This is a genomic window from Streptomyces sp. NPDC002795, assembly GCF_042888725.1.
Taxonomy (GTDB): Bacteria; Actinomycetota; Actinomycetes; order Streptomycetales; family Streptomycetaceae; genus Streptomyces.
Map to the genome: position 1 here is coordinate 1 of NZ_JBIAQB010000005.1, position 218728 is coordinate 218728.

Sequence of the window (218728 nt, forward strand, 5' to 3'; positions counted from 1 at the left end):
CCCGCGGAGCGGGTAATGCCCCGGCAAGCCGGGGCATAGAACGGCGCGGTGCGCAAGCGCACCACGGATTCCCGCGCAAGCGCGGGAATGAATTCCGCAAGCGGAATTCTAAAAGCGGCACTATTCGCGCAAGCGCGAATAGTGTGTGATCGCGCAAGCGCGATCACTAAGGGCTGGCTACAGACGGGGGTGCGTCACGGGTGGGCCTGTGTAGGGCTTGAAAACCCAAGCTAGTACCCCTGCAATGAAGATGACGTGCCGTCAGGTGTGAGGATGCCGGCCTCGTGCAGTGACGGGTTCCGCTGCGCTCCACCCGAACCCCTCCCCTGGCTCGTGTAGCACCATTACGGAGTTCCTAGAATGCTCGAGCAGCATACACCGTGACGCGTCCCTGCGCACAGTACTCGGCCATGTGCTACTCGACGATGCGTACCTTAATCCAAGGTAGGCGCATCACAGTGATGCACTGTGTAGAGTTTGGACTCAGACACCACACCCCGCGCTGCTCGTGCCGCTCGGGAAAATCTCTTTCAGCCTTCGCGTTGGTTTCGCGAAAAGGAGAGTCCGGGAAATGGCCGTCACCCTGCGAGACCATCAGATCGAAGCGGTTGCCGCCATCGTACGCGGCCTCGACATTCCGCCGGGAGGCATTCCCGCGGACGGCTTGCGCGGGCAGGTCCATGCGGCGTGCGGGACCGGAAAGACCATCATCGCCGCCGCGGCGGCCCGCCGGCTTGTGCCCAAGGGGCGCGTCCTGGTGCTCGTCCCGACGCTCGATCTCCTGGCCCAGACGATCAAGGCGTGGGCCTCCGTGGGGCACAAGGGGCCGGCGGTCGCGGTGTGCGGGCCGCTGGATGACCCGGAGTTGTGGGACCTGGGTGTGCGGGGCACCACGAACCCGGTGCAGCTGGCGCTGTGGCACGGCACGGGACCGGTCACCCTCTACGCGACGTACGCCTCGCTCGGTGTGCTGGCGGAGGCCTTCGAGGGCCTCTACGGACAGCAACTCGCCCCGCTCGACCTGGCTGTGGTCGACGAGGCGCACCGCACCTCGGGGTCGATGGGCAAGGCGTGGGCCGCGATCCACGATCAGACGGTGATCCCGGCGCGGCGTCGGCTGTACATGACGGCGACGCCGCGGGTCTGGCAGGAACGGCCGCCGAGCTGGGAGGTGGCGGAGGGGGTTCGGGATCCGCTCCCCGAGGAGATGGCGGCCTCCATGGACGATGAGACCGTTTTTGGGCCAGTGCTGTACAAGCTGTCGCTGGCTTCGGCCGTCTCCCGGGGGCTTTTGGCGCGATATCAGATCATCGTGCTGGAGTTGCGGGACCCTCAGGTCACCCCGGAGCGGTTGATGGGTGAGGACCGGTATGGCGAGGAGGTGCGCGGGCAGCGCCTCGGGGCCCTGCAGGCTGCGCTGTTGCACACGATGGCGCAGAACGGTTTGAACACCTGCATCACCTTCCATCACCGGAGGATCGAGGCCGAGGCGTACGCGAAGGGTCTGGGCAAGGTCGCAAGAAGGCTGCACGCGGACCAGCCGGAGATGTATCCGGCGAAGATCTGGGCCGACTGGCTGTGCGGGGACCATGTCCCCGAGGAACGACGGAGAGTTCTCGGCTCGTTCGGCACCACCGCGCAGCGGGCCGTGCTCTCCAATTGCAAGGTTCTGGGCGAGGGCGTCGACATCAGAAGCGTGGACTGCGTGGCTCTCCTGGATCCGAAGGGCGCGCCGCACGACATTGTCCAGGCGATCGGGCGCGCGTTGCGGCAGAAGCCCGGTGAGAAGAAGCTGGCGTCGCTGATCGTGCCGGTGTTCCTCTCGCCGGGTGAGCAGCCGGAGGACATGTTCACCTCCGGCTCGTACTGGCCGTTGGTCAAGGTATTGCAGGGGTTGCGGGCTCATGATGAAGAGGCCGTGGAACTGCTGGCCATTCCGCAGGAGCCACAGAAGGAGATCGTGGCCCCTTCAGTTCATATCGGTGACGAGGAAGAGGGGGATTTGGGGGAGGAAACCCGTCTGTTGCTGCGTTTTGCCGCTCCCCGGGACCCGGTGATGGTCGCGGAATGGGTTTCCTTCAACGTGATCGACACCGAACGCCAGGACTGGGCCCGCGGCTGGGTGAAGCTGAAGACGTACGTCGAGCGGGTCGGGAACGCCCGGGTGCCCTACGGGCACCGCGAGGGTGTGACACCGCTTGGGCAGTGGGTCGCGGAACAACGACGCGCCTACGCAGCCGGGCAGATGACCGGCCAGCGCGCCCAGCGTCTGGAGAAGCTCGGCATGGTGTGGAGCGTTGCTGATGGACGCTTTCAAGAGAACCTGGAGGCCGTGATGGCGTACTACGCGGACCACTGGACTCTCTGTGCTCCGAGGTCCGCCGTGGCCCTGGACAGGCCGGTAGGGCAGTGGTTGAGCAATCTCCGCCGCGCGGGCGCGTTGGACGGTCACCCGGAGTGGGAGACCGCGCTGAGGGAGATCGACGAGGATTGGAACCCGCCATGGCCTGCGGCGTGGCAGCGGCACTACGCCGCTCTGCGCGAGCTGGTCCGCGATGAGGAGGGCCAGGCCGAGGTGCTGCCCGGCGTCACGGTCCACGGCATGGACATCGGCAAGTGGCTGGCCCAGCAGCGCAAGCCGGAGGTCTGGCAGGCCCTGGCAGACGGGCAGCGTGAGCGTCTGGAGCGGCTCGGCATCGCGCCGGTGGTGCTTCGGCAGACCGCGCCTGCCAAGGCGCCCAGGGCCCCCTCTGGCGCCTTCGAGAAGGGCACTCTGGCACTGGCTCAGTACACGGCGCGCACGGGCTCTGTGACGGTACCCAGGGGCCACGTAGAGGCGGTTGTCGTCGACGGCCAGGAGCATGCGGTCAGGCTTGGGGTCTGGGTCATGAACCAGAAGAGCCGACGCGCCAAGCTCGGCGCCGGCCAGCTCGCAGCGCTCGAAGCGCTGGGGCTGGGGTGGGCACGGAAGGGTTAAGTGGTGGGATAAGTTTATGGTTAAGCCGCTTCGATTCCTGACATGAAGGTGCAAGTTAATGGCATCTGAGGAAGAGCTGTTCGCGAACGTCGACGCGTTGCTGGAGGAGGAGCCGCATCTCCCGCCTCCGGCGGAGCGCGCCCGGCTGCGTGAGGCCGCCGGCATAACGCAGGCTCGCCTCGCCACCGCGTTGAAGACGACGACCCAGTCGGTGAAGAACTGGGAGAACGGCCGCTCGGAGCCGAAGTCGCCGCGCCTGGACGCCTACCAGCGGCTGCTGAACGGGTGGGCGGCGAAGCATTCCGCACACGGTGCGGGCTCGGTTGCCGAGGCGACACCGGCGGTGGCGTCCAGTGAACCGGTCGCGTGTGAGGCGGAGTTGGCAGATGCCTCGCAGGTTGCCGCCGTTCCATCCGCCGGGCCTGCACGTCCCGCAGCTCGGCCAGTTGCGGCATCGCACCGTCCGGTCGCAGGGAAGGCAGCTCAGCCCGCAGCCGATCCGCGGTTCCCGCACGGTCCACTCGCCGTGCTCGATGGCGACGGCTCCGCGTATGGCGTCGACGGGATCGTCCTGGACTGCCCCGCCACCACGGTGGTGGAGTTGGTGGAATGGACGCTGCGCGAGTCCGGCCTGGGAGCGGCGAAGCTCAACCGCTACGGCAAGGACAGCGATCCGCTGGTCGTGCTCACCGCCGCGGCTGCGGTGAAGTTGGGGCTGCCCGAGCGCTTGGAGGGGTACGAGCAGCGCCGTTCGCTGCGGCTGCCCGAGGATCACCCGGTCGTGAAGCAGGTGGCGAAGGCGAAGTGGCAGCTCACGCAGCGTGGGTTCGGTCCGTGGGCGAGGATCTACCGTAAGGCGCAGGGGCGCGAGCGGCAGTGCGTGCAGTTGGCGGTTCTGTCGTGGGACGCGCTCGATGAGCGTGCCTGGCCTGGCGTTGCCGAGATGGAGCCGGCTGGTATCGCCCGTGTCCTGGGGGTGTATGCCCAGCGGGTCATCACCCCGCGCGGCTCCACGGCGGTCTCCGGGCTGGAGCTGATGACGGCGCTGCGCCCGCCGACGAAGCCGGAGCGCGATGAGGTGACTGGCAACTGGGTGTCTTCCTTCAACCCGGGCTCGCTGGGGACTCAGCCGATGGATCCGGCGCCGCCGGAGGCCACCCTGGAGCACCCGGTCGTCGCTCAGACCGGCTGGCGCGGTGGGTTCCTCAACGAGGAGGCGTATCAGTGGGTGCGGCCGGTGGATTCGCTCAGCGATGAGGAGTGCATGCTGCCCTTCGTGGTCGGCCTGGACCTGAACACGGCGTTCCTGGCGGCTGCGGCCCGTCTGGTCGTCGGCCTCAGTGCTCCGGACCACTTCCATGCCCCGGCGTTCAATCCGAAGATTCCTGGCTCGTGGCTGGTTGACCTGTCCCCTATCGAGCTGGATCCGCGGCTGCCCAGTCCGTTCACTGCGGATGGCTCCCGTCCGACGGGGCCGGCCTGGTACCAGACGCACACTGTCGCTTACGCCCAGGAGCTCGGATGCGACGTGGTTCCGGTCGAGGCCTTTCTGCGGCGCGAGAGGGGCGGGTACCTGGACCCGTGGCACGACCGGCTCAAGACTGCCTACGTCGACACTCTCGCCGACCTCGGTGTCACCAAGGACCTGTCCGATTCCGAGTTCTTGGCGGCGATGGAGCGGCACAAGCAGATCGACCCGGCGATGGCCGCGGTGCTCGCCGCGATCAAGGCGACCGTGAAGGGCGGTGTCGGCAAGCTGCGGGAGCGTCCGCAGGGCAAGCACTACCGGGAGGGTGGGCGGTGGCCGGCTTTGGAGCGGCCGACCTGGCGTCCCGACATTCGTGCCGCCGTGATCTCCAAGGCTCGGGTCAACATGCACCGCAAGCTGTTGAACATGTCGAGGATGACCGGGCTGTTCCCGCTCGCCGTGCTGTCCGATTGTGTCGTCTATCCGAGCCCCGGTGACAGCCCGCTCGACTTCTTGCCCTATGCGGCGTCCGGCAAGCCGCAGCCGGGCGGCTTCCGCCTCGGCTCCACCCCTGGCCTGGCGAAGCTGGAGGGCGTTCAGTCGATGCTGTGGGCGGTCGACCTGATGGAGCAGGGACTCAACCCGGCCCGCCATATCAAGGGCGGCGACGCCGTCCTCGAGGACGGGGAGTAGGCCGTGGGAGAGATCGACGACGCGATCGAGCGCGCCGAGAGGGAGGGCTTCACTCGTGAGCCGCCGAAGACGCTCAAGGGGCGGATCGGCTATCTGCTCAGGCAGTTGGGCAGCGCGAAGGCCGTCGCGCAGGAGATCGGGGTGACCGCCGATTCCGTCAACCGTTACCGCCGCGGCGCCCGCAAGCACGCCCGACCAGATGTCGCCGCGAAGATCGACGACGCGGTGCGGGCCCGCTGGCAGCCGCAGGTCCGCAGGCGTCGGCAGCAGCAGGCCGCGACTGCGACCGGGGTCACGGTGGAGACGAGGGCGCGGTTCGGGTATACCGCACCGGTCGGCACCACCGATGACGGACGCTTTAGGCGGCTGACCGTGCACCTCCCTGCGGCCTACGCGCAACGCCTCTTCGACGCCCGCAGCGCCGGTGCCAATGATCAGGAGATGCGGGGGATCATCGCCGAGGGATTCAAGGAGGCCTACTTTCAAGACGGCGGAGGCCGCGCTTTGGGGCTCTCCGATGTCACCCTCAACGACATCGACTACCTCGACCTCGACTACTGACGTGGCGTCGGCCGCAGGCCCTGGATCTGCTGGTGTGGGCCGAAGCACGGTAGTTGTCGCATAGGCAGTCCTGTTGTCGCCTGCGAGGTGCGGCGCCGGAAGGTCTCAACTCCTGACGGCCTCTGCGATCTGCTGGGCGGCCTGGGCGGGGGTGAGGTGCGTGGTGTCGATGACTTCGGCCTCGGCGTGCAGCCACATGTGGGCCGCTTCGGCGTAGGGCTCGAGGTAGTGGAGCCGGAACGGGGAGTCGGGGCCGAGGACGGTGTCGCCCGCGATGCGCGCGCGGAGGGTGTCCTGGTCGGCGTGGAGGACGAAGTGCCGGACCGGAATATTGTGCTGGGCAAGGCCCGAGCTGATCTCGCGCCAGTACCGCTCGACCAGGACGGTCATGGGCATCACCAGGGTTCCGCCGGTGTAGTCGAGGATGTGTCGGGCGGTCTCGACCACGAGTGGTCGCCATGGCGGCCAGTGCTGGAAGTTGTCCGTCGCGGGCAGTCCTGGCTTGATGTCCATGAGTGTTTCGCCGACTTTCTCGGCGTCGAACACCTGTGAGTCCGGGATCAGCTGCTGGAGGAGCACACTGGTCGTCGTTTTGCCTGCGCCATGTGTGCCGTTGAGCCATACGATCATGGACTTGACGCTAGCGCCGTGCGGGCCCCCAGGAACACTTTCTGCTGACAGTGGGGCTGCTGAACGAGGCCATGTGACAAGGCGGGTGCGTCGCCCGTGACAATCAGGATGCTTCGCGGAGCGCCCTCTCGCAGCTGATCCGATCTCTGTTGGTGACGTCTGTTGTGCTTCGGCTCATTGTGTGACTGACGCTTCAGAGGGCGAGGGCTGGCCCAAGGGTCTGCCATGGGAGGGTGTGCGGACTCTGCACTCGTCCCAGTGCCCGGTCGCGGCGCCCTGGGTGCCGCGTGCAGCCCAGCATCCGGCGGTTGCACCGGTGTTGCGGTTGCCGGCAGGTTCTCCTGCGCGGCAGGTCAGGCATGGCGTGGTGTGGAGTGGTGTGGAGTGCGTGATCATCGCCAGCAGCCTGGAGGCCGCATTGTCCGCGGTGCCCGGGGCTGGGTGCCGCATCCCCGGGCCGCATCCCCGGGCCGTACAGTACGGGTGGTGCTGTTCGGCGCGAAGAAGCTGCGGCTGTAGATGTCAGCCTGATCGATGTGCGGCTTTCGAGACCCTCTGGGGTGCTCGCGTCAGGTTCCGTGGCTTGAGGCTGCGCAGGACGTCCCTTTCGGGGAAAGTCCGGCGGTACGGCCTTTTCCCGTCCGGCACGGGCGGCGGGTGGCTCCGGGCTGGTGGTGGTCGTCGGCGACCGGGCGGCTGGTGGTGTACGGGTGCGGTGTCATGCGGACTCAGCTGATGCTGTTGGACCGGGGTCCGGTGGTGGTGGCGCTGGCCTGCCGGCCGGTGGAACTGGTGTGGTGTGAGCAAAGCAGGGCCGTCGGTCATGCGCCGCAGCTGATGGCCAGGCTTCAGGACGGCAGCGGCCTGTTGCTCGACTGCGCGGGACGCAGCGGGCCCTCTGCCCGGCTGGCGGCGCGGGCACGGGTTGTGGCGGATGCTGCCAGGGCGGCGGGCTGGTCCTGCCGGCTCGCGGGGTCGCCGGATCCGGTGCTGGTGGCCAACGTGCGGTGGCTGGCGGGTTACCGGCATCTCCGGTATGCCTCGGGGCCGTGGACGCCGGCTCTGGTGGAGGTGTTCGGCAGTCCGCGGCCGGCGGTGGAGGCGGTGTGTGAGCTGGGGGATCCGATTGCCGTGTGGCCCGCGGTCTTTCATGCGCTGTGGAGCGGTGTGCTGCGGGTGCGGCTGGACGAGCCTCTGCACGAGCGTGTTGTCGTCTCGGTCGCACGGCAGGAGGCCGAAGCGGCGTGAGGCGGGCGGTTGTCGAGGTCGGGGCGCGCCTTCGCTACGACGGACGGGTATGGACGCTCGCCGTGCTGGAAGGCGCCCGGGCCACGCTGGTGGCCGACGAGGGTGCCTCGGCGGTGGTGTTGCTGGCCTGCCTGTTCGCCGGTCCGTCCTTCGGGGTGGAAGGCGGGCCGGCGGCGGGCAGGGTGCCGCCGTTCGGGCTGCTGTTCGGGCTGCTGGAGGCACTGCCGGTGGAGGTGCGGGTGGAGGTGCGGGAGCGGGCTCTGGCGTGGCAGCGGCATGTGCGGGAGGTGGAGACCGGCTTTCCTGGGCGCGGTCGGGCGGGGCGCCCCGCGTGAGCAGTTCGATGCGGCGACGCGGAGCCTGGCGCAGCGGGAGCGGGCGGGGGCCGGGGAGTTGTCGGCGGCGGGCCGGGCGGCGAGTGCGGCGACGGTGCGCCGGATGCGGGCGCGCTACCGCAGCGAGGGCTGGTGGGGGCTGGTGGACGGCCGGGCAGTACGGGAGCGGTCGGCGGTGGGGTGGGCCGATGAGCGGGGGCGCGGCGCTCAGGAAGGTGCTGGGGGACGGCGGGAGCGGTCGACGGGCACGCTGGTGGGGCTGCGCCGCCGGGTGGGTGGCTGCTGGAGGAGGAGTACGGCGCCGGGGTGGTGGCCCTGCCGCCGGCGTCGACGTTGGGCCGGCTGGTGCACGCGGTGGCCGGCGGGCAGGGCCTTTGGGGGACGGCGGCCGAGCGGTCTGTCCGTGGCGATGTGAGCTCCGTGATCGCGAAGGATCTGCGGGCCGACGTCCGGTCGGTGCAGCGGTGGCGGCGGGCCCGGGCCGATGAGGGCCCGCGGGGCCCTGCACGCGACCGGAGCGGTCTTGGGGCCCTGTGGATCGCACCGCTCGCGTTCACCCGGGTCGGCTAACCAGGGAGACTGGCCGGGCGGATGGCCGGATCGTGGGCTCATGCCTCTGTGGACCAGGAAACGTCGCCGTCCCCCGCACCTCGAGCTCCCCGGCCTGCAGCACGTCTCGGTCCTTGAGCACGATCTTTCGGGTATCGAGCCCGAACCAGGAACACCCGCGGCGTGTGCCGCTGCTCTGGCCCGGCCCGTCGAACAGGACGTGTGCCCGCACGAGGACGTCATGGACCTCATGGACGTCACGCAGTTCGGCCAGACGCGTCCGGCCGGGATGTGCACGCACTGCGGCGCCGACGTGGTGGAGACCGGCGAAGGTCTCTGGGACCGCTCCTGACACGGGGAAATGCTGTCATCCCGTGTGCCGCAGGTGATCGCCGTCCGTGAAGAGCACCGCCGACGGCCAAGGGCAGAGCGCCTGCCGGCCGTCGGAGGCGACGGCCGGCACCCCGTGCCCGTACAGGCGCAGCGTCCACGCGCACGGTCCTCCAGACGCCAGACGCCACGCCAGTCGCCAGTCGCCAGTCGCCAGTCGCCAGTGCCTTGGCCCGCTGACGGCGACCGGGCCCCAGCAGTGCCAGCACCCCCAGCACCCGGGCCGCGGCCGGATCGTTCCAGCGGAAGAAAGGCGCCGGAGACAATCGTCAGGAGGAAGGCCGGCGCGGAGAAAGGGGGGCGAGCCGAGCCGCAGCAGACAGCGCCCGTACGCCAGGGGCCCCGGCGCGGCGGGCGGCAGGTACGGCGGTGACGTGCCGGCGCAGGATGCTCCGCCTGTGCCTCAGCGCTCCTGAGCTCATCCCTCCGCAAGAGGGCCGCGCACAACAACCCTCTATCGGAACCCGGTTGGGGCTTGCGGAACCCGGTTGGGGGGCGCGTGACGGCATGGCCTCACCCGGCGGGCGGGCGCTTGCAGAACCGGCCGTCAGACGCGGCCGCGACGCGAACGGCGGAGCCGAGCCGCTGCGTTCGAGAAGCTGCCACCAGTGGGACGGCCGGTCAGCCGCCCGCCGGCTCGGGGTGCGTCACCGGTTCTTTCCTGCCACCCGTTCCGCATGCACTGCGCCCGCGTTCTCACCGCCTAGGCGCTGGGCCGGCCTCCCGGTCCGGGCGCTTCGTCTGCGCCGTACAGGAGGAGGCGGGTGATGGCCGGCGCGATCTCCTCGAGCGGCAGGACGCGGTCCGCCCGCCCCGTACGGATCGCGGCCTTGGGCATGCCGTGGAAGTCGGCCGTCGCCGGGTCCTGCACCAAGGTGGTGCCACCGTGCGCCTTGACCACCTCCACCCCGCGGGCACCGTCGCCGTCCGCGCCGGTCAGCACGCACGCGATGACCCGGGGGCCGAATTCCCCGGCCGCCGACTCGAAGAGCGGATCGGCGGCCGGGCGCGCGGAGTTGACCCGGCCCTCGCGGGTGAGGGCGAGCCTGCCGCCCGCGCGTACACACAGATGACGGTCGGGCGGAGCGATGTACACCGTCCCCGCCCGGGGACGCTCCCCGTCCCCGGCGAGTCTGACCGCAAGCGGCGTCGAACGCGCCAGGATGGTCACGATGCGGGTCTCACGGGAGCGGTTCAGATGCTGGGCCACCAGCACCGGAACCGGAAGCGTGGAACGCAACCCGCCCAGAAGCGTTCCCAGGCCCTGCACGCCCCCGGCGGAGGAAGCGATCACCACCACCGCCCACGGGCACCGGTTCTCATCACGGGGGCTCTCCTGCACCCCAGGAGACTAACGCGGATGTTTTCCGCGGTCCCGCAAGAGGGCCGCCGGCCCTCGAACCTGGACCGTCTGCGCTCCCGGGGTCTTCCCCGGCCCGGTTGACGTCCGGCCTGCGGTCCCGCAGGAGGGCCGCCGGCCCTCGAACCTGGCCCGTCTGCACTCCCGGGGCCTTCCCCGGCCCGGTTGACGTCCGGCCTGTCGAAAGTGGTGAACAGCGCGTGGCATGCTGCTCGTCGGCTCGCGGGTGGCACCGGCCGGTGCCACCCGCGTCCACCCGTCCCCTCGATCAGTTCCTGCCTAGGTGAGCACCACAGATGAAAGAAAAAGTGAGATTCCCCAGCGTCGTCGGCCCCGAACTGGCCGGGGTGATCGACCTGCCGGAGGGCGAGGTCCGCGGCTGGGGGCTCTTCGCGCACGGCTTCACCCTCGGCAAGGACTCGCCGGCCGCCTCGCGTGTCTGCAAGCAGCTGGCCCAGGAGGGGATCGGCACGCTGCGTTTCGACAACCTCGGCATCGGCGACTCCGACGGCGACTGGGGCGACGGCTCCTTCACCGTCAAGGTCCAGGACACGATCCGCGCCGCGGCGTTCATGGCCGAGCGCGGCACCCCCGTCGACCTGCTGGTCGGCCACTCCTGGGGCGGCGCCGCCGCCCTCGCCGCCGCCGGCGAGATCCCCGGCCTGCGCGCGCTGGCCACGATCGCCGCGCCCGTCGACCCCAGCCACGTCGAGCGCCAGTACGACTCCGTGCTGGACCGCGTGCTCAGCGACGGAGCACACGAGTGGTTCGTCGGCGGGCGCACCCTCGTCCTCAAACGTGCCTTCGTCGAGGACGTCCGCAAGGCCCACCTGCGCGAGACGATCAGCGAACTGGACCTTCCGCTGCTCGTCGCGCACTCCCCCACCGACTCCACCGTCGGCATCGACAACGCCGCCGAAATCTTCCAGGAAGCCCGCCACCCGCGCAGCTTCATCTCCCTCGAAGGCGCCGACCATCTGCTGACCGCGCGGGGGCAGGCGCAGCGGGCCGCGCACATCATCAGCGCCTGGGCCGACCAGTACCTCGACGAACCACGCCCCTGAGTATCCAGTGGCTTCGCGCCGCCCCGTGAATGCCGCCAGGCGCTTCAGGGAACAACCTCAGCACCGGGCTCGATGAAGACGTTGGCGTCCTCACTCGGGACGGTTCGGCGCTGAGGTCAGGCCCGGGCCTTCTTGTACACGAGGCTCGGCGTGTCCAAGGCTTCCCGAGCACACAGGGTGAAGTGATCGATGTGCTTCTTGGTTCCTCCGAGGAGTTCGGTAGCCTCAACCACTCTGTTCCCGGAACTCGTGCCGTGCGCTGCCGAGAGCAGGTAGAGACCGACTGCGGCGTCGATGTCATCGGCCGCCCTCGTCAGCCTTTTGGCAGCGCTGGCCACGGCTTCGGGCCCCTCAATGGCGACTGCGGGCAGCGACCGGTGCAGAGCGTCCAACAACTCTTTTGCGCGCTCATCCGTCGTTCGCGCCGTCTGCATGGAAACGGCGGCTGACGCAGTCGCAGCTCCTTCCAGGTAGGCCACAGCCGCAGAGAGGAACACCCCGTACACCTGCCTGCGGCCTTCAAGTCGCCACTGCGTGTGCTGAGCGGACATCTGAAGACGCCCGGTGAGCCAAGCCGCACCGAGCACGCCGCCAGCGCCGAGGGCTCCGCCGATGGCGGTGCCGAGCAGCGCGGCGAGTCCTGCGTCCATGCCGTGGATTCTCCCGTCGAACAGCTGTGAACGGGCAGGTTTCTCATGAGCCAGCTGATGCCGCACTCGACGGTCCAGCGACAGGTACGGCCGTGAACCCGTCGGTACCGGACGGGTGTGAGAGGGGTATACGTCGGTGTCGAGGCGGGCGGCTCGAGCCATGGGCGACACAAGTCCACGGGTGATGCTGCGTCCCGCCTCTCACGGGACGCAAGTGTGACGTGTTCAGAGACGGGAGAGGAGCTCGGCCTTCTTCGCCTCGACGTCATCGGCCGTCAGGATGCCCGAGTCACGGAGCTCACCGAGTTGGCGCAGCGGTCCCATGACCGCCTGGGGGGGGCTTGGTCGGCGGCAGGCTGTGCCGGGGGTATGGGCACGCCGGGCGTCGGGGCCGGCATGGTGGCGCTGCCGGGAGTGACGTCGAACCTGTGGGTATTGAGCTGCTGTTGTTCGGCCTTGCGGTGCTGGTGGACCACTCCGCGCATCTGGTGCACGGCGCGGTTGACGGAGTCCCGTGCGGCAATCGGTTCGGGGATCGAGTCGAGTACCGCAGTTTCCCGTAGGCCGAAAGTCTCGGACCACGTGGACCAGGACGTTGCCGGCCTTGCGGCTCTTTTGGATCAAGGATGGGCTGACGTCCACGTCGTGCACGTTGATGAGGGGGACCTGTTCTTGCTTTGTACCGGTGACTCCGCCGGTCTCGAAGTAGAGGTAGTGCGTGGTGAGCTTGTACTTCAGCGCGACGCGGCCACTCGTTGCCACCGCGGTGGCGTTCTGGCTTTGACTTCCCACAGTGTGTGTGCGTCGCCGGAGTGGACGGCTGCGTTGTTCCAGGTGGAGTTGCTCATAGCGGTGCCTTGATCTGGTGGGGCGCCTCAAAGTGGGTGGCTTGAGTGCGAGGAGACAGGGTGAAGGACCGGGTAGGGCGCCGCTCGTCCCGGATCCGGTGTGGGCGCAACGCGGCGGCGTGCCGCCCTGGGGCGATCGGTGCGCTGTTCTCGGCGGCGGCGCACACTGGGCGCAGCGCGGGGCCGTCATCGATTCACGCAGTCGACCAGGGTCCGAAGCCGTGCAGGTGTGCGGCTGCCTGGTCTGCTTCTCTCCTGGCCGGACGTGTCAGGTCCTCTGCTCCTGGGGCAGAGGACCTGATGGCGGCAGTCGTGCGTCAGAGGGAGGCGTAGCGGTCGACGCTGATGACCTTTGCCGTGACGTCGGCGGGGACTTCTTTGAGGCCCTGGCCGTCTGCGTTGACGACCTGGCCGGGAGCGACCTTGGTCTCCAGGACGGCTGCTGTGTCGACGCGCTGGCCGCCTGCGTCGAGGAACTCGATCTCGACGGTGTAGTCGGAGGTGTCGGAGCTGTGGTTGGTGATCGTTACCGGCACGGATGCCCAGCTGACTTCGTCGACGGTGACGTCGCCGAGCGTGATGTCGTCCTTCGGAGCGTTCTTCTGGTTGGTCGACGAGGTCAGCGGGCTGTCGTCGCTCTTCTTGCCGGCCGATGAGTTCGAGCTGGCCGCGCTGTCCTTCTTGCCCTCCGCCTCGGCGTCTCCTCCGCCGCTGACCACGGCCGACATGATGCCGACCGCGGCCAGTGTTCCGACTCCGCCGAGAACGACCTTCTTACCCATGCCCATCGGGCTGCTCCTTCGTGAAAGAGCCAGCAGGGGCGCCGCCCTCCGGAGGAGCGGCATCAGCCCTGCCGGCACCCCCATACTCATTCATGTATATGCCATCTATTAGGGGTGGACGTCCCGGCTTGCCGGGACGTTGGTCTCCACTGGCGTGTCGGCCCCGGGACGACCTTCGTGGTCTGCCCTCGCCCAGTCCCCTGCCGCCCGATGGGCTCGCTCTTCGCCGGCGCTACGGACCGAAGACGCACGTCTCCTCCCCCATCACCGGCGGCGCGTCGGATCACGCGCAGGCCCTGCGGGCGGTGGCCAGGTCCGCTCGGCTCGTACGGGCTCCAGCCGTGCAAGTACGGGCGCAGCTCCTGGGGTGCAACCGCCGGCGGTTCCGGGAGTTCCGGGCCCTGGGTGACGGGGCCGATGCGGTCGGCGTGGGCACGGGCCCAGGCGACCCAGGCGCGGCCCGGTTCCGTCGTGTCGGCGGTGGTGTCCTGATGGGTGTTCCAGGGCGTCGCAGTATGCGCGGACCGTGTCCCTGTCATGGTGCAAGGGATCAACTGGCGGGCCTGCCCGGGGTGCTGGTGAGCGCCGGGGCGCTTTCGGGGAGTTCGCGGTAGATCTCGTCCCTGCCGCCCCCGGGGAGACAGCGGCGCGGAAAGGCGATCCACTCGTCATGCACCTCGAAGAGCACGGCAGTGACCAGCCGCAGCAGCGGCGGCGTCGCTGGGGAAGACCTGGACGACATCGGTGCGGCGCTTGAACTCCCGGTCGACCCGCTCAAGAGGGTCCGTCGACTGAATCTTCTTCCAGCGTCTTTCCGGGAATCCGGCGAAGGCGGCCAAGTCGTCCTTGGCCTCCAGCAGCATCCCCTGCCCCTCGGGAACTGGCCGCCGAGCCTGTCGGCGACCGTGTCGACCTGCGCCCTGACCGCGCTCTGGCCGGTCTGGGCGAAGACCGTGCGGATCGTCGCGGCGACCTTCCCCAAGCTCTCAACTCCGTTCGAGCAGGGCAGACCCCACTACCAGCATCCCTCGGGAGCACCTGGAAGACGTTGCGCAGAAAGTGGACCCGACATCCTTGGCAGGCAGCGCCGATCATCACCTTGCGGATCGCGGCGACCAGACCACCGTGGTGACCGGCAAGGACCAGACGGACCCCGCCAAGGGCCGCGTTCACGCAGGTGCCGCAGGAATTCCCTCCAGAACATCTCGGCCTCCCGGCCGCCGTCCTCGGTGATGCCGGCGGCGATCACCACGGCCCGGGAGGCGATCTGGTGCTCGACCCGCGCCTTGCAGTAGGCCGCATCCAGGTAGATGCAGGGGAAGCGGGTGTGGTCCAGCGGGCGGGTGCGAAACGCGGCCAGCGGCTCGTCCAGAGCGCCGCAGATCCGCGCGACCTCGCTCTTGGAGATCCCGGTGTCCGCCCCCAGGGCCACCAGACCGCCAGGCCCTCAAGCCGCCAAGCCGTCAGGCCAAGCGCGGCCCCCGCAAGCCGATCAACCGGCCACCGACGGACCCGCCGCACACAGAAAAAGAGACCATCACGGCTCGATAAGTCCGGCCCGGATCGCATACCGAGTCAACTCCAGACGATCGTGCAGACCAAGCTTGCCCAGCAGGTTCGCCCGATGACGGTGCACCGTCTTCACACTGATGAACAAAAGCCCGGCGATCGCCTTCGAGGAATACCCCTCCGCAACCAGCTTCAGAACCTCCTCCTCACGCCGCGTCAAAAAATCACCCGCAACCTCCTCACCACGCCGCACCCCCTCCAGATAACGACGAACAAGCGCCGCCACCGCCCCCGGATACAAAAACGGCTCATCACACACCGCCCCCCGACACGCCGCCACCAAATCCCGATCAGCCACCGACTTCAAAACATACCCACACGCACCCGAACGCAACGCCTGGAACAGATACTGCTCGTTGTCGTGCATCGTCAGCATCAAAATACGCAAACCAGGTTTCAGCGCGGCCAGTTCACGGGCCGCCTGCAGACCGGTCAGACGCGGCATCGAAATGTCCAGGACCGCGAGGTCCACCTCGTGGGCCCGCGCCATGTCAATGGCCTCTGCCCCGTCCCCCGCCTCCGCCACCACCTCGAGGTCCGGCTCCTGGTCCAGGATCAGGCGCACTCCCCGGCGCACCAGCGCGTGGTCATCGGCCAGCAGGATACGAATCACCGGCCCAGAAGACGACGGCCCGGAGGACACCGACGACGGAGACGGCGAAGCGGGGGACGACGAGGGCGGAACGGGCACGGCGGGGCGGGACGGGTCGGGCATGGTCAGAGCTGCTTCCTGGAAAGAGGGGCGGTGAGCCGGACACGGGTGCCGCCACCGGACGTTGACGTTATATCGAGTGCGGCCCCGATCAGCAGGGCCCGCTCACGCATGCCGCGCATACCGGCACCCTCACACACCGCATCGATGCCGCGGCCGTCATCGGTGATGCTGAGCGTGACCACCCCTCCGGCACCCTCCAGCGCCACCTCGAGACGCTCCGCGTCCGCGTGGCGGGCCGCATTGGTCAGACTCTCCTGCGCAACCCGGTACAGCACCAGCTCCATCTCCCGGTCCAGAGCCGGCAGACCGGCATCGAAGCGGCGCACCACCCGCAGACCCGTATGCGTCGCGAAATCATTCGTCAGCGAGGACAGCGCGCTGACCAGACCAAGGTCATCCAGGACACCCGGGCGCAGCCGCCGCACCAGGCGCCGCACCTCGTCCAGACTCCCCCGCGTGATCTCCTGCGCCTGATGCAACTCCTCACGCAACACCCCGTCCGCATCACCCGCGGCCCGCCCCAGAACCAGCAGCACCGCGGTCATGCTCTGCCCGACTTCGTCATGCAGCTCCTGGGCGATCCGGCGCCGCTCCGCCTCCTGGGCGAGCAGGGCGCGGGCGCTGCTCGTGGCCCGCTCGTGTTCCAGGCGGTCCAGCATCGCGTTGAAGGCGCGGATCAGTTCGGAGACCTCAACGCCCCCGGACACCGGCAGGCGCTGGCCGGGGCGCAGCAGATCGACGGTGGTCATCAGGGTGGTCAGGCGGGCCAGCGGGGCCATTCCCCAGCGCAGCAGCGCGCCGTTGGTGACGAGCATGACACCCATGCCGACCACCAGGACGACGGCCTCGGTGAGCAGGATGGGTACGGAGACGGTCACCGGGGCCCACAGCAACAGGGCCGTGGCCAGGCCCAGTACCACCGTGTTGAGTCCGAAGATCCGCCAGAACAGGGACACCGGGGGACGCCTCCTTCAGCGACGTGTCGACCAAGTACAGCTCTACTGTCGGTCATCGCGCGCCCTTGGTGGGAACTGCAGCCCTGGTGAGCGACCGAGTACCCGGCCAGCCTGCCTCATCCGGGCCGGCACTTCGATGGGGTCCGGCCCCCACATTCCGGGGGACGGCCTACCCATACGTCCCCGCACACACCACTCTGGTCCCGCCGTGAGGCCGACCACTCCGCCCACGGCCGGGATGGAGCCCGTGCCCCACCGAAATGGGGCCCACGCCCGATGGGATTGTCTCCGCGTCCCGACCAAGGTGGAGGGCAACCGACCGGCCCGGCGACAGCCCGGCACCCGGCGCGCCCATCCAGTACGTCGATTCAGCACGCCGATTCAGTACACCCATTCAGTACGTCGATCCAGTACGCCCATGCAGTACGTACCCGGACAAAAGGGGCCACCGCCATGTCACTCGACGCCTCCCGCACCCCACCCCGCCCAGAGCTCCCCGAGCACCCCGCCGCCCACGAGACACGCAGTCGACTCGAACACGCCCGCCTCACCAGCCTCACCCAACTGCACACCCTCACCCACGACAGCCACCCGGACGAACAACTGCTGCCCGCGCACAAGACCGCGATCGAGCAGACCCTCCAGGAAATCGACGCCGCCTTCGCCCGCATCGAGGACGGCACCTACGGCACCTGCCAGAACTGCCACACCCCCGTCCCCGAAGAACGTCTCGAGATCCTCCCCTACACGCGGTACTGCGTCAGCTGCCGACGACACACCACCACCACCTGACCCTGCCCCAAGGGGTGAAGTCGTGAACCACCGAGCCATCAGTGTCGACTCCCACACACACCTGTCTCCCCAGGACCTCGCAGCCCTCCGAAACAACCTCCACGAACAGCAACGCTTCCGCCAGGACCAGCTACGCCAACTCGCCGCAGCCGCAGCCGCATCGTGCCCCGGCCGGCCGTCCCAGCAGCACACCCCCGCACACACCCAGATCCACGACACCCTCACGGCCTGCGCGCACATGGTCCTCACCGACGTCGAAGCAGCCCTCGACCGCATCATCCAGGGCTCCTACGGCCACTGCCACCTCTGCCACCGCACGATCGACCGCGAGCGCCTGATGATCGTGCCGCAGGCCCGCTACTGCACCCGCTGCCAGCACACCCCGGAGACCGGTCGGTGACGCAGCCCCGACACCCCCACCGCCACCCCCGAATGTGGCGGTGGCGGCGCAACCCGTTGCGGCGGCCCAGCGACCGGTTGCAGGCATGGGTCACACTCGTCCTCGCAATCGCCGTGCTGACCACCGCGCCCGCCGCCATGTTCGCGGCCGGTGACAGTGCCCACCGGCATTACCGCAGCACCGCCGAGCACGAAGTGCGTACCCGTACCCAGCACCCCGCCACCCTCACCCACAACACCCCTCGCCACCCCGAACCGGGATCGGACGAAGCGAAGGAGGCCCGCTACCCGGCCCCCGTCCGCTACACCGACCGGCACGGCCACACACGGACCGGGAAGACCGCGGTCGAACCAGGGCTGCCGGCCGGCCGCACCGTACTGGTCTGGACCGACACCGAGGGCAGACTCACCCGGCCCCCTCTGACCACGGAACAGATCCGCAACCACACCATGGGCTGGGCGCTCCTCGCCTTCCTCGCCGTCCCCCTCACCGGCCTCGCGGTCCACGCCGCCACCAGCCGGCTCATGGACCGCCACCATCTCGCCCGATGGGACACGGCCTGGGCGCGCACCGCACCCCACTGGAACACGCACCTCTAGCCGCCAGGGGAACTGCCACTGTCTCGACGGCCCCCGACGCCGCCACGTCAGCAGCGAGTGTCACGTGCCCAACGGCACGTCCCTGCCGGACAGTTGGGCGTGGATGCCGTCGTTCGTGACGGTGATGTCCCGCAGGCGCAGGTCGCCGGGCATGTCCTTGGGGAGTTGCGCAGAGAACTCCATCTTCTGTGCGACCTTCGGCTCCTGCAGCTTCTGCAGGCCCTCGATCAGTGACGGGTCGATGCCCGTGGGCTTGAGCAGTGCGGGGTGATCGGCCAGTGCCTCCAGGGCGCCCCCGTTCATCAGCCTGCCCGGCGAGAGCGGCTGACCCGTGGCCTGTTCGGTGCCACGCTGGTCCATCCTGTCGATGGTGGGGGCGGCCAGTTGCAGGCCGCCGCCCCTGCCCGGGGTGTAGGTGAGCAGACCCGGCACCACGATCTTGGTGTCCTCCACGGACAGCGCCAGACCCCGGTCCCCGGTCCGCTCCACATGTGCACGGCCGCGGATCTTCGCCTGCTTGCCGGCCACCGGGAGATCACCCTTCGCCTGCACCGTGTTGCGTTGCTTGCCAGGGGCCAACGTCACCTGGGATGCGCCGACTTCGCGGTTGAGGTCGTCGAAGGACAGGAACACGTCGCCGCGGACGCGGCTCAGGACGGCGCCCTTCACGGAGGACGGGAGGCTGCCGACGATCCTGATGTCGTCGACGGACCCCTTCACCTGGGCGACCGAGACCGGTCCCGCGGGCACGTGGGGCACATTGACCTCCACGTGGTCGATGGTGCCCATGGCGATCTGGCCGAGGAAGGGGAAGCTGTTGATGTGTACTTCGGGTTCGGCGTACAGCTTCAGTGCTTCCTGGACCTTCTTGGCCGCCATGTTCTCCGCGTAGAGCACCGCCCAGCGATCCCCCAGCGCGAGGAACCCGAGCACCACGACCAGGCCGACGACCAGCTTCGCCGCCGTACGAGCGGGAGAGCGCAGCACCCTGCGCGCCGCGCGTCGACGAGCCCTGCGGGTCTTGCGGTCCGAGGGGCTGTCTGAGCCGTCAGCGGTCGGTGACTGGTCGTCAGGGGTCGTGTCCGGGTGCTGTCCTGAGTGGTCGGGAGGAGTGCGGGTGCCCGGGATGTGGGCGGTGGGGTCTTCGAGAGGGCCGTTCTCAATCACCGCCACATCCGAACACAGGACGGCGCCCACGCCCAAGTCCCGGCCCTGCGGCCCGTGCCGCACCCGTGAAGATTGCGTATCGACCCCGCGCCCGGCAGGAAGGCCCGCAGTTCACGATGCTTACCTGCGGGGGTACGGCCGACCAGCCGACGGAAGACCGACCGCGAGAACGGGGAGCAACATCATGGCCAACCTCCACCTGAAGACGCTCAAGTGCATCGAGACCGAGGACTTCATCGGCCACGACGACCCTCAACTCGCCGTGAACGGCCAGAACATCCTGCTTCCGAGTATGCGCGGGGGCCAGAAGTACGCCATCGACGAGTACTGCGCCTTCGACGGCGACGTGACCGTCACTCTCAACGAAGCCGATGGTCTCCCGGGCGACGGCAGTGATTTCCTGGGCTCGCACACACTGTCCGAGGAAGGCAGCGGCATCCTCAACTTCACCAAGGACGGCGCCAATTACCAGCTTTCCTACACCCTCACCCGGTCCTGACGCTTCGGCATACGTGACCGCGGGTCCGGGGCGCGAACCGTCCCGGGGCGGCGTCAGTCCGTGTCCGTCAGCTCCAGGGCCAGCCGGGAGGTCACCGCGTCCGCGAGTGCCGTCGCCGCGTCCTCCCCGAGTCGTGCCGAGCGTGCGTGGTCGCGTACCAGGTGGCGTACGGCGTCGAGTTGGGCCGAGGTGAGGGGCCGGATCGCGGGAGGGGGTCGTGGTGTGCGGCGGAACAGGTGGTGCGGGAGCAGCTTGCGGCGGTCGGCGGTCCGGCAGGTGGTGCGGCGGGCCGCCTCGTCCAGCGCCAGCCACACCACCGGGGTGACCGGCGCGGTGACATCGACGGGACCGCATTCGAGAGGTCCCGTGTGTGGTTCCGTGTCTCGAACTCGCCGCTCGAAGAGGCGGGTTACGCGTGCGTCGTCCAGGCGCGCGAGTTGGTCCAGCAGCAGGACCTCGTCCGGCGCCACTTCGGCGACCACGTCCCGCACCACGTCACGAACCCTCGCGCTCACGACGGCCCTCCCGTCCGACCACCGGACCATGGTGCCCGCCCGCCCCCGGCTTCGTCAGGACCAGTTCACGCCGCTCCTGTACTGATTCCGGCAAGAACGTCTCTTCTTGCGCCGCGGTGCGTCGCAAGGGCGGTAGCCGTACACCCGTCCGTGGCGGCAGGCCTTAGCGCAGCGCGGTGCCCGATCCCGCGTCCGCGTCCCGGTCGCCCAGGGTGTCGGGCGATCGGCCCGAGATCTTTTCGAGGGCGGCGGCGACATCGTCGTGCACGCCGAGGGGGAGGCGGTCCGCCCCGGCGGCGCGCAGCACGGTCTTTTCGGCGGTGTCCGCCACGATGGCCAGTGCGCCGCAGGCCGCCACCATGTCGAGGCCCGCCTCGACGAGCTGCCGTGCCGCGTCGGCCCCGCAGTGTTCGGTGTCCTGGAAGTCGACCACCAGGCCGGACTGGCCGGTGGCGTCCAGGCGGCGCATGAGGGCGCCCAGCTCCGACGCGGCATCGGCGTCGAACCGGCCCACGACCTGTACGACCAGGACACCTCCGTCCTCCCAGCGCACAGGGAACCGAACCCGAGCCTGCCCCATAACCGTCCCTTCAGCCGCCAAGGCGCCCCTCTCACGCGCAGCGCCTCCGGCCGCGCGCCTACCCCCTCCCTGCCACTCCACGCATGCCGAAGGCCGGCCCTGCGCCGCTCCCCCGGCACACCGTCCCCATCATGCACACGTCGCCGTGCCCGATGCCCACATCAGGTAGCGGACGCGGGGTTACGTAAGCTTTGTGCCCATTTTCGCGGATTGCCGATTCTGCTCAGGCCTCCGGCGCGTCCCCGAAGTCCGGGATCTCCAGGCGTGTCCCGCCCTGGCGTGCCGAGTCGTGGGCGACGATGCCGGGCAGTGTGTAGCGCGCGGCGACCCACGCGTTCACGGACGGCAGGGTGCGGGTGTTGACCGCGGTGACGAAGTCGTCCACCAGGAAGTGGTGGCTGCCCTCGTGGCCGTTGGGCATGTCGTCGTAGACGCGGGGCAGGCGGGAGCGGTCGTGGACGGGGGCCGAGCCGGAGGTGAACGCGGCGCGCAAGGCGGGGGCGATTTTGTCGAGCGACGGGTCGTCCGGGCTGAGAGAGGGCTTCGGTTCGAGGAGTTCGGTGATGTCCTGCACGCCCTTCTTGTCCTGCCAGAAGCTGACCGTGGCGAGTTGCTCCATGCTGGCGTCGGTGCCGAAGAACCGGAAGCGTGACTCCCTGATGTGTGAGGGGTAGCCGACCCGCCGGAACTCGCTCGTGCGGAACGAGCCGCCGCCTGCGACCTCGAAGAGCGCGGTGGCGTTGGAGATGTCGTTGCCGAACTGGCTGACCTCGGTGTCGAAGACGCCGTCGCCGCGCTCGTCCTTCACACCGATCGCCGAGACGCTGACCGCGTGGGTGCGCCAGGCGCCGAGCACTCCGCCGACCGCGTGTGTCGGGTAGAGCAGCGGCGGGTAGCTGGCGGTCTCCTTCCAGCGTTCGCCTCCGCTGTACTGGTAGGCCTCGTAGAAGCCGAGGTCCATGTCGTGGACGTAGTCGCCCTCCGCGTAGAAGAGCCGTCCGAAGGCGCCGTCGGCGATCTGGTTGCGGGCGTGCACGGTGGCCGGGTTGTACTCGCTGGTCTCGCCCATCATGTAGGTGAGGCCGGTGCGGCGGACCGCGTCGATGATCGCGGCGATCTCGTCCCGTGTGACGGCCATCGGGACGGCGGAGTAGACGTGTTTGCCGGCTTCGAGGCCTTGGAGGACGAGGGGGCCGTGGGTCCAGCGTTGCGTGAAGATGGCGACGGCGTCGATGTCTCGGGACTCCAGCATCGCCTCGTACGAGGGGAAGGTTCCGGCGAGGCCCTCTTTCGCGGCCAGTTCCTCCGCGCGCTGGGGCAGCAGGTCGGTGACGTGGACGGCGTCGACGCCGGGGTGGGCGAGGAACAGTTTGGCGAAGCCGCCGGCGAACTGTCCGGCGCCGACGATGCCGAGGGTGAACGTCATGTGCGTATGCCTTTCGGTACGTGCTGCGGGGTCACTGGTCGAGCAGGAGGTTGATCTGGTCGTTGGTGTCGTCGAGGCGGCTCGCGGGCGCGCCGTTGCCGAAGACTTCCTGCATGGCGGGGTGCATGAGGGCGTAGACGTCGGCGGCGTAGTTGGTGATGGGGAAGGGGAAGGTGCGGTAGTGCTCGCGGTCGTCGACCGGGGTGGTGAAGGCGGAGGTGTCGATGCCCTTCTTTTTGTAGGCGGCGACGGCGGTGTCGGTTCCCGAGGGTGTCGCGGGGAGGACGATTCCGTAGCGGCCGACCGTCTTCTGGCAGGTGTCGGAGGCCAGGTAGGCGACCCATTTCTTGGCGCCCGTCTTGTTGCGGGCTCCCTTGGTGACGGAGTCGGCGAGGCCGTTCATCATGGTGGCGCGCTTGCCGGTGGGGCCTGTGGGGTTGCGGACGGTGCCGAAGTCGATGCCTTTGAACCCGGCGTAGGTGGAGAGCATCCAGGCGCCGTCGAAGGCGGTGGCGGCGCGGCCCGCGGCGAACTGGGCGTTGGACTGGTTGAGTCCGGCGTTCCAGTCGGTGAAGGGTGCCATGTATCCCTTTTTCGCGAGGCCGAAGTACCACGCGATGACGGACTGGAAGGTCTTGTCGCCGTACCTGTACTTCTCGCCCCAGCGTTTCCTGTCCGTGTAGGACCAGCCGGCGGAGCCGGTGAAGGGGCTCCACTGGGTCTGGCCGTCGCCGTCGCCTCCTCCGTTGGTGGCGAGGCCGTAGGTCTTGACCTTGTGCTTGTCGAAGCCGGGTTCGTCGCCGCGTGTGCCGTTTCTGTCGACGGTGAGGTGGGCGATGGTCTTCTCGAAGGTGCCGCCGTCCTTGGGGTTCCAGTGCAGTGCGTCGAGGTCGTCGGCGGTCAGGTCGGCGTCGTCGAGCATCTTCTTGTTGTAGAAGAGCGAGACGGTGTCCCAGTCCTTGGGCGCGCCGTAGCGGTGGCCGTTCTGGGCGACCCAGTTCGCGGCGAGGCCCGGCTGGTAGTCCGTGTCCTTGAGGCCGAGGTCGTCGAGGGGTTCGAGTACCTCAAGGTCGGCGAACTGGCCGAATTTCTGGATGTGGTTGGTGAAGACGTCCGGCTCGGTGCCGGAGATGAAGCTCGCCGTGAGTTTGGTCCAGTAGTCCTCCCAGCCGATCTGGGTGAACTTCACGTCCAGTCCGCGGTGTTGCTTCTCGAAGTCCTTGGCGCAGGCTTCGTAGGCGGGCAGTTGGTTGGCGTCCCACAGCCAGTACGTGACGGTTCTCGACGAGCGGGAGCCGGGGTCGTTTCCCGCGCACCCGGTGAGCGACAGCGCCAGCGCTCCGGTCAGCGCGATGAGCGTACGAACTCGCATCCGGTGCCTCCTACTTGAGTCCGGTGAAGCTGATGGAGCTGACGATCCGGCGCGCGAACACTGAGAAGAGCAGCAGCATGGGGAGGGCCGCGATGAGGGTCGCCGCCATGAGCCCGGACCAGTCGAAGCCGGACTGCGGGGTCTGTGCGCGGAACATCGCGAGGGCGACGGTCAGGACGCGGGAGCTGTCGCTGTACGACACCATCAGCGGCCAGAAGTAGTCGTTCCAGGAGGTGATGTACGTCAGGACGGCGAGGGTGATGACGGGGGTGGCCGCCATGGGCAGCAGCACCCGGAAGAAGATCCGGATCCGGCCCGCGCCGTCGAGGAGCGCGGCCTCCTCTACCTCGCGCGGGATGTTCATGAAGAACTGGCGGAGGAAGAAGACGGCGAACGGTGTCATGAACATCGTGGGCAGCGCGATCCCGAGGAGGGAGTCGATGAGTCCGAGTTCCTTCACGAGGACGAAGTTGGGCAGCAGCGTGAAGATGGTCGGCACCATGAGTCCGCCGAGGAACAGGGCGAACACGGTGTCGCGGCCCCGCCAGTTGAGCCGAGCGAACGCGTAGGCGGCCATGGCGGAGAACAGGATCTGGCAGACGGTGATCAGCGTCGAGACGACGATCGAGTTGAGCAGGTAGCGCCAGAAGTCGAGCCCGCCGCCCGCGCCGCCCTGGGCGACGGCCTCCTTCGTCGACTGCAGCCCGAGGGCGCGCTCGAAGCCGCCGCCCGTCGGGTCGACGGGCAGGACGGAGGTCGGGTCGGCGGCGATGCCCGGGTTGGAGGAGAGCGCGGTGCGCAGCACCCAGTAGAACGGCAGCAGGGTGATGAGCACGATCGCGCCCATCGCGGTCCAGGCGGCGGCGCGTCCGAAGGAGGTGCGGCGGCGCTTGGGCCGTACGGTGTGCGGGCCCGCGAGTGCGGTGGTGGCCATGTCGGTGCTCCTCTCTTCAGCCGAGGTCGGTGTGTCCGGCGCGGGTGATCCGGTACTGGACGATGGTGATCGCGCTGAGTACGAGCAGGAGGGCCACGGACATCGCGGAGGCGTAGCCGAACTGGAAGCGGCCGAACGCCGAGCCGTAGATGTAGAACTGCAGGACGTTGGTGGCGTTGGCGGGGCCGCCTGCCGTGGTCACGGCGACGGTGTCGAAGACCTGGAAGGAGCCGATCACGGTCATGATGAGGACGACCGCGAGGACCGGTCGTAGCAGGGGCATGGTGATGCGGGTGAACATCCGCCATTCGCTCGCGCCGTCGACGCGCGCCGCCTCGTACATGTCGTGGGGTATCGCCTGGAGTCCGGCGAAGAGGAGCAGTGCGGTGTAGCCGACGTGTCGCCATACGTTGATGAGGGCGATGGTGGGGATGGCCCAGGTCTCGTCGGCGAGGAACGGGATGCGGTCGAGGCCGGCGGCGGCGATGATCTCGTTGCCGATGCCGAGTTGGGTGTCGAGCATCCAGAGCCAGACGAGGCCGGCGACGACGTTGGACATCAGGTACGGCGTGAGGACGATGCCGCGCAGGAGGGAGGACTGGGTGAGCCGGTGGAGCAGGACGGCGATGGCGAGCGCGGCGAGGGTCTGCACGCCGATGTTGACGGCGACGTATTCGAGGGTGACCTTCAGCGAGTCCCAGAAGATGGGGTCGTTGACCATGCGCTCGTAGTTGGCGAGGCCGACCCACTGTGGTGGTGTGAGGAGGTTGAAGCGGGTGAAGCTCAGCCAGATGCCGCGCAGGGTGGGCCACAGCAGGAAGACGGCGAAGCCGAGCATGGCCGGGGCGATGAAGAGTGCGGCGATCACACCGTCGCCGAGGGGGCGTTTGTGCTGCGTGCGCGGGGCACTGCCGGTGGCGCTGTCGGCGGGCGGCAGGTGTCTCGGTGGGCTGTTGGAGGCGACAGTCATCGGGGACTCCCTCGTTTGGGATGCGGCCTCGTCCTCGGCTGGTTACTTTCGCGGCAGAACTTTCGGACCGTCAAGATGTGTGCAGCGACTACCTGATAGGGGTTGCCGCGACCTAGGGTGACGTCATTCCTTTTGCAACAGAAGGAATGGGGAGAGGAGTTGGCGATGGGCGTGGAGGCGGGCACCTGGGTGCCGCTCAGTGGGGGCGAGCGCGCCGTGGCGTTGGAGGTGCTCACCGGTGGCCCGGTGTCGCGCAGTGAGCTCGCGCGGCGCCTCGACCTGTCCGCGGGCAGTCTCACCCGGCTGACCAAGCCGCTGATCGAGTCGGGGCTGCTGGTCGAGGTACCGGAGGGCCCGGCGCGCTCGGAGTCACGTCAGGGCAGGCCGTCCCGGCCTCTGGACATCGTGGCCGAGTCCCGCACCTTCGCCGGATTCAAGATCACCGAGGACACGGTCTACGGTGTCGTCACCACGCTCCGGAGCGACATCGTGGCCTGCCGGGACGCGCCGCTCGCGAGCCGCGAACCGGGTCAAGTCGTCGCGGCCATCGGCGAGTTGACCGATGCATTCGCCCGTGAGTTTCCTTCGCTGTGCGGGATCGGGATCGGGCTCGGGGGGCGCGCGCAGGACCGCTCGGTGGTCGACGAGTCGGCGTTCCTCGGATGGCGGGACGTGCCGCTCGGGCGGCTCGTGCGCGAGCGCACCGGGCTACCCGCGGTCGTCGAGAACGATGTGAGCGCGCTCGTCGAGGCCGAGAGCTGGTTCGGGGCGGGCCGGGGCCTGGAGCGGTTCGCCGTGCTCACGATCGGCGCGGGGCTCGGGTACGGGCTGGTCAGCGGAGGCCGGCGGGTGGAGACCGGCGAGGACGGGATCGGTGTGGGCCGCTTCTGGATCGTCGATCCGTCCGGCCCGCTGTCCGCCGACGGCCGGCGCGGCAGCGCCGTCTCCCTCCTGACGATCCCCAGCATCCGCTCCCAGGTGCGGGCCGCGACCGGTGAGGACGCCACGTACGAGGAGATCCTCGCGCGCGCCGTCGAGGGCGAGCCGCTCCCGGCCCGGGTGGTCGACGAGGCGGCCCGCGCGCTCGGCACGCTCGTCGCGCAGATCGCGAACTTCGCGATGCCGCAGAAGATCCTGCTCGCCGGGGAGGGGGTGGGCCTGGTCGATGTGGCGGCGCCCGTGATCGAGGAGGCGATCCGTGCGAACCGCCACCCGCGGGCCGATCCGGTCAATCTGGAGACGAAGGTCTCCGACTTCCATGACTGGGCGCGCGGCGGGGCCGTGCTGGCGATTCAGGTGTTGGTGCTGGGGACCGCCGGTTCGGGACCCGGCCCCCGTGGCGGCGAGCGGACACGGATACCGTCTCCCCGATGAAGTCCGGCAAGATCCAAAAGGCGGTTACGCATGGTCGACGCGGTACCTGAGGCCCCAACGGGCCCCGGCCTCACCGAAGTTGAGACGCACGGTGTCGAGCGGATTCCCGACGCGGACCGCACGGCCGGCCCTCTCGACCTGTTCCGTCTCGCCTTCGGCGGCGCCAACACCTTCGCCACGTGTGTGCTCGGCGCGTTCCCGATCCTGTTCGGGCTCTCCTTCTGGCAGGGGCTCGCCGCGACGGTCCTGGGTCTGGTGGCGGGCGCGCTGCTGCTGGCGCCGATGTCCGTGTTCGGGCCGGCCAACGGCACGAACAACGCGGTGTCCTCGTCGGCGCACCTCGGCGTGCACGGCCGCGTCGTCGGCTCGTTCCTGTCGCTGCTCACGGCGATCGCGTTCTTCTCGATCTCCGTGTGGTCGTCGGGCGACGCGCTGATCGGCGCGGCGCACCGGCTGGCGGGTCTGCCCGAGTCCGATGTCTCGTACGGCGTCGCGTACGCGGTGTTCGCGGGTCTTGTCCTGACGGTGTGCTTGTACGGCTTCCGGTTCATGCTGTTCGTGAACAAGATCGCGGTGCTGGCGGCCTCGGCGCTGTTCGTGCTTGGTGTGTTCGCCTTCGCCGGGGACTTCGATCCCGGTTACACGGGTTCGTTCGCCTCGACGTCGACGCCGATGTTCTGGCCGTCGTTCATCGGTTCCGCGCTGATCGTGCTGTCCAATCCGGTGTCCTTCGGCGCGTTCCTCGGTGACTGGTCGCGGTACATCCCGGCGGCCACGCCGCGTGGGCGGGTGATGGGAGCGGCGTTCCTGTCTCAGATCGCGACGCTGCTTCCGTTCCTGTTCGGCCTCGCCACGGCGTCGGTGATCGCCGCGAAGGCGGAGAAGTACCTGGACCCGGCGGCCCCGAACTACGTCGGCGGGCTCCTGGCCATCTCCCCCGGCTGGTACTTCCTGCCCCTGTGTCTGATCGCGCTGATCGGTGGCATGGCGACGGGCACGACCGCGCTGTACGGCACGGGCCTCGACTTCTCGTCGGTGTTCCCCCGCTTCAGCCGGGTGCGGGCGACGGTGTTCATCGGCACGCTGTCGATCGCGTTCATCTTCGTCGGCCGGTTCGCCCTGAATCTCGCCCAGTCGATCTCCACGTTCGCCACGCTCATCATCACGTGCACCGCGCCGTGGATGGTCGTGATGGCTCTCGGCTACGTGACCCGGCGCGGCTGGTACGACCCGGAGGCGCTCCAGGTCTTCAACCGGCGTCAGCGCGGCGGGCGTTACTGGTTCACGCACGGCTGGAACTGGCGCGGCCTGACGGCGTGGCTCGTGTCGGCCTGCCTGGCGCTGCTGTTCACGAATCTGCCGGGCCAGTTCGTCGGCCCGCTCGGCACACTCGCGGGCGGCACGGACATCTCCCTCCCGGTCGGCCTCGTCCTCGCCGCTGTCGTCTATCTCGCCCTGCTGTTCCTCTTCCCGGAACCGCGCGCGGTGTACGGGCCGGACGGGCCGCGTCTGGTGCGTGCTTCGGGGGCGGAGGTGCCGCCGATCACGGGGGGACGTACCGGAGGCGGCGCCCGCGGCCGGACGGACATGACGAGGGGCACTGACAGGATGGCCGCGACAAGGTCGTTACCCGTGGAGAGAGGCCACCGTGGAAGAGCGTGAACTGGAGCATCTGCGCCGGTGTGTGGAGCTGGCCGCCGAGGCGTTGGACGCCGGGGACGAGCCGTTCGGCTCCGTGCTGGTGGACGGTGCGGGGAGGGTCCGTGCCGAGGACCGCAACCGGATCGCCGGTGGTGACTCGACCCGGCATCCCGAGTTCGAGCTGGCCCGGTGGGCGGCCGGGCACCTGACCCCCGAGGAGCGGGCCACCGCCACCGTGTACACCTCCGGTGAGCACTGCCCCATGTGTGCGGCGGCGCACGCCTGGGTCGGGCTCGACCGGATCGTGTACGTGGCGTCCTCGGCGCAGCTGTCCCAGTGGCTGGCCGGGTGGGGGCGGCCCCAGGCCCCGGTGAGCGCCCTGCCCGTGCGGGAGGTCGCCCCTTCGGTGAAGGTCGAGGGGCCGGTGGACGCGCTGGTGCCGGCCGTGAAGGAGCTGCACCGGCGGCTGGCGCAGGGTGCCTGAGGCCCGTCCGGCCGGTCAGCCCAGGCCCAGTTCCCGCTCCCCCAGCGGCGCGAAGTAGCGTTCCACGTCGGCGGGTGTGACCTCGGCCGGTGTCGCCGGGGACCAGTGGGGGTCGCGGTCCTTGTCGATGATCTGGGCGCGGATGCCCTCGGGCAGGTCGTGGGTGTCCAGGGCCGCGCAGATCACCCGGTACTCCTGGTCGAGGGCCTGCTCCAGCGAGTCGAGGCGGGCCGCGCGGCGCAGGGACTCGAGCGTCGCCTTCACGGCCATGGGTGACCGGGAGAGGATCAGGTCCGCCGCTTCCTTGGCGGCGACGTCGCCGGTGGCGAAGAGCCGCTCGACGATCTCCTCGACCGTGTCCGCGGCGTAGCACTCGTCGATCCATGTGCGCTGCTCGGCGAGGACGCCCGGCGGTGGCTGCCGCGTGTGGCGCGCGACGGTCCCGGTCGGCTCGGTCTCGGCCAGCTCACGCAGCATCCGGGGCAGTGTCTCGGACGGTACGTAGTGGTCGGCGAGACCGCACAGCATCGCGTCGGCCGCGCCGACCGTCATGCCGGTGAGCGCGAGGTGGGTGCCGAGGTGTCCGGGGGCGCGCGTGAACAGGTAGGTGCCGCCGACGTCGGGGACCAGGCCGATGCCGGTCTCGGGCATCGCGACCTTCGAGCGTTCGGTGACGATTCGGATGCCGCCGTGCGCGGACAGGCCGACGCCGCCGCCCATGACGATGCCGTCCATGACGGCGACGTAGGGCAACGGGTAGTGCGCGATACGGGAGTTGAGCCGGTACTCGTCGCGCAGGAAGGCCTGCGAGGCGCGGTGGTCGCCGCTGCGGGCGTCGTCGTGGAAGAGCCGGATGTCGGCCCCCGCGCACAGGCCCCGCTCCCCCGCCCCTTGGAGTACGACAGTCCCGACGGCGGGGTCGTCGGCCCAGGTGTCGAGTGCCGACGCGATCGACCGCAGCATGGTGTGGGTGAGCGAGTTCAGGGCCCGGGGCCGGTTCAGGGTGAGGTACGCGGCGCGTCCCTCCACGGTCCGCAGGACGGGGGCGGCGTCGGAGCTCAACGGTGGTTCCTTCCGGTGAAGATCACGGCAGGACCATCTCTATCACCTGTGGCGGCGCGTACGACGGGCCGAACAGAGGGGTTCCCGCAATTGAGATTGCGAGGTACGTTTATGCAATCGCACTTGCAGATTGCTCGCTCTCTCAGAAAGCAACGCCCGTGCCTTCACCTCGCACCCCCCAGAACCCCGGCCAGGCCGACTGGCTGGGCGACGCCCTGCCCGACGTACCCCTGTCCAAGGCGCAGACCCGCGTCGTCGATGTCATCGTGCGCAATCCACAGCTCGCCTCGTACGCCGAGATCGCGCAGATCGCGCAGCGGGCGGACGTGAACAGCTCCACGGTCGTCCGGGCCGCGCAGACCCTCGGCTACCAGGGGTGGCCCGACCTGCAGCGGGAGCTGCGGGCCCGGTACCTGGTGCAGATCTCCACCGAGGACACACTCACGGAGCACGGCGAGCACCGCAGCCCGCTGCACGACGCCCTGACGCACGACCTGGAGAACCTGCGCCAGACCCTGGAGAGCAACTCCGCGGCGGAGGCCGAGGCCGCCATCGCGGCGCTCGCCGAGGCCCGGTCGATCCTCGTCGTCGGTGTCGGCTCCTTCTCCGGTCCCGCCACCGTGATGGCACACCTCGGCTCCACCATGGGTTACCCGGTCACGCTGGAGAACCGGGCCGGTGTGCACCTGGCGTCGGCCGTGAACAGCGTGGGGCCGGGCGATGTGCTCCTGGTCGTCAACATGTGGCGCTCCACGAAGCAGGTCATCGCCGCCGCGGAGGCCGCCCACGAGGCCGGTGCCACCGTCGTCGCGATCACCGACATGCGCCGCGGGCGGCTCGCGACCTCCATCGCCGACCACCTGCTGATCGTGCCGTCCGAAGGCATCTCGTTCTTCCAGTCCGTCACCGCCGCCACGTCGGTCGTGTACGGGCTGCTCGCCGGCATGCAGGAGGCGCGGCCCGAGCGCAGCCGCGCCGCGATCCGCCGCACCCAGCAGTTGTGGCGGGACCTGGACATCTATCTCGACTGACACCCCGAGCGACGGGGGCCGCACACCTCTTCGCCCCCTCCCTCCCGCAAGGAGCACAGATGAGTAAGCAGATCGCCGTCGTCGGCCTCGGGTCGATGGGCGGCGCCATGGCCACCGCGCTGGTCACCGCCGGCTGGCAGGTCCGTGGGTACGACCCCTCTCCCGCGGCGCGGGCCACCGCCCGGGAAGCCGGTGTCGACGCCGTCGACACACTGGAGCGGCTCGCCGGCACGCCGTACGTGGTGCTGTCCCTGCCGTCGGCCCAGGTCGTGGAGGAGAGTCTGCCCGTGCTGCTGGAGAGCCCGGGCACCGTGGCCGTCGTCGACACGACGACGTCGCGGCCCGACACCTCGGCCTCGTGTGCGGTGCTCGCGGCGGAGAAGGGTGTGTCCTTCGTGGACGCGCCTGTGTCGGGTGGGCGCACCGGCGCCGTGGCCGGTCGGCTGACCGCGTTCGTGGGCGCCGAGCCGGACGCCCTCGATGCGGCGCGGCCCGTCCTGGAGGCCCTCACCGGCGGCCAGTTCCGGCACCTCGGCGGCCCCGGCTCGGGCAATGTGGTCAAGCTGCTCAACAACATGCTGGCCGCGGTCAACCTGGTGGCGGTCGGCGAGGCCCTCGCCGTCGCGAAGGCCTACGGCGTCGACCCGGCCGCCTCCGCCGCCGGCATCAGTGGTGCCTCCGGCGGCAGCAAGGCATCCGCCGCGATGTATCCGGACTGGGTGCTCAGTGGCACGTACGACTCCGGGTTCTCGCTCGGACTGATGGCGCGTGACGCCGCCCTGGCCGTCGAGACCGCGAAGCAGCGCGGTGAGACACCTCAGTTGCTGGCCGCCGCGAGCGAGCGGTGGCAGGAGGCCCTGGCCGAGCTCGGCCCGGCCGCCGACTTCTCCGAGATAGCCCGTACCGTCGCACCGACCCTCACGCGTTAAGGACCGACGCACCATGAACACCACGACTTTCTCGATCGGCTCGGCCACGTCCGGTGCCGCCACCGCCCGCGCGGCGCTGGACGCCCACTTCCCGCAGGGGCTCGGCTCGTTCGTCGACGGCCATGTCGCCGCCGGCCGCGGCGAGGCCGTCCGCCTCACGTCCGCCGCCACCTCCGAGTGGGTGGCGGACTACGCCGACGCCGGTACGGAGGGCGCCGACGCCGTCCTGGCGAGCGCGGTGCGCGGGGCCGAAGTGTGGGCCGCCACGGACCCCTTCGAGCGGGCGGCGATCCTGCGCGAGGTCTCCCGCACCGTCGCCGAGCACGCCGAGGAACTCGCGGCGCTCGAGTCCGCCACCACCGGCAAGCCGATCCGCGACACCCGCGGCGAGGCGGCCAAGGTGGCCGAGATGTTCGGCTACTACGCGGGCTGGGCGGACAAGCTGCTGGGACACACCATCCCGGTCCCCGGCAACTGGCACACGTACACCGAGCGGGTCCCGTGGGGTGTCGTCGTGGCGATCACGCCGTGGAACGCGCCGCTGTTCACCGGGGGCTGGAACTCGGCGGCGCCGCTCGCCGCGGGCAACGCCGTCGTCGTCAAGCCCAGCGAGTTCACCCCCGCCTCCACCGTGCGCCTGGCGCAGCTGGCACACCAGGCCGGTCTGCCGGACGGTGTGTTCAACGTCGCAACGGGCCTGGGTTCCACGGTCGGCGCCACGCTCACCGGTGACGCGCGCGTCGGGAAGGTGTCGTTCATCGGCTCGGTGGGCACCGGTCGGCGGGTGGCCGTCGCGGCGGCGGCCGCGGGCATTCCGACGGTCCTTGAGCTCGGCGGCAAGAGCGCCAACATCGTGTTCGCTGACGCGGATCTGGACCGGGCGGCGGACGGCGCGGTGTCCGCGATCTTCTCCGGGGCCGGGCAGTCGTGTGTGGCCGGTTCGCGGCTGCTGGTGGAGCGGTCGGTGCACGCGGAGTTCGTGGCGCGGGTCGCGGAGCGGGCGGCCCGGCTGCGGGTCGGTGATCCGCTCGACCCGGGCACCGAGGTCGGCCCGATCATCACGGAGTCGCAGTTCGCGACGGTCACCTCGCTCGTCGAGGCGGGCATCGCGGGCGGCGCCCGGCGGGCCACGGCGACGAGCCTGCCCACCCGGGTCACCAACTCCCCGCTGACGGAAGGGCGTTGGGTCCTGCCCACCGTGCTCGACGGGGTCAGCCCCGCCAATGTGCTGGAGACCACCGAGGTGTTCGGCCCGGTCGTCGGGGTCGACTCATTCTTCACCGAGGCCGAGGCCATCGAGCGCGCCAACGCCACCACCTTCGGGCTGGCCGGCGCGGTGTGGACCCAGGACGTCGCGCGGGCCCACCATGTGGCTCGCTCCGTGAAGGCAGGTACCTTTTGGATCAACTCGTACAAGACGATCCATGTGGCCGTGCCCTTCGGTGGCTTCGGTGACTCCGGACACGGCCGGTCCTCCGGCCCCGGCGTGCTGGACGAGTACACCCAGACCAAGGCCGTGTGGACACCCACGCGTGCCGCCGGTTCCCCGTTCCCGTCGCTGAGCTACTGAGGAGTCCTCTATGAGCCAGACACACACCGTCGCCGAAGGCGACCGACTCAAGAAGGACACCTCGGCCGGTGTCACCACATGGCAGGGACAGGTGCTGTCGCTGGCCCGCGGCCTGCACGCCCGCCCCGAGCTCTCCTTCGAGGAGACCGAGTCCGCGGCGGCGATCACCGCGCTGCTCGCCGAGGGCGGGCTCGCGGTCGAACACGGCACCGGCGGCCTGCCCACCGCGTTCACGGCGACCGCGGGCAGCGGTGACCTGACCGTGGCGCTGTGTGTCGAGTACGACGCGCTGCCCGACGTCGGCCATGCCTGCGGGCACAACCTCATCGCCGGTGCGTCGGTGGCCGCGGCCCTGGCCCTGGCCCCGTACGCCGACGAGCTGGGCATCACGCTCAAGGCCATCGGCACCCCGGCCGAGGAGCACGGCGGCGGCAAGACGCTGATGCTGGAGGCGGGCGCGTTCGACGGGGTGGGCCTGGCCCTGATGGTGCACCCGGTGCAGGACGGTGTCTCGTACAACCCGGCGGGGACGACCGCGCAGGCGGTCGGCCGCTACCGTGCGGTGTTCTCCGGGCGTGCCGCGCACGCCGCGGCCGCGCCCCACCAGGGTGTGAACGCGGCCGACGGTGCCACCATCGCCCAGGTCGCCATCGGGCTGCTGCGTCAGCAGATCCCCGGTGACCATCGCGTGGCCCTGTTCGTGTCCGAGGCGGGCGTGGCCACCAACATCATCCCGGAGCGCGCGGTCGTCGACTTCGAGTGCCGGGCGTTCACCCTGCCCGAGTACGAGGCGCTCCTCGTCCGCGTACGGCGCTGCTTCGAAGGGGCCGCCCTGGCGAGCGGCACCGAGGTGGTGATCGAGGCGACCGAGCCGCTGTACGAACCGCTGGTGCAGGACGACGCGTTGGCCGGGTACTGGACGGCCGCGATGGAGTCGTTCGAGCGTGACACCACGTCCGGGGGGCGGCTCGGCGGCGGGTCCACCGACATGGGCAATGTCAGTCAGGTCATCCCGAGTCTGCACCCCTGGCTGAGCATCCCCGGGGCCGAAGTCCCCATCCACTCCCACGGGTTCGCCGCCGTCGCCGACACCGACGCGGCGTACGAGCTGATGCTCGAAGCGGGCCGCGCGCTCGCCTGGACCGTCGTCGACGCGGCGGGCGACCCCGAGCAGCGTGCCCGGTTCGCGAGCGCCGCCTACCACCGTGACATCAGAAGGGCCGGGTGACGACATGTCCACCCTCGTCAAGCCGAACGACCGCGGCACGCGGACACGTCAGACGCTGCCCATCGCCGGGCTCGCCCTGGTGATCGCGCTGGTCGTGCAGTTCATCGGTGAACTCGACATCGACCTGGGCATCGGCTCCATCATCATCTTCCCCATGGTGTGGGGTCTGTTGCTGGGCCTGCTGGTGTCGCTCCAGAAGTTCCGGCCGCTGGGCATCGATCTGCAGAAGGTGGCGGCGGCGCTCGTCGGTGTCGCCGTGATGATCCTGGTGGCCCGGCTGGCGTTCAACATCGGGCCCAGCCTGCCGACGCTCGCCGACGCCGGCCCCGCGCTGCTGCTCCAGGAGATCGGGCATCTGCTCGGCACGGTCGCCATCGCGCTGCCGCTCGCCGTGCTGCTGCGCATGGGCAAGGCCACGGTGGGCGCCACGTTCTCGCTGGACCGCGAGCCGTCGTTCGCGATGGTCTCGGAGAAGTACGGTCCCGACTCCGATCAGTACCGCGGCGTCCTCGCCATGTATGTGTTCGGCACGATGTTCGGAGCGGTCTTCATCACGCTCCTGACCTCGCTGGTGTCGAACTGGAAGATCTTCGACCCGCTGGCCCTGGCGATGGGCGCCGGTGTCGGGTCCGGGTCGATGATGGCCGCGTCCTCGGCCAGCATCGTGGCCGCCTATCCGGGCGACGAGCAGGCCATCCTGGGCATGGCCGCGGTCTCCAACCTGATCACGACGATCCTTGGTGTGTACGTCGGCATCTATCTCGCGCTGCCACTGGCCGACCGCTTCTACCGATTCCTGACGCGCAACGGGCGTGCGGAGGCGGCGGAGGCCGCGGTGACCGAACCTGGCGAGACGGAGCAGAGCGCGGCGGAGAACCGCGCCTTCCGCGAGCAGGTGGCGTCGTCCGCGGGCGAGATCAAGCTTCCGCTGTGGCTGTCGCTCGGTGTGCTGACGGTGCTCGGCCTCGGCACCGCGTCCGTCGCGGCGGGGCACATCAGCCTGGACATCATCGGCGGTTACGCCGTGCTGCTGGCCCTGGTGCTGGTCGGGCTCGTGCTGGCCAAGGTCAGCCGGAAGGTCTCGGCGATCGTGTGGATCACCACCGTCGGCGCGTATGTGTCCAGTCCGTGGTTCTTCGCCTCGGACACACTGAACCGCCTTGTGTCGTCGGTGGACTTCCTGTCCATCGCGACGATCATGCTGACGCTGGCGGGGCTCTCCCTCGGCAAGGATCTGCCGCTGCTGCGCCGCATCGGATGGAAGATCGTCCCGGTCGGGCTCGTGGCCATCACCGCGTCGTTCCTGCTCTCGGTCGTCATCGCCGAGTTCACGCTCGGGGCGTGGGGCTGAGAGCGCCCCTCACGACACCCCTGCGTGCTCCGCGCCGACTGCTCCGACAACTCCGACAGGCCGCTCGTGCTCGGCGCGGGCGGCCTCGAGCAGCCGCCGCCATGAGGTGACGGTCGGCCGCCGGCGCAGCAGCGCACGCCGCTCTCGCTCGGTCATCCCGCCCCAGACCCCGTGCTGGATCCGCTGATCCAGCGCGTGGGCCAGGCATTCGGTCTTGATCACGCAGCCGCCGCAGATGCGCTTGGCGCTGCTCTGCGCGGCTCCCTCGACGAACAACTCGTCGGGGTCCGCCATCCGGCATGCCGCCCGGTCCCACCTGGAAACCTGATCGTCGCGCACTGCACCCGCCCCCTGTTCCGTGTCGCCTCACTGCGTAGTCGAGTCGTCACTTTAGGCCATACGTGCAGCTGGCGCACCCCACCCCCTCTGAACACATGGTCAATTGCGGCTTCGAAATGGACAAATGGCGCGCAGTTACGGGCAGTTGCGCCCGTCAGATTTCCGTCGTCGCCCCCACTGCCTCGCGGCGCACGACGTCGACCAGGGACCGGTCGGTGATCTTGAGGGCGGGTGAGACGGCGAGGGTCAGGGTCGACACGCTCATGAACGGATTGAGGTGACGCCAGCCCCAGTTCTCCAGCGCCGCCCGCACCGCGGCGGCCTCGTCGGCGACGTCCCCTGCTGGGCGGGCGGACAGTACGCCGCCCACGGGCAGCGGCATGCGTGCCGCGATCGACTCGCCCTCGGGTCCGCCGACCACGGCGACGCCTCCCCCGTCCGCCACGACGGTCGCCGCGGCGGCCGCCATGGCGGCGCGCGAGGTGCCGATGGTCAGGAGGTTGTGGCTGTCGTGGGCGTACGTCGAGGCCACCGCGCCTGCGGTCAGTTCGCGGCCGAGGAGCGGCGCGAAGACCGTGCCCTCACGTCCGTAGCGATTGCGCACGCGGACGACGACGGCGCGGCCCTCCCACTGCACCTCACCGCCGTGGACCGGGAGTTCGACCTGAGCGGCCTCGGTGTAGGTGTCCCGCTCGTTGACCCGCATGGCGCGGAAGGTGTGCACGCCGTCGGGCAGGTCGACGGTCCAGCGGAAGGTGTCGGCGTCCTGCGGTTCGACGTCGACGCGACTGTCGAGCGGCGCGACGGCCGGTGCCCCGGCGCCCGCCGCCGAGCGCGCGGGCGCGCCGTCGCGGCCCACCGTCCGGCCGCCGGACAGCACCAACGCCGGGTCGAACGAGGCGAGTTCGCCGCGCAGCAGCACCAGGTCGGCGCGCTTGCCCGGCGAGACGACGCCTCGGTCGTGGAGGCGCAGGCGCTGGGCCGGCGTCCACGTCAGTGCCTTCAGGACGATGTGCGCGGGGAATCCGGCGGCCACGGCCACCCGCGCGATGTGGTCGAGGTGCCCCTTGTCGACGATGTGGTCGGCGGCGAGGTCGTCGGTCACCAGGCACAGCGGCGGGAGCTGCGGCAGGGCGAGGAGGGCCTGCGCCACCTCCTCGGTGAGGCACTTCTCCTGCAACATCATCGTCATGCCGAGGCGGGCCTTCTCCAGGACGACCTCGGTGCGGTTCTTGGTGTGGTCGGAGTCCACGCCGGTGGCCAGGTAGGCGCTGAGTTCGGCGCCGGTCAGGTTCGGGCAGTGGCCGTCGAGGATGACGTCCTGCGCGCGGGCGGCGGCGGTGATCTCGTGCATCCTGCGGTCGCCCGCGACGACGGCCCGGTAGTCCATGACCTCGCCGAGCGCGATCACGCCGGGCCAGCGCAGCATCTCCGCGATGTCGTCGGCGGACAGTGCGGCGCCGGCGTGCTCCAGGCCCTCCAGGGCGGGCACACACGAGGGAACGCCCCACAGTTGGGTCTGGGCGGTCTCCCGGCCGGCGTCGATCATCCAGCGCATGGCGTCGCGCCCGGCGACGTTGACGATCTCATGCGGGTCGGCGAGCACGGTCGTCGTGCCGCGAGCCAGCGTCACCGCGGCGAACTCCTGCGGCGTCAGGAACGCGCTCTCGATGTGCATGTGCGCGTCGACGAAGCCGGGGACGACGAGCATGCCGGCCGCGTCGATCTCCTCGCGGGCGTCGGCCGGAGTGCCCGGGGGCAGCACCGCGCTGATCGTCTCGCCTCGTACGAGGACGTCAGCGGCGAACTCCTCGCCGGTGAAGGTGGACACCACGCGCCCGCCACTGATCCGGAGGTCGTGCTGCTCACTCATGGGGTCGTGCTCCTTCAGAAGGGTGTCGTCACAGGGGCGGGGCCGCGGAGCCGTCACGGGACGAGTGTGTAGAAGTAGTAGCCCAGCGGGACCATGACGATCCACAGCGGCCAGGGCACCTCGCGGACCCGGCCGCTGACGGTCTTGACCAGGACGTGGGCCGCGAGTCCGACCGCGATGCCGGTGCCGAAGTTGCCGAAGAACAGCGTGGTCGCGACGGTGAGGGCCGCCGGGATCGCGTTGGTCGGGTCCTTGAAGTCGACGTTCTTGAGGGCGCCGAGCATGTTCAGGCCGATGTAGATCAGCACGGGCGCGGTGGCCGCCGAGGGGATCAGCGTCGCGAACGGTGTGACGAGCAGCAGCAGCCCGAAGCCGCAGGCCGCCCACACGGAGGCGAGGCCGGTCTTGCCACCCGCGTCGGCCGCGGCCGACGACTCCAGGTAGGCCGTCATCGACGGGGCGCCGACGGCCGAACCGCCCATCACGGACACCGAGTCGACGAGGAAGGGGCGGCGGGAGCCGGGGATGTTGCCGTCCTTGTCGAGCAGCCCGGCGCGCCCCGAGACGGCGAGGAGCGTACCCGTCATGGAGAAGAACTCGGACACGAAGAACGCGAAGATGTACGGGAAGTACTCCGGCTTGAGCGCCCCGAGGATGTCGATGTGGAAGAGCAGCGGCCCGGGCGAGTCGGGGGCAGCGAAGAGGCTGTCGGGGACGTCCGTGACCCCGAGGGGGATGCCGACGATCGTGACGGCCGCGATGGTGATGAGGAACGCGCCGGGCACCTTGCGCGCGGCGAGGGCGGTGAGCAGTAGCAGGCCGCCCAGGGCGAGCAGCCCGGCGGGCTTCGACAGGTCGCCGACGGCGAGGGCGGCCTTGTCGGCGTTGCCGACGACGAGGTCGGCGTCGCGGAAGCCGATGAGGGCGATGTAGAGGCCGAGGCCGCCGCTGATGGCGTACTTGAGGTTCATCGGCATCAGGCGCGTGACGAGGTCGCGGATGCCGAGCAGGGTCAGCACCAGGAAGGCGACGCCGGACCAGAACACCATGCCGAGCGCCGTGTCCCACGGGACGTGGTCCTGGCCGACGATGGTGAAGGCGATCAGGGCCACGCCGCCGAGGCCGGGGGCGACGACGAACGGGAGGTTGGCGATGAGGCCCATGGCCAAGGTCGCCAGCGCGATGGCGATGATGACGGCGGTGGTCGCGGCGCCGTGCGGCACGCCGGCGCTCGCCAGCTGGCCGGGGACCACGACGACGGCGTAGGCGGCGGCCATGAACATCGAGGCGCCGGCGACGAGTTCCGTGCGGGGGCTGCTGCCGCGGCCGCGGACGCGGAAGAGCCGCTCGACGAGCGAAGCGGGCTCGGGGGCGACGTCGGCCTGCTCGCCGGACGGCGGAGCGGTGGTGGACATGGGGACCTCGGCGGGATGAGGGGTGGGCAGGGCCCGGGAAGGTGCGGGGTGTGTGGGCACCCGACTGGGTACGGTCTCTGCAACCGGTCTCTGCAACCGGTTGCAGAGACCGGTTGCAGGTATCATGACACGGGATATAGGGAAAGTGAACACAGGGGGCAGCAGTGGCGACGCTCATGGACGTGGCGCACGCGGCGGGGGTGTCGAAGGCCACCGCCTCGCGGGCGTTGCACCGCCCCGACATGGTCGCGGAGGGCACCCGGCTGCGGGTCCGGGAGGCGGCGAACCGGCTCGGCTTCCAGCTCAACGCCGCGGCCCGCGCCCTGACCACCGGCCGCACGGGACTGGTCGGCCTGATCGTGCCGACGCTCTCGAACCCCTTCTTCGCTCCCCTGGTCATCGGTGCGCAGCAGGCGGCGGAGGACACCGAGAGCCATCTGCTCATCGCCGTGTCCGAGTACGACGCGGAGCGCGAGGCGGCGCTCGCCGACCGGCTGTCCGAGCAGGCCGACGGGCTGATCATGGTGACTCCGGTGGGCACGGACGCGGCGCTGCGCGAGCGCTTCCGCCGCCGGCCGCTGGTGCTCGTCGACCGCCAGGTGGGGCGGCTGCCCGCCGTCGTGGCCGACACCGCGGCGGGCCTGGCCGAACTCCTCGGCCATCTGCTGGAGCTGGGCCATCGCGAGATCGCCTACGTGTCCGGGCCGGCGGGCTCCTGGGCGGACGAGCAGCGGCGTTCGGCGCTCACCGCGCAGGCCTCGGAGGCGGGCGCCCGCCTCCATGTGCTGGGCCCGCTGCCGCCCACGTTCGACGCGGGCATCGAGGCCTCGCGCGCCCTGCCCGGCTCCGCCACGGCCGTGCTCGCGTACAACAGTTATCTCGCGCTGGGGCTGCTGCACGGGCTCGGTGCGGCCGGGCGGCGTGTTCCCGAGGACATCAGCCTGGCGGCGGCCGACGACCTGAGCACGCTCGGTGCGACGACTCCGCCGGTGACCGCGCTGGACGTGCCGTTGCGGGAGGTCGGCACGCTCGCCGTCACCCGGCTCCACGAACTGATCGGCGGGCATCGGCGCACGGTGACGTCCCGGGTGCCCGCGGCGCCGGTGCTTCGCGCGTCGACCGCGCCGCCTCGGGTGTCCTGAGGGGTGGTGCCCGCTCTCAGTGGCTCAGCGCCGTCGGCACCGCGTCCAGCTCCAGTGTGTCGCCGACCCTGATCCGGCCCGGTGTCAGCACGTCCGCGTACACACCGAACAGGACGCCGCGCCCCAAGGTGCTCTGCCCCAGGCCCCGGTAGCCCTTGATCAAGGACAGTGCCCGCACTCCCCCGGAGCCGTCGACCGGGTCGCGGTTCACCGCGCCGCACCGCTTCACCGGGCCTTCGACGCGCAGCACCGCCCCGCCGACGCGCACCGTCCGACCGTCCCAGGTGTCCTCGGCGTGGGGTGCGCCGCCGCAGAAGCCGAGCGTCATGCGGAAGCGCCGCGCGTCGACCGTGTCGAGGCCGGACCTGCTGGCCAGTTCGGTGACGGAGGCGTCGCCGAGGAGGGTGACGGGCCGCAGGTCGACGCCGCCGTTGTCGGCGTCGGGGCGCACCAGCCGCACCGGCTGTCCCACGCGGTCCGAGAAGAGTTCGGCCCACGGCCCCTCGACCACGCGTCCGGGCACGGTGTGGTGCCGGAAGAAGTCGACTTCCAGCGCGTCACCGAGGCGCACCTGGCCGGTGACCGCGGCGCCGTCGGGGCAGGTCACGGTCAGGGTCCCGGACTCCGCGGCGTAGTGGGCGGTGTATCCGGCCCAGGCTCCGGTGCGGGTCATGGACAGCAGGTTGCCCTCCGCGTCCACCATGAGAAAGGCCCGGTCGCCCGCGACCCCCGTTCTCGTCAGTTCGACCTCGTCGCGCGGCACGACACCAAGTCCCTTGATGGCGGTGGTCGTGAGCGAGGTGACCTGGAGTGCTGGAACGGGTGTCATGCGTCGGTGCTCCCCTACTTGGCGTACGCCTGCGAGTACAGATCGGCCACGTAATACTTCCCCGGGTCGGTGTTGTCGTCCAGTTGCTTGTTGCGGACGAAGAAGTCGCCGAGCTCCTTCAGCCATGTGTCCACCTCACCGCTCTTGGTCTTGGCGACGAGGTCCTTGGTGGAGAGGGTCTCGACGTGGGAGGCGTCGGCCTTGGCCTGCGCCTCGGTGACCTGGAGCATCTTGGCGGTGAGGGCGATGGTCTCGTCGGGGTGTTCCTGGCGCCAGTCGTTGGCCTGCTGGAGCACCTTGATGACCTTCTTGTTCTTGGCCTCGGGCACCTTGTTGCCGGCGACGAACGCGGTGGGGAAGGAGTCCTTGGTGTCCTTGGTGCTCGCTATCTCGTGCAGGCCCGGGACCTTCTTCCTGATGGTGTCGATGGCGGGGTAGAAGAAGCCGGCGCCGTCGATCTTTCCGGAGGAGAAGGCGGAGACGATGGTGGACGGGTCCATGTTGACCTTGGTGATGTCCTTGGTCGTCATCCCGGCCTTCGCCAGGGCGATGTTGAGGATCATGTCCCCTGAGGTGCCCTCGGGCACACCGACCCGCTTGCCCTTGAGGTCCTTCATGGACTTCATGCCGGGCTGCCCGATGACACGGTCGGCGTACGTGAGGGTGTCGACGGCGATGACCTTGGCCTTGCCGGAGGCGGGCAGCCACATGGCGCCGGGGCCGATGTAGCCGTAGTCGAGGCTGTCGGCGCTGAGCGCCTGGATCTGTACGGGTCCGTTGTTGAACGGCTTCACCTTCGCGGTGAGGTCCGCCTTCTTCCACAGGCCCTGCTTCTCGGCGATCGCCAGCAGGCTGGCGCCGTTGTAGTCGGCGATGTAGCCGAAGCGGACCGTGTTGTCGTCGCCCGAGCCGCTGCCGGAGCAGGCGGTGACGGAGAGCGAGAGCATCAGGGCGGCGGGCAATGCCATGACAGTGGTGCGCCTGATCCTGCTTCTGGGCATGCTGGATGTCCTCTCGGGGTGGAGCGCGGGGTGATGGGGGGCGAGGCGGGTGATGGTGTGTCAGGCGGCGTTGGGCGGTGCGTCCTGGTGGTAGACCGAGGTCCACACCTCGTTGCGGATGCGCCGGAACTCGGGTGAGAACCGGATCTGTTCGGTGCGCGGGTAGGGCAGGTCGACCTCGACGACGCGGTGGACGCGGCCGGGCCTCGCGGCCATCACGACGACGCGGCTGGCGAGATAGACCGCCTCGTCCACGTCGTGGGTGATGAACAGGACCGTGCGCTTCTCCTGGCTCCAGGTCGCGAGGAGCTGGTCCTGCAACTGCACCCGGGTCAGGGCGTCGAGCGCGCCGAACGGCTCGTCCATCAGCAGGACTTGCGGGTCGACCGCGTAGGCGCGGGCGATGGCGCAGCGCTGCTTCATGCCGCCGGACAGTGTCTTGGGCAGGGCGTCGGCGAACTCGTCGAGGCCCACGAGCGCGATGGCGGCGGCCGCGCGGCGGCGGCGCTCCGCGGTGGGTACGGAGGCCAACTTGAGGCCGAACTCCACGTTCTGGAGGACCGTCAGCCACGGGAACAGCGCGTACTGCTGGAAGATCACGCCCCGGTCGGGTCCCGGTCCGCAGACGGGTGTGCCGTCGACCAGGACGGCACCCGAGTCCGGTTCCTGGAGTCCGGCGGCCATGCTCATCAGGGTGGACTTGCCGCAGCCCGAGGGGCCGACGACCGTGACGAACTCCTGGTCGGCGATGTCCAGACTGATCCCGTCCAGTGCGGTGAAGGTGGCTCCCTTGAGCGGGAAGGTCTTCACCACATCCCGAAAACTGATCTTGCTGTCGGTCATCGTCCCGCCGTCGTGCGCTGTCTTGTCGTTCATCGACGCTCCTGCCAGCCGGTGAGCCGCCGTTCGGCCAGCAGCAGGAGCCGGTCCATGACGAGTCCGAGCACACCGATGGAGATCAGGGACACGAAGATCGTGTCCATTTCGAACCACGTGGACGCCTTCTGCATCCGGTAGCCCAACCCCTCCTGCGCTCCGATGAGTTCGGCGGCGACCACGGTCGCCCAGGACGCGCCGAGACCGATGCGCATGCCGACGAGGATGAACGGGGTGGAGGCGGGGACGACCACCTTGGCGAAGATGGTGCGGTCCGATGCGCCGAGCACCCGGGCCGCGTTGATCAGTGTCTTGTCGACGTCGACGACCCCCTGGAAGGAGGAGACGACGCAGGCCATGAACGACGCGAGGAAGATCACGGCGATCTTCGGCACCTCGCCGATGCCGAGGAGCACCACGGCCAGCGGAATCAGCGCGAGCGGTGGGATGGTGCGGAAGAACTGGATGTACGGCTCGACCAGGGCGCGCACCGTGGGGTACCAGCCCATGAGGAAGCCGACGGGCACCGCCGCGAGCACGCCGAGGGCGTAGCCGAACAGGACCCGGCGCAGGCTGGCGAGGATGTCGTCGGCCAGGGTGCCGTCGGAGATCATCGTGCCGGCCTTCTCGGCCACGGCCGCCGGTGTGGGCAGGCTCTCGACCCAGCCCAGGGCGGCGACGGCGGCCCATATGGCCATTCCGGCCGCCACGGCCACAACGTTGAGGATCAGGGGCCGACCGCGGCCGCGACGCGGTGGCTGCCGCGGGGTGTCCGTGGTGGTCTTCTGAGCGGGGGTGATCACAGCCATGGATTCCTCGCTGATGGCTTCACGCGTGCTCCTCGGAGACGGGCTGCGGGTACTGGGTGAGCAGGGGGGATTCGTGGAGGACGAGGGCGATGCCGCCGAGCGCGCTGCCGGCCTCGCCGAGCGTGGCGCGGCGCAGGTCCACGTGGTGGTGGGCCATCGGCATCAAGTGCCTGCGCAGGGCGCGTTCGACGGGGTCGAGGAGGGCGGGTCCCGCTTCGGCGAGTTCGCCGCCGACGACGATGACGCCCGCGCCGACGACATGACAGACCGCGGCGAGTACACCGCCGACGTCGCTGCCGACGCGTTCGAGCACCTGAAGCGCGGTCGGTTCGGCGGCGGTGACGGCTTCGAGGAAGGCGGCGAGGTCCTGGGCCCGGCCGCCGGATTCGCGGTAGCGGGACAGCACGGCGTCGAGCGAGGCGCGGGTCTCCAGGCAGCCGGTGCCGCCGCACTCGCAGGTGCGGCCCACCGGGTCCACGGTGATGTGTCCGAACTCGCCGGACAGCCCGTACCGGCCGCGGTGCAGCGCCCCGCCCGCGACGAGGCCGCCGCCGACGCCGTGCGACAGGCGCAGGTAGAGCACGTCGCTGCTGTCGGCCGCCGCGCCCCAGACCGCTTCGGCGAGGGCGGCGAGCCGGGTGTTGTTGTCCAGCAGCACGGGCACACCGAACCGTTTGCGCAGCAGGTCGGGCAGGCCGTCGATGCCCTGGGCGTGGGCGTGTTCGCTGCCGGGGTCGGCGATCGGTCCGACGACGCCGACCCCGATGGCGGTGAGCGCGTCGAGGTGCACGCCGTAGGGCCGGCCCTGACCACCGTCCGCGCCCGCATCGGCAACGGGCGGGCCGATGGCCAGGGCGTCGAGGAGCCGTTCCGCGAGTGCGACGCGGTCGGGCCAGGAGAGGTCCGGGGCGTGGGGCTCGCTCGCCGAACCCACCACTTCGTGGGCGAAGTTGACGGCCGCGACGTGCACGGCGCGGCGTGCGAAGTCGATGCCGACCGCTTCGCCCGCGGCCGGGTTGAGGCTGAGTTTCTCCACCGGGCGGCCGCGCTTGCGCGTCTCGACCTGCGGAGTGCTCGCGACGACGGCGCCACTGCCCAGCAGGCCGGCGACGATGTCGTGGAGCGTGGTGCGGGAGAGTCCGCTGCGGATACCCAACTCCGCGCGGCTCAGGGGGCCTTGTTTGCGCAGCAGTTCGAGGACGGACTGCTCGTGGCCGCGCCGGAGCCGCGTCAGCGGGCCGTCGTGTTCGTGCATGCCGCACAGCATGTGAGGGCCGACGATTTTCGTCAATGAGTCGGACCGAAATACTCGCGACGCCCTCTTTCGCAACACCACTCCCCCGCACCGGACTTGACCTGCGATGACGTGGGAGCTCGCCGCGGGCGACCGGGCCGCATCACGTTCGGGGTACGCCACACGACTGCAACATTCGCCGCTGACCAGCACCCTCGTCGCCGTCTGGCCGCACCTCTCGCGCTCATTTATGTAGGCGCTCTTGACTTAAATCGTGGCCACGCTGAAGCATGCTGCGCACACCCCTGACCGACCAGCCGAGGAGCCACGCCTGATGACCCGGGAAGAGACCAACGCAGCGCACATCGGCCGCCGCGGAGTGCTGGCCGGCATCGCCGGAACCATGGGGGCGGTGGCACTCCCCGCGGGCTCCGCGCTCGCGCGGCCCGCCGGGCCCGCGGCGGGACGGCCGTATCCGCCCAACTGGCCCGCTCTCGAACCGTACGGGCTCGCGGACACCCGCGAGGATCTGTGGCCGCGCGAGGACAACTCCTTCATCCTGCCGCTCGAACTGCGGCCGCGTGACGAGGAGTTGGGGCGCGTCTGGATGCGCGACACGTACGTCAACTGCTTCGTCGTCGACGGCCGTCCCCTCTACGTGGCCACCGGCACCACCCGGGTGCCGGGGCTCTCGGCGGCCGGGCCGTGGAACGACGGCATCTTCGTGTGGACCGCTCCGTCGCTGCACGGCCCGTGGCGCCTCGCCGACACCACCGGCATCCGCCCCGGCGCCGAGCGCGGCAAGGTGTGGTCGCCGGAGTTCGTGGACGAGAACCGGCCGGGGCGCACGGTGGTCGCGCCGTGGCAGGAGTACTGGCACGACGAGCGGTTCGGGAAGCGGGCCAACGCGTGGGCGCCCGAGCTGCACCGCTTCCGCGGCAAGTGGTACCTCGTCGCGTGCATGGGCGACCACTCCAAGAAGGTCGGCTCCTTCATGCTCGTCAGCGAGGGCGGGGTCGCGGGTCCGTACCGGCTCGTGGACGGCAATCTCGACAAGCCGTTCGGCGACCCGGTGCCCGGCGGGCCCGCCTTCATCGAGCCCGGCGCGTACCACCACATCGACGGCGGGTTCTACAGCGAGGGCCCGGACGCCTGGCTGGTGCTGCACAACCACGTCTACGCGAAGTTCCGCGACGACATGGAGGACATCGTCCCGACGACGAACCTCCCGGCGTTCCGACAGACCCCGTATGCGCCGGAGCCGTACCTGGAGGGCGCGTACGTCTTCAAGTACGGCGGCAAGTATTTCCTGGTGCACGCGGCGTGGGACCGCGCCTCCACGGGCGCCGACGGCAGCACGCGCCACGCCTACGATCCGCCGGGTGCCGGCCGCACGCAGTACCAGTACGACGCGGTGGTCGCCGTCGCCGACCGCCTGGAAGGCCCGTACTCCAAGCGCTGGACCGCGGGCGTCGGCGCCGGGCACAACAACTTCTTCGAGGATCACCGCGGCGGTCTGTGGGCGACGTTCTTCCGCAATCCCGCCTTCGGCTACTGGGCCGACCCGTCCCGTTCCGGGGACGCCGCGGTGGCCGGGGTCGTACGCCTGGAGTGGACCGGGCCGCGGGGCAACCGTCTGTACGTGAAGCGGACCTAGATTGGACTCGATCCAAACTGGGACGTACCATAAAAGAAACCGAGGTACATATCAGCGCAGCCAGTGACGCCTGCCGCCTGCGGTAACAAATCCTCACGGAGGCCCCACATGGCTTGCTACGACTGCATCCAGGAAAACCGTCCCGACTCGACCGGCATCGGCATCTGCACCCGCTGCGGCCTGGCCACCTGCCACGACCACGCGCGCGTGCTCGCCACACACGTACAGCGGGCCAACGGCATGAGCCGCTCGACGAGCCGCCTCGCCGGGCGGCGCGTCGTCTGCCGCACCTGCCTGGCCGCCGAGGCCGCGTAATGACCGGCCAGGACGCGGGCGAGCTCCTCAGGGGCAGGGGCCTGCGCAGCACGGCGCAGCGGCGCGCCGTGCTGGCCGCGCTCCGGGTCCTGCCGCACGCGTCCGCCGCCGACCTGGAGGAGCGCATCGGACTGTCCGGGCCCGGGGGATCATCCTCCGCGGGCCTGTCGCACCAGGGGCTCTACAACGTCCTGGAGGACCTCACCCGGGTCCACCTCGTGCGCCGCATCGAGCCTGCGGGCTCCCCCACCCGGTTCGAACTGCGCGTGGGAGACAACCACCATCATCTGGTCTGCCGCTCCTGCGGCCGGATCGAGGACGTGGACTGCGCCGTCGGCGCGGCCCCCTGCCTCGACCCGGTCGAGGACAGCGGCTTCACCGTGGACGAGGCCGAAGTGACCTGGTGGGGTCGGTGCGCGGACTGCCGCCGGGCGTCGGAGCGGCCCGCCTGACTCCCGGGATCCGGCGCGCGGGCCTTGTGCGCGCGCCCGAGCGTGCACCGCGATTTTTGTGGCTCCTGCCAGTCGGTCCCGGTGGTGTGCCGCGAGAAGACTGCTCGCAGACATCACCGAGCCCGTACGGGGAGGCAGCGTGAGCACGAGCGCGGAGCAGCAGTACGACCGGATCGGCGAGGCGTTCGAGGGCTTCAAGGCCCTCCATCTGGCCCGCTATGTGGAGGTGCCCAGCTTTCTGGGGCTGGTCGGCGAGGTGACCGGCCGGTCCGTCGTCGACCTCGCGTGCGGCACCGGCTTCTACAGCCGCCTGTTCAAGCGGCGAGGCGCCACGGATGTGTGCGGCGTCGACGTCTCCGGCGAGATGGTCGACGTCGCCCGCCGCATCGAGAGCAGCGACCCGCTCGGCGTGCGGTACGCCGTCGGTGACATCGCCACCACTGACGCGCTCGGTGGGCGCCGCTATGACATCGCCACCGCGGTCAACCTGATCAATTACTCCGAGACGGTCGAGGCGATGACGGCCATGTGCCGCACCATCCACGCCGCCGTCCGCCCCGGCGGCACCTTCTACGCCCTCAACCAGAGCCCCGACTACGACTTCGACGGCCCGAGCCCGCGCCCGTACGGCTTCCACTGTGAGCTTGAGGGCAGCCGGGTCGAGGTGGGTCCGCGGGTGCGCGTCACCGCGTTCCTGGATCCCGAGCCCGTCTCCTTCGTCGCCAGTCTCCCGCGCCGCGAGGTCTACGCCGAGGCCCTGACCCGGGCCGGTTTCACCGACGTCGCCTGGTCCCCGCTGGCCGTCTCGGCCGAGGGCCGCGCGGCGTTCCCCGCCGGGTTCTGGGACGACCACGAGGCCAATCCGCCCTTCGAGCTGCTCACCGCCCGGCGCCCCTGACCCGGCTCATCCGTCGGGGGCCTCTGGCGGGCGTCGGCCGGAGGACTCCGTCGGGTCCTCGCCCGCGGCGAGGTGTTCCAGCAGTTCGGCGAGTTCGTTGCAGGCGTGCTGTACCGAGTGCCGGGTGGCGCGTTGTTCCGTGACGAGCGCGGACAGCAGGAGCGCCGTCAGCGCGGCGGCTCCGTTGAAGGCCTGGAGCTTGGTCATGACCTCGATGTTGGACAGACCGATGAACGAGCCCCGGTCCTGGTGGGCCGCGAACGTGGTGAGCGCGGACGCGAACAGCGCACAGAGCATGCTTCCGGCCAGCTCGAAGCGCAGGGCAGCCCAGATCAGCAGCGGAAAGATCAGGAAGAGCATGCTCGGCGAGCTGAACACGGCGAACGGTACGAGCAGCAGGGTCGCGATCCCCAGGCACACCGCCTCCACCCAGCGCCGCACGGGTATGCGCCCCACGGTGGGTCGACGGGGCAGGAGTGTGCCCCGGGCCATGACGAGCAGCATCGGGGTCACGAGCAGCACACCCATGGCGTCGCCCACCCACCAGGCCAGCCACACGGGCAGGAAGTCCCCGGGGGCCAGCGATCCCGTCCACACCTGTGGCGCGACGCCGGCCGTCGCGCTGATCAGCATGGCGCCGAGCCCGCCGAGGAAGACCAGGCTGGTCCCGTCGCGCAGCCGTGACACATCGGGTCGGAATCCAACGCCTCGAAGCAGCAGAAGGGCGCAGAGCGGTCCCGCGGTGTTGCCCGCCACGGTGACGATCGTGATGAGGTCGGGGGTGGTGAGGGAGGTGATCACGAGGAAGGAGCCGAGGGCGATGCCGGGCCAGACCCCCACACCGAACACCAGCAGGGAGGCGACGGCGACGCCGGTCGGCGGCCAGATGGGGGTGACCACCACGCCCTCGACGCCGACCCGGCCCTGCAGGCCGAGGCGCCCTGCCGCGTAATAGCAGGCAGCCACGGCAAGTGCCTTCAGGGCCATTTCCATGGCCGGCCGGAACCGCCGAGAAATCACCACAGCAGCCATCAGACACCGGCCGGGCCTCCTCGGCCACGCGAAACCGCCCGCTCGTGTACGTGCGCGCACCTCTCAGGCGGTCGGCGGGCGCCGCCCCGCGGTGCCGACGTCGTGGCCGACGACGAGGACGGCGGCGTCGTCCTCGTGGCCCACCGAATCGGCCAGCTTCATCACGCCCCCGGCGAGTGCGTCGACGCCGAGACCTGCGGCGGCGGTGATCTCGGCGAGCCTGCGCACCTTGCCGAGTCCGGCGTCGAGGTCGAGGGAAGGGCCCTCGACCACGCCGTCGGTGGGCAGGACGAAGACGCCCCCCGTGGTCAGCTGGTGGCAGGCGACGGGGAAGGTGGCACCCTCCAGGACGCCGAGCGGGGGCCCGCCCTCCTCTTCGTCGATGCCGGACCGGCCGTCGGCGGTGGCCCAGATGTGCGGGATGTGACCGGCCCGCGCGCACTCCAGGGTGCCGCTGGCCGGGTCGAGCCGCAGGAAGGTGCACGTGGCGAAGAGGTCCGTGTCCAGGGAGACCAGGAGGTCGTTGGTGCGGCCGAGCAACTCCCCCGGGTCGCCGGTGACGGAGGCCAGCGCGCGCAGCACGACACGGACCTGCCCCATGTACGCGGCCGCCTGGATGTTGTGCCCCTGGACGTCGCCGATGGACAGGCCGATGCGGCCGTCGGCCATGGTGAAGGCGTCGTACCAGTCGCCGCCGACGTTGAGCCCGTGGTTGGCGGGCATGTAGCCCACGGCGAGGCGGACGCCTTCGGGGTGGGGCAGGTCGCGGGGCAGCATGCCGCGCTGCAGCGCCACCGCCAGTTCGACCCGTGAGCGCTGCAGCTGCGCGAGCTCCCGCGCGCGGGCGGTGAGGGCACCGAGCTTGGTCAGCAGTTCCTGACCGTCCTCGAGGGACTCGCTGCGGAACATCGTTCGCCCCGTTCCAGGAGACTTTCCCCCACTGTGCCCGTGGACCGACCCGGTCGCATGTCAACGGCCACGCCACCGAAATCCATGTGATCCAGAACACACATTACGCACGCATGATCACGGGTATGAGCACGCACGTTGCCTGGACAGATCCAGGGCGAACGACAAGAAACACCACACCCTGGGAGGTATCGATGTCCTCGAAGCGACGCCGTAAGAAGAAGGCCCGCCGCAAGAACGGCGCCAACCACGGCAGCCGTCCGCAGTCCTGAGGACTGACGGCAGCGAGAGAGCGGGGCGGCAGAGCGATCTGCCGCCCCGCTTTCGTGTCTAGGGCGGGATGTCCGCCTGCGTGGCGCTGAACGGGCCCGCTGGGGCGCGCGTATCTCTGTGTGACGCACCGCTCGCTACGCGCTGTGAGGCGTGGAGGAGGAACGTAGAGATGTCGGAATCGGGCCAACGGCCGTTGCACGCGCTGCCGGACGGTGAGGCGGAGGTCGCCGTGGTGTTGCGGTTGACGTGGGAGGACGTCGCCGCGATCGGACAGGAGGCGAGCAGGCTCGCCGCGCGGGCGCAGCGGGCCGTGACGCTGGACGAGGCGGTGAGCCACCGGCTGCGCTCCCGTCCGCCCGCCTCCCACGCGAAGCCGCCCCAGACCGGCGCCGCGGCGCTTGCGGTGTCGGCCCCGAACGGGCACGCCCCGGGCGAGCAGGCCCGCCAGGCCATCGACAAGATCAACGGAAGGCCGGGGCCCGAGACGGTGTGAGGGCGTCAGTGCGGGGCCGGGGCGAACTCCGTTCCGCACGGGCCGCCGCCGATGCTCTCCTGCGCCTCCACCTCCTGCCCGTCCATCGTCCGCAGGCCGTAGTAGCCGGCGATGCGCTCGGTGGACCGGCCGACGTAGTGGCAGATGAACGAGCGTCGGAAGCGGTCCGCCGTGCGGTTGGGTCCTGAGCCGTGGACCAGGGTGCCGTTGAAGAAGAGGACGTCGCCGGGTTCCATGTCGACGGGCTCGGGGACGAGGCCCGGGGGCGGCGGCACGTACTCGCGCGCGAAGGAGACACTCGCGTCCGCCTCCTCCGGGCAGAACAGGTCCATCAGGTGGGTGCCGGGGACCACTTCGAGGCCGCCGTTGTCGCGGTCGATGTGGTCGAGGGCGACCCAGGCGGCGATGCAGGTCCCGGGTTCGACCCGTAGGTAGAAGTTGTCCTGGTGCAGGGCCTGGCCGCGGGCGCCGGGCGGCTTGAAGTAGAACATGCTCTGCGCGGCCAGCGGTTCCTCGCCGAAGAGGCCCGTCAGGATGCCCGCGAGGCGCGGGTCGAGGAGTCGGCGGCGCGCCAGGTCGTTGAAGCGGTGCGGCTGCATCACGCGCGGGTGGGCCAGGAGGGGGTCGAAAGCACCGTCCGTCGGCTGCGGCTTGGGCTCGAAGTGGCCGGGCACGGGGCCGGTGGCCTGTATGCGCGTGAACTCGTCGGTGAGTTCGCGTGTTTCGGCGGCGTCGAAGAGCGCGGGGGCGATCGCGTAGCCACGGGTGCGGAACTGTTCCTGGAAGGCGACGGAGTCGGGGGCGTCGAACTCGCGTGTCTGCACGGGGTGTTCCTCTCGTCCTTCGGGCATCTCTTGAGCGCGCGCGGACCGTGTGCTGGACTGCTGCGCACTCGTGGTCCGCGCGGAAGCGGACTGATCCGAAACTACGGCCGGGGACGGTGGACACCGAATGACGGGCACCGGCACGCACATGTCTGAAACTGCTGCGGACACACCTTCCCCGCCGGCGCGGCTGCTCGTCGCCTCGCGGTTCTCGCAGCCCGCCGACTACCGGGTCACCCGCGCCGCGGGCGCCGCCAACTGGCTGCTCATGTGGACGGCCGAGGGGCGTGGCCAGGTACGGGGAAGCGGTCCCTGGATCACCCAGCGGCCCGGTGACCTCGCCGTGCTCCCCGCGCACCGCCGGCATGCCTACCGCACCGACCCTTCCGTACGTTCCTGGGGCGGCTGGTGGGTGCACTTCCAGCCGCGGGCCGCCTGGCCGGCCTGGCTGCGCGAACACGGCAGGGACGGTGGGGTGTACTGCGTCGCGGGCGTGCCGGGAGCCGCGCGCGGCCGGGTCGACGCGGCCTTCCGGCGGCTGCACGCCGACGCGCGCTGGGCCGGCGGCCAGGCGCCGCCCGCACAGGATCCGGTGGGCATCGCGATCGCCTCCGCCGGGCCCGGCCGTGAGCTGGCGCTGGGCGCGATCGAGGAGGTGCTGCTCCTGGCCACGGGGTCCACCGCCGCCGCGGGCCGGGCCGCCGCGGCGCCGCGCGATCCGCGCATGGGGCAGGCCGACGCGATCATCGCCGCGGACCCCGGCGGACCGCACACCGTCCGCTCCCTCGCGCGCCACGTCGCCCTGTCCCCGTCACGGTTCGCGCACCTGTACGCCGAGCAGACCGGCCGTACGCCGATGCAGGCCGTGCGCGCCGCGCGCCTCGGCCACGCCCAGCGGCTCCTGGACGCCACCGGCCTGGACATCGGCCAGGTGGCACGGGCGTCGGGTTTCGCGAGCCCCTTCCACTTCAGCCGCGCCTTCCGGGAACGTTTCGGGGTGCCGCCGAGCGTGTACCGGGCGGGTGCTTCGGGGGCGCTGGAGGAGTGAACCGACGTGCGGCGCTCACACCGAGGCCCCCGCCCACAGCCCCTCCAGGACCGCTTCCTCCACCGACCGAGGGCTCACGCAGTCACCGATCGGCACGGCTCCCGGGTGGTCCGCGAGATCCGTGACGGGTGTGTGGCCCTGGGCCAGGACGACCGCCGCGACGCCGTCGAGGATCACGGGCTCCTCCGTGAGGGTGTGCTGGAGGTAGGCGGTGTCGTTGTCGGCGCCGTAGAGGCGGACGTTGGCGAGCACCTCGACCTTCGCGCGCACCGCCGCCGTGAGCATGGCCGCGCGCACGTACTGCTGAAGGTGCTCGCCCGCGGCGAAGCCGGTGACGCCCAGGGTCACGCGGCGGCCCTGCTGGGCCAGGAGGAGTGCGACGCCCAGGCCGACCCAGTCGCCGCGCCAGTCCGCGACGAGGACGCGGCCGCGTGGTGTGCGGGCGCCCTGGATGACTTGCCAGGCGTCGAGGACGACCGGGTCGTCCAGGCGCTCCAGTTCGGGGTGCAGTGGTGTCGCGCCGGTCGCCAGGATCACGGCGTCGGGGGCGGCGTCGGCCAGGAGGGCGTGGTCGACGCGGGTGTCGGTGACGATGCGGGCTCCGGCGCGCCGCGCCTCGCCCTCCAGGTTGGTGGCCGCTCCCCCGAACTCCGCCCGGCCGGGCAGTTCCTGGGCGAGCAGGACCTGGCCGCCGGGGCGTCGGCCGGCCTCGTACAGGGTCACGTCGTGTCCGCGTCCCGCCGCGACCGCCGCCGCCTTCAGGCCCGCGGGGCCGCCGCCGACGACCACGACGCGCTTGCGCCGCGTGATCAGCGGAAGGGTACCGAAGCTCAACTCGCGGCCGGTTTCCGGGTGTTGGATGCAGGAAATGGGGTGGCCCGACTGGAAGTGGCCGATGCAGGCCTGGTTGCAGCCGATGCAGGCGCGGATCGTTTCGGCGTCGCCGCGTTCGGCCTTGCCCGGCATGCGGGGGTCGCAGATCAGGGCGCGGGTCATGGCGCAGGCGTCGGCCTGGCCCTTCGCGATGATGGTGTCCGCTTCCTGGGGCTGGTTGATGCGGCCCGCGACCATGACGGGGACGTCCACCACCTCCCGTACGCGGGCGGCCATCGGTGCGGTGTATCCGGCCGGGTGGGCCATGGGCGGCGCGATGTGCTGGGCCGCCGAGAGTGTGGCCGAACTCCCGGCGCACACCGACACGTAGTCGACGAGGCCTTCCGCGTCGAGCCGCCGCGCGATGTCGCACACCAGCTCCGGGGTGAGCCCGTCGTGGGCGAGTTCGTCGCCGGATATGCGCAGGCCGATGACGAAGTCGTCGGCGGCGTGCCTGCGTGCGGCGGCGAGGGATTCGCGCAGGAAGCGAAGCCGGGCGTCCGCGCTGCCGCCGTAGCCGTCGGTGCGCCGGTTGACCCGCGGGTTGAGGAACTGGGCGGGCAAGTAGCCGTGGCTCGCGACGACTTCGACGCCGTCGAGGCCCGCGGCACGCAGCCGCCGTGCCGCCTCCCCGTAGCCCTCGATCACCTCGGTGATCTCTTCGCCGGTCATCGCGCGTGGCATCACGTGGAAACGCTCGCTGGGTACGGCCGAGGGCGCCCAGGCGACGGGCGCGCTGCCGTCGGGGGACTCCAGGATCTCGCGGCCCGGGTGGAAGATCTGGCCGAAGACGGCGGCGCCGTGCCGGTGCGCGGCGTCGGCGAGGCGGGCGTAGCCCTCGACGCACGCGTCGTCGTCGGCCATGAGGACGTGCGAGGTGTAGTGGGCGCTCGCGTGCACACCTCCGACCTGTACGACGATCAGGCCGACGCCGCCCTCGGCGCGCGCCGCGTGGTAGGCGACGAGCTCGTCGGTGACCTTGCCGTCGCGGACCAGGACGGTGTCGTGCCCGGATGACACGACGCGGTTCTTCACCTGTACGCCCCCGATCCGCAGCGGGCTGAACAGATGCGGGAACTGTGACTGTGACTGCGACTGCGAATCCATGCGGCTCCTCCGCCCCTGCGCCGCGCATCGCGGCGCGTGTCAACTACCCTGCTGTACAGGGCTGTTCATGACTCATCGCGTTCTGACGCCGAACATCGCGCGGGCCGTCCCGAGCAGCAGATCCGCGTAGCGCCGCGGCGTCATGCCGCCCCCTGCCGCCACCGCCATGTCGCAGCCGTCGACCAGCACGGCGACGGAGGCGATCGCCGTTTCCACGGGAAGCACGGGCGCAAAGTCCCCCTGGGCGACGCCGTCTTGGACGATGCCGGTGAGCAGCGTGAGCCACTCCTCGTGCACGGACCGCACTCCGTCGCGCAGTCCGGGGTGGCGGGCGGCGCTCGCGCAGAACTCCGTCCATGTCGCGCACCGGCGCTTCAACTCCGGGTCGCCGGTGAGGGCTTGAACGAGCAGTTCGAAGCGGTGCCACGGATCCGGCTCGTCCGCCGCCGAGGCCCGCCAGCGGGCGATCAGCTGCTCGATGGACCACTCGAAGGCCTCACGGAACAGTTCGTCACGCGTGTCGAAGTGATGTTGCAGCGCACCGATGGACACTCCGGCGGCGCGGGCGACATCCCTCAACCGGGCGGCATCCAGGCCGCGTTCGGCCAGCACATCGGCCGCCGCCCGCAACACGTCCTCACGGTCGACCACAGACCCTCCCCGACATGGACGGGCACGTACGCGCCTCTCCAGCTGCTCTCCTCTTGCTGGAAAATAATAACGCATTATTGTGAGCCGTCACACAGTTCTTCGTGGCACGGTCCTCGCTCGCGGCACCGCGATGGGTGCCGGACGCACACAGGTCGAACACAGCGCCTACGATGTGCCGCCGTGCCCCGCACCCGATCGTGAAGGACCCGCATGGCGCCCCCGCCCCGAGGCCCCGCCGGAAAACGGCGCAAGCAGCGCACCGCCCTGGCCGGCCACCGCACCGGTGCGTTCGTGGCCGCCGGCGCCGTGCTGGCCGCGGCCGCGGCAGGCGGCGTCCTGCTGGCCACGGGCGACGACGAACCGGCATCGCTGACCGCCCGCTACGAGGGCACGGCCACCTCGCGGAGCGCCTTCACCGGGCACTACGTGATCCACAACGGCGGCGGGACCGCGGCCTCCGACTGGAAGTTGTCCTTCACGCTGCCGAAGGGCGCCACGCTCTCCTCGCTCTCGCACGCGCACTACGTGGTGCAGGGCCGACACGTGACCGCCGAGGCCCGCCAGGGTGACGCCCCGCTCGCGGCCGGAAAGTCGGTCACCCTCGACCTCAAGGCCCGCTCGACGTCCGGCGCGCGCCCCACGGACTGCTCCGTCGACGGCGCCCCGTGCACGATCGGCGCGATCCCCACTCCGAGCCCCGGCATGAACACCTCCCCGCCGAAGAAGCACACACCAAAGCCGAAGCCGACACACACCACCACCCCGCCCAGGCAGACCTCCTTCGCCCCGTACGTCGACACCTCCCTCTCCCCCGCCTTCGACCTGCCCCGGGCCGCCCGCGGCACGGGCGTGAAGAACTACACCCTCGCCTTCGTGAAGCCCAAGGGCGAGTGCACCCCCCAGTGGGGCAAATCGACGCTCGACGGCGACCCGGTCGCCGCCAGGATCGGCGCGCTGCGCTCCGCGGGCGGCGACGTACGTGTCTCCTTCGGCGGGCAGAGCGGCAACGAACTCGCTCGCACCTGCACGTCGGCGTCCCGGCTCACCTCCGCGTACGAGCAGGTCATCGACCGCTACAAGCTGACCAAGGTGGACTTCGACATCGAGGGCGACGCCCTGACCGACCGCGCGAGCGTGGACCGGCGCAACCGGGTCGTCGCGGCGCTGCAGCGCCAACACCCGAGCCTGGACGTGTCGTTCACGCTTCCCGCGCTGCCGCGTGGCATCACAGCGGACGGGCTCTCGCTGCTGCGGAGCGCCAAGAAGCACGGTGTCGACATCGGCTCCGTCAACGCCATGGCCATGAACTTCGGCCCCTCTCCGGCGCCACACCCGCGCGGCCGGATGGGCAAGTACGCCATCGAGACAGCCGAGTCCACCCATGCCCAGCTCAAGGGCATCATCGGCGGTTCGGACCGCGCGGTGTGGAACCGTGTGGCCGTCACCCCGATGATCGGCGTCAACGACATCGACGAAGAGGTCTTCACGCTCTCCGACGCCGCCGAGCTCGGCACGTACGCCAAGTCCAAGGGCATGGGCTGGGTCTCCCTGTGGTCGGCGGCCCGCGACCGCGCGTGCCCCGACGGGCCGGGCGGCCCCGCGGCGGCGACGTGCAGCGGGGTGGACCAGTCGACCGACGCGTTCATGAAGGCGTTCTTGTCACACATTCGTTGACATGCGACGACGCGCCAACACTCCCTGAATATTTGGCTGTTGTTCGCCTCTTGACTCAACTCTGGGCGTGGTCTTCATAATTGGCGTCATGAAATACGGGATGGTGTCCTACATTCTATGACGACCAACGAAGCGAACAACACGACAAAGCCCATGAGTTCCGCCCTCAAGCTGCTGCGCCTCCTCGACGTGGTGGGCGAGACCACCGACCCCGTGCGGGTGGCCGAGCTGGCCCGGGCCGTCGGTGCCACCCGCTCCGAGGTGCACCGCCAACTGGTCACGCTGGTGGCCGCGGGCTGGATGGAGCAGCTCCCCGACGGCGCCTACCAACTCACCGTGAAGGCCGCCCACTTGGGCAACGCGGCGTTGCAGCACGCCGGATTCGGTGAGCGTGTCTCCCGGGTCCTCGCCGACCTCGCCGAGCGCATCGGCCAGTCGGTGTGTCTCGCGGTCCTCGACGACGACGCGACCCGCGTGGTCAAGCGCGCCGAACCCGGCACCGCCGCCCATGTGACGCTCGCACTCGGCCGCCGGATGTCGCTGCGGGGCGGCGCGACGGGGCGGGTGCTGATCGCCCACGCCGACGATGCCACCCTGGCGGCGCTGCGCGAACGCGGCGTCCCGCTCCCGGACGACAAGGAACTCGTCGAGATCCGGGAGGCGGGCTACGCACTGATCCCCGAGTACGCCGACGAGGGCCTCGCCGCCATCGCCTTCCCGCTCGTCGGCCGCACCGGACGGCCGACCGTGACGCTGTGCGCGGTCGGTCCCGCGACCCGCTTCGACCCGCTGTCCGCCAAGGACGTGCTCGCGGAAGGCGCCGCCGACCTGGCCCGCCTCACCGCCGGCCTCGGCGAGGGCCACACGTCCTGGACGGCCTGACCCACCGCTGCGTACCACGCAGTCATCCCTCCGAAGGGAGTCACATGACCACCCGGAGCCAACTCCGGCCCGCCGAGGACAACCCCGAACCCGCCACGGCCTTCATGCGTCCCGAACGGCTCGCCACCCTGGCGCCGAGCAGGCTCAGCGCCAGCCGCTCGCTCATGCACCTGATGACGCGTGAGCGGTGGACGGTCGATCTCGTCCGCTTCGACATCGACGAGCGCGCCCGCGGCGAGGCGGTGTACCGCGTGCGCACGCCCAGTGCCGTCTTCGACTTCATGGTGTTCTCCTTCGAGCCGAAGCTCGAAGGGCGCACCGGACGCATCATCGGCACCGACTGGGACATGATGGGCGCGCTCGTCGAGGGCGAGACGGACGACGAGGACCTGCGGGCCACCCGCGAGGAGATGCCGAAGCTGTACGCGGGGCGGGCCACGCCCGGCAGTCTCGTGTGGTGCCGCTCCAACCGCAGCCTGCGCCTGTTCGACCATGTCATCGAGCACCTCGCGGCCGGCCGCCAGCCGCGCGTCGCGGAGCTGTGGCCGGTCGGCTATCTGATGCGCAACACCGGGCTGGACGGCAACGGCACCTTCGGCACCCGCTCGTACGGGGCGCTGGAGGACGACCATCCGCTGCGCCTTCCGTACCACGCGCAGATGCTCGCCGCGTATCTGATGCGCGAGTTCTCCGTGGACCTCGTCGAGCATCTCGCACGCTGCCGCAATCCGGACGCCGCGCGCCTCGACCCGGAGCTGCGGCGCTTCCTGGGACTCGGCAACGGCTCCGCGCTCGGCCTCGTGTTCTTCGCGAACAACCACCCGGTGCTGCTCGACCGCTGGCTCACCCTGCGCCGCACGGCGGTCGCCGAGGCGCGCCGCATCCCTGTGGTGCCTGGCTCGGCGGAGGCGGACCGGGCCTCCCAACTCCTGGCGCGGGCGGTCGACTTCCACGACCAGGACCCGCTCACCTACCACGACTTCACGGACCCGTCCGTGGTCGCCGACGGGCTGCGGGTCCTCGTCGAGCGGCTGGCGGGCGCCGGGCCCGACGCCGTCTTCGGTGATGTGCTCGCCGGGATTCCGGACGACCGGGTGTGCCAGGAGTCCGTCGAGGTGTACGACGCCGTCCTCCTCGAACTGCGCCCGGAGCACACCGACGCCCTGCTGCACCATCAGCCCGCGGACGAGACACTGCGCCACCGTCCGCAGGAGACCGTCACGGAACTGCGGGACCTGCTCACCCGCGAGTACGCCTGGGCCCTCGCCCACGACCTGGACGACCCGGACCAGCGGCACTTCCGCTGGTACAAGTCACGCGATGCCGAGGAGCCGCGCCGCGGCCCGGTCGAGGAGGTGCCCGGCGGCTTCGAGTGGGCGCTGGACCTGCCCGGTGACATCCAGCGGCTCGCCATCGCCCTCGACCAGGTGCCCGGTGACACCCTCGTCGGCGAATTCCTCGCCGAACATCCCGAGGAGCGCTGGACGGTGACCCGGGCGCAGGGCCTGGCGGGCCGTCACCACCACTCGCCGCACATGAACATGCTGGCGAAGGACTTCGTCCCGGTGCACATCGTGCGGTTGATGAACGCCGCGTTCCACGGCCTCGACAAGACCGTGGACGCGTTCGGCCGCAGCGTGCTGGGGCTCCTCTTCCACGGCGCGCCGACCCGCGCGGATCTGGCCGAGGGGCGCGCCGTCGACTGGATCTACCCCCGCCGCCCCGAGGAGCGTGACTGACCGTGCCCTCAACTCCCCCTGCCAGTAAGGCCACTTCAACCGTCAATGTCTCGCTGCGCGAGTGCCGTCTGGTGACCGGCCGCGTGCTGCGCGCACTCGGTGTGCCGCGCGGCGCGGTCCCCGCGGCCCGCGACACGACCGTCGTCGCGCAGGCCCTCGGCCTCGACGCGCTGCGACGGCTGCACGACGACGCGGACACCCTCCGCGCCACGGCGGCACTGCGGTGCCACCGCCGCACGGACGGACCCGACACCGAAGTCGACGCCCGCGGCCGCCACGCACTGGTCGCGGCGCCCGACCTCCTCGACCTGGCCGTGGCGCTGACCCACCGTCACGTGAAGGCCCGCATCACGGTCACGGACGCCGCACGACCGGAACTGCTCGACGTACTGCCCGTGCAGGCGGCCGACTTCGGTGTGGCGCTCACGGTCGGCGACGGCGGCCGGGTCCTGGACTGCGCCCCGCTGCGGGATCCGGCCCCCGCCGCGGAATCCCCCTTGGACCACGTGCTGCGCCACGGCCTCGACGTATCCGCCGACCTGTGGTGGAGCCTGTTCCACCTCGGCAACGAGGCCCTCACCCCGGACTCGGACCTGTCGCGGCAGCACACCGGACGTTCGGTGTTCGACGAGAGCGGCCGGATCGTCGGCGAGGTCGGCGAGGACTGGGCCGACAGGTCCTCGGGCAAGGCCCCGGCCCCCACACTCAGCGACGGAAGGTGACGGCGTGCTCTACATCGACGGCCTCGAATGCAGCCTCTACGACCGCGAGGTCTTCCAGGAGCTCCGCGCGGGTCAACTCGCGTGCGTGACACCCACGTTGGCCTTCTGGGAGAACGCCACGGAGACCATGGACGAGATCGGGCGCTGGCGCGATCTGGAGCGCGAGAACGCCGACCTGATCCGCATCGCCCGCACCGCCGACGACATCGAGCGGGCCCACCGCGACGGCCGCACCGCCATCCTCCTCGGCACCCAGAACTCCTCGCCGATCGAGGACCGGATCCGCTTCCTGGAGCTGTTCCACGACATGGGCCTGCGGGTCATGCAGCTCACGTACAACAATCAGAACGCCATCGGCGGTTCCTGTTACGAGCCCGAGGACAGCGGCCTGTCCCGGTTCGGGCGCGAGGTCGTCCAGGAGATGAACCGGCTCGGCATGGTCGTGGACCTCTCCCACGTCGGCGAGCGCACCGGGCTCGACGCCATCCGGGCCTCCGAGCGGCCGGTCGCCGTCACCCACGCCAACCCGCGCTCCCTGTACGACCATCCGCGCAACAAGGGCGACGAACTCCTCAAGGCGCTCGCGGCGGGCGGCGGCATGCTCGGCCTCGCCACGTACCGCAACATCAGCGGGCCGTGGGCGGGCAGCCGCGAGGAGTGGTGCGACATGGTGCGCCGCACCGTCGACCTCATCGGCATCGACCACGTCGGCATCGGTACCGACCTGAGCCGCAAGAGCGGTGAGCCGGAACTCCAGTGGATGCGCAAGGGCCGCTGGACGCGCACCGAGCAGCGCGGCGCCTCCCTGTCCGGCACGCCCGGCAAGGCGCCTGCGATCACCTGGATGGAATCCACCGCCGACTTCCCGGCCCTGGCCCAGTGCCTGTCGGAGCACGCCGGGTTCGACGAGGACGAGGTCGCCAAGATCATGGGCGGCAACTGGCTCCGCTTCTACGGCCAGGTCCTCAAGCCGGCCTGACACCCCGCGCAGTTCCCCGTGGTTCCCCACGGTTCCCCACGCCGGGGCTCGGCCCCGCCCTGCCCCGGCGCCCGCACGCACCCTCCCCATTCCCGTGCCGCGCTCGTCCGGCGCGGTCCCGAAGGGCGGTCACCGTGACCCCACAGACCTCCACCCCATCCCACCAACTGACCGGCCCCGCCCGTGAGGTGGCGGCCCGGCTCGACCGGCTGCCGTTCACCCGTGTCCAGCGCGGCATCCTCCTCAAGGGCGGACTGAGCACCACCTTCGACGGCATGGACAACGGGATCGTGTCGTTCCTGCTGCCCATCGTGGCCGGTGTGTTCGCGCTCTCCGGCCTGGAGCAGGGGCTGCTCGGCAGCTCGTCCCTCATCGGCGCCGTGCTCGGCGCGCTGCTCGTCGGCTTCATCGGTGACCGCACCGGTCGGCGCAATCTCCTCGTCTGGTCGATGACCTGCTACAGCGCCGCGATGATCCTCGGGGCGTTCTCCCCCGACGCCTTCGTGCTCGTCGCCACCCGCATCGTCGGCGGCGTCGCCATCGGCATCAACGCCAACATCGTGATGCCGTACCTGGCGGAGTTCTCGCCGCCGTCCCGGCGCGGTCACTTCGTCGGCTCGCTCGCCGGGTTCTTCGCGTTCGGCTATGTACTGGCCGCGCTGATCGGCTTCTTCATCATCCAGGCCTTCGACGGCGGCTGGCGCATCGCGCAGATCGTCGTCGGTCTCCCGATCATCCTGGCCGTGTTCTGGCGGCGCAGTCTGCCGGAGTCGCCACGCTATCTGGTCTCGCGCGGGCGGGTGGACGAGGCGATGGCCGAGGTGGAGCGCCTGGAGGACAAGGTCCGCAAGGCCACCGGCAAGCCGCTGCCCGAGCCGGCACCCACTGCTCACGCCCCTGCCACGGCCTCTGCCGCCACCCACCGGCCGACGGGACTCGCCCGGTTTCTGGCGCTGTGGCGTCCACCGCTGCTGCGGCAGACCGGACTCGTCTGGGTGCTCTGGTTCTGCTTCAGCTTCGCCTACTACGGTTTCCTGGTCTTCCTGCCGACGCTCCTGGTCGACCGGGGTTTCTCCATCAGCGAGAGCTTCGGCTACTCCATCCTCATCGAGGTCGCCCAGGTCATCGGCTACTACCCGGCGGCCGTGCTGTCCGAGCGCCTCGACCGCAAGTGGAGCATCGTCATCTTCCTGCTTGCGGGCGCGCTGGCCGCGCTCGGCGCCGCGACCGCCCACAGCGACGCGGTGGTGATCGTCTGCAGTGTGGCGCTCGCGTTCTTCCTCAACGGCGCCTACGCGCCCCTGTACACGTACACGCCCGAGATCTACCCGACGTGGATCCGCGGCACGGGCGTCGGCGCGTCCGCCGTCTTCGGCCGGGTGGGAGCGGCCCTGGCCCCGATCATCCTCGGCGCCGCCTACACCTCGCTCACGTTCGTCGGCGTGTTCTTGCTGCTGTGTGCCGTGATCGTGGTCGCGGTGGTGGCGGTCGCCGTGTTCGGTACGTCGACGCGGGACCGGAGCCTGGAGGACATCACCGCCTGACGGGGCGCTCAGCCCCGGTGCGCCGCGATCAGCCTCCGGTACCAGTGGTAGCTGTCCTTGGGTGTGCGTTCCTGGGTGTCGTAGTCGACGCGGACGACGCCGAACCGCTTCGCGTACCCGAGGGCCCACTCGAAGTTGTCGAGCAGCGACCAGACGTAGTAGCCGCGTACGTCGACGCCCGCGTCCAGCGCCTCACGCAGCGCGGTGAGATGACTGTGCAGGTAGGCGACGCGGTCGGTGTCGTGCACGGCGCCGTCGGCGGCCGGTTCGTCGTGTTCGGCGGTACCGTTCTCGGTGATGTGGATCGGCGGGAGGGCGTCGCCGTACCGGTCCTTCAGTGCGGTCAGCAGGTCGGTGAAGGACTCGGGGACGACGGGCCAGCCCATCGCCGTGCGCCGGACGTCGGGGAAGGGCCGCTCCTCGTACCGGTTGTCGGTGGCGACGCGCCGCGCCGGGTCCGGCTCGCGGTGCGGGGCGTCGGCGACCACGATCGGCCGGTAGTAGTTGACGCCGAGGAAGTCGAGCGGCTGCCCGATGAGGTCGAGGTCGCCTTCGCGGCGGAAGTCCTGACGTGTGATCAGTTCGCCCCAGGTGTCCTCCTCCGTCGTCGGGTAGCGGCCGGCGAGGAGCGGCTGCGTCCAGACGAGGTTGTGCTGGGTGTCGGCGCGGACGACGGCCTCGCGGTCGGCGAGCGTGTCGGTGGCCGGGACGTTGCGGTCGAGGTTGAGGGTGATGCCCGCCTCGCGCACGCCCGCCGCCCGCAGCGCCTTCATCGCCAGGCCGTGGCCGACGAGCAGGTGGTGGGCGGCCGCGAGAGCGCCGGTTCCTTCCTGTGCTCCGGGCGCGTGGCGGCCCACCGAGTAGCCGAGGAAGGCACTGCACCAGGGCTCGTTGAGGGTGATCCAGCGCGGGACGCGGTCGGCGAGGTGTCCGGCGACGATCGCCGCGTACTCGCCGAATCGTTCGGCGGTCTCGCGGACCCGCCAGCCGCCGCGGTCCTCCAGGGCCTGCGGGAGGTCCCAGTGGTAGAGGGTGGCGGCCGGCTCGATGCCCGCTTCCAGCAGTTCGTCGACGAGCCGCGAGTAGAAGTCGAGGCCCTTCTGGTTCGCCGGTCCCTGACCCGTCGGCTGGACGCGCGGCCAGGCGATCGAGAAGCGGTACGAGTCGACGCCGAGGTCGCGCAGCAGTGCCACGTCCTCGGGGTAACGGTGGTAGTGGTCGCAGGCCACGTCGCCGGTGTCGCCTTCGTGGGTGCGGCCGGGGGTGTGGCTGTAGGTGTCCCAGATGGAGGGGCCGCGTCCGTCCTCGGCCGCGGCTCCCTCGATCTGGTACGAGGCGGTGGCCGCGCCGAAGACGAAGCCTTCCGGGAATACGGGCAGGTCGGTCATGAACAGCCTTACTTGATGGACCCGCCGGTGATCCCGGCGGCGATGTACTTCTGGGCGAGGACGAGCAGCACGGCGGCCGGGATCGCCGACAGGACGGACGCGGCCATGACGGAGCCCCAGTCACCGACGTGCGCGCCGATGTACTGGTAGATGCCGAGGGTGACGGGCTTGACGTCGTCGGTGGTGTTCAGCGTGAGCGCGAACATGAAGTCGCTCCACGCGTACAGGAAGGAGAAGAGGCCGGCTGTGATCAGGGAGTTGCGGCTCATCGGCAGGACGACCTGGAGGAAGCTGCGCAGCTTGCCCGCGCCGTCCGCCTCGGCGGCCTCGATGACCTCCTTGGGGATCGCCACCATGAAGGAGCGCATGAGGACGATGGCGAAGGGGATGCCGAGCGAGGCGTCGGCGAGCATGAGGCCGAAGTAGGAGTTGACCAGGCCCAGATCGACGTAGGCGCTGTAGAGGGCGTTGGCGATGACGATGCCCGGCACCATCTGCGTGATGAGGGTGCCGAAGACGATGGTGCGGCTGCCGCGCAGCCGGAACTGGGCGAGCCCGTACGCGGCGGGCGCGGCGACGGCCAGGCAGATGACGACGGCGCCGAGCGCGACGACGAGCGAGGTGAGCAGATGGCCGCCCTGCTCGGTGATCGCGGAGGTGAAGCCGGACAGGTCGAGCGAGTCCGGCACGGGCGCGACTTCGAGGAGTCCCGACTCGGGCTGGAGCGCCGTGTTGATCATCCAGTACAGCGGGAACAGCATCACGCCGAGGATGACGATCCCGGCGACGGTGGCGCCCCAGCGGCGCCCGGACGTGGTGGTGGCGGTGGCCATGCCGGTCACTTCCCCTCGGAGCGGTTGGCCCGCAGGTAGAACACCGCGAAGACGGCGGAGATGAGGATGAGGACGTTGCCGACGACGGCTCCCGCGCCGAAGTCGAGCTGGACGAAGGAGTTCTGGTACGTGAGGGTGCCGAGCGTCTGGGTGGCGTCGGCGGGGCCGCCGTCGGTGAGGGCGAGGATCAGGTCGAGGATCTTGACCGTCGACATAAAGCCGAGGACGAGCACGACCGTGATGACGGTCTTGAGCAGCGGCAGGGTGATCGAGCGGAAGGTGCGCCAGGCGGACGCGCCGTCCAGGGAGGAGGCTTCGTACAGCTCCTTGGGGATCTCCTGGAGTCCGCCGTAGAGGATCACCATGTTGAACGGGATGCCGATCCAGATGTTCACCATGACCACGGAGAACAGGGCCATGCCGGGGCTGGTCAGCCAGGGTGTGTGGCCGCCGAACCCGAGGAGGTCGGCGAAGGAGTTCAGGACTCCGGTGTCCTGGTCGAGGATGCGGCGCCACACGATGCCCGAGACGACCATGGGGACGAGCCACGGCAGCAGGATCAGCGAGCGCAGGAACCCGTTGAGGGGGAACCGCTTGGTGAAGAAGACGGCGAGCGCGAGGCCGATGCCGAACTGGCCGATCAGCGAGCCAACTGTGAAGACGATGGTGTGCCAGAGCGCCTTGCCGAAGAGGTCGTCGTGGAAGACCTTGCTCCAGTTGTCGGCGCCGTTGAAGGGGGACTTGCCGTCGAAGAACGTGGACGGCGAGAAGTCCTGGAAGCTCATCACGACGTTGCGGACGAGCGGGTAGCCGAAGAACAGCAGCATGAAGAGGATGGCGGGGGCGATGAACCCCCACTGACTCAGTCTGCGGCGGCGTCGTACGCGTGCCGGGTCGGTCTTCTTCTGAACTGCCGTGCGCTGGGCGGCGGGTGCGGTGGCCGTGGTGGTCGACATGGTGGTGAGTCCCCCTCAGTTCCCGCTCGTGGCGCGGGTCTGCGCCTTCTTCAGCGCGGCCTCGCTGGACTGCCCGGTCAGCGCCGACTGGAAGGCACTCTGCAGGGCGAGCGACACGGACGACCAGCGCGCTCCGACCTTCGCGGTGCGGGAGCGGGCGGTGGCCACCTGGTCGGCGAGCGCGTCGAGTTCGGGCACTTCCTCGCGCCAGGTCGCGGCGGCCTTCTCGTTGGCCGGGACCATCCAGCTGTTGCGGGCGTAGGTGATCTGCTCGCGTTCGGAGGACATACAGCGGATGATCTTCGCCGCGGTCTTCTGGCGCCCGGTGTCCTCGGTCTTCGGGACGGTGAGGACAGCGCCGCCGAGCGGGCCGACGGACTTGTCGCCGCTCCTGGGGACCGGGATCTGTGCGATGCCCCAGTGCAGGTTCTTCTTGGTGTTCAGCGTCTCCACCTGCCACGGACCGTTGATCATCATCGCGGCGTTGCCGGCCATGAACTGGTCGTTGACGTCGGCCTGCGTCCAGTTGACGGTCGACCTGGACAGCGAGCCGTCCTTGATGAGGCCCTTCCAGTAGTCGAGGGCGCCCGCGACCTTCGGCCCGGCGAGGTCGGTCTCGTCGCCGCCGTTGGACCACATGAACGGCGCGAACTGGAAGACACCGTCCTCCGCGCCGCCCGCGCTCAGCGCGATGCCGTACTGGCTTCCCTGGGTGAGATTCTTCGAGGTCTCCCTCATCTCGTCCCAGGTGGTGGGCACTTCGAGCCCGGCCTTCTTCAGGATGTCCTTGTTGTAGAAGAGGGCGAGGGTGTTCACCGTGCGCGCGGCCCCGTAGTACGTCCCCTTGTACGAGCCGAAGTCGACGATGCCCTTCGGGACGTCGTTCGTGGACAGGCCCAGCGAGCGCAGGTCGACCAGGCCGCCCGCCTCGGCGAACGTCGGCATCTCGGAGGCGTCGAACTGGATGACGTCCGGGAGCGACTTCGACGACGCCATGCGCAGCGACTTCTGCATGACCTGCGCGGCGGGCACGCTCTGCTGCTCGATGGTGAGGCCCAGCTTCGTGCCGCACCGCTTCAGCGTGGCGGCGTCCCAGCCGTGGTACGAGGCGTCGGTCGAGGAGTTGAGGACGGTGAACACACCGGGGTCGCTCCCCGCGCCGCAGCCGGTGAGCGCCGCGCCGGCGACGAGCGCGGAGCAGGCGGTGAGTGCCGCGGTGGTGCTTCGGCCGCGCCGGCGGCGCGGCACGTCCGGTGGAAGTGCTGCTGTCACGGTGGATACCCAAGCCTTGGAGGGGTGGCCGGCCCCGGCGGAACTCCCGTGTCCCGGCGAGGTGTTCGCATCGCGCGCTGCGGCTCCGGCCCGCGCCGCACACGCAGAGCGCGTTTTTGTTTTCCGCCATGACTAATACGTCATCAAGCGCTTCGACACCAGACTTTGCGGCCGACTTCATCGCTCGTGCACGGCCTGCTACGCCCCGTTGTGATCGAATCGAAGCGCTTCGACGATTCCTGCTTCCGCCCTCTTGATCTTTCGATGCGCGTGAGCTCAAATGCGGTGTAGCGGCGCCTTGCGCATGCACCTCGCCCGCCCACATCGCCCACGCACATCGCCCACCCCGAGGAAGATGATGAAGTTCACCGACGGCTTCTGGCTGATGCGCGACGGGGTCGAGGCCTCGTACGCCACCGAGGTCCGTGACCTCCGCGTCGACACCGACCGTTTCACCGCGTTCGCCGCGGTGAAGCGGATCGAGCGGCGCGGCGACACCCTCAACTCCCCTTTGCTGACCGTCGATTGCTTCACTCCCGCCGAGGGCGTCATCGGGGTCCGCGTCACCCACCACGCGGGAAAGCGGCGCCCCGGCCCCGACTTCCGGCTGCCCGGCGAGGACGCCGGAACGGGTGTGGTGAGCCGCGACGGCACGCGGGTCGAGCTGTCCAGCGGGCCACTCTCCGTGTGCCTCGACGAGGCGGCGCCCTGGCAGCTGTCCTTCCGTGACGCCGACGGCCGTGACGTCACCTCCTCGGGCCGCAAGGGCACCGCCTTCTTCCGGACGGGCGACGGCGCGCACCACATGGCCGCGCAGTTGTCACTCGGCGTCGGCGAGCAGGTCTACGGCCTCGGCGAGCGCTTCACCCCGTATCTCAGGAACGGCCAGGTCGTCGACATGTGGCAGGCCGACGGCGGCACGAGCAGCGAACAGGCGTACAAGAACGTCCCGTTCAGCCTGCACGTGTCCCCCGCGGGCGCCTACGGGGTGTTCGTCGCGCACCCCGGGAGGGTCAGTTACGAGATCGGCTCGGAGTCGGTCGGTCAGATGCAGTTCAGCGTCGAGGACCAGGGGATCGAGTACTACGTCGTCGCGGGGCCCACCCCGAAGGACGTGCTGCGCCGCTACACCGCGCTCACGGGCCGTCCTGCGCTGCCGCCCGCGTGGTCCTTCGGCCTGTGGCTGACGACGTCGTTCACCACGCAGTACGACGAGGAGACGGTGACGTCGTTCGTCGACGGGATGGCGGAGCGCGACATCCCGCTGAGCGTCTTCCACTTCGACTGCTTCTGGATGCGCGAGTACCAGTGGTCGGACTTCGAGTGGGACCCCGCGGTCTTCCCCGATCCGCAGGGCATGCTGGCCCGCCTCAAGGAGCGCGGTCTGCGCGTCTCCGTGTGGATCAACCCGTACATCGCGCAGAAGTCGGCCCTGTTCGAAGAGGCCGCCGCGCAGGGCTACTTGGTGAAGCGGGCAGGCGGTGACATCTGGCAGTGGGACCTGTGGCAGGCCGGCATGGCGCTCGTGGACTTCACGAACCCGGAGGCCTGCGCCTGGTTCCGCGCCAAGCTCAAGGTGCTGCTCGACCAGGGTGTCGACTGCTTCAAGACGGACTTCGGCGAGCGGATCCCCACGGATGTCGTCTGGCACGACGGCTCCGACCCGGAGCGCATGCACAACTACTACACGCACCTGTACAACCAGGTCGTCTTCGACCTGCTGGAGAAGGAGCGCGGCCGCGGCGAGTCCGTCCTCTTCGCCCGCTCGGCGACGGCCGGAGGACAGCAGTTCCCTGTGCACTGGGGCGGCGACTGCTTCTCCTCGTTCGGCGCGATGGCGGAGTCGCTGCGCGGCGGCCTGTCCCTCTCCCTGTCCGGCTTCGGCTTCTGGTCCCACGACATCGGCGGCTTCGAGGGCACCCCCGACGCGGCGGTCTTCAAGCGCTGGCTGGCCTTCGGCCTCCTCTCCTCCCACAGCCGCCTGCACGGCTCGTCCTCGTATCGGGTGCCGTGGGAGTTCGGCGACGAAGCGGTCGACGTGGCACGGGAGTTCACCCGCCTCAAGCACCGCCTGATGCCGTATCTGTACGGTGCCGCGGTCGAGGCGCACACGACGGGCGTGCCGCTGATGCGCCCGATGCTGCTCGACTTCCCGGACGATCCCACGGCGCGCGTCCTCGACCGCCAGTACATGCTCGGCCCCGACCTCCTGGTGGCGCCGGTGTTCTCCGCGGACGGCGACGTCGAGTTCTACGTCCCCGAGGGCACGTGGACCCACCTCCTGACCGGCGAGCGGGTCGAGGGCCCGGCCTGGCGCCGCGAACGGCACGGCTTCGAGAGTCTGCCGCTGTACGTGCGGCCTGGCGCGGTGCTGCCGATGGGCGCGGACGCCTCTCGCCCGGACGGCGACTGGCTCACCGGCCTCACGCTGCTCGTCACCCCGGACGCGGAGGATGTGACGGTGACGGTGCCCGATCCGCACGGAGGTGTGGCCGCGACGTACCGGGTGGTGCGGGACGGTGCGAGCGGGGAGGCGACGGTCGAGGAGGGGCACGGGGGCGGCGAGGTGACGGTGCGCAGCCTCTGACGCCCGGCGGGGCCCTGCTCAGTGCAGGGCCAGGAACGGCGCCGACACCAGGAGGAAGGCGACCATCGCGTACTTCAGGCGTCGGGCCGGGAGGGCGTGTGCGATCCGCCAGCCGATGAGCACGCCGACCAGCTCCGGGATGCCCACCAGGGCCGCGAGCCGCCAGTCGACGGCTCCGTGCAGGACGTACGCCACGGTGCCCACGCTCGCGATCACGATGGACTGGGCCTGGGCCGCGGCCAGCGACGACAGGACCGGGAGCCCGGCCACCACGAGCAGGGGCACGCTCAGCATGGGGCCGCCGAGCCCGAAGAGGCCCGCGACGACCGCGACCACGAAGCCGATCGAGGCCGTGCGGCCCAGCGGGATGTGCGCGCGCTCGGCGCCGTCCGGGGCACGCCGGTCGCGCACCCACACCAGGATGCCGGTGACGACGACCGCGCAGGCCAGCAGGATCCCGAAGCCGCGGCCCTCGACCAGGGTGTTGCACAGCACGCCCAGTGGCGCTCCCACGAGGGCGGCGCCGGCGAGTACGGCGGCGCAGCGTCTGGTTCCTGGGTCGCGGAGCTGTCCCGACCGGGCGTACGCCGCCGTGCCGAGCAGGCCCGTGGCGACGTGGGTGACGATGGCGGTGCCCGCCACGCCCGCGGGCGTGAGGCCCGAGAACAGGAACAGGCCGATGGTGGGCAGTACGCCGCCGGGTCCGATGGCGGTGATCCCGATGCCTCCGACCAGCCCGGCGACCGCCAGGAGGACGAGGTGTGTCGTGTCCAGGGTCATGTTCGCTCCTTCAGTCCCTCGGCAGGACGGCCCGCAGGGCGAACCGGTCCGCGCGCACCCGCAGTGACTCGGCGTCGACAGGGCGGCCGTCCGCGAGCCTGGTCAGCCGGTCGATGGTGAAGAGCGCGGCGCCCTCCGCCACGTCCAGCAGGCGCGCGGTGTCCGGGTCCGCGGTGACGGCGTGCACGGTCACCTCTGCGCTGCCGAGCCGTGTGCCACTGGTCTCCTCGATGAGCGCGAACAGATCGCGGCCCGCCAGGTGTCGGTCGAGCAGCGGGCGGCCGATGTCGGGGGCGAGCCATGTCGAGTCCAGGGAGAGCGGCTCCGCGTCGAGTGATCTCAGGCGCTCGATGTAGACCGCCTCGGAGCGCTCGGGGAGGCAGAGGCGTTGCGTGATGGCGGGTGGGGCGTGCGGCACGACGCGTGCCTCGCGCACCTCGTTGCTGACCGTGCCGTACGCGGTCAACTCCTCGGCGAGGCCGACCAGTCGGGCGAGTCCGTGTCCGGCCTTGTGGCCGGTGACGAGGGTGCCGATGCCGCGCCGCCGGGTCACGACACCCTCGTCCCGCAGCATGTTCAGTGCCTCGCGCACGGCGTTGCGGGTGGCGCCGAGGGAGCGGCCGAGGGCGCGCTCGTCCGGCAGCACACCTTCGTACGCGCCGTCGACGATGCGTTGCCGCAGCACGTCGGCGACCCGGCGTGCCCGGTCGGCCCGCGATCCGTCATGGTCTTCCATGCCCGTCCCTTCTCGATGGTGCATGTGACGGCAGACCGTACGCCCTGTGATGTTTCGCGGGTGTTACGCCACCCCCTGCGACCTGCACAAACGCCTGACCTGCGACGCAGCGGCCGCCCTCGGCGGCAACGCCGGTCACCGCCGTCACACCCACCACGCGCCCCCACACCGCCCCGAGGCATCAACTCCCGCATGGAATACCCTGGTTGACTCTTGATCCACGGCGACCCATCGACCCTTCGGAGCGACTCGTGCCCCAGGACCGTCCGCTGATCGACAGTGACGCACCGCATTCGGCCCGCATCTGGAACTACTGGCTCGGCGGCAAGGACTGCTACGAGGTCGACCGCCAGGTCGGTGACGCGATTCAGCAGGTCAACGCTGAGATCGTGCACGTGGCCCGCGCCCAGCGCGCCTTCCTCGCCCGCACCGTCACCCACCTCGTGCGGGACGTGGGCATCGACCAGTTCCTCGACATCGGCACCGGGCTGCCCACCATCGACAACACCCACGACGTGGCGCAGCGCCACGACCCCACGGCGCGCATCGTCTACGTGGACCACGACCCGGTCGTGCTGCGGCACGCGGAGGCCCTGCTGACCAGCACTCCGCAGGGAGCCACCGACTACATCGAGGCCGATCTGACCGACCCCGCCGACATCCTCCGGCAGGCCGCGGACACGCTGGACCTCACCCGTCCCGTCGCCCTGATGCTGCTCGGGGTCGTCGCCCATGTCACCGACGACCGCGCCTACCGAATCGTCGAGGAGCTCAAGAGCGCGCTGCCCGGCGGCAGTCACCTGGTCCTGTGCGACAGCACCGAGGTGTACCACCCCGAGGCCACCCGCGCGATGGTCGAACAGTGGAACAGCACGAGTGACAACCCGCGGACCAATCGCACCCCCGAGCAGATCGGCCGCTTCTTCGAGGGATTCGAGCTGGTCGAACCGGGTCTGACCTCGGTTTCCCAGTGGCGCGCCGAGGGTGACGCGGGCGAACTCCCGGAGCCCGTCAGCAGCTTCGGTGGCATCGGACGCAAGCGCTAAGGGCCTTCTGGCGGCGTCAACACGCCAACTCCCGTACCGTAAAAGGAGACCGATCTGTACTGACGTGCCACACGATGGGCACCCGGGTGAGTACCATCCGGCCCTACAGCACACACGTACACACACCGACAGATCACTCCTTGCCACGAAAGCGAGCCACCATGTCGGACACCACGCCCCAGGCCGAGCTCAAGTCCCGTTACGCCGACCGGATCCAGGACGACATCGCGCACAACGAGAGCGAGTTGAAGCGGGTCAGCGAGGAAATCACCGCCCTCCAGGCCCAGTTGGGCACACTCGAGGAGAACCGCACGCTGCTGGAGAGCATGCTGAAGTCTCTCGGCAGCGGCACACTGCCGCCCCTTCCGGCGCCCGCCGCCGAAAAGGCGGTCGGCAAGACGGCCGGCAAGGTTCCGCGCCAGAAGGCGCGGGACACGACGGCCACGAAGCCCGCGCAGGCCAAGAAGACCCGCGAGACGGCCGGCGCCCCCGCCAAGGCGGCCAAGGCCGCGAAGCCCGACAAGGCCGCGGCAGCCACCAAGCCCGCCGCGCCCGCCACCGAGAAGACCGAGCCGCAGGGATCCACGCTGGTCGAGCTCATCGTGTCCCAGCTGGGCTCCGAGACCAGCCCGCGCTCGGCCGCCGAGATCACCTCGACGCTGCAAAAGACGCACCCCAAGCGGGAGTTCAGCACCAAGGTCGTCCGCAACACGCTGGAGGCCCTGGTCGCCAAGGCCCGCGCCGAGCGCACCCGGCAGCAGCGCTCGGTGTTCTACGTCGCCCTGCCCGGTGCCACCACGCCCGCGAAGGCGGCCACGGACACCAAGGCCGGAGCGGACAAGGCGGCGGAGAGCAAGGAAGGGGCGAAGAACGGCGCCGCGTGACACCCCGCCCGGCGCCTGCGCGATGACTTTCGTTCGCCGTGGCAGTCTCACAGTTGTCGATCACGCAGAAGGAGCCCCGTGAAACAGCAACTGCTGAAGGTCCAGAATTTCAACGTGTCCGCGGACGGTTTCGGTGCCGGTCAGGGTCAGAGCCTGGAGCGGCCGTTCGGACACGCCGACCCGGGGCAGATGTTCGCCTGGGCCGGGGCCACGGCGAGCTGGCCGAATCGCACGGATCCGGGAGGTTCCCGCGGCATCGACGACTATCTGACGCGGGACTACTCCCACAACATCGGCGCCGAGATCATGGGGCGCGGGAAGTTCGGGCCGCAGTACGGGCCCTGGCAGGACCACGAGTGGCGCGGGTGGTGGGGCGATGAGCCGCCGTTCCACACCCCGGTGTTCGTCCTGACCCACCACACGCGCCCGTCGATCACGCTCTCGGACACCACGTTCCACTTCGTCGACGCCGACCCGGGCACCGTCCTCAAGCAGGCCAGGGTGGCCGCGCAGGGCAAGGACATCCGGCTCGGCGGCGGAGCCACCACCGTCCGCGAGTTCCTTGAGGCGGACCTCGTCGACACGCTGCACGTGGCGGTCGCGGACGGTGTCGAGCTCGGCTCAGGCGCCAAGCTCTGGGACTCCCCCGACGAGCTCCTCGACCGCTTCCACCTCGATGTCGTGCCGAGCCCGACGGGCGCGGTGCGCCACCATCTGTTCTGGCGGAAGTGACGCCCGGCGCGCGTGGAGTCACCTACTCAGCTACTCAATGGCCGCGCGCGTGGAAGGGTTCCGGCTCGATCAGTACACACCGCGTACCGGTGTAGATGGTGGGCATGCAGCGGTTGCAGTGGATGCACAGCGAGTGCGTGGGCCGGCCCGCGGCGCGGTCCTGCGCGAAGCGGTTGATGAGGTCGGGTTCGCGCAGCAGCGCGCGGCCCATCGCCACGAACTCGAAGCCCTCGGTCATGGCCTGTTCGGCGGTCTCGCGGTCCGCGATGCCGCCGAGCAGGATCAGCGGTAGCTTCAGCGCGGCCCGGAACTGGCGTGCCGAGGGAAGCAGGAACGCCTCCTCGTAGGGGTAGGCGCGGATGAACTTCTTTCCGACGCGCTCGATGCCGAACCGCTGGGGCTGGGGGAACGTCGCCGCGAACTGTCGCACGGGCGCGCCGCCGCGGAACAGATACATGGGGTTCAGCAGGGAACTGCCCGCGGTGAGTTCGATGGCGTCGACGCTGCCGTCGGCCTCCAGCCAGGCGGCGGTGCGCAGGCTCTCGTCGAGCCAGATGCCGCCGGACACACCGTCGTCCATGTTCAGCTTGGCGGTGATCGCGATCTCGTCGCCGACCTCGTCGCGGACGGCGCGGGCCACACCGCGGGCGACCTTGGCCCGGTTGGCGAGGGTGCCGCCGTACTCGTCCTTGCGTTTGTTGAGCTTCGGGCTGAGGAAGGAGCTCGCGAAGTAGTTGTGGCCGAGGTGGATCTCCACCGCGTCGAATCCCGCCTCGACGGCGGTGCGGGCCGCGCGGGCGTGGGCGCGGGTGACACGCGCGATGTCGTCGCGGGTGGCGGGGCGGGCGAACCGGTAGGACTGCAGGTTCAGGAAGCGGCTGGGCGCGAGCGCGGGGAGCCCGTTGGAGACGGGGTCGGCGACGGGCCCTGCGTGGCCGATCTGCGCCGAGATCGCGGCACCCTCCGCGTGCACGGCCTCGGTGAGTCGGCGCAGTCCCGGCACGGCCTCGGGCCGCATGTGGATCTGGTCGCGTTCGGTACGTCCCTCGGGGGCGACGGCGCAGTACGCGACGGTCGTCATGCCGACGCCGCCGGCCGCGGGTCGCCGGTGGTACTCGATGAGTCGGTCGCTGACCAGTGCGTCGCGGGTGACACCCTCGAAGGTGGCTGCCTTGATCACGCGGTTGCGCAGCGTGAGGGGGCCGAGCCTCGCGGGGGCGAGCAGGTCGGGCGCGGGCCCGGTGGTATCGCGGGTGGAGTGTGCTGTGCTCATGGCTGTGCAACTCCTCAACTGTCGGTTCACGGAGGGGCGTTCAGGCGTGTGTCGACGAACTCCTCGATGCTCGGCGCCCTTCCGTCGGCCGCCACGCGCTCCACGCCGGTCCACTACGCGGCGCCGTGCTTCCGAAGGAACGCACGGGTGCGCTCGGCGGTCGCCACGGTGCGCCACTGCCGGTCCGGGTGGCCGAAGTTGTCGGTGAACTCGTCGGCGGCGCTCTGGTGCGTGCTCATCGCGCCGAGCAATTCCAGGATGTGTTCGGCGGGCGGGCGGAGCATGAGTTCGGACCAGCGGGCGGCGCCGAGGACGACCTCGGCGCGGCGCCGGGCGACGCTCCGGCAGAACAGTTCGTCGAAGGCCAGATCCTCGGCGATCGCGTCGGCGACGACCTGCGCGGAGTGCGAGGCCGCGTTGGCGCCCTGGCCGACGATCGGGTCGACGGTGGTGTGCGCGTCGCCGAGGGCGAGCGCGTACCGCCCTCCGGGCAACGCCGCGTAGTCGGCGCGCACGGTCGGCACGATCGCTGTCCGGACCACGTCGAGGGGGCCGGTCAGGGCGAAGGCGGCGGGGTCGACGCGCTCGAAGACGGTCGGGTGGTGGTGCGCGAGTTCGTCGAGCGCCGCGCGCAGGAAGCGCCCCTCGTCGTCCCCGGCGTCCGCCGCGCACAGGCCGTCGGCGCCGCCGCCCGGGACGCACTCGAAGAGCAGGGCGGTGACGTGCCCGGCGGCGGAGTGGAGCGGGATCTCGATGACCTCGCCGCGGCCCGGCGCGATCGACAGCGTGACGCCTTGCGGGTCGTTCGGCGCCACGCCGTGGTACAGCCCGGCGCACAGGAGCCGGCGCGGCGCGTCGAGTGTCGCCGGGTCGGCCACGGTCGGGAAGAGCCCCGCGAGGGGGCCGCGCCCCGACGCGACGACCAGCAGGTCGTGGCGGGCCGCGACGTGTTCCAGGTCGGCGGGTGTCACCTGCCGCACCACCAGCTCGCCGCCGCGCTCCTGGAGGTCCGCGGCGAGCGCGGGCAGGTAGAGCCGGTGGTCGACGGCGCGCGAGGGCGCGGTGAAGTCGCCGCGGAAGACCAGCGGGGCCGGCCCGCCCACGTAGTGGTGGTGGCAGCCGTAGCCGTAGGTGTCCGCGGGCCAGCGCCGCACGTCGAGCGCCGCCTCCCGCAGCAGGGTCGGCGCGTGGTGGGCGACGGTGGCCGGGAGCCGCCCGGACGCGGCGGCTTCGGGGGGCCGGTCCGTGTAGAGGGTGGCGTCGATGCCCTGTGCGCGTAACAGCAGCCCCAGATGCAGACCCGCCACTCCGGTTCCCACGATCCCGATGTCCGGCATGCTCGCTCTCCCCCACGACGAGTTCCGACTCGGTGACAGATACATCCGACCTACCCGACGCCCGGGCCCCACATGCGACAGGGCGGCACCGAACGGCTCCGACAGAACAGACACGTCGAAACTGTTAGAACTCCGGATGATCGGGGACGCAGTGGACATGGACATCGGATACACGTTGATGACCGAGCAGGCGGGGCCCCGCGAGCTGGTGGGCCATGCGGTCGGGGCCGAGGAGGCGGGGTTCGACTTCTCGGTGACCAGCGATCACTACTTCCCCTGGCTGCGTTCCCAGGGCCACTCCCCGTATGCCTGGAGCCTGCTCGGAGCCGTCGCGCAGGCGACGTCTCGGCTGCCGCTGATGACGTACGTGACCTGCCCGACCTTCCGCTACCACCCGGCGGTGGTGGCCCAGAAGGCGGCGACCCTGCAGCTCTTGTCACAGGGGCGGTTCCGTCTCGGGCTCGGCTCCGGGGAGAACCTCAACGAACACGTGGTGGGCCGTGGCTGGCCGGCGGTGGACGTGCGGCACGAGATGCTGGAGGAGGCCGTCACGATCATCCGCGCGCTGTTCGAGGGCGGGCATGTCACGCACCACGGCAAGCACTACGACGTCGACTCGGCGCGCCTGTGGGATCTGCCCGAGGCCGCCCCGCCGATCGGTATCGCCGTATCGGGCGAGCGGTCCTGCGAGCTGGCGGGCAGGCTCGCCGATCTGCTGATCGCCACCGAGCCCAAGGCGGAGCTGCTGACCGCCTTCGACCGGCACGGCGGCGAGGGCAAGCCGCGCATCGGACAGCTGCCGGTCTCCTACGACCCCGACCGCGGGGCCGCCGTCGCCCGCGCGCACGAGCAGTTCCGCTGGTTCAGCGGTGGCTGGAAGGTCAACTCCGAGCTTCCGCACCCGGATTCGTTCGAGGGCGCGACCCATTTCGTGCGGCCGGACGACGTCGCGGAGTCGATTCCCTGCGGCGACGACGTGGACGCGTTCGTGAAGGCCGCGCGCCCCTTCGCCGAGGCCGGGTTCACCGGGTTGGCGCTGGTCCAGATCGGCGGCGACCAGCAGCACGGATTCCTGGAGTGGTCCACCAGGAATCTGCTGCCCGCCCTGCGCGACGCCTTCGGATGACCGCGCCATGACCGAGCGCACACCCGCACCCGCACCGTCGACCGAGGGCTCGGCGCTCGTCGTGATCGACATGATCAACACGTACGACCACGACGACGCGGAGCTGCTGCTGCCCGCGTCCCGCGCCGTCGTCCCGGCCGTCGTGGACCTGCTCGACCGGGCCCGCACGGCCGGTGTTCCGGTGATCTACGTCAATGACAACTTCGGCGAATGGCGCTCGCACCATGGCGAGTTGGTGGACACGGCGCTGGCCGGACCGCACGCGGACCTGGTGGAGCCGCTGCGGCCCGACGAGGACTCACTCTTCGTCGTCAAGGCCCGCCACTCGATCTTCTACGAGACCCCGCTGACGTATCTGCTGTGGGAACTGGGCGTCGGACACATCGTGTTGTGCGGCCAGGTCACCGAGCAGTGCGTGCTCTACTCCGCGCTCGACGCGCACATCCGCCATCTGCGGACCACGGTGCCGCACGACGCGGTGGCCGCCATCCACCCGGAACTCGCGCAAGCCGCGCTGGAGATGATGCGGCGCAACATGGGCGCACGCGTCGCGGCGGCCTCGGAGGTGACGTTCGAGGACCAGTGCTGAGGACCGGGTCCGCGTACGAGGGCGTGCACGGCTTCAGGTCCCCGCGCCGCGCAGTTCGGCCAGGGCCGCCACGGTCAGCGGGCGCGGCGTGGAGTCCGTCGCGGTGCCGACGAGGACGACCGTGCACGCGCAGGCGTGGGTGAGGGCGGTGGTGAAGCTGCCGTCGGCGAACTGGGTGAGCGGGCCGCGCGGCGAGTGCCCGACGGCGACGACGCGGGCGTCGACGTCCGCCGCGTGCCGGGCCAGCGCGCGACCGGCGGCGGCGTGGTCCCCGACGCTGCTCAGCACCTGTCCGGTGGCGGCCACCCCCTGCCCCGCGAGCCGGTCGATGTGGTGCCGCACGGTGGCGCGGGCCTGGGCCAGGTCCTCGGCGTCGGCGGCCTGGTCGTCGACCACGGCGGTCTGCCGGACGTGCACGACCTCCAGCGGGCTGCCGGTGTCCCGGGCGAGGCGCGCGGCAGCGTCGACGATGGCGGGAGCCCGGTCGTGGTCCCCGACCGCGACGACGACGCGCGGGGCGCCGCTCGGGGCCACGGCTCCGACGGGTGTGAGCGACGGCCGCACCGGCTCTCCCCCACCCAGGTTCGCCTCGGCCTGCCGCAGCAGCCGGTGCCCGCTGGCGAGGACCGGGATGGCGAGGAGAAAGGTGAGCGCGGCCAGGTAGAAGGGCACGCTCAGGTCCATGGCGTCTGCCAGCCTGCCCGCGGCGTAGGGGGCGAGGCCGCCGCCGATGAACCGCAGGAAGCCGTACGCGGAGGAGGCGACGGGCCGTTCCACCGGCGAGACCAGCATGACGGCTTGCGTGGTGAGCGTGTTGTTGATGCCGATGAAGGCGCCGCTGACGATGACCGCGACGATCACCACGGTCGGCGTCGAGACCCCGGCGGCGATGACCGCCATGACGACGCCGAGGCAGAACAGATTCGCGTACAGGACGGCCGCGGTGCCGTAGCGCGCTTGGAGGCGCGGCGCGAAGTACACGCTGAACAGGGCGACCAGGAGTCCCCAGCCGGTGAAGACGAGGCCGAGTTCGTGGGCGTCGAGTTCCATGGGGTACGGCGCGTACCCGAGCATCGTGAAGAAGCCCCAGTTGTAGAGCAGCGCCATGATGCCCATGGTCAGCAGGCCGCGATGGCGCAGCGCCTTGAGCGGGGCGAGTGGGGACGTGATCTTTTCGGGGCGCGGCAGATCAGGGACGAGGACGAGGGTGGCGGCCAGGGCGATGGCCATCAGGACCGCGACGCCGAAGAACGGTCCGCGCCAGCTGATCGCCCCCAACTCGCCGCCGAGCAGCGGCCCGACGGCGATCCCGAGGCCGAGCGCGGTCTCGTAGAGGATGATCGCGCCGCCGAACCCGCCGCTCGCCGACGCGACGATGACGGCCAGGGAGGTGGCGATGAACAGCGCGTTGCCGAGCCCCCAGCCGGCTCGGAAGCCGACGATGCCGTTGATGGAGCCGGTGGATCCGGCGAGCGCGGAGAAGACGACGATGACGCTCAGGCCGATGACGAGGGTGCGTTTGGCGCCGAAGCGGCTGGAGAACCAGCCGACGACGAGCATCGCGACCGCGGTGACGATGAGATAGCTGCTGAACAGCAGGGACACCTGGCTCGGCGTGGCATGCAGGCTGTCGGCCAGGGCGGGCAGGATCGGGTCCACGAGACCGATGCCCATGAAGGAGATGACACAGGCGAACGCGACGGCCCAGACAGCCTTGGGCTGCTTGAAAGGGCTCGCGGTCTTCGACTCCCGCTTATGCATGCAGCCATCATGTATTTACGTGTACGCGGAAACAAGATGCCTGCGGGCGTCACTCCCCGCAGGGAGTGACGCCCGCACAGCGAACGCTCAGGCGGCCCGCTTCGGCAGCTTCCAGTTCGGCCGCGGGAAGTGGCAGGTGTACCCCTCGGGGTAACGCTCCAGGTAGTCCTGGTGCTCCGGCTCGGCCTCCCAGAAGTCACCGACCGGCTCCACCTCGGTCACGACCTTCCCGGGCCACAGGCCGCTCGCCTCGACGTCCGCGATGGTGTCGAGGGCGACCTGGCGCTGCGCGTCGTCCGCGTAGTAGATCGCGGACCGGTAGCTGCGCCCCAGGTCGTTGCCCTGGCGGTCCTTCGTGGTCGGGTCGTGGACCTGGAAGAAGAACTCCAGCAGGTCCCGGTAGGTGACCACCGAGGGGTCATAGACGATCTCGATGGCCTCGGCGTGGTCGCCGTGGTTGCGGTACGTGGCGTTCGGTGTGTCACCGCCGGAGTACCCCACACGCGTCGACAGCACGCCCGGCCGCACACGGATCAGGTCCTGCATTCCCCAGAAGCAGCCACCTGCCAGCACTGCCCTCTCGGTTACCTCCGACATACGTCACTCCCTGCGTTACCTGATGACACGACGAGCAGATCCAACAGGTCCAACAGACCGCGACCCACAGATCTTCCAGTTTAGGCCGAGCCCCTCAAGCGAAGCTATCGGCCCCCATAAGGCGGCCTTATGTGCCCATAGACCGGACCCGCCTACTTTCTAAGGCTTGCCTTACTTTAGGCTTTCCCTCAAGCACTCGTGGCCCGACCAGCACGTACGGACCACGGGAACCACTCGAAGGGAACCTGAACCATGTCTCGCCCCCTGAGGGTCGCCATCGTCGGAGCCGGCCCCGCCGGCATCTACGCCGCCGACGCCCTGCTCAAGTCCGAAGCGGCCTCCGAGCCGGGGGTGTCCATCGACCTCTTCGAGCGCATGCCGGCCCCGTTCGGCCTGATCCGCTACGGCGTCGCGCCCGACCACCCGCGCATCAAGGGCATCGTGAAGGCCCTCCACCAGGTGCTCGACAAGCCGCAGATCCGTCTGTTCGGCAACGTCGACTACCCGCGCGACATCGAGCTCGACGACCTGCGTGCCTTCTACGACGCGATCGTCTTCTCCACCGGCGCCACGGCGGACCGGGCGCTCGACATCCCGGGCATCGAGCTCGACGGCTCCTACGGCGCCGCCGACTTCGTGTCCTGGTACGACGGCCACCCCGACGTCCCGCGCACCTGGCCGCTGGAGGCCGAGAAGGTCGCGGTCCTCGGCGTCGGCAACGTCGCGCTCGACGTCGCGCGCGTGCTGGCGAAGACGGCGGACGAGCTGCTGCCGACCGAGATCCCGGCCAACGTGCACGAGGGCCTGAAGGCGAACAAGGCGCTGGAGGTCCACGTCTTCGGCCGTCGCGGCCCCGCGCAGGCGAAGTTCAGCCCCATGGAGCTGCGCGAGCTCGACCACTCCCCGTCCATCGAGGTCATCGTCAACCCCGAGGACATCGACTACGACGAGGGCTCGATCGCCGCGCGCCGCAGCGAGAAGCAGACCGACATGGTCGCCAAGACGCTGGAGAACTGGGCGATCCGCGACGAGGGCGACCGCCCGCACAAGCTGTTCCTGCACTTCTTCGAGTCGCCGACCGAGATCCTCGGCGAGGACGGCCGCGTCGTCGGTCTGCGCACCGAGCGCACCGAGCTGGACGGCACCGGCAACGTCAAGGGCACCGGCAACTTCACCGACTGGGACCTCGGCGCCGTCTACCGCGCGGTGGGCTACCTCTCCGACGAACTGCCCAAGCTGCCCTGGGACATCAAGTCCGGCACCGTGCCGGACGAGGGCGGCCGGGTCGTCCAGGAGAACGGCGAGCACCTGCGGTCGACGTACGTGACCGGCTGGATCCGGCGCGGCCCCGTGGGCCTCATCGGGCACACCAAGGGCGACGCCAACGAGACGATCGCGAACCTGCTCGCCGACCACGCGGAGGGCCGCCTGCAGACGCCGTCCTCGCCCGCCCCTGAGTCCGTCGAGGAGTTCCTCGGCGAGCGCGGCATCCGGTACACGACCTGGGACGGCTGGTACAAGCTCGACGCCGCCGAGAAGGCGCTCGGCGAGCCGCAGGGCCGCGAGCGCGTGAAGATCGTGGAGCGCGCGGAGATGCTGGACGCCAGCGAGGCGTGACATGACGGGTGAGGGCCCGGCCGGGTTCGGCCGGGCCCTCACCCGTACCCGCGCGCTCGGGACATGAAGGCGACGGGATAAAGTGGTCGCAGGTAGATGTAAATCCCACCCACCTTGTCCGCCGCGGAGGCGCCGTGCCTCAGATCACCGTCGACCACTCGCCCCGGCTCACCGACACCCTCGACCGGGCCGCCCTCGCCACCGCGCTGCACGCCCTGGTCGTCGAGGGCTCCGGCTCGCGCGGTACCTGCAAGACGTTCTTCCGCGCCGCCACGGAGACGTACGTCGTCGGCAGCGAGCACGCCGACGTGCCGGTCGTGCACGTGGAGGTGGCGCTGCTCCCGGGGCGCAGCGAGCGGACCATGACGCGCCTGTCGCAGCGGATCCTGGCGCTGCTCCTGGAGCACGTGGGCGCGGGCGCCGGTGACGACGTGGTGTGTTCGGTCGAGGTGCGTCCCCTCGCGGCGTACAGCCTGTACCCGGTCCGCCGCGAGTTCAGCGCCACGACGGGCTCCCGCCCCGAGCACCGCGGGTGCACACCGGCCGCCTAGCCGGTGCGGCGCGCCACCTTCCTGATGTCGAACGACACCGTCTTCTTCCCCGTGCCGTCGACCACCGACCACGTGTGGCCCGCCGCGAGGACGAGTTCGTCGCGGCCGTCGCCGTCGAGGTCGGCGGCGTCCACCAGGCGGCCGGACAGGCGCGGCAGCCGGTCCCACGGCTCGGAACCGAGGCCGGGCGAGGATCCGCCGCGCAGGACGTCGACGCGGTCGTTCCCGCCCACGCGGTCGTCGTCGCTGCGCACGGCGAGGTCGTCACAGCCGTCACCATTGACGTCCGCGGCCTTCAGGTCGATACCGAAGCCGCCCTTGCGGGTCCCGCCGTCGATGACGACCGGGGCGTCCGGCGTCTTTCCGTAACGGATCGTCACCTTGCCCTCGCGGTCGCGCGGTGCGAACTCGTCGTCCATCGGGACACCGCTGTCGCCGAGGGCGATGTCGGGCCGTCCGTCTCCGTCGAAGTCGCCGACGGCGACGTTCTCGCCCGTCGGCAACCGTTCGGCATGCGCGGCGAGGCCGCCATCGGTGTCGGCTCCCCCGGCCAGCAGCTTGGGGTGTTCCGGCTCTCCCTCGTCGTACGCCAGCAGATCGGTGGCGTGGTCGCCGGTCATGTCCGCCGCGATCAGCCGCAGGCCGGTGACGGCGTCGGCCGCGTCCGTGTACGGGTCCGCGCGTTCGGTGATCCGCGCGGGCTTGCCGGTGCGGGTGAACGGGCCGTTCAGCACCACGAGGTGGCGCTCATGCAGACCGGTGCGGTAGGTGGCCAGGTCGACGTGGCCGTCGCCGTCGAAGTCACCGGCCACCGGCGGGTCCTCGTAGACATCATTGCCCTTGCTGATCCGCACCGGCTGGCCCTTGCCCATGTGCGGCAGCGGGATGCGCGTGGCCCGGTGGCCGGGGTCCGGGCCGTGGGCGCCACCCCACTGCACATGGGCACTGCCGCCCGCCACGAGGTCCAGGTGGCCGTCGCCGTCCAGGTCCGCGACGACCGGAGCCGTCTGATAGACGGTCATGACGTCGTGCTCGGGCAGGTCGAAGTCCGTGGGTGTGAACACCGTGCGGTCGCCGGCCCGCGCGCCGGGCAGCAGGGCGATCCGGCCGGTCTGGTAGACGTCACCGTTGCCGGCCGGGACTCCGAGCGTCAGGTCAGGGCTGCCGTCACCGTCGAGGTCGGGAGCGGGTGTGCCCGAGTTCTTCGCCGTCGCGGCCGACGCTTCGCAGGCACTGTCCGGGATCGGCGGGTAGCCCTCCTGGTGGCGGGCGCCGGTGGCGGTGCCCAGGAGCAGTGCGGTGGCGAGGAGGCCGATGCCTCGCCGCCACCGTGGTCCGCCGCGCGGAGGTGCTGTCGGCTCGCATGTCATGGAGCCACTAGAACCGATGCGCACCACACGTTTCCAGCGACGAGATCGCTCCGTTACGTGTGGCTGAACGCCCGTCAGCCGACGCGCTCCTTCAGCCGCGCCACGTTGGCCGCTACGTCCCCGCGTGTGAGGTCGCTGCCGATGCTCACCGAGAAGGCGCCCGCGGCGAGCCACTTGTCGGCGTCGTCGACGCTCACACCGCCCGTCGCCATGATCCGGGCGCCGGGCAGCACGGAGAGCACCGACTTCAGGTAGGCGATACCTCCGACGTGGGCGGGGAACAGCTTGGCGACGCCCCGGCCCGCCGCGACGCGCAGCTCGCTCGGGGTGAGGCCGCCCTCAACCAGGAGGCGGCCCGCGCCGTCGGCGACGGGACGTACCTCGGGCACCTGGAACGGGCTGACCAGGAAGTTCGCCCCGGCAGCGAGGGCGCGTTCGGCGATCTCGGGCGAGGTGACGGTGCCGAGGCCGAGTGTCACCTTGGGGAACTCCTTCGCCCAGGCCGCGACCAGGCCCTCCCAGCCGGGTGTGGTGGCGGTGAACTCGAAGGCGGTGAGCCCGCATTCGACGAGGGTGCGGGCCACCGCGTCGGCGGTGTCGGCGTCGGCCTCGCGCACGGTCGGGGTGACGCGCGCGGCGCGCAGGGCGTCGATGACTTCGGCGTACATGGTGGGCTCCGGTCGGGTACGGGCTGTGGTCATGCCGGGGCCGCGATCTCGGCGAGGGCGTCCAGGGTCGACTCGGCGTCGGCCCCGCGGGCGCGGAGCACGATGGCGTCGCCGCAGCGGATGTTGAGTGTCATCAGTGACAGGACGCTGCGGGCGGGGACCTCGTGGCCGTCGTCGCGCGCGACGGTGACGTCGGACGAGGCGCGGGCGGCGATCTGCGCGAAGGCGGTGGCGGGGCGGGCGTGCAGGCCGGCCTCCTCGGTGACTACCAGGCGGCGTTCGGCGACGGTCATCGGTCGTTCTCTCCGTCCAGCAGTGCGGTCAGCCGTTCCACCAGCTGTTCCTCTTCGTCGGTGTTCATGGGACGCGGGTCGATCGCGAGGCGTCCCGTGAGGGCGTGATGGTCCCTCACATACACGCCGCTTGCGGCGAGTTCGGCCGCGAGGGCGGCCGCGTCGCGGCCCGCCGTCTCGGGGTCGACGGTGATTTCCGTGCGGTGGATGTCGCGGCCCGCTTCGTCGCTGACGACCCGGGTGGTGAGGCCCGGCAGGTCCGCGAGGCGTGCGGCGAGCTTCTCCATGCGCGGCCGGTGCCCGCCGCTCTGGGCGCTGCCGTACTCGCGCAGGGCCTGGACGAGGCCGAAGAGGGTCTCCTTGCCGACCTTCATCGGGCGGGCGATGCCGCCGTACTGGGCGCGGCAGGCCGCCATGTGTGAGGCGCTGCCGCAGATCATCCCGGAGGTGGGTCCGCCGACGGCCTTGCCGCCGCTGTAGATGACGATGTCGGCGCCTGTGGCGGGCCAGCGGCGCAGTTCGCCCTCGGCGGCGGCGTCGACGATGACCGGGAGGTCGTGGGCGCGGGCCACCTCGATGGTCTGCGCCAGGGAGGCCATGCCCTTCTGTACGGCGTGGTGGGACTGGACGTACAGCAGGGCCGCGGTGCGCGGGCCGATCGCGCCGGCCAGGTGCTCGGCGCTCACCTTGTTCGCGGAGCCGACCTCGACGGGACGGCCGCCGCCGAGCGCGATCATCTGCCGTACGGGCGCGCCGAAGTGGACGGAGTGGCCGCGCGGCAGGATCACCTCGCAGGGCGCGTCACCGGGGTCGGGAAGTGCCTCGATACGGGACAAGTCGGTGCCCGCGATGACGGCGGCGACCGCGATGGCGATGCCCGAGGCGGCGCCCGTGGTGGGGCAGCCGTCCTCGGTGCCGGTGGCGCGGCCGATCTCGCGGCCGACGGCGGCCATCAGGTCGTCCATGACGACGTGGTGTCGGGCGGCCTCGCCCATCGCGGCGACGACACCGTCGCTGAGGACACTGCCGCCGAGAGCCGTCATCTTGCCGCTGGCGTTGATGGCGGGCGGTGTGCCGAGGTCGTGGTGGAGAGATTGCACGCTGCTCCCAAGAGCCGAAGAGGGGCGGTCACTTGCCGGGGATCGGGAAGAAGAGGCCCGCGATCATCGCGCCGATGATGGCTCCGCCGGTCAGCGGCTTCTGCCACTTGTAGAAGAGGGCGGCGCCGATGGTCGAGCCGATGCCGACGGGCAGGGACGCGGTGGCGGCGGAGATGATGACGAGCGGCCCCAGATAGCGTCCTGCGGAGTTGCCCGCGCCCATCATCACGTCGGCACCGAACGTGGAGGTGCCGCCCGTCGAGTTCACGGTGGCGCGCCGGATGGCGAGGATCGCGGCGCCGATGAGCGCGCCGAGGAGGGCGCCCACCGGGACGGCGAGCCAGAAGTGCTCCAGCGGGGCGGTGAATCCGGCGCCGAGCAGCATGGCGGGGATGCCGATGCCGACGCCGGTCTGGAGGGAGCCGCCGATGTCGAGGATGCCGACCATGGGGCCCTCGATGATGCGGGCGAACAGGAAGCCCGCGCCGAAGGCGGCCGCGGCTCCGTAACTGCCGTTCTCCATACCGGCCTTGAGCATGGAGGCGACCGCGACGTCGCTGAACACGCCGGTCCCGTACACGTAGTAGAGATGCGTGCCGGTGAAGATGCCCGCGGCCAGGCAGGCCACGAAGACGGGGAAGGCCCATTCGGAGAGCCAGAAGCTGCCCTCGCCCGGCACCTTGGTCAGGAAGCCGCCCTTGGCCGGCTGCTCACCGGAACCGGAGCCGGAGTTCTGTGCTGGTATGCCGCCCGTGGAGGCGGTTGATGTGTCGGTCATGGCGCTGCCTGCCTCACTCGGGCTTGGTGCCGGTCACGTCGTGGAAGTGCGTGAGCCAGTGCGGGATGTCGACGTTCAGCTGCTGGAGCAGGGTGAGATCGGCCCCGCGCAGGACGGTGCTGACCGCGAACAGAGCGAGCACCACACCCGCGAGGGACTTGGTGACCTTCGTCCAGCCCAGGTCGTCGACGCCCTTGCCGATGACGATGCCGAGCACGATGCCGGGCACGGCGTTGCCCATCACGAGGTGGCCGAGACCGCCGAGGACGGTGCCCCAGGCTCCGGCGCGCTTGCCCGCGTCGACGGCGGCCATCCAGAAGATGATCGGCATCACGGGGTTGATCAGCCACTCCGACGCGGGACCGAGCACCTTGGCCGCGACGTCCTGGAGGGAGTGCGGGATCGAGGCGGCCGTCGTGTTGAGGAGGGTCACCAGGACCATGCCGACGGCGGTGCCGGTGATGGCCATGCGCCGGGGGTTGTGCAGGGTCTCGGCGAGCCTGCGGTTCTTGATCATGGCGACCGACGCGGTCCAGTGCGGCACGATGCGGTGGTCCACGTCGGAGGTGAGCGCACCGGTGCCGACCGCGCTCGACCAGGCGTTGAACAGAAAGCCGAGGCCGAAAGAGAAGTGCGCGACCGGATCGTTCTGGCAGGCGTTCAGCTCGCCGAGTGTGCGGAAGGCGCCCATGCCCTGGACCTTCGGCGCGTGGAACATGCGGGCCACGCCCGCGGAGGCACCGAAGCCGATGAGTCCGCCGATGACGAGGGACTCCAGCAGGACGGTGAGGGTCTCGTTCATCGGGTCACCTCATGTGCAGGGCGTGCTGGACCGGCGAGAGCCGCTCCTCGCGCACCGTGAAGTCGACGGTTTCCAGGTCGAGGGAGGCCACCTGCACCTCGACGCGCAGAGTGAGTTCGAAACGCTGCCGGGTGCGGGGGAAGAGGAGCCCGAGGAAGCGTTCCGTCCAGCGGTGCTCCACAGCCGAGACGACGTCGAGTTCGAGGGGCTCGACGCGGAAGCACACACCGTCGGTCAGCTTGTCGACCGCGGACTGCACCTGACCGATGGCGGTGGCGAACGCCTTGTCCCTGGTGGGCCCGGACCCTGTGAGCCGCAGGGTGTGGCGGGTCTGCTTCACGAGGCGTCCTTCCCCAGCTTCTTGAGGAGTGCCTCGGTGACCTTGAAGCCCAGTTCCTCGCTGTCGAGGAAGCCGAAGCCGAGGACGGTGCGGCCCTGTTCCACGGCGGTCACCCCGGCCTGCGGCGAGCGCATGCCGAACTCGATGTCGTGGCCGTACTTGGCCTTGGCGGTGACCGCTCCGGCGCCGCCGCTGCCGCAGAAGGAGATGCCGAGCGCGGCGCCCTCCGCGGCCATCACGTCGCCGACCTTCATGTCGGCGCCGGGGCCCGCGATGAGGACGGGCTCGCCGCCCGCGGCGCGTACGCCGTCGGCGACGGCCTGGCCCTTGCCGAGCCGGTGTCCGATCACGATCTTGACTGTCATGGCGGTGCTCCTTGGTGTGTGGGTCAGGCCTGCGAAGTGGACTGGTGCTGGAGCTGTGCCGCCGCCTCGAAGTGCAGGGCGAGCAGCAGGACTTCGGTGTCCCCCGCGAGGAATTCGCGCGGGGCGCAGTAGGTGTCGATGAGGGTGCGGGCGGCCGCGAAACGGTCGGCCTGCAGTTCGGCGGCGAGTTCCGGGTCGAGCGGGTCGAGGTGTTCGGCGGTGCGCACCCGGCGGACGAAGGCGAGCGCGTGCACGGCGAGGGCGAGCACCCGTGTGTCGTCGAAGACGATTCCGGCGACCTGCGCGTGGGCCCGCGCGAGCGGCAGGAACTCCGCCAGGTCGGCCCGGTCCTCGTCGGTGACGGGCTGCGTGGTGTCCTGGACGGCCGTCGCGAGCCGTTCGATCAGGGTCGTGCTCATTCACGGGCCTCTCGGTGGTTCGGTGGAGCGGTCGGTGGGCGGGACTCAGCCGGTGGGGGTCCCGGGGGTGTGGAGGCGTCCGGCGCGCACCGTCAGGGCCGCTTCCAGGTGGGTGCGGGTGGTACGTGTGTCGCCGTCGGCGTCGGTCAGGGTGAGCGGGCCTTCGGCAGGGCGCAGCAGCGTCAGATCGGCGGCGCCGCCGACGCGCAGTGTGCCCAACTCTCCGTCCAGGCCGAGCACTTGTGCCGGGTGGAGGGTGGCCCGCCGGATCACCTCGTGCGGCGAGAGGCCGAGCGCGAGCAGCTTGTTGAGCGTGGTGACGAGGGAGTGCACCGGCCCCTCGACATTGCCCACGTGCACGTCGGTGCTGATGGTGTGCGGGGAGAAGCCCGCGGCGAGGGCGCGTTCGGCGGTGGCGAAGCTGAGGCTCGCGCTGCCGTGTCCGACATCGAGCCGCACGCCGCGTGCCACGGCCCGGCGCGCGACGTCCTCGCTGCCGAAGAGGCCGCCGGGCTTGCCGTGGAAGGCGTGCGTGACGACGTCGCCGTCACCCAGCAGGTCCAGTACGTCGGCGAGGTGCGGCGGCTCGTTGCCGACGTGCACCATCACGGGACGGCCCGCCCGCGTGGCGACCCGCTTCGCGGCCCTCAGTGGTGCGAGGCCGCTGTCGCCGAGGACCGAGGAGCTCATCCGCACTTTGATGCCACGCACCCGGTCGGGGGGTTCGCGCAGCAGCTTCTCGGTGGCCGCCTCATCGATGTCATCGGGGCCGCCCGCGAGTTCGGTGCGGCCGTGGACGAGGCCGTGCCGGGAGATGTTGAGCCAGCTCAGGACGCGGGTCGCGGCGGCGTTGACAACGTTGCCCGCGAAGTCGTCCCAGTGGTCGCTGCCGCAACTGCCCGCGTCCACCACGGTGGTGACACCCTGCTCGACGCCGACGGCGTCGGCGGGCACACCGAGCGAGGTGCGGGGCGCGTAGACGTGTGCGTGGAGGTCGATCAGGCCGGGTGCCACGAGCAGGCCCGTGGCGTCGACGTACTCCTCTCCGGCCAGCGTGCCGGGCTCCCCTGTCGCGACGATCCGGCCGCCTCGCACGGCGAGGTCACCGGCGATGGGCTCCGGGCGCAGGGGGTCGGCCAACAGCCCGCCCGAGACGACGAGATCGAATCGTTGCGGACCTGCGGAAGGAGCTGTGTGCACGGCCATGGACGGCGACCTTTCCCGGCATGAAAGTGGTGCCTACGACGACGGGAGCAGCGGAGTGCGGCTGGACGCACCACCGCTGCTGGACACCCGAGTCGCGGACCCGAGTTCGTTCCGTGGAGTAGAATGGCGTTCCGCTCGGCGGATCGAGTGGAAACATAGCCCGCGTCTCCTCGGAGGGTCAATGGAAGCGAGCAAGCCCGCGAATTCCGTCGTCAAGGCACTTCGAGTGCTGCATGCGGTGGCACGTGCGGACGGACCGCACCGGCTCGGCGACATCGCGGAGCGCTCCGGCGTCTCCAAGGCCAGCACACACCGGGTCCTCGCCACACTCGTCGAGGAGGGGTACGCCGCCGCCGACGGCGAGGGCCGCTACGGCTGCGGCAACCAACTGCGCGCGATGGCCGCGCAGGTACTGGCCGACGACGCGGTCGGCATCGACGCCGTACTGCGCACCTTGCAGCAACGGCTGGGCCAGGCCGTGCACTTGGCGGTGCCGAGCGGCGACCACGCCACGTACACGCACAAGGTCGACCCGGGGCACGCGTACCGGATCGCCACCGACGTCGGCGCCCCCCTGCCGCTGCACGCGAGCGCCGCGGGCAAGGCCCTGCTGGCCCAACTGCCGGCCGAGGAGGCCGCCGCCGTCCTCGACCGCACCGGGCTGCCCGCCCGCACCCCCCGCACGCACACCGATCGGGCCGCCCTCGTCGAGGAGTTGGCCGCGATCCGCGATGCCGGGTACGCCACCGACTACGAGGAGGCGGACGCGTCGATCTGCTCGATCGCGGCCCCCGTCCTCGACGCGGACGGCACACCGGTCGGCGCCGTCTCGGTCTCCTCGCTCACCTTCCTCGTCACCGAGGAGCAACTGGCCGGGTTCGCCCCAGCCGTGCGGCAGGCGGCGCAGGACGTGTCCCGCCGCCTGTGACCGGGCCTTCGGCCACACACCAGGGCCCCTCCACACCACGTGTGGAGGGGCCCATCCCGGTGGTGTCGCCACCCGGTGCCACGGCGGGGCTCAGGCGGCACATCCGCACTGTCCACAACATCCCAGCCAGCGGCGCAGGGTGGCGTGCACGGCGTCGGGGAGCGTGCTGAGCTGCTCGATGACCTCCGTGTCACCGGGCGAGGGCGCGACGCCGGACGCGGTGAGCACCGCGTGCAGTTCGAGGCGGCGCATGTCCTTCGGGTCGACCAGGGAGGGCAGTCGGTGCGCCGGGTTCGGCGGGGCCAGCAGCCAGTCGTCGGCCCAGTCGGCGACGTAGGTCTGCTCTTCGTCCAGCCCGCTCGTGATGGTGTGCATGCCGGCCTCCTTCGTGGCGTACGCCGTTGTCTCGAAGGCAGGGAGTCCCGGGGACCGTGCGCCGGTTGCGGCCGGGGCCGAAGATCACACGAAGGGCTCAATGCGCGGGTTATCACGCATTTCCGGCCTCCCCGGGCCGGTCCCTCTCATCGAGGAACGACTCCAACTCCCGGTCCATCGCGCCCTGGTCCGCCTCCGCCCCGAACGGCACGAGGGCGTGACTGCGCTCCAGATACGTGAGCAGCGCCCGGTGCCCCATCACGAAGCGGACCGGCCCGCCGGCACGCGTGCCGCGGATCTCGATCTCCACGCCCAGCGGCTCGTCCTCCTGCGCCACGGGCCGCACGGTGACGTCACCGACGCCCGCCGCGCCGGTGAGTCCCGCGGAGAGCAGATCGCGGGACAGGGTCCAGTTCCCGCCGCGCACCACGCTCCCGGCGACGACGATGCGGACGACCAGAGGGTCGTCCGCGCTGTACCTCAACTCAACCTGACACGCGAGCCGTTCGCCGTCCGGGTAGGCGAGAACTCCCATGGCCAGCGCCTCCAGGCGCCCATGCGTGTGCCGTTCGTCAGGGCTCACCCTGACTCACCTCATCCCTGCTGTCGCACCTGCGCGGGAGCATTCACCACTCCTTGCCCCGCACCGGGCGGCACTGCCCGGCACCGGGACGCCCGGCCCATCACCGCTCCCGCCGGACTGTGCTGTCGCCCGACATGGGCGACATTCCAAACCTTAGGCCAAGGGGCATACACCGAGTGGCATATGCACAAACGGCCCAACGTCCTTCACAACCAGTTCGACGCGAGGGGCGGACACCGCAGAAACGTTCGACCCCGCCGCTCCCCGTGCGACGTCGCTCAGACGTCGTCCTCCCCACCGGGCAGGTGGGTGTCACCGTCCGACCAGTGGTTGATCCAGCCGCAAGCCCCGCACGCGTAGCGGCCGTTGATGCCCGCCACCACGGTTCCGCAGCCACCGCACTGCTTCTCGGTGACCTGCTGTCCGGAGAGGAAGGCGGCAGCGGCCACTGCCGTCTCCACGTTCTGGTCATGCGACACGTCCATGAGGCGCCCCTACCCAGCTGGCACCGGCTCAACATCCCTGGGGCACATTCTGTTCGGTACGACTTACCGTCCGGTATACGTGAACGGCACACGTGTCCAATGCCCGAGCCCTGGAGGCCCCATGCCCACGTCCGCCCGCATCCGAGCCGGATCCGTCGTCGAGGACTTCACACTGCCCGACGAGACGGGGGTGCCGACCTCGCTGTCGTCCCTGCTCTGCGAGGGTCCTGTCGTGCTCTTCTTCTACCCGGCCGCGCTCACCCCCGGCTGCACCGCGGAGGCCTGCCACTTCCGGGATCTGGCAGCGGAGTTCGCGGCGGTCGGCGCGCGCCCGGTGGGCATCAGCTCCGACGCCGTCGAACGCCAGCGGGAGTTCACGCAGCGGCACACGCTCGGATTTCCGCTGCTGTCGGACCCGAAGGGCGAGGTGCGCGGCCTGTTCGGGGTGGCGCGCGGCTTCGGCCCGCTGCCGACCAAGCGCGCCACGTTCGTGATCGGCACCGACCGCCAGGTCCTCGAGGTGGTCCGCAGCGAGTTCAGGATGAGCGCGCATGCGGACCGGGCCCTCGAGGCGTTGCGTACGAAGGCGGGGTGACAGGCCCCGTCGCTAGCGACGTCCGCGGACCAGCAGGTACACGAAGTACGGCGTGCCGACGACGGCCGTCATCAGGCCCGCGCCCAGTTGGGCCGGGGCGATGACGGAGCGGCCCAGCAGGTCCGCGACGCAGACGAGGGCGGCGCCCAGGAGCATCGCGACGGGCACGACGCGCACGTGCTTGCGCCCCACCAGGGCGCGGGCCGCGTGCGGCGCGACGAGGCCGACGAAGCCGATCGTGCCCGCGGCGGCGACGGCCGTAGCGCTGAGCAGCACGCTGAGCACCAGGAAGCCGAGGCGTCCGCGCGCCAGGTCGAGGCCGAGGAGGCGCGGCGTGTCCCCGTCCAGGGAGACGAGGTCGAGCTCCTTGCGCCGGGCGACCGCGATGACCGCGGCGACGACGAGCACCGCCGCGACCGGCAGTACGTCCTGGAAACTGCGCCCGTACGTCGAACCCGACAGCCACACCAGGGCCTTGGTCGCGCTGAACCGGTCGGTGAGCACGATCAGGAGGCTGATCAGCGCGGCCGTCCCCGACGCCGTGCCGATGCCGACCAGGACGAGCCTGCTCTGCTGGAACCCGCCCTTGGCCGCGAGGCCGAACACGATCGCCGAGGTGACCGCGGCGCCCGCGAACGCCGCGCCGGCGATGGTCCACGACCCGGCGCCCGGCACCGTGGTGACCAGCAGGACGGCGCCGAGCGCGGCGCCGCCGGAGACACCGAGGACGCCGGGTTCCGCGAGCGGGTTGCGGGTCACGGACTGTACGAGTGTGCCGGACAGGGCGAGCGCCGCGCCCGCGCACAGGGCGGCCAGGACGCGCGGCACCCGGGTGTCCAGGACGAACGTGATGGCCTGACCGGCCTGCCCGCCCGCCCAGTTGACGACGTCGCCGAGGAGCAGCGTGCTGTCGCCGAGGAGGACGCCCCCGATGGCGGTGCCGACCAGCACCGCCGTCAGGGCGACGACGGTGACGGCGAAGACCTTGCGGCTCGGGATGCGCATCCGGTCCGGCGGCGCGGCGGCGTCCCCGTCCCGCTGCCGCAGCGCCATCACGACCAGGAACACCGCGCCGACGACGCTGGTGACCACGCCCGTCGGCACGGTGACCGCCACCTGGGCGGAGGTCACGGTGCGCAGCAGCACGTCGGAGCCGAGCACGAGCGCGGCGCCGACGAGGCCCGCGACGGGGATGCGCACCCGGTGCCGTACGAGGGAACGCACATGGCGGGCCACCGGCCTGACCAGCGCCGGGGCGCACAGGCCCACGAAGCCGATCGGTCCTGCGAGGGTGACCGCGGCCGCGGAGATGAGCGCGGCGAGCACGACGGCGGTGACACGGGTGCCGCGCACCGGGATGCCGAGGCCGCGCGCCGCGTCGTCCCCGAGGGTCAGCCCGTCGACGCGGCGGGCGAGCAGGACCAGGCCGATGAGCGCGGCGACCACGATCGGCGCCATGCGGGCCACACCGGCGAAACCGTTCTGGGCGATGCTGCCCTGGTTCCACTGGTAGAGGCCCTCGGTCTGTTCGGGGAAGAGCAGGATCAGCGACTCGGTGACGGCGTTCAAGCCGAGGGCGAGGGCGCTGCCCGCGAGGACCAGGCGGACGGTGGTGGCGGCGCGTCCGGCGAGGCCGAGCACGACGGCGGCCGCGGCGAGTCCGCCGACGAAGGCGACCGCGGAGGACGCGAACACGGAGGCGGTCGCGCCGGTGGCCGCGAGCACGCCGAGCCCGAGGTACGAACCGGCGTTGACGGCGAGGGTGTCGGGCGAGGCGAGCACGTTGCGGCTGACCGCCTGCAGCACGGCGCCGGCCGCGCCGAGCGCCACGCCGACGAGCAGCCCGGCCACCATGCGCGGCAGCCGGGAGGCGACGACCACGGAGGCGTCGCCCGCCTCGGCCTGCCCGGTGAGGGCCTGCCACACCTGGTGGGCGCCGACGTCGGCCGTGCCGTAGGTGATGTCGACGACGGCGAGCACGGCGACGAGCAGCACGAGCCCGGCCGTCACCCCGACGGCGCCGAACGACGGCGCCGCCAGGGTGCGGGGAGGTGCGGTGACGGCCACGTGCCTACTTCTTCGTCAGGGCGGCGACGACGCCGTCGATGTACTTCTCCATCGACTTCGGTCCGCCGAACATCCAGGTTCCGTCGGGCAGTCGGTGTACGTCACCGGCCTTCACGAAGGGCAGCGAGGTCCACACCGAGTTGTCGGCGAGGTCCTTGGTGAAGACGTCGGAGCCGCCCGCCTTCTTATTGCCGATGTACGTGAACTGGACGTCCTTGCCGAGTCCGGTGAGACCCTCGACGTCGGTGGTGGCCAGGCCGTAGTCCTTGTCGCCCTTGACCTTCCAGGCGTTCTTCAGGCCGAGGTCCTCGTTGACGGCGCCGAGCAGGGAGCCGCTGGTGAAGGCGCGTACGGAGACCTGGTTGGAGGCGGCGTAGCCGTCGGCGGTGGCGATCCTCGTGCCGTCGGCGTCCGCGTCCTTGAGCGCCTTCTTGCCTTCGGCGAGCTTCGACTCGTAGGCCTTCTTGGCGGCCTTGGCCTCGTCCTGCTTGCCGGTGGCCTTCGCGAGGATGTCGAGCGTGTCGAACACCGTGCCGACCTGGTCGGCGCCGTCGGCCGACTTCACCTGGAGGACCGGGGCGATCTTCTTCATCTGCTTGACCGCGGACGCCGACAGGTCGGTGGTGGCGACGATGAGGTCCGGGGTGAGGCCCGCGATGCTGTCCATGCTGGGCTCGCCCCGAGTGCCGACGTCCTTGGGCGAGTTGGTGAGCGGCGCGGCGGTGTCCCAGGCCTTGTAGCCCTTGACGTCGGCGACGCCGGCGGGGTCGACGCCGAGCGTGACGAGGGACTCGACGACGTTCCACTCGGTGCCGACGATCTTGGTCGCCGGGCCGTCCAGGCTCACCTTGGAGCCGTTCGCACCGGTCAGGGTGATCTTCTCGGCCTTGGCGTCGGAGCCGGACTTCGCCGGCTCGGAGGTGCCACAGGCGGACAGGGCGAGGGCCGCGGCGGCCACGCTCGCCAGGGCGATCAGGGGGCGTCTCATGAGGTGCTCTGGAGCCTTTCGCTTCTGCTGTGGTGACGGCCTATCGCGCGGGTGCGCAGCCGTCCGGTGAAGGGGTCGGTGTCGACGTCGACGCGGATGCCGTACGTCTCGGTGAGGCGCTCGGAGCGCAGGACGTCCTCGGGGGCGCCGTCGGCGATGACGCGGCCGTCGCTGAGCAGCGCGATCCGGTCGGCGACGGCGGCGGCCTGGTCGAGGTCGTGCAGGACGACGCCGACGGCGATACCGCCGTCGTCCGCCAGGTCCCGCATGAGGTCGAGGAGTTCGATCTGGTAGCGCAGGTCGAGGTAGGTGGTGGGTTCGTCGAGGAGCAGCACGCCGGTCTGCTGGGCGAGGCAGCTCGCCAGCCAGACGCGTTGCAGCTGTCCGCCGGAGAGCTGGTCGACGCCCCGGTCCGCGAGGGTCTCGACCCCGGTCATCGCGAGGACCTGCCCGACGACCTCGGCGCCGTCCGCGTCGGCCTGCCCCCATCGTCCGCGGTAGGGGTAGCGGCCGAACTCGACGACGTCTCGCACGGTGAGCCCGCCCGGCGTGGGCCGGCCCTGCGTCAACAGGGCGACGCGGCGGGCGAACTGGCGGGCGGTGAGGTCGAAGCCGTCGGCGGCGTCGGACGTTCCGGAGTCGAGGCTGAGCGTGCCGTGCCGGGGCTTCTGCAGCCGGGCGATGGTCCGCAACAGCGTCGACTTGCCGCTGCCGTTGGGGCCGACAAGGGCGGTCACTTCGCCGGGCTTGAGGACGAGGGCCGCGTCGTGCACGACGTCGACTCCGTCGTACGACACGGTCATGTGCTCGGCCGACAGTTCGTGACCGCGCGGACGAGGGGCGCTACCTGCGCGTTCACCAGATCTCACGCCCTGAAGGTTAGCCTAACCTTACCCATCGGGGAACCCCGGGGGTCGGCACGACGGGCCGTACGGTGCGACCCACGGGCCCGATCGTGTGACTGCGCCCACCGGAGTGCCCCGCGCACCACCGGGTGCGTCTACCGTGGGAGTTCGTCAATTGTTGAGTCGACGTGGCACACCGCCGCGTCGACCGTGAGGAGCTCTCATGTCCGACGAAGAGCCGCAGTGGTCACGGAAGTTGGGCGTCGAGATGCGGCGGGTGTCGCTGGACGACGGCAGCGAGATGACGATCGTGTGCGACGCGGGCCTGTCCGAGGCGGATGTGCGCTCGCGTGCGACGCGGATCGCCGAGGACAACCGGCGACAGTAGCGGACCCGCCGCCTTTTGCCCGAGAGGCAAGCGAAATGCCAGGGCTTCAACATTTTGTTTATGATCACCGGGTCCCCGCTCCCCCTGCCCGGAGATCGCATGTCCACGCCCCCGTCCGCCGTCCCCCGCCCTCATCCCCTGCACGCTCTGCGGGCCACCGTCTTCGCGATCGGCGCCCTGCTGGTGCTCGTCGCGGTCGGCGTGCTGCTGCGGCAGCCGCTCCTGATACCCCCGCTCGCCGCGAGCGCCGCCCTGGTGCACGGCGCGCCCGGACTGCCGATCTCGCAGCCCCGCAATCTCGTCGGGGGCCAGTTGATCTCCGCCGCCATCGGGTTCGGGACGCTCGCGGTGACGGGGAGCAACGGATGGGGCGCGGCCGTCGCCGCGGGGCTCTCGCTGGGGGCGATGATGCTCACGCACCTCTCCCACTCCCCCGCCGCCGCGACCTCGGTGATCGTCGTGCTGCAGGCCCCGCACCCGGCCCCCTTCCTCTCGCTCCTCGCGCTCGGCACCGGGCTGCTGGTCGTGATCGGGCTGCTGCCGGGCCGGATCGGCGGACACCCGGTCCGCTACCCGTTGAGCTGGTGAGCGGGCGTCCGTAGCTGTTAATGTTTTTGGACCTTTGGCGTCTTGAGGAGAAGAACATGGCGGTGGACGACGACATCTCCGGGTGAATACCCGGCTCTGACAGGCCAGCGGTCGGTGCGCGGATGCATCGCCGGTGTGGCCTCACAGTCGTCCCCTTTCCCTGTTCCGGGCAGCCGTATCGGCCTGTCCGTCTCCCACGCGAGGTCTCTTCCGTGTCCGACGCTTCGGTCGTCTGCTCGAACCTGTCCTTCTCCTGGCCCGACGACACTCCGGTGTTCGACGGCCTGTCCTTCTCCGTGCCGTCCGGCCGCACCGGGCTCGTGGCCCCGAACGGCGCGGGCAAGAGCACCCTGCTCAAGCTGATCGCCGGTGAGCTGAGGCCCACCGGCGGCTCGGTGACCGTGCACGGCGTGCTCGGCCATCTCCCCCAGAGTCTGCCGCTGGCCGGCTCGCTCACCGTGGCCGAGGTGCTCGGTGTCGCCGAGATCGTCCGGGCCCTGGACGCCGTCGAGTCGGGGGACGTGAGCGAGGAGCACTTCACCGTCATCGGCGATGACTGGGACGTCGAGGAGCGCACCCGCGCCGGGCTCGACTCCCTCGGCCTCGGCGCCCTCGGTCTCGACCGGCGTCTCGACACGCTCAGCGGCGGCCAGATCGTCTCCCTCGGCCTCGCCGCACAGCTGCTGCGCCGGCCCGATGTGCTGCTCCTCGACGAGCCGACCAACAACCTCGACCTCGACGCCCGCCGCCACCTCTACGACGTCCTGGAGCGCTGGAACGGCTGCCTGCTGCTGGTCAGCCACGACCGCGCGCTCCTGGACCGTATGGAGCGGATCGCCGAACTGCACCACGGCGAACTGCGCTGGTACGGAGGCAACTTCACCGCATACGAGGAAGCGGTGAGCGCGGAGCAGGACGTCGCCGAGAAGAACGTCCGCAACGCCGAGCAGGAGGTGAAGCGCGAGAAGCGGGAGATGCAGCAGGCCCGCGAGCGTGCCGAGCGCCGCGCGAGCAACGCCGCGCGGAACCTGAAGAGCGCCGGACTGCCCAAGATCTTCGCCGGGACCATGAAGCGGGGCGCCCAGGAGTCCGCGGGGCGGGCAGGGCAGACGCACGCCGCACGCGTGGGCGACGCCAAGGCTCGCCTCGACGAGGCGGAGCGTTCCGTGCGCGACGACCCGCGCCTTGTTCTCGATCTGCCGGACACCAGGGTGCCCGCCGGACGCACCCTCGTGCTCGCCGAGCACGCGCAGGTCCAGCGGGGCGAGCAGGACCTGTTCGCCGCCGCCGGTGTCGACTTCGCGGTGCGGGGTCCCGAGCGCATCGCGCTGACGGGTCCCAACGGGGCGGGAAAGACCACCCTGTTGCGGCTCGTGTCCGGTGATCTCCAGACGAGCGGCGGCAGCGTGAAGCGGGCCGACGGCCGGATCGCGTATCTGTCGCAGCGTCTGGACCTGCTCGACCCCGAGCGGACCGTCGCGGAGAACTTCGCCGCGTTCGCACCGGGGCGGCCGGAAGCCGAGCGGATGAATCTCCTGGCCCGGTTCCTGTTCCGCGGCCCGCGCGCCCAGCTCCCGGTCGGGGTGCTGTCCGGCGGGGAGCTGCTGCGGGCCACGCTGGCCTGCGTGCTGTGCGCGGAGCCGGCCCCGCAGCTGCTGCTCCTGGACGAGCCGACGAACAACCTCGACCTGGTCGGCGTCGGCCAGCTGGAGAGCGCGCTCGCCTCCTACCAGGGCGCGTTCATGGTGGTCAGTCACGACGAGCGGTTCCTTGCGCGGATCGGTGTGGAGCGGCAGTTGCGGCTCGCGGGCGGCGAGCTGACCGAGGTGGGGGCGCCCGAGATGTGATCCGTCGGCGTGACGACACGGCCCGCTCCGAGGCACACGCCCGGCGGGCCCCACGGCTGCTCACGTCGAACGGAACACACCTCATGCCTCAGCCCGCCCTCATCGCCCACGACCTGACCCGCACCCTCGACACCCGTCGCGTCCTCGACGGTGTGTCACTCACCGCCGCTCCCGGCCGCCGGATCGGCCTGATCGGCGAGAACGGGGCCGGCAAGTCGACCCTGCTGCGTCTGCTCGCCGGCGTCGACACCCCCGACTCCGGCACCGTCGTCCGCCCGCCCGACCTCGGCTTCCTCCAGCAGGAGGCGCCGTACGACGCCACGACGACGATCGCGGACGTGCTGGACGACGCACTGCGCGAGACACGCGCCGAACTCGCCGAGCTCGACCGGCTCGGGGAGGAACTCGCCCGGACACCGGAGGACTCCGACTCCCACGCCGAACTGCTCGACACCTACGGCCAGTTGCTCGACAGTGCCCGCGAGCACGAGGCATGGGACGCGGACCGGCGTGCCGGGATCACCCTCGCCGGACTCGGCCTCGGGGCGCTCGCGCACACCCGCACGCTGGGCTCGCTCTCCGGTGGCCAGCGCGGACGGCTCGCCCTGGCCGCGCTGCTCGTGCGCCGTCCCACCGCGCTGGTGCTCGACGAGCCGACGAACCATCTCGACGACGGCGCCGCGCTGTTCGTGGAGGAACAACTGCGGGCGCTGCCCGGCGTGGTCGTCCTCGCCAGCCACGACCGGGCGTTCCTCGACGCCGTCTGCACGGACCTCGTCGACCTCGATCCGGCGGTGGACGGTCCCGTGCGGTTCGGCGGCAACTACAGCGCCTACCTCGCCGAGCAGCGGGCCGAGCGGGAGCGGTGGGAGCGGCGGTTCGCCGAGGAGCAGGAGGAGTTGGTGGCGCTGCGGCACGCGGCCGGTGTCTCGGCGCGCCGTGTCGCCCCGGACCGCGGGCCGCGCGACAACGAGAAGATGGGGTACGGCGTCCGCGCCAACCGGGTGCAGAGCCAGATCTCACGCCGGGTCCGCAATGCCACTCGCCGCCTGGAGGAGTTGGAGCGCACGCAGGTCGCCGCACCTCCACCGCCCCTGCGTTTCCGGCCCGACCGCCTCGCCGGCATGTCTCGCGATGACATCGACGACGAGCCGCTCGTGTCCCTGCGCGCTGTCGATGTCCCTGGGCGGCTGACCCTGGACCGGCTCGACGTGACACCTGAGGACCGTCTGCTGGTGACCGGTGCCAACGGCACAGGGAAGTCGACCCTGTTGGCGGTCCTCGCCGGGCAGCTGACGGCGCGGGGCGAGACACGGCGACGGGCGGGCCTGTCGGTCGGGCTGCTCGCCCAGGACTCCGTGTTCGCGCGGCCCGAGCGCACCGCCCGTGACACGTACGGGCAGGAGCTCGGGTACGCGCAGGCGGAGGCGGTGCCGCTGGCCGGGCTCGGTCTGCTACGCCCGGCCGACCTCGACAAGCCCGTGGGTCACCTGTCGGTGGGCCAGCGGCGCCGGCTCGCGCTCGCGCTGCTCGTGGCGAGCCCGCCGGAGCTGCTGCTGCTCGACGAGCCGACGAACCATCTGTCCCCCACGCTGTGCGACGAGTTGGAGGACGCGCTGGGCGCGGGGCCCGGCGCCATCGTCGTCGCCTGCCACGACCGCCGGCTGCGCGAGCGCTGGAAGGGCCGCGAGATCCGGCTGGAGCGGGGCGCGGGCGACGGGTGACCTCGGGGCCTACCAGCGGTTGCGGTGCAGCACCTCCTCGACCGGCCTGCGGCGCACCGGGCCGAAGCGGCCGAGCGGCCATCCGACGGGGATGGCGGCGAACGTCCGCATGTCGTCGGGGATGCCGAGCGCGGCCTTCCACTCGTCCTCCAGCATCAGGTGCCAGATGGTGATGTTGGCGGCGAGGCCGAGGCCGCGCGCGGCGAGCAGCAGGTTCTGTACGCCCGGGTAGACGCAGGAGCCCTCCGCGAGCGCGGCGAAGCGCTCCTGCGTGCTCGCCAGCGCGGCGGCCGCCGTGGGGCCGAGCGCCGTGACCGAGGCTTGGAGTCCCTCCTCGTCGACGCGCGACGGCGGGAACTGGTAGCAGGGGATGACGAGCGCCGGTGTCTCGGCGAAGTGGTCGCGCTGGTACTCGATGGCGGCGACCATGCGCCCGTACGCCGCCTCGTCCATGCCCTCGGGCGCGTGCTTGCCGGTGGTCGCCAAGTAGGCGTCCACACAACGTGTCCACAAAGGCGCCAGTTCCGCCATGACTGCCGGATCCGTGACCACGACGTACTCGTAGCGCTGCATATTGCCCCCACTGGGCCCCCACACGGCTGCCTGAATCAGCCTTTCGAGCAGCTCGTCGGAAACGGGTTCCGGGCGCAGTCGGCGCATGGCACGCATCGTGGCCATCGTGCCGAACAGGGGTGTGTCGTCGGCGATTTGGGGCGTCTCGGTGACTGTAGTGACTTGGGTCATGATCGCGAGTCTAGGGGTGTCATTCGCGCCAAAACACCCCCAGCTTTCACGCATCCTTCGAGACGAAACACCCAGTTAACCCACGAGCCACCTTTGCAGAGTTAACCTGGCTCTTGACCATCAGTTGACCGTACGTTGGCGATCTCTTGGCGAGAGGTCCGCGAGGGGGGAACATGTCCCGAGGTGGGGGTAAGCGCACGGCGATGGCCTTTGTCATCGCCCTGCTGCTGTCGCTCCCCCTCCTCGCGTCCGGACATTCGTTCGCATCCGCACACACCTCGGTCGCGGCGCCGTCCGACGCGAAGGCCTGCCACGGCGACGGGACGGCCCCCCAGGGGCCCGCCGAAGCGCTCCGCACTCGCGACCGCCACCGCGCGGCATCGGGCACGGCCCAACTGCCCTGCCCCTACGCCGACTCGCCCGCGCCGGACATCACCGCCGCGTCGGCGACCGCGCCGCACGCCTCGTACGCCCGCCCGGACAGATCCATCGACGAGCTGACAGCGGAGTCCCTTCAGGTCTTCCGCTGCTGATTCCTGACAGCCGTTCCCACCTGTCCTGCCCGTCCGACGCGCCCTGCCGGCGCGCCAGGAGGAATCACACACACATGCAGCCCCTCATCGACAACGCCCGCACCTTCGGCCAGCGCCCTGAGGAGTTCGCCAGTCACGCCGACGGCCAGTCCCCGCAGGTCCTCTTCATCACCTGCTCCGACTCTCGCGTCGTGCCGGCCCTGATCACGGGCGCGCGCCCCGGAGAGCTCTTCGAGCTCCGCACCGCGGGCAACATCGTGCCCCCGTACACCAGCGGCAGCCCCAGCGGGGAGACCGCCACCATCGAATACGCCGTGGAAGTCCTCGGCGTCCAGGACATCGTCGTGTGCGGGCACTCGCACTGCGGGGCGATCGGCGCGCTGGTGCGCGGCGACGACCTCGCGGCCGTGCCCGCCGTCCGGGACTGGCTCGCGCACGCCGCGGACGAGCCCGGCGCGTGCGATCCGGCCGACGTCACGGTCGGCCCGGCCGTCCAGCAGCACGTCCTCGCCCAGCTGCTCAGGCTGCGCTCCTACCCGTGTGTGGAGCGTCGGCTCGCCGACGGCAGCCTCACGCTGCGCGGCTGGTACTACGAGGTGCACACCGGCGGCGTCCGCGAACACCGCGTCGACACCGACGCGTTCGAGACTCTGTGAGCGCCGCCATGACCGAAACCACCCCCCACACCCCAGCCCCCAAGTTCCCTCATCTCAAGGCGGACTTCACCGCCTCGCTCGTCGTGTTCCTGGTGGCACTTCCGCTGTGCGTCGGTGTCGCCGTCGCCTCCGGTGTGCCCGCGGAACTCGGCCTGATCACCGGCATCGTCGGCGGCATCGTCACCGGTCTGATGCGCGGCAGCAGTCTCCAGGTCTCCGGCCCGGCCGCCGGTCTGACCGTGCTCGTGTACGAAGCGGTGCGCGAGTTCGGTCTGCCGGTCCTCGGTGTCATCGTGCTGGCGACCGGCCTCCTTCAGATCGCCATGGGCGCGCTGAAGGTCGGCCGTTACTTCCGGGCCATCTCGGTCTCGGTCGTCGAGGGCATGCTCGCCGGCATCGGTCTGGTCCTCATCGCGGGCCAGATGTACTCGGTACTCGACGCGAAGGCCCCGGAGTCCGGGCTCGGCAAGATAGCGGGGCTCCCGGAGGCGTTCTTCGACGCGCTCGGCAGCACCGGCGCGCTGGCCTCGCTGGCCCTGGGCGCCGGGACCGTCGCGATCCTGGTGTTCTGGAAGTACATGCCGCGAAAGGCCCGCGTCATTCCGGGGCCGCTCGCCGCGGTGGGCCTCGCGATGCTGGCGGCGTTCGTGTTCGACGCGCCTGTCGCCATGGTCGAGGTCAACGGCCTGCTCGGCTCGATCCAGCCGCCGCCGCTCGACGCGTTCGGTGAGCTCGCCGCCGTCGGTGTGCTCGGCACGCTCGTGGCGTTCACGCTGATCGCCTCCGCGGAGTCGCTGTTCAGCGCGGCGGCCGTGGACCGGATGCACGACGGTCCGCGCACCGCGTACGACAAGGAGCTCCTCGCCCAGGGCGCGGGCAACGCGGTGTGCGGTGTGCTCGGCGCGCTGCCGATGACCGCGGTGATCGTACGCAGCTCGGCCAATGTGCAGGCGGGGGCCAAGACGAAGGCCTCGCGCGTCATGCACGGCGTCTGGCTGCTGCTGTTCGCGGCGCTGCTGCCGGCGCTGCTCGCGTACATCCCGATCCCGGCCCTCGCGGGCGTGCTGGTGCACGCCGGGGCGAAGCTGGTGCCCGTACGGGCGCTGGTGAAGCTCTGGCGCGACCATCGCGGCGAGGCGCTGATCCTGGTCGTCACCGCGGTGTCGATCGTGGCGGTCAGCATGTTCGAGGGTGTGCTCATCGGCCTCGCCCTGTCGATCGTGAAGACCGCCTGGGAGGCCTCGCACATCAAGCTGGAGATCATAGACAAGGGAGCGGGCCCGGTGCAGGCACACCTGTCCGGCAACGCGACGTTCCTGAAGCTGCCGAAGATCCTCGACAGCCTGGAGGCACTCCCGCAGAACCGCCCCGTGGAGCTGAACCTGTCCGGCCTGCACCACCTGGACCATGCATGCCGCACGGCCCTGGAGAACTGGGCGGAACGGCACAGCTCGGCCGAGACGGAACCGGTGAAGGTGACACCGGCCTGATCCTGCCTCGGCTGGGCCCCGACTCCCGTGTGCACCACGGGAGTCGGGGCCTTCGCACGTGCGTCAGTCGATGACCGCCGCGACCGCCTCGACCTCGACGAGCTGATCGGTGTAGCCGAGCACGGTGACACCCATCAGGGTGCTGGGCACGTCGTGCTCGCCGAAGGCGTCACGTACCACTCTCCAGGCCGTGACCAGGTCCTCCTGCCGTGTCGACGCAACGAGGACGCGGGTGCTGATGACATCTTCGAGACCGGCGCCGGCCGCGTCGAGGGCGACGCGCATGTTCGCGACACACTGGGCCGCCTGACCGGCGTAGTCGCCGACCGCGACGGTCGAGCCGTCCTTCGCCAACGGGCAGGAACCGGCGAGGAACACGAGCCGCGCCTCGGCCGGCGCGGTGGCCGCGTAGGCGTACTCGGCGACACCCGAGAGGGCGTCGGAACGGATCAGGGTGACGGCGCGGGGCACGGGGTTCCCTTCGGACGGGTGCGGTGATCCGTCATCGTGGCACGGCACCCGCCCGAACGGTCAGCGCTGCGTGGGGAGTTGGGCACACGTAGATGTGGCCGGCTCTCCCGAAAGGCGGTCGGTGAGCCAGGTGATGGCCGGGCCCTGGTCGGTGAGGAGCGGGGCGAAGTGGTTGATCAGGGCGCGGCCGACGTCCGGGGTGTTCACCGCCTTGTACGTGACCTGGGCGCCGCGACCGCACCAGTCGACGGCCAACTGGCGTGCCTGGCCGTGCGGGACGAGGTTGTCACTGACACCGGTGGCGACGCGGACCGGGCTCTGCGGCTCGGTGGTGCCGATGCGCTGCTGGGCGAGGAACTCCTGGAGGCGCGGTTCGGCCTTGATGATGTCTTCGAGGCTCTGGCCGTCCTTGGTCCATGACGAGCTCTTCCGGGACGAGTAGCCGAGGATGGCATCGCCCACGCACGCCGTGGAGAGGTCCTTCAGCGCCGCCCGGCCCTTGTCGTTGAGGTGCTTGTCGGCGATCGCCCGAAGCTCCGGGTCGGACTGCAGGAACCCGTTGAGCGACCAGCCGAGCGCGCCGACGAGGTCGGTGCCGTCGATGGCCTTGGTGGTCGCGGTCAGGTCGGCGGGCGGCGCCCCCGCGTACGTACCGGAGAGCGTGACATCGGGCGCGTAGGTGGGCTGGAGTTCGGCGGCGGCCGCGGTCGCGCCGCCGCCCTGGCTGTAGCCGAAGAGGCCGACCCGCGAACCGCTGGTGACGGTGGCGTCCTTGAGGGCGCGGGCGGCCCGCACGGCGTCGAGCACGGCGTGGGCCTCGTCGAGCCGGTTCACGTAGGTGTGCAGGCGGTCGGTGGTGCCCAGGCCGATGTAGTCGGTGACGACGACGGCGACGCCCTTGGCGAGGAGCCGGTAGATCGCCAGGTCCTCGTAACCGGCCACCAGCGTCTGCCCGTTGAACACGATCGGGTGCTCAAGACCCATCGACGCGGCGCACTGGTCGCCCTGCCCCTGCGTGCCGGGGGCGAGCGCGACGAGCGGGCGGGGGCCCGAGCCGCGCCACTTGGCGCTGGGCTCGATGTACGCACCCGTGGACGCGGCGGGCTTGCCGTTCGAGTCGGTGGTCTTGTACATGATGCGGGTCGCCTTGCCCGGCAGCGGTCCGTGCAGACCGGGCAGGCTGAGGGCGAGCGGGAGCCCCTCGCTGCGGATCAACGTCCCGTTGGCGCCGGGGAGTTCGGTCGGCGGGTTGTAGAACGCGGGGATCGTGACCCCGCGCGAGACCGTGTCCCCGGAGGCCTCCGACCCGGTGGCCGCCACGGCGGGCACCGCCTGGGCGCCGACACACGCGGCGACGGTGACGGCGGCGGCCAGCAGTCGGGTGGGGGTGGCGGGCATGGCGAACCTCCGGTCTACGGGCGGGAGTCGACTCCCGTCTGGCGGCTGTCGGCCGGAAGATCGGGCAGGCCGACGGCGCGCTCGGAGCGGTCGTCCCACCCTCACCACGCGCCTTGCCGGACGCTATCCACACCGACGTTACCGGGGGTAGCACCAGGAAGGTTACGGTTCAGTAATTTAAGGCCGCACCGTGAGCCCGAGGAGCTCGCGGACCGTGCGGACGACGCCGTCCTCGGTGTTGGCCGGGGCGCGCAGCCGGGCGCGGTCGAGGACGTCGGGGTGCGCGTTGGCCATGGCGTAGGACCAGTCGGCGGTGTCCAGCATCTCCAGGTCGTTGCGGTAGTCGCCGAACACCACGGTCTGCGCGGGCGTGACACCCAGGGCGTCCTGGAGTCTGCGGACGGCGGCGCCCTTGTTCGCGGCCGGGTTCATGACGTCGACCCAGTGCCCGCTGGAGACGACGACCTGGTGCGTGTCCGCGAGCGGGGCGAGGAGTGGAGCGGTGGTGTCCTGCGCGTTGCCGAAGTCGAAGAGCGCGACCTTGACGAAGTCGTCCTCGACGGCGGTGGCGTCGGCGACGATCTCGTGGGCGGCGTAGTACTTCCGGACCTGCGCCATGAACGCCTCGTCGGAGCGCTCCACGTAGGCGGAGCGCTTGCCGCAGACGACGACGCCCACGTCGGCCCCGCCCTCGTCGACGAGCCGGCGCGTCTCCTTGACGATCCACGCGACGACGGCGGGCTCCAGCGGGTCGGAGCTGACCTCGGCGCCGCCACGCACGACATAGGCGCCGTTCTCCGCGACGTAGACCATGCCGCCGTCGTCCACGGCGTCGAACTGGGCGGCGAGGGTTGCGTACTGGCGTCCGCTGGCGGGGCAGAAGGCGATGCCGCGGCGGTTCATTTCGGCCAAGAGCGGCCACAGGGAGTCGGGTATCTTCCCGTCGCCGTCCAGGAGCGTGCCGTCCATGTCGGTGACGACCAGGCGGATGTCGGGCGGGGTGGCGGTGGCCGCCTGGTGGTGCTGGGTGCTCACGGTGGTTCCTGGTTCGCTGGTGCGGGGTGCCGGGCCGCGGGGCGAGGGCGCGGCGCCAACCAGTCTAGGAGGGCCGTCCTCCCCGCTCTGACCGGCCAACACTCTTGATCATGCCCACGCCCGCACCGTACGGTTCCGGCACTCACCCCCGCGCGGGACCAACCCAACCTGGAGCACGCCATGCCCCGATTCACGCTGGATGGCACCGTTTTGCGGTACGACGATCTCGGCCCGGCGGACGGCGTCGCGATCGTGCTGATCCACGGGCATCCGTTCAACCGGACCCTGTGGGCCACCCAGGCCGAGGCGCTCGCCGCTGCCGGGTACCGGGTGCTCACGCCCGATCTGCGCGGGTACGGCGAGAGCGATGTCACTCCGGGGCAGGTGCTGCTCTCGCGCTTCGCCGACGACATCGCCGCGCTCCTGGACGAGCTGGGCATCGACGCCGCCGTGGTCGGCGGTGTGTCCATGGGCGGCCAGATCGCCATGGAGTTCCATCTGCGGCACCCGGACCGCACCCGCGCGCTCGTCCTGTCCGACACCTCGGCGCCGCCCGAGACACCCGAGGGCAAACTGCACCGCAACCGGCTCGCGGTGCGGCTGCTCGCCGAAGGCATGGGCGGTTACGCGGCCGAGGTCATCGACAAGATGCTCGCGCGCTACAACGTGGCCGCGATGCCGGACGTCGCCGCGCATGTCCTCGGCATGATGCAGGTCACCGACCCGCGCGGGGCCGCGGCGGCGCTGCGCGGGCGGGCCGAGCGCCCCGACTACCGCGACAGCCTCGCGGCGGCCCGGGTTCCCACACTCGTCGTGGTCGGCGCGGACGACGTGTACACGCCGGTCCCGGACGCCGAGGAGATCGTGAAGCTGGTGCCGGACTCGGTGCTGCGAGTGGTCGACGGGGCCGGGCACCTGCCGGGCGTCGAGCAGCCCGAGCTGTTCAACGCCGTGCTTCTGGACTTCCTCCGCGACCGCTGCCCGACCGGGTAGGGCGGGATCGTGACCCGTTCCGCGAGCGACCGGCTGCTCGACGCGCTCGGCGCCTTCGACCAGGACCACCCCTCGCTCACCCTGACCCAGCTCGCGACCCGCGCCGATCTTCCGCTGCCCACGGCGCACCGGATCGTCGGCGCGCTCTCCCACTGGGGCGCCCTGGAGCGCGACGAGGCGGGGAACTACCACGTGGGCCTGCGCCTGTGGGAGATCGCGGCGCTCGCCCCGCGCGGCCTGGGCCTGCGGCAGGCGGCGCTGCCGTTCCTGGAGGACCTGTACGAGTCGACCCACGAGAACGTGCACCTCGCCGTGCGCGACGGCCGTGAGGTCGTCTACATCGAGCGCCTGTCGGGCCGTTCGGCGGTGGGCGTGCACTCGCGGGTCGGCGCGCGCTGGCCGCTGCACGCGACGGGTGTGGGTCTGGTGCTGCTCGCGCACGGCGGCCGCGACCTTCAGGACCGCTACCCCGAGGGCGGGCTCGACGCGTTCACCCCCTACACCGTCACGGACGCGGTCCGGCTGCGCCGGATGCTGGCCGAAGTGCGGCGCGGGGGCGTCGCGGTGAGTGACCGTCAGATCACCGACGACGCGCTGTCGGTGGCCGCGCCGGTGCGCGGGCCGCGCGGTGATGTCGTCGCCGCGGTCTCCGTCGTCGTACCGGTCGAGGGGGCGCGGACGCCGGCGCTGATTCCGGCGGTGCAGCTGGCCGGACGCGGCATTTCGCGCGCTCTGGGCTGGCAGCCCGTCTCGGCCGTGCCCCGGCTTCGCCCCCGGCTTCCGTCTGACGGAAGTGGCGTTGTGGGGCTGTGGTCCAGCTCACCACTGTGGTCGGTGACGCGCGGCGACGGTGCCGCGCGGTGACTGGAGGGACACCCGTCATGACCGCGTACTCGGCCTTCGCCCCTAACCAGTGGTATGTCGCCGCGTGGTCGAAGGAGGTCGGCCGGGAGCTGCTCGGCCGCACGATCCTCGGTGAACCGATCGCCTTCTACCGCACCGAGGCCGGGGAGCCCGTCGCGCTCGCGGACCGCTGTGTGCACCGCCGCTATCCGCTGTCGGCGAGCGGGCTCGACGGGGACCGGGTGGTGTGCGGGTACCACGGGTTCACCTACGACACGACGGGCACGTGTGTGTTCGTGCCGGGGCAGAAGCGGGTTCCCCGTACCGCGCGGGTGAGTTCGTACCCGGTCGCGGAGGTCGACGGGATGGTGTGGGTGTGGGTCGGCGACCCGGAGGGGGCCGACGCGGACACGATCCCGCGCGCGCCGCATCTGGTGCAGGACGGTTTCGTGACCGTGGAGGGCATGGAGCCGATCGACGCGGACTTCGTGCTCCTGGTCGACAACCTCATGGACCTCTCCCACGAGACGTATCTGCACGGTGGTTACATCGGGACGCCAGAGGTCGCCGAGACACCCATCGCCACGGAGGTCGACGAGAGTGCCGGGATCGTGCGGGTGTCGCGGCACATGAAGGACTCCGAGTGCCCGCCGTTCTACGCCCGTTCCACCGGCATCGAGGGCCGCATCGACCGGCGCCAGGACATCGAGTACCACGCGCCGTGCCTGTATCTGCTGCACAGCACGATCAGCCCGTCGGGGCAGGAGACCCCCGCCTTCCGCACGGAGATCACGTACGCGATCACGCCGTCGTCACCCGGCAAGGTGTACGACTTCTGGGCGGTGTCACGGAACTTCGCGACCGAGGACGACGAAGTCACCACGTTCCTGCGGGACTTCAACCACAAGGTCGTCATGCAGGACGTGGACGCGCTGAATCTGCTGCAACGCACCCTGGACACCGAGCCCGAGGGCTACCAGGAGCTCAGCATCAACATCGACACGGGCGGCCTGGCCGCGCGCCGCATCCTCGCGAAGCTGGCCGCCGGATGACACGGCCCGTCTTCCGCATCGAATGGCTCCCCGGCACCGACCTCCTCGACGGCCACTGCCACTGCGGTGAGCGGCACACCAGCGAGGACCCGGTCGCCATGTGGGAGTGGATGCTCGCCCACCCGGACCACCCGCAGACCCCGGACCCGAAGGACCGCACCTCGTGAGCGACCCGCTCGACCCTCTCGACACGTACGACCTCGTCGTCGCCGAACGCCGCCCGGAGGCCGAAGGTGTCGTCTCCCTGCTCCTGCGCCGCCAGGACGGCGCTCCGCTGCCCGCGTGGGAGGCGGGCGCCCATATCGACCTGATCCTGTCCGAGGCCGAGGATCTGATACGGCAGTACTCGCTGTGCGGCGGCGACGCGCACTCCTGGCGGATCGCCGTGCTGCGCGAGCGGGACGGGCGGGGCGGCTCGGCTCATGTGCACGGCGAGCTTCAGGAAGGCGCGGCGGTACGTGCCCGTGGGCCGCGCAACCACTTCCGGCTCGAACCGGCGCCCGCGTACCGGTTCGTCGCGGGCGGCATCGGCATCACGCCGATCGTGCCGATGCTGGCCGCGGCGGCCGACCGGGACGCGCGGTGGTCCCTGCATTACGGGGGCCGCTCGCGCGGGTCGATGGCGTTCGCCGAGGAGTTGACCGCCGGGCACCCCGGCGGGCGCGTCGAACTCGTCGAGGGACTGCTCGATCTCCCCGCGGTCCTCGCGGATCTGCGGCCCGGTGAACTCGTCTACGCCTGCGGTCCCGAGCCGCTGCTCGCCGCCGTGGAGGAGCTGGTGCCGCCCGAGGCACTGCGTACGGAGCGGTTCACACCGGCGGCGGCCGACACCAGCGGCGACACGGCCTTCGAGGTCGAACTCGCCTCCTGCGGGCGGACGTTGAAGGTCCCGGCGGACCGGACGATCCTCGCCACGATGCAGGAGGCCGGCATCCAGGTGCTGTACTCGTGCACCGAGGGCACGTGCGGCACCTGCGAGACGGACGTGCTCGCCGGGGAGGTCGACCACCGCGACAGTGTGCTCACCGCCGCCGAGCGGGAGGCCAACGAGACGATGATGGTGTGTGTCTCGCGGGCGAAGGGCGATCGGCTCACGCTCGATCTGTGACCGCCGTGTCCGTGACGGTCTCGGCCTCCGGCCGCGCCGCGTGTTCCGCGCGGCGCAGCAGCGTCGCCGCCACCAGTCCTCCGGTCAACACGGCAGCCGCGCCCACGAGTTGACCGGTCTCCAGTGCGGAGCCGAATGCCCGCGTCACCGCGTTCCGTTCGGCCGTCGAGTCGGTGGCGGCGAGGGCCGCGGGCAGCGAGGCCGCGGCCACCGGTACGAGCATGGAGAAGCGTGCGCTGAGCACGGCGCCGAGGACGGCGACGCCGAGGCCGCTGCCGAACTCCGTGACCGTGCCCTGGATACCTGCACCCGCCCCCGCCTTCTCCCGGGGGATCGAGCCCATCACGGCGACGGCCATCGCCGGGTTGGCGAACGCGCAGCCGACACCCATCAGGACGAGCCCGACGAGCAGTCCTCCGTACCCGTCCACGACCCGCCCGGCGAGGGCGACCGCGGCGAGTCCGCAGGCGAGCAGTGTCATGCCGACGGCGACGGACCCCGGGATGCCGAGCCGCTTGCTCAACCGGGCCGACACTCCGGTGAAGTTGAGCAGCACGACGGTGAGCGCGAAGGGCGCGGTGCGCAGTCCGGCCTCCAACGGCCCGTAGCCCAGGACGAATTGGAGCTGCTGCGTGAGCAGGAAGAGTGCTCCCCCGCTGCCGAAGGTGATCAGCACGGCCCCGATCACGGCGCCGGTGAACGTCCGGTTGCGGAAGAAGCTCATGTCGAGCATCGGCTCGGGGACGCGCCGCTCCCACAGCACGAACCCGACCAGCGCGCACACCCCGATGCCCGCGCCCGTGAGCACGGCCGGGGAGGACCAGCCGTGGTCGGGTCCCGAGACGACGGCGTAGACGAGTGAGGCCATCGCGATCGTCGACAGGAGCGCGCCGAGGATGTCGGGGCGGTGGCTCTGTTCGGCGCGGCTCTCCGGCACGAGGACGCCGACGGCGCACAGGCCGAGCAGCACGACGGGCACGTTGACCATGAAGAGGGAGCCCCACCAGAAGTGCGCGAGGAGGACTCCGCCGACCAGCGGGCCCGCCGCGAAGCCGAGGGCGTTGACGGCGGCCCAGACGCCGATGGCGCGGACGCGTTCGTCGTCGTCGAAGACCTGCACGGCCACCGCGAGGGTGGTGGTCAGCAGGAGTGCGCCGCCGACGCCCATGCCGGCGCGCGCGGCGATCAACTGGCCGGTGGTGTGGGCGAGTGCGGCGGCGAGCGAGCCCGCACCGAACAGCACGAGACCGCTCAGGAGCAGCTTCTTGCGGCCGTAGCGGTCGGCTGCGGCTCCGGCCGCGAGCAGGAGTCCCGCCTGCACCAGCACATACGCGTTGATGATCCACTGGACGTCGGCGGTGTCGGCGCCGAGGTCGGCGGTGAGGGTGGGGACGGCGACGTTGAGGATCGTGTTGTCGAGGATGACGACGAGTTGCGCGAGGCAGATCACGCCGAGGATGAGCCAGCGGCGCGGGTCCCTCGGCCGGGCGGGCGCGGGGGCGGTCGACTGCTCGGCGGCGGGCGTCGCCGTCATGCGGGCTCCTTGTGGGCAGGCGGAGAACACGGGGACCACCCCGCTGGTTAGGTAACCCTAACTCAACGGATGGCGCGCGTCCGCCCCACCCCACCAGGGGCCGTCAGTACCTATAGCGCGCGATGCATGATGTGCAGTCCGACCCTGCCGTGGTGCGGGTGGTCGTACGCCTGGGGCACCGTGCCGAGGATCGTGAAGCCGAGCGAAGTCCACAGCCGGACGGCCGGGTTGGTCTCGACGACGGCGTTGAAGACCATGGCGCGGTAGCCGTCCCGCTCGGCCACGGTCAGCACGTGTTCGGCGAGGGCGCGGCCGTAGCCGTGGCCGCCGTGGTCGGGGTCGACCATGAACCCGGCGTTCGCGGTGTCCCGCGCGGGACCGCCGTAGTTGGGCTTCACGTAGGCCGTCGCGACGACGGTGCCCGCGTCGTCCTCCATGACGAGGACGCGCTTGCCCGCGCCCTCGGTCCACAGGGCGCGGGCCTCGGGCTCGCTGGTGTCGGGGTCCCAGGCGTAGGCCTCGCCCGCGCGCACGATCCGCCGCCAGAACGGCCAGATCCGCTCCCAGTCACCGTCCCCGATGTCTCTGATCTTCATGGGGCCGAGTCTGGCACGGGTCCGGCCGCCCTGTCGGGGCCGCCCAGTTGGTGAACTCACGTCTGGTCAGCTGGTGAACGCCGCGTTCGGTGTCCTGGCCTTCCGGTCGCCGGATGTCGGTGGGGCCAGGACCAGCATCGCGCCGAGCCCGAGGGCCGCGACGCCCGCGAAGAACCAGAAGCCCCAGGGGTGGGCGACGCCCGCCGTGACGAGGGCGCCGGTGACGAACGGTCCGGTGATCGAGCCGAGCCGGCCCACCGCGGAGGCGAGGCCGAGCGCGGTGCCGCGGGTGTTGGCCGGGAAGACCTGGGCGACGTACCCGTAGATGAGGACCTGCGCGGAGAACACGAAGACGCCGGTGAGCAGCACCAGTGCGTTCAGCAGCAGGCTGCTGTCGATGCGCAGGCTCAGGACGGCGAGCAGTACGGCGCCCGCGGCGAACCAGATGCGGGCCACGCGCCGGATGCCGTACTTGTCGGCGACGATCCCGGCGACGACGAGCCCGATGACGGCGCCGACGTTGAGGATCAGCAGGAGCGCGATGGAGCGGGAGATGGGGTAGCCGGCGCTGCGCATGAGCTGGGGCAGCCAGGTGTTGAGGCCGTAGACGAGCAGCAGGCCCATGAAGGATCCGCCCCACACGGCGAGCGTGGTGCGGCGCACGCGCGGGCCGAGCAGGTCGCGCATGCCGATGCGTTCGGCCTCGGGCTGCTGCTTGGCGGCGAGGTACGCGGCGGACTCCGGCAGCTTCCACCACATCAGCGGGACGACGAGCAGGCCCGCGACTCCCCCGCCGTAGAACAGCCAGTGCCAGTCACCGGCGACGGCGAGCGCGAGCACCGAGGTGAGCACCGCGCCGACGTGGTAGCCGGTCATGGTGAACGTGCTGGCGCTGGCGCGGCGGCGTTCGGGCAGGTTCTCCGACATGACGGTCAGGGCGACCGGCATGCAGGCGCCGAGGCCGAGGCCTGCGAGGAAGCGCAGGGCGCCGAACACGGCCACGTTCGGGGCGAGCGGTGTCACCAGGGTGAACACCGAGAACAGCAGCACCGAGCCGATGAGCATGCCGCGCCGGCCGAAGCGGTCGGTGAGCGGGCCGAGCCCCGCGGCGCCGACCGCGACCCCGACGAGGGAGACGGTGGCGACCGCGGTGGCATCGGCGGCGGTGAAGCCGAGGTGGTGCGTCTTGAGCAGGGTCGGGATGGTGGCGCCGAGCGCCACCAGGTCGTACCCCTCGAGCAGAACGGTCAGCCAGCACAGCACCGCCGTGCTGGCTGCCCGATGGGGAGACGTCGTCATTGGCGTGCTCCTTGCCGGATGAGCGGATGGGGACAGGGACGGGACGCGCTGCTCCTGGGGGACGGGGGACTTTTCCGAAGGGACCTGACCCTTCTGCGGGGGTCAGAAGGGGTACGGCGCGATCTGCGGGCGCACGGTCACCCACTGCGTCTCGGTGAACGCCTCGATGTTGGCCTGCGCGCCGCCGAACCGGGATCCGTTGCCGGAGTCGCCGACGCCGCCGAAGGGCGCGCCCGGCTCGTCCATGACGGTCTGTTCGTTGATGTGCACCTTGCCGGAGTGGATCCGGTCGGCGAGGGTCATCGCGGTGCCGACGTCACCGAGGATGCCGACGGACAGGCCGTACGGGGAGGCGTCGACGATGCGGGCCGCCTCGTCGAGGTCGCGGTAGGTGCGCACGGGTGCGACGGGCCCGAAGATCTCCTCGCGCCAGGCCGGGCTGTCGTCGTCGAGGCCGGTGAGAACGGTCGCCGGGTAGTACGGGGCGTCGGCCTTGCCGCCCGCGACGACCGTCGCGCCCGCGGCGACGCTGTCGGTCACCACCTTGTCGATGTGGGCGAGTTGCCGGCCGTCGATGATCGGGCCGAGCGCGACATCGCCGGCGGCGGGGTCGCCGACCGGCAGCCGGTTCGCCTTCTCGGCGAGCAGCGCCACGTACTCCTCGGCCTGCGACTCGTGGACGAGGTGGCGTCCGGTGGCCATGCAGATCTGGCCCTGGTGGAGGTACGAGCCGAACGCGCCGGCCGAGGCGGCCGCGGGCAGATCGGCGCGGGGGAGGACGACGAGGGCGTTGTTGCCGCCGAGTTCGAGGTGGACCTTCTTGAGGTTGCGGGCGGCGGCCTCACCGACCTTGCGGCCCGCGGCAGTCGAGCCGGTGAAGGAGACGACGGAGACCTCGGGCGCCTCGACGACGGCGGCGCCGACGCTCGCGTCGCCGGGCAGCAGGTGCAGGAGCCCCTCGGGCAGCCCGGCCTCCTCGAAGACGCGGACGATGGTGACACCGCCGCACACCGCGGTGCGCGGATCCGGCTTGAGGAGCACGGCGTTGCCGAGCGCCAGCGCGGGCGCGACCGAGCGGATGCCGAGGATCAGCGGGAAGTTGAACGGCGCGATGACCGAGACGACACCCGCGGGCACGCGGCGCGCGAACGACCAGCGGGGCTCGCCGCTGCTGAGCACGTCGCCGAGCGGGTGCGCGGGCAGCGCCGCGTCCTCGTAGCACTCGGCGGCGGCGAAGTCGGTCTCGACGGAGGCCTTGGCGCGGGTCGATCCGGCCTCGCGGACGATCCAGTCCTTGATCTCCTCGGCGTGCTCGGCGAATAGGTCACCGGCCCGGCGCAGCACGGCGGCGCGCTCGGCGGGCGAGGTGCGGGCCCACTCCCGCTGAGCCTCGGCGGCGCGGGTCGCGGCGCGCGTGACGTCATCGGCGGTGGCGCTGCCGATGGAGCCGAGCCGCTGCCCGGTGGCGGGTTCGACGACGGCGGACGTGCCCCCGCTGCCCGCGGTCCAGCCGTCGAGGTGGATGCGCTCGTGCCATACGGGGTCTTCGAGGAGAGTCATGTTCACTCCGGTGTGGTGGGGTGGGTGTCGACCTGGATGAGGCGGGGCCCGTCGGTCGCGGGTGTCTTCAACTGTTCGCGCAGTTCGGCGAGTTCGGTGACGGCGGTGGCGGGCACCCCGTAGCCCGCGGCGAGCGCGGTGAAGTCGAGGCCGGGAATCTCGGTGCCCGGCACGTCCGGGGTGCCGAGCAGCGTCCCGAACCAGCGCAGGGCGCCGTAGGTGCCGTTGCGCAGGATGAGGAAGGTGACCGGGATCCGGTAGTGGGCGGCGCTCCACAGCGCCGTGATCCCGTAGTTGGCGGAACCGTCCCCGACGACCGCGACGACCGGACGGTCCGGGTCGCCCATCGCCGCGCCGACGGCGGCGGGCAGGCCGAAGCCGAGTCCGCCGGAGGCCGGGAAGAAGTAGGAGCCGGGGTGTCGCAGGTCCATCTGGCGCCACCAGGCGCCGTTGGTGGAGGTCGACTCGACGACGTAGCGGGTGTCGGGTGGCTGGGTGTCACGGAGGGTGGCGAAGACCTCCTCGGGGTGGAGGGCCGCGCCGGGGGCGGTAAGGGGTTCGGGCGGAGGCGTGAACTCCCTTGACCCGCTTGCGCGTTGAGGGAGTCGGGTGATCAGCGCCGTCAGCACCGGTCCCGGGTCCGCGACCAGCGCCTCCCCCATCGGCGCGCGGGCCGCGGCGCCCGCGTCGTCGGTGACCTGGATCAGCCGGGCGCCCTCGGGCAGATAGGGGCCCGGCACGTGCTGGTGGTAGCGGAAGACGGGCGCGCCGACGACGAGCACCAGGTCGTGCCCGGCCAGCGCCGACGACACGGAGCCGATCCCCGCGGGCAGCACACCGCGCAGCAGCGGATGCCGGTTGGGGAACGGGAGGCGGTGCGGGGACGGTGCCACCCACACCGGCAGGTCGAGGTGTTCGGCGCAGGCCACGGCCCGGTCGAAGTGCCCGGCCGCGTCGATGTCACCGCCGAGGACGAGCACGGGATTGCGGGCGGCGCCCACCTCCCGAACGAGGTCGTCGAGTTGCGCCTCGTCGGGGGTGAGAGCGCGGCGTACCCGCCGCTCCAGAACCTCGGAGGCCCCCGCGTCGAGGTCGGCGTCCCAGTCGTCGTAGGGCACGGAGAGATAGCTGGGCCTGCGCTGCAGTTCGGCCTCGAAGACCGCCTGGGCCAGCGAGCGCGGGACGTCGGCGGCGCAGGCCGGTTCGGCGGAGTGGCCGACGAGCGGGCGCATCAGCTGCGGGGCGTCGACGTTGGCGAGCATCGCCTCCAGGCCGACGGCGGAGCGCACCTGCTGGCCCGCCGTGAGCACCAGCGGCGAGCGGGCGTACACGGCGTTGGTGAGCGCGCCCATCGCGTTGCCCGAACCGGCGGCCGCGTGCAGGTTGACCAGTGCCGGTCGTCCTGTGACCTGCGCGTATCCGTCGGCCATGCCGACGACGACGCCTTCGTGCAGGCCGAGGACGTAGCGGAAGGACTCGGGCAGTCCCGCCAGGAAGGGCAGCTCGTTCGATCCGGGGTTTCCGAAGATCGTCGTCAGTCCCTGGCGCTCCAGGAACGCGTGGGCGATCCGGCGTGCGGTCGGCATGCGCAGACTCCTCCTTGACCGGCGGTGATGTGGTTGAGCCTAGAAATAAAGCCGAGTGTGCTCCAATCAATGTTGCCTACCTGCTTCATAGACAGCATCGATAATGGTGGGTGACAGACGGGAGCCATCATGCGGGACTTCGACCTCAACCTCGTGCGGACCTTCGTGCTGCTCTACGAGACCCGGAGCGTGACGGCGACCGCCGAGGCGCTGCACGTGACCCAGCCGACCGTGAGCTATGGGCTGCAGAAACTGCGCCGCCGCTTCGACGACGAGCTGTTCCGCCGCACGGGCGCGGGTCTCGCCCCGACGACCACGGCCCGCGCCCTGTACGAGCCGCTGCACCGCGCCCTCTCGGAGATCGAGACGACCCTCAGCGGCTCCCGCTCCTTCGACCCGGCGACGGCGCGCGCCGCGTTCACCGTGTGCCTGTCCGACCTCGGCGAGGTGGCTCTGCTGCCGCGGCTGATGGCCGCGCTGCCACGACAGGCGCCGGGCACCACGCTCACGGTGCGGCCGCTCGACATCCGGGGCGCCGCCGACCAGTTGGGCCGTGGCGAGATCGACGCGTTCATCGCCTCGCCGCTGCTCGGCTCGCCGCGGGTGGAGCGGATCCCGCTGTTCGCCGAGGGGTACGTCGCCGTGGTGGCCCGCGATCACCCACGGCTGCGCGGCCGCTCCGTGGACCTGGCCGCGCTCGGCGCCGAACAGCATGTGACGGTCTCCGGGCCCGCCGGGCACGAGGGGCCGCGCCGCGCCCTGGAGGCGCACGGGCTGCTGCACCGCGTGGTGCTCGACGTGACCCGTTTCGCGGGTCTGCCGTACCTCATCCAGGACAGCGAACTCGTGGCGGTGGCACCCCGGTTGGTGGCCCGCATGTTCGCCGCGGATCACCGGGTGCGGCTGCTTGAACTTCCGATCGACATCGAGCCGGCGCAGGTCTCGGTCTACGCCCGGCACGCGCACGCCCGCACTCCGGCGCAGCACTGGCTGGTGGACTTCATGCGCAACACCCTGGTCGACGCAACGGAGGCGTGAACCGCGGCGTCAGTCGTTGCGCGCCGTCTGCGGACCCGTGATCCGCCGCAGCAGCGGCAGCGTGGAGGCGATGACGGCGAGCGAGACGACGATTCCGGCGAGGGTCAGGCCGTAGTAGCCCGCCCCCGGCGCTCGTATCGAGTGGCCGAACTGCGCTTGCAGGAACAATTGCGCGGTGAGGAAGCCCGTCCCGATGGCGAGCACCGCGACGATCAGCAGCGGCGCGGCGCTCTCCAGGAGCACCACCCGGCGCAGTGTGCTCAGCGGCACTCCGCTCAGTCGCATCAGGGCGAAGGGGCGCTTGCGTTCGTTGAGCCCGCCGGCGACGGCGACCGCCAGGCTGCATCCGGCGATCGGGAAGCTCATCGCGATGACGACGGTGGCCAGTTGCCGGTAACCCGCGATGTCGTCCCACCGCTGCGCGTGGTCCTCGGCGACGGTGTACGGCGGCAGTTCGTCGGGGTACGCCGCGGTGAGGAGCGTGCGGACGCGCTCGATCGCGGCGGTGGAGCCGTCCGTTGTCACCATGATCTCGCTCACCGGCAGGGACTCCAGGCGCTGCGGGCTGATCTTCGCCGCGGGCCAGACGGCGGGCCAGGCCCGGTCCTCCCGCACACCGAGGCGGGAGAAGTCCGGTGGGATCGCGGTGGCCCGGGCTCCCGCCGGGCACCGGTTGTGTGCGGGCATCCGCGCCAGCTCGGCGCAGGAGACCAGGCCCGCCAGGATGGGCCGCTCCCCCTTCGGCGGGTTCGGCTCGGTGGGGTCCGGGGTGCCGAGCGGATTCGTGCGGACCACCATGACGCTGTGGACGCCGGGCACGGACGCCAGCTCCGACCGGGCCGCGGCGGGCAGCGCTGCCGGGGGTTTCCGCGTGGGCCTGTCCTCGAACTGCCGGTCGTAATCGCCTACCACCGAGCTGCCGAGCGCCGTCTTGTCCTCGGGCACTCCGCTCTCCGCGACCACCGAGGTGATGATCCCGACCGCCGTACTGGTGACACAGAGTGCGAGGACGAGACCGCTGACCGCGCGGAACCCGGCTTTCGGGTCGTCCGCGAGACGCCGCCCCGCGACGAGCAGCGCCGGCCGCCGGGTGAACCGGACCAGCAGCCGCGCTCCGGCCATCGTCAGCCACGGGCCCGCGAGGACGACGCCGACCAGGATCAGCAGGATGCCCGGGACGAAGGCGAGTATCTGGCCCGAGCTGTCCTCGGGAACGCGTCCGATGACCCACCACAGCTGCCCGATGCCGAGCGCGGCCGGGATCAGCCGCCAGGCCCGTGGCGGGCGGGGCGTGGTCCTGCGGGTGACGCCGAGCGGCGAGACCCGCACGCGGCGCAGCGCGACCCGTGCGGCGAGCGCCGCGGCCAGCGGCACGCCCACCGCGATGCTCAGCACGTCGACCACGCCGAGCGACATGTCCGCGGTGAAGAACGGGGTGCCGGTGAGATCAGCCCGCGCCACCAGGGGCCGCAGGGCGTACCAGAGGGCGAAGCCCATCGCCGTACCCGCGACGGCGGCGACCGCGGACTCGACGGTGGAGATCAGTGACACCTGGCCCGGTGTCGCGCCGACCAGCCGCATCGCGGCGAAACGCTGCTCGCGGCGTGCGGCGGCGAGGCGGCTCGCCGTGCCGGTCAGGATCAGCACGGGGAAGATCAGCGCCAGGGCGACCACGGAGAGGATGAGCGCCATGCCATCGGCGTTGATACCGGCGGCGACGTCGCAGTTGGGGCCGCTGCAGCTGCTGGGCGATCGGGTCTCGATGGTGGTGACGCGTCGGGCGCCCTCCTTCCCCGCCAGTTCGCCGGGGCGGTGGCCGACCACCACGATCAGCGAGTCGGGCCCCGGCAGCGCGGACCTGCCGATCGTGCCCGCGCGGCGGCCGGGGTAGCGGTCCGCCAGCTCCCCCGCGGGCGTGGCGCGCAGCAGCTCGGCGAGGGCCGGGGAGACGTAGTGCTCGCCGGGGCCCGGGAGGCGCGACAGGCCCGGGGGCACCGGCGCGTTCGGCCCGGTGGCCGCCACGTCGACGCGGCCGATGAGCCCGCCGTCGTAGTGGTCGGCCCGCAGCAGCCACCACAGCGGGTCGGCGCCCGCGGCCTTGGCGCCCCGGCCGGCGGTGAATTCGGCGCCGGTGTTCAGCCAGGCGTTGCGGTCGTTCTGGGTCCGGGTCGCCTCGATGGCGGCGAGCGTGGAGAGCAGCAGGGCGACGCCCACCGCCACCGCGATGGCGATCACGGTCAGCCGCACCAGGGCCTCGCGGCCGCCCGCGACGGTGAGGCGGAGCGCGAGCCGGATCATGAGGCGGCCCAATCGACGGAGAGCGGTGTCACCCTGCCGTCGCGGACGATGACCTCCCGGTCGGCGAACGCGGCGACGCGCGGCTCGTGGGTGACGAGGACGACGGTGGTGTCCTGCTCGCGGGCGGAGCCGACCAGCAGGTCCATCACCTGTTCGCCGGTGAGCGAGTCGAGGGCCCCGGTGGGTTCGTCGGCGAAGAGCACCCGCGGCCTGGCGACCAACGCCCTCGCCAGTGCGACGCGTTGGGCCTGCCCTCCGGACAACTCGCCCGTCCTGCGCCCTTCGAGACCTTCCAGGCCGAGCCGTTCGAACCAGGCGCGGGCCTCGCGCAGCGCGGTGGCCCGACGGCCGCGTGCCAGGAGCAGTGGCAGCGCCACGTTCTCCTCGGCCGTCAACTCCGGCACGAGCTGACCGAATTGGAAGACGAAGCCGAAGCGGTCGCGGCGCAGTGCGCTGCGTTCGGTCTCCCGCAGGGCGTCGATGCGCCGCCCGTCGTAGTGGATCTCACCCTCGTCGGGTACCAGGATTCCCGCGAGGCAGTGCAGCAGCGTCGACTTCCCGGAGCCGCTGGGACCCGTCACCGCGACGATCTCGCCCTGTGCCACGGACAGTTCGGCGCCCCGCAGGGCGGGGGTGCTGCCGAACGAGAGCACCACGTCGCGTGCTTCGACGAGACTCATGACCGCACCTCCGTCGCGAGGACGCCGAGCCGGGCCACGGTCATGTCGATCCAGCGCAGATCGGCTTCGAGGTGGAAGAGGCCGTGGTCGGCCAGCAGCCTGTCGACAAGACCCCCCGTGCGGCGCAGGTCGGTCAGCTCGCGCATCCGCAGCATGTGGGCGGCGCGCTGGGTGTCGAGGTACGCCTGGGCGTCCCGCTCCAGAAGCAGGGCGAGGACGACTTTGGTGAACAGCACGGACTGCAGGTGTTGTTCGGGGGCGACGGGCTCCGTGAGCCAGGCCTCCACCTGCGTGACCCCACTGTCGGTGATCATGTACCGCTTGCGGTCCGGCCCTTCCCCCGGCTCGGACTCGCCGACCGCCACCTTCCCGTCCCGGGCGAGGCGGCGCAGCGTCGAGTAGACCTGGCCGTAGGGCAGTGGCTTGCCGCGGCCGAAGTAGGTGTCGTAGTTCCGCTTGAGGTCATAGCCGTGGCTCGACTCACGTTCGAGGAGCCCCAGTAGCGCCAGAGGAACGGTCATACCTCGGTGTATACGCCGGGTGTATACGCCCGGTCAATACGCCGATAAGCGTGACTGACAGTCGATCAACTACCTGCTCCTGCCGCACAGTTGGGCCCGCCAGACCTCTCGCGCCGTGTACGGCAGCGCGTCGACGAGGCCGGCCGGATCCGCGTCGGTCGGCGCGCTCTCAAGGAAGACCACGTGGTACAGCGCGTAGCCGAGCCAGCTGTCGACCACCGCGCCGGTGTCGAGTCCTGCGGGCAGCTCACCCCGTCCGATATCGCGTCGCAGCAGCACGGCCCCCGGTTCGCTCCAGGCCGCCAGAAGATCCCGCAGTTCCGCACGGCCCGCCTCGCCGCGCTCGACGAGCGCACCGGCCACGACGCCCGGGTCACCGAGCAGCGTCAGGGTGCGGACGAGGTCGCGCGCTACGTGGCCGAGACCACGCGGGCCTACGGCCGGATCGACACCTTCTTCAACAACGCGGCCATCGAGGGCAAGCAGGACCTCACCGAGGAGTTCGGCAGCGACGAGTTCCAGCGCGTCGTCGACATCAACCTCCGGGGCGTCTTCCTCGGCCTCAAGCACGTCCTCACCGCCATGCGCGAGCAGGGTGAAGGCCATCGCGCCGGGCGCGATCATGACGCCCATGGCCGGGGGCTCCCTCCAGCAGCTCGACCCGGTGAACTCTCGACCCGGTGAACTGGGAGGAGGCGGGCCGCCAGTTCGTCAGCACCAACCCGATGAAGCGCTTCGGGCGCCCCTAGGAGGTCGCGAACCTCGTGGCCCTCCTGCTCTCCGACGAGGCGTCCTCATCAACGCCACGGTCGTCCCGATCGACCGCGGCCAGTCCGAGCAGTACCGAGCCCCGCCCCGCGGAACGCCCCGACGACTCAGCGCCGACCGTCCACTTCGGCCGGCGCGTACTGGGCGACGCCCTCGCCGAAGGACCAGTCGATCGACTGGTTCTCGGTGATCGTGACGAGCACATTGCGCGGCTCGGTCCCCGCGTAGGCGTGCGCGAGCTCGGCGATCCGCCGGTACAGCGCCCGCTTCTGTTCGTCGGGCCGCCCGGCCCGCAGGGTGATCCCTACGAACACCACGTCGTCGTCGCGCCGCACCCCGAGGTAGTCGCCGTAGCGGAGGGTGCCGCGCACTCCGTCGTGACTGGTGAGCACCTGGAACAGGTCGTCGCTCGGGAAGCCGAGCGTCTCCCCGAGGGCCTCGTGGACGGCGCGCCCCAGCGCGTGGAGGCGTTCACCGTCCGCCTTCAGGGCGTCGATGCGGACGAGCGGCACGGGCGTACTCCTTTGTAGAGGGCTGGAACGCGGCGAGTCTCGACACCGTTGTCGTACATACTAGTAGTTACAGTTTCTGGCTCCTCAACCCCACCCCGGATGTACCCACGTCACCTGATCGACGTAGGGTCCCCTTTTGTTCACCCGCAGGGTGACATCAGTACCTCGACGACCAGGAGCTCTTCCCGTGCCCGCACCGTCTACTGCCCCGGCGCCCATCTACGACCGACTCGTCGACGAGCACGGTGATGTGCTCGCCGACGCGCGCGAGGCCGCACACAAGGCCGAGCGCACCGCGGAAGGCGTGCTCGACTTCGGGCACGCGGAGGCCCCCGGGGCCCAGCAGGCTCCCCAGCCCCCGCAGCCCTTCCAGGACCAGCCGGACCACCAGGCTCCCCAGCCCACCGGCCCCGACCAGACGCAGGCGCCCCAGGGCCAGCAGCACGCGCCGCAGGCCCCGCACTTCCCGCAGGCCCTTCAGGCCCAGCAGCCCCCCGCCCCCACGCAGGAGGGCTGACCGCGACCGCGGCCGGCCCTCCCGGTCGGTCGGCGGCCGCCCGGTCAGGCGCCGCCCACGTACTGCGCCAGGTGCTCGCCTGTGAGGGTGGAGCGGTCGGCGACGAGGTCGGCGGGCGTTCCCTCGAAGACGATCTTGCCGCCTTCATGTCCCGCGCCGGGGCCCAGATCGATGATCCAGTCGGCGTGTGCCATCACGGCCTGGTGGTGCTCGATGACGATGACCGACTTACCGGACTCCACGAGCCGGTCGAGCAGCCCGAGCAGTTGCTCGACGTCCGCCAGGTGCAGACCCGTGGTCGGCTCGTCCAGGACGTAGACGCCCCCCTTGCCGGCCATGTGCACGGCGAGCTTGAGGCGCTGCCGCTCGCCACCGGAGAGCGTCGTCAGCGGCTGGCCGAGGGTGAGGTAGCCGAGCCCGACGTCCGCGAGCCGCTCCAAGATCTTGTGCGCGCCCGGAGTACGCGCCTCCCCCGCGCCGAAGAACTCCACCGCCTCGGTCACCGGCATCGCGAGCACCTCGCTGATGTCCTTGCCCCCGAAGTGGTAGTCGAGCACCGAGGCCTCGAACCGCTTGCCGTCGCACTCCTCGCAGGTGGCGGCCGCGCTCGCCATGATCCCCAGGTCGGTGTAGACCACGCCCGCGCCGTTACAGGTGGGGCAGGCGCCCTCCGAGTTGGCACTGAACAGCGCGGGCTTCACGCCGTTGGCCTTCGCGAACGCCTTGCGGATCGGCTCGAGCAGCCCCGTGTACGTGGCCGGGTTGCTGCGCCGTGAGCCGCGGATCGGGGTCTGGTCGACCGCCACCACGCCGTCTTCGGCGGGGATGGAGCCGTGCACGAGCGAGCTCTTGCCGGAACCCGCGACGCCGGTGATCACCGTGAGCACCCCGAGCGGGATGTCGACGTCGACGTCCTTGAGGTTGTGCGCGTTCGCCCCGCGGATCGCGAGCTTGCCGGTGGGCTCGCGCACGGTGTCCTTGACCGCGGCCCGGTCGTCGAGGTGGCGGCCGGTGATGGTGTCGCTGGCGCGCAGCTCCTCGACGGTGCCCTCGAAGCAGACGCTGCCGCCGCCCGTGCCGGCGCCGGGGCCGAGGTCCACGACGTGGTCGGCGATGGCGATGGCCTCCGGCTTGTGCTCCACGACCAGCACGGTGTTGCCCTTGTCGCGCAGCCTCAGGAGCAGGTTGTTCATCCGCTGGATGTCGTGCGGGTGCAGGCCGATGGTGGGTTCGTCGAAGACGTAGGTGACGTCGGTGAGCGAGGAGCCGAGGTGGCGGATCATCTTGACGCGCTGTGCCTCGCCGCCGGAGAGCGTGCCCGCCGCCCGGTCGAGCGAGAGATAGCCTAGGCCGATCTCCTCGAACGACTCCAGGGTGTGCCGCAGCTTGGCGAGCAGCGGGGCGACCGAGGGCTCCTTGAGGGCGCGCACCCACTCCGCCAGGTCCCTGATCTCCATCGCGCACAGGTCGGCGATGCTCTTGCGCTTGATCTTCGAGGATCGGGCCAGCTCGCTGAGCCGGGAGCCCTCGCAGTCGGGGCAGGTCTGGAAGGTGACCGCCCGGTCCACGAAGGCCCGGATGTGCGGCTGCATCGACTCCCGGTCCTTGGACAGGAAGGTCTTCTGGAGCTTCGGGATCAGGCCCTCGTAGGTGAGATTGGCGCCACTGATCTTGACCTTGGTGGGCTCGCGGTAGAGGAAGTCGTGCCGCTCCTTCTTGGTGTACTTGCGGATCGGCTTGTCCGGGTCGAAGAAGCCCGAGTCCCTGATGACCCGCACCACCCAGCCGTCCCCGGTGTACGTGGGGATGGAGAACGGGTCCTCGTTCAGCGACAAGGAGTCGTCGAAGAGCTGGGCCAGGTCGATGTCCGAGACCGTGCCCCGGCCCTCGCAGTGGGTGCACATGCCGCCGGTGCGGCTGAAGGACACCTTCTCGGTCCTGCTCTTGTCCGCGCCCCGGTCGACCGTGAATCCGCCCTGTGCCGAGACCGACGCGACGTTGAAGGAGTAGGCGCCGGGCCCCCCGATCTGCGGCTTGGCGAGCCGGCTGTAGAGGATGCGCAGCATCGCGCTGGCATCCGTGGCGGTGCCGACCGTGGAGCGCGGGTCGGAGCCCATCCGCTGCTGGTCGACGGTGATCGCGGTGGTCAGGCCGTCCAGCACGTCGACCTCGGGCCGCGCGAGCGTCGGCATGAAGCCCTGGAGGAAGGCGCTGTACGTCTCGTTGATCATCCGCTGTGACTCGGCGGCGATCGTGTCGAACACCAGCGAGCTCTTGCCCGACCCGGAGACCCCGGTGAACACCGTCAGGCGCCGCTTGGGCAGTTCGATGCTGATGTCCTTGAGATTGTTCTCCCGCGCGCCGTGCACGCGGATCAGGTCGTGACTGTCCGCGGGGTGCGACGGTGCCGACGGTGTCCCCGTCCTCGCGACCTTGCTCATCATGTCTCCATCGTCCGGGGCCGCCTGGGAGTGCTCGGCGTCGCCTGTCTCGAATCGGTGTGTTCGATTGTCGCCGTCCGCGCGGCCCCCGCCACCGCAATCGGTGAACACGCCGGGATGGCCTGCCGACGGCTCTGCCGTCCTTCTGTGAGGCTATCGAGCACCACTGACAACCCGGTGTTGCACGACTCTCCCCTGGTCACGACCCTGTGCACACCTATTGACTCAAATTCAAACTCGTCGGTAGCTTCAACTACCAGCGCGCTGAACCCCCTTGCCTCAAACGGAACTTGGTCACGCCCCGACCCCGTTCCGCAGATTCCGAAGGCCTCGAAGGAGTATCAGATGGCGATCCGCGCGTTCAGCGGCAGACTCACCGCCCTTGCGGCCACGACCGGCGCCGCCCTCGTCACCCTCACCGCGCCGGCCCACGCGGCCCCCGAGCCCCTCTCCTACGTCGCCCTGGGCGACAGCTACAGCGCCGCTTCCGGCGTGCTCCCGCTCGACCCGAAGGCCAGTCCGCTGTGCGCCCGCTCCACCGCCAACTACCCGCACGTCATCGCCAAGCGCACCGGCGCCACGCTCAAGGACGTCACGTGCGGCGCCGCGCAGACGAAGGACTTCGCCGGTTCCCAGTACCCGGGCGTGGCACCACAGCTCGACGCGCTCGGCCAGGACACCGACCTGGTGACCCTGACCATCGGCGGCAACGACAACAGCACCTTCATCAACACGATCCTGTCCTGCGCCACCGCCGGGCTCGCCTCCGCGGGCCAGGGCCACCCGTGCAAGTCCCTGCACGGCGACAAGTTCAGCAACGACATCGACACCAAGACGTACCCGGCGGTGAAGTCCGCGCTCCAAGCGGTCAAGAACAAGGCGCCGAACGCGAAGGTCGCCGTCCTCGGCTATCCGTGGATCATGCCGGCGACCGCGCAGAAGGGCTGCTTCGTGAAGATGCCGATCGCCTCCGGCGACGTGCCGTACGTGCGCGACATCCAGACCCACCTCAACGGCGCGGTGCAGCGCGCGGCGAGCGAGACCGGCGCGACCTATGTGGACTTCTCCCAGTCCTCGGAGGGCCACGACGCCTGCAAGCCGATCGGCACCCGCTGGGTCGAACCGGCACTCTTCGGCACCAACTTCGTCCCCGTGCACCCGAACGCGCTGGGCGAGTCGGCGATGGCCGACGCCACGATGGGCGCGCTCGGGATGCACTGAACCCCGGGCCACACCCCGGGCCGCGGAGCCGGCTTCATATGAAGGCGATCTCCGGGTACTTCGGCGACGGCGCGTCCAGGAGCGCGCCGCGCCCGCCGCGCAGCCATCGGTCGAAGAAGGCCGCGAGATACGACCGTTGAGCCGCGACCGCCCGGTGGGTGGGCACCGTGCCCACCCACTGCGTCAGTGTCTCGCGCGGCAGGTCGAGGCGGGCCGCGATCTGCGGCAGCAGGGTCGTCGCGTCCGTGTACGTGGCGTGCCGGGAGCCGCGCAGGGTCAGGTCGCGTCGCCATCCGGAGCTGTGCCGCCACAGCTCCCGCCAGGAGGGGACGCTCGTCCGGTCGTTTCCCTCGCTGCCCATCAGAAGCACCGGCCGGTCCACGCCCTCGGCCGCGACGGTGGACAGGCCGCCCTCGTCATGGTCGTCCTGGACGTACGCGAGCACGCCGTCGAGGTTCGCGGCCGCGGCCAGCCGCTCGTCGTCGTGCAGGGCCTGCAACGCGGCGAAGCCGCCCGCGGACTGCCCGAACATGCCGACCGGCGCCCTGCGCAGCCGGTGTGTGTCGAAGGCCCGCTGCACCACGTCGAGGACGAAGCGGGCATCGGCGACGCGTACGGCCGCCGTCTTCTTCAAAAGCGCGGACACCGCGGCCGGACCGGACCCCTGCGCCTTCTCGAACTCCTGCGGGAGCCGCGAGACGGCCACGCGCCCATCGGGGAATTCCACGGCCGACACGTCGTAGGGGTGGTCGATGGCGATCACCACATAGCCGCGCGACGCCAGGTCGTCCGTGAGTGTCGTGCCCAGGGAGCGCGGGTCCACGACCCCCGGCGAGTACAGCACCACGGGGTGCGCCTCGCGACGGTCGAGGGGCGCCGCGGTGTGGGCGAACGTGCGCGTGGCCGCCCAGTCGACGCGGCCGGCGGGCAGCCCCGCGAAGTTGTTGAGCCGGTCGAAGCCCGCCGCCTCCCCACTCGTCATCTGCGGCGCCCGCCCGTGTCCGGCCACCGTGCGCGCCGGGTAGCGCACATCCACCATCAACTCCCGCGCGGGAGCCGCCGTCCACGGGTCGCGGCGGGAGCGGTCCACCAGGCGCAGCGCCACCCTGCCCACCGGGTGCGGGCCACTGGGAGCCGGTAACCGCAGCCGCACCCGCTGCGGCGCGGCTGCCACCGCCGGCACCGCGCCCATCGTCAACAGCGCCGCGCCGGCCGCGAGTACGCCCCGCCGGGTCGGCCTGCCCATCGAATTCCTGCCGAGATCGTCCATGGCTCAAGATTCGCGGGCCGACGCCCGGCGCACCATCCGGCTGCCCTCCACTTGTCGTTGGGGGAAATCCCCCAGAAGTCACCATGTGACCAGGTCGGGGGCCGTCCACCTGTCGATACTCGTGTCAAGGGCGCGCCCACCTCCTCGTATGCTCGGGAGCGACGCCGACGGACCGATCTTGGAGTGAGCACTGGTGGCGCGACGGCCGCGGGACACCTGGGACCGCTTCATCGCATCCGATCCTGGGCTGCTGCGCCTGATGGCCGGGCTGCGGATCGTCGCGGCCATCGGCCTGACGCTCGCCGTGCTCGCGCTCCTCGGCACGGACGTGACACACATGGTCGCGGGCGCGATGGCGGCGATGGTGAGCACGTTCGCGATCCGTGAGAAGAACCTGCGAGGGCAGGCGATCACACTCGCGTGGGGATTCCCGGTGGCGCTCGCCGCTGTGATCCTCGGCGCGCTGCTGCACAGCAGGGTCGTCGCCGGTGATCTCTTCTTCATCGCGCTGATCTTCGGCGCGGTCTACTTCCGCCGGTTCGGCGACCGGGGCACGGCCCTTGGCCTCATGGGTTTCCAGGTCTACTTCGTGTCGCTGTTCGTGAACGCGACCCCCGATCAACTGCCGGTTCTCGCGGGCACGTTGGCGGTGGCGTTCGTGTGCAGCGCGGTGGCCCGCTTCGCGCTGGTGCCGGAGACGCCGCAGCGCGTGCTCGATCGGCTGCGCGGGGCGTTCAGGGCGCGGCTCGCTCAGCTGGTGACCGCGCAGACGAGGCTTCTCGACGCCGCGCCGGAGGATCTGGACGACGTACTGAACGATCTGCGGCACCACACCTCGCGGTTGCACGAGACGGCGCTGATGATCCAGGGACGGCTGGAGGACGGGACCAGCGACGCGGCGACCGCCTCGCTGATCCAGCGCCGTGTGGCCGACGCGGAGATCTCCGCCGAGCGCCTCGGCATGCTGCTGTTGAACGCGCGCAGTTCCGAACGTGCCGACACCCTGACGCTGCACCTCCCGCACGCGCCCGCGCCCGCGATGGGCAAGCTGCTGCGGCAGGAGGACGAGGCCACCGCCACCCTCCGCCGTGATCTGGGCGCCCTGCACCTGATGGTGACGCGCCCCGCCGACGCCAACCGGGGCACGGCCGTCTCCCAGATCCGCAACCGTCTGCTCGGCTACCGAGACGAGGAGCGGATGCCTCCGGGTGCCACGCTCGCCGTGCAGGACGTGTTCCGCGGTATCGGTGAGGCGGCCCGCGCGGTGATGGGTCTGCGGATCGCGCTCGACGGCCCGCAGGACGAGTCCGACGACTCCCCCGCCACGACGCGTTCGCGTGAGGAGCTGGAGGCGGAGGACATGTCCATCACCGGCACCGTCGCCCTGACCAGCACGGAGAAGGGGTCCGAAGAGGGGGGAGCGGAGGAAGAGGCCGACCGCTCGGGCCTCGACAGGCCCACCACCCGCGCCGCCTTCCAGGTCGCCGTCGGCTCCGGCCTCGCGATCGTCGGCGGCGAGTTCCTCTCCAGTCAGCGTTGGTACTGGGCGGTCCTGACCTGCTGGGTCGTCTTCCTCAACACCGCGTCCACGGGCGAGATCGTCATCAAGGGCTATCGCCGTGTCCTCGGCACCGTGCTCGGTGTGCTCGCCGGGGTGCTGCTCGCGGGGGCGGTCGGCAATCACACGTGGCTGGCGTTCGTCCTGGTGCTGCTCTGCGTGTTCGCCGCGTTCTTCACCGCCCCGCTGTCGTACGCGCTGATGTCGTTCTTCGTGACGGCGATGCTGGGCCTGCTGTACACACTTCTGAACACCTACAGCTTCGACGTGCTGGTGCTGCGCATCGAGGAGACCGCGCTCGGTGCGGCGTGCGGCATCATCGCGGCGGTGCTGGTGCTTCCGGTGCGTACCGACCGGCGCACCGACGAGCTGCTCGCCACCGTGCTCGAGCGGCTGGGCGATGTCGTGGCGGGCGCGGTGGAGCAGCTCAGCGGCGGCCCGGCCGCGGATCTGCTCGACCGGGCGCGGGACCTGGACACCGCGCTGGACGACCTGCGCGCGTCCACCAAGCCGCTGACCCACGCGATCGCCCCGCAGCGCGAGCGGCGGCAGACCGTGCGCTATCTGGTGGCGCTCCTGGAGACGTCGGCGTACCACGCGCGTTCCCTGGCGGCGACCGCCGAGCTCGTCCCGTACAGCAAGCATGTGGCGGCCGATCCGCGGCTCGGCAGGGCGGCGCGGCGCATCGCGCACAACATCGACGTGCTGCTCGCTCAGGTCAATGACGAGGACACGACGGGAACCGTCGAGTCCGGTGCGAGCATCGCGGCGATGCTGGAGACGGACGGCCTGGGGGTGCCGGCCGCGAACACCGTGACGTTCCGTGTGCTGCGTCACCTTCAGCGGCTCGACGAGGGGATCTCCGGTCTGGCCCGGCCGCTCGGCGTGTCCGTGGGACAGCGCACATAGCCGGGGTCTGCCTTCGGACCCGCTCCGACCTGGGGATACGATCTCCGGATCCCCTCACAACCCGATGCCGCGCCGACGCATGACTGGAGCCACCTCGTGAGTGCCCACGCACCCGATCCCCACTCCTTGCTCCCGCTGAGCCGAATTCCGCGTACGGGGCTGCCGCCGCGCGCCGTCGTCGTGGGCGATCCGGAGCGCGCAGCGGCCGTCGCCGCGCTGCTCGACGACGCCGTGGAGGTGTCGTACAACCGCGAGTACCGCACGTTCAGCGGGACGTGGCGCGGGATGCCGGTCGTCGTCGCCTCGCACGGCGTCGGCGGGCCCGGCGCGATCCTGTTGTTCCAGGAGCTGGCGGACGCGGGTGTGAAGACGTTCGTACGGTTCGGTACGGCGGGTGCGATGCGGCCCGGGATCGGCGACGGCGACCTGGTCGTCGCGGAGGCCGCGGTGCGCGACGACGGCGTGACCGGCCAGCTGGTGCCCGCCGAGTACCCGGCGGTGTCCACTCCGGAGGCCGTGCTCGCCCTGACGCGGGCGGCACGGGAGGCGGGGGCGCCGCACCACCGGGGAATCGTGTGGACGCGGGCGGCGTTCCAACCAGGGCTCATCCCGCTGAACCAGTACGACGGGGCGGGCCTCGCGGCGATCGAGATGGAGGTGTCCGCGCTGTTCGTCACTGCGTCACTGCGCGGCCTCGTCGCGGGTGCCGTGCTCGTCGTCGACGGGGTGAACGCGGACAACCTGGTGGACCACGAGAGCACCGGCGGCTACGACCCGCACCGCGAGGTCGTAGCGGAGGGCGTCGCGCGCGGCAGCGTCGTGGCCCTGGAGGCGCTTCGCATACTTACGGAGGAGCAACTGTGACCGAGTCCGTCGATCTGCTGGTGCACGGCGGCACCGTCCTCACCGTCGACGACGCGTCGACGGTGCTCACCGACGGCGCGGTCGCCGTGCGCGGCGGCGAGATCGTGGCGGTCGGCCCCGCCGACGAGCTGCGCGCGAGCCACACCGCCACCGACACCCTCGACGCGTCCGGCGGCCTCGTCCTCCCCGGCCTGATCAACACGCACACGCACCTCGCGATGACGCTGCTGCGCGGCGCCGCGGACGACGTGACGCTCCAGGAGTTCCTGGGCCGTGTCATCCCCGCGGAGGCGCGCCTCCTCGACCCCGGTACCGTCGCCTCCGCCGTCCGCGTGGCCGTCGCGGAGAGCCTGCGCGCCGGGGTGACCTCCGCGCTCGACATGTACTGGTTCCACGAGGCCGCCGAGGAGGCCGCGCGCGCGGCGGGCTGGCGGCTGCACACCGGGCCGCTGTTCATGGACGTCCCCGAGCCGCCGGACGGGCGGCCGTACAAGGAGCGTCTGGAGTGGGCGCGCCAGGACCTGGCAGCGCGCCCCGCGGGCACCCGCCCGGTCCTGTTCGCGCACTCGACGTACACCCTCTCCCCCGAGCAGCTCGTCGAGTGCTTCGCGCTGGCCCGTGAGTTCGGTGCGCTCATCCACCTGCACGTGGCGGAGAACGCCGCGGAGGTCGCGAGCGTCGAGGTGGCGCACGGCAGGCGGCCCGTGGAACTCCTCGAACATCTCGGTCTGTTGGGCCCCGACGTGGTGCTCGCGCACGCCGTGGACCTGACCGGCGGCGAGATCGCGGCGATCGCCCGTGCGGGCGCATCGGTCGCCCACTGTCCGGTGTCGAACCTGAAGCTGGGCTGCGGCATCGCGCCGGTGCCGCGGCTGCTGAGCGCGGGTGTCACCGTCGGTCTCGGTACGGACGGCGCCGTCAGCTCGAACACGCTCGATGTGCTTGCCGCCGTGCGGCAGGCGGCGCTCGTGCACAAGGCCGACGGCGATCCGACGGCGGTGAACGCCGAGCAGGCCGTGCGCATGGCGACCATCGAGGGCGCCCGCGCCCTGGGCCTCGGCGCCGAGCTCGGCTCCCTGGAGGCGGGCAAGCGCGCCGACCTGATCGTCCTCGACGTGAACCGGCCGCATCTCACGCCCCGCCACGACCCGTACGCGATGCTCGCCTATGCCGCGCAGGCCTCCGACGTGCGGGACACTGTCGTCGATGGCAGGGTCCTTATGCGGGGCCGTACGCTCACGACTCTCGACGAGGGCGCGGTCCTCGCCGATCTGGAGGCCCTCGCATGACCGGCCACCCCACCCGAGGCTTCGTCGGCCGCCCCCGCGTCCACAACCCCGGCCTGCCGCCCGGCCAGTACGACGCGGGCGACGACTGGCCGGTGCTGTCCGCCGAGGTGACGCCCCAACTCGACCGCGAGGACTGGACGTTCACGATCGACGGCCTGGTCGCCGAGGATCGCACCTGGACGTGGGACGAGGCGCAGGCGCTGCCCCCGGCCGCGTACAGCGGGGACATCCACTGCGTGACGACCTGGTCGAAGTTCGGGGTGCGCTTCGGTGGTGTCTCGCTCGACACCTTCCTCGACTCCGTGCGCCCCTCCCCCGAGGCGACACACATCATGGCGTACTCGCACACCGGGTACTCGGCGAATCTGCCGCTCGCCGATGTGACGGGCGGCAAGGCGTGGCTCGCGTTCACCTACGAGGACGAGCCGCTGCCGACCGAACACGGCGGCCCCGCCCGCCTGTTGGTGCCGCACCTCTACTTCTGGAAGAGCGTGAAATGGGTCGCGGGCCTTCGGCTCCTCGGTCACGACGAGCCCGGTTTCTGGGAGCAGAACGGGTACCACGCGCGGGGCAACCCCTGGGAAGAACAGCGATACGCAGGTGACTGAGACCGTGCCGCAGACGACCACCTTCACGCCGCCGACCCGGTTCGCCGTGCCCGGCCGCATCGCCGCGGGCCAGGGCGCCGCGCTCTGGCAGCGTGCCGTCATCACCGAGATCCGCCGCGAGACGGCGAACGCGTCGACGTTCCGCTTCGCGGTGCCCGGCTGGCAGGGGCATCTGCCGGGCCAGCATCTGATGCTGCGGCTGACAGCCGAGGACGGTTACGCGGCCCAGCGCCACTACTCGCTGGCGTCGGCGCCCGACGACTCGGGGCACATCGAGCTGACCCTCGACCACGTCGTGGACGGCGAGGTCTCCGGCTTTCTGCACACCGGGGCGCGGGTCGGCGACGAGGTGGAGATGCGCGGCCCGCTCAGCGGCTTCTTCGCGTGGCCGGGCGACCGGCCGGCGCTGCTGCTCGGCGCGGGGTCGGGTGTCGTGCCGCTGATGTCGATGATCCGTCACCACCGGCAGCGACAACTGGCCGTCCCGCTGCGCCTGTTCGTGTCGGCACGCACGCGTGCGGACCTGATCTACGCCGATGAGTACGGGGCCGAGACGACACCGGTGCTCACCCGTGAGGGCGAGCACCGGCGACTGGCCGCGGACCATCTGGCGCCGTGCTTCACCGAAGGTGCGCCCGAGTGGGAGGCGTACGTGTGCGGCTCCAACTCCTTTGCCGAGCACGCCTCGCAGCTGTTGGTCGGCCTCGGTCAGCCGGTGGACCGGATCCGCATCGAGCGCTTCGGGTGACGCCTACCGGACTCCGGCCCACCGCTTGATCGTCGCCGTGGCCGCGTCCCGCTCGTTCGCGGGCAGCGCGGAGATCCGGGCACCGTGGTTGGACTTCGGCACGACGTACTTGTACGAATCGCGCTTGCTGGGCGTGAACTGCTCCGCGCTCCACGGGTCGTTCTGCCCGTAGACGAACAGCATGCGCTGGGACTTCGTGCTCACCCATTTGTCGACGCCCTTGATGACGGCGCCGTCGTAGCTGGTGCGCATGTCGGCGGGCAGCACCGAGTTCGGCTGGTAGATGTCCGGGTAGTGGCGCACACCCTTGAGGTTCTTGAACTTCAGGTCGGCCCAGCCGAGTTGGGCGGCGGCCTGCCGGTAGTAGGGGCCCGAGCTGTTGGCGCCGAGCGTGGAGTCCTCGTAGATGGACAGACCGTGGTCGAGGGACCACTTGTAGAGGTCGTCGTCGGAGACCTTCTTCGCGTCGGGCACGGTCGGGCAGTCGTCGACGGACCCGGACTGCCAGAAGTTCCACACCTGGTCGAGGACCGCGAACTCGTAGGCCCGGTCGGTCGTTCCGAGGGTGTTGGTGAAGGTGTAGCCCTCGTCCTTCGCGGTCTTCTCGAACTTGGGCAGCAGGGCGTCGCGGCGCACGAGCATCTCGCGCTGCACGGCGGCGAGCGCGTCGCGGCACTGCTGGGTTCCGACGTTCTTGAAGAAGTTCTCGTAGCCGCTGTCGTCGTTGTTGTTGGCGTCGTTCGGGGCGACGTAGGCGACGACGCCGTCGTAGTCCTTGGGGTGGAAGCGGTAGTGGTACGTGGCGGTCATGCCGCCCTTGGAGCCGCCGGTGGCCAGCCACTTCGACGTCTTCTCGTACAGCGGCCGCACGGCCCGCACGATGCCGTGCTCGTCGGCGGCCTCCTGCTGGACCGTCATCTTGCCCCAGGGGGTGCCGCCGGACGGCACGGAGGGGCCGAAGAAGCGGTGCTCGACGCTGAGTTGGTTGGCGTCGAGGAGGGTGGTGGGCTCGCGGGTCGTGGAGGACAGTCCGTAGCCGCCGGTGTAGAAGATGACGGGCTTGGCCGTCGACTTGTGCCAGAGCGTGAAGCGCTGCTGGAACGTGCCGAGGCCGGGTCTGGCGTGGTCGACCGGCTGCGTGATCGACAGGGAGTAGAGCGGGAAGCCCTCCTTGTCGGTGACGCCGGTGACGCTCACTCCGGGCAGGGCCCGCAGTTGGTCCTCAAACGAGGCGGGGGCGGCGGTCGCCGGGGCCGCGGTGGCGGCGAGGGCGCCCGCCGTGAGGCCGGCGGACAGCAGCAGCGTGGGTATGGTGCGCAGGCGCACGGGTGCCTCCCTGGGTCGAGGAAACGGTGCGGCGGATCGGTGATCCACCGACCGAGACCCTAACCCGCGGCGCCCGCCCGGGAGTTGGGATCGCGGTGGAAATGCGAGGAGCCGGGACCCCTGGGCGGGGTCCCGGCTCCTGCGCCGGATGGTCGGCCTGGGTCAGAGCTGACCGGACTCGGCGATCGTGATCTTGGCGGCGGTGGAGCCGCTGCGCGAGCCAAGGGACTCGATCTTCTTCACGAGCTCCATGCCGTCCTCGACCTCGCCGAAGACGACGTGCTTGCCGTCCAGCCAGTCGGTGACGATGGTGGTGATGAAGAACTGCGAGCCGTTGGTGTTCGGGCCCGCGTTGGCCATGGACAGCTGGCCCGGCTTGGTGTGCTTGAGCTGGAAGTTCTCGTCCGCGAACTTCTCGCCGTAGATGCTCTTGCCGCCCGTGCCGTTCCCGGCGGTGAAGTCGCCGCCCTGCAGCATGAACTGCGGGATGACGCGGTGGAAGGACGAGCCGGCGTAGCCGAAGCCCTTCTCGCCCGTGCACAGGGCACGGAAGTTCTCCGCGGTCTTCGGGACGACGTCCTCGTAGAGGTTGAACGTGATCCGCCCGGCGGGCTCGTCGTTGATCGTGATGTCGAAGTAGGTCTTGATTGCCATGGACGCAATCCTTTCATCACGAACCCCGGATTGCCGATTCGGCCCGTCGGGATGGCTGTTTTCGTACGCCATTCGTACGCTGTGTGACGCTCCGCTTGCGGGGCGGATACGTTCAGACCGCGAGCCGGTCGCGCGCTTGCACGCCCTCACCCAGCGGTCGCACGCCGTACGCCTTGCCGAGGCCGTGCGCGGGCATGTCTCCGTAGATCGTCTCGTACGAGCCCGCGGGCACGATGTAGGTCTCGTGCCAGATGCCCACGTGCCCCTTGCCCTTGCGGACGTACCGGTTCATGCGGGCCCACCAGGAGCGGTGCCGATTGTCGGAGGCGGCCGCGTAGGCGAGCAGCTTCTCCTTCGACTCCCAGTACTGGATGACGTAGAAGTTGCGCGGGTCCGAGGTGCCGAGGACGTGGTGGAGCAGTCCGGCCGTGCGATCCTTGCCGAGATCCCTGAGCATCATGGGCATCGCGTACATCACCGGGAGCCAGCGGTGCAGCGCCCGGAACCGGTTGATCCGCATGCCGACGACGAAGAGCACGAGGTCACCGTCGGCGGCCGCCGTCGTCCGGCCCATGTGCGGTTTCGTGAACACAACTCCCCCGATCTGTGGGGCATTTGGTAGAGAGTCAGGAGTCCCCCGATCCCCTGACTCGTGTTTGGATAGTGGCACTTTCCAAGGAGGGGCACAAGGCATGCGACTGGCAGAGTTGAGCGAGCGCAGCGGGGTGCCGGTCGGCACGATCAAGTACTACCTGCGGGAGGGCCTGCTGCCGCAGGGAGAGCGGATCAGCGCCACCCAGGCCGCGTACGGCGAGGCGCATCTGCGGCGGCTCGGCCTGATCAGGGCGATGATCCAGATCGGACGGATCCCGGTGGCCACGGTGCGGGAGGTGCTCGGGCACGTGGACGACGAGTCGCTTGGCACGACCTTCCGCCTCGGCGCCGCGCTGTGGGCGATGCCGCAGCCGCCCGAGGCACCCGCGGACGACCCGCTGACGGTGGAGGTGTCCGGAGCGGTCGACCGGTTCCTCGGCGACATGGGCTGGCACAACGCGCGCGAGATCGGCGCCCTCTCCCCCACCTACCGCACCCTGGTCACCACGATCGTCACACTGACCCGCCTCGGCTTCTCGCGCGGGGCCGAGACCCTCGCGCAGTACGCACACCTCATGGAGGAGGTGGCCCAGCTGGACCTGGACCAACTCGACACCTACGAGGACGACTCCGAGAAGGTCGAGCTGGCGGTCGCGTCGGCGGTCCTCTACGACCCCCTGCTGCTCGCGCTGCGCCGGCTCGCCCAGGAGGAGCACTCCACGCGCCGCTACGGCTTGTGAGGCCCAGGGGAGCGCCACATACGATGACGGCGGGACGCCGGACGCTCTGCGGCGGACACACAACGGGAGGGACCCAATGATCATCTTCGGCACGCGGGGCTACGCGTACCAGCTCGCGATCCTCACCTTCGTCTGCGGAAGCTGCGGCAACCCCGCGGCGCACACGCTGCGGAAGTTCGTCACGAAGTTCACGCTGTTCTTCGTCCCGCTGTTTCCGATCTCGACGAAGTACCAGGCGCAGTGCACGTTCTGCGGCGCCGCGCACCAGGTGCCCAAGGACCACGTCGACGGAATGCTCGCGCAGGCCGCCGGTCCGCAGGCCGGGTCGCCGCAGCAGCAACAGCAGCACCACCAAGGCTAGTCACCCGAGCCGGGCGGCGACAAAAAGGTGGCCCTGCCGCCTCCCAGGGGGGAGAGGGGGCGACAGGGCCACAGGCTCGAGCGCCCGGGGGGGGGTGGGCAGCTTGAGCGTCTGTTCTCCTGCTGCCCGGGATCGCGCCGGGCATGCACGCCGCGGAAAGAATCGTCCCGGCGGCTTTCTGTGCCCCCGTCAGTAGTCGGCGTTCATGGCGGTCCGCACCTCCCTGAGCGTCACGTCGGCGATCGCGCCCGCCCGCTCGTTGCCGGCCCGCAGCACGTCCCTGACCAGGCCACGGTCCTGCGCGTAGCGCTCGCGGCGGGCCCGGATCGGCGCGAGGTACTCGTTCACGGACTCCGTGACGCGCCGCTTGAGCGCGGCGGCGCCCCCGTCGCCGATCTCCCGCGCCACCGCGTCCGGGTCGGCGCCCTCGCACAGGGCGGCGAGCAGGACGAGCGAGGAGACCTCGGGGCGGGCCTGCGGGTCGTACGTGATGCGGCGCTCGGCGTCGGTCCTGGCGCCGCGGATGAGGCGCGCGGTCTCGTCGGGTGTCGCGGACAGGGCGATGGCGTTGCCGCGGGACTTGCTCATCTTGGTGCCGTCGGTGCCGAGCAGAAGCGGCGCCGTGGACAGCAGGGCCTCGGGCTGCGGGAAGACCGGAGTGCCGTTGCCGTAGCGGTCGTTGAAGCGGCGGGCGACGGTGCGGGTGACCTCCAGGTGCGGCAGCTGGTCCTGGCCCACGGGGACGAGGTTCGCCTTGCAGAAGAGGATGTCGGCGGCCTGGTGCACGGGATAGGTGAACATCAGGCCGCTCACCGCGGACTGCCGGGAGTGGGCGATCTCGTCCTTGACGGTGGGGTTGCGGCCGAGTTCGGCGACGGAGACGAGGCTGAGGAACGGCAGGAGCAACTGGTTCAGGGCCGGCAGGGCACTGTGCGTGAAGATCGTGGAGCGCTCGGGGTCGATGCCGATGGCGAGGTGGTCGAGGACCAGTTCCTCGACGTGTCCGGTGAGGTTCTCGGCGATGTCGCGGTCGGTGAGGACCTGGTAGTCGGCGATCAGGACGAAGGTCTCGACGCCGAGGTCCTGGAGCCGGACGCGGTTGTGCAGGGTGCCGAAGTAGTGCCCGAGGTGCAGGCGCCCGGTGGGCCGGTCCCCGGTGAGGATGCGGAACTGTCCGGGGTCCTTGCGGATCAGCTGCTCCAGCTCCGCGCCGCGTTCCCGCGCGGCGGAGGTGCCGAGGGCGTCGGCTGTGCTGCTCATGGTGGTTTCTCCCCTGGGTCACGGGCGTCCTCGGGACGGCGCGACCTCCGGTGGGAGGGCATGAGAAAGGGCCGTCCGCGGACGGCCCTTTACGTGCTTGAGTGTGCGGCCGCCTCTAAGTGAGGCGCCACCAGTTCAGGCACGAAGATCGATGCATGACGCAAGCGTACACCTGAAGGACCGTGCCGGTCAGGAGCCCACGGGCGTGAACCGCACCGGCAGCGCCTGCGGCCCGCGGGTGAAGACGCCCCGCTCGACCGGGTCGAAGCCCTCGGCGAGCCGCACATCGGGCATCGCGTCGAGGAGCTGGTTCACCCCGGTCTCCACCTCCGCCTTGGCGAGCAGCGCGCCGACGCAGAAGTGCCGGCCCAGCGCGAAGGAGAGGTGGTCGGCGGCGGCCGAGAACGCGGTCGTGGTGGTCAGGTCCTCGCGGAACAGGTCGAAGCGGTCCGGGTCCTTGTACCGGCTCTCGTCGCGGCCCGCCGCGCCGATGAGGCAGGTGACGGTGGCCCCGGCCGGGACGGTGCCGCCGGTGAGCTCCACGTCGACGGCGGACTGGCGCATGATCATGTGGACGGGCGGGGTGACGCGCAGCGTCTCGGCGAAGGCCCGCGCGATCAGGGAGCGGTCCGCGCGCACGGCCGCCAACTGGTCGGGGTTCGCCAGCAGGTTGGCGAAGATGCTGGCGATCGCCTTGTCGGTGGTCTCGCCGCCCGCCGCGAGCAGCAGACTGCAGAACGCCTTGATGTCCTCGTCGCTCATCCGCACCCCGTCGACCTCGGCGGCGCACAGCGTCGAGAGCAGATCGTCGCCGGGGTTCTCACGGCGCTCCTGGATGACCGGGATCATGTACTGCGCGAACTCGACGCGGGTCCGCTCCCCCGCCGCGGCGACGTCCGGATCGCCCGCCAGGTTGCCGAGGAAGTTGATGACGGCGGTGTACCAGCCGTGGAAGCGGGCGTGGTCGGCCTTGTCGAGGCCGAGCATGTCGGCGATGACGTTGACCGGCAGGCGGGTGGCGTAGTCGGCGACGAGGTCGGCCGAGCCGGTGTCCCTGAACGTGTCTATCAGGTCACGGGAGTTGCGCTCGATGACGGGCAGGAACTTGTCCTGCAGTTCGCTGCCGCGGAAGGCTGGCGCGACGAGCGCGCGGCGCACCGCGTGCTCGCGGCCGCTCATCTGGAGAATGGTCCTGCCGTGCACGGGTTCGAGCTGCCAGTCGTAATTGGCGGTGGTGAACGTCGCCTCTTTGTCCTTGAAGACGCGCTCCACATCGGCGTACCGCGACACGATCCAGCTCTGCGTCGCCTCGTGCCAGATCAGCGGGGCGGTCTCGCGCATCGCGCGGTAGACGGGATACGGGTTCGCGGCGAACTCCGGCGAGAGGATGTCGGGGACCTGCGCGGTGGACATGGGGCTCCCTGTGGGGGTGTAACGGGCGGTACACCTCAGCCTATTGACCGCCCGTCAGCCCGTACAGCCCCTCCGGTGTCAGCCGTGCGGCAAGATCACCGCGCGCCCGCTGATCTTGCCGTCGTGCAGCAGTTCGTACGCCTTGGGGGCGTCGTCGAGCGAGAACGTCTCGGTGTGCACCGAGACGGCGCCGGCCCGCGCCAGGTCGAGGACCTCGATGAGTTCGGCGCGGCTGCCCCAGTACGGGGCGGTGACGTTGACCTCGAAGTTCGTGGCGCCGAACCCGACCGGCAGGGTGCCGCCACCGATCCCGACGATCGTGACGTCGCCCTCGACGGCGGCGACGGCGCCCGCGGTCTCGACGGTGGGCTGCACGCCGACGAAGTCGAAGACGGCCTCGGCGCCGCGCCCGCCGGTCAGCTCCTTGACCTTGCCCGCGGCCGCCGAGTCCGACAGGACCGCCTCGTGGGCGCCGACGCTCCGGGCGAAGGCGAGCTTCTCCTCGGACACGTCGAGCGCGATGACGCGGGATGCGGTCATGGCGCGCAGCAGCTGGATGGCGACGTGGCCGAGGCCTCCGGTGCCGATGACGACGGCGGTCGAGCCCGGCATCAGCTTGGGCAGCGAGCGCTTGATGGCGTGGTACGGGGTGAGACCCGCGTCGGTGAGGGGCACTGTCGCGACGGGGTCGAGGCCCTCGATCGGCGTCAGGTGCCGCGCGTCGTCGACGATCATGTACTCGGCCATGGAGCCGGGCGCGCCGAGTCCGGGCGGGCGGATGCCGAGCTCGTCGGCGCGCAGACAGTAGTTCTCCTTGCCCTGTGCGCACTTGGCGCAGGCGCCGCAGCCCCACGGCCCGTACACGGCGACCGAGTCGCCCTCCACGAAACCGGTCACCCCGGCGCCGAGCGCGGCGATGGTGCCGACGCCCTCGTGCCCGAGGGTCAGCGGGAGTTCGTAGGGGAAGTTCTCGGCCGGCCAGCTCATCACGGCGATGTCGGAGTGACAGACGCCGGCGGCGGTGACCTTCAGCAGGACCTGCCCCGGGCCCGGCTCGGGGTCGGGGACGGTGACGACCTCGGGCGCCGCTCCCACGGACCGGTACTGGAGTGCCTTCATGTTCGGGCTCCTTCGTGGCTGGACCCCCGCCACCCCATGCAACCCCAGGCACTCATGGTGCGCACGCCCGCACACAAAAAAGGCCCCGCACAAAAAGGGACCCCGACCGTACGGGGGAGAACGGTCGGGGCCTGGTTCAAAGTTTAACAGCATGTGGACGGCATCCGACGCCGGTTCGCCAGGCACCGGGCGTGAGGTCGGACACATCAGTTGATCTGGTCTTTAGAGCACTCTTTTCGGGCGCGAGTGCCACGAGCCGCCACACCCCATAAGGTGACAACAGCCGACCGACGCCCTCCCTCGCATCGGAGCATTCGTGGCCGAACCCCAGCCCCTCTTCCTCACCCCGCCCGCGAAGGCCGCTGTCTTCCTGGTCGTCACGGTCGCGCCGGGCGGCGAGCCCGCCGTCCGCGACACGCTGGAGGAGCTGTCGGCGCTGAGCCGCTCCGTCGGCTTCCGCGACCGCGACGCCGCCCTCAGCTGCATCGCCGGCATCGGCTCGACCGCCTGGGACCGCCTGTTCAGCGGCCCCAAGCCGCGCGAACTGCACCCGTTCCAAGCGCTCGCGGGCCCCCGGCACCTCGCCCCCGCGACCCCCGGCGACCTCCTCTTCCACCTGCGCGCGCGACGCATGGACCTCTGCTTCGAGCTGGCCCGCGTGATCATCGGCCGGCTCGGCTCCGCCGTCACCGTCGTCGACGAGGTGCACGGCTTCAAGTACTTCGACGACCGCGATCTGCTCGGCTTCGTGGACGGCAGCGAGAACCCGACCGGGCGGGCGGCCGCGGAAGCCGTGTTCGTGGGCGACGAGGACCCGGACTTCGACGCCGGGTCCTACGTCGTCGTCCAGAAGTACGTGCACGACATGGCCGCCTGGGAGGCGCTGCCCGCGACCGAGCAGGAGAAGGTCATCGGCCGCACGAAGAGCGCGAACATCGAGCTGGACGACGACGTGAAGCCCGCCGACTCGCACGTCGCGCTGAACACCATCGTCGACGAGGACGGCACGGAGCGGCAGATCCTGCGCGAGAACATGCCGTTCGGCAGCGTCGGCCAGGGCGAGTTCGGCACGTACTTCATCGGCTACGCGCGCACCCCGGACGTCACCGAGCGGATGCTGCGCAACATGTTCCTCGGCGACCCGCCCGGCACCCACGACCGGATCCTCGACTTCTCGACCGCGGTCACCGGATGCCTGTTCCACGTGCCGAGCGCCGACTTCCTCGACGATCTGCCCGAGCCGCCGACCGGTGCCGCCACCGCCGACCCCGCCGCCGGGTCCCTCGGCATCGGCAGCCTCAAAGGAGCCTGAAGACCATGAGCACCGACGCGAACCCCACCCCGAGCAACAATCTGCACCGCGAGCTCGCCCCGATCACGCCCGCCGCCTGGGCCGAAATCGAGGAGGAGGCGTCGCGCACCTTCCAGCGCCATGTCGCGGGCCGCCGCGTCGTGGACGTCACGGGCCCGGACGGCGCCGACCTCTCGGCCGTCGGCACCGGGCACCTCGCCGAGATCGCGCCGCCCGCGCCGGGCGTGACGGCCCGCCTGCGCGGCGTGCAGCCGCTGGTCGAGCTGCGGGTGCCGTTCATGGTGAGCCGTGAGGCGGTGGACGACGTGGAGCGCGGCGCCAAGGACTCCGACTGGCAGCCGGTGAAGGACGCGGCGCGCGCCATGGCGTACGCGGAGGACCAGGCGATCTTCGACGGGTACGCGGCGGCGGGCATCGAGGGGCTGCGCGAGCGCACCTCGAACCCGGTCCTGAGCCTGCCGGCCGAGCCCCGCGACTACCCGGACACGATCAGCCGGGCACTGACCGCGCTGCGCCTCGCGGGAGTGGCGGGCCCGTACGCGCTGCTGCTCGGGGCCGACGCGTACACGGCGGTCAGCGAGACCTCCGACCACGGCTATCCGATCGCCAATCACCTGGGCCGGATCCTGGACGGCGAGCTGATCTGGGCGCCCGCGCTGAACGGGGCGTTTGTCCTGTCCAAGCGCGGGGGCGACTTCGAGCTGCGGCTCGGCCAGGATCTGGCGATCGGTTACAGCGGGCACGACGCGCGTGGCATCGAGCTGTACTTCCACCAGACCCTGACGTTCCTGCCCTACACCGACGAGGCCGTGGTCGCGCTGAAGGCGTGAACCCTCAGGCTCCCTGGACCTTGGCGACGAACGCGTCCAGGTTGCCCAGGGCCCGGTCCACGCGCTCGTCCAGCGTGAGCGACTCCTCGTAGCGGCCCGCGCGCAGCTTCAGCTGCTTCTTGCCGCGCAGGTACAGGGAGCAGGCCAGGTCGGCGCAGACGTACAGGCCGACCGTGTTCCCGTCGCGGCCGCGGGCCCCGGCGAGCGGCGCGGCGAACAGGGACACGCCCGACGAGGCGTGTCCGGTGAGGCAGATCTGGCACAGGCTCGACTTCATCGCGCTGGTGCGACCGCTCTGCGGCACGCGCAGGCTGATGCCGAGCGGCCCGTCGTCCGTGGGGCGCACGAGGTGCGCGCGCAGCGGCGCGCCCGGGTCCACCCAGCCGAGGAAGTCCAGGTCGTGCCAGGGCAGCTCGGCGAAGTCGAGCGGCAGCCGCATGCGGGTCGCCTCACCCTTGGTGCAGTTCACGAAGGACGAGCGGATCTGTTTGTCGCTGAGTGGTTCCACATCGTGGACCTTACAAAGCCGCTCGCCGATCATGCATCCGGATTTCGGCGCATCGGTCAGCCGGTGTTCGGGATCACCGCCACCGGGCACGGCGCGTGGTGCAGCACCGCGTGGGCGACCGAGCCGATGCGGGAGCCGATCGCGGTGCGGCGCGCGCGGCGGCCGACGACGAGCAGCTGGGCATCGGGCGCGGCCGAGAGCAGCACCTGGCCGGCGCTGCCGATCTCGACGTGCTCGCGGACCGGCACATCGGGGAAGCGCTCGCGCCAGGGTGCGAGCGCGGCGCCGAGGGCTTTCCTCTCGTACGGTTCCATGCCGCCCGCGTCGTCGAGCAGGGCGAACGAGCTGGGGCTGTAGGAGAACACCGGCGGCAGGCTCCACGCGCGTACCGCCCGCACGGCGACGCCGCGGGCCTGCGCGGTGGTGAAGGCGAACTCCATCGCGGCGGCGCTGTCCTCCGGTTCGCCCTCCTGTCCGACGATCACGTCGCGCGCGCTCGCCTCGCTCGGCGCCGCGTCGGCCGCGCGGACGAGCACGACGGGCCGCTCCGCCTTGGCGATCACCTGCTGTCCGACCGAGCCGACGATGAAACCGACGATCACGCCGTGCCCGCGCGAGCCGAGCACCAGGGACTCCCCGTCGCGCGCGGCCGCCAGCAGGGCCTGGGCGGGCCCGTCCCCGTCGAGGACGTCGGTGGTGACCGCGAGCCCGGGGTGGCGCTCGGCGATCTCGTGCTCGACGTCCGCGAGCAGATCGCCCGCCCACTGTGTGAGCGCGGACTCGTCCGCCGCGAGCGTCAGACTGTCGGGGGCGGGCTCGCCCACGTGCACCAGGCGCAGCGGCAGTCCGCGCCGCACCGCCTCGCGCGCCGCCCAGGCTGCCGCCGCCGCGCTCTCGGGGGATCCGTCCACCCCCGCGGTGATGGGCCGGGTCATCGCACCGCCTCCTTGTCCGTTCGGTCTCGTCTAGTGAGCTGTCTGTCCGGGCGCGCCCGTTTTACTCGTCGAACCGGGCCTGCTCGTCGTGCCGGGCGTCGCCGGGCTCTTCGACGGTCGCAGATACCGGTTCCAGCCGCCCGCCGGGCGCTCCCCGACCTGGAGCGAGCGCAGCCGGTCGAGGACGGCCGGGTCCTGCGCGTCGAGCCAGTCGACGAACTGCCGGAAGGACACGAGCCGGACGTCGCCGTTCCTCGCCTTGTCGGCGATCCGCTTGAGCGCCTCCTCGACGGCGTCCATGTAGATGCCGCCGTTCCACTCCTCGAAGTGGTTGCCGATGAAGAAGGGCGCCCGGTTGGTCTCGTACGCGCGCTGGAAGCCGGTGAGGTACGCCTGTGTGGCCTGGGTGCGCCAGCCCGGATAGTTGTAGGCGGGGGCGCGGGTGGAGTTCTTCGACTGGTTGGCGAGGATGTTGTAGTCCATCGAGAGGACTTCGAAGCTGTGGCCGGGGAACGGGATGCCCTGAAGCGGCAGGTCCCAGATGCCCTGCCGCTTGTCGGGCCAGCGCTGCAGTCCGCCGGGCGACGAGGCGTCGTAGCGCCAGCCGAGTTCGCGGGCCACGGGCAGCAGGTTCTCCTGGCCGAGCAGGCAGGGCGTGCGGCCGCCGATGAGTTCCTTGTCGTAGTCGAAGGGCAGGGCCGGCTGGTCGTGCCAGCCGGTGTGGGTGCGCCAGGACTTGACGAAGGTACGGGCCTGTTCGATCTCGCTGCGCCACTGCTGGGGGCTCCAGTTGCCGACGGAGCCCGACCCGCCGCAGAAGTGCCCGTTGAAGTGGGTGCCGATCTCGTGCCCGTCGAGCCACGCCTGGTGGACGGAGCGCAGGGTCTCCTTCACGTGCGGGTCGCTGAGGTACCCGATGTCGGAGGCCCCGACGGGGTTGCCCGGCGGCTGGTAGCGCCGCTTCTGCGACTCGGGCAGCAGATAGAGCCCGGACAGGAAGAAGGTCATGCGGGCGTCGTGCTGGCGGGCCAGTTCGAGGAAGCGGGGGAACAGGCCGTTGCCGACCTCGCCCGCGCCGTCCCAGGAGAAGACGACGAACTGGGGCGGCGTCTGGCCGGGTTCCAGGGCGGTGGGCGCGGCGGGCTGCTTCGGCTGCAGCCCCGTGTACGAGGTCGAGCCGTCGCCGATCAGCCGGGGCAGCGCCTTCTTCTTGGCGGGGCGCTCGGGGTGGCGGGCGGGGCCTGCCGGGGGCGGGCTCGCCTTCTCGCCGCCGCTCGTACCGCATCCGGCGAGCGCCCCGGCCGCGGCACCGAGACCGACTCCGAGGCCGAGTCGCGCCACGCTTCTGCGACTGATTCCACTGGACCGACCGGATTCTTCGAACTCCATGGGCAACCCAATCCGCGCCCCGGGCGGGGGCGTTGTGCGTCCCCCCGCACGGACACCGACCCCCGCACCGTAGAGCGGATAAACGGACAATTGCCTCATTTAGGACGGCGTGCCGCGGAACGGACTGCCCCGCGGTGGGCTGCCAGGAAGCCGGAGTGTCAGTCCTCGCCGACGACCTTGCCGGGGTTGAACAGGCCCAGCGGGTCCAGGGTCTCCTTCACGGCCTGCTGCAACGCGCAGACGGCGGGGCCCAGTTCGCTGCGCATGCCGCCACGCTTGAGCAGGCCGACGCCGTGCTCACCCGTGACCGTGCCGCCCGCGGCGATCGCGGCCTGGAGGAGTTCCTCGAAGGCGGCCTGCGCGGCGACGCGTTCCGCCTCGTCACCCGGCTCGGTGATCAGGAGCGGGTGCAGATTGCCGTCGCCCGCGTGCGCGATCGTCGCGATGCGCACGCCGTGCCTGCGACCGATCTTCTCGATGGTGGCGAGCATCTGCGGCACCGCGGACCGCGGCACGCACAGGTCCTCGGTGAGCACGGGCCCGAGGCGCTCCAGCGCGGGATACGCGAGGCGCCGTACGTCGAACAGGGCCTCGGCCTCGACGGCGTCGGTGGACTGCTCGGCCCACAGCGCCCCCGCCTCCCGGAAGGCGTCGGCCACCGCGCTCGCCTCGGCCTCGCCCGCGTCGCCCGGGGCGTCGACGCGGGCGAGCAGCATCGCCTCCGCGCCCGGCTCGATGCCCAGGTGCTTCCAGTTCTCCACGGCCTCCATGCAGGCGCGGTCGAGGAGTTCGAGGGCCGCGGGGGCGAGGCCCCGGCTGGTGACGAGTGCGACGGCGGCGCCCGCGGCGACGAGGCTGTCGAAGTTGCCGACGACGGTCCGGGGTTCGGCGGCCGGCGCGGGCCGCAGCTTCAGCGTGATCTCGGTGATGACGCCGAAGGTGCCCTCGGACCCCACGAACAGGCTGGTGAGGTCGTAGCCCGCGACGCCCTTCGTGGTGCGCCGGCCGAGCCTGACCCGGGTGCCGTACTCCCCCGCGGGTCCGCCCATGACGACTTCCATGCCGAGGACGTAGTCGCGGGTGACGCCGTACTTGAGGCAGCACAGGCCGCCCGCGTTCGTGGAGACGTTGCCGCCGATCGTCGACCAGGGGGCGCTGGCCGGGTCCGGCGGGTACCAGAGGCCGTGCTCGGCGACGGCGGCCTTGAGGTCGTTGTTGACGACACCGGGCTGGACGACGGCGATCAGGTTCTCGGTGTCTATCTCCAGGATCCGGTTCATCTTCGACACATCGAGCACCAGGCAGCCGTCCACGGCGTTGGCCCCGCCGGACAGGCCCGTGCCCGCGCCCCTCGTCACGACCGGTATCCGCCGGGCCGCGCAGGCCCGCACCACGGACTCGACCTCCTCGGCGGACGTGGCGCGCACCGCGGCGAGCGGCCGGCCCATCGGCGCCCACTCGGCGTCGTCGTGGCCGAGGGACGCGAGGACGTCCGGGTCGGTGACGAGGGTGCTGTCCGGGAGCGCGGCGGCGAGTTCGCCCACCGTGCCCCTCGCGTCTGCGGTGTCGATGTCGTCCTCCTGAACGGATGTCCCTGACCGGCATGTTCACCGGTCAGGGACACCATCATGGAACACCGCGTCGCGCCGTCACGCGGCGCGGGTCACTCAGGAGGCGAGGGTCAGCACGGCGCGCACGCGCTTGCCGACCGGCACCTGCTCCACGGAGACGACGGCGAGCGCGTCCACGATCTCCAGGCCGTGCCCGCCCACCCGTGTCGGGTCCCTCGGGAAGCGCACCGGCACGGCGGCGCTGCTGTCGTAGACGGTGACGACGACATGCCGCGACGTGCCCTCGAGTTCCAGGACGTAGGGGCCCGCGCTATGCCGGTCCGCGTTCGTGATCAGCTCGCTGACGACGAGCAGGACGTCCCCGGCCGTGCGCGGGTCGAGCTCGACGCACCACTCCCGGCGCAGCCGCGTGAGGAACACGTCGGCGAACCTGCGTGCGTCGGCCAGGCAGCCCTCTTCGCCCGCGTAGTGGGTCGCCTGCATCAGCGGCCCGACTGCGTCGTCGAAGCCGGTGGGGATCAATGCCCCGTCCATGTACTCGGTCATCCGTGTCTCTTTCACGCCTGCGGAACTCCGCGATGGACACCCGCAGCCTGCTGATACCCCGCTTCAGGCCGCGCAGTCCTGCCGGAATCAACGGGGTGACCGACACCCCCGGCTCGTCGTTTGAAGGACGACATCGCGTCCCTTCGCGCTTCCGGGAGAGGCCTGCCGTGCCCCAGATTCACCGCAACAGCATTATCCCCCGCTCACGGATAGCCACTGACAAGGCGGAGGCGGCCCTGCTCGAGGAGTACACCGGCCTGGTACGCCTGGCCTACCTCACCCTCCCCGCCGCCTTCACCCGCCACCGTCGGGTGCTGCTGGCCCACACCGCCGTGCAGCGCGCCCTGCCGGGGCGCCGAGCCGCCTTCGTGCCCGGGCCCCGCGTCCCCGACGGAGACGCCGCCGACACCGACGCCGACACCGCCACCGACGCACTGCGCGTACGGACTCTGCGGGCCGCTCTGTCCGTCGGGCACCGGCCGGCCGGCTGGCCCGCCGCGCTGCCGCCTCCGCGTACCCTGCTGCCCCGTCTCCCCGTGGTCTGGGGACTGCGGCTGTTTCCCCGGGCCGGCGGCGCCCAGGAGGTCGCGCTCGTCCGTGCCCTCGCGGGCGCGTCGGCCGCCGCGCGCGCCGCGTTCGTGCTCCGGCACATCGACTCCATGAGCGCGGGCCGGGCGACGGCGCTGCTGACCGCGGCCGGGGTGGCGGACGCCGGCTCGGCCGTGCGGGAGTCCGTCGGACTCGACGCCGAAGCAGGGCCCGCGGCCGCGGCGTTGCTGCGCTCCCAGGAGTTCGACGCCTGCTCGGTGCAGACGCGCCCCACGGATCTGCTGCGCCGTGCACGGCGGACCCGTGCCGCCCTCGCGGTCGGGGCCGTCTCCGTCGTCGCCGCGGCCGCACTGCTCGCCCCCGGCTCCGCGCCGCACCGGGAAGCGGCGAGCGGGGGCGACCCGGTCCGGGCCTCCTCCGTCGCCGGTGATCTCACCCGGGCCGGGCGGGACACCTGGGCCGACACCTCGCGGGTCGACTTCACGGCCTGGCCCGCGCGCGGCGACCGGAGCGAGGACACCTCCCTGCTGGACCGGGCGCTCGACGCGTGGGCCGCCCCCTCCGGCGCCGTACGCGTCAGCAGGACCCCGGACACGCCTGCCGACGCGCCGCCGCGTGCCCCGCAACTGCTGTTCGCGGGCGACGTCGGCGGCCGCAGTGTGGTCCTCGTCAGCGACGGCGAACGGCTGGCCCGCTACACCGCACCGGACGGCGACGGCCCCGCCCACCTCGCCCTGGCCCGGGTCGACGACGCCGACGTGACCACGGCGGCGGCCGTCGTCCTCACCCGCGACCACGGCTCCGCCCGCTATCTGACGGCGCCGTGGATCACCGAGGCGACCACCCGGGACCTGCTGCGGCCCGACACTCCGGGACGGCCGCTGGACGTGTCGCACGACGGGGTGACCGACCCCGTTCCCGTCGCGCCGGCGGACGGCTGCGCGCGCCGCCCCGTGCTTCAACTGCGGTCCTCGCCGCGGATCGTGGAGGACCACTCGTTCCTGCTCGCCGACCTCGGCGGCCTGTCGCCCGTGCACCTCACGTACACCCCGCTGCCCGGGCACGGCACTCCTCCGCCGCGGCAGCCGCGCGAGGCCACCGGCGGCCAGGCGCTGGTGGCGTGGGCGCGCACCGCCTGCCGGCTCCAGCCGTGGCGGGGCGGCGCCGTGCGCGCCGTGAACGCGTGGGACTTCGCGGAGCAGCGGTTGCCGAAGGACGCGGGCCGGGCGGTGTGGTCCTGTGTGCGTGCCTCCACCTGGCGGGGTCCCGGCGATGTCGCGCTCCTGCTGCGCACACCCGCCGCGGCCGCCGAACCGGCGCACCTGGTCGGCCGGTCCCGGGCCACGGCGGCTTGCAGCCGGTTCGGCCAGCACGTGGTGGCCGACACCCGGTGGAAGTCGCCGGACGACCGCTGGTACCTCCTGGCTGCGGGCAGCCGCGCGGTCACCCGGATCGAGGCGAGCGGCGCGGTGACCGAGTCCCACAAGGGCCGCACCCTGGCCGTCCGCGCGCCCGAGCACGGCACGGTCCGGGTGGCGGCCCGCCTCGACACCGGGGAGCGACTGAATGAGGTGCCACGAGACGAGCCCTGACCGTTCGGACCTGGTGCATCCGCCTGCCCTGTTGATGCGGAAGTCGGTCACGGGGCGGACGGTGGAGGAGAGGGGGCGAGCGAGGGAGACGCATGACCGCAGAACGTGCCCGGCAGCGGTGCCTGGTCACCGGGGCGAGCGGCTACATCGGCGGCCGCCTGGTGCCGGAACTGCTCGCCTCGGGGCATCACGTGCGCTGCCTGGCCCGCTCCCCCGCCAAGCTCCGGGATCATCCGTGGGCCGACGACGTCGAGGTGGCGCGCGGCGACCTCACGGACCGCGACTCGCTCGCCGCCGCGCTGCGCGGCATCGACGTCGCGTACTACCTGGTGCACGCGCTCGGCACCGGCAAGGACTTCGAGCGCGCCGACCGCGAGATGGCGACGGCCTTCGCCGAGGAGGCCCGCCGGGCGGGTGTGCGGCGGATCGTCTATCTGGGCGGCCTGACACCAGCGGGCGTTCCCGAGCGGGAACTGTCGCCGCATCTGCGCTCGCGGGCGGAGGTCGGGCACATCCTGCTGGCCTCCGGCGTGCCGACGACGGTGCTGCGCGCGGCCGTGATCATCGGTTCGGGTTCCGCGTCGTTCGAGATGCTGCGCTATCTGACCGAACGGCTGCCGGTGATGGTGACGCCGAGCTGGGTGCACACCCGGATCCAGCCGATCGCGGTCCGCGACGTGCTGCGGTGCCTCGTGGACAGCGCGGCGATGCCGCCGGAGGTGTCCCGTTCCTTCGATGTCGGCGGCCCTGACGTGCTCACCTACCGCGACATGATGCTCCGCTACGCGGCCGTGGCGCGGCTGCCGAGGCGCGTCGTGGTCGGGGTGCCGATGCTCAGCCCCGGCCTGTCCAGCCACTGGGTCGGCCTGGTGACGCCCGTCCCCGCGTCCATCGCCCGCCCGCTCACCGAGTCGCTGCGCCACGAAGTCGTCTGCCAGGGGCGCGACATCGAGGAGTGGGTGGCGTATCCGCCGGGATCCCCGATCGGGTTCGACGAGGCGGTACGGCTGGCGCTGCGCCGTGTCCAGGAGGCGCAGGTGGCCACGCGCTGGTCGTCCGCCGCACTGCCGGGCGCGCCCAGCGATCCGCTGCCCACCGACCCGGACTGGGCGGGCGGCAGCCTCTACACGGACGAGCGGGAGCGGCTCGTCGAGGCGTCGACCGAGCGACTGTGGGACGTGGTCGAGGGCATCGGCGGGGAGCACGGCTGGTACTCGTTCCCCTTGGCGTGGGCGGTGCGCGGGTGGCTCGACCGGCTGGCGGGCGGCGTGGGGCTGCGGCGCGGGCGGCGGGACGCGGCGCGGCTGCGGGTCGGCGACTCGCTGGATTTCTGGCGGGTGGAGGAGATCGAGCCGGGGCGGCTGCTGCGGCTGCGCGCCGAGATGCGGTTGCCGGGCCTGGCCTGGCTGGAGCTGTCGGTGGAGGCGGCGGACGGCGGGCGCTCCCGCTACCGGCAGCGCGCGCTGTTCCATCCGCACGGTCTCGCGGGCCAGGCGTACTGGTGGAGCGTGGCGCCGTTCCACTCCGTGGTGTTCGGCGGGATGGCACGCAATATCGCGGCCACGGCCGAGCGGGGCCCCGGCGGGGGCGCCCCGCCCCGTGCGGGTGAGGGTGCATCCATGTGAGCCGTCGGCCGGGAAGCCTGACACAGCCCGCTTGTCCCTCCCTCCCCACCAGGAGCCTTTCCGTGCGTGTCCACGTCGTCCTGTTCACCTCCGATCTCCGCGTGCACGATCACCCGCCGCTGCGGGCGGCGTTGACCGCGGCGGACGCCGTGGTGCCGCTGTTCGTCCGGGACACGGGGGTCGCCGGGTTCCTCGCCCCGAACCGGGAGGCGTTTCTCGCCGACTGTCTACGGGACCTGGACGCGGCGCTGCGGGACCGGGGCGGGCGGCTCGTGGTGCGCTCGGGCGCCGTGGTCGACGAGGTGGCGAAGGTGGTGACCGAGACGGACGCCTGCACCGTGCATGTGGCGGGCGGTGTCTCGGCGTACGCGCACCGCAGGGAGGACCGGCTGCGGGACACGCTGCGCCGCCTCGGCTGCGACCTGGTGGCGCACGACGGGGTCGTCACCTGCGTTCCGCCGGGCGCCGTGACGCCCGACGCCCGGGACCACTTCGCGGTGTTCACGCCCTACCACCGGCGCTGGGCCCAGGTCGGGCCGCGGGCCGTCGTGCGGGCGCCGCGCGCCGTCCGGGTGCCCGACGGCGTGGGCGGCGAGGCACTGCCCGAGCGGGCCGATGTGACGGGGGTGTCCCCCGGGCTCGCCGAAGGCGGTGAACGGGCGGGCCGGGCGCTGCTGACCGCCTGGCTGCGTTCGGGGATCGCCGCGTACGAGGACCGGCACGACGACCTCGCGGGCGATGCCACGTCGCGGCTCTCCCCGCATCTGCACTTCGGCACCGTCGGCCCCGTCGAAGCCGCGCACCGGGCGCACGCGGCGGGCGGTCCTGGCGCGGAGGCGTTCGTACGGCAGCTGGCCTGGCGGGACTTCCACCACCAGGTGCTGGCCGCGCGGCCCGACGCGGCGCACGCCGACTACCGCACGCACCACGACCGTTGGCGCAGTGCCCCTCGCGAGGTCGAGGCGTGGCAGGAGGGGCGTACGGGATACCCGGTGGTGGACGCCGCGATGCGGCAGCTGCGCCACGAAGGCTGGATGCACAACCGGGGCCGGCTGCTCACCGCGTCGTTCCTCGTCAAGACGCTGTACGTGGACTGGCGGGTGGGCGCACGCCACTTCCTGGGCCTGTTGGTGGACGGCGACGTCGCGAACAACCAGTTGAACTGGCAGTGGATGGCGGGCACCGGCACGGACAGCCGCCCGAACCGGGTGCTCAATCCGGTGACCCAGGCCAAGCGGTACGACCCGGACGGCGCCTACGTACGGCGCTGGGTACCGGAGTTGGCGGGCGTCGAGGGCTCCGCGGTGCACACGCCGTGGAAGGCGGCCGGCCTCGACCGGGCCGCCTTCGGCGACTATCCGGACCCGATCGTCGAACTGCCGGACGGGCTGGCCCGGTTCAAGCGGGCCCGGGGGCTCGACTGACCTCCGGGTAGTGGCGCTCGATCTGTCCGAGGGCCTGCGGCAGCGTCACCGGGTGCAGCGCGCCGCGCACGCCCCGGCCCGCCCAGCCGGGCCCGGCCAGCATCACGGCGGGTTTGCCGCGGGCGCCGCGCACACCCCAGTGGGTCTCGGCGAGGTGCCTGGCCAGCGGCAGGCTGGCGGTGGAGCGGGCCTGCGCCCACAACACGACCACGCGCGGCCCGATCCTGCGCACCGCGGCCGACACCGCCTCCACGGGCACGGCCGCCCCGAACATCCGCTGTGGTACGCCCAGTTGACTCAGTCCGGCGCTGAGCGCCTCCAGGGCGAGCACGTGCTGTTCGGCGGGGACGCAGGCGAGGACCATCGGCGGCAGCGCGAGGGTGGACTCGACGGGGGCGGCGGCGCGGTGCAGGGTGCGCGAGACGTGCCAGGACAGCAGGTGCTCGACCTCGACGTACTGGTCGCCCGCCTCCTCCCACTTGCGGCCCACCGCGTGCAGCACCGGTGCCATGACGTCCTGCCAGGCAGTGACCAGGCCGTGCTGCGCCACGGCGTCGGTCAGCAGGTTCTGCACCGTCGGCGCGTCCATGCGGGTCGCGGCGCGGGAGATGCCCCGGCACTGGCGCTCCAGCGTGGCCGGCGAGGCGGGCGCGGCCGGTGCGGGGCGCTGGAGCGGCAGCCCGGTGGGCTCCGTCGCGAGTCGCTTGCCGGCGAGGAGCGCGGCCTCCGCGGGCGGCAGGCCCGTCGTGGTCAGCCGGCACATCTCCTCGACGACCGCGACGTCATCGGCGGTCCAGCGCCGGTGGCGTCCCGCCGAGCGCTGCGCGGGCCCGAGACCGTAACGGCGGTCCCAGCTGCGCAGGGTCGTCGGGGAGACCCCGAGCCGCCTGGCGAGGGCGCCGGTGGTGACGCCCGCTTCCTGTGGTGTCGCCCTGCTTCCGCGCTGCCCCTCGTCCATCGGCCCACGATACGACGCACAACCGATGCGGGTTGCCGCGCGTCGGGAGTCGTTTCCAGGATGACCGGGCCGTGACCCGGCGAGCGCCGCGTGCGTCCGCTCCTGGCCGTCACGGGTCACGTTCGGGACCGTTTCGAGGAGTTGACGGGGCATTGAGGATCCCAGGGTTGCTGACGCGGGGCGTCGACCCGCGCGAGGTGTCGGAGGCCGCCCTCGCGGACGGTCTCGCCGCGGGTGACGTCGCCTGCCTCGCCGAGGTGTACCGGCGGTGGGCGCCACTGGTGCGGGGCCTGGCGCAGCGGGCACTCGGCGACCGCTGCGAGGCGGAGGACGTGATGCAGCAGGTGTTCCTCGCCGCCTGGCGCGGCCGGTCCGGCTACCGGCCCGAACTGGGCCCGCCGTCCGCCTGGTTGACGGGCATCGCGCGGCACCGGGTCGCGGACGCGCTCGCCGCGCGGACCCGTCGCGCGGCGCTGTTCGAGGCGGCGGCCGGGCGGCACGCGCTCTCCGTCGGCCGCGAACCAGCGCCCGACGCCGGCATGGACGCGGTCGTCGAACGGCTGGTGCTTTCACAGGAGTTGGCGCGCCTGCCGAGCACGCAGCGCACGGTGCTGTGCCTCACGTTCTACGAGGACCTGACGCAACCCCAGATCGCCGCGCGCACCGGGTGGCCGCTGGGCACGGTCAAGAGTCATGCCCGGCGCGGCATGCGGCGCCTCGGCGACCGGTTGCGCGGCCGGGGCGAAAGCGGTTGAGATTCGTCGGCCTCTGATGCATCCGTACGCGCCCTCCGGGCCGAAGCTCCCCTGTACGGGCGGCCCAGACCCCGCCGCCCGCCCACCTCAACGGAGTCGGTGCCGCTGAGGTGGGTTCTGGCGGGGCGCCACTACAGTCGATGATCATGATCACTGGTTCCGTCCGCCTCCGCGACGTACCCGAGTCCGACATCGACCGAGCCCTCGCGCTCGCCCATCTCGTCTTCCACGAGTCACCCGACGACGATCTCCGCAAGCAGCGACAGCAGCTGCTGTCCGGCAGCCTGCGGATCGGCGCGTACGACGGCGAAGAACTGGTCGGCTTCGCCGCGGCGCATCCCTTCACCGTCTCCGTGCCGGGCGGTGGCGACCTCTCCTGCCCCGGCCTGTCGTACGTGTCGGTCGTGCCCACGCACCGCAGGCGCGGCGTGCTGTCGGCGATGATGGCCGAACTGTTCGCCCGCTGCGCCGAGCAGGGCGCGCCGCTGGCCGCGCTGTGGGCGTCGGAGGCGACGATCTACGGCCGGTTCGGCTTCGGCCCCGGCTCGTACGGGGCGACCGTGGAGATCGACTCGCGGCGCGCGCTGGCGCTGCGCGTCTCGCCCGACGAGCGCCCGCTGCGCCTGCTCGACGCCGACTCGGCGCCCGCCGTGCTCGCGCCGTACTTCGAGACGACGCGCGGGCTGCGGGCGGGCCGCCACGCGCGCACGCAGGCGTGGTGGCGCGAGCAGTGGCTGGCGCGGAAGGACGAGGAGGACGAGGATCTGTCGCCGCCGCGCGTGGTGACGCTCGGCGACCCGCTCGCCGGTTACGCGATCTACCGGACCAAGGCGGGCGACTGGTCCAGGGACGTGCCGGGCCTGGTGAGCGTCGAGGAGCTGGAGGCCGACGCACCGGAGGGTGCGGCGGCGCTGTGGCGGTATCTCGCGGACATCGACCTGACGGGCACGGTGCGCGCCCACGGCAGGCCCCTCGACGATCCGCTGCCGCTGTTCGCGGCCGACCGCGACCAGGTGAGCGTCAAGAGCGTCGAACCGGCGCTGTGGGTGCGCCTGGTGGATGTGCGGGCTGCGCTCGCGGCCCGCGCCTGGGCGGCGCCCGTGGATGTGGTGCTCGCGGTCCGTGACGCGCGGCTCCCGGCGAACGCGGGGACGTTCCGTCTGATCGCTTCGCCGGACGGCTTCTCGTACGCGCCGACGGACGACGCACCCGATCTGAGTCTGGAGGCCCGCGATCTGGCGACCGCGTACATGGCGGCGACGCCGGTGGTGGCGCTCGTGCGCGCGGGTCTGGTGGCGGAGCACACGCAGGGCGCGGCGTCGATGCTCGACGCGGCGCTGCGCACGGAGCTGGTGCCGCACACCGGCGACACGTTCTGAACTCACGTCACTGGCCCTAGGGGAGTTCAGCACCCCGTTTTCGGTCCAGGCGCAGAACTCGCCGCTGGGGCATTGGGCAGCGAAGGCGGTGACGCGGGTGGACGCGTCGAGCGCCGCTTCACCCTTGTCAGTGACTATGGGTAACTGTCACGCGGCGCCGTGGGCCGCGGCGGCGCGGCTGGGTGCGGGCCATGCGGACCGCGTCGACGGACTCGGCGAGGAGTTCGTACTCGGTGGTGTCGTCGCGGGTCGCGATCCTGACGAGCATCCCTGAGGCCAACTCCTCCGCGGCGTTTTCCTGTTCGTCGGGGTCCGCGCACCAGGCGCGCAGCCGTTCCGGCACATCGGGTGCGCTCTCCGCCATGGGCGTCAGCGCACCCTCGGGTAAGTGGCCCAGGCCGGGGCGCGGATCGAGGCGCTCGGCCATCCACATGGCCCGGTCGCGCAGCCACCACAGGGCCAGCGCGAGAGTGGGGGCGCGATATGTGCCGAGCGGAACACCCACGCGCCGGCCACCGCAGATTCCGTACGCGGTGACATGGCACAGGAATTCGTCGTGCACGGTCTCCCCCATTGCCTGGCGCCCGACTGCATTGACTGTTGTGCCAAACGATCAGTGATCCGCCGCAACGGCGAGAATTACCCGGGCAATTGGCCCGCGGGACGCCGTCCACGAACAACGTTCAACCGTTCCCTCATCAAGTATCGGCACTTGGGGGGCGGCGTCACCATGGCTTTCACGCCAGTCTCCGGGCATATTCACGGCGCTCATTGGCCGAAATCCCCCGCGTCGGAGAGACTGCACGCATGCGCTCACATGACGTACTCATGGACGGCTACACCCGTATTCGGGAAGAGGTGCACGCGGCCGTCGAGGGGCTTTCCGTCGACGCGCTGCACGAGCGACCCGAAGACACGGCGAATTCCATTGCCTGGCTGATCTGGCATCTCACCCGCGTTCAGGACGACCATGTCGCCGATGCCGCGGGACGCGAGCAGGTGTGGCTCGCGGGCGGCTGGGCGGAGCGGTTCGATCTGCCGCTCGCCGAGTCGGACACCGGATTCGGGCACACACCGAAGCAGGTCGGCGAGGTGCGGGTCGCCTCGGGCGAGCTCCTCGTGGGCTATTTCGACGCGGTGCACGAGCAGACGCTCGGGTTCCTCGGCGGCCTGAAGGACGCCGATCTCGACCGCGTCGTCGACGAGGGCTGGGATCCGCCGGTGACGCTGGGGGTCCGGCTCATCAGCGTGCTCTCGGACGATCTGCAGCACGTGGGGCAGGCCGCCTATCTGCGCGGACTGAGCTGAATCCACCGGACTTCCGCCTGCGTCAGCGGCGCCGGACCTCGCGTCCGGCGCCGTTCTCGTGCGCGCCGGAGGTCTTGACAACTCCATTGGTCTGAACCAACTTTGGCGCACACAGCGGTGGCCACCGTTCACATCCGCAGCATCTCCACCTCTTCCCAGGAGGCTCACCGTGGACCGTGCACGCCATCGCAGACGCAGACCCGGCCTCGCGCTCGCCGTCGTGGCGGCCGCCTCGCTCGGTGTCACCGCGCTCGCCGCACCCGCGCAGGCCGCTGACGTCAACGTGGCCAAGAACGCCGGCTTCGAGTCGGACCTGAGCGACTGGACGTGCTCGGCGGGCAGCGGTTCCATCGCGACCTCGCCCGTGCACGGTGGCACGAAGGCACTCAAGGCCACCCCGTCGGGCCAGGACAACGCCAAGTGCAGCCAGATCGTCAAGGTCAAGCCCAACTCGTCGTACACGCTGAGCAGTTGGGTGCAGGGCGGCTACGCCTATCTCGGCGCGAGCGGCACCGGAACCACCGACGTGTCCACGTGGACACCGGGCAGTTCCTCCTGGCAGCAGCTCACGACGAGTTTCAAGACCGGCGCGAACACCACCTCCGTGACGATCTACACGCACGGCTGGTACGGACAGAGCGCGTACTCCGTCGACGATGTCAGCGTCTTCGGTCCCGACGGGGGCGGCGGCACGGACCCGGTCGTGGTCCCGGCCGCGCCCACCGGGCTCGCGGCGGGCGCGGCCACCGCGTCCTCCATCGGCCTCTCCTGGTCCCCGGTCTCCAACGCGACCGGCTACACCGTCTACCGGGGCGGTACGAAGGTCGCCGCCGTCACGGGTGCCTCGACGACCGTCACCGGGCTCGCGGCCGACACCTCGTACAGCTTCCAGGTCACCGCGACGAACGCGGCGGGCGAATCGGCGAAGTCGACGGCGGTGACCGCGAGGACCGCCGCGTCCGGCGGTGACCCGGGCGGCGGCACGGTGCCCAAGCACGCGCTGACCGGGTACTGGCAGAACTTCGACAACGGCGCGAGCGTCCAGAAGCTGCGCGACGTGCAGTCGCAGTACGACATCATCGCGGTGTCCTTCGCCGACGCCACCAGCACACCCGGACAGATCACCTTCAACCTGGACCCGGCCGTCGGCTACGCGAGCGCCGGTGACTTCAAGGCGGACATCGCGGCCAAGCAGGCGGCGGGCAAGTCCGTGATCCTCTCGGTCGGCGGCGAGAAGGGCACCATCTCGGTGAACAGCGACGCCTCGGCTACCGCGTTCGCGGACAGCGCGTACGCGCTGATGCGGGAGTACGGCTTCGACGGCGTCGACATCGACCTGGAGAACGGCCTCAACTCCACGTACATGTCGAAGGCGCTGCGTCAGCTGTCGGCGAAGGCGGGCGGCAAACTGGTCCTGACGATGGCGCCGCAGACCATCGACATGCAGTCGACGTCCGGCGAGTACTTCAAGACGGCGCTGAACGTGAAGGACATCCTCACGGTCGTCAACATGCAGTACTACAACAGCGGTTCGATGCTGGGCTGCGACGGCAAGGTCTACAGCCAGGGCTCGGTCGACTTCCTCACGGCGCTCGCCTGCATCCAGCTGGAGGGCGGCCTGGACGCCTCGCAGGTCGGGCTCGGCGTTCCCGCGTCGACGCGTGGCGCGGGCAGTGGCTACGTGGCCCCGTCGGTCGTGAACAACGCGCTCGACTGTCTGGCGCGCGGCACCGGCTGCGGCACGTTCAAGCCCGCGAAGACCTATCCGGGGCTGCGCGGGGCGATGACCTGGTCCACGAACTGGGACGCGACGGCGGGCAACGCCTGGTCGAACGCGGTGGGCCCGAAGGTGCACGCACTGCCGTAGGGCAGCGATTGGGGCGGTGGCCGTGGGTCACCGCCCCAGCGGGGTCAGCCGCCCATGAAGAGCATCGTGCCGTCGGGGCCGAGCGCCTCGATACGCGCGCCGTGTTCGACGGTGCGGCTGACCGTGCAGTACTTCTCGTGGGTCAGGCGGATGCCGCGTTCAAGCGCCTCGGCGGCGTGCGTGTCCCCCTCCGGCAGCTCGATCTCGTACGAGACCCGGACGGATCCGACCCGCCCGTCGTCCTCCGGCTTCGACACGGACTCGACGGTGATGCGCAGCTCGTCGTGCGGGACGGTGCGGGCCGTGCGGTCGACGACGAGGCCGCCGCAGCCGCCGAGCGCGGCGAGGAGGAGTTCGACGGGGGTGAAGGACGGCTGGGCGCCCTCGCTGTCGGCGGGGGCGATGCGGACCTCGGCGCCGCGGTCGTTGCGGGCGGTCCAGTCGCGGTCGCCGTTGCGGACGGTCTCAATGCGGTAGTCGGCCATTGCGGAACCGTAACCAGAGGCGGGCTCCGCGCCGCGCAGCGGCTCCGGGGTGTCGGGGAGGGGCGGCGGGTCGGGGAGTCCGCGTGCCCCACGCCCACGGACTCCCCGATGGTGCTCCCTCCCCTGGCGACCGCTGCCCGAGTACCCCGGCCGCCGTGCCGCAGAGTCTGCCGGGGACGGCCGCGGACCGCATCCCGCACCCTCGGATTTCGGTAACCTCACGTGTTGAACCAGTGGCGAGAAGTCACGGTGATACGGCGTCACATCCCGTACGCACGGCCGGAGTCGAGGCGCGGACCGCGCCGCCTGGCGTGATCCCTTCGATACGAGCGGGGCCGGATCACAGCGCCTGCTCCCGCCCCTCCAGGCGCTCTCCGCACCGGGCGCAGTACAGGGCGCCGGTGTCGTCGGCGGCCCGGCCGCAGGACGCGCACACGCGGGGCAGCAGACAGGGCGCCTCGCCACCTTCGGCCGTCACCCGCGGTTCGGCGCGGCGGATGGTCATGCCGGGCCGCCTGCGGTGTGCCGTGAGGTAGACGAGCCCGTCCTCGCCGGCGCTGACCGCGCGCCGCTCGCCGCGCGGCACGAACACGAGCGTGCCGGGTGCCATCTCCTCGTCCACGCCCGCCCGGTGGAGCGTGCCGTGGCCCTCGACGACGACGATGAGCACGTCGAGCTCGGTCTCCACGTACGCGTTGCCGCCTCCGCCCGGCCGCAGCCGGACGACGTTGGCGTCGAGCTGGCGGGCCGCGCCGTCGAGCCGCCAGAGGGCGCCGGTCGCCTCCGGCGCGGCGGCACTCAGGACGTCGGCGAGGGTGACGTGGGCAGCGGGCATCGGTCTGGTTCCCCTGACGTGGTACGGCGGGTGATGACTGTTCGATTCTCCCTCACGGCGACTCCCTCTGACCGAGAGCACCAGGGAGCACCAGAGAGCGGCAGAGAGCGACGAACCTAAAGGAACCAGGATTCCATTACGGGCCACTCCTTGCTAGAGTCGCGGCACGCACTAACGGGGCCATCGCCCCATTAACGAGGAGTTCGCCATGGAATACCGCCAGTTGGGGACGTCCGGCCTGAAGGTTCCCGCGTTGAGCTTCGGAGCCGGGACCTTCGGCGGCCGCGGCCCGCTGTTCTCCGCCTGGGGCACCGCCGGCGTCGACGAGGCGCGCCGCATGGTGGACCTGAGCCTGGAGCACGGCGTCACCCTGTTCGACACGGCCGACGTCTACTCGGACGGCGCGTCGGAGGAAGTGCTCGGCGCGGCACTCAAGGGCCGGCGCGATCGGGCACTCATCTCGACCAAGGCCGCGCTGCCGACCGGCGAGGGACCGTACGACGCCGGGGTGTCGCGTTCACGCCTGATCGCGTCCGTGGATGCCGCACTGCGGCGCCTCGACACCGACCACATCGACCTGTTCCAGCTGCACGCGTACGACGCGAGCACGCCGGTCGAGGAAGTCCTCGCCACGCTCGACGACCTGGTGCGCGCGGGCAAGATCCGTTACACCGGCGTCTCCAACTACGCGGGCTGGCAGCTGATGAAGGGGCTCGCCGAGGCGGAGAAGCACGGGCGCCCGCGGTTCGCCGCGCACCAGGTGTACTACTCGCTCGCCGGCCGGGACTACGAGTGGGAGTTGATGCCGCTCGCCAAGGAGGAGGGTGTCGGCGCCGTGGTGTGGAGCCCGCTCGGCTGGGGGCGGCTCACCGGGAAGATCCGGCGCGGGCAGCCACTGCCCGCCGACAGCAGGCTGCACCAAACGGCGCAGTTCGGGCCGCCGATCGAGGACGAGCACCTCTACCGGGTCATGGACGCGCTCGACGAGATCGCACAGGAGACCGGAAAGGCGGTCCCACAGATCGCCATCAACTGGCTGCTGCGCCGGCCCACCGTGTCCACGGTGCTGATCGGCGCGCGCAACGAGGAGCAGCTGACGCAGAACCTGGGCGCCATCGGCTGGGAGCTCACACCGGAGCAGGTGGCGAAGCTGGACGCGGCGAGCGAGACCAAGGCCCCGTATCCGTACTACCCGTACCGGACCCAGGACGGGTTCCGGCAGCTGAATCCTCCGATCGTGTGAGCTGTGCGAGCCACCCGGAAGGGTGTCAACTTCGGGTTGACAGTCAGGCACTGTCAACCTACGGTTGCATCATGACCGATTCCGGCGGCAACACGCCTTCCATCCGCCTCGACGACCTGATCGACGCCATCAAGAAGTCGAACACCGACGCACTCGACCAGCTCCAGAACGCCGTCATCGCCGCGGACCACCTCGGCGACGTCGCCGACCACCTCATCGGCCACTTCGTCGACCAGGCCCGCCGCTCCGGTGCCTCCTGGACCGACATCGGCAAGAGCATGGGGGTCACGCGGCAGGCCGCGCAGAAGCGCTTCGTGGCCAAGGGATCCGAGTCCGATCTGGACCCCAGCCAGGGCTTCAACCGCTACACCGACCGCGCCCGCAACGTGATCGTCTCCGCACAGAACGAGGCCCGCGCCGCGAGCAACGCCACCATCACCCCCGCCCACCTGGTGCTCGGCCTGCTGCACGAGCCGGAGGGCCTCGCGGCCCGGGCGATCGTCGCGCAAAACGTACTCCTGGACACCGTGCGACAGGCCGCGACAGCCCAACTGCCCGAGAAGTCCGAGGACATGCCGGCCCTCGTCCCGTTCGACGCCGACGCCAAGAAGGCCCTGGAGCTGACGTTCCGTGAGGCGCTGCGCCTTGGCCACAACTACGTCGGCACCGAGCACATCCTGCTCGCCCTCCTGGAGCACGAGAACGGCTCGGGGCTGCTGACCGGCCTCGGTATCGGAAAGGACCAGGCCGAGTCGCAGGTCCTGGCGGTCCTCTCGGAGATCGTGAAGAACCAGCAGGAGTCCGGGGAGGACTGAGCGCAACCCGGGAAACGAAAGGCCGGAACCTGTCTCCCACCTGTCCCGCCCACTTTTCTTCATAGGCGCAGGTGGGAGACTGCTTCCATGACTGCTGAGCGCTCAGGAACCCCCGCCCTGCCGGGCGATCTCGTCGACGTCGACGCGCTGATCGAGGCCTATTACTCGCGCGAGCCCGACGCCACGCGCCCCGAGCAGCGCGTCGTCTTCGGCACGAGCGGCCATCGCGGCTCCAGCCTCGACGGGGCCTTCAACGAGAAGCACATCGCCGCGATCACCCAGGCGATCGTCGAGCACCGCACCGCGGAGGGCATCACGGGCCCCCTCTTCATCGGTCCGGACACGCACGCCCTGTCGCACCCCGCGATGAAGACCGCCCTCGGCGTGCTCGCGGCGCACGGCGTGCGGGTGCTGGCCGACGCGCACGGGGACTTCGTTCCGACGCCCGCGCTCAGCCACGCGATCCTGCGCTGGAACCGCGAGCAGGCCGACAACGCGGCCGGCCTCGCCGACGGCATCGTGATCACACCGAGCCACAACCCGCCCCGCGACGGCGGCTTCAAGTACAACCCTCCGCACGGCGGCCCCGCCGACTCCCGGGCCACCTCGTGGATCGCCGATCGCGCCAACGAGCTGCTTGAGGACGCCAGTTGGGCCCCCCGCACGGTCGACGAGGCGGCCTGGGAGCCGTACGACTTCCGTGAGCGCTACGTCGAGGACCTGGGGAACATCATCGACATCGACGCCATCCGCGCCTCCGGTGTGCGGGTCGGCGCCGATCCGCTGGGCGGTGCGAGCGTCAACTACTGGGCGCGAATCGCCGAGATGTACGGGCTCGACCTGACCGTGGTGAACCCGGAGACCGATCCGACGTGGCGTTTCATGACGCTCGACTGGGACGGCAAGATCCGGATGGACCCGTCCTCGGCGCCCGCGATGGCCTCGGTGCTCGCGCGGCGCCACGACTTCGACCTGCTGACCGGCAACGACGCGGACGCCGACCGGCACGGCATCGTCACCCCGGACGCGGGCCTGATGAACCCGAACCACTATCTGGCCGTGGCCATCCACTACCTGTTCAGCCACCGGCCCCAGTGGTCGGCGTCCGCGGCCATCGGCAAGACGCTCGTGTCCTCCGCCGTCATCGACCGGATCGCCGACACACTCGGCCGCGAACTCGTCGAGGTCCCCGTCGGGTTCAAGTGGTTCGTGCCGGGCCTGGTCGACGGCTCGGTGGCGTTCGGCGGCGAGGAGAGCGCCGGGGCGAGCTTCGTCCGCAAGGACGGCGGCGTGTGGACGACCGACAAGGACGGCATCCTGCTCGCCCTGCTGGCCGCCGAGATCACCGCCGTCACCGGCAGGACACCATCCGCGTACTACGCCGAACTCGCCGCGGAGCACGGCGCGTCGGGCGCCGCGTACGCGCGGATCGACGCCAAGGCGACGAAGGAGCAGAAGGCCCGCCTCGCGAAGCTGACCGGCGCCGCGATCACCGCCGACACCCTCGCGGGCGAACCGATCACGGCCCGGCTCTCCGAGGCGCCGGGCAACGGCGCGGCCATCGGCGGCGTCAAGGTCACCACCGAGAACGCGTGGTTCGCGGCCCGGCCCAGCGGCACGGAGGACGTCTACAAGATCTACGCCGAGTCGTTCCACGGCGCCGAACACCTCGCCCTGGTGCAGAGCGAGGCGCAGGCGATCGTGGACGCGGCGCTCAGCTGAGGTGAGGGCTCAGGCCTGGGTCTCCGCGATGCCGGGGAGGTCGGCGACACCGTCCAACACGTAGGTGTGCGGGTGGAGTTCGAGCTGCTCACGGGTGAGCTGTCCCGTGAGCACGCCGACCACGACACCCGCGCCCGCGTTGAACCCGGCCTCCATGTCGACGACCGTGTCGCCGGCCACGAGGACCCGCCGCACATCGACGGTCCCGGCCTTCTCCATGGCGCGCTGGATCATGTACGGGGCGGGGCGGCCGCGGGGCACCTCGTCGGAGGTGACGACCGCGTCGAGGTTGCCGCCCTCGCCGGTGGACCAGCCGAGCGAGTCGAGCAGGGGAAGGGCCACGTCCGCACTGAAACCGGTGGTGAGGGCGACCTTGATGCCGCGGGCGCGCAGCTCCGCGAGTGCCTTGTCCGCGTGGGCTATCGGCTCCGGCGGCCGCTTCGCGTAGCTCTCGCGCAGGTAGGCGCGGAACACCTCGTACTGCTTCTCGACGAGCTCCGCGTCGGGGGCGCCGCCGCCGATGCGGACGAGCGCGGCGATGGCCTCGCGCTTGTCGGTGCCCATCCATGTCTGCAGGTCGACCGGGTCGACGGCGACGCCGGTGGTCTCGACGGCGTGCCGCAGAGCTTCGTATACGGCTCCGTGCTCGTCGATGGTGGTGCCTGCCATGTCGAAGACGGCGAGTTCGATCACTGGTTTTCCTCAGGTGTGGTGCGGGTGTCTGCGGTACCGCCGCGGGCCGCGACGGTGCGACCGTCCATGGTGTTCTCGATGGTGAACGTGGCCATGGACGGCAGATAGCGGTCGTCCGCGTACTCGACGGGCCTGCCGTCACCGGTGTACGCCAACCTCCGTACGCGGAGCAGGGGTTGACCGGGTTCGACGCCGAGGAGGTCGGCGTCCTGGGGGTCCGCCGCGACGGCGTCGATGGTGTGCCGCGCGCGGTGCAGGTCGACGCCGCACGAGGTGAGGGCGTCGTAGACCGAGCCTTCGTCCGGGTCGAACGCGAACAGGTGCAGGCCGACGTCAAGGGCGAACGTGGACCGCTCGACCATCGCGGGCACCCCGTCGAGGTGGCGCAGCCGGACGAGGTCGACGCCCTGCGTGCCCTCGTCGAGACCCAGGCGCGCGGCGGCCTCGGGGCTCGCGCGGCGCCGGGCCACCTCCACGGTGTGCTGGCCCGGGGTCCGTCCGATCGACTCGGCCCACTGCGTGAACGACATCAGCGAGGCGAACGGCTGCGAGGGTGTGACCCTGCGGGCCACGGGCGGCTTGCCGCGCCCGCCGACCAGATGGCCGTCGGCCCGCAGCTGCGCGAGCGCCTGCCGCACGGGGCCGCGCGAGGTCCCGAACTCCTCGCAGAGCTGTGCCTCACTCGGCACGGGCGTCCCTTCGGGCCACTCCCCCGACTCGATGCGCCGCCGGAACTCGGCGCCGAGCCGCTGGTGCAGCGGCCCCTCCTCGCTACTTGTCTTCACAACTCCAGTTTCTCAGCTCGACGACGGGCCGGGCAAGGTCAGCCAGGGCGCACAGCTGGTAAACAACGAGGAAACTTGTATAGACAACACTTGCGGGTGAAGGCGGTCGATCCGCAGGCTTGGTGTCATGAACAACGCATCAGCGCCATCCACCGCACTTCCCCGCGACCGCAGTGACCTCGTCGTGGTCGGCGCCGGCATCGTCGGGCTCGCCCACGCCTTCGAGGCGGTGCGCCGGGGGCTCAGCGTCACGGTGGTCGAGCGGGACCGACGGCCGGTGGGCGCGTCCGTGCGCAACTTCGGCCACTGCTGCGTCACGGCGCAGCGCGGCGAACTTCTCGACCTCGCACTGCGCTCGCGCACCGGCTGGCTGGACGCCGCCAAGTCGGCCGGACTGTGGGCGCCGGAGGCGGGCGCGCTCGTGGTGGCGCGGTCGGCGACCGAGCTGGCGGTCCTGGAGGAGCTGCGGGACGAGCGCGGCGCGGACGCGGTGCGGCTGCGCACGCGCGACGAGGTGGGCGAGGCGCTCGGCCGCCCCGCCGAGGAACGCGAGGACCTGGCCGGCGGCGCGCTGCTGCCCGCGGACCTCCGGGTCGACCCGCGCGAGGCGGCGCCGCGGCTCGCCGACTGGCTGGCAGAGCAGCCCGGCGTGACGATCACCTGGGGGACGAACGTGCTCGGCGTGGAGTCCGGCACGGTGCACACCAGCCGCGGCCCTGTGCACGGGGACCGGATCCTGCTCTGCGTCGGCCACGACCTGGACCGCCTGTACCCCTCGGAGGCGGAGGCGCACGGCATCGAACGGTGCCGCCTGTCGATGGCCCGGGTCGCGGCGCCCGAGGCCTTCCGCGCGGACTCGGCGGTCCTGACCGCGACGTCGATGCTGCGCTACGACGGCTTCACGGCGATGCCGTCGGCCGACCGCCTGCGCACCGAGGTCACCGCACACAGCCCCGAGTTGCTGGACGTGGTAGCCAACGTGATGTTCACGCGGCTGCCCGACGGCACGGCCCTGGTCGGCGACTCGCACGCGTACGACGCGACGGAGATCCCGTTCCAGGACGAGGCGACGACGGAGCTGCTGCTGCGCGAGGCCTCCCGCGTCCTGGGCGTCCCCTCGGTGCGGGTCACCGAACGCTGGCAGGGCGTGTACGCCAGCAGCCCTCGCGGACCCCTGCTCGTACGCGAAGTGGCGCCGGGTGTACGGGCCCTCTCGGTGACATCGGGGATCGGCATGACGCTGTCGTTCGGGCTCGCGGCGGCGACGTTCGACGGGTCACTTGCTGAGACGACGGCAGGACGGGCGCAGGATTGATCAAGTCTTTGCCTGTGGCCGGATCTCACTGGTAGCCCAAGGCAACTTTTTTCGGAAGACCCCCGCCGCCAGGGATTTGCGAAGGGAATCATTCCGCTTGGCGTCACGACCGACGGCTGAAACCGCTCGGTCGGGCGCCTTCGGCGCGTTACGGACGCATTGACCGACCCCGCCGCCATGACACACGCTCGAAACATAGATGCCGTGTACAACTTGTTGCCCCGGTTGGCCACGGCCGTACGGCGAGCAGGAGGAAGCGTTATGTGTGGCATCACCGGCTGGGTTTCCTTCGACCGTGACCTGCGGGCCTCGGCCGAGACGTTGAACGCGATGACCCAGACCATGGAGTGCCGCGGTCCGGACGACCGCGGTACCTGGATCGAGGGCCCTGCGGCGCTCGGTCACCGCAGGCTCGCCATCATCGACCTGCCGGGCGGCCGGCAACCCATGACCGTCGGGACACCGGACGGGAACGTCGCCCTGGTGTACTCGGGCGAGACGTACAACTACACCGAGCTGCGCGCCGAACTGGCGGCCCTCGGTCACGAGTTCCGCACGGACTCCGACACCGAGGTGGTGCTGCACGGCTACCTCGAGTGGGGCGAGGACCTGCCCGAGCGGCTCAACGGCATGTACGCGTTCGCCGTCTGGGACGGTCGCACCGACAAGCTCGTCATGATCCGCGACCGGATGGGCATCAAGCCCTTCTACTTCTACGAGACCCCGGACGGCGTGCTGTTCGGCTCCGAACCCAAGGCGATCCTCGCCAACCCGCTCGCCGCGCGCCGGGTCACCCTCGACGGCCTGCGCGAGTTGTTCACGTTCGTGAAGACTCCGGGGCATGCCGTGTGGGACGGGATGAACGAGGTGGAGCCGGGCACGGTCGTCACCGTCGACCGTGCGGGGCTGCGACAGCGCGCGTACTGGACGCTGGAGACGAGGCCGCACACCGACGACCAGGAAACGACCATCGCCCACGTGCGCGAGCTGCTCGACGACATCGTGCGCCGTCAGCTCGTCTCGGACGTGCCGCGCTGCACGCTCCTGTCGGGCGGCCTCGACTCCTCCGCGATGACGGCGATCGCCGCCGATCAGCTGGCCGGGCAGGGCGAGACGGTGCGCAGCTTCGCCGTCGACTTCCTCGGCCAGGCGGAGAACTTCGTCGCCGACGAGCTGCGCGGCACGCCCGACACCCCCTTCGTGCACGACGTGGCGCAGGCGTCGGGCACCGAGCACCAGGACATCGTGCTCGACTCGAACGCGCTGGCCGACCCCGAGGTACGCGCCCGTGTGATCCGGGCCCGCGACGTCCCGGCCGGCTTCGGCGACATGGACGCCTCCCTGTACCTGCTGTTCAAGGCGATCCGCGAGCAGTCGACGGTCGCCCTGTCCGGCGAGTCGGCGGACGAGGTCTTCGGCGGCTACCTCCAGTTCTTCGACGAGGAGGCCCGTAACGCGGACGCGTTCCCGTGGCTGGTGAGCATGGGCAAGCACATGGGTGACGACTCGGACGCGCTCAGGCCCGAGCTCTCCAAGCGGCTCGACCTGGAGGGGTACACCGCCGACAGCTACGCCGAAGCGGTGCGCGACATCGAGCGCCTGGAGGGCGAGAGCGACTTCGAGTTCCGGATGCGCCGCATCTGCTACCTGCACCTGACGCGCTTCGTGCGGGTCCTGCTCGACCGCAAGGACCGGGCGAGCATGGCGGTGGGCCTGGAGGTGCGTGTCCCCTTCTGCGACCACCGGCTCGTCGAGTACGTCTACAACACACCGTGGTCGCTGAAGTCGTTCGACGGGCGCGAGAAGAGCCTGCTGCGGGAGGCGACGGCGGACGTGCTGCCGGCGTCGGTGTACGACCGGGTCAAGAGCCCCTACCCGTCGACGCAGGACCCGAAGTACGCGCTCGCGCTGCAGGAGCACGCCAAGGACCTGCTGGCGAAGCCCTCGCACCGGGTCTTCGAGATCGTCGACCGGGACCGGCTCAGTGCCCTCGCCCACCGCGAGAGTCCGCAGATCATGCAGGCCTCGCGGCGCGGCCTGGAGCGCACGCTCGACCTGGCGCTCTGGCTCGACATGTACGACCCGGAACTCGTCCTGGACTGACGCCGGGGCCGGAAACCCACTGGCTCCGCGCGCCGCCCCGTGCCTAAGATCCCGGCAGCATCGCGTGCCGGTCACCGTCCGGGTGAGGCATGGAGGTGCCGGAGTTGCCTTCTGGAGGCAATCCACCATGGCGGTTCAGCTCAATCACACCATCGTTCACTCCCGGGACAAGCGGGAGTCGGCAGAGTTCCTCGCGCACATCCTGGGGCTCGAAGTGGGCGAGGAATGGGGCCCGTTCATCCCGCTCGACCTCAGCAACGGCGTGACCCTGGACTTCGCGACGATCCCCGCCGAGTCCATCGTCACGCAGCACTACGCCTTCCTCGTCACCGAGGAGGAGTTCGACGGGATCTTCGGGCGCATCAAGGACGCGGGGCTCACGTACTACGCGGATCCGCATGGCAAGCAGCCGGGCGAGATCAACCACAACGACGGGGGCCGTGGCGTGTACTTCATGGACCCCGCGGGCCACGGCATGGAAGCGATCACGCGCCCCTACGGGGGCGGTGAGCAGTAGAACCGGGATCGGGTGGGGCCGTGACCTTCGGGCCCGGCCCCACCGCTCGTGGCCGGCCCGGTCAGCTGTCCTGGAGGACCCCGAAGACATTGCCGTCCGCGTCCTTCAGCGACGCGATCCGTCGGCCGGGACCGACCTCCGTGACGTCCTGGACGACCTCGGCACCGGACTCGACCAGGGACTTGACCGTCCCCTGGATGTCGTCGACGGTCCAGTAGCCCACGGGCCCTGTCATGCCCTGCTGGTGCCCGTTCGGATTCAGGCCGAAGTGCTGTCCCGCCACGTCGTAGCCCACGTAGTACGCCTCGTCCGAGGACGGCTCCACACCGAGCAGCTTGGTGTAGACGGCCTTGGCGGCGGCGAGGTCGCGGACGGGGGCGATGATCGTGTGCTGACCACTGGTCATGAGGTGACTCCTTCACTCGTTACGTGACTCTCACTGCTACGACACGCGCCATGACGGATGTGTGACAGGTTCCGCGAAGAAGTTTCCGAAGCGTTCCCCGGCCGCGCTCAGCCGAAGTTCGTCAGATCCAGAAACAGGAACACCGTCCCGACGAGGAACGCCGCGATGCCGAGCGCACCGAGGGCGAGCGCCGTCCGTCTGGCCGGGCGGCAGACCGCCTCGGCATCCTCCTGCCGGACCGAAGCCCCGCACGGGAGCGCCGCAAGACCGTAGGTCACCAGTCCCGCGGTACCGACCGTGAGGCCGAGTCCGAGCCACGTCACACCCGCGGACATAAAGGACATGTGTCCGATTTTGCGCCCGTTCGGGGCATCCCGCTATTCAGGCTGTGACCGTGCGCACACGCGGTGCGGGCACCTCAGGACTCCTCGTCCAAGCCGGGCACGGGCGCGCCCGACGGGAAGCCGGCCGCCGTGTAGGCGTCGTACAGCTCCTTCCACGGCGGCGTCGCTCCGGTGTGGTCCTCCGACAGCGGCTCGCCGCGGTCGGCCGCGTCGAGGGCGAGCAGGCAGGCCTCCCAGCCCGCCGCGTTCCGCGCCGCCGCGTCCGCGCTCTCCAGCACGTTGGTGAGCGTCAGGTGCGTGCCGCCGTCACCGCGCTCCTCCAGGTCGTACTGGAGCTCGTCGCCGCCCCATGTGAAGGAGAAGTGGCGCGGGGGCTCCGCGGCGACGACCGTGCCCACGGACTCCGGCATGTTCGGGTCGTCGAAGAACCTGATCCGCGCACCGGGGCTCAGCTCCCCGACCTCGAACGTGGACGGGAACCAGTGCGCGAGGTCGACCGGGTCGGTGACATAGCGCCAGACGCGGTCGATCGGCTTCTCGTACGTGCGGATGAACCGGACGCCGGGACGGCCGTCGTCCAGGGTGAGGTAGCTGCCGGTCGTGGTCGTCATGCCTGCGCCATCCTTGCCATCGCGGTCAATGCCCACTCCGAGCCTCTCATCGGTCACTGACAGTCGCCTCCGGCGAGGTGGTGCGCGGGCCGTTCCTCGGGCAGGCTCGGGGCGCACGACCGTGTCAGAGCCCGGAAGGGAGACCCACGTGCCCGGCAACGCCTCGTACGGCAAGAAGGCCTTCAAACGGTCCCGAAGCCATTTCACCGACCGGATCACCGCCGACGGCCACGACGGCTGGCCGGTGGAGGCGGGCCGCTACCGGCTCGTCGTGAGCAAGGCGTGTCCCTGGGCGAGCCGCGCCCTGGTGGTGCGCCGCCTGCTCGGCCTGGAGGACGCGCTGTCGCTCGCGGTCACCGATCCGATCCAGGACGACCGCAGTTGGCGCTTCACCCTGGACCCGGACGACCGCGACCCGGTGCTCGGGATCCGTTACCTCAGTGAGGCCTACGACGCGCGGGAGACCGGCTATCCGGGCGGCGTCAGCGTGCCCGCGATCGTCGACGTACCGTCCGGGAAGCTCGTCACCAACGACTACCAGCAGCTGACGCTGGACCTGGAGACCGAGTGGACGGCGCTGCACAGGACCGGCGCGCCGGACCTGTATCCGGAGCCGCTGCGCGACGAGATCGACGACGTCATGGATGGCATCTACCGGGACGTCAACAACGGCGTGTACCGGGCCGGGTTCGCCAGTGAGCAGGACGCGTACGAGAAGGCGTACGGGGACGTGTTCACGCGGCTCGACACGGTGTCGCGGCGGCTCGCCGGGCAGCGGTATCTCGTCGGGGACACGATCACGGAGGCGGACGTCCGGCTGTTCACGACGCTGGTCCGCTTCGACGCCGTGTACCACGGCCACTTCAAGTGCAACCGCAACAAGCTGGCCGAGGACCCGGTCCTGTGGGCGTACGCGCGGGACCTGTTCCAGACGCCCGGCTTCGGGGACACGGTCGCCTTCGACCACATCAAGCGGCACTACTACCAGGTGCACACCGGCATCAACCCCACGCGGATCGTGCCGCTGGGCCCCGACCCGTCCGGCTGGGTGACCCCGCACGGCCGCGAGAAGCTGGGCGGGCGCCCCTTCGGGGACGGCACGCCGCCCTCGCCTCGATAGGGTCGGGGCGTACGTCCCGCCCGGTCACGGAGTCGCCATGTCCCGCCCGCACGTGTTGCTGTCCGCCGCGATCTCGCTCGACGGATGCCTCGACGACACCGGCCCCGAGCGGCTGCTGCTGTCCGGCGCGGAGGACTTCGATCGGGTGGACGCGGTGCGGGCGGCAAGCGACGCGATCCTCGTCGGGGCCGGGACGCTGCGCGCGGATCGGCCCCGGCTGCTGGTCTCCTCCGAACTGCGGCGGGCCAAGCGGGTCGACGAAGGGCGGCCCGCCTACCCGTTGAAGGTGGCGGTCACCGCCTCGGGGGACCTGGATCCGGGTGACCCGTTCTGGACGACGGGTGGTCAGCGGCTCGTCTACACGACCGAGTCGGGCGCCACGCGTGCCCGCACGCGCGTGGGCGGTGCGGCGGACGTGGTGGCGCTCGGCCGGCATCTCGACTGGGCGGCGCTCCTGGACGACCTTGGAACGCGCGGTGTGCGGCGGCTGCTCGTCGAGGGCGGCGCGCGCGTGCACACGCAGCTGTTGCAGCTGGGACTCGCGGACGAACTGCGGCTCGCCGTCGCCCCGTTGGTGGTCGGTGAGCCGGGCGCGCCGCGTCTGTTCGGGCCCGGTTCCTACCCGGGCGGGCCGCGCAGCCGGATGCGGGTCCTCACCACGGAGCGGGTGGGGGACGTGATCGTCACCCGGTACGCGCCGACCGTCCCAGGACCCGGCGGGTCGGCCACCGCGGCGGACCGGCACTGGCTGCGGCTTGCCTGCGAACTGGCCGCCGAATGCCCGCCGTCGCAGACCGCTTTCAGCGTCGGCGCCGTGGTCGTCGCCGACGACGGCACGGAACTGGCGCGCGGTTTCTCGCGCGAGGGTGAGGACCCGGTGGTGCACGCCGAGGAGGCCGCGCTCGGCAAGCTCTCCGCCGACGACCCGCGCCTCACCACGGCCACCGTCTACAGCAGCCTGGAGCCGTGCGCCCGCCGCGCCTCGCGGCCGAAGCCGTGCGCCCGGCTCATCGTCGACGCGGAGGTGCGCCGCGTGGTGACGGCGTGGCGGGAGCCGGACACGTTCGTGCCGGGCGCCGACGGAATCGGGCTGCTCGCGTCAGCGGGCGTCACCGTGGTGGAGGTCCCGGAGCTGGCCGACGCGGCGGTGCTCCCCAACCGCCACCTTGTCGCGGCCGCTCCGTAGCGGGTACGCGCGCGTGCCGAGCCGCACGACCACGACGGCCGCGAGGCCGAGGACGAGCCCCAGCGCGGTGCGTGCCCCGAAGGGCTCGCCGAACATCAGCGCTCCCCACACGGCGGTGACGGGCGCCATCAGGAACATCAGCGTGTTGACCTGGGTGAGGCCGCCGCGCCGCAGCACGATCCAGTAGAGGCCGTAGCCGCCGAACGTCGACAGGCCGACGAGCCAGGCGATCGACAGCCAGAAGGACGGCGCGGCGGGCGGCGCGGACTCGCCGAACGCGACCGCGAGGCCGCTGAAGACGACAGCGCTGGTGGCGCAGTGCACCGTCAGCGCGACCATCGGCTCGACCCGGGTGCGCGAGCGGCTCTCCACGAAGGTGGCCGCGACCAGCGACAGCATGCCGAGGAACGGGACACCGTAGGCCCACCACGGGACACCCGTGACGGCGCCCGCGTCGGCCGTGGTGACGACGACGACCCCGGCGAGACCCAGGCACAGGCCGAGCCACTGCCGCGGGGTGACGTACTGCCGCAGCAGGGGTCCGGCGAGGGCGCCCGCGACCAGGGGCTGGGTGCCGTCGATGAGGGCGGTCGTGCCGCTGGAGACGCCGAGCTGGATGGCGTAGTAGACGGTCAGGAGGTAGCCGCTCTGCGAGAGGGCGCCGACGATCACCTGCCGCCCGATGGTGCGCCTGCCGAGACCGCGCCAGCGCTTTCTGCCGGCCGCCACGGCGACAGCGCCCAGGACCAGCGCCAGCGGCAGGAACCGCCACATCAGTGTGGTCACGGCGCTCGCGTCGCCGGCGCCGAGCTTGGCTCCGATGAAGCCGGAGCTCCAGGTCAGGACGAATCCGATGGACAGAAGGACGTTCATGGCGCGGCCACCGCCTCGCGTGATCGGGTTCAAGGAAAGAGGTATACAGATCTGTTTACCTGGCACCACTATACAGATCGGTATACCCTGGAGGCATGCGTACGACGACGAAACCCGCCCCGCCGGCCGTCGACCCGGACCGCCCCGACCTCACACCGGCCGCGCGCAAGGTCCTGGAGGCCGCCTCCCGGCTGTTCTACGAGCGCGGCATCCACGCGGTCGGCGTGGACCTGATCGCGGCCGAGGCGGGCGTCACCAAGAAGACGCTCTACGACCGCTTCGGCTCCAAGGAGCGGATCGTCGTCGACTACCTGGCGACGCGCGACGCCCGCTGGCGTGCCTACCTCGCCGACCACCACGACGACGACGCCGAACTCTCCCCCACCGACCGGGTGCTGGCCGTCTTCGACGCCTCCCAGGAGTGGATGGGCGCCAACAGCGGCAAGGGCTGCAGCATGGTCAACGCGCACGCGGAGATCAGCGACCCCGCGCACCCCGCGTACGCGGTGATCACCGGTCAGAAGCGGTGGATGCTGGAGCTGTTCACCCGGCTCGCGGGGGACGTTGCGCCGGACTCCGCAAGGGAGTTGGGGCGTTCCCTGATGCTGCTGCACGAGGGCGCGCTGGTCTCGGACGGCCTGGACGTGTTCCCGGACGCCTTCGGACGGGCGCGCAGGATGGCCGCGTTCCTGCTGTCGGCCGCGAAGGAAGCGCGGTGACGGCGGTGACGTGGGCGGACGGGGCGCCGGGTGTGCTGCGACTGCCGTCGGGGCGGCTCGTGCGCGGCAGGGGGCTGCGCGACCCGCTGCCCACCGGTCCCCCGCCGACGTACGGGATCTACCTCTTGGGGGCCGAACCGCCGCCCACGGACTGGGAGTCGACGTGGCTGCGCTGGCCCGACTTCCGGCTCCCCGCCGACCGTGCACGCGCGCGTGCCGTGCTCGCCGATGCCTGGCGGCGCTGCGCGGACGAGCGGGTGGAAGTGGCGTGCGCGGGAGGGCGCGGTCGTACGGGGACGGCGCTCGCGTGTCTGGCGGTACTGGACGGCGTACCGGCGGGCGAGGCCGTCACCTACGTGCGTGAGCACTACGCGCGCGGGGCAGTTGAGACGCCGTGGCAGAAGCGGTACGTGCGACGGTACGCGAATTCCTGAAAGGTGCATGATCAGCGCTTCCGGTGGCATTCGGTAGTCATGGGAAGGAGGTCCCCCATGACGCCGAGGACCGCACTGCCCCGGTGGGCGCGGGCCGCGCGACTCCCCCTGTGGACGAAGGCGGCGGTCGCGCTGCTCGTCGTGCTCGCCGGGCTGAGCATGGTGCACCGCCTTGACGACGTGTTCGGCACCGAGACGCACGACCGCTCGGGGCCCGCGCTGCTCAAGTCCGTGCGGGACATGAGTCGTTACGACGCCGCGGCCGGGAACTACCAGGTGGTGGTCGACCTGGACAAGGACTCCAAGTACCTGCCGGACGCCATCCAGGGCACACGCACGCTCTACATCGGCGCGGGCACGGTCAACGCGTACGTGAACCTGGGCAAGCTCGGCCCCGGCGACGTACGGGTGAACGACAAGCGCACGTCCGCGACGCTTCGCCTGCCGCACGCCCGGCTCGCCGCGCCCACGCTCGACACGGACCGCTCGTACGCCGTGTCGAAGCAGCGCGGCCTGCTCGACCGGCTCGGCGACCTCTTCTCCGACAACCCGGGCGACGAGCGGGCGGTACGCCAACTCGCCGCCCGGCACATCGGCGAGGCCGCGCGGGACAGCAACCTCACGGGCCGCGCCGAGCGGAACACGACGGAGATGCTGCGCGGCCTGCTGCGGTCCTTGGGATTCCGCGACGTGAACGTCTCCTACGGGACGTAGCTAGCGCAGATGCCGGGCGAAGAACCGGCCCGCGTCCTCCCCCGCGGACCGCGGGACGCCCGTGTGTCCGCCCATGCTGGCGAGCAGCGTCTTCTCCTTGGAGGCGAAGGCGTCGAAGAGGTCCAGGGCCGCCTGCCGGTCGTTCCCCTCGTCGTCCCACTGCAGCAGGACGTGGAGCGGAATGGTGACCCGGCGGGCCTCCTGGAGGATGGCGCGCGGCACGAAACTTCCGGCGAAGAGGCCGGCGGCCACGATGCGCGGCTCGACCAGCGCGAGCCGGACGCCGATGGAGATCACTCCGCCCGAGTACGCGACCGGGCCGTCGATCTCGGGCAGCCCGAGAAGGGCGTCCAGGGCGGCCCGCCATTCCGGGACCGACTGCTCGACGAGCGGGAGGATCAAGGCGTCGATGATCTCGTCGCGGACCGGCTCGCCGGCCTGCAAGGTCCGGCCAAGGTCGGCGCGCGCCTGGTCGACGGCGGCCAGCCGGGGCCGCTCACCGCTCCCGGGGAGCTCGATGGTGGCCGCGGCGAAGCCCTCCGCCGCACAGCTCCGGGCCCGGGCCGCGAGGCGGGGGTACATCTTTTGCAGCCCGAGCGGCGGGTGGCCGAGCAGGATCAGCGGGACCGGTGCGGACGCCGAGGCGGCTGCGGGCGTCCACAGGATGCCGGGGACGCCTGAGACGCCTGAGACGCCTGAGACGCCTGAGACGCCTGAGACGCCTGAGACGCCGCCGAGGGTGAACGCGCGCTCGAGGACGCCGTCGTCGAGGCGTTGTTCAGAGGTGAAGTGCATGGTCGTGCCTTTCGGGAGAGCTCAGAGACGGCGCTCCCGGACGACGACCTATCGCCCGACCGTGACCCCGGAGGAGAGCACCCATGTCGATTCGTTCACGGGTACCACCTCCTTTTTCTCTCGCACGGCCCCCAAGAGGCTAGCACTGGATACGGACAGCGGCCCCGGACACCCGTACCCGCTGGTCGCCCGCGCGCACGTCGACCTCCAACAGCGACGGGCGGCCCATGTCGTGGCCCTGGTGCAGCGTCAGGTGCGCGGTGTCGGGGACGAGGCGCAGTTCGCGGGCGTACGCGCCGAAGGCGGCGGCCGCCGCGCCCGTCGCGGCGTCCTCCACGACGCCGCCGACCGGGAACGGGTCGCGTACGTGGAAGGTGGTCGCGTTCTCGCGCCACACCAGTTGCACGGTCGTCAGGTCGAGCCGGCGCATGAGGGTCAGCAGGGCGTCGAAGTCGTAGTCCAGGTCGGCCAGCCGCTCGCGGGTGGCGGCCGCGAGGACCAGGTGGCGCACGCCCGCGTAGGCGATCCTCGGAGGCAGGCCGGAGTCCAGCTCGTCCGCCTGCCAGCCCAGCGCGGCGAGCGCCTCGCCCACGTCCTGCGGGGCCACCTCGTGCACGCGTGGTTCCACGCTGGTGAGGGTGGCCTTGAGGTCGCCGTCCTCGCGGCGGACGGCGACCGGCACGCGTCCCGCCGCGGTGTGGAAGTCGAAGTCCCCTGTGCCGTAGTGCTCGCCGAGTGCCACCGCGGCGGCGACGGTGGCGTGGCCGCAGAAGTCGACCTCCGCCTTGGGGCTGAAGTACCGCAGCGTGAAGGACCGCTTGTCTTCGGGGTCGGGTCCTGGCGTGAGGAACGCGGACTCGGAGTAGCCGAGTTCGGCGGCGATCCCGACCATCTCCTGGTCGCCGAGCCCGGCCGCGTCGAGCACGACACCGGCGCCGTTGCCGCCCTCCGGGTTCGTCGAGAACGCGGTGTAGTGCAGCACTTCGGGGGCCGGGGTGGGCGCGGTGTTCGTCATGGAGGCAGAGCCTTTCACACGGGCGGTGCTGTCCTGGGCACGGTCTCCCTGACGAACACCCGCCACCCCACGCCGGATTCCCCGGTCAGCGCTGCGTGGTCAGGCTCAGATGAAGCTCCTCTTCCTGGTCTCCGGAGGCGGTGGTCTCCTCGGTGACGGTGAACGCGGTCGCCAGTGCCCCGCGCACGTGGTCCAGGGCCTCGTGGCCGCCCTGGAGGTCCGCGGAGACCGTCCCGGACAGGGGCCCCGCCTCCCAGGGCGCCGGATCGGACGCGGCGTCCACTGTGGTGAGCCAGACCGTCGCGTCGCCGTCGGCGCGCTCGGTGGGCGTGCGGTCCGAGGGGAAGGCCGTGGACAGCATGCGCAGGACCGCCTCGGCGTCCTGTGGTGTGCAGTCGCTGAGGGCGACGCCCACCACTGTGGGGGCGTCGCCGTCGACGGGAGTCGTGTCGGTCATGGTGGCTTCTCTCTCTAGCGTCGCCGGTGTCCTGATCTTCCGGGTACCGACGCCGCGCCGGGTCAAACCCCGAGGTCAGGAGATGCGCGTACCGACGACGATCGTGGCGTACAGGTCCTCGTTCGCGACCACGCGCGCGTACAGGCCCGCGGAGCGCACGGCTGCCTGTGCCGCGGCGGCCTGGCGCTCGCTCGTCTCGACGAAGAGGCGTCCGCCGGGCGCGAGCCAGTCCGGGGCCTCGCCGGCGACGCGGCGCAGCACGTCGAGGCCGTCGTGCCCGCCGTCGAGGGCGAGGCGCCGCTCGTGGTCGCGGGCCTCAGGCGGCAGCAGCGGGACGTCGCCCGTAGGGACGTAGGGCCCGTTCGCCACCAGGGTGTCGACGTGGCCCCTGAGGTCTGCGGGCAGCGGCGCGTACAGGTCGCCTTCGTGGATCTCGCCGCCGAGCGGGGCGAGGTTGCGGCGGGCACAGCGCACGGCCCCGGGGTCGAGGTCGGCCGCGTGCAGTCTGGCCGGGCCACGGGCCGCCAGGACGGCGGCCACGGCGCCCGTGCCGCAGCACAGGTCGACGATGACGGCGCCGGGCGACGTATGGGTGAGGGCCTGCCGGGCCAGGAACTCGGTGCGGCGGCGGGGCACGAAGACAGTGGGGTCGACGGCGACCCGCAGTCCGCAGAACTCGGCCCAGCCGACCACATGCTCCAGGGGCAGCCCGCTCGCGCGGCGCTCGACCATGGCCGTCAGTTCGGCGGCGTCGCGGGCGGTGGACAGCAGGATGCGCGCCTCGTCCTCGGCGAAGACACAGCCGGCGGCACGCAGGGAGTCGACCACTGACGTGGAATCGAGTGGGAGGGGAGAGCCTGGCGACGGGGAAAGCGTCATAAGGGGGGCCTCTCGGGATGCCGAGGGGGCTCCCGGTCACCGGACGGCCGCGGCCTCGCTCAGCGCGAGCGGGCGGGGCGTACGGCGCGAGAAGGGAGCTCCCGACCTGACACAACGGTGATCGGACTCACCTCCTCGTTCCCTCGCGGTGCTGCACGGAGCGAACACATTACCGCACCGAACGCAGCGTCCGATTGCCGCCAGCACTCCGCGTCGGAGCCGACAAGGCTGGGGTCCTGGCCGATACCTCCCACCTACGGAGATGCACTGCGATGACCGGCACCACCACTGCCCCGCACGCGCGCGTGGAGGCCCTCGACTGGGCCGCCCTGGGCGCGGAGCTCGACGCGTTCGGCCATGCCCTCACGCCTCATCCGGTGCTCACGGCCGACGAGTGCCGGTCCGTCGCCGCGCTCTACGACGACGTGCGCCGGTTCCGGTCGACGATCGACATGGAGCGCTACCGGTTCGGCCGCGGCCAGTACCGCTACTTCGACCACCCGCTGCCCGCGCTCGTACGGGAACTGCGCGCGGCGTTCTATCCGCGGCTGCTGCCCGTCGCCCGGGAGTGGGCGCGGCGCCTGAACAGGAGCGCGCCGTGGCCGGACACCCTCGACGGCTGGCTCGACCGGTGCCATGCGGCGGGCCAGACGCGGTCGACGCCGATCCTGCTGCGCTACGGGCCCGGCGACTGGAACGCGCTGCATCGCGACATCTATGGCGAGTTGGTGTTCCCGCTCCAGGTAGTGATCGGCCTGGACGAGCCGGGCAGCGACTTCACCGGCGGCGAGTTCCTGCTGACCGAGCAGCGGGCGCGGGCCCAGTCGCGCGGCTACTCGACCACGCTGCTCCAGGGGCACGCCCTGGTGTTCACGACGCGTGACCGGCCGGTGCGCTCGGTGCGCGGCTGGTCGAACGGCCCGATGCGGCACGGCGTGAGCACGGTCCGCACGGGGCGGCGCCACACCCTGGGGCTCGTCTTCCACGACGCGCAATGAGCGGAATGAACCGATGCCGAGTGGAGTGTGCGTACCCCTCGACTCCACCAGCAGACCGGGCATATCGTTGACTATGCGGAGGACTCGGACACCTGGGGGTGTCGTCATGGTCCAGGAACTCGCGATCGCGGGCGTGGCGCTGCTCTGTGTCCTGCTGGTGTACTCGGCGGCCGCGGCCCGCGTGGTGAAGCAGTACGAGCGCGGTGTCGTGTTCCGTCTCGGGCGGCTGGCGGGGAGCGTGCGTGAACCGGGGTTCACGATGGTCGTGCCGATGATCGACCGGCTGCGCAAGGTCAACATGCAGATCGTGACGATGCCGGTGCCCGCACAGGACGGCATCACACGGGACAACGTCACGGTCCGGGTGGACGCGGTCATCTACTTCAAAGTCGTCGACGCGGCGAACGCGGTGGTCCAGGTCGAGGACTACCGCTTCGCCGTCTCCCAGATGGCGCAGACCTCGCTGCGCTCCATCATCGGCAAGAGCGACCTCGACGACCTCCTGTCGAACCGCGAGAAGCTCAACCAGGGCCTGGAGCTGATGATCGACAGCCCGTCCGTGGGCTGGGGCGTGCAGATCGACAGGGTCGAGATCAAGGACGTGTCCCTGCCCGAGTCGATGAAGCGCTCGATGGCCCGGCAGGCCGAGGCCGACCGTGAGCGCAGGGCCCGTGTCATCAACGCCGACGCCGAGTTGCAGGCCTCGAAGAAGCTCGCCGAGGCGGCGAAGGAGATGTCCGCGCAGCCGGCCGCGCTCCAACTCCGGCTGTTGCAGACCGTGGTGGCGGTCGCCGCCGAGAAGAACTCGACGCTGGTCCTGCCGTTCCCGGTCGAACTGCTGCGCTTCCTGGAGCGGGCGCAGCAGCCTCAGCCGCCGGCCTCCTGAACACACTCAGTGGGCTCCGGCCGGGTTGGCGTGCTCGCCGAGGTAGGTGCCGTGACCCTCGGCGACGAACGGGCCGTCGAAGATCAGCACCTCGTTGACCAGACCGCCCTTCTGGTTGCGGTAGTTGATGACCACGCTGCTCACACCGACGTAGCTGCCCACCACCTCGAACCGCAGGTCGGGGATGCGCCGCAGCCCCTCCGTCCAGTAGGCGCGCAGCGCGTCCTTGCCGCGCACGACGCCGTCACCGCCGAGCAGCTGTGCGGCCACCGGGGAGCTGAACGTCACGTCGTCCGTGAAGTGGGCCAGCAGAGCGTCCAGGTCGTGGGCGTTCCACGCCGTCACCCAGGAGTCGACGAACGTCCGCGCGGTCACATGATCCATGCTCGCATTATGCCGATCTCAACTCCTGCGCAGCGCCCGGTCCGTCACCGTCAAGGCGACCAGGAGGACGCCGAGGACGACGGAGACGCCGGCCATCAGGTGCAGCCCGCTGTCACTGGCGCGCTGCCCGTACGCGAGCGCGATCAGGCTCGACGCGGTGATGGCGCCGATGTACTGGGCGGTGCGCTGGAGCCCCGCGGCTGCGCCGATGTCGGCGGCGGGGGCGTGCTCCTGGACGGCGGCCTGGTTGCAGGTGCCGACGAACCCCTGCGGGATACCGAAGCACGCGCCCGCGAGCAGCAGCAGCGCCAGCGGCGTGTCGCCGTCGAGGAACACGAGCAGCCCCGCGCCCGCGATGAGCAGCACGCTCGCGGTGATGAGCGGGGCGCGGATGCCCTTGGTGCGGGCGCCGAGCAGCGAGCAGACCAGCGCCGTGAGCGACATCGGCAGCATCAGGAGGCCGGTGTGCCCGGAGGAGAAGCCGCAGCCCTCCTCCAGCCACTGGGTGAAGCCGTACATCATGCAGTAGATGAGCAGATAGCTCAGGCCGTGCCGGAGGTAGGTGCGGGCCAGTGGGCCGTTCCCGGCGAGCATGCGCATGTCGATGAACGGTGCCTTGCTGCGCAGTTGCCACCACACCAGTACGGCGCTGAGCACGACGAAGGGCGCGAGCAGCCACCACATGGGGTCGGACAGGTCGAGCAGGAAGAAGACGAGGACGGTGAGAGCCGTGGTGAACAGGCCGATACCGAGGGGGTCGAGGGCGGTGCGCGGCGTCGGTTCCCCGTCCGTGGAGCGTGGAGGGTCGCGCGGGATCCACAGCAGGGCGGCGGCGAACGCGATCGCCGCCACCGGAACGTTGACCGCGAAGATGCCGCGCCAGCCGACGACCATGACGAGCAGTCCGCCCAGCGTCGGGCCGACCGCCGCGCTGCCGAGCGCCGCGAAGGACAGCCGGGCCATGACGGGGCGGGGCGGTCGGCGGCCCACCCGGCGGCCCTCGTCGCGCAGCACGGCCATCGCGGCCGGGTAGGCGGCGGAGGTGCCGATGCCGAGGAGCAGCCGGGAGACGATGAGCCAGCCGAATCCGGGGGCGACGGCGCCGACGATCCCGGAGACGCACACGACGACGAGTCCCGCGAGGAACACGCGGCGCGGGCCGAGAGTGTCGGCGAGCTTGCCGAGCACGGGCTGGGCGACGGCGCTCGCCAGGTAGAGGACAGAGATCAGCCAGGCCGTGTCGGCGGCGCCGATCCCGAAGTCGTGCCCGATGGCCACCAGGGCGGTGGAGATCATCGTGGTGTTGAGCGGGTTGAGCACCGAGCCGAGGAGCAGGGGCGCGGTGAGCCGGGCCCTGAATCCCTGCTGCCGCGCGGGAGTCTCGCCTTCGCCGGTGGTGACGGCTTGATCTCCCACGCCTTGTGTCACTTGCGCACCAGTCGTTCGAGGAGCGCGGTGGCCTCGGTCAGGGTGCGCCGCTCGCCGGCGTCGAGTTCCTCGGTGAGCGCCCGGGTGAGCCAGCCGTGCTTGGCGGCCCGGACGGCGTCCAGGGTGGCGCGGCCGCTGCCGGTGATCGACACGACGGACTGCCGCCCGTCGTTCGGGTCCGGCTCGCGGGCCACGAAGCCCTGTTCCTCCAGGGCGCCGAGCGTGAGCCGCATGGACTGCGGCCGTACGTACTCGCCGCGGGCGAGCGCCGCGGTCGTGCCGGGACCCTCGGTCTCCAGGCGGGCGAGGACGCTGCGCTGGGTGGGCGTGAGCAGGCTGTCCGGCGACGCGGTGCGCAGCCGGCGCGAGAGCCGGCCGACGACGGTGGCGAGGTCGGCGGCGACCTGCTCGGTGGGCGGCTCGTCCCCTGCGGCTGACTGCGTTCCTGACATGCCGCCACCGTACGAGGTGGACAGGAAGCCTTGCAAGTTACCCTTACAACCCTCTGGGTCGCGCATCCGCGGGCCCTGGACCCGTCACAGGCCGATCGCCCCCACGAGCGCCCGCGCACACAGGTCCCGCACCTGCTCTTTCGTGAGTTCCGAGTCGTCGAGCCAGTCGAGGCAGACGGCGACGAGGAACGCGAGCCAGCCGCGTACGGCGAGGCGCAGCACGTCCGCGGTGGGGAGGTGGTCGGCGATGTGCGGGTCGGCCGCGAGGGCGGCCATGATCTGCTCCTCGTGCGCGGCGAGCCCTTCCCGGTAGGCCGCGCGCACGGCCGGGTCACCTGCCGCCTCCGCGCGGTGAAAGGCGCGGAAGCCGTGCGCGTGCGTGGCGACGTACTCGAGGAAGGTGTCGAGGCCCGTGCCGAGCTGGTCGCGGACGGGGATACCGGGCACGGCCGCGGTCAGGCGCAGCATCCGTTGACTCTCGCGCTCTACGACGGCGGCGAAGAAGTCCCGCTTGTTCGGGAAGTAGTGGTACAGCAGTCCGCGCGAGACACCGGCGATCTCCGCGACCTCTTCGATCCATACGTCACCGTAGGGAGCCTGCGCGAACAACTTGGCGCCCACGGCGAGCAGTTGCTCGCGGCGCTCCTGCGTGCTGAGCCTGCGCCGGGTGCGCTCCCCCGGCGCCGCCGCTCCCCCTCGCTCCCTGGTCATGAGGCGCACCCTACTGGACACACCGCTCCTTACTTGACGTGAGTTCAATAACAGGATCAGACTGTGGCGCGTTATTGAATCCACGTCTAACAGTGTGGTCGGGGTGCTCCAACGGAGCATCGGCGCAAGGGAGATGGGCACGATGACGGCGACGCCGCAGGTGACACAGGCCGCGGGGACCCCGCTGCCGCGAGGTTTTCGCAGTGCCGAGCAGGGGTGGCCGCGTCTGGACCGCATCCCGCGTCCGCCGCGCCGGGTCCCGTTCATCGGCGATGTGGTCGGCGCGAACGTCCGCTCCCCGCTGCAGGATTCGATGAAGCTCGCCGCCGAACTCGGGCCGATCTTCCGGCGCAAGGGGTTCGGCAAGGAGATCGTGTTCGTGGCGGGCGCGGACCTCTCGGCGGAGCTGGCCGACGAGTCGCGGTTCGCCAAGCACGTCGGTCTCGGCGTCGCGAATCTGCGTCCGGTGGCGGGCGACGGGCTGTTCACCGCGTACAACCACGAGCCCAACTGGCAGCTGGCGCACGACATCCTGGCGCCGGGCTTCAGCCGCGACGCGATGGCGGGCTACCACCCGCTGATGCTGGACGTGGCGGGTCAGTTGATGGCTTCCTGGGACACGAGCGAGGCCGCGGGCCGCACGGTCGACGTGCCCGCCGACATGACCAAGCTGACCCTGGAGACCATCTCCCGGACCGGCTTCGGGCACGACTTCGGGTCGTTCGAGCGCGAGCGTCCGCACCCGTTCGTCACGGCGATGGTCGGTGCCCTGACGTTCGCGCAGCGTCGCAACGTGGTACCTCCGCTCCTGTCGTCCGTACTGCTGCGCGGCGCCGAGAAGCGCAACGCGGCGGACCGCGCGTATCTCAACCGCACGGTCGACGAGGTGGTCGCGGCGCGCCGCGCCTCCGACGGCGGCCCCGGTGACCTCCTCGACCGGATGCTGGAGGTGACACATCCGGAGACCGGTGAGCGGCTCTCCCCGGAGAACATCCGCCGCCAGGTCATCACGTTCCTGGTGGCCGGGCACGAGACGACATCGGGCGCGCTGTCCTTCGCGCTGCACTACCTCGCACAGAACCCCGAGGTACTCGCCAAGGCACGCGACGAGGTCGACCGCGTCTGGGGCGACGCCGACGTCCCCGCGTACGAGCAGGTCGCCAAGTTGCGTTATCTGCGGCGGGTGTTGGACGAGTCGCTGCGACTGTGGCCGACCGCGCCGGCGTTCGCACGCGAGGCGCTCACGGACACGACACTCGGCGGTACGCACCCGATGCGGCGCGGCGCGTGGGCGCTGGTCCTGACGACGATGCTGCACCGCGACACGGACGCGTGGGGCGAGGACCCGGAAACCTTCGACCCGGAGCGCTTCACCCCGCAGGCGGTCCGCGCCCGGCCCGCCCATGTCTTCAAGCCGTTCGGCACGGGCGCCCGCGCCTGCATCGGCCGCCAGTTCGCGCTGCACGAGGCCACGTTGGTGCTCGGCCTGCTGCTGCGCCGCTACGACCTGAGCCCCGAGCCCGACTACCGGCTCGCGATCACGGAGCGTCTGACGCTGATGCCACGCGGCCTGCGGCTGCGGCTGACCCGTAGGTGATCCACCGGGTGCCGCGACGCCCCGCACAGGGTTCGTCAATGAGCGCCACCACCAGGGAGCTGCCCGACGAGGGACCCCGCGGCGTCGGCCCCGGTCTCCGGACGCAGACTCAGATCCTGTCGCCGCGGGGCGGGCGGAAGTGTGACGACAGGCCCCAGGCCTGGCGAGTCCCATACCTCCCGGGCTACTCGTCCGGCGCCGCCGTCAGCGACGCCACGTCCAGCACCCCGTCCAACTCCGCGAGCACGGCCACGAGTTCCGGCACGTCGGACGCTCCCTCGATCTCCATACGTACGGCCATCGTCTTGACCCGGTGCCGGTCGGGCTCCCAGTCGGCGCTGCCGCCCCGCAGCTCGACGACCCGGAACCCGCGGCTCGTGCACTCCTCCAGGACGCGGGTGAGGACGCTGGAGCCGACCCGGTAGGCGAGGTGCAGGCCCGAGCGCCGCTCTGTGGCCAGGGCCGGCACGCGCCGCGTCAGCCAGGGGTAGCCGCGGACGACCAGGAAGTGACAGCCGGTCGCGGCGAACGCGAGCAGCGGCAGGCCTCCACCGCAGGCCATCCCTATGGCGCACGTCAGCCAGACGGTCGCCGCGGTGGTCAGTCCGCGCACCGCGTCGCGCCGCACGAAGATGAGGCCGCCGCCGATGAAGCCGATGCCGGAGACGATCTGCGCGGCGACACGTGACGGGTCGAACGACACACCATCCATGCCGAGCACGGAGTTGAACCCGTGCTGCGACACCTCCATGAACAGTGCGCTTCCCACCCCGACGAGGGTGTGCGTACGCAGCCCCGCGCTCTTCTGCTGGACGGCGCGCTCCGCCCCGATCAGCGTGGAGAGCACCAGGGCGAGACCCAACTCGGTGAGCTGCCGCAGGCCCTGCCCGGCGGCCGGGTCGAACAGGGGGAACGCGAGCGGGGACGACAAGAGCGGGTCACTCCTCTCCATCGGGTTGATCTTGCCGAGGGTAGTCCCGCGTCGGCTCGGCGGGATTGTCAGACCCATGCGCAAGAGTGGAGGCATGAACGGGACCAGGAATCACGGACAGCTGACCATGAACCCCGAGTTGGCCGCGGCGCAGGCCTGCCTGCGCCTCATGCACACGGCGCGCGCGGCGCTCTCCTCAACCGAGCCTCCGGCCACGGCCGCGGTGCTCACCGTGCCGATCGCCGAGGCCGACGAGGCACTGAGCAGGGCGGGTCTCGCGGGCAACGAGGCGTGGCTGCTTGAGCGGATCTATGGGCTGGGCCTTGAGGCCGAGGCGCCTTAGCATCGTGATCCGCATCCGGTGTGTGTCGGTCGTGTTCCGGCCCATCGGCCGTCCTCCGGCTTGCAAGGAGCACGATATGGCCACTGTCTCCTCCGAACCGCCGCACCGCATCGACCCGTCCGGCGGCTGCCCGCACGCGCGTAACGCCCGGTTGCGGGAGGGCGGTGCGGTGGCCGCCGTGGTGCTGCCCGGTGATGTGCGGGGCATGCTCGTGCTGGGCCACGACGCGCTGAAGGAGTTCCTCGGGCACAGCGATGTCGCCAAGGACGCCCGGCACTTCGCGGCGCTCGCCGAGGGCCGGATACCCGAGGGATGGCCGCTGCGGACGTTCGCGACGGTGCGCGGGATGACGACGGCCGACGGTGAGGACCACCGGCGGCTGCGGTCCCTGGTGAGCCGGGCGTTCACGGCGCGGCGGGTCGAGGCGCTGCGGCCGCGGGTGGAGGCACTGACGGACGAGCTGCTGGACGGACTGGCCGCTGCGGCGCGGGCCGGGGACGGCGTGGCCGATCTGCGCAGGCACTTCGCGCTGCCGCTGCCCATGGGGGTCATCTGTGAACTCTTCGGCGTGGACAAGGAGTTCAGAGCGCCGCTGCACCAGCTGTCGAACGAGGTGGTGGCCACGAACATCGAACCGGAGCGAGCCGTGGCCGCCAACCGGGAGATGGTGTCGGTGCTGTCCCAGGTGGTCGCCGCCCGCGAGCGGGAGCCGGGTGACGATCTGACGAGCGCGCTGCTCGCGGCGCATGAGGAGGACGGCGACCGGCTCAGCCGCGAGGAGTTGATCGGGACGCTCATCCTGTTCCTCGTCGCCGGGCACGAGACGACGTTGAACCTGATCACGAACGCGGTGCGCGCACTGTGTGCCCACCGCGAGCAGCTGGCCCTGGTGCACGACGGCGCGGCGGGCTGGGCGGACGTCGTGGAGGAGACGCTGCGCTGGGACAGTCCGGTCAGCTATTTCCCGTTCCGCTACCCGACGCGGGACCTCACGGTCGACGGCACGCTGATACCCAAGGGCACGCCCGTGCTGGCCGGTTACTCGGGCGCGGGCCGCGACCCGGCGGCGCACGGCCCGGACGCCGACCGCTTCGACGTCACGCGGGCCACGCCGGGCCGACACCTCTCGCTCGGACACGGGGCGCACTTCTGCCTGGGCGCCCCGCTGGCCCGGTTGGAGGCCACGGTGGCCCTGGAGCGCCTGTTCGCCCGGTTCCCCGCGCTCGACCTGGCCGTTCGCGAGGAGGAGTTGCCGGTGAACGCCAGCTTCGTGGGCAACAGCGTGCGCGAGCTCCCGGTGCGTCCGGGTCCGGACGCCCGCCACGCCTGACGCCCACCGCGGCTGACGCCCACCACCGGGCGCCGGCCCCGTCCGTCGCACCTCGGTCGGTCAACCGTCAGCGGTCATACGCTCACAGCCCCCGCCGACGGCGAGCGCACCCTCCTCCAGCTCCTCACCGATCCGGCGGAGGGCTGACGTCCGACGCGCCCCGCTGGTTATGCTCGGCCGAAGCGTTCAGAAAAACGCTCAAACGAACAGCGGGACCAGCGGGACACGAGGGGGCCACCAGCATGCGCGAACCGGTCGATCTCAGGCGGCAGCGGATCCTCGCCGCCGTGCAGGCGCGCGGCGCGACGCGGGTCAGCGATCTGGCCGCGGAGCTCGCGGTGTCGGTGGTGACGCTCCGCCGCGACGTGGAGGAGCTCGCGCGCGCGGGCAAGCTGCGCCGCGGGCACGGCATCGCCCGCCCGATCCTTCCGGAGCAGGACGAGGGCCGCGGCCGGCCAAAGGAACAGACCGAGACCCGGGCGTCGGCCTCCAGCCCCGGCCCGGACGGCGGGCCCGTCGCCGTCGTCGTCCCCGAGCGGCACGCGTATCTGTACGAGATGCTGCACGGCGCCCGCACCGCGTTCGAGGAGGCCGGGGTCCGGATCGCCCTGCACATCGCCCCCGCCGCCCCGGGCGCCGAACAGCCGCTGGTGGAGCGGGCGCTGGCCGACGGCGCCCGCGGGCTGCTCATCGCGCCGCGCTGGCGCAGCCTCGCCACCGAGGAGGCCGACTACGCCTGGCTCGCGCGCGTGGACGTGCCCACGGTGGTGATGGAACGCAGGCCGCGCCGGGGCAGCGCGCTGCACGCCGTGGACACCGTGTGCACCGACCACTGGTACGGCGTGCACCTCGCCGTCGAGCACCTCACGGCCCTCGGCCACCGTCGCATCGTGCTCGCGGCACGTGACGACAGCCCGACGGCGCGCGCGGTGCGTGCCGCGTTCGCCGAGATCGCGGCGGACCATCCGCAGGTCGACAAGTGGGCGGTCGCCCTCAGCTCCCCCGGCGCCGTCCCCGAGCCGGAGCGGGAGCACACGGAGAAGCCGCTCGAACTGCCGCTCCTCCTCGATGAGTTGGGGGCCACGGGCGCCCTGCTGCACGGTGACGTCGACGCGCTGATGCTCGTCCAGTCGCTGCGTGACGCGGGAGTGCGGGTTCCGGAGGACTGCTCCGCGATCGCGTACGACGACGTGGTCGCCGGGCTCGGCAGCACTCCCCTGACGGCCGTGTCCCCGCCGAAGGCGGAGGTCGGGCGGGCGGCGGCCGAGCTGCTGCTGCACCGCCTGGGCCGGGACGCGGCGGCTGGTCCCGCACACCGGGTCGAGTTGCTGCCGACACTCAAGGTGCGCGGTTCGACCCGTTCCGCCCTGTATCGCGAACCACTGCCCTCAACTTCTGCCGGACACTGAGCGTTTGATCGTTTCATTTTCTTCTGATCGATCTATTGACCGCATCTCGTGAACCGATCAGGATTCCCGTAACTCGAACACGCAGGAGCCGCGGGAGGCGCCCATGCCTGGTCGACAGAGCCGTCGATCGGTGCTCGCCGCGATCACCGCGCTGCCCCTGACGGGCGCCTTGAGCGCCTGCAGTGGGAACGACAGCGCGGCGTCGGCAAGCTCTAGTTCACGCAGGACAGGCAAGACCACCATCACCTTCTGGTCCGCCCTTCGCGGCAGCCAGGAAGTGGTGGACGAGTTCAACAAGACGCACGACCACATCCAGGTCGACTACCAACAGGTCCCGTCCGGCACGCAGGGCGGCTATCTGAAACTCAGCAACGCGGCGCGCGCGGGCAACGCCCCCGATGTCGCGACCATCGAGTACCCCCAGCTGCCGGGCTTCGCCATCGACGGCGTCGCCCGCGACATCACCGAGCTCATCGGCGACAAGCTGCGCCGCAAGCTGCTTCCGCAGGCGCTCGGCCTGACCACGTTCGAGGGGCACACCTACAGCGTGCCGCTGGACGTCGAGCCGATGGTGATGCACTACCGCAAGGACCTCTTCGACAAGTACGGCTTCGAAGTCCCTGTCACCTGGGACGAGTTCGCTGAACTGGCGCGCAAGGTGCGGCGTACGGGCGGCGGCCGAAAGCTCACGCTGTTCCCCACCGACGGGATGACGCAGTTCGCCGCCTGGTCCTGCCAGGCGGGCGCCCAGTGGTTCGACACCTCGCACGGCGCGTGGAACGTCTCTATGGCGGACGCACCGACCCGGAAGGTCGCCGCGTACTGGCAGCGCCTCATCGACGAGGAGCTCGTCTACACCAACGCCTCCAGCGCCCGTATCGCCGACGCGCAGATCGGCACGGGCCTGGTCCTGACCCGGCTCAGCGGGGCCTGGGACGCGGGCGCGCAGATGAACGCGCGCCCCGAACAGAAGGGCCAGTGGCGCATCGCACCGCTCCCCCAGTGGACACCGGACAAGCCATCGCTGGGCACCCACGGCGGCTCCACGTTCGCGGTCACCAAGGACAGCAGGCACCCCGAGGCCGCCATGGAGTTCATCGAGTGGCAGGTGTCGCACCCCGGCGCCCTCAAGGCCCGCCTGTCCAGCGGCGCGAGCAGCCAGTACCCGGCCGTCAGCGATCTGGTCCCGGTCGGCAGCAAGGCGTTCGACAAGGCGTACTACGGCGGGCAGGACATCTACCGGCTCTTCGAGGACGAGGCGCACAAGATCCGCGACGGCTGGGTCTGGGGCCCGCGCATGACCGCGACCGGCTATGTCATGCAGGACGCCTTCGCCCGTGCGGGCGCCGGTTCCGGCACCCTGCTGTCCGCCGCGCGCGCCGCGCAGGACGGCACCATGCCCGACCTGAAGGCGCTCGGCCTCAAGACCACCACCCGTTCCACGTGAACGCCCGCACCCCGAAAGGCAGGTGACCCATGACCGCGACAGCCCATGCCCCGACGGCCCCGCCCGCCCCACAGCAGGCGGGAGACCGCTCCGCGCGCAAGGCACAGCGGGCGGCCAAGCGCCGCCGCGGCGGTGCGGCCGGTGTCCTGATGGCGCCGTTCTTCGTCCTGCTCACGCTGGTCTTCCTGATCCCGGTCGGCACCGCGGTGTGGATGAGCTTCTTCAGCGACGACCAGCCGGGACTCGGCTTCGGGCCCGAACGCAGCGTCTTCGTGGGCCTGCGCTCGTACGCCGCCGTGCTCACCGACCCGACGTTCATGTCCGGGCTCGGCACGGTCGCGCTGTACTGCGTGATCTACATCCCGCTGATGGTGATCGGCTCGCTCGCGCTGGCGCTGCTGCTCGACTCCGGTGTCGTACGGCTGCGGTCCTGGGCCCAGTTGGGCCTGTTCCTGCCGCACGCGGTCCCCGGCATCATCGCCGCCCTGATCTGGCTGTACCTCTACACGCCGGGCATCAGCCCCGTCGTCGAGGTGCTCGGCAAGGCGGACATCCAGGTCGACTTCCTCGGTCTGCACACCACGCTGCCGTCGATCGTGAACATCGCCCTGTGGTCGAACCTCGGCTACAACATGGTCATCTTCTACGCGGCCCTGCAGGCGGTCCCCCGCGAGGTCCTGGAGGCGTCCGTCGTCGACGGCGCGGGGCCGGTGCGCACCGCGCTGCAAGTGAAGACTCCGCTGGTGCGCTCCTCGGTGGTCATGGTCGCGATGTTCACGCTGATCTGGGCGCTGCAGCTGTTCACCGAACCCATGCTGCTGCACCAGTCCTCGCAGATGGTGGACACCCGGTTCTCGCCGAGCATGTACATCTACGACGCGGCGTTCAGCCGCAACAACTACTCACTCGCGGCCGCCGCCTCGGTGATCCTGCTGATCATCACCATCGCGGTCTCCTACGGGGTCACCCGCTGGACCAACCGCGTCAACTCGGCCGAGGAGGACGCCCGATGAGCGCCACCGACTCCACCCTCCTTCGCCCCCGGATGCTGGGGCGCGCGACGGTCAACGTCGTCGTCGCGATCTCCGTCCTCTACACCCTGCTTCCGGTCCTGTGGCTGATCCTCGCCGCGACCAAGTCACGCGACGCCCTGTTCAGCAGCAGCATCCTGTCCTTCAGCGACTTCTCGTTCGTGCAGAACGTCAAGGACCTGTTCGCGATGGACGGCGGCCTCTACAGCCGCTGGTACGGCAACAGTCTGCTGTACGCGGTCGTGGGCGCGGCCATCGGCGCGCTGATCAGCGTCGCCTGCGGCTACGCCTTCGACAAGTACCACTTCCGGCACAAGGAGAAGCTGTTCGGCCTGGTGCTCGCGGCGGTCATGGTGCCGCAGACGGTGCTGGCGCTGCCCCTGTACCTGATCGCGTCGGCGGCCGGCGTCGTGAACACCTTCTGGTCGGTGTTCATCCCGGTCCTGTTCAATCCGTTCGGCGTGTACCTGGGCCGCATCTTCGCCCAGGGCTACGTGCCGAACGAGGTGTTGGAGGCCGCGCGTGTCGACGGTGCGAGCGAGTTGGCGATGTACTTCAAGGTCGCGCTGCGGATGCTGGGCCCCGGCCTGGTCACCGTCTTCCTCTTCCAGCTCACTACGATCTGGAACAACTTCTTCCTGCCGATGGTGATGTTGTCGGACCAGGATCTGTATCCGGTCAGCCTCGGCCTGTTCCAATGGAACAGTCAGGCGACCGTCTCGCCCGAGTACTACCCGGTGGTGATCATGGGCTCGCTCCTCGCGGTCCTTCCTCTTGTCCTCGCGTTCGTCTTCCTCCAGCGCTTCTGGAAGTCCGGCCTGACTGCTGGGTCGGTCAAGTGAGCGGGCCCCGCGTGGCGCTGGCCATGTCCCCCCAGGCCGCGGCGGCCGTGTTCACGCCGCGGTCCATGGCAGCGCTCGCCAAGGTGTGCGAGCTCGCGCCGCTGCCCGTGCTCGACGATCTGACGACGGTGCGGGCGAAGGAGGTGCTCGCCGACGTCGAGGTGCTCGTCACCGGCTGGGGCTGCCCGCCGGTCGACGCCGAGGTGCTGGCGGCGGCGCCCGCGCTCAAGGCCGTCGTGCATTCGGCCGGTTCGGTGCGCGCGCACGTCACCGACGCATGCTGGGAGCGCGGTATCGCGGTGTCCTCGGCGGCCGCGGCCAACGCGCTGCCGGTCGCCGAATACACGCTCGCGATGATCCTGCTGCACGGCAAGCACGTCCTGGAACGGGCCCGCGACTTCCAGCGCGATCGCGCGCGCGCCGACTGGCTGCTCACGTCGCACGAGGTGGGCAACTACCGTCGCACGGTGGGCCTGCTGTCCGCCTCGCTCATCGGCCGCCGGGTGATCGAACTGCTGCGCCCCTTCGACTTCGAGGTGCTGCTGCACGACCCGTACGTCTCCGAGGAGGACGCGTCGGAGCTCGGGGTGGAACGGGTGGGCCTGCCCGAACTCTTCACGCGCAGCGACCTGTTGAGCGTCCACACGCCACTGCTGCCCACGACGACCGGCCTGGTGAGCAGGGAGCTGCTGAGTTCGATGCGGCCGGGCGCCACGCTCATCAACACCGCGCGCGGCGCCGTCGTCGACCAGGACGCGCTGACCGACGTGGTCCGCTCGGGCCGTGTCCGGGCGGTCCTCGACGTCACGGACCCGGAGGTGCTGCCCGCGGACCACCCGCTGTGGGACTGCCCGAACGCGCTGATCACCCCCCATCTGGCCGGCTCCCAGGGCAGCGAGTGGCAGCGCCTCGCCGACACCGCGGTCGGCGAACTGACGCGCTGGTCCACGGGCGACGGCTTCGCCCATCCCGTACGACGCGAAAGGCTGGCGTACCTCGCATGAACCCCACCCCGTTCGATCTCCCCACAGAAGACCGGGAGTTGAGCCCGCACACCGGCTTCACGCGCGCGCACTGGGAGGCCCTCGCCGACGGGCTGCTCGGGGCGGCCTGGCGGTGGGCGACGCCCGAGGGCGCGTTGCTCGATCTGCCGGGCCGCCCGTCGGGGTCAGGTGTCCGCTCGGACGGCCTGGAGGGCTATGCCCGTACGTTCCTCGCGGCCGGATTCCGGGTCGCGGGCGCGCAGGGCAAGGACCCCCACGGCTGGCTCGACCGGTACGCGGGCGGACTCGCGGCGGGCACTCGCACGCCGGGCCGCGACGACGCGGAGTCCTGGCCGCTGATCCTCGACCACCACGTCCAGGGCCAGCCGATGGTGGAGTCCGCGTCGGTGGCGCTCGGCCTGTCGCTGACCCGGCCGTGGCTGTGGGACCGGCTCGACGGCGACGTACAGGACCGGGCGGAGAAGTGGCTGCGCGGCGCGATCACGCACACGCCGGCGCCGAACAACTGGTACCTGTTCCCGTTCATGGTGGCCTCGTTCCTGGAGTCCGTCGGCCGGTCCGACGCGGCGACGACGCGCGCCATCCAGCGGGCGCTGGACCTGCTGGAGACGTGGTACGAGGGCGACGGCTGGTACCGCGACGGCGACGGGCGGGCCTTCGACCACTACAACGGGTGGGCGCTGCACCTGTATCCGATGCTGCACGCGCATCTGACGGGGGACGCGGCGCTGTCGGAGCGTGTCGGGCCGCGCCTGCGCGAGCACCTCGACGGGTTCTCGCTGCTCTTCGGCGGCGACGGGGCGCCCATCCACTTCGGGCGTTCGCTCACCTACCGGTTCGCGGCGTCGGCGGCCGTCGGCATCGGCGCGGTCACCGGGCACACGCCGTTGTCCCCGGGCGCGTCACGCCGTCTGATCAGCGGGAACCTGCGCTACTTCCTGGACCGTGGCGGCGTCACGGACGAGGGCCTGCTCAGCCTCGGCTGGCACGGCCCGCACGACGCGACGCTCCAGCACTACTCGGGCCCTGCGTCCCCGTACTGGGCGTCGAAGGGCTTCGTCTCACTGCTGGCGGGCGAGGACGATCCACTGTGGACGGCGACCGAGGAGGCGGCGCCGAGCGAGGGCCCCGACCGGGTGCTCGCGCTGCCCGCGCCGGGCCTGCTGGTGCAGTCGACGCGGGCGGACGGGATCGTGCGGCTGCACAACCACGGCAGTGACCACGTCCGCCCGTTCGAGGGCGAGTCGGCGTCCGGCGAGGACGCGCTCTACAGCCGCCAGGCCTACTCCACGCACACCGGGCCCACGGCCAAGGCCAACCCGGCGGACAATCATCTGTCGGTCGAGTGCGGCGGCGTCGGCAGCGTGCGGCGCCGCATCCACCCGCTGGGGGCGGGCCAGGGCGACGGCTGGGGCTGGGCGGCGTCCTGGCACCGGCCGGTGTTCACGTCGGGTCCGCCGATGGCGCCGGGGCTGCGCGTGGAGAGCGTGACCGTGGTGCGCGGCGCGTACGAGCTGCGGGTGCACCGGGTGGTCGGTGCGCCGAACGGTGCGCGGGTGACGCTCACCGGCTGGGCCACGGACGCCCTGCACTCGGAGCTGGTCGGCCTGCGCGGCTGGGAGCGGCGGGACGAGGTGCGCGCGCCGCAGGGCACGGCGTACGAGCCGTGGGTGCGGGTGCCGCGTCTCGCGGCGGACGTGGAGGGGACGGCGGTGTTCGTGGCGCTGGCCTCACTGGGCGCGGAGCAGCCGGCGTCGTCGCTCGCGGACGCCGTGTCCGATGTCGCCCTGCTGGACGGTGAGTTGACGGTGCGCTGGGCCGATGACGGCGCACGCACCGTCGTCGGCTTCGAACCACTGCACGTCCAGCACGACAGGCCCTAGGCATGCCCTAGGCGGCCTCACGCCCCCTTCGCCGTGCGCACCGGAGCCGGGGCGCCCGCCACGGCGCGGCCCGGCGCGCCGTCCGAAGGGACGGCCAGGGCGACCGTCGCGGCCACCACGGCGACCGTGCCCGCCATGGCGAAGGCCAGCTGATAGCCGGGCAGGGACGGGACGTCGGCGCCGCCGACCCGGGTCGTGTGGTGGACGAGCACGGCGGCGACGGCCGCGCTGGACACGGCCTGGCCGATGGTGCGCATGAGGACGTTGACACCGTTCGCGGAGGCCGTCGCACCGGCCGGGACAGCGCGCAGGATCAGGGTGGGCAGCGCCGAGTACGCGAGGGTCGTGCCGGTCGAGACGACGGCGGCGCCGACGATGATCACCCACAGGTCGGTGCTGTCGATGATGCGGATCACGTAGCCGAGGGCGAGGACGGCGCCGCCGATGGCGAGCGTGATCCTGGGGCCGCGCGCGGCGGAGATCCGGGCCGAGACCGGCGAGAAGACCAGCATGATGACGCCGCTCGGCAGCATGCACAGGCCGGTGGCGACGATGGACAGGCCGAGCCCGTAGCCGGTGGCGACGGGGGCCTGTACGAGTTGTGCGGTGACGAGCGAGTTGGCGTAGAAGGCGAAGCCGGTGAGCAGCGCCGCGAGGTGCGGCAGTCCGACCCGGCGGCCGACGGCAAGGCGCAGGTCCACCAGGGGCCGCTCGGTGCGCAGTTGCTGCCACCACCACAGGCCGAGGATCACGACGGCGCCCGTGAACAGGCCGAGCACGACGGGGCTCGCCCAGCCCCACTGGCCGCCCTGCGAGACGCCCAGCAGCAGGCAGACGAGACCCGCGGCGAGGCCCAGTGTGCCGAGCGCGTCGAAACGGCCCGGGGAGCGGACCGGTGACTCGCGCACCGCCCACCAGGCGAGGCCGAGGCCGAGCGCGCCGAGGGCGCTGGTCGCCCAGAACATGACGTGCCAGTTGGCGTACTGGACGATGAGCGCGGCCAGCGGCAGGCCGAGCCCGGCGCCGATGCCGACCGTCGAGCTCATCAGGGCGACGGCGGATCCGGTGCGGTGGGGCGGGAGTTCGTCGCGCATGATGCTGATGGAGAGCGGCACGACGGCGGCCGCGGCGCCCTGGAGCGCGCGGGCGGCGATGAGCAGGTGGATGTCGGAGGTCAGGGCGCACAGCACCGATCCCGCGGTCATCAACGCGAGCGCGCCCAGCAGGACGCGCCGCTTGCCGTACATGTCACCGGCCCGGCCGAGGACCGGCGTGAGGACGGCCCCGGCGAGCAGGGTCGCGGTCACCATCCAGGACACGGCGGCGGGCGAGGCGCCGGTCAGCCGCGGCAGGTCGGGCAGGAGCGGGACGACGACGGTCTGCATGACCGCCATGAGGATGCCGCCGAAGGCGAGCACGGGCACGGCGAGCCGTTCGCGCATGCGCGTGGCGCCGGGTGTCGGGCGCGTCGCCGGTATCGGGGCAGGCTTCATGTGTCTCCGGTTCACCAGTTCGGTGAATCAGTATTCACCGGGCTCCGCGCCCTGTCTGCACCGCTCGGCCTGCCCTCTGTGCATGGGGCACCCAATCGGCGGATACTGCCGCTCATGACTTCTTCCACTCCGCTCGCCGATTCCGGCGCCGCGCGTTTCGGTCTCGTCGGCACCGGCTCCTGGGCCGGGCGGACGTACGCCCCCACGCTAGAAGCCCACAAGGCCGTCGACCTCGTCGGGGTCTGGGGGCGCAGGCCGCAGGCGGCGGCCGAGCTCGCGGCAGGGCACGGCACGACGGCGTACGACGAGGTGGACGCCCTGTTCGCGGCGAGCGACGTCGTGGCGTTCGCGGTGCCGCCGGACGTCCAGGCCCCGCTCGCCGCGCGGGCCGCGGCGGCGGGCTGTCATCTGCTTCTCGACAAGCCGCTCGCCACGAGCACCGACGCGGCCCGCGCCGTGGTCGAGGCGGCCGATGCCGCGGGCGTCGCGTCGACGGTCTTCTGCACGCTGCGGCACGCGCCGCTCACCGCGGCCTGGATCGCCGAACAGGCCGGGACGGGCGGCTGGTTCACGGGCCGCGCCGACTGGCACGGCGCGCTGTACTCGCCCGGCGACGACGCGCACGTGCGGGCCACGACACCGTGGCGGGTCGAGAAGGGCGCTCTGTGGGACGTCGGTCCGCACGCCCTGTCCATGCTGCTGCCGATCCTGGGCGACGTACGGACGGTGGCGGCGCACGACGGCCCCGGCGACACGGTGCATCTCGTGCTCCGGCACGCGGGCGGCGCCTCCAGCACGGCGACGCTCAGCCTGACCACTCCCCCGCCGGCGGCCGGCACCGTGGTCGAACTGCGCGGCACGCAGGGCGTGTCGGCGATGCCGACGGGCACCGGCACGGCCCAGGAGGCGCTGGCCGCGGCCGTCGACGCGCTGCTGGAGGCGGCGCGTGGCGGCGCGGCGCACCCGTGCGACGCCCGGTTCGGTCTGCGCCTGACGGAAACCCTCGCGGCGGCCGAACGCTCCCTGGCGTCGGGCACGGCCGACCCGGTCCCCGCGCGGTAGTCCCCCGAGCCAGCGTCCGAGCCCCTTTACGCTGGGGGCCATGCCGCTCGAGATCAGCGCCACCAATCCCGAGCACCCGGTGCTCCTGCTCGCCCTGCCCTGGCACATCCCGCTGGAGGAGTGGCCGGAGGAGTACCTGGTGCCGCTTCCGCGCGGCATCTCGCGGCACGTGGTGCGCTACGCGCGCGCCGGGGACGAGGTCGTCGCCGTGAAGGAGCTGGCCGAGCGCCCGGCGCTGCGCGAGTACGAACTGCTGCGCACACTCGACCGGTTGGGGATCCCCGCGGTGGACCCGCTCGCGGTGGTCACGGGCCGCGAGCAGCCGGATGGCAGTCCGCTGGAGCCCGTGCTCATCACGCGCCACCTGGGCGGTTCGCTGCCGTACCGCTCGATGTTCGAGACGACGCTGCGTCCGACGACCGTGCACCGGCTGATGGACGCGCTCGCGGTGCTCCTCGTCCGCCTGCACCTCACCGGCTTCGCCTGGGGCGACTGCTCGCTGTCCAACACCCTCTTCCGCCGGGACGCGGGCGCGTACGCCGCCTACCTGGTGGACGCCGAGACCGGCGAGCTGCACCCTCAACTGAGCGACGGGCAGCGGGAGTACGACATCGATCTGGCGCGGGTGAACATCGCGGGCGAGATGCTCGACCTGGAGGCGTCGGGCGCGCTGCACCCGTCGATCGACCCGATCGAGTTCGGTACGGAGATCGTGCAGCGGTACACGGATCTGTGGACCGAGCTGACCCGTACCTCGGTGTATCCGGCCGGCAAGCACCACTACATGGAGCGCCGCATCCGCCGCCTCAACGATCTGGGCTTCGACGTGGCCGAGATGCAGATCTCCCGCTCGCCGCACGGCGACACCGTCACGTTCGTGCCGAAGGTCGTCGACGCGGGCCACCATCAGCGTCAACTCCTGCGCCTGACCGGCATGGACGCCGAGGAGAACCAGGCGCGGCGGCTGCTCGCCGACCTGGAGAGCTGGATGGCGACGCAGGAGGACGAGGTCGACGCCCGCCCCGAGGTCCTCGCCCACCGCTGGGTCCGTGACGTGTTCCGCCCCACGGTGCGCGCCGTCCGCGGCCGGGTGTCCACGCCGATGGATCCGGCCGAGCTGTACCACCAACTCCTGGAGCACCGCTGGTACTTGTCCGAGCGCGCCCAGCACGACATCGGCCTCGACGCGGCGGCCGACGACTACGTACGCGAGGTGCACAAGGCCGGCCGATGACACGGCATGGGACCGGGCGCGGCCGGTGCCGTGGCCGCTACGTGATGGCGAGTGACGGCACCGACCGCAGCCAGTGACCTCCACCGGCCGCCCGGACGAGCGTGGGCGTTTGCGTCTCACAACGCATTTTCCGGCCACATCGATCGCAATTGGTGGCCCGGCCCCACTCGTACTTGTGCGAACGGCCGCAGAGGCTTGTGGGTTACCCGCAGCGGGAAATTTCAGCCATTTTCGAGCGGCCCGGCACAGATGCCGCAACGCCGCGGCCACGGGGGCGCGAGCGAGGAAACCAGCAGGTGGGCAACCCAACTCCCCTCATCATGACGCACCTCCTGATCGTTTTCTTCGGGCAATGTTTATTACCAAAGACCTTGGGACTATTTAGACTGCTCACGCTCAACTCGGCGTGAACAACGAGGGATTACCCACCATGAACAAGACGGCGCTTCGCGCCCTGCTCCGTGAACGGCGCGCCCTCATAGCCCCCGAATCCCACGGCTTCAGCAGACCGACAGGACAAGGGCGCCGCGCCCCCGGACTCTCCCAGCACCAGGTCGACCAACTGCTGCACCGCACGCTCGGCACGTACCACCGCCTGGAATCGGGGACGTACCCGAACGCCCCGGCGGAGCTGCTGCGTGATGTGGCGCGGCTGTTCGGGCTGAATGAGCAGGAGTGGATCCTGCTCTGCCGGTACGCCCTGTTGCAGGATCCACCAGGACCGCTGAACCTCACCGCAGGCAAGGAAGTCCCCGGCGTCTGGCAGGAAGCGGTCGACAGCATCTCGCACATGGCCTACGTGACGGACGCGTCGTGGGACCTCCTGGCGTGCAACAGGTCGTTCAGCGACCTGTTCCCCGACGCGCAGGTACCGGCGAACACCATGCGGTGGATGCTGCTGGATCCGACGGCACGAACGGCCCTGACGGAGTGGGCCACCGCCTGGGCACCGCTCGTCATGCCTCAATTGCGTGCCGCGCTCGCCTCCCGGCCCGAGGACGACACGCTGCTCCAGATCGAGAAGGAGGTTCTCGCGGACCCCGAGGCAGCGCCCATCTACGAGGCGGGCGGCGCGTCCGTCCACCCCGACGGCGACGAACGCCCGCTGCTCCACGCGAAGTACGGGCCGGGGTGGGTCACCACCTGCGCGGCCCAACCGCTCACCGCACCGGGCACCCGCCTGATCATCCTGGTCTTCAACCCTGGCTCACGACGGGCCCATCTACGTGCTCCGTATCTGCGCGCCGGCTGAAGGAGGTGACGGCAACCGCATCCACGGTGTTGAAGTACGTTGAGCGGCACCCCCCACGCCCGACCTCAGCCAAGTGGGAGTCACCCTCGTGCCCGCCTACATCTCACGCCCCCGATCCGCCTTCGGCGCCCACAAGATCAGCACTGCCGAGATCGCCGAAGACATTCGCTCCCACCACCACGATCACCCACGCCTCAACGCCATCCTGCGCGTCATCGGCAACTGCGGTGTCCGCACACGCTACTTCGCCCGGCCACTCAACTCACCGACGGTGTCGGGCGTCTCGGACGTCGGCGAGCGGGCTCGCACCACCTTCGACGACGCGCTCAACCTGGCCGAACAAGCGGCCGGCGCCGCACTCACAGAAGGCGGCCTCGCCTCGGGGGACATCGACGCCATCATCACCACCCACTCGACCGGGTGGGCCGTTCCCAATCTCGACATCCAGCTGATGAACCGGCTGCGGCTCCGTCCGGCGACCCGCCGCATCGCCCTCACCACCCTGGCATGCGCCGGCGGGACCCAGGCCCTGATCCGCGCCACCGATTACGTGGCGGCACGCCCCTCCCACACCGTTCTAGTCGTCGCTGCAGAAGCCATATCCGGCGTCTACCAGCACAGCGACACGAACATCCAGTCGATGATCTATAAGGCGCTCTTCGGGGATTCTGCCGCTGCGGCGATCGTCACGGCACACCCTCTGGGGCCCGGCATGGCCATCGAGGACAGCTTCGAGTACGTGCTCCCGGACAGCGTCGACCGATACAGCGGCCGAGTCGCCCCGGACGGGTTCCACTTCGACTCCACCAGAGAGGCGCTGACGGCGGCGGACGACATCCTGCCGGCGCTCGTCGCCTGGCTGGACTCCCGCCGCACCGACTTCCCTGTGATCCACCCCGGCAGCGCGCGCATCATCACCGATACAGCAGCAGCACTGGGCCTCGGCGCCGATGCCGCGCGGCATTCCACAGACACACTGGCCGACGAAGGAAACCTTGGCGCGCCCAGCGTGCTGCGCGTACTCGAGCGCACCCACCAGGAGCCCCCGCCCACGGGCACGCGCGGAACGATGGTCGCGTACGGTCCCGGCTTCACGACCGCCGCGCTGCACGGGCACTGGCACGCCTGACGCCCCCGTCCGCACCCCCCTTCACAAATGTCCCTTCGGGACACATGTCCCATTGGGACATCAAGGTGTACTGTCGAAGACATGAAGGCGAACGAGGCCACCAGCTCCCGGCCCGTCGGCGGCGACCGCCGACAGGCCAAGGCCCGCCGCACGCGTGAGGCGCTCGCCGAGGCCGCCGTCGAGCTGGTGCTCGACCGCGGGCTCGGCGACGTGACCGTGGAGGCCATCGCCGAGCGCGCGGACGTCACGCGCCGCACCTTCAGCCGGCACTTCTCCGGCAAGGAGGACGCGGCCCTGGACTTCACGCGGGCCGACGGCGCGGGGATCAACGCGGCGCTGCGCGCCCGCCCCGCCGCCGAGCCGCCACTGCTCGCCTACCGGGCCGCGGTCGCGGACCATTTCGCCGCCCGCGAGACGCCCGGCTGGCACCACCGTCCGCGGCTGCGCGAGCTGTACGCCGTCGTGGACGCGGAGCCCGCCCTGTTCGCCGCGTACGAGCGCATCCGGGTCGACGCCCAGGACGAGTCCGTACGCATCATCGCCGACCGGCTCGGCACCGACCCGGCCCGGGACCCGCGTCCCGAGGTCGTCGTCGGGGCCGCCGCCGGAGTACTGACCGCCGCGCTGCGCACCTGGGCGCGCGGCGCGGGCACGGACGCCGAAGACCTCGCCGAACTGGTGGCGCGGGCCTACGACACCCTCATCGAGGAGGCCGCCCGCGCGGCGGCCCCCGACGTCGCTACCAGAAAGTGAATCGCACCATGAGCACCACCCCCACCACCGGCAACGTGACGGACTACGCCGCCGAGTTCGCCGGGAAGACCGCCCTCGTCACCGGCTCCGCCTCCGGCATCGGCCTGGCCACCGCCCGCCGCCTCGGCCGCGGCGGCGCCAACGTCGTCATCGCGGACTACAACGAGAAGGGCGCGCAGGAGGCCGCCGAGACGCTGAAGGCGGAGGGCCTGAAGGCCGCCGCGGTCGCCGTCGACGTGACCGACCCGGCCTCGGTCGAGGCGGCCGTGGCGTTCGCCGTCGACACGTTCGGCGGGCTCGACCTGGCCGTGAACAACGCCGGTATCGGCGGCGCGAGCGCCCCCACGGGCGAGTACGACATCGACGTGTACAACCGCGTGGTGCGTACGAACCTAGACGGCGTCTTCTTCAGCATGCGCTACGAGATTCCCGCGATCCAGGCCGCCGGTAACGGCGGCGCCATCGTGAACGTCGCCTCCATCCTCGGTTCGGTCGGCTTCGCGGGCTCCCCCGCGTACGTCGCCGCGAAGCACGGCGTGGTCGGCCTGACGAAGACGGCCGCGGCCGAGTACGCCGCGAAGGGCATTCGCGTCAACGCGGTCGGCCCGGGCTTCATCGAGACCCCGCTCCTCAAGGAGATGGACAAGGCCGCCCACGAGGGTCTCGTCGCGCTGCACCCGGCGGGCCGCCTGGGCACGTCCGAAGAGGTCGCCGAGCTGATCGTGTTCCTGCTCTCGGACCGCGCCTCGTTCATCGCGGGCAGCTACCACCTCGTGGATGGCGCATACACGGCGGTCTGACGCGCCACGCCGCATACGCCACTTGTGTCACACCTCCACTCATGGAACGGTCTGCGACGGGTACGGGCAGGGGACCCGGGCCGCACCGACGTGGAGGGTGCAGCGAACGCCATGGCAGGGCAGGCACGCGAGTCGTACTTCGACAACGTCAAATTCCTGACGATCGTCCTCGTGGCCTGCGGGCACGCGTGGGAGCCGCTGACCTACGGCTCCCGCGCGGTGACGGCGACCTATCTCGCCGTCTACGCCTTCCACATGCCGGCGTTCGCTCTGGTGTCGGGCTATTTCTCGCGCAGCTTCGACATGGCGCCGCACCGCCTGCGGCGCCTGGTGACCGGGGTCGTCGTGCCGTACCTCGCCTTCGAGGTGGCGTACACACTGTTCTACCGGTGGGCGCAGGACGATCCGGGGTATCCGATCAGCCTGCTGGACCCCTGGTATCTGATGTGGTTCCTGGTGGCCCTGTTCATCTGGCGTCTGTCGACGCCGCTGTGGCTCCAGTTGCGCCACCCCGTGCTCGTGTCGCTGGCCGTGGGCACGGCTGTTTCGATGTGGCCGGGCGCAGGCGGTGACCTGGCGCTCCAACGGGTGTTGCAGTTCCTGCCGTTCTTCGTGGCGGGCCTGGTGCTGCGGCCCGAGCACTTCGCGCGGCTGCGGACGTGGCGCGTGCGGTGGGTGGCGCTGGGTGTCGCGGGCGCCGCTCTGATCGCCGCGTACTGGGTGGCGCCGTGGTTCGACGCGGGCTGGTTCTACCACCGGGGCAGCGTCCAGGGGCGGGGTGTGCCCGGGTGGGCGGGTCTGTTCGCGACGCCCGCCCTGTTCGCCCTCGCGCTCGCGCTGAGCGCGTGCTTCCTGGCGTGGGTGCCGGGCCGCAGGCTGTGGTTCACGGCCCTGGGCACGGGGACGATCTACGCGTATCTGCTGCACGGTTTCGTCATCAAGTCCTCCCGGTTCTGGGGCTGGTACGACCACCCGCGGCTGCACGGCCCGCTCGGTGAGCTGGCCGTGACGGCGGCGGCGGTCGCGCTCATCACCGTGCTGTGCACGGAACCGGTGCGGCGGGTGTTCCGCTACGTCGTGGAGCCCCGGATGGACTGGGCGTTCCGGCGACCGGCGGAGCAGCGATCCGTGCCCGAACAGGCGACTGCCCGCGAGAAGGTCACCTCCGGCGGCGGCTGACGGTCTGCGCCGAGGCGAGCAGTTGGTGCATGCGCTCGGTGAGCGAGCCCAGGTCGTCGGCGGGCCGGTGGAAGGCGAGCCGCACGTCGGCCTGGCCGCGCATCCGCTCCAGACGCAGCGTCAGGCCGTGCCGGTCGACGGCGAGCGGCTGGACCCGGACGACGCCGTGCAGGCTGTCGGGGGCGATGAGCCGGGTGAGCTGTTCGACGGCCTCGGGGTGGGCGTCGGCGAGGTGGGTGAGCAGGCGGGGCTCGGCGAGCGCGAGCGGGTCGGGCGCGGAGGCGGCGAGTTCGTCGAGGTCGATGCCGGTGCGGCCCGACCGGGTCTGCAGGACCGCCCGTTCGGGCCTCAGCACCAGCTCCTCACCGTCCGGGGCCAGCTCCCCCGACAGCCACACCCGCGCGCGCACCCGGTCGCGTACGGGGACGGGCGCCGCGTCGGCGAACTCCAGGAGCGTGGTGGGCCGTCCGTGCGGTGAGCAGAGCACGGCGGCGGCCAGCACGCTGTCGGGCGGCGGCGTGATGCGCACCGCGCCGTCGTCGTCGACGCGGTGCGCGCCGACGAGGTCGTCCTGCCCCACGTCGGTGGTGACGCCGCAGGTCCATGCGGCGGCGAGCACGGAGCGTGCGTGGGCCGCCGTGCTGGGCACGGCGGCAGCGATCTGTCGGACACCCATCCCGAACCTCCATTAGGTAAGCCTTGCCTAACTTATCCGAGATGATCGAGGGCAGTCCACCCCGCACCCCCTCCGTCTTCCTGTGTCGCCCTCCCCCGCGTACGCCATCGAACAAGGCCAACTCCACGCGAACGAGGGGTGAATATGCCAACCGCCCGCGCGGCGCGACGCGGCGCGGCATCATGCCGACATGGACGGTAGTACTGCGCTCCTACGGGAGCTCTTCACACCGGATGAGTACGCCGCGGTACGCAGTCATGCGGACCATCTGGGCGTCACCCTGGCCGAGTACGTACGCTCCTCAGCCGCCGAACGGGCCCTGGAGCGGCTCCATTTGACGCGTGCCCTGGAAGCCCGTGCGCCACATCTGGGCAAGTTGCCGATACCGCAGGTGGAGCGCTCCCAGTGCGCCGACGGGACCGCCTCGCCCGCCATCGACCGGTTCCTCGACACGCTGGCGCACCCGCACCCCACGGAAAGCGGCTGACACGGCCTGAACCGGCCGGTGCGGGGCACTCGGCGCACAGGAGAAGGGGTGACGCCCCGGTGCGGTGGGAAGGGGGACCGTCACCGAGGCGCGACCCGCGCACAACCCACCACGAGAGGAAGTGGTCGTCATGCGTGCGTCGAGGGGCGCCGACCGGCGTGCCGCACGCGTGGAATTCCTGATGCCCCAGGGTTCGGGCGCCGCCCGCTGGGCCCGGCGGCTGACACGAAGGTTTCTCGCCGGACGTGCGGGCGAGGGGGCGACGGACGCCGAGCTGGTGGTGTCGGAGCTGGTCGCCAACGCCACCGAAGCGCAGGGCAGCAGCTGCCGGATGAGCCTGTGCCTGCAGTCCGGCGAACTCACCGTGGCCGTGCACGACGACGCGCCGGGCGTGCCCCGCCTGCTGCCGGATTCGCGGACGGCCGAGTCGGGCCGGGGCATCGCACTGGTCCAGGCGCTCGCCCGCCGCTGGAGCGTGCGGCCCGATCCGAGGGGCGGCAAGACGGTGCGGGCGGTGCTGACACCCTGCTGAACCGCATCCTGACCGGGGCGGCCGCCAAGCCGCCCCGGCCGGGACCTGGGATCAGTGCCCGCGCGCGATCCACTCGTCGAGATTCGGCGCTTCCGCGCCGATCGTCGTGCTGTCACCGTGTCCGGTGCGTACGACGGTCTCGGCAGGCAGCGTCAGCAGCCGGTCCTTGATCGACTCCACGATGGTCGGGAAGTCGCTGAAGGTCCGCCCGGTGGCGCCTGGACCGCCCTGGAAGAGCGTGTCCCCGGTGAACACGGTGCCGAGCGCGGGAGCGTACAGACTGACCGCGCCGTGGCAGTGCCCCGGCGTGTGCAGCACGGTCAGCTCGACGCCCGCCACGCCGACCTGCTGCCCGTCGGCAAGCTCCCCGTCCGGCGCGCGGTCCGGGTGTGTGCGCTTCCACAGCTCGGTGTCGGCCGGGTGCAGCAGGATCGGCGCCCCGGTGCGCGCGGCGAGCGCGGGCGCTGCGTCGATGTGGTCGTCGTGGGCGTGGGTGCACACGATCGCGACGAGCCGCCGCTCACCCACGGCCTCCGCGATGGCGTCGGCGTCGTGTGCGGCGTCGATGACGATCGCCTCGCGGTCGTCCCCGACGATCCACACGTTGTTGTCGACGTCCCACGTGCCCCCGTCGAGGGAGAACGTTCCCGAGGTGACGAGGTGCTCGACGCGGACGCCGGAAGAGGTCGTGTCGGTCATCAGAACACCACCACCGAACGCAGCACGTCGCCGTGGTGCATCCGCTCGAACGCCTTCTCCACGTCGTCCAGCGCGATCGTCTCGGTCACGAACGCGTCGAGGTCGAGGCGCCCCTGCAGGTACAGGTCGATCAGCATCGGGAAGTCGCGCGAGGGCAGGCAGTCCCCGTACCAGGACGACTTGAGCGCGCCGCCGCGCCCGAACACATCGAGCAGCGGCAGCTCGATCTTCATCTCGGGCGTCGGCACGCCGACGAGGACGACGGTGCCCGCCAGGTCGCGCGCGTAGAAGGCCTGCTCGTACGTCTCCGGGCGGCCGACGGCCTCGATGACGACGTCGGCGCCGAAGCCTCCGGTCAGCTGGCGTACGGCCTCGATCGGGTCGGTGGAGCGGGAGTTGACGGTGTGGGTGGCGCCCAGCTCCCGCGCGGTGGCGAGCTTCTTGTCGTCGATGTCGACGGCGATGATCTTCGCGGCGCCGGCGAGACGCGCGCCGACGACGGAGGCGTTGCCCACGCCGCCGCAGCCGATCACGGCGACGGAGTCGCCACGGCCCACATTGCCCGTGTTGATCGCGGCACCGAGCCCGGCCATCACACCGCAGCCCAGCAGGCCCGCGGCGGCCGGCGAGGCGGCCGGGTCCACCTTGGTGCACTGCCCGGCGGCCACGAGGGTCTTCTCGGCGAAGGCCCCGATGCCGAGCGCGGGCGACAGCTCGGTGCCGTCGGCCAGGGTCATCTTCTGCTTCGCGTTGTGGGTGTTGAAGCAGTACTGGGAGCGTCCGCGCCGACAGGCACGGCACTGACCGCACACCGCGCGCCAGTTGAGAATGACGAAGTCACCCACGGCGACCTCGCTCACCCCGTCCCCCACCGACTCGACGACACCCGCCGCCTCGTGACCGAGCAGGAACGGGAACTCGTCGTTGATCCCGCCCTCCCGGTAGTGCAGATCGGTGTGGCAGACCCCGCATGCCTGGATCTTCACGACGGCCTCGCCCGGACCCGGGTCCGGCACCGTGATCGTCGCGATCTCCACGGGGGCACCCTTGGCCCGCGCGATCACGCCCTGCACCTGCTGTGCCATGACGGTCAGCCCTCTTTCTCAATCGCGGCAACTTCACGCTTTGTTACCCGCCCATCCTCGCTCACCGGTCAAGCGGAGAACAGCACCGGTGCCCAGGTCGGGGCGCTCTACTGTGTTGCCGTGCACGTACGAACCCAGGCAGCGGCCACGCTCCTCCCCGTCAACGGAACGCTCGCGGCGGTGCTCGTCGTCCTCCTCGTGATCGCGGCAGCGGTGGCGGCGGTGTACCGCCTCTCCCCGGACGGGTCGCGCCGCCGGGCCCGTGACGTCGCGGTCGCCGGGGTCCGGGCGACGGTCCAACTGGCCGTGGTGTCGCTCCTGATCGGCTGGGTCGTGCGCCACGGAGCGGCGCTGCTTGCCTTCCTGCTGCTCATGCTGACGGTGGCCGCGCGCACGGCGGGCCGCCGCCTCACGTCGAACCGGACCTGGATCTGGGCGGCCCTGCCGATCGCGGCGCCGGTGACCCCGCTCGTGGCGTCGCTCATCGCCTGCGGCCTGCTCCCGCTGCGGGGCATCGCCGTGATCCCGGTGGCCGGAATCCTCATCGGGGGCGCGCTCACGGCGACCGTGCTGGCGGGGCGCCGCGCCCTCGACGAGCTGACCACGCGCAAGGGCGAGGTGGAGGCGTGCCTGGCCCTCGGCCTCCTCCCCCACGAGGCCCGCCTCGAAATCGCCCGCCCCGCCGCCTCCGACGCCCTCCTCCCCGGCCTCGACCAGACCCGGACGGTGGGCCTGGTGACGCTCCCAGGCGCGTTCGTCGGCATGCTCCTGGGCGGCGCGTCGCCGGTGACCGCCGGGGCGGTACAACTCTTCGTCCTGGTGGCCCTGTTGGCCGTACAGACGATCTCGGTGGCGACGACGGTGGAGCTGGTGGCGCGGGGGGCGGCTCAGCCGTTCATGACGTCGTGACGGCTGTACGCCTGCGCGCCACGAGCCACCGCGCGCCTCCGACCAGGGTCGCGACGGTTCCTGAGACGGCCAGCCCGAGCAGTGCGCCGGCGAACGGCCCACCGGCGGCGATCCCGCCCAGCAGACCCACACCTATTGAGTACGCGGCCCAGACCGCCTCGGCGACGCCCGAGGCCACGAGGAACCGCCCCAACCGAACGTCGACGAGCCCGGCCGCCACCGCGCCGACGAGCCGCCCGGTCGGCAGAAACCGGATGCCGATGATGAAGGGGATCCCGTGCCGACGCACCCGTATGGAAGCCCAATCGAGCAGCACGGCACGTCGCCGCTTGCGTCTCAGTCGGCGCAGCACCGGTCCCCCGAACCGCCGCGTCGACCGGTACACCAGCAGGTCCCCGAGGATGGCGGCGCCCGACACCACCAGCAGTACGAGGGCGAGTTGAAGTCGGCCATCGGCCGCCATGGCACCGGCACTGACGAGCAGCCATGAATTGGGCACCAGAGGTGGCATGACGCACAAAACGAGTAGGCCGTACATCAAGTAGTCGGGCATACCTACAGATAACGGGGTGGAGATGAACAAAACCAGAGAAGTTAACGTATCTCGGGGAAACCTCTGGGAGCCCCCTAAGGGGCGCGAGCGCGTTTCCCTGCCGCGCGGACCAACGCCCACCACAATGCCCGCCACGCGCGCGCCACGCATGGGGGCGGCCATCCAGATCGGGAGTGGGGTTATCCCCCGCCGGCCTCGTACTCGTGTGCGCGCCCGCCGCGCCACTGAATGATCGGCGAGTCCCCGGACACCAGCTGATCGGCGTCATCGAGCCCGGCCCGGCGCAGAAACTCGGCCAGGTCGTGGTCGTCACGGGCCAGACCAAAGTCCACACCGCCGACCGTGACCCTCCGCCCTTCGCTCGACGCCGACGGCCGGTGCACGACTATTTCCGGCGCCATACACCCACCGCGCCACTACACCCCGCCGACCGCCAGGCCAGGCGCGGCGTCACGCCCGCCCCCGCGCCCGCTGACGCAGCTCCGCCTTCTGCGCCGGAGTCAGCTTCTCGCCCGCCAGCACCCGGGACAGATACAGCAGACGCCGCCGCAGAGCAGTACGCCCCGGCCGATCGGCAAGCTGCCGATAGGTCGCGTCCCACTCCCGCTGTGTCTGCACGAGGTCCTCAGTGATCGTGTTCCGCATACGCCAGATTAGATCGCGTGTTCGATTTCCAACGCAAGCTGACACGCGAGCCGCGCGATGCGTCCCGTCCTCCGGTCACGGCGCTGTCAGTGCCCCGGCGTACGCTCCGCAGCATGACCATTTACGACGCAGTACAGATCGACAACCTTCAGGGCGGCGCCGCCGACCTCCCCCAGTACCAGGGCAAGGCCGTCCTGATCGTCAACGTTGCTTCGAAGTGCGGGCTCACGCCGCAGTACAGCGCCCTGGAGGAGCTCCAGAAGCAGTACGCGGACCGTGGGTTCACCGTCCTCGGAGTGCCGTGCAACCAGTTCATGGGGCAGGAGCCGGGTACCGCCGACGAGATCACGGAGTTCTGCTCGGCGACGTACGGCGTCACATTCCCGATGACGGAGAAGGTCGACGTCAACGGCGAGGCGCGGCACGCGCTGTACGCGCATCTCGTCGACACGGCGGACGCCGAGGGGCACACCGGCGACGTGCGCTGGAACTTCGAGAAGTTCTTGATCAACCGCTCCGGAGACGTCGTCGCCCGCTTCTCGCCCCAGACGACGCCGGACGCCCCGGAGGTCGTGGAGGCGATCGAGCGGGAGCTCTCGAAGGAGAGCTGAGGCCCGGGAGGGGGTGGCGGGGCGCCGCCCCCGCTGCGCCTCCGGTCCCCCCGTAGCACCATGGCTACATGCTGTTCGCCCGGCTCGCTCAGGTGTCCCAGGACGTCGCCGCCGCCTCCGCGCGGTCGCGGAAGATCGCGTTGCTCGCCGAGTTGTTCCGGGACGCCGATCCGGACGACGTGGCGATCGTCATTCCGTATCTGGCGGGACGGCTGCCCCAGGGGCGGCTCGGGGTCGGGTGGCGGGTGCTGAGCGAGCGGGTCGAGGCGGCGCCGGAAGCTCGGCTGAGCGTGCAGGACGTCGATGCGCTGATGACCGAGCTCGGTGATGTGTCCGGCGCCGGATCGCAGGCTGAGCGGAAGCGGCTCGTCGGGGAGCTGATGGGGGCCGCCACCGAGGACGAGCAGCGATTTCTGTTCGGGCTCGTGACCGGTGAGGTGCGCCAGGGCGCCCTGGATGCCGTCGCGACCGAGGGCCTTGCGCAGGCGACGGGCGCCGCCCCCGGCGACGTACGGCGTGCCGTGATGCTGGCAGGTGGGCTGCAGGAGGTCTCGCAGGCGTTGCTCGCTCGTGGGCCCGACGCGCTCGACGACTTCCGGCTCACCCTCGGTCGGCCCGTGCTGCCGATGCTCGCGCACAGCGCCGGTGGTGTCGGCGAGGCGCTCGACAAGTTGGGAGCCTGCGCCGTGGAGGAGAAGCTCGACGGCATTCGCGTGCAGGTTCATCGGGAGGGCGATGTCGTGCGGGTCTATACGCGGACGCTCGATGAGATCACCGGGCGGCTTCCCGAAGTGGTCGAGGCCGTACGGGAGTTCCGTGGCGAGCGGTTCATTCTCGACGGGGAGGTCATCGCGCTCGGTGAGGACGGACGGCCGCGGGCGTTCCAGGATGTCGCGGGGCGGGTCGGGTCGCGCGTCGACGTCGCGCGGGCGGCGAAGGCACTGCCGGTCTCCCCCGTCTTCTTCGATGTGCTGTACGTCGACGGGCGGGATCTGCTGGATCTGCCGTTCGCCAGGCGGCACGAGCAGCTGGCCCGGCTCGTGCCGGAGGCGATGCGAGTGCGGCGCTTCCTCGTCGAGGGCGAAGGCGGCGCCGAACAGCGGGGCGCCGCCGAGGCCTTCTTCGCCGACACCCTCGCGCGCGGCCACGAAGGCGTCGTACTCAAGGGCCTGGAGGCCCCGTACAGCGCGGGCCGCCGCGGCGCGTCCTGGGTGAAGGTCAAGCCCGTGCACACGCTGGACCTGGTCGTGCTCGCCGCCGAGTGGGGGCACGGGCGGCGCACCGGCAAGCTGTCCAACCTGCACCTGGGCGCGCGCCGCCCCGACGGTACGTACGCGATGCTCGGCAAGACGTTCAAGGGGCTCACCGACGCGCTGCTGACCTGGCAGACGGAGCGGCTGCGCGAGCTGGCCGTCAGTGACGACGGTCATGTCGTGACGGTGCGGCCCGAGTTGGTCGTGGAGATCGCCTACGACGGGTTGCAGCGCTCGACGCGCTACCCGGCGGGCGTGACACTCCGCTTCGCGCGCGTGGTGCGGTATCGGGAGGACAAGTCGGCCGGGCAGGCGGACACGGTGGAGGCGGTACTCGCCGCGCATCCGTCGCTCGACGTGTGACCGTGTCGGTGCCCGACCGCTTCGGCGGATGACCTTGCACGACTTCGTATGACCTTCTCCATGTCTGTTTCCACGCCTGACGGTTTTTTTGCCAAAGCTTGGCGCGTATAGGGTGACGGTCATCCACCTAAAGTTGCATCTGCCACCTATTGGTCGCCGGGACAGCGGCCACGCACGGACAAGGGGAGAGACGTGCCCGCTTCACGCCTGAGCAGGACACCATTGCCGGGGATCGGCTACCGCTATGACCTCACGACCCGCGAGCAGCGTCAGCTGTCGGTCGTCGCACACCGGGACGGGGGCCGGACCCTCAGCGCGTACCGGGCGGACGACCCCGACGCCTGCGACCTGTCGCTGAAGCTGACGTCGGGGGAAGCGGCGTATCTCATCGACGCGTTGACGCCCTCGCACCACAGCCCGAACCTGTTGCACACCACCGATCTGGGTCTTGTCGCCGAGCGCATCGAGGTGCCCGGCGCCTCGATCTGGAACGGGCGGCTGCTCGGCGAGACGAAGATGCGCACCGATACCGGCGCGTCGATCGTGGCCGTGTTGCGCCGCGCCGACGCGATTCCGTCGCCGACGCCGGACTTCCGGCTCGCGGGCGGCGACACGGTCATCGTCATCGGTACGCGTGAGGGCGTCGACGCGGCGGCCACGATTCTGGGGCGGGAGTGACCGTATGCACAGTGCTCTGTTTCTGATCGAATTCGGTGCCATCACTCTGGCGCTCGGGCTGCTCGGGCGGCTCGCGGGACGGCTGCGGTTCTCGCCGATCCCGCTGTATCTCCTGGCGGGGCTCGCGTTCGGCGAGGGCGGTCTGCTGCCGCTCGGCGCCAGCGAGGAGTTCGTCGCCATCGGCTCCGAAATAGGCGTGATCCTGCTGCTGTTGATGCTCGGACTCGAGTACACGGCCAGCGATCTCGTCAGCAATCTGAAGACGCAGTACCCGGCCGGCCTCGTCGACATGACGTTCAACGCGCTGCCCGGTGCCATCGCCGCGCTGCTCATGGGCTGGGGTCCGGTGGCGGCCGTGGTGCTCGCCGGTGTCACCTGGATCTCGTCGTCGGGCGTGATCGCCAAGGTGCTCGGTGACCTCGGCCGGCTCGGCAACCGCGAGACGCCGGTGATCCTCAGCATTCTGGTGCTCGAGGACCTGGCGATGGCCGTGTACCTGCCCATCATCACCGCGCTGCTCGCCGGTGTCGGCTGGGCGGCCGGCGGGCTCACGCTCGCCATCGCGCTCGGCGCCGCGGGTCTGGTGCTGTTCATCGCGGTGCGGTTCGGGCGGCACATCTCGAAGTTCGTCTCCAGCGACGACCCGGAGAAGCTGCTCCTCGTGGTGCTCGGCCTGACCATCCTGGTCGCGGGCCTCGCGCAGCAGCTCCAGGTGTCGGCTGCCGTGGGCGCGTTCCTCGTGGGCATCGCGCTGTCCGGTGAGGTCGCCGAGAACACGCATACGCTGCTGTCCCCGCTGCGGGACCTGTTCGCGGCCGTCTTCTTCGTCTTCTTCGGCCTGCACACCGACCCGGCGAGCATTCCGCCGGTGCTGCTGCCCGCGCTGCTGCTCGCCGTGGTCACGGCCTGTACGAAGATCGCGACGGGGTACTGGGCGGCCCGCCGCGCCGGGATCTCCGTCAAGGGACGCTGGCGGGCCGGTGGCGCCCTGGTGGCGCGCGGCGAGTTCTCCATCGTGATCGCGGGCCTCGCCGTGACGTCCGGCATCGAGCCGCGGCTCGGCCCGCTGGCCACCGCGTACGTGCTGATCCTGGTGATCGTGGGCCCGCTGACCGCGCGCTTCGTCCAGCCCCTCGCGCAGCGGCTGTTCCCGCAGCGCGAGGCGGCGGCCGCGGGCGGGGTTCCCGAGCCGCGTGCGACCGAGCAGACGGTGCAGGTCGCCGCGGAGCCGGACGACAAGCCCGATGAGAGGCCCGACGAGAAGCCGGACGAGAAGCCGGCCGTTGTGGACGGGCACAGCCGCTGACGAT

220 protein-coding genes and 1 pseudogene are annotated in these 218728 nt (G+C 71.0%); 111 read left to right on the plus strand and 110 right to left on the minus strand.

The genetic code is table 11. The annotated features are described in order from the left end of the window. Positions 1–571: 571 nt before the first annotated feature. Genes ACFYWS_RS15970 through tpg form a run of 3 tightly spaced genes read left to right on the plus strand, consistent with a single transcriptional unit; the run spans position 572 to position 5699 of the window. Entirely contained in the window at positions 572–2977 is a 2406-nt protein-coding gene (locus ACFYWS_RS15970; protein WP_389275747.1) for a Helicase associated domain protein, read from the plus strand. A gap of 58 nt (positions 2978–3035) precedes the next feature. Then, positions 3036–5138: a telomere-associated protein Tap gene (tap, locus tag ACFYWS_RS15975; RefSeq protein ID WP_389275750.1), complete on the plus strand. Its 2103-nt coding sequence runs from the start codon at positions 3036–3038 to the stop codon at positions 5136–5138. 3 nt (positions 5139–5141) lie between these two features. After that, the gene (gene tpg, locus ACFYWS_RS15980) at positions 5142–5699 is read left to right on the plus strand and encodes a telomere-protecting terminal protein Tpg (RefSeq protein ID WP_389275753.1); all 558 of its coding nucleotides are present in this window, start codon (positions 5142–5144) and stop codon (positions 5697–5699) included. Positions 5700–5804: 105 nt separating this feature from the next. Here the strand turns inward: tpg and ACFYWS_RS15985 are convergent, their stop codons facing one another. Further along, entirely contained in the window at positions 5805–6329 is a 525-nt protein-coding gene (locus ACFYWS_RS15985) for an ATP-binding protein (RefSeq protein WP_389275756.1), read from the minus strand. A gap of 534 nt (positions 6330–6863) precedes the next feature. On the opposite strand from ACFYWS_RS15985, the gene ACFYWS_RS15990 reads away from it, so the two are divergent. From ACFYWS_RS15990 to ACFYWS_RS16000, 3 genes are all read left to right on the plus strand, one after another. Continuing rightward, positions 6864–7577 (plus strand): TnsA-like heteromeric transposase endonuclease subunit, encoded by a 714-nt coding sequence (locus ACFYWS_RS15990; protein ID WP_389275759.1) that lies wholly within the window; start codon positions 6864–6866, stop codon positions 7575–7577. Then, entirely contained in the window at positions 7574–7912 is a 339-nt protein-coding gene (locus ACFYWS_RS15995) for a hypothetical protein (RefSeq protein ID WP_389275762.1), read from the plus strand. The genes ACFYWS_RS15990 and ACFYWS_RS15995 overlap by 4 nt, the downstream gene beginning before the upstream one ends. 610 nt (positions 7913–8522) lie before the next feature. Beyond that, positions 8523–8813 (plus strand): hypothetical protein, encoded by a 291-nt coding sequence (locus tag ACFYWS_RS16000; RefSeq protein ID WP_389275765.1) that lies wholly within the window; start codon positions 8523–8525, stop codon positions 8811–8813. 741 nt (positions 8814–9554) lie between these two features. Here ACFYWS_RS16000 and ACFYWS_RS16005 read toward each other — a convergent pair. Then, the gene (locus tag ACFYWS_RS16005; protein WP_389275768.1) at positions 9555–10193 is read right to left on the minus strand and encodes a chemotaxis protein CheB; all 639 of its coding nucleotides are present in this window, start codon (positions 10191–10193) and stop codon (positions 9555–9557) included. A gap of 326 nt (positions 10194–10519) precedes the next feature. Between ACFYWS_RS16005 and ACFYWS_RS16010 the strand changes: the two genes are divergently transcribed. Next, entirely contained in the window at positions 10520–11275 is a 756-nt protein-coding gene (locus ACFYWS_RS16010; RefSeq protein WP_389275771.1) for an alpha/beta hydrolase family protein, read from the plus strand. Between the two features lie 116 nt (positions 11276–11391). Here the strand turns inward: ACFYWS_RS16010 and ACFYWS_RS16015 are convergent, their stop codons facing one another. From ACFYWS_RS16015 to ACFYWS_RS16050, 8 genes are all read right to left on the minus strand, one after another. Continuing rightward, on the minus strand, positions 11392–11925 hold the full coding sequence (locus tag ACFYWS_RS16015; RefSeq protein WP_389275774.1) for a hypothetical protein: 534 nt from the start codon (positions 11923–11925) through the stop codon (positions 11392–11394). A 225-nt stretch (positions 11926–12150) separates the two neighbouring features. Then, a complete protein-coding gene (locus tag ACFYWS_RS16020) occupies positions 12151–12249 on the minus strand; it encodes an SHOCT domain-containing protein (RefSeq protein WP_389275777.1) in 99 nt (32 codons plus the stop codon). Positions 12250–13090: 841 nt separating this feature from the next. Further along, positions 13091–13561, minus strand: coding sequence for an FxLYD domain-containing protein (locus ACFYWS_RS16025; RefSeq protein WP_389275780.1), 471 nt, complete (start codon positions 13559–13561; stop codon positions 13091–13093). Positions 13562–14223: 662 nt separating this feature from the next. Beyond that, positions 14224–14418 (minus strand): transposase, encoded by a 195-nt coding sequence (locus tag ACFYWS_RS16030; protein ID WP_389275783.1) that lies wholly within the window; start codon positions 14416–14418, stop codon positions 14224–14226. Continuing rightward, a complete protein-coding gene (locus ACFYWS_RS16035) occupies positions 14330–14674 on the minus strand; it encodes a transposase (protein ID WP_389277334.1) in 345 nt (114 codons plus the stop codon). Before ACFYWS_RS16035 ends, ACFYWS_RS16030 begins: the two co-directional genes overlap by 89 nt. Continuing rightward, complete coding sequence (locus ACFYWS_RS16040; RefSeq protein WP_389275786.1) at positions 14571–14987, minus strand: transposase; 417 nt, start codon at positions 14985–14987, stop codon at positions 14571–14573. Before ACFYWS_RS16040 ends, ACFYWS_RS16035 begins: the two co-directional genes overlap by 104 nt. Before the next feature lie 105 nt (positions 14988–15092). After that, on the minus strand, positions 15093–15839 hold the full coding sequence (locus tag ACFYWS_RS16045; RefSeq protein WP_389275789.1) for a response regulator: 747 nt from the start codon (positions 15837–15839) through the stop codon (positions 15093–15095). A 2-nt stretch (positions 15840–15841) separates the two neighbouring features. Then, the gene (locus ACFYWS_RS16050) at positions 15842–16795 is read right to left on the minus strand and encodes a histidine kinase (RefSeq protein ID WP_389275792.1); all 954 of its coding nucleotides are present in this window, start codon (positions 16793–16795) and stop codon (positions 15842–15844) included. Positions 16796–17248: 453 nt separating this feature from the next. Here ACFYWS_RS16050 and ACFYWS_RS16055 point away from each other — a divergent pair, with 453 nt between their 5' ends. The 3 genes from ACFYWS_RS16055 to ACFYWS_RS16065 are packed head-to-tail and all read left to right on the plus strand — an operon-like array spanning position 17249 to position 18586. After that, entirely contained in the window at positions 17249–17587 is a 339-nt protein-coding gene (locus tag ACFYWS_RS16055) for a TraR/DksA family transcriptional regulator (protein WP_389275795.1), read from the plus strand. 22 nt (positions 17588–17609) lie between these two features. Beyond that, positions 17610–17987, plus strand: a complete 378-nt coding sequence (locus tag ACFYWS_RS16060; RefSeq protein ID WP_389275799.1) for a TraR/DksA family transcriptional regulator — start codon at positions 17610–17612, stop codon at positions 17985–17987. After that, entirely contained in the window at positions 17984–18586 is a 603-nt protein-coding gene (locus tag ACFYWS_RS16065; protein WP_389275802.1) for a hypothetical protein, read from the plus strand. The genes ACFYWS_RS16060 and ACFYWS_RS16065 overlap by 4 nt, the downstream gene beginning before the upstream one ends. A 60-nt stretch (positions 18587–18646) precedes the next feature. On the opposite strand, the gene ACFYWS_RS16070 is transcribed toward ACFYWS_RS16065, so the two are convergent. Further along, complete coding sequence (locus ACFYWS_RS16070) at positions 18647–19753, minus strand: DUF2993 domain-containing protein (protein WP_389275805.1); 1107 nt, start codon at positions 19751–19753, stop codon at positions 18647–18649. Between the two features lie 184 nt (positions 19754–19937). Here ACFYWS_RS16070 and ACFYWS_RS16075 point away from each other — a divergent pair, with 184 nt between their 5' ends. Beyond that, the gene (locus tag ACFYWS_RS16075) at positions 19938–20252 is read left to right on the plus strand and encodes a hypothetical protein (RefSeq protein ID WP_389275808.1); all 315 of its coding nucleotides are present in this window, start codon (positions 19938–19940) and stop codon (positions 20250–20252) included. A 53-nt stretch (positions 20253–20305) separates the two neighbouring features. Here ACFYWS_RS16075 and ACFYWS_RS16080 read toward each other — a convergent pair whose 3' ends face one another. The 6 genes from ACFYWS_RS16080 to ACFYWS_RS16105 form a co-directional block, all read right to left on the minus strand. Further along, positions 20306–20767: a hypothetical protein gene (locus tag ACFYWS_RS16080; protein WP_389275811.1), complete on the minus strand. Its 462-nt coding sequence runs from the start codon at positions 20765–20767 to the stop codon at positions 20306–20308. A gap of 163 nt (positions 20768–20930) precedes the next feature. Then, a complete protein-coding gene (locus tag ACFYWS_RS16085) occupies positions 20931–21347 on the minus strand; it encodes a hypothetical protein (protein ID WP_389275814.1) in 417 nt (138 codons plus the stop codon). A 223-nt stretch (positions 21348–21570) separates the two neighbouring features. Further along, complete coding sequence (locus ACFYWS_RS16090; RefSeq protein ID WP_389275816.1) at positions 21571–22773, minus strand: Gfo/Idh/MocA family protein; 1203 nt, start codon at positions 22771–22773, stop codon at positions 21571–21573. 31 nt (positions 22774–22804) lie between these two features. Continuing rightward, a complete protein-coding gene (locus ACFYWS_RS16095; RefSeq protein WP_389275819.1) occupies positions 22805–24145 on the minus strand; it encodes an ABC transporter substrate-binding protein in 1341 nt (446 codons plus the stop codon). Between the two features lie 10 nt (positions 24146–24155). Continuing rightward, positions 24156–25079: a carbohydrate ABC transporter permease gene (locus tag ACFYWS_RS16100; protein WP_389275822.1), complete on the minus strand. Its 924-nt coding sequence runs from the start codon at positions 25077–25079 to the stop codon at positions 24156–24158. A gap of 16 nt (positions 25080–25095) precedes the next feature. Next, entirely contained in the window at positions 25096–26049 is a 954-nt protein-coding gene (locus tag ACFYWS_RS16105; protein WP_389275825.1) for a carbohydrate ABC transporter permease, read from the minus strand. 165 nt (positions 26050–26214) lie between these two features. Here ACFYWS_RS16105 and ACFYWS_RS16110 point away from each other — a divergent pair, with 165 nt between their 5' ends. From ACFYWS_RS16110 to ACFYWS_RS16120, 3 genes are read left to right on the plus strand one after another with little or no spacing between them, the layout of a single operon-like run. Continuing rightward, the gene (locus ACFYWS_RS16110) at positions 26215–27423 is read left to right on the plus strand and encodes an ROK family protein (RefSeq protein ID WP_389275828.1); all 1209 of its coding nucleotides are present in this window, start codon (positions 26215–26217) and stop codon (positions 27421–27423) included. A gap of 30 nt (positions 27424–27453) precedes the next feature. Beyond that, complete coding sequence (locus ACFYWS_RS16115; RefSeq protein WP_389275831.1) at positions 27454–29085, plus strand: purine-cytosine permease family protein; 1632 nt, start codon at positions 27454–27456, stop codon at positions 29083–29085. Beyond that, positions 29072–29548 carry a nucleoside deaminase gene (locus tag ACFYWS_RS16120; protein ID WP_389275834.1) on the plus strand — a complete coding sequence of 159 codons (477 nt, stop codon included), beginning with the start codon at positions 29072–29074 and terminating at the stop codon, positions 29546–29548. Before ACFYWS_RS16115 ends, ACFYWS_RS16120 begins: the two co-directional genes overlap by 14 nt. Positions 29549–29563: 15 nt before the next feature. Here the strand turns inward: ACFYWS_RS16120 and ACFYWS_RS16125 are convergent, their stop codons facing one another. Beyond that, on the minus strand, positions 29564–30610 hold the full coding sequence (locus tag ACFYWS_RS16125) for an enoyl-CoA hydratase/isomerase family protein (protein WP_389275837.1): 1047 nt from the start codon (positions 30608–30610) through the stop codon (positions 29564–29566). Positions 30611–30768: 158 nt separating this feature from the next. Here ACFYWS_RS16125 and ACFYWS_RS16130 point away from each other — a divergent pair, with 158 nt between their 5' ends. The 5 genes from ACFYWS_RS16130 to ACFYWS_RS16150 are packed head-to-tail and all read left to right on the plus strand — an operon-like array spanning position 30769 to position 36719. Continuing rightward, positions 30769–31641: a MurR/RpiR family transcriptional regulator gene (locus ACFYWS_RS16130; protein ID WP_389275840.1), complete on the plus strand. Its 873-nt coding sequence runs from the start codon at positions 30769–30771 to the stop codon at positions 31639–31641. Positions 31642–31700: 59 nt separating this feature from the next. Then, complete coding sequence (locus ACFYWS_RS16135) at positions 31701–32570, plus strand: NAD(P)-dependent oxidoreductase (protein WP_389275843.1); 870 nt, start codon at positions 31701–31703, stop codon at positions 32568–32570. Positions 32571–32583: 13 nt separating this feature from the next. Next, on the plus strand, positions 32584–34140 hold the full coding sequence (locus tag ACFYWS_RS16140; protein WP_389275846.1) for an aldehyde dehydrogenase family protein: 1557 nt from the start codon (positions 32584–32586) through the stop codon (positions 34138–34140). Positions 34141–34150: 10 nt separating this feature from the next. Further along, entirely contained in the window at positions 34151–35368 is a 1218-nt protein-coding gene (locus ACFYWS_RS16145; RefSeq protein ID WP_389275849.1) for a M20 family metallopeptidase, read from the plus strand. 4 nt (positions 35369–35372) lie between these two features. Continuing rightward, positions 35373–36719, plus strand: coding sequence for a DUF3100 domain-containing protein (locus ACFYWS_RS16150; RefSeq protein ID WP_389275852.1), 1347 nt, complete (start codon positions 35373–35375; stop codon positions 36717–36719). Positions 36720–36728: 9 nt separating this feature from the next. Here the strand turns inward: ACFYWS_RS16150 and ACFYWS_RS16155 are convergent, their stop codons facing one another. The 3 genes from ACFYWS_RS16155 to ACFYWS_RS16165 all read right to left on the minus strand — a co-directional run bounded on the left by ACFYWS_RS16155 (position 36729) and on the right by ACFYWS_RS16165 (position 40346). After that, the gene (locus ACFYWS_RS16155; protein ID WP_389275855.1) at positions 36729–37058 is read right to left on the minus strand and encodes a WhiB family transcriptional regulator; all 330 of its coding nucleotides are present in this window, start codon (positions 37056–37058) and stop codon (positions 36729–36731) included. 154 nt (positions 37059–37212) lie between these two features. Beyond that, positions 37213–38931 (minus strand): adenine deaminase C-terminal domain-containing protein, encoded by a 1719-nt coding sequence (locus ACFYWS_RS16160; RefSeq protein WP_389275858.1) that lies wholly within the window; start codon positions 38929–38931, stop codon positions 37213–37215. 53 nt (positions 38932–38984) lie between these two features. Further along, positions 38985–40346 (minus strand): NCS2 family permease, encoded by a 1362-nt coding sequence (locus ACFYWS_RS16165; protein WP_389275861.1) that lies wholly within the window; start codon positions 40344–40346, stop codon positions 38985–38987. A gap of 164 nt (positions 40347–40510) precedes the next feature. Here ACFYWS_RS16165 and ACFYWS_RS16170 point away from each other — a divergent pair, with 164 nt between their 5' ends. Further along, a complete protein-coding gene (locus ACFYWS_RS16170; RefSeq protein ID WP_389275864.1) occupies positions 40511–41488 on the plus strand; it encodes a LacI family DNA-binding transcriptional regulator in 978 nt (325 codons plus the stop codon). A gap of 16 nt (positions 41489–41504) precedes the next feature. On the opposite strand, the gene ACFYWS_RS16175 is transcribed toward ACFYWS_RS16170, so the two are convergent. From ACFYWS_RS16175 to ACFYWS_RS16195, 5 genes are read right to left on the minus strand one after another with little or no spacing between them, the layout of a single operon-like run. Next, a complete protein-coding gene (locus ACFYWS_RS16175) occupies positions 41505–42317 on the minus strand; it encodes an MOSC domain-containing protein (RefSeq protein WP_389275866.1) in 813 nt (270 codons plus the stop codon). A 14-nt stretch (positions 42318–42331) separates the two neighbouring features. Further along, on the minus strand, positions 42332–43318 hold the full coding sequence (locus ACFYWS_RS16180; RefSeq protein WP_389275869.1) for an aliphatic sulfonate ABC transporter substrate-binding protein: 987 nt from the start codon (positions 43316–43318) through the stop codon (positions 42332–42334). A 60-nt stretch (positions 43319–43378) separates the two neighbouring features. Continuing rightward, positions 43379–44161 (minus strand): ABC transporter ATP-binding protein, encoded by a 783-nt coding sequence (locus ACFYWS_RS16185; protein ID WP_389277337.1) that lies wholly within the window; start codon positions 44159–44161, stop codon positions 43379–43381. A 29-nt stretch (positions 44162–44190) separates the two neighbouring features. Continuing rightward, on the minus strand, positions 44191–45003 hold the full coding sequence (locus ACFYWS_RS16190) for an ABC transporter permease (RefSeq protein ID WP_389275872.1): 813 nt from the start codon (positions 45001–45003) through the stop codon (positions 44191–44193). Between the two features lie 19 nt (positions 45004–45022). Then, entirely contained in the window at positions 45023–46270 is a 1248-nt protein-coding gene (locus tag ACFYWS_RS16195) for an ROK family protein (protein ID WP_389277340.1), read from the minus strand. Between the two features lie 301 nt (positions 46271–46571). On the opposite strand from ACFYWS_RS16195, the gene ACFYWS_RS16200 reads away from it, so the two are divergent. The 4 genes from ACFYWS_RS16200 to ACFYWS_RS16215 all read left to right on the plus strand — a co-directional run bounded on the left by ACFYWS_RS16200 (position 46572) and on the right by ACFYWS_RS16215 (position 49559). Then, positions 46572–47894, plus strand: a complete 1323-nt coding sequence (locus tag ACFYWS_RS16200; protein WP_389275875.1) for a family 43 glycosylhydrolase — start codon at positions 46572–46574, stop codon at positions 47892–47894. A gap of 108 nt (positions 47895–48002) precedes the next feature. Then, on the plus strand, positions 48003–48209 hold the full coding sequence (locus tag ACFYWS_RS16205) for a DUF2180 family protein (RefSeq protein ID WP_326021401.1): 207 nt from the start codon (positions 48003–48005) through the stop codon (positions 48207–48209). After that, positions 48209–48661 carry a Fur family transcriptional regulator gene (locus tag ACFYWS_RS16210; RefSeq protein ID WP_389275879.1) on the plus strand — a complete coding sequence of 151 codons (453 nt, stop codon included), beginning with the start codon at positions 48209–48211 and terminating at the stop codon, positions 48659–48661. The genes ACFYWS_RS16205 and ACFYWS_RS16210 overlap by 1 nt, the downstream gene beginning before the upstream one ends. Before the next feature lie 139 nt (positions 48662–48800). Then, positions 48801–49559, plus strand: a complete 759-nt coding sequence (locus ACFYWS_RS16215) for a class I SAM-dependent methyltransferase (RefSeq protein WP_389275882.1) — start codon at positions 48801–48803, stop codon at positions 49557–49559. A gap of 6 nt (positions 49560–49565) precedes the next feature. Here ACFYWS_RS16215 and ACFYWS_RS16220 read toward each other — a convergent pair whose 3' ends face one another. Together ACFYWS_RS16220 and ACFYWS_RS16225 are read right to left on the minus strand one after the other, a co-directional pair. Further along, a complete protein-coding gene (locus tag ACFYWS_RS16220; RefSeq protein WP_389275885.1) occupies positions 49566–50552 on the minus strand; it encodes an MASE1 domain-containing protein in 987 nt (328 codons plus the stop codon). A 102-nt stretch (positions 50553–50654) separates the two neighbouring features. Next, entirely contained in the window at positions 50655–51500 is an 846-nt protein-coding gene (locus tag ACFYWS_RS16225; protein WP_389275888.1) for a PP2C family protein-serine/threonine phosphatase, read from the minus strand. 194 nt (positions 51501–51694) lie between these two features. Here ACFYWS_RS16225 and ACFYWS_RS16230 point away from each other — a divergent pair, with 194 nt between their 5' ends. Together ACFYWS_RS16230 and ACFYWS_RS16235 are read left to right on the plus strand one after the other, a co-directional pair. Beyond that, complete coding sequence (locus ACFYWS_RS16230; protein WP_370443954.1) at positions 51695–51772, plus strand: 50S ribosomal protein bL37; 78 nt, start codon at positions 51695–51697, stop codon at positions 51770–51772. A 170-nt stretch (positions 51773–51942) separates the two neighbouring features. Further along, complete coding sequence (locus ACFYWS_RS16235; protein WP_389275891.1) at positions 51943–52266, plus strand: hypothetical protein; 324 nt, start codon at positions 51943–51945, stop codon at positions 52264–52266. A 5-nt stretch (positions 52267–52271) separates the two neighbouring features. On the opposite strand, the gene ACFYWS_RS16240 is transcribed toward ACFYWS_RS16235, so the two are convergent. Further along, positions 52272–53090, minus strand: coding sequence for a phytanoyl-CoA dioxygenase family protein (locus ACFYWS_RS16240; protein WP_389275894.1), 819 nt, complete (start codon positions 53088–53090; stop codon positions 52272–52274). 148 nt (positions 53091–53238) lie between these two features. Between ACFYWS_RS16240 and ACFYWS_RS16245 the strand changes: the two genes are divergently transcribed. Next, positions 53239–54138, plus strand: a complete 900-nt coding sequence (locus tag ACFYWS_RS16245) for a helix-turn-helix domain-containing protein (RefSeq protein WP_389275897.1) — start codon at positions 53239–53241, stop codon at positions 54136–54138. Between the two features lie 15 nt (positions 54139–54153). Here ACFYWS_RS16245 and ACFYWS_RS16250 read toward each other — a convergent pair whose 3' ends face one another. After that, complete coding sequence (locus tag ACFYWS_RS16250; RefSeq protein WP_389275900.1) at positions 54154–56118, minus strand: FAD-dependent oxidoreductase; 1965 nt, start codon at positions 56116–56118, stop codon at positions 54154–54156. Positions 56119–56190: 72 nt separating this feature from the next. Next, positions 56191–56769: a TetR/AcrR family transcriptional regulator gene (locus ACFYWS_RS16255; protein WP_389275903.1), complete on the minus strand. Its 579-nt coding sequence runs from the start codon at positions 56767–56769 to the stop codon at positions 56191–56193. Positions 56770–56979: 210 nt separating this feature from the next. On the opposite strand from ACFYWS_RS16255, the gene ACFYWS_RS16260 reads away from it, so the two are divergent. The 6 genes from ACFYWS_RS16260 to ACFYWS_RS16285 all read left to right on the plus strand — a co-directional run bounded on the left by ACFYWS_RS16260 (position 56980) and on the right by ACFYWS_RS16285 (position 64309). Next, on the plus strand, positions 56980–58443 hold the full coding sequence (locus ACFYWS_RS16260; RefSeq protein WP_389275906.1) for a cellulose binding domain-containing protein: 1464 nt from the start codon (positions 56980–56982) through the stop codon (positions 58441–58443). A 117-nt stretch (positions 58444–58560) separates the two neighbouring features. Beyond that, on the plus strand, positions 58561–59325 hold the full coding sequence (locus ACFYWS_RS16265; RefSeq protein WP_389275909.1) for an IclR family transcriptional regulator: 765 nt from the start codon (positions 58561–58563) through the stop codon (positions 59323–59325). Positions 59326–59369: 44 nt separating this feature from the next. Further along, the gene (locus ACFYWS_RS16270) at positions 59370–61064 is read left to right on the plus strand and encodes a hypothetical protein (protein WP_389275912.1); all 1695 of its coding nucleotides are present in this window, start codon (positions 59370–59372) and stop codon (positions 61062–61064) included. A gap of 2 nt (positions 61065–61066) precedes the next feature. Then, positions 61067–61786, plus strand: a complete 720-nt coding sequence (locus ACFYWS_RS16275; protein WP_389275915.1) for a hypothetical protein — start codon at positions 61067–61069, stop codon at positions 61784–61786. Between the two features lie 4 nt (positions 61787–61790). After that, the gene (locus tag ACFYWS_RS16280; protein ID WP_389275918.1) at positions 61791–62765 is read left to right on the plus strand and encodes a dipeptidase; all 975 of its coding nucleotides are present in this window, start codon (positions 61791–61793) and stop codon (positions 62763–62765) included. A 134-nt stretch (positions 62766–62899) separates the two neighbouring features. After that, complete coding sequence (locus ACFYWS_RS16285) at positions 62900–64309, plus strand: MFS transporter (RefSeq protein WP_389275921.1); 1410 nt, start codon at positions 62900–62902, stop codon at positions 64307–64309. A gap of 8 nt (positions 64310–64317) precedes the next feature. On the opposite strand, the gene ACFYWS_RS16290 is transcribed toward ACFYWS_RS16285, so the two are convergent. From ACFYWS_RS16290 to ACFYWS_RS16305, 4 genes are read right to left on the minus strand one after another with little or no spacing between them, the layout of a single operon-like run. Beyond that, on the minus strand, positions 64318–65697 hold the full coding sequence (locus ACFYWS_RS16290; protein WP_389275924.1) for a GH1 family beta-glucosidase: 1380 nt from the start codon (positions 65695–65697) through the stop codon (positions 64318–64320). Positions 65698–65705: 8 nt separating this feature from the next. Next, positions 65706–66530, minus strand: coding sequence for a carbohydrate ABC transporter permease (locus ACFYWS_RS16295; protein ID WP_389275927.1), 825 nt, complete (start codon positions 66528–66530; stop codon positions 65706–65708). 5 nt (positions 66531–66535) lie between these two features. Beyond that, positions 66536–67486: a carbohydrate ABC transporter permease gene (locus tag ACFYWS_RS16300; RefSeq protein WP_389275930.1), complete on the minus strand. Its 951-nt coding sequence runs from the start codon at positions 67484–67486 to the stop codon at positions 66536–66538. A gap of 15 nt (positions 67487–67501) precedes the next feature. Further along, on the minus strand, positions 67502–68734 hold the full coding sequence (locus ACFYWS_RS16305) for an ABC transporter substrate-binding protein (RefSeq protein ID WP_389277345.1): 1233 nt from the start codon (positions 68732–68734) through the stop codon (positions 67502–67504). Between the two features lie 382 nt (positions 68735–69116). Between ACFYWS_RS16305 and yicI the strand changes: the two genes are divergently transcribed. After that, positions 69117–71345 carry an alpha-xylosidase gene (gene yicI, locus ACFYWS_RS16310; protein ID WP_389277348.1) on the plus strand — a complete coding sequence of 743 codons (2229 nt, stop codon included), beginning with the start codon at positions 69117–69119 and terminating at the stop codon, positions 71343–71345. Between the two features lie 18 nt (positions 71346–71363). On the opposite strand, the gene ACFYWS_RS16315 is transcribed toward yicI, so the two are convergent. Next, complete coding sequence (locus ACFYWS_RS16315; protein ID WP_389275933.1) at positions 71364–72125, minus strand: sulfite exporter TauE/SafE family protein; 762 nt, start codon at positions 72123–72125, stop codon at positions 71364–71366. A 10-nt stretch (positions 72126–72135) separates the two neighbouring features. Continuing rightward, the gene (locus ACFYWS_RS16320) at positions 72136–72861 is read right to left on the minus strand and encodes a GntR family transcriptional regulator (protein ID WP_389275936.1); all 726 of its coding nucleotides are present in this window, start codon (positions 72859–72861) and stop codon (positions 72136–72138) included. Positions 72862–73112: 251 nt separating this feature from the next. On the opposite strand from ACFYWS_RS16320, the gene ACFYWS_RS16325 reads away from it, so the two are divergent. From ACFYWS_RS16325 to ACFYWS_RS16335, 3 genes are all read left to right on the plus strand, one after another. Beyond that, a complete protein-coding gene (locus tag ACFYWS_RS16325) occupies positions 73113–73907 on the plus strand; it encodes an SAM-dependent methyltransferase (RefSeq protein ID WP_389275939.1) in 795 nt (264 codons plus the stop codon). 161 nt (positions 73908–74068) lie between these two features. Next, the gene (locus tag ACFYWS_RS16330; RefSeq protein WP_389275941.1) at positions 74069–74791 is read left to right on the plus strand and encodes a hypothetical protein; all 723 of its coding nucleotides are present in this window, start codon (positions 74069–74071) and stop codon (positions 74789–74791) included. A gap of 78 nt (positions 74792–74869) precedes the next feature. Then, positions 74870–75523, plus strand: a complete 654-nt coding sequence (locus ACFYWS_RS16335) for a dihydrofolate reductase family protein (RefSeq protein WP_389275944.1) — start codon at positions 74870–74872, stop codon at positions 75521–75523. Positions 75524–75557: 34 nt separating this feature from the next. On the opposite strand, the gene ACFYWS_RS16340 is transcribed toward ACFYWS_RS16335, so the two are convergent. After that, positions 75558–76796 (minus strand): NADH:flavin oxidoreductase, encoded by a 1239-nt coding sequence (locus ACFYWS_RS16340; protein ID WP_389275947.1) that lies wholly within the window; start codon positions 76794–76796, stop codon positions 75558–75560. Positions 76797–76909: 113 nt separating this feature from the next. Continuing rightward, positions 76910–78133: a styrene monooxygenase/indole monooxygenase family protein gene (locus ACFYWS_RS16345; RefSeq protein ID WP_389275950.1), complete on the minus strand. Its 1224-nt coding sequence runs from the start codon at positions 78131–78133 to the stop codon at positions 76910–76912. 136 nt (positions 78134–78269) lie between these two features. Between ACFYWS_RS16345 and ACFYWS_RS16350 the strand changes: the two genes are divergently transcribed. Together ACFYWS_RS16350 and ACFYWS_RS16355 are read left to right on the plus strand one after the other, a co-directional pair. Continuing rightward, on the plus strand, positions 78270–79259 hold the full coding sequence (locus tag ACFYWS_RS16350) for an LLM class F420-dependent oxidoreductase (RefSeq protein ID WP_389275953.1): 990 nt from the start codon (positions 78270–78272) through the stop codon (positions 79257–79259). 7 nt (positions 79260–79266) lie between these two features. After that, a complete protein-coding gene (locus tag ACFYWS_RS16355; protein WP_389275956.1) occupies positions 79267–79848 on the plus strand; it encodes a cysteine hydrolase family protein in 582 nt (193 codons plus the stop codon). 33 nt (positions 79849–79881) lie between these two features. Here the strand turns inward: ACFYWS_RS16355 and ACFYWS_RS16360 are convergent, their stop codons facing one another. Both ACFYWS_RS16360 and msrA read right to left on the minus strand, forming a co-directional pair. Further along, the gene (locus ACFYWS_RS16360) at positions 79882–81609 is read right to left on the minus strand and encodes an MFS transporter (RefSeq protein ID WP_389275959.1); all 1728 of its coding nucleotides are present in this window, start codon (positions 81607–81609) and stop codon (positions 79882–79884) included. Positions 81610–81696: 87 nt separating this feature from the next. Next, positions 81697–82206, minus strand: coding sequence for a peptide-methionine (S)-S-oxide reductase MsrA (gene msrA, locus ACFYWS_RS16365; protein ID WP_389275962.1), 510 nt, complete (start codon positions 82204–82206; stop codon positions 81697–81699). Positions 82207–82458: 252 nt separating this feature from the next. Between msrA and ACFYWS_RS16370 the strand changes: the two genes are divergently transcribed. Together ACFYWS_RS16370 and ACFYWS_RS16375 are read left to right on the plus strand one after the other, a co-directional pair. Further along, the gene (locus ACFYWS_RS16370; protein ID WP_389275965.1) at positions 82459–83823 is read left to right on the plus strand and encodes an FAD-dependent oxidoreductase; all 1365 of its coding nucleotides are present in this window, start codon (positions 82459–82461) and stop codon (positions 83821–83823) included. 134 nt (positions 83824–83957) lie between these two features. Then, entirely contained in the window at positions 83958–84374 is a 417-nt protein-coding gene (locus ACFYWS_RS16375; RefSeq protein ID WP_389275968.1) for a 5-carboxymethyl-2-hydroxymuconate delta isomerase, read from the plus strand. On the opposite strand, the gene ACFYWS_RS16380 is transcribed toward ACFYWS_RS16375, so the two are convergent. The 10 genes from ACFYWS_RS16380 to ACFYWS_RS16425 all read right to left on the minus strand — a co-directional run bounded on the left by ACFYWS_RS16380 (position 84371) and on the right by ACFYWS_RS16425 (position 91715). Then, complete coding sequence (locus ACFYWS_RS16380; RefSeq protein ID WP_389275971.1) at positions 84371–85744, minus strand: FG-GAP repeat domain-containing protein; 1374 nt, start codon at positions 85742–85744, stop codon at positions 84371–84373. The genes ACFYWS_RS16375 and ACFYWS_RS16380 overlap by 4 nt on opposite strands. Positions 85745–85818: 74 nt before the next feature. After that, a complete protein-coding gene (locus ACFYWS_RS16385) occupies positions 85819–86412 on the minus strand; it encodes a bifunctional 4-hydroxy-2-oxoglutarate aldolase/2-dehydro-3-deoxy-phosphogluconate aldolase (RefSeq protein WP_389275974.1) in 594 nt (197 codons plus the stop codon). A gap of 29 nt (positions 86413–86441) precedes the next feature. Continuing rightward, entirely contained in the window at positions 86442–86705 is a 264-nt protein-coding gene (locus ACFYWS_RS16390; protein ID WP_389275977.1) for an HPr family phosphocarrier protein, read from the minus strand. Further along, complete coding sequence (locus ACFYWS_RS16395) at positions 86702–87805, minus strand: DgaE family pyridoxal phosphate-dependent ammonia lyase (protein ID WP_389275980.1); 1104 nt, start codon at positions 87803–87805, stop codon at positions 86702–86704. The genes ACFYWS_RS16390 and ACFYWS_RS16395 overlap by 4 nt, the downstream gene beginning before the upstream one ends. Positions 87806–87833: 28 nt before the next feature. Further along, positions 87834–88583, minus strand: coding sequence for a DUF4310 family protein (locus ACFYWS_RS16400; RefSeq protein WP_389275983.1), 750 nt, complete (start codon positions 88581–88583; stop codon positions 87834–87836). 13 nt (positions 88584–88596) lie between these two features. Beyond that, the gene (locus ACFYWS_RS16405) at positions 88597–89385 is read right to left on the minus strand and encodes a DUF4311 domain-containing protein (protein ID WP_389275986.1); all 789 of its coding nucleotides are present in this window, start codon (positions 89383–89385) and stop codon (positions 88597–88599) included. 4 nt (positions 89386–89389) lie between these two features. After that, positions 89390–89725, minus strand: coding sequence for a DUF4312 family protein (locus ACFYWS_RS16410; RefSeq protein WP_389275989.1), 336 nt, complete (start codon positions 89723–89725; stop codon positions 89390–89392). Next, the gene (locus tag ACFYWS_RS16415) at positions 89722–90090 is read right to left on the minus strand and encodes an SFCGS family glycine-rich protein (RefSeq protein WP_389275992.1); all 369 of its coding nucleotides are present in this window, start codon (positions 90088–90090) and stop codon (positions 89722–89724) included. Before ACFYWS_RS16415 ends, ACFYWS_RS16410 begins: the two co-directional genes overlap by 4 nt. A 23-nt stretch (positions 90091–90113) precedes the next feature. After that, entirely contained in the window at positions 90114–90509 is a 396-nt protein-coding gene (locus tag ACFYWS_RS16420; RefSeq protein ID WP_389275995.1) for a hypothetical protein, read from the minus strand. A 45-nt stretch (positions 90510–90554) separates the two neighbouring features. Then, complete coding sequence (locus tag ACFYWS_RS16425; RefSeq protein WP_389275998.1) at positions 90555–91715, minus strand: amidohydrolase/deacetylase family metallohydrolase; 1161 nt, start codon at positions 91713–91715, stop codon at positions 90555–90557. 181 nt (positions 91716–91896) lie between these two features. On the opposite strand from ACFYWS_RS16425, the gene ACFYWS_RS16430 reads away from it, so the two are divergent. Further along, positions 91897–92643 (plus strand): IclR family transcriptional regulator, encoded by a 747-nt coding sequence (locus ACFYWS_RS16430; protein ID WP_389276001.1) that lies wholly within the window; start codon positions 91897–91899, stop codon positions 92641–92643. 90 nt (positions 92644–92733) lie between these two features. Here the strand turns inward: ACFYWS_RS16430 and ACFYWS_RS16435 are convergent, their stop codons facing one another. The 3 genes from ACFYWS_RS16435 to ACFYWS_RS16445 all read right to left on the minus strand — a co-directional run bounded on the left by ACFYWS_RS16435 (position 92734) and on the right by ACFYWS_RS16445 (position 94086). After that, the gene (locus tag ACFYWS_RS16435) at positions 92734–93018 is read right to left on the minus strand and encodes a hypothetical protein (protein ID WP_389276004.1); all 285 of its coding nucleotides are present in this window, start codon (positions 93016–93018) and stop codon (positions 92734–92736) included. A gap of 112 nt (positions 93019–93130) precedes the next feature. After that, complete coding sequence (locus tag ACFYWS_RS16440; protein WP_389276006.1) at positions 93131–93601, minus strand: SsgA family sporulation/cell division regulator; 471 nt, start codon at positions 93599–93601, stop codon at positions 93131–93133. A 278-nt stretch (positions 93602–93879) separates the two neighbouring features. Further along, on the minus strand, positions 93880–94086 hold the full coding sequence (locus tag ACFYWS_RS16445) for a hypothetical protein (protein WP_389276009.1): 207 nt from the start codon (positions 94084–94086) through the stop codon (positions 93880–93882). Between the two features lie 121 nt (positions 94087–94207). On the opposite strand from ACFYWS_RS16445, the gene ACFYWS_RS16450 reads away from it, so the two are divergent. Further along, positions 94208–94681 carry a peroxiredoxin gene (locus ACFYWS_RS16450; protein ID WP_389276011.1) on the plus strand — a complete coding sequence of 158 codons (474 nt, stop codon included), beginning with the start codon at positions 94208–94210 and terminating at the stop codon, positions 94679–94681. A 12-nt stretch (positions 94682–94693) separates the two neighbouring features. On the opposite strand, the gene ACFYWS_RS16455 is transcribed toward ACFYWS_RS16450, so the two are convergent. Genes ACFYWS_RS16455 through ACFYWS_RS16465 form a run of 3 tightly spaced genes read right to left on the minus strand, consistent with a single transcriptional unit; the run spans position 94694 to position 98605 of the window. Continuing rightward, positions 94694–96748: an iron ABC transporter permease gene (locus ACFYWS_RS16455; protein WP_389276013.1), complete on the minus strand. Its 2055-nt coding sequence runs from the start codon at positions 96746–96748 to the stop codon at positions 94694–94696. Positions 96749–96752: 4 nt separating this feature from the next. Next, positions 96753–97736, minus strand: coding sequence for an ABC transporter substrate-binding protein (locus tag ACFYWS_RS16460; RefSeq protein ID WP_389276016.1), 984 nt, complete (start codon positions 97734–97736; stop codon positions 96753–96755). After that, the gene (locus tag ACFYWS_RS16465) at positions 97733–98605 is read right to left on the minus strand and encodes an ABC transporter ATP-binding protein (RefSeq protein ID WP_389276019.1); all 873 of its coding nucleotides are present in this window, start codon (positions 98603–98605) and stop codon (positions 97733–97735) included. Before ACFYWS_RS16465 ends, ACFYWS_RS16460 begins: the two co-directional genes overlap by 4 nt. A gap of 199 nt (positions 98606–98804) precedes the next feature. Here ACFYWS_RS16465 and ACFYWS_RS16470 point away from each other — a divergent pair, with 199 nt between their 5' ends. The 4 genes from ACFYWS_RS16470 to ACFYWS_RS16485 all read left to right on the plus strand — a co-directional run bounded on the left by ACFYWS_RS16470 (position 98805) and on the right by ACFYWS_RS16485 (position 103128). Continuing rightward, positions 98805–98969, plus strand: coding sequence for a hypothetical protein (locus ACFYWS_RS16470; protein ID WP_389276021.1), 165 nt, complete (start codon positions 98805–98807; stop codon positions 98967–98969). Between the two features lie 99 nt (positions 98970–99068). Continuing rightward, complete coding sequence (locus ACFYWS_RS16475; RefSeq protein WP_389276024.1) at positions 99069–99557, plus strand: HPP family protein; 489 nt, start codon at positions 99069–99071, stop codon at positions 99555–99557. Between the two features lie 212 nt (positions 99558–99769). Next, positions 99770–101404: an ABC-F family ATP-binding cassette domain-containing protein gene (locus tag ACFYWS_RS16480; RefSeq protein WP_389276027.1), complete on the plus strand. Its 1635-nt coding sequence runs from the start codon at positions 99770–99772 to the stop codon at positions 101402–101404. 83 nt (positions 101405–101487) lie between these two features. After that, a complete protein-coding gene (locus ACFYWS_RS16485; RefSeq protein ID WP_389276030.1) occupies positions 101488–103128 on the plus strand; it encodes an ABC-F family ATP-binding cassette domain-containing protein in 1641 nt (546 codons plus the stop codon). A gap of 9 nt (positions 103129–103137) precedes the next feature. Here the strand turns inward: ACFYWS_RS16485 and ACFYWS_RS16490 are convergent, their stop codons facing one another. Then, positions 103138–103872 (minus strand): nitroreductase family protein, encoded by a 735-nt coding sequence (locus ACFYWS_RS16490; RefSeq protein ID WP_389276033.1) that lies wholly within the window; start codon positions 103870–103872, stop codon positions 103138–103140. Positions 103873–104045: 173 nt separating this feature from the next. Between ACFYWS_RS16490 and ACFYWS_RS16495 the strand changes: the two genes are divergently transcribed. The 3 genes from ACFYWS_RS16495 (at position 104046) to ACFYWS_RS16505 (ending at position 106551) form a co-directional block, all read left to right on the plus strand. Next, the gene (locus tag ACFYWS_RS16495) at positions 104046–104405 is read left to right on the plus strand and encodes a hypothetical protein (RefSeq protein ID WP_389276036.1); all 360 of its coding nucleotides are present in this window, start codon (positions 104046–104048) and stop codon (positions 104403–104405) included. Positions 104406–104479: 74 nt separating this feature from the next. Beyond that, positions 104480–105061 carry a carbonic anhydrase gene (locus ACFYWS_RS16500; RefSeq protein WP_389276039.1) on the plus strand — a complete coding sequence of 194 codons (582 nt, stop codon included), beginning with the start codon at positions 104480–104482 and terminating at the stop codon, positions 105059–105061. Between the two features lie 8 nt (positions 105062–105069). Then, positions 105070–106551, plus strand: coding sequence for a SulP family inorganic anion transporter (locus ACFYWS_RS16505; RefSeq protein ID WP_389276042.1), 1482 nt, complete (start codon positions 105070–105072; stop codon positions 106549–106551). 63 nt (positions 106552–106614) lie between these two features. On the opposite strand, the gene ACFYWS_RS16510 is transcribed toward ACFYWS_RS16505, so the two are convergent. The 3 genes from ACFYWS_RS16510 to ACFYWS_RS16520 all read right to left on the minus strand — a co-directional run bounded on the left by ACFYWS_RS16510 (position 106615) and on the right by ACFYWS_RS16520 (position 109455). Beyond that, on the minus strand, positions 106615–107022 hold the full coding sequence (locus ACFYWS_RS16510; RefSeq protein WP_389276045.1) for a RidA family protein: 408 nt from the start codon (positions 107020–107022) through the stop codon (positions 106615–106617). Positions 107023–107082: 60 nt separating this feature from the next. Then, complete coding sequence (locus ACFYWS_RS16515; RefSeq protein ID WP_389276048.1) at positions 107083–108420, minus strand: lipase family protein; 1338 nt, start codon at positions 108418–108420, stop codon at positions 107083–107085. A 177-nt stretch (positions 108421–108597) separates the two neighbouring features. Continuing rightward, positions 108598–109455 (minus strand): Cof-type HAD-IIB family hydrolase, encoded by an 858-nt coding sequence (locus ACFYWS_RS16520; protein WP_389276051.1) that lies wholly within the window; start codon positions 109453–109455, stop codon positions 108598–108600. A 180-nt stretch (positions 109456–109635) separates the two neighbouring features. On the opposite strand from ACFYWS_RS16520, the gene ACFYWS_RS16525 reads away from it, so the two are divergent. Genes ACFYWS_RS16525 through ACFYWS_RS16545 form a run of 5 tightly spaced genes read left to right on the plus strand, consistent with a single transcriptional unit; the run spans position 109636 to position 113451 of the window. Continuing rightward, positions 109636–110448: an alpha/beta fold hydrolase gene (locus ACFYWS_RS16525; RefSeq protein WP_389276054.1), complete on the plus strand. Its 813-nt coding sequence runs from the start codon at positions 109636–109638 to the stop codon at positions 110446–110448. Between the two features lie 6 nt (positions 110449–110454). Then, positions 110455–111312, plus strand: a complete 858-nt coding sequence (locus tag ACFYWS_RS16530; protein ID WP_389277351.1) for an IclR family transcriptional regulator — start codon at positions 110455–110457, stop codon at positions 111310–111312. Between the two features lie 17 nt (positions 111313–111329). After that, positions 111330–112343 carry a Rieske 2Fe-2S domain-containing protein gene (locus ACFYWS_RS16535; RefSeq protein WP_389276057.1) on the plus strand — a complete coding sequence of 338 codons (1014 nt, stop codon included), beginning with the start codon at positions 111330–111332 and terminating at the stop codon, positions 112341–112343. Beyond that, the gene (locus ACFYWS_RS16540) at positions 112340–112510 is read left to right on the plus strand and encodes a hypothetical protein (protein WP_389276060.1); all 171 of its coding nucleotides are present in this window, start codon (positions 112340–112342) and stop codon (positions 112508–112510) included. The genes ACFYWS_RS16535 and ACFYWS_RS16540 overlap by 4 nt, the downstream gene beginning before the upstream one ends. Then, positions 112507–113451 carry a PDR/VanB family oxidoreductase gene (locus tag ACFYWS_RS16545; RefSeq protein ID WP_389276063.1) on the plus strand — a complete coding sequence of 315 codons (945 nt, stop codon included), beginning with the start codon at positions 112507–112509 and terminating at the stop codon, positions 113449–113451. Before ACFYWS_RS16540 ends, ACFYWS_RS16545 begins: the two co-directional genes overlap by 4 nt. Here ACFYWS_RS16545 and ACFYWS_RS16550 read toward each other — a convergent pair. The 5 genes from ACFYWS_RS16550 to mdlC all read right to left on the minus strand — a co-directional run bounded on the left by ACFYWS_RS16550 (position 113435) and on the right by mdlC (position 120026). Beyond that, complete coding sequence (locus ACFYWS_RS16550) at positions 113435–114985, minus strand: MFS transporter (RefSeq protein WP_389276066.1); 1551 nt, start codon at positions 114983–114985, stop codon at positions 113435–113437. The two genes, ACFYWS_RS16545 and ACFYWS_RS16550, sit on opposite strands and share 17 nt — an antisense overlap. Before the next feature lie 110 nt (positions 114986–115095). Further along, positions 115096–115581 (minus strand): GNAT family N-acetyltransferase, encoded by a 486-nt coding sequence (locus ACFYWS_RS16555; RefSeq protein WP_389276069.1) that lies wholly within the window; start codon positions 115579–115581, stop codon positions 115096–115098. A gap of 66 nt (positions 115582–115647) precedes the next feature. Further along, positions 115648–116880 (minus strand): MFS transporter, encoded by a 1233-nt coding sequence (locus ACFYWS_RS16560; RefSeq protein ID WP_389276072.1) that lies wholly within the window; start codon positions 116878–116880, stop codon positions 115648–115650. A 102-nt stretch (positions 116881–116982) separates the two neighbouring features. Continuing rightward, positions 116983–118440 carry a benzaldehyde dehydrogenase gene (locus ACFYWS_RS16565; RefSeq protein WP_389276075.1) on the minus strand — a complete coding sequence of 486 codons (1458 nt, stop codon included), beginning with the start codon at positions 118438–118440 and terminating at the stop codon, positions 116983–116985. Positions 118441–118442: 2 nt separating this feature from the next. Continuing rightward, positions 118443–120026 (minus strand): benzoylformate decarboxylase, encoded by a 1584-nt coding sequence (mdlC, locus tag ACFYWS_RS16570; RefSeq protein WP_389276078.1) that lies wholly within the window; start codon positions 120024–120026, stop codon positions 118443–118445. A gap of 129 nt (positions 120027–120155) precedes the next feature. Between mdlC and ACFYWS_RS16575 the strand changes: the two genes are divergently transcribed. Beyond that, positions 120156–121064 (plus strand): LysR family transcriptional regulator, encoded by a 909-nt coding sequence (locus tag ACFYWS_RS16575; RefSeq protein ID WP_389276081.1) that lies wholly within the window; start codon positions 120156–120158, stop codon positions 121062–121064. A gap of 9 nt (positions 121065–121073) precedes the next feature. Here ACFYWS_RS16575 and ACFYWS_RS16580 read toward each other — a convergent pair whose 3' ends face one another. From ACFYWS_RS16580 to ACFYWS_RS16595, 4 genes are all read right to left on the minus strand, one after another. Next, positions 121074–123362: an FtsX-like permease family protein gene (locus ACFYWS_RS16580; RefSeq protein ID WP_389276084.1), complete on the minus strand. Its 2289-nt coding sequence runs from the start codon at positions 123360–123362 to the stop codon at positions 121074–121076. Further along, on the minus strand, positions 123359–124042 hold the full coding sequence (locus ACFYWS_RS16585) for an ABC transporter ATP-binding protein (RefSeq protein ID WP_389276087.1): 684 nt from the start codon (positions 124040–124042) through the stop codon (positions 123359–123361). The genes ACFYWS_RS16580 and ACFYWS_RS16585 overlap by 4 nt, the downstream gene beginning before the upstream one ends. Next, positions 124039–124563, minus strand: coding sequence for a PadR family transcriptional regulator (locus tag ACFYWS_RS16590; RefSeq protein ID WP_389276090.1), 525 nt, complete (start codon positions 124561–124563; stop codon positions 124039–124041). The genes ACFYWS_RS16585 and ACFYWS_RS16590 overlap by 4 nt, the downstream gene beginning before the upstream one ends. 69 nt (positions 124564–124632) lie before the next feature. After that, a complete protein-coding gene (locus ACFYWS_RS16595) occupies positions 124633–124926 on the minus strand; it encodes a TetR-like C-terminal domain-containing protein (RefSeq protein WP_389277354.1) in 294 nt (97 codons plus the stop codon). Between ACFYWS_RS16595 and ACFYWS_RS16600 the strand changes: the two genes are divergently transcribed. Continuing rightward, the gene (locus tag ACFYWS_RS16600) at positions 124873–125247 is read left to right on the plus strand and encodes an SDR family NAD(P)-dependent oxidoreductase (RefSeq protein ID WP_389277357.1); all 375 of its coding nucleotides are present in this window, start codon (positions 124873–124875) and stop codon (positions 125245–125247) included. The genes ACFYWS_RS16595 and ACFYWS_RS16600 overlap by 54 nt on opposite strands. A gap of 191 nt (positions 125248–125438) precedes the next feature. Here the strand turns inward: ACFYWS_RS16600 and ACFYWS_RS16605 are convergent, their stop codons facing one another. After that, entirely contained in the window at positions 125439–125843 is a 405-nt protein-coding gene (locus ACFYWS_RS16605) for a tautomerase family protein (RefSeq protein ID WP_389276093.1), read from the minus strand. 187 nt (positions 125844–126030) lie between these two features. Here ACFYWS_RS16605 and ACFYWS_RS16610 point away from each other — a divergent pair, with 187 nt between their 5' ends. Further along, complete coding sequence (locus tag ACFYWS_RS16610; RefSeq protein ID WP_389276095.1) at positions 126031–126360, plus strand: hypothetical protein; 330 nt, start codon at positions 126031–126033, stop codon at positions 126358–126360. Between the two features lie 44 nt (positions 126361–126404). On the opposite strand, the gene ACFYWS_RS16615 is transcribed toward ACFYWS_RS16610, so the two are convergent. Beyond that, positions 126405–128801: an ATP-binding cassette domain-containing protein gene (locus tag ACFYWS_RS16615; protein ID WP_389276098.1), complete on the minus strand. Its 2397-nt coding sequence runs from the start codon at positions 128799–128801 to the stop codon at positions 126405–126407. A gap of 345 nt (positions 128802–129146) precedes the next feature. On the opposite strand from ACFYWS_RS16615, the gene ACFYWS_RS16620 reads away from it, so the two are divergent. Next, entirely contained in the window at positions 129147–130022 is an 876-nt protein-coding gene (locus ACFYWS_RS16620) for an SGNH/GDSL hydrolase family protein (protein WP_389276101.1), read from the plus strand. 34 nt (positions 130023–130056) lie between these two features. Here the strand turns inward: ACFYWS_RS16620 and ACFYWS_RS16625 are convergent, their stop codons facing one another. Further along, positions 130057–131292 (minus strand): hydrolase, encoded by a 1236-nt coding sequence (locus ACFYWS_RS16625; protein ID WP_389276104.1) that lies wholly within the window; start codon positions 131290–131292, stop codon positions 130057–130059. Positions 131293–131551: 259 nt separating this feature from the next. Between ACFYWS_RS16625 and ACFYWS_RS16630 the strand changes: the two genes are divergently transcribed. From ACFYWS_RS16630 to ACFYWS_RS16650, 5 genes are all read left to right on the plus strand, one after another. Beyond that, a complete protein-coding gene (locus ACFYWS_RS16630; protein WP_389277360.1) occupies positions 131552–133759 on the plus strand; it encodes an FUSC family protein in 2208 nt (735 codons plus the stop codon). Positions 133760–133855: 96 nt separating this feature from the next. Continuing rightward, positions 133856–134623: a nucleoside phosphorylase gene (locus ACFYWS_RS16635; protein ID WP_389276107.1), complete on the plus strand. Its 768-nt coding sequence runs from the start codon at positions 133856–133858 to the stop codon at positions 134621–134623. After that, positions 134620–135912: an amidohydrolase gene (locus tag ACFYWS_RS16640; protein WP_389276110.1), complete on the plus strand. Its 1293-nt coding sequence runs from the start codon at positions 134620–134622 to the stop codon at positions 135910–135912. The genes ACFYWS_RS16635 and ACFYWS_RS16640 overlap by 4 nt, the downstream gene beginning before the upstream one ends. Next, on the plus strand, positions 135909–136520 hold the full coding sequence (locus tag ACFYWS_RS16645; RefSeq protein WP_389276113.1) for a sulfite oxidase-like oxidoreductase: 612 nt from the start codon (positions 135909–135911) through the stop codon (positions 136518–136520). Before ACFYWS_RS16640 ends, ACFYWS_RS16645 begins: the two co-directional genes overlap by 4 nt. Continuing rightward, the gene (locus ACFYWS_RS16650) at positions 136513–137268 is read left to right on the plus strand and encodes a ferredoxin reductase (protein WP_389276116.1); all 756 of its coding nucleotides are present in this window, start codon (positions 136513–136515) and stop codon (positions 137266–137268) included. The genes ACFYWS_RS16645 and ACFYWS_RS16650 overlap by 8 nt, the downstream gene beginning before the upstream one ends. Positions 137269–137271: 3 nt before the next feature. Here ACFYWS_RS16650 and ACFYWS_RS16655 read toward each other — a convergent pair whose 3' ends face one another. The 3 genes from ACFYWS_RS16655 to ACFYWS_RS16665 form a co-directional block, all read right to left on the minus strand. Then, positions 137272–138594, minus strand: a complete 1323-nt coding sequence (locus ACFYWS_RS16655) for a S28 family serine protease (protein ID WP_389276119.1) — start codon at positions 138592–138594, stop codon at positions 137272–137274. Between the two features lie 162 nt (positions 138595–138756). Beyond that, entirely contained in the window at positions 138757–139248 is a 492-nt protein-coding gene (locus ACFYWS_RS16660) for a peptidylprolyl isomerase (RefSeq protein ID WP_326016988.1), read from the minus strand. Positions 139249–139360: 112 nt separating this feature from the next. Then, positions 139361–139822: a DUF4188 domain-containing protein gene (locus ACFYWS_RS16665; protein WP_389276123.1), complete on the minus strand. Its 462-nt coding sequence runs from the start codon at positions 139820–139822 to the stop codon at positions 139361–139363. 118 nt (positions 139823–139940) lie between these two features. Between ACFYWS_RS16665 and ACFYWS_RS16670 the strand changes: the two genes are divergently transcribed. Further along, entirely contained in the window at positions 139941–140582 is a 642-nt protein-coding gene (locus ACFYWS_RS16670; protein WP_389276126.1) for a MerR family transcriptional regulator, read from the plus strand. Between the two features lie 76 nt (positions 140583–140658). Then, a complete protein-coding gene (locus ACFYWS_RS16675; protein WP_389276129.1) occupies positions 140659–140943 on the plus strand; it encodes a zinc-ribbon domain-containing protein in 285 nt (94 codons plus the stop codon). A gap of 189 nt (positions 140944–141132) precedes the next feature. Here the strand turns inward: ACFYWS_RS16675 and trpS are convergent, their stop codons facing one another. The 3 genes from trpS to ACFYWS_RS16690 all read right to left on the minus strand — a co-directional run bounded on the left by trpS (position 141133) and on the right by ACFYWS_RS16690 (position 144735). Continuing rightward, entirely contained in the window at positions 141133–142203 is a 1071-nt protein-coding gene (gene trpS, locus ACFYWS_RS16680; protein ID WP_389276131.1) for a tryptophan--tRNA ligase, read from the minus strand. Between the two features lie 189 nt (positions 142204–142392). After that, positions 142393–143616: a cytochrome P450 gene (locus ACFYWS_RS16685; RefSeq protein WP_389276134.1), complete on the minus strand. Its 1224-nt coding sequence runs from the start codon at positions 143614–143616 to the stop codon at positions 142393–142395. 78 nt (positions 143617–143694) lie between these two features. Continuing rightward, entirely contained in the window at positions 143695–144735 is a 1041-nt protein-coding gene (locus ACFYWS_RS16690) for an NAD(P)-dependent alcohol dehydrogenase (RefSeq protein ID WP_389276136.1), read from the minus strand. A gap of 316 nt (positions 144736–145051) precedes the next feature. Here ACFYWS_RS16690 and ACFYWS_RS16695 point away from each other — a divergent pair, with 316 nt between their 5' ends. Together ACFYWS_RS16695 and ACFYWS_RS16700 are read left to right on the plus strand one after the other, a co-directional pair. Beyond that, a complete protein-coding gene (locus ACFYWS_RS16695; protein WP_389276139.1) occupies positions 145052–146047 on the plus strand; it encodes a Dyp-type peroxidase in 996 nt (331 codons plus the stop codon). Positions 146048–146052: 5 nt separating this feature from the next. Further along, positions 146053–146877, plus strand: coding sequence for a family 1 encapsulin nanocompartment shell protein (locus ACFYWS_RS16700; RefSeq protein ID WP_389276142.1), 825 nt, complete (start codon positions 146053–146055; stop codon positions 146875–146877). Between the two features lie 4 nt (positions 146878–146881). Here ACFYWS_RS16700 and ACFYWS_RS16705 read toward each other — a convergent pair whose 3' ends face one another. From ACFYWS_RS16705 to ACFYWS_RS16725, 5 genes are all read right to left on the minus strand, one after another. Further along, the gene (locus tag ACFYWS_RS16705; RefSeq protein WP_389276144.1) at positions 146882–147385 is read right to left on the minus strand and encodes an FBP domain-containing protein; all 504 of its coding nucleotides are present in this window, start codon (positions 147383–147385) and stop codon (positions 146882–146884) included. A gap of 56 nt (positions 147386–147441) precedes the next feature. Then, positions 147442–148320: a universal stress protein gene (locus ACFYWS_RS16710; RefSeq protein ID WP_389276147.1), complete on the minus strand. Its 879-nt coding sequence runs from the start codon at positions 148318–148320 to the stop codon at positions 147442–147444. A 30-nt stretch (positions 148321–148350) separates the two neighbouring features. Further along, positions 148351–149709, minus strand: a complete 1359-nt coding sequence (locus tag ACFYWS_RS16715; protein WP_389276150.1) for a hypothetical protein — start codon at positions 149707–149709, stop codon at positions 148351–148353. Between the two features lie 158 nt (positions 149710–149867). Then, the gene (locus ACFYWS_RS16720) at positions 149868–151253 is read right to left on the minus strand and encodes an FAD-binding oxidoreductase (RefSeq protein WP_389276153.1); all 1386 of its coding nucleotides are present in this window, start codon (positions 151251–151253) and stop codon (positions 149868–149870) included. A 123-nt stretch (positions 151254–151376) separates the two neighbouring features. Next, positions 151377–151826, minus strand: a complete 450-nt coding sequence (locus tag ACFYWS_RS16725) for an ATP-binding protein (RefSeq protein WP_389276156.1) — start codon at positions 151824–151826, stop codon at positions 151377–151379. 167 nt (positions 151827–151993) lie between these two features. On the opposite strand from ACFYWS_RS16725, the gene ACFYWS_RS16730 reads away from it, so the two are divergent. The 3 genes from ACFYWS_RS16730 (at position 151994) to ACFYWS_RS16740 (ending at position 157016) form a co-directional block, all read left to right on the plus strand. Next, positions 151994–153967, plus strand: a complete 1974-nt coding sequence (locus ACFYWS_RS16730) for a hypothetical protein (RefSeq protein WP_389276158.1) — start codon at positions 151994–151996, stop codon at positions 153965–153967. 92 nt (positions 153968–154059) lie between these two features. Beyond that, positions 154060–155592 carry an SDR family oxidoreductase gene (locus tag ACFYWS_RS16735; RefSeq protein WP_389276161.1) on the plus strand — a complete coding sequence of 511 codons (1533 nt, stop codon included), beginning with the start codon at positions 154060–154062 and terminating at the stop codon, positions 155590–155592. Between the two features lie 62 nt (positions 155593–155654). Further along, the gene (locus ACFYWS_RS16740) at positions 155655–157016 is read left to right on the plus strand and encodes a cryptochrome/photolyase family protein (RefSeq protein WP_389276164.1); all 1362 of its coding nucleotides are present in this window, start codon (positions 155655–155657) and stop codon (positions 157014–157016) included. Here ACFYWS_RS16740 and ACFYWS_RS16745 read toward each other — a convergent pair. After that, complete coding sequence (locus ACFYWS_RS16745) at positions 156991–157974, minus strand: MerR family transcriptional regulator (RefSeq protein WP_389276167.1); 984 nt, start codon at positions 157972–157974, stop codon at positions 156991–156993. The genes ACFYWS_RS16740 and ACFYWS_RS16745 overlap by 26 nt on opposite strands. Before the next feature lie 167 nt (positions 157975–158141). On the opposite strand from ACFYWS_RS16745, the gene ACFYWS_RS16750 reads away from it, so the two are divergent. Together ACFYWS_RS16750 and ACFYWS_RS16755 are read left to right on the plus strand one after the other, a co-directional pair. Then, positions 158142–158729, plus strand: coding sequence for an RNA polymerase sigma factor (locus ACFYWS_RS16750; protein WP_389276170.1), 588 nt, complete (start codon positions 158142–158144; stop codon positions 158727–158729). 146 nt (positions 158730–158875) lie between these two features. Further along, positions 158876–160108 carry a GNAT family N-acetyltransferase gene (locus ACFYWS_RS16755; protein ID WP_389276173.1) on the plus strand — a complete coding sequence of 411 codons (1233 nt, stop codon included), beginning with the start codon at positions 158876–158878 and terminating at the stop codon, positions 160106–160108. A 127-nt stretch (positions 160109–160235) separates the two neighbouring features. Here the strand turns inward: ACFYWS_RS16755 and ACFYWS_RS16760 are convergent, their stop codons facing one another. Continuing rightward, complete coding sequence (locus tag ACFYWS_RS16760) at positions 160236–160670, minus strand: hypothetical protein (protein ID WP_389276176.1); 435 nt, start codon at positions 160668–160670, stop codon at positions 160236–160238. A 245-nt stretch (positions 160671–160915) separates the two neighbouring features. Between ACFYWS_RS16760 and ACFYWS_RS16765 the strand changes: the two genes are divergently transcribed. Next, positions 160916–161416, plus strand: a complete 501-nt coding sequence (locus ACFYWS_RS16765; RefSeq protein ID WP_389276179.1) for a DinB family protein — start codon at positions 160916–160918, stop codon at positions 161414–161416. Positions 161417–161585: 169 nt separating this feature from the next. Further along, positions 161586–163283 (plus strand): chitinase, encoded by a 1698-nt coding sequence (locus ACFYWS_RS16770; protein ID WP_389276182.1) that lies wholly within the window; start codon positions 161586–161588, stop codon positions 163281–163283. Between the two features lie 44 nt (positions 163284–163327). On the opposite strand, the gene ACFYWS_RS16775 is transcribed toward ACFYWS_RS16770, so the two are convergent. Together ACFYWS_RS16775 and ACFYWS_RS16780 are read right to left on the minus strand one after the other, a co-directional pair. Beyond that, a complete protein-coding gene (locus ACFYWS_RS16775; protein WP_389276185.1) occupies positions 163328–163768 on the minus strand; it encodes an OsmC family protein in 441 nt (146 codons plus the stop codon). 340 nt (positions 163769–164108) lie between these two features. Next, entirely contained in the window at positions 164109–164603 is a 495-nt protein-coding gene (locus tag ACFYWS_RS16780) for a hypothetical protein (RefSeq protein ID WP_389276188.1), read from the minus strand. Positions 164604–164811: 208 nt separating this feature from the next. On the opposite strand from ACFYWS_RS16780, the gene ACFYWS_RS16785 reads away from it, so the two are divergent. The 3 genes from ACFYWS_RS16785 to pgm all read left to right on the plus strand — a co-directional run bounded on the left by ACFYWS_RS16785 (position 164812) and on the right by pgm (position 168383). Beyond that, on the plus strand, positions 164812–165846 hold the full coding sequence (locus ACFYWS_RS16785) for an aldo/keto reductase (RefSeq protein WP_389276191.1): 1035 nt from the start codon (positions 164812–164814) through the stop codon (positions 165844–165846). 71 nt (positions 165847–165917) lie between these two features. Beyond that, positions 165918–166661 (plus strand): Clp protease N-terminal domain-containing protein, encoded by a 744-nt coding sequence (locus ACFYWS_RS16790; protein ID WP_389276194.1) that lies wholly within the window; start codon positions 165918–165920, stop codon positions 166659–166661. Positions 166662–166748: 87 nt separating this feature from the next. Beyond that, positions 166749–168383, plus strand: coding sequence for a phosphoglucomutase (alpha-D-glucose-1,6-bisphosphate-dependent) (gene pgm / locus ACFYWS_RS16795; protein WP_389276197.1), 1635 nt, complete (start codon positions 166749–166751; stop codon positions 168381–168383). 9 nt (positions 168384–168392) lie between these two features. On the opposite strand, the gene ACFYWS_RS16800 is transcribed toward pgm, so the two are convergent. Both ACFYWS_RS16800 and ACFYWS_RS16805 read right to left on the minus strand, forming a co-directional pair. Then, positions 168393–169076: a phosphonatase-like hydrolase gene (locus ACFYWS_RS16800; RefSeq protein WP_389276200.1), complete on the minus strand. Its 684-nt coding sequence runs from the start codon at positions 169074–169076 to the stop codon at positions 168393–168395. Next, on the minus strand, positions 169073–169861 hold the full coding sequence (locus ACFYWS_RS16805) for a GntR family transcriptional regulator (protein ID WP_389276203.1): 789 nt from the start codon (positions 169859–169861) through the stop codon (positions 169073–169075). The genes ACFYWS_RS16800 and ACFYWS_RS16805 overlap by 4 nt, the downstream gene beginning before the upstream one ends. Positions 169862–169988: 127 nt before the next feature. On the opposite strand from ACFYWS_RS16805, the gene ACFYWS_RS16810 reads away from it, so the two are divergent. The 3 genes from ACFYWS_RS16810 (at position 169989) to ACFYWS_RS16820 (ending at position 173796) form a co-directional block, all read left to right on the plus strand. Next, complete coding sequence (locus tag ACFYWS_RS16810; RefSeq protein WP_389276206.1) at positions 169989–171176, plus strand: TIGR03364 family FAD-dependent oxidoreductase; 1188 nt, start codon at positions 169989–169991, stop codon at positions 171174–171176. A 261-nt stretch (positions 171177–171437) separates the two neighbouring features. Next, positions 171438–173279: an asparagine synthase (glutamine-hydrolyzing) gene (gene asnB / locus ACFYWS_RS16815; protein ID WP_389276209.1), complete on the plus strand. Its 1842-nt coding sequence runs from the start codon at positions 171438–171440 to the stop codon at positions 173277–173279. Between the two features lie 127 nt (positions 173280–173406). After that, positions 173407–173796, plus strand: a complete 390-nt coding sequence (locus tag ACFYWS_RS16820) for a VOC family protein (RefSeq protein WP_389276212.1) — start codon at positions 173407–173409, stop codon at positions 173794–173796. A gap of 61 nt (positions 173797–173857) precedes the next feature. Here ACFYWS_RS16820 and ACFYWS_RS16825 read toward each other — a convergent pair whose 3' ends face one another. The 3 genes from ACFYWS_RS16825 to ACFYWS_RS16835 form a co-directional block, all read right to left on the minus strand. Next, a complete protein-coding gene (locus ACFYWS_RS16825; protein ID WP_389276215.1) occupies positions 173858–174202 on the minus strand; it encodes a VOC family protein in 345 nt (114 codons plus the stop codon). A gap of 107 nt (positions 174203–174309) precedes the next feature. Continuing rightward, on the minus strand, positions 174310–174546 hold the full coding sequence (locus tag ACFYWS_RS16830) for a hypothetical protein (RefSeq protein WP_389276218.1): 237 nt from the start codon (positions 174544–174546) through the stop codon (positions 174310–174312). 74 nt (positions 174547–174620) lie between these two features. Further along, positions 174621–175157, minus strand: coding sequence for an SRPBCC domain-containing protein (locus tag ACFYWS_RS16835; protein WP_389276221.1), 537 nt, complete (start codon positions 175155–175157; stop codon positions 174621–174623). 148 nt (positions 175158–175305) lie between these two features. Between ACFYWS_RS16835 and ACFYWS_RS16840 the strand changes: the two genes are divergently transcribed. Both ACFYWS_RS16840 and ACFYWS_RS16845 read left to right on the plus strand, forming a co-directional pair. Next, entirely contained in the window at positions 175306–176277 is a 972-nt protein-coding gene (locus ACFYWS_RS16840; RefSeq protein WP_389276224.1) for a glutathione S-transferase family protein, read from the plus strand. Between the two features lie 37 nt (positions 176278–176314). After that, a complete protein-coding gene (locus ACFYWS_RS16845) occupies positions 176315–177463 on the plus strand; it encodes a dihydrofolate reductase family protein (protein WP_389276227.1) in 1149 nt (382 codons plus the stop codon). Here the strand turns inward: ACFYWS_RS16845 and ACFYWS_RS16850 are convergent. Next, the gene (locus ACFYWS_RS16850) at positions 177377–178336 is read right to left on the minus strand and encodes a DMT family transporter (protein WP_389276230.1); all 960 of its coding nucleotides are present in this window, start codon (positions 178334–178336) and stop codon (positions 177377–177379) included. The genes ACFYWS_RS16845 and ACFYWS_RS16850 overlap by 87 nt on opposite strands. 95 nt (positions 178337–178431) lie before the next feature. Between ACFYWS_RS16850 and ACFYWS_RS16855 the strand changes: the two genes are divergently transcribed. Genes ACFYWS_RS16855 through ACFYWS_RS16865 form a run of 3 tightly spaced genes read left to right on the plus strand, consistent with a single transcriptional unit; the run spans position 178432 to position 180203 of the window. After that, positions 178432–179055 carry a TetR/AcrR family transcriptional regulator gene (locus ACFYWS_RS16855; RefSeq protein ID WP_389276233.1) on the plus strand — a complete coding sequence of 208 codons (624 nt, stop codon included), beginning with the start codon at positions 178432–178434 and terminating at the stop codon, positions 179053–179055. Beyond that, positions 179052–179489 carry a protein phosphatase gene (locus ACFYWS_RS16860; RefSeq protein WP_389276236.1) on the plus strand — a complete coding sequence of 146 codons (438 nt, stop codon included), beginning with the start codon at positions 179052–179054 and terminating at the stop codon, positions 179487–179489. Before ACFYWS_RS16855 ends, ACFYWS_RS16860 begins: the two co-directional genes overlap by 4 nt. Positions 179490–179546: 57 nt before the next feature. Beyond that, positions 179547–180203, plus strand: coding sequence for a DUF4230 domain-containing protein (locus ACFYWS_RS16865; RefSeq protein ID WP_389276239.1), 657 nt, complete (start codon positions 179547–179549; stop codon positions 180201–180203). Here ACFYWS_RS16865 and ACFYWS_RS16870 read toward each other — a convergent pair whose 3' ends face one another. From ACFYWS_RS16870 to ACFYWS_RS16885, 4 genes are all read right to left on the minus strand, one after another. Next, complete coding sequence (locus tag ACFYWS_RS16870; protein WP_389276242.1) at positions 180204–180998, minus strand: alpha/beta hydrolase; 795 nt, start codon at positions 180996–180998, stop codon at positions 180204–180206. A 139-nt stretch (positions 180999–181137) separates the two neighbouring features. Next, positions 181138–182013, minus strand: coding sequence for a PhzF family phenazine biosynthesis protein (locus ACFYWS_RS16875; protein ID WP_389276245.1), 876 nt, complete (start codon positions 182011–182013; stop codon positions 181138–181140). A gap of 85 nt (positions 182014–182098) precedes the next feature. Continuing rightward, entirely contained in the window at positions 182099–182470 is a 372-nt protein-coding gene (locus tag ACFYWS_RS16880; protein WP_389276249.1) for a hypothetical protein, read from the minus strand. A 75-nt stretch (positions 182471–182545) separates the two neighbouring features. Further along, entirely contained in the window at positions 182546–183349 is an 804-nt protein-coding gene (locus ACFYWS_RS16885) for a putative protein N(5)-glutamine methyltransferase (protein ID WP_389276252.1), read from the minus strand. 272 nt (positions 183350–183621) lie between these two features. Between ACFYWS_RS16885 and ACFYWS_RS16890 the strand changes: the two genes are divergently transcribed. After that, a complete protein-coding gene (locus ACFYWS_RS16890) occupies positions 183622–184347 on the plus strand; it encodes a 2OG-Fe(II) oxygenase (protein ID WP_389276255.1) in 726 nt (241 codons plus the stop codon). Between the two features lie 106 nt (positions 184348–184453). Then, positions 184454–185224: pseudogene (locus ACFYWS_RS16895) on the plus strand (slipin family protein); the annotation flags it as partial. Positions 185225–185239: 15 nt separating this feature from the next. Here the strand turns inward: ACFYWS_RS16895 and ACFYWS_RS16900 are convergent. From ACFYWS_RS16900 to ACFYWS_RS16915, 4 genes are all read right to left on the minus strand, one after another. Continuing rightward, entirely contained in the window at positions 185240–185617 is a 378-nt protein-coding gene (locus tag ACFYWS_RS16900) for a nuclear transport factor 2 family protein (protein WP_389276258.1), read from the minus strand. An 18-nt stretch (positions 185618–185635) separates the two neighbouring features. Beyond that, positions 185636–187033 carry an MFS transporter gene (locus ACFYWS_RS16905; RefSeq protein WP_389276261.1) on the minus strand — a complete coding sequence of 466 codons (1398 nt, stop codon included), beginning with the start codon at positions 187031–187033 and terminating at the stop codon, positions 185636–185638. Between the two features lie 8 nt (positions 187034–187041). Then, on the minus strand, positions 187042–187497 hold the full coding sequence (locus ACFYWS_RS16910; RefSeq protein WP_389276264.1) for a MarR family winged helix-turn-helix transcriptional regulator: 456 nt from the start codon (positions 187495–187497) through the stop codon (positions 187042–187044). 84 nt (positions 187498–187581) lie between these two features. Continuing rightward, the gene (locus ACFYWS_RS16915) at positions 187582–188208 is read right to left on the minus strand and encodes a TetR/AcrR family transcriptional regulator (RefSeq protein WP_389276267.1); all 627 of its coding nucleotides are present in this window, start codon (positions 188206–188208) and stop codon (positions 187582–187584) included. Between the two features lie 142 nt (positions 188209–188350). On the opposite strand from ACFYWS_RS16915, the gene ACFYWS_RS16920 reads away from it, so the two are divergent. Continuing rightward, a complete protein-coding gene (locus tag ACFYWS_RS16920) occupies positions 188351–189805 on the plus strand; it encodes a cytochrome P450 (RefSeq protein WP_389276270.1) in 1455 nt (484 codons plus the stop codon). A gap of 184 nt (positions 189806–189989) precedes the next feature. On the opposite strand, the gene ACFYWS_RS16925 is transcribed toward ACFYWS_RS16920, so the two are convergent. After that, on the minus strand, positions 189990–190757 hold the full coding sequence (locus ACFYWS_RS16925) for an MgtC/SapB family protein (protein WP_389276272.1): 768 nt from the start codon (positions 190755–190757) through the stop codon (positions 189990–189992). A gap of 55 nt (positions 190758–190812) precedes the next feature. On the opposite strand from ACFYWS_RS16925, the gene ACFYWS_RS16930 reads away from it, so the two are divergent. The 8 genes from ACFYWS_RS16930 to ACFYWS_RS16965 all read left to right on the plus strand — a co-directional run bounded on the left by ACFYWS_RS16930 (position 190813) and on the right by ACFYWS_RS16965 (position 200025). Beyond that, a complete protein-coding gene (locus ACFYWS_RS16930) occupies positions 190813–191079 on the plus strand; it encodes a hypothetical protein (RefSeq protein WP_389276275.1) in 267 nt (88 codons plus the stop codon). A 76-nt stretch (positions 191080–191155) separates the two neighbouring features. Continuing rightward, positions 191156–192409, plus strand: a complete 1254-nt coding sequence (locus tag ACFYWS_RS16935) for a cytochrome P450 (protein ID WP_389276277.1) — start codon at positions 191156–191158, stop codon at positions 192407–192409. Between the two features lie 242 nt (positions 192410–192651). After that, entirely contained in the window at positions 192652–193818 is a 1167-nt protein-coding gene (locus ACFYWS_RS16940; RefSeq protein WP_389276280.1) for a substrate-binding domain-containing protein, read from the plus strand. Between the two features lie 103 nt (positions 193819–193921). Continuing rightward, on the plus strand, positions 193922–195265 hold the full coding sequence (locus ACFYWS_RS16945) for an ABC transporter substrate-binding protein (protein WP_389276283.1): 1344 nt from the start codon (positions 193922–193924) through the stop codon (positions 195263–195265). Between the two features lie 29 nt (positions 195266–195294). After that, complete coding sequence (locus ACFYWS_RS16950) at positions 195295–196278, plus strand: carbohydrate ABC transporter permease (RefSeq protein ID WP_389276286.1); 984 nt, start codon at positions 195295–195297, stop codon at positions 196276–196278. Further along, complete coding sequence (locus tag ACFYWS_RS16955) at positions 196275–197138, plus strand: carbohydrate ABC transporter permease (RefSeq protein WP_389276289.1); 864 nt, start codon at positions 196275–196277, stop codon at positions 197136–197138. Before ACFYWS_RS16950 ends, ACFYWS_RS16955 begins: the two co-directional genes overlap by 4 nt. Positions 197139–197161: 23 nt before the next feature. Beyond that, entirely contained in the window at positions 197162–198142 is a 981-nt protein-coding gene (locus tag ACFYWS_RS16960) for a hydroxyacid dehydrogenase (RefSeq protein WP_389276292.1), read from the plus strand. Then, a complete protein-coding gene (locus ACFYWS_RS16965) occupies positions 198139–200025 on the plus strand; it encodes a DUF2264 domain-containing protein (protein ID WP_389276295.1) in 1887 nt (628 codons plus the stop codon). Before ACFYWS_RS16960 ends, ACFYWS_RS16965 begins: the two co-directional genes overlap by 4 nt. A gap of 17 nt (positions 200026–200042) precedes the next feature. On the opposite strand, the gene ACFYWS_RS16970 is transcribed toward ACFYWS_RS16965, so the two are convergent. After that, the gene (locus ACFYWS_RS16970; RefSeq protein WP_389276298.1) at positions 200043–201518 is read right to left on the minus strand and encodes an MFS transporter; all 1476 of its coding nucleotides are present in this window, start codon (positions 201516–201518) and stop codon (positions 200043–200045) included. A 114-nt stretch (positions 201519–201632) separates the two neighbouring features. Here ACFYWS_RS16970 and ACFYWS_RS16975 point away from each other — a divergent pair, with 114 nt between their 5' ends. From ACFYWS_RS16975 to ACFYWS_RS17005, 7 genes are all read left to right on the plus strand, one after another. Then, the gene (locus ACFYWS_RS16975) at positions 201633–202580 is read left to right on the plus strand and encodes a Gfo/Idh/MocA family protein (protein WP_389276301.1); all 948 of its coding nucleotides are present in this window, start codon (positions 201633–201635) and stop codon (positions 202578–202580) included. 40 nt (positions 202581–202620) lie between these two features. Beyond that, a complete protein-coding gene (locus ACFYWS_RS16980) occupies positions 202621–203814 on the plus strand; it encodes a DUF4032 domain-containing protein (RefSeq protein WP_389276304.1) in 1194 nt (397 codons plus the stop codon). Positions 203815–204244: 430 nt separating this feature from the next. Beyond that, positions 204245–205066 carry a helix-turn-helix domain-containing protein gene (locus ACFYWS_RS16985; protein ID WP_389276307.1) on the plus strand — a complete coding sequence of 274 codons (822 nt, stop codon included), beginning with the start codon at positions 204245–204247 and terminating at the stop codon, positions 205064–205066. A gap of 88 nt (positions 205067–205154) precedes the next feature. Next, entirely contained in the window at positions 205155–206195 is a 1041-nt protein-coding gene (locus ACFYWS_RS16990; RefSeq protein WP_389276310.1) for a PhlD, read from the plus strand. An 81-nt stretch (positions 206196–206276) separates the two neighbouring features. Next, positions 206277–206948 carry a TetR family transcriptional regulator gene (locus tag ACFYWS_RS16995; RefSeq protein WP_389276313.1) on the plus strand — a complete coding sequence of 224 codons (672 nt, stop codon included), beginning with the start codon at positions 206277–206279 and terminating at the stop codon, positions 206946–206948. An 8-nt stretch (positions 206949–206956) separates the two neighbouring features. Further along, entirely contained in the window at positions 206957–207748 is a 792-nt protein-coding gene (locus tag ACFYWS_RS17000; RefSeq protein ID WP_389276316.1) for an SDR family NAD(P)-dependent oxidoreductase, read from the plus strand. Between the two features lie 111 nt (positions 207749–207859). Beyond that, entirely contained in the window at positions 207860–208927 is a 1068-nt protein-coding gene (locus tag ACFYWS_RS17005) for an acyltransferase family protein (RefSeq protein WP_389276319.1), read from the plus strand. Here the strand turns inward: ACFYWS_RS17005 and ACFYWS_RS17010 are convergent. Next, complete coding sequence (locus ACFYWS_RS17010; protein WP_389276322.1) at positions 208908–209603, minus strand: DUF2470 domain-containing protein; 696 nt, start codon at positions 209601–209603, stop codon at positions 208908–208910. The two genes, ACFYWS_RS17005 and ACFYWS_RS17010, sit on opposite strands and share 20 nt — an antisense overlap. 190 nt (positions 209604–209793) lie before the next feature. Here ACFYWS_RS17010 and ACFYWS_RS17015 point away from each other — a divergent pair, with 190 nt between their 5' ends. Together ACFYWS_RS17015 and ACFYWS_RS17020 are read left to right on the plus strand one after the other, a co-directional pair. Continuing rightward, positions 209794–210090 (plus strand): hypothetical protein, encoded by a 297-nt coding sequence (locus tag ACFYWS_RS17015; protein ID WP_389276325.1) that lies wholly within the window; start codon positions 209794–209796, stop codon positions 210088–210090. A gap of 130 nt (positions 210091–210220) precedes the next feature. Then, on the plus strand, positions 210221–210622 hold the full coding sequence (locus tag ACFYWS_RS17020) for an ATP-binding protein (protein ID WP_389276328.1): 402 nt from the start codon (positions 210221–210223) through the stop codon (positions 210620–210622). Positions 210623–210673: 51 nt separating this feature from the next. On the opposite strand, the gene ACFYWS_RS17025 is transcribed toward ACFYWS_RS17020, so the two are convergent. Together ACFYWS_RS17025 and ACFYWS_RS17030 are read right to left on the minus strand one after the other, a co-directional pair. Further along, on the minus strand, positions 210674–211321 hold the full coding sequence (locus tag ACFYWS_RS17025) for an MBL fold metallo-hydrolase (RefSeq protein WP_389276331.1): 648 nt from the start codon (positions 211319–211321) through the stop codon (positions 210674–210676). Then, the gene (locus tag ACFYWS_RS17030; protein ID WP_389276334.1) at positions 211321–212406 is read right to left on the minus strand and encodes an S-(hydroxymethyl)mycothiol dehydrogenase; all 1086 of its coding nucleotides are present in this window, start codon (positions 212404–212406) and stop codon (positions 211321–211323) included. Before ACFYWS_RS17030 ends, ACFYWS_RS17025 begins: the two co-directional genes overlap by 1 nt. A gap of 120 nt (positions 212407–212526) precedes the next feature. On the opposite strand from ACFYWS_RS17030, the gene ACFYWS_RS17035 reads away from it, so the two are divergent. Then, positions 212527–213315 carry an ABC transporter permease gene (locus ACFYWS_RS17035; protein ID WP_389276337.1) on the plus strand — a complete coding sequence of 263 codons (789 nt, stop codon included), beginning with the start codon at positions 212527–212529 and terminating at the stop codon, positions 213313–213315. Here ACFYWS_RS17035 and ACFYWS_RS17040 read toward each other — a convergent pair. From ACFYWS_RS17040 to ACFYWS_RS17050, 3 genes are all read right to left on the minus strand, one after another. After that, complete coding sequence (locus tag ACFYWS_RS17040; RefSeq protein WP_389276340.1) at positions 213302–213826, minus strand: DedA family protein; 525 nt, start codon at positions 213824–213826, stop codon at positions 213302–213304. The genes ACFYWS_RS17035 and ACFYWS_RS17040 overlap by 14 nt on opposite strands. A gap of 221 nt (positions 213827–214047) precedes the next feature. Next, complete coding sequence (locus ACFYWS_RS17045) at positions 214048–214200, minus strand: hypothetical protein (protein WP_389276343.1); 153 nt, start codon at positions 214198–214200, stop codon at positions 214048–214050. Positions 214201–214318: 118 nt separating this feature from the next. After that, entirely contained in the window at positions 214319–214513 is a 195-nt protein-coding gene (locus ACFYWS_RS17050; protein WP_389276346.1) for a hypothetical protein, read from the minus strand. Positions 214514–214626: 113 nt separating this feature from the next. Here ACFYWS_RS17050 and ACFYWS_RS17055 point away from each other — a divergent pair, with 113 nt between their 5' ends. The 4 genes from ACFYWS_RS17055 to ACFYWS_RS17070 all read left to right on the plus strand — a co-directional run bounded on the left by ACFYWS_RS17055 (position 214627) and on the right by ACFYWS_RS17070 (position 218724). Continuing rightward, a complete protein-coding gene (locus ACFYWS_RS17055; RefSeq protein ID WP_389276349.1) occupies positions 214627–215124 on the plus strand; it encodes a glutathione peroxidase in 498 nt (165 codons plus the stop codon). Positions 215125–215192: 68 nt separating this feature from the next. Beyond that, positions 215193–216740 (plus strand): ATP-dependent DNA ligase, encoded by a 1548-nt coding sequence (locus tag ACFYWS_RS17060; RefSeq protein ID WP_389276352.1) that lies wholly within the window; start codon positions 215193–215195, stop codon positions 216738–216740. Positions 216741–216932: 192 nt separating this feature from the next. Continuing rightward, complete coding sequence (locus ACFYWS_RS17065; RefSeq protein WP_389276355.1) at positions 216933–217418, plus strand: cation:proton antiporter regulatory subunit; 486 nt, start codon at positions 216933–216935, stop codon at positions 217416–217418. A 4-nt stretch (positions 217419–217422) separates the two neighbouring features. Then, a complete protein-coding gene (locus ACFYWS_RS17070) occupies positions 217423–218724 on the plus strand; it encodes a cation:proton antiporter (RefSeq protein WP_389276358.1) in 1302 nt (433 codons plus the stop codon). Positions 218725–218728 lie beyond the last annotated feature (4 nt).

What these genes read in the sequence shown, in the direction of transcription:
- ACFYWS_RS15970 (WP_389275747.1), top strand. Translation starts at nt 572, where the DNA reads ATGGCCGTCACCCTGCGAGACCATCAGATCGAAGCGGTTGCCGCCATC.
- tap (WP_389275750.1), top strand. Translation starts at nt 3,036, where the DNA reads ATGGCATCTGAGGAAGAGCTGTTCGCGAACGTCGACGCGTTGCTGGAG.
- ACFYWS_RS15985 (WP_389275756.1), bottom strand. Translation starts at nt 6,329, where the DNA reads ATGATCGTATGGCTCAACGGCACACATGGCGCAGGCAAAACGACGACC.
- ACFYWS_RS15990 (WP_389275759.1), top strand. Translation starts at nt 6,864, where the DNA reads ATGTGCGGCTTTCGAGACCCTCTGGGGTGCTCGCGTCAGGTTCCGTGG.
- ACFYWS_RS16000 (WP_389275765.1), top strand. Translation starts at nt 8,523, where the DNA reads ATGCCTCTGTGGACCAGGAAACGTCGCCGTCCCCCGCACCTCGAGCTC.
- ACFYWS_RS16015 (WP_389275774.1), bottom strand. Translation starts at nt 11,925, where the DNA reads ATGGACGCAGGACTCGCCGCGCTGCTCGGCACCGCCATCGGCGGAGCC.
- ACFYWS_RS16020 (WP_389275777.1), bottom strand. Translation starts at nt 12,249, where the DNA reads ATGGGACCGCTGCGCCAACTCGGTGAGCTCCGTGACTCGGGCATCCTG.
- ACFYWS_RS16025 (WP_389275780.1), bottom strand. Translation starts at nt 13,561, where the DNA reads ATGGGCATGGGTAAGAAGGTCGTTCTCGGCGGAGTCGGAACACTGGCC.
- ACFYWS_RS16030 (WP_389275783.1), bottom strand. Translation starts at nt 14,418, where the DNA reads ATGCTGCTGGAGGCCAAGGACGACTTGGCCGCCTTCGCCGGATTCCCG.
- ACFYWS_RS16045 (WP_389275789.1), bottom strand. Translation starts at nt 15,839, where the DNA reads ATGCCCGACCCGTCCCGCCCCGCCGTGCCCGTTCCGCCCTCGTCGTCC.
- ACFYWS_RS16055 (WP_389275795.1), top strand. Translation starts at nt 17,249, where the DNA reads ATGTCACTCGACGCCTCCCGCACCCCACCCCGCCCAGAGCTCCCCGAG.
- ACFYWS_RS16075 (WP_389275808.1), top strand. Translation starts at nt 19,938, where the DNA reads ATGGCCAACCTCCACCTGAAGACGCTCAAGTGCATCGAGACCGAGGAC.
- ACFYWS_RS16085 (WP_389275814.1), bottom strand. Translation starts at nt 21,347, where the DNA reads ATGGGGCAGGCTCGGGTTCGGTTCCCTGTGCGCTGGGAGGACGGAGGT.
- ACFYWS_RS16090 (WP_389275816.1), bottom strand. Translation starts at nt 22,773, where the DNA reads ATGACGTTCACCCTCGGCATCGTCGGCGCCGGACAGTTCGCCGGCGGC.
- ACFYWS_RS16095 (WP_389275819.1), bottom strand. Translation starts at nt 24,145, where the DNA reads ATGCGAGTTCGTACGCTCATCGCGCTGACCGGAGCGCTGGCGCTGTCG.
- ACFYWS_RS16100 (WP_389275822.1), bottom strand. Translation starts at nt 25,079, where the DNA reads ATGGCCACCACCGCACTCGCGGGCCCGCACACCGTACGGCCCAAGCGC.
- ACFYWS_RS16105 (WP_389275825.1), bottom strand. Translation starts at nt 26,049, where the DNA reads ATGACTGTCGCCTCCAACAGCCCACCGAGACACCTGCCGCCCGCCGAC.
- ACFYWS_RS16110 (WP_389275828.1), top strand. Translation starts at nt 26,215, where the DNA reads ATGGGCGTGGAGGCGGGCACCTGGGTGCCGCTCAGTGGGGGCGAGCGC.
- ACFYWS_RS16115 (WP_389275831.1), top strand. Translation starts at nt 27,454, where the DNA reads ATGGTCGACGCGGTACCTGAGGCCCCAACGGGCCCCGGCCTCACCGAA.
- ACFYWS_RS16135 (WP_389275843.1), top strand. Translation starts at nt 31,701, where the DNA reads ATGAGTAAGCAGATCGCCGTCGTCGGCCTCGGGTCGATGGGCGGCGCC.
- ACFYWS_RS16140 (WP_389275846.1), top strand. Translation starts at nt 32,584, where the DNA reads ATGAACACCACGACTTTCTCGATCGGCTCGGCCACGTCCGGTGCCGCC.
- ACFYWS_RS16145 (WP_389275849.1), top strand. Translation starts at nt 34,151, where the DNA reads ATGAGCCAGACACACACCGTCGCCGAAGGCGACCGACTCAAGAAGGAC.
- ACFYWS_RS16150 (WP_389275852.1), top strand. Translation starts at nt 35,373, where the DNA reads ATGTCCACCCTCGTCAAGCCGAACGACCGCGGCACGCGGACACGTCAG.
- ACFYWS_RS16160 (WP_389275858.1), bottom strand. Translation starts at nt 38,931, where the DNA reads ATGAGTGAGCAGCACGACCTCCGGATCAGTGGCGGGCGCGTGGTGTCC.
- ACFYWS_RS16165 (WP_389275861.1), bottom strand. Translation starts at nt 40,346, where the DNA reads ATGTCCACCACCGCTCCGCCGTCCGGCGAGCAGGCCGACGTCGCCCCC.
- ACFYWS_RS16175 (WP_389275866.1), bottom strand. Translation starts at nt 42,317, where the DNA reads ATGACACCCGTTCCAGCACTCCAGGTCACCTCGCTCACGACCACCGCC.
- ACFYWS_RS16180 (WP_389275869.1), bottom strand. Translation starts at nt 43,318, where the DNA reads ATGCCCAGAAGCAGGATCAGGCGCACCACTGTCATGGCATTGCCCGCC.
- ACFYWS_RS16185 (WP_389277337.1), bottom strand. Translation starts at nt 44,161, where the DNA reads ATGACCGACAGCAAGATCAGTTTTCGGGATGTGGTGAAGACCTTCCCG.
- ACFYWS_RS16190 (WP_389275872.1), bottom strand. Translation starts at nt 45,003, where the DNA reads ATGGCTGTGATCACCCCCGCTCAGAAGACCACCACGGACACCCCGCGG.
- ACFYWS_RS16195 (WP_389277340.1), bottom strand. Translation starts at nt 46,270, where the DNA reads ATGCTGTGCGGCATGCACGAACACGACGGCCCGCTGACGCGGCTCCGG.
- ACFYWS_RS16200 (WP_389275875.1), top strand. Translation starts at nt 46,572, where the DNA reads ATGACCCGGGAAGAGACCAACGCAGCGCACATCGGCCGCCGCGGAGTG.
- ACFYWS_RS16205 (WP_326021401.1), top strand. Translation starts at nt 48,003, where the DNA reads ATGGCTTGCTACGACTGCATCCAGGAAAACCGTCCCGACTCGACCGGC.
- ACFYWS_RS16210 (WP_389275879.1), top strand. Translation starts at nt 48,209, where the DNA reads ATGACCGGCCAGGACGCGGGCGAGCTCCTCAGGGGCAGGGGCCTGCGC.
- ACFYWS_RS16220 (WP_389275885.1), bottom strand. Translation starts at nt 50,552, where the DNA reads ATGGAAATGGCCCTGAAGGCACTTGCCGTGGCTGCCTGCTATTACGCG.
- ACFYWS_RS16225 (WP_389275888.1), bottom strand. Translation starts at nt 51,500, where the DNA reads ATGTTCCGCAGCGAGTCCCTCGAGGACGGTCAGGAACTGCTGACCAAG.
- ACFYWS_RS16230 (WP_370443954.1), top strand. Translation starts at nt 51,695, where the DNA reads ATGTCCTCGAAGCGACGCCGTAAGAAGAAGGCCCGCCGCAAGAACGGC.
- ACFYWS_RS16235 (WP_389275891.1), top strand. Translation starts at nt 51,943, where the DNA reads ATGTCGGAATCGGGCCAACGGCCGTTGCACGCGCTGCCGGACGGTGAG.
- ACFYWS_RS16245 (WP_389275897.1), top strand. Translation starts at nt 53,239, where the DNA reads ATGTCTGAAACTGCTGCGGACACACCTTCCCCGCCGGCGCGGCTGCTC.
- ACFYWS_RS16250 (WP_389275900.1), bottom strand. Translation starts at nt 56,118, where the DNA reads ATGGATTCGCAGTCGCAGTCACAGTCACAGTTCCCGCATCTGTTCAGC.
- ACFYWS_RS16260 (WP_389275906.1), top strand. Translation starts at nt 56,980, where the DNA reads ATGGCGCCCCCGCCCCGAGGCCCCGCCGGAAAACGGCGCAAGCAGCGC.
- ACFYWS_RS16265 (WP_389275909.1), top strand. Translation starts at nt 58,561, where the DNA reads ATGACGACCAACGAAGCGAACAACACGACAAAGCCCATGAGTTCCGCC.
- ACFYWS_RS16270 (WP_389275912.1), top strand. Translation starts at nt 59,370, where the DNA reads ATGACCACCCGGAGCCAACTCCGGCCCGCCGAGGACAACCCCGAACCC.
- ACFYWS_RS16290 (WP_389275924.1), bottom strand. Translation starts at nt 65,697, where the DNA reads ATGACCGACCTGCCCGTATTCCCGGAAGGCTTCGTCTTCGGCGCGGCC.
- ACFYWS_RS16295 (WP_389275927.1), bottom strand. Translation starts at nt 66,530, where the DNA reads ATGGCCACCGCCACCACCACGTCCGGGCGCCGCTGGGGCGCCACCGTC.
- ACFYWS_RS16300 (WP_389275930.1), bottom strand. Translation starts at nt 67,486, where the DNA reads ATGTCGACCACCACGGCCACCGCACCCGCCGCCCAGCGCACGGCAGTT.
- yicI (WP_389277348.1), top strand. Translation starts at nt 69,117, where the DNA reads ATGAAGTTCACCGACGGCTTCTGGCTGATGCGCGACGGGGTCGAGGCC.
- ACFYWS_RS16315 (WP_389275933.1), bottom strand. Translation starts at nt 72,125, where the DNA reads ATGACCCTGGACACGACACACCTCGTCCTCCTGGCGGTCGCCGGGCTG.
- ACFYWS_RS16320 (WP_389275936.1), bottom strand. Translation starts at nt 72,861, where the DNA reads ATGGAAGACCATGACGGATCGCGGGCCGACCGGGCACGCCGGGTCGCC.
- ACFYWS_RS16330 (WP_389275941.1), top strand. Translation starts at nt 74,069, where the DNA reads ATGTCGGACACCACGCCCCAGGCCGAGCTCAAGTCCCGTTACGCCGAC.
- ACFYWS_RS16340 (WP_389275947.1), bottom strand. Translation starts at nt 76,796, where the DNA reads ATGAGCACAGCACACTCCACCCGCGATACCACCGGGCCCGCGCCCGAC.
- ACFYWS_RS16345 (WP_389275950.1), bottom strand. Translation starts at nt 78,133, where the DNA reads ATGCCGGACATCGGGATCGTGGGAACCGGAGTGGCGGGTCTGCATCTG.
- ACFYWS_RS16350 (WP_389275953.1), top strand. Translation starts at nt 78,270, where the DNA reads ATGATCGGGGACGCAGTGGACATGGACATCGGATACACGTTGATGACC.
- ACFYWS_RS16355 (WP_389275956.1), top strand. Translation starts at nt 79,267, where the DNA reads ATGACCGAGCGCACACCCGCACCCGCACCGTCGACCGAGGGCTCGGCG.
- ACFYWS_RS16360 (WP_389275959.1), bottom strand. Translation starts at nt 81,609, where the DNA reads ATGCATAAGCGGGAGTCGAAGACCGCGAGCCCTTTCAAGCAGCCCAAG.
- msrA (WP_389275962.1), bottom strand. Translation starts at nt 82,206, where the DNA reads ATGTCGGAGGTAACCGAGAGGGCAGTGCTGGCAGGTGGCTGCTTCTGG.
- ACFYWS_RS16370 (WP_389275965.1), top strand. Translation starts at nt 82,459, where the DNA reads ATGTCTCGCCCCCTGAGGGTCGCCATCGTCGGAGCCGGCCCCGCCGGC.
- ACFYWS_RS16380 (WP_389275971.1), bottom strand. Translation starts at nt 85,744, where the DNA reads ATGACATGCGAGCCGACAGCACCTCCGCGCGGCGGACCACGGTGGCGG.
- ACFYWS_RS16385 (WP_389275974.1), bottom strand. Translation starts at nt 86,412, where the DNA reads ATGTACGCCGAAGTCATCGACGCCCTGCGCGCCGCGCGCGTCACCCCG.
- ACFYWS_RS16390 (WP_389275977.1), bottom strand. Translation starts at nt 86,705, where the DNA reads ATGACCGTCGCCGAACGCCGCCTGGTAGTCACCGAGGAGGCCGGCCTG.
- ACFYWS_RS16400 (WP_389275983.1), bottom strand. Translation starts at nt 88,583, where the DNA reads ATGACCGACACATCAACCGCCTCCACGGGCGGCATACCAGCACAGAAC.
- ACFYWS_RS16405 (WP_389275986.1), bottom strand. Translation starts at nt 89,385, where the DNA reads ATGAACGAGACCCTCACCGTCCTGCTGGAGTCCCTCGTCATCGGCGGA.
- ACFYWS_RS16415 (WP_389275992.1), bottom strand. Translation starts at nt 90,090, where the DNA reads ATGACAGTCAAGATCGTGATCGGACACCGGCTCGGCAAGGGCCAGGCC.
- ACFYWS_RS16420 (WP_389275995.1), bottom strand. Translation starts at nt 90,509, where the DNA reads ATGAGCACGACCCTGATCGAACGGCTCGCGACGGCCGTCCAGGACACC.
- ACFYWS_RS16425 (WP_389275998.1), bottom strand. Translation starts at nt 91,715, where the DNA reads ATGGCCGTGCACACAGCTCCTTCCGCAGGTCCGCAACGATTCGATCTC.
- ACFYWS_RS16430 (WP_389276001.1), top strand. Translation starts at nt 91,897, where the DNA reads ATGGAAGCGAGCAAGCCCGCGAATTCCGTCGTCAAGGCACTTCGAGTG.
- ACFYWS_RS16435 (WP_389276004.1), bottom strand. Translation starts at nt 93,018, where the DNA reads ATGCACACCATCACGAGCGGGCTGGACGAAGAGCAGACCTACGTCGCC.
- ACFYWS_RS16445 (WP_389276009.1), bottom strand. Translation starts at nt 94,086, where the DNA reads ATGGACGTGTCGCATGACCAGAACGTGGAGACGGCAGTGGCCGCTGCC.
- ACFYWS_RS16450 (WP_389276011.1), top strand. Translation starts at nt 94,208, where the DNA reads ATGCCCACGTCCGCCCGCATCCGAGCCGGATCCGTCGTCGAGGACTTC.
- ACFYWS_RS16460 (WP_389276016.1), bottom strand. Translation starts at nt 97,736, where the DNA reads ATGAGACGCCCCCTGATCGCCCTGGCGAGCGTGGCCGCCGCGGCCCTC.
- ACFYWS_RS16470 (WP_389276021.1), top strand. Translation starts at nt 98,805, where the DNA reads ATGTCCGACGAAGAGCCGCAGTGGTCACGGAAGTTGGGCGTCGAGATG.
- ACFYWS_RS16475 (WP_389276024.1), top strand. Translation starts at nt 99,069, where the DNA reads ATGTCCACGCCCCCGTCCGCCGTCCCCCGCCCTCATCCCCTGCACGCT.
- ACFYWS_RS16485 (WP_389276030.1), top strand. Translation starts at nt 101,488, where the DNA reads ATGCCTCAGCCCGCCCTCATCGCCCACGACCTGACCCGCACCCTCGAC.
- ACFYWS_RS16490 (WP_389276033.1), bottom strand. Translation starts at nt 103,872, where the DNA reads ATGACCCAAGTCACTACAGTCACCGAGACGCCCCAAATCGCCGACGAC.
- ACFYWS_RS16495 (WP_389276036.1), top strand. Translation starts at nt 104,046, where the DNA reads ATGTCCCGAGGTGGGGGTAAGCGCACGGCGATGGCCTTTGTCATCGCC.
- ACFYWS_RS16500 (WP_389276039.1), top strand. Translation starts at nt 104,480, where the DNA reads ATGCAGCCCCTCATCGACAACGCCCGCACCTTCGGCCAGCGCCCTGAG.
- ACFYWS_RS16505 (WP_389276042.1), top strand. Translation starts at nt 105,070, where the DNA reads ATGACCGAAACCACCCCCCACACCCCAGCCCCCAAGTTCCCTCATCTC.
- ACFYWS_RS16515 (WP_389276048.1), bottom strand. Translation starts at nt 108,420, where the DNA reads ATGCCCGCCACCCCCACCCGACTGCTGGCCGCCGCCGTCACCGTCGCC.
- ACFYWS_RS16525 (WP_389276054.1), top strand. Translation starts at nt 109,636, where the DNA reads ATGCCCCGATTCACGCTGGATGGCACCGTTTTGCGGTACGACGATCTC.
- ACFYWS_RS16535 (WP_389276057.1), top strand. Translation starts at nt 111,330, where the DNA reads ATGACCGCGTACTCGGCCTTCGCCCCTAACCAGTGGTATGTCGCCGCG.
- ACFYWS_RS16540 (WP_389276060.1), top strand. Translation starts at nt 112,340, where the DNA reads ATGACACGGCCCGTCTTCCGCATCGAATGGCTCCCCGGCACCGACCTC.
- ACFYWS_RS16550 (WP_389276066.1), bottom strand. Translation starts at nt 114,985, where the DNA reads ATGACGGCGACGCCCGCCGCCGAGCAGTCGACCGCCCCCGCGCCCGCC.
- ACFYWS_RS16555 (WP_389276069.1), bottom strand. Translation starts at nt 115,581, where the DNA reads ATGAAGATCAGAGACATCGGGGACGGTGACTGGGAGCGGATCTGGCCG.
- ACFYWS_RS16560 (WP_389276072.1), bottom strand. Translation starts at nt 116,880, where the DNA reads ATGACGACGTCTCCCCATCGGGCAGCCAGCACGGCGGTGCTGTGCTGG.
- ACFYWS_RS16565 (WP_389276075.1), bottom strand. Translation starts at nt 118,440, where the DNA reads ATGACTCTCCTCGAAGACCCCGTATGGCACGAGCGCATCCACCTCGAC.
- mdlC (WP_389276078.1), bottom strand. Translation starts at nt 120,026, where the DNA reads ATGCCGACCGCACGCCGGATCGCCCACGCGTTCCTGGAGCGCCAGGGA.
- ACFYWS_RS16575 (WP_389276081.1), top strand. Translation starts at nt 120,156, where the DNA reads ATGCGGGACTTCGACCTCAACCTCGTGCGGACCTTCGTGCTGCTCTAC.
- ACFYWS_RS16580 (WP_389276084.1), bottom strand. Translation starts at nt 123,362, where the DNA reads ATGATCCGGCTCGCGCTCCGCCTCACCGTCGCGGGCGGCCGCGAGGCC.
- ACFYWS_RS16585 (WP_389276087.1), bottom strand. Translation starts at nt 124,042, where the DNA reads ATGAGTCTCGTCGAAGCACGCGACGTGGTGCTCTCGTTCGGCAGCACC.
- ACFYWS_RS16590 (WP_389276090.1), bottom strand. Translation starts at nt 124,563, where the DNA reads ATGACCGTTCCTCTGGCGCTACTGGGGCTCCTCGAACGTGAGTCGAGC.
- ACFYWS_RS16615 (WP_389276098.1), bottom strand. Translation starts at nt 128,801, where the DNA reads ATGAGCAAGGTCGCGAGGACGGGGACACCGTCGGCACCGTCGCACCCC.
- ACFYWS_RS16620 (WP_389276101.1), top strand. Translation starts at nt 129,147, where the DNA reads ATGGCGATCCGCGCGTTCAGCGGCAGACTCACCGCCCTTGCGGCCACG.
- ACFYWS_RS16625 (WP_389276104.1), bottom strand. Translation starts at nt 131,292, where the DNA reads ATGGACGATCTCGGCAGGAATTCGATGGGCAGGCCGACCCGGCGGGGC.
- ACFYWS_RS16630 (WP_389277360.1), top strand. Translation starts at nt 131,552, where the DNA reads ATGGCCGGGCTGCGGATCGTCGCGGCCATCGGCCTGACGCTCGCCGTG.
- ACFYWS_RS16645 (WP_389276113.1), top strand. Translation starts at nt 135,909, where the DNA reads ATGACCGGCCACCCCACCCGAGGCTTCGTCGGCCGCCCCCGCGTCCAC.
- ACFYWS_RS16660 (WP_326016988.1), bottom strand. Translation starts at nt 139,248, where the DNA reads ATGGCAATCAAGACCTACTTCGACATCACGATCAACGACGAGCCCGCC.
- ACFYWS_RS16665 (WP_389276123.1), bottom strand. Translation starts at nt 139,822, where the DNA reads ATGGGCCGGACGACGGCGGCCGCCGACGGTGACCTCGTGCTCTTCGTC.
- ACFYWS_RS16670 (WP_389276126.1), top strand. Translation starts at nt 139,941, where the DNA reads ATGCGACTGGCAGAGTTGAGCGAGCGCAGCGGGGTGCCGGTCGGCACG.
- ACFYWS_RS16675 (WP_389276129.1), top strand. Translation starts at nt 140,659, where the DNA reads ATGATCATCTTCGGCACGCGGGGCTACGCGTACCAGCTCGCGATCCTC.
- trpS (WP_389276131.1), bottom strand. Translation starts at nt 142,203, where the DNA reads ATGAGCAGCACAGCCGACGCCCTCGGCACCTCCGCCGCGCGGGAACGC.
- ACFYWS_RS16685 (WP_389276134.1), bottom strand. Translation starts at nt 143,616, where the DNA reads ATGTCCACCGCGCAGGTCCCCGACATCCTCTCGCCGGAGTTCGCCGCG.
- ACFYWS_RS16690 (WP_389276136.1), bottom strand. Translation starts at nt 144,735, where the DNA reads ATGAAGGCACTCCAGTACCGGTCCGTGGGAGCGGCGCCCGAGGTCGTC.
- ACFYWS_RS16700 (WP_389276142.1), top strand. Translation starts at nt 146,053, where the DNA reads ATGAGCACCGACGCGAACCCCACCCCGAGCAACAATCTGCACCGCGAG.
- ACFYWS_RS16710 (WP_389276147.1), bottom strand. Translation starts at nt 148,320, where the DNA reads ATGACCCGGCCCATCACCGCGGGGGTGGACGGATCCCCCGAGAGCGCG.
- ACFYWS_RS16715 (WP_389276150.1), bottom strand. Translation starts at nt 149,709, where the DNA reads ATGGAGTTCGAAGAATCCGGTCGGTCCAGTGGAATCAGTCGCAGAAGC.
- ACFYWS_RS16725 (WP_389276156.1), bottom strand. Translation starts at nt 151,826, where the DNA reads ATGACCGAGTACATGGACGGGGCATTGATCCCCACCGGCTTCGACGAC.
- ACFYWS_RS16735 (WP_389276161.1), top strand. Translation starts at nt 154,060, where the DNA reads ATGACCGCAGAACGTGCCCGGCAGCGGTGCCTGGTCACCGGGGCGAGC.
- ACFYWS_RS16745 (WP_389276167.1), bottom strand. Translation starts at nt 157,974, where the DNA reads ATGGACGAGGGGCAGCGCGGAAGCAGGGCGACACCACAGGAAGCGGGC.
- ACFYWS_RS16755 (WP_389276173.1), top strand. Translation starts at nt 158,876, where the DNA reads ATGATCACTGGTTCCGTCCGCCTCCGCGACGTACCCGAGTCCGACATC.
- ACFYWS_RS16765 (WP_389276179.1), top strand. Translation starts at nt 160,916, where the DNA reads ATGCGCTCACATGACGTACTCATGGACGGCTACACCCGTATTCGGGAA.
- ACFYWS_RS16775 (WP_389276185.1), bottom strand. Translation starts at nt 163,768, where the DNA reads ATGGCCGACTACCGCATTGAGACCGTCCGCAACGGCGACCGCGACTGG.
- ACFYWS_RS16780 (WP_389276188.1), bottom strand. Translation starts at nt 164,603, where the DNA reads ATGCCCGCTGCCCACGTCACCCTCGCCGACGTCCTGAGTGCCGCCGCG.
- ACFYWS_RS16785 (WP_389276191.1), top strand. Translation starts at nt 164,812, where the DNA reads ATGGAATACCGCCAGTTGGGGACGTCCGGCCTGAAGGTTCCCGCGTTG.
- ACFYWS_RS16790 (WP_389276194.1), top strand. Translation starts at nt 165,918, where the DNA reads ATGACCGATTCCGGCGGCAACACGCCTTCCATCCGCCTCGACGACCTG.
- pgm (WP_389276197.1), top strand. Translation starts at nt 166,749, where the DNA reads ATGACTGCTGAGCGCTCAGGAACCCCCGCCCTGCCGGGCGATCTCGTC.
- ACFYWS_RS16810 (WP_389276206.1), top strand. Translation starts at nt 169,989, where the DNA reads ATGAACAACGCATCAGCGCCATCCACCGCACTTCCCCGCGACCGCAGT.
- asnB (WP_389276209.1), top strand. Translation starts at nt 171,438, where the DNA reads ATGTGTGGCATCACCGGCTGGGTTTCCTTCGACCGTGACCTGCGGGCC.
- ACFYWS_RS16820 (WP_389276212.1), top strand. Translation starts at nt 173,407, where the DNA reads ATGGCGGTTCAGCTCAATCACACCATCGTTCACTCCCGGGACAAGCGG.
- ACFYWS_RS16825 (WP_389276215.1), bottom strand. Translation starts at nt 174,202, where the DNA reads ATGACCAGTGGTCAGCACACGATCATCGCCCCCGTCCGCGACCTCGCC.
- ACFYWS_RS16830 (WP_389276218.1), bottom strand. Translation starts at nt 174,546, where the DNA reads ATGTCCTTTATGTCCGCGGGTGTGACGTGGCTCGGACTCGGCCTCACG.
- ACFYWS_RS16835 (WP_389276221.1), bottom strand. Translation starts at nt 175,157, where the DNA reads ATGACGACCACGACCGGCAGCTACCTCACCCTGGACGACGGCCGTCCC.
- ACFYWS_RS16845 (WP_389276227.1), top strand. Translation starts at nt 176,315, where the DNA reads ATGTCCCGCCCGCACGTGTTGCTGTCCGCCGCGATCTCGCTCGACGGA.
- ACFYWS_RS16850 (WP_389276230.1), bottom strand. Translation starts at nt 178,336, where the DNA reads ATGAACGTCCTTCTGTCCATCGGATTCGTCCTGACCTGGAGCTCCGGC.
- ACFYWS_RS16855 (WP_389276233.1), top strand. Translation starts at nt 178,432, where the DNA reads ATGCGTACGACGACGAAACCCGCCCCGCCGGCCGTCGACCCGGACCGC.
- ACFYWS_RS16865 (WP_389276239.1), top strand. Translation starts at nt 179,547, where the DNA reads ATGACGCCGAGGACCGCACTGCCCCGGTGGGCGCGGGCCGCGCGACTC.
- ACFYWS_RS16870 (WP_389276242.1), bottom strand. Translation starts at nt 180,998, where the DNA reads ATGCACTTCACCTCTGAACAACGCCTCGACGACGGCGTCCTCGAGCGC.
- ACFYWS_RS16875 (WP_389276245.1), bottom strand. Translation starts at nt 182,013, where the DNA reads ATGACGAACACCGCGCCCACCCCGGCCCCCGAAGTGCTGCACTACACC.
- ACFYWS_RS16880 (WP_389276249.1), bottom strand. Translation starts at nt 182,470, where the DNA reads ATGACCGACACGACTCCCGTCGACGGCGACGCCCCCACAGTGGTGGGC.
- ACFYWS_RS16885 (WP_389276252.1), bottom strand. Translation starts at nt 183,349, where the DNA reads ATGACGCTTTCCCCGTCGCCAGGCTCTCCCCTCCCACTCGATTCCACG.
- ACFYWS_RS16890 (WP_389276255.1), top strand. Translation starts at nt 183,622, where the DNA reads ATGACCGGCACCACCACTGCCCCGCACGCGCGCGTGGAGGCCCTCGAC.
- ACFYWS_RS16900 (WP_389276258.1), bottom strand. Translation starts at nt 185,617, where the DNA reads ATGGATCATGTGACCGCGCGGACGTTCGTCGACTCCTGGGTGACGGCG.
- ACFYWS_RS16910 (WP_389276264.1), bottom strand. Translation starts at nt 187,497, where the DNA reads ATGTCAGGAACGCAGTCAGCCGCAGGGGACGAGCCGCCCACCGAGCAG.
- ACFYWS_RS16915 (WP_389276267.1), bottom strand. Translation starts at nt 188,208, where the DNA reads ATGACCAGGGAGCGAGGGGGAGCGGCGGCGCCGGGGGAGCGCACCCGG.
- ACFYWS_RS16920 (WP_389276270.1), top strand. Translation starts at nt 188,351, where the DNA reads ATGACGGCGACGCCGCAGGTGACACAGGCCGCGGGGACCCCGCTGCCG.
- ACFYWS_RS16925 (WP_389276272.1), bottom strand. Translation starts at nt 190,757, where the DNA reads ATGGAGAGGAGTGACCCGCTCTTGTCGTCCCCGCTCGCGTTCCCCCTG.
- ACFYWS_RS16930 (WP_389276275.1), top strand. Translation starts at nt 190,813, where the DNA reads ATGCGCAAGAGTGGAGGCATGAACGGGACCAGGAATCACGGACAGCTG.
- ACFYWS_RS16935 (WP_389276277.1), top strand. Translation starts at nt 191,156, where the DNA reads ATGGCCACTGTCTCCTCCGAACCGCCGCACCGCATCGACCCGTCCGGC.
- ACFYWS_RS16940 (WP_389276280.1), top strand. Translation starts at nt 192,652, where the DNA reads ATGCGCGAACCGGTCGATCTCAGGCGGCAGCGGATCCTCGCCGCCGTG.
- ACFYWS_RS16945 (WP_389276283.1), top strand. Translation starts at nt 193,922, where the DNA reads ATGCCTGGTCGACAGAGCCGTCGATCGGTGCTCGCCGCGATCACCGCG.
- ACFYWS_RS16950 (WP_389276286.1), top strand. Translation starts at nt 195,295, where the DNA reads ATGACCGCGACAGCCCATGCCCCGACGGCCCCGCCCGCCCCACAGCAG.
- ACFYWS_RS16955 (WP_389276289.1), top strand. Translation starts at nt 196,275, where the DNA reads ATGAGCGCCACCGACTCCACCCTCCTTCGCCCCCGGATGCTGGGGCGC.
- ACFYWS_RS16960 (WP_389276292.1), top strand. Translation starts at nt 197,162, where the DNA reads ATGTCCCCCCAGGCCGCGGCGGCCGTGTTCACGCCGCGGTCCATGGCA.
- ACFYWS_RS16965 (WP_389276295.1), top strand. Translation starts at nt 198,139, where the DNA reads ATGAACCCCACCCCGTTCGATCTCCCCACAGAAGACCGGGAGTTGAGC.
- ACFYWS_RS16970 (WP_389276298.1), bottom strand. Translation starts at nt 201,518, where the DNA reads ATGAAGCCTGCCCCGATACCGGCGACGCGCCCGACACCCGGCGCCACG.
- ACFYWS_RS16975 (WP_389276301.1), top strand. Translation starts at nt 201,633, where the DNA reads ATGACTTCTTCCACTCCGCTCGCCGATTCCGGCGCCGCGCGTTTCGGT.
- ACFYWS_RS16980 (WP_389276304.1), top strand. Translation starts at nt 202,621, where the DNA reads ATGCCGCTCGAGATCAGCGCCACCAATCCCGAGCACCCGGTGCTCCTG.
- ACFYWS_RS16985 (WP_389276307.1), top strand. Translation starts at nt 204,245, where the DNA reads ATGAACAAGACGGCGCTTCGCGCCCTGCTCCGTGAACGGCGCGCCCTC.
- ACFYWS_RS16995 (WP_389276313.1), top strand. Translation starts at nt 206,277, where the DNA reads ATGAAGGCGAACGAGGCCACCAGCTCCCGGCCCGTCGGCGGCGACCGC.
- ACFYWS_RS17000 (WP_389276316.1), top strand. Translation starts at nt 206,957, where the DNA reads ATGAGCACCACCCCCACCACCGGCAACGTGACGGACTACGCCGCCGAG.
- ACFYWS_RS17005 (WP_389276319.1), top strand. Translation starts at nt 207,860, where the DNA reads ATGGCAGGGCAGGCACGCGAGTCGTACTTCGACAACGTCAAATTCCTG.
- ACFYWS_RS17010 (WP_389276322.1), bottom strand. Translation starts at nt 209,603, where the DNA reads ATGGGTGTCCGACAGATCGCTGCCGCCGTGCCCAGCACGGCGGCCCAC.
- ACFYWS_RS17015 (WP_389276325.1), top strand. Translation starts at nt 209,794, where the DNA reads ATGGACGGTAGTACTGCGCTCCTACGGGAGCTCTTCACACCGGATGAG.
- ACFYWS_RS17020 (WP_389276328.1), top strand. Translation starts at nt 210,221, where the DNA reads ATGCGTGCGTCGAGGGGCGCCGACCGGCGTGCCGCACGCGTGGAATTC.
- ACFYWS_RS17025 (WP_389276331.1), bottom strand. Translation starts at nt 211,321, where the DNA reads ATGACCGACACGACCTCTTCCGGCGTCCGCGTCGAGCACCTCGTCACC.
- ACFYWS_RS17030 (WP_389276334.1), bottom strand. Translation starts at nt 212,406, where the DNA reads ATGGCACAGCAGGTGCAGGGCGTGATCGCGCGGGCCAAGGGTGCCCCC.
- ACFYWS_RS17040 (WP_389276340.1), bottom strand. Translation starts at nt 213,826, where the DNA reads ATGCCACCTCTGGTGCCCAATTCATGGCTGCTCGTCAGTGCCGGTGCC.
- ACFYWS_RS17050 (WP_389276346.1), bottom strand. Translation starts at nt 214,513, where the DNA reads ATGCGGAACACGATCACTGAGGACCTCGTGCAGACACAGCGGGAGTGG.
- ACFYWS_RS17055 (WP_389276349.1), top strand. Translation starts at nt 214,627, where the DNA reads ATGACCATTTACGACGCAGTACAGATCGACAACCTTCAGGGCGGCGCC.
- ACFYWS_RS17060 (WP_389276352.1), top strand. Translation starts at nt 215,193, where the DNA reads ATGCTGTTCGCCCGGCTCGCTCAGGTGTCCCAGGACGTCGCCGCCGCC.
- ACFYWS_RS17070 (WP_389276358.1), top strand. Translation starts at nt 217,423, where the DNA reads ATGCACAGTGCTCTGTTTCTGATCGAATTCGGTGCCATCACTCTGGCG.